Genomic DNA, 192,684 nt, shown 5'->3' on the forward strand with positions numbered 1-192,684 from the left:
CATTTGCTAAATTTATAATCATATCCTTCGGCCCACAAATTAATGCTTCATCAACTTCATCCCAATCTACAATTTGATTAATAATTAAATCTACCTTATGTCCATCTAATTTTCCTTTAAAAAATTTATCTTCAGTTTCTTGTTGAGAATAAAAATAATGTAGAAAAAAATTTTGAGAATATTTTTTTTGTAATTCTTCTAATTCTTCTTTAAACATTACTTCTTTTTCATTGGAATTCCCATAAAACAAAAAGAAATTTACCCCTTTTTCATTATATAATGTATCTTTTACGATACTCATAAGCGGAGTTATTCCGCTACCAGCAGAAAATGCTACTAAAGTCCTTTTTTCATTTGGTCGAGACGGAATACCAAATGTTCCCATAGGAGGAGAAACTGATATTTTATCACCAGCTTTTATGTTATTTTGAACATATTCTGATATAAATGCTGTTTTAGTTTTTTTTATGGCAACAGAAATATATTTTTCATAAGTAGCAGTACAAATAGAATATTCCCTTTCTACTTTTTGCCCATCAATTAAAAACTGAAAACGAATAAATTGACCAGGTTTCCATTTAAATATAGATATCAATTCTGTCGGTATGAATAAATCTACTTTAATACTTTTAGTAGTTAATTGTTCTACATTCTTTACAGTTAAAGAATAAAAATTCATGATTTTTTACTTTTTTTATCGGCATAAAATTAATGGTTTTTAAAGTAAAAAGTATCTGCTTTGTTGTTATTTAAAATGAATTTTTTCCTGCAACAAAAACAAAAAAATATGAAAAAATATCTTTTATAGAAATAATATAACCTTCATTTTATTGAACTACATATATACCATAACAAAATTTCAAAAAATATTTTTATTAATATAACTATTGATTCTTATCAACAATAATTAAGAATATAAAAAATAATAAATTTATCTTTAAAATAACTTTAGAAACCTGTTTAAATACGTATCAGTTTATTATTAATAAAATAATAAGTAATAACTTTACAGACATACTTTCGGATTTTATTATGGAAAAATCTTTACAGCGAACAAATATTACATTTACAATTTTGTCATTATTGGCAATATCCCATATGTTCAATGATACATTACAATCTATAATTCCGGCTATTTATCCTTTATTAAAAAACTCATTGGCCCTGACATTTACTCAAGTCGGATTAATAAATCTTGTTTATCAAATGTCATCTTCTATATTTCAACCCATAATCGGATTAATTACGGATAAAAAACCTCAACCCTATTCTTTACCAGTAGGCATGACTTTAAGCATGATAGGAATTATCTCTTTAGCCTTTGCTTCAGATTTTTTTTATACATTAATAGCTGTATTTTTTATTGGTTTAGGATCTTCTATATTCCATCCGGAAGCTTCTCGGCTTGCTTATTTGGCATCTGGAGGAAAATATGGGTTAGCTCAATCTATTTTTCAGGTAGGAGGAAATTTCGGGAGCTCTATTGGACCGTTAATTGCTTTATGGATCATTACGCCTTATGGTCAAAAAAACATAAGTTGGTTAGCTATTATCGCTTTAATTGCGATTGGAGTTATGCTGATTATAAACAAATGGTATAAAGTCAATATATATCGATTAAAATCAAGAAATACAGTCATAAAAAAAAATTCTGATAATACAGAAACAAATTCCAACAATATTCCTAAATCTAAAGTAATAATTGCTATTGTAATTTTGCTAATACTGGTTTTTTCTAAATACGTATATATGACAAGCCTTACCAGTTATTATACTTTTTACCTTATTAATAAATTCAATATAAGCATTCACGATGCACAGTTATACTTATTCGCTTTTTTATTTGCAATTGCCGCAGGTACAATTATTGGCGGACCTGTAGGAGACCGAATCGGAAGAAAATATGTAATCTGGTTTTCTATTCTCGGGACAGCTCCGTTTGCTCTTATGATGCCCTATGCAAATCTTATGTGGACTTGTATTTTAAGCATAATTATAGGATTAATATTGTCATCTGCTTTTTCGGCTATACTTATTTATGCCCAAGAGCTTGTTCCAGGTAAAGTAGGACTCATAGGAGGGCTGTTTTTTGGTTTAGCTTTTGGAATTGCAGGAATAGCGTCAGCTATTTTAGGAAGAATCGCCGACCATACAGGCATTCAATATGTATATAGTATATGTTCATTTCTACCCTTATTAGGATTGGCCGCTAGTTTTTTACCTAATACTAAAAAAAGAAAATCTTAAAAGAATAAATATTATCATAAAATCACTAATAATCCTTCCATAAAAAACTATAAAAATATCTTCAACATTACCTATAAATAAATTACCAATCAAAATCGGAAACTATCATATATTCATTTTTACTTGAATTGTAATGAAAGTAGATATGCTGCAGTCCATTTGTCAATAAAATATAGGTCGCTTTAACATTTATATTATACCTAGCAGCTTGTTCAAATGTTTTCCGGGAAATTTGGATTTCCGGAGCTTTACATTCTACCAAAACCCAAGGATCTGATTTCTTATATAGTAATATGTCTAAACGTTTAATCTGTCTATTTAATTCTATTTTTTTTTCTATCACAAAAGCAGAGTCAGGTGTGTTTTTTTCACTTTTAATAAAACGAACAATATGTTGACGTACCCATTCTTCTGGAGTGAGAATCAACCATTTTTTTCTAACTTCGTCAAAAATATACCAAAAAGAATTTTTCTCTTTAATTTCAAAATCATATTTTTCGGGAAAATTTAAAATCGGTAGTTCCATTATTCTGGGTTATGAAAGAATACAATAATTTGGTCAAAGATATTAAAAACAAAAAGTTTTTACCTATTTATTTTCTGGAAGGTGAAGAGCCTTTTTATATTGATAAAATAAGTAATTTACTTGAAGAAAATGTATTAAATGAAGATGAAAAGGCTTTTAATCAGAATATTATTTATGGAACGGAATCGGATTTGGATCAAATCATTTCCTTGTCAAAACAATTCCCTATGGGTGCAGAAAGGCAGCTTCTTATCATAAAAGAAGCCAAAGGATTAGCTTTTGATAAATCTGAAGCCTTTGCAAATTATGTAAAAAAACCTCAGCCTTCTACCATTTTAGCCATTAATTTTAAATATAAATCATTAGACAAAAGAAAATCACTTACTAAATTATTGACTAAACAAGGATATATTTTTTCCAGTGAAAAATTATATGATAATCAAGTTCCTGCCTGGATAGGCAGCCTCTGTCAATCTTTAGGATTAGAAATTGATGAAAAATCCAAAGCTTTATTATCCGAATTTTTAGGTACAGACCTTTCCCGTATTGACAATGAGATTCATAAACTAAAACTAATTATAGGAGAAGCAAAAAAAATTACCCCGGAAATTATTGAACGGAATATTGGTATTAGTAAAGAGTATAATAATTTTGAATTACGTAAAGCTATTGTAGAAAAAAATAGTACGCAAGCTTATAAAATTGTAGATTATTTTGAAAAAAACCCAAAAGCAAATCCTATTGTAGTTACATTTGGTACGTTAATTAGCCTATTCAGCAATATATTAATCGTTCATACACTTTCTATAAAAACCCCTCAGAATATTGCTAAAGAACTACGCATCAATCCATTTTTTGCAAACGAATACCTTACAGCTATTAAAAATTATTCTTTAAAAAAAACTACTGCCTGCATTGCCTACTTGCGAGATGCCGATATGAAATCTAAAGGAGTAAATGTGTCTTCCCTAGCTACAAATAAAGATATTCTTATGGAAATGCTTTATAAAATTCTACACTAAAATTCAAAATACTACAGCAAATTTTAATTTTATGATTTATTGTGTTTAAATTATTCAATTTAATATAAAGAATAAGTTACCTTTAGCTTTTATTTTTATAGTTTTTAAAATTATTTAATAACTATAAAATTCAAGATATACCTGTGTTTTTTATAATATTTTTACCATATATACCTTGCTATAATAGTTAAAAATGTAAAAAACAATATCTATTATTACAAAATATATAAATTTCAAAAAATATCCAGATAATTACTTTTCTCTTAAAATAATTATTATATTTTAAAATAAAATTATCAAATTCCTAAAAATAAAATTATTTTTTGAAAAATCATTAATTTCATGTTTTTTTTAATATATTTTTAGGATTCTAATATTTTTTTTATTTAAATTTGTATAAATAATTACAAGTATAAGAATGATTCAATTTCACTTACATCATCATCATTTACAAACTTACACATTCAGGTAAGGTAGATGATTTTGTATGTGATTTACAAAATAAAATTAAAAAACCGCCTGAGTCTTCTGGCGGTTTTTTAATTTATGATTACTTGGGGCACAAAAAAATAAATATGAGTAAACTGAAAATTGCTATTCAAAAAAGCGGACGATTGAGCGAAAAATCGTTAGAATTATTACAAGAGTGTGGAATAAAAATATCCAATGGAAATCAAAAATTAAAAACAGTTTCATCTAATTTCCCTATTGAAATCTTATTTCTTCGAGATGATGATATTCCTCAATACGTTGAACAAAATGTTGCAGATATTGGAATCTTAGGCGAAAATGAAGTTTGGGAAAAGAATCGAAAAGTAGAAACTATAAGAAAAGTAGGGTTTGGAAATTGCCGTCTAGCATTAGCTATACCAAAAGATGAAATATATACCGGAATTTCTTATTTCAACAATAAAAAAATAGCAACCAGTTACCCTAAAATATTAACTAAATTTTGCCAAGAAAATCATTTAAATGTAGAGATTGAAGAAATTAGTGGCAGCGTTGAAATTGCCCCGGGAATAGGGCTGGCAAATTGTATATTTGATATTGTAAGCACTGGAAGCACCCTTTTAATGAACGGATTAAAAGAAGTAGAAACAGTAGCTAACAGCGAAGCGGTACTAATTAAATCACATAACCTTTCTGGAGAAAAACAAAAAATTCTTGATAAGTTGTTGTTCAGAATTCAATCGGTAATCTATTCTCATGAGAATAAATATATATTATTAAATGCCCCTAATGAAAAAGTAAAAGATATTATTTCCCTTTTACCGGGAATGAAAAGCCCTACCGTTCTTCCTTTAGCGGAAAATGGATGGAGCAGTATTCATTCTGTTATTAAAGAAGATGAATTTTGGGACATTATAGATCTTTTGAAGGAAATGGGGGCTCAAGGTATTTTAGTCGTCCCAATAGAAAAAATGATTCTATAATAAATTTAAATTACCCCCATATGTGTTTTTTATCTCAAATGATGAAATAAACTAAATCACAGATTAAAAATTGTAAACAGAAATGAAAATTATAAAAAATCCCTCTCAAAAAAATTGGAAAGAGCTCATTCAACGTCCTCAAAATGAAAAAAATTCCTTACATAATATTGTACAACAGGTTTTCATGGATATTCAGGAATCTGCTGACGCTGCTTTAAAAAAATATACCTTTCATTTTGATGGAATAGAGCTCAAACAAATAAAAGTTACACAACAAGAATTAAAAGAGGCTGAAAACTTACTATCCCAAGAATTAAAACAAGCAATCTTTCAAGCCAAAAGCAATATAGAGAAATTTCATTTTTCACAAAAAGAAAACTCTCAATTCATAGAAACTCAACCCGGAATACAGTGTTGGAGAGAATCTCGAGCTATTGAAAAAATCGGTTTATATATTCCGGGAGGAACTGCACCTTTATTTTCCACAGTACTTATGTTAGGCGTTCCAGCAAAAATTGCCGGATGCAGGCAGATCGTTTTATGCACTCCTCCTGATAAAAAAGGAAATATACATCCGGCAATTTTATTTGCGGCTCAAACTATTGGTATTACAGAAATTTTTAAAGTCGGAGGTATACAAGCCATAGCTGCACTTACTATAGGTACAGAATCCATACCTTCTGTTTATAAAATATTCGGACCGGGCAATCAATATGTAACTGCTGCCAAACAGTATGCGCAGGAGTTTAAAGTTAGCATAGATCTTCCCGCGGGTCCCAGTGAAGTATTGGTAATAGCTGATTCCCAAGCAAATCCAGATTTTATTGCTGCCGACTTACTTTCTCAAGCAGAACACGGACCTGATAGTCAAGTGATTTTTCTTACTACAGACGAATCTATTTTAAATCAAACCATAAATTCTGTAACTGCACAATTAGAAAAAATTCCCCGAAAAGAAATTGCTAAAAAAGCACTAGATAACAGCATAGGAATATTATTTGACAATTTAGATACATGTTTCCAATTTAGCAATTTATATGCTCCAGAACACCTAATTTTAGCTATTGACAAAGCAAAAGAATACAGACATAACGTTGAAAATGCTGGATCTGTATTTCTAGGAAATTACAGTTGTGAAAGTGCTGGAGATTACGCCAGCGGAACTAACCATACATTGCCAACTAATGGCTATGCCCGAAATTACAGCGGAGTTTCATTAGATAGTTTTATTAAAAAAATTACCTTTCAAGAACTAAGTAAAGAAGGTCTTCAAACCATAGGTCCAACCATAGAATTGATGGCAGAAGCTGAAAGATTATTTGCACATAAAAATGCTGTGAGTATCCGAATAAACAAAAATTAAACGAATAAATTTAAAAATTTAAATATATATGTATTAAATTTATTTTTATTTATACTACGTATTTAAAATTATCATACAAATATTATAAAATAAAAAAATGAAAACCAATATATCAAAATTAGCTCGTCCTAATATTCTTGCCATGCAACCCTATTCTAGTGCAAGAGATGAATCAGGAGGAATACAAGGAATATTTTTAGATGCAAATGAAAATCCTTTTGGAGAAAATAATCGATACCCTGATCCTTATCAAAATAAATTAAAAAATAAACTGAGTCAAATTAAAAATATACCTATAGAAAAAATTTTTGTAGGTAATGGAAGTGATGAAATCATAGATCATATTTACCGTATTTTTTGTAATCCGGGAAAAGATAAGGCTATGTTTTTTAGCCCTACTTTCGGCATGTATCAAGTAGCAGCAGAACTTAACGAAGTAGAAATTATTGATATTCCTCTAACATCTGATTTTCAGATTAATATTGAAGAAGCAAAGAAATATTTTAATGATGAAAATCTTAAAGTTATTGTAATTTGCTCCCCAAATAATCCGACCGGAAATAATATACATCCGAAAGATATAAATTTTATTTTAGAAAATTTTAAAGGTATCATAGCGATTGATGAAGCTTATATAGAATTTACAAACCAAAATTCTTACCTGGATAAATTAGATCATTATCCCAACCTTGTAATTTTCCAAACCCTTAGTAAGGCTTGGGGAATCGCCGGTGTTCGTGTAGGAATGGCTTATTCAAACCCGGAAGTTATTCAACTACTTAATAAGGTAAAACATCCATACAATATCAGTGTTTTAAACCAAAAAGCAGCTATAAAAGCATTAAGCCAAAAAGAAGAATTTGAAAAAAGAAGAAAAATTATATTCTCAGAAAAGGAAAAAATCCGAAAGGAACTAGAAAAATTATCTATAGTAACTAAAATATATCCTTCAGACACCAATTTCTTTTTAGTAGAATTTAAAGAAGCAAACCTTATTTTTCATGAACTACTAAATCAAAAAATAATTGTACGAAACCAGACTACTAAAATCCATAATAGTATACGTATAACGGTAGGTTCTCCTGAAGAAAATGAAAAATTAATCACGGTATTAAAAAAACTCAACTAAATCCTATGAAAAAAGTACTATTTATAGACCGAGACGGAACATTAGTAATTGAACCTCCTACAAATTACCAATTAGATAGTTTGGAAAAACTTGAATTTTACCCGAGAGTATTTCAAAATCTTGCAAAAATTGCTCGGGAAATGGATTATGAGCTGGTTATGGTTACCAATCAGGATGGGTTAGGCACCGAGTCTTTTCCTGAAGACACTTTTTGGCCTGCACAAAATAAAATAATTCAGGCTTTTGAAAATGAAGGAATTAAATTTTCTGAAATTCTCATAGATAAAAGTTTTGAATACGAGAATCTTCCTACACGAAAACCAGGAATCGGAATGCTTACCCATTATATAAAAGGAAATTACGACTTACCCAATTCGTATGTGATCGGAGATCGGCTCACTGATGTTTCGCTTGCTAAAAATTTAGGTTCAAAATCTATTTATATGGGAAAAGAAAAAAATAGCAACGCTACTTTGCATACACAAAATTGGGCAGAAATCTATCAATATCTGAAAAAGCAACCCCGTAAAGCAAAAGTGATACGAAATACCAAAGAAACAAAAATTTCGTTAGAAATAAATTTAGATGGCTCAGGTAAAAGTTCTATTCATACAGGTTTAGGTTTTTTTGATCATATGCTGGAACAAATTGCTAAACATGGAAATATGGATTTATGTATTGAAGTTGATGGAGATTTGTATGTAGATGAACATCATACAATTGAAGATACAGGAATTGCCTTAGGAGAGGCTATTTTACAAGCATTAGGAAGCAAAAAAGGAATTGAGCGTTACGGTTTTCTCCTCCCGATGGATGATTGTTTGGCACAAGTGGCTATTGACTTTGGAGGACGCCCTTGGATTGTTTGGGAGGTAGAGTTTAAACGCGAAAAAATTGGGGAACTTCCTACAGAAATGTTCTATCATTTCTTTAAATCTTTTAGCGATAACGCCAAATGTAACTTTAATATAAAAGCTGAGGGGGAAAATGAACATCATAAAATAGAGGCCATATTCAAGGCATTTGCAAAAGCCATTAAAATGGCCGTAAAACAAACGGATACTAATTTTGCTTTACCTTCTACGAAAGGTTTATTATAATTTTAGATTTTTGAGGTACGATTTACGAATAAACTAAATGTTTATAATATAGAACAACACAATAGTAAAAATCGTACTTTATAAATCGTAAATCAAAATTAAAAATGATTGCAATTATAAAATACAACGCCGGAAATATAAAATCCGTACAAAACGCACTTTTCAGATTGGGAGTTGAGTCTATAGTTACTGATGATGAAAAAGCCATTCGTAATGCAGATAAAATTATCTTTCCGGGAGTAGGTGAAGCCGGTAGTGCCATGTTTTACTTACAGGAAAGAGGTATGGATACCTTACTAAAATCATTAACACAACCTTTTTTAGGAATATGCCTAGGACTGCAACTCATGTGTAAACATTCGGAAGAGGGAAATACAAATTGCCTAAATATTTTTGAAGTCGAGGTAAGGAAATTTCCTCCTACGGAGATTGTTCCGCACATGGGTTGGAATACCATTTACGATTTAGAAGGAGAAATCTTTAAAAATAATGCTGGAAATGAGGATGTTTACTTTGTACACAGCTATTATGCGGATTTATGTGAAAGCACCTCTGCAACGTGTAATTACATTCTGCCTTTTAGTGCAGCATTACACAAAGATAATTTCTATGCCACCCAGTTCCATCCTGAAAAATCAGCAGATGTGGGAGAAAAAATATTGAAAAGTTTTATTGAATTATGATTCTATATTTATGGAAATATCAATAAAAAACAATCTATAATTTAAAAACGTTATTGTATGAAAAAAATTCTTTTCCTATTCTTACTAATTTCGACATCTGGATTTACACAAAACAATTTAAACGGCTTATGGAAAATTGATGAAATTATTGGTTTATATTCTACAGATGAATATAATTTATCTCCAGCAAAAGAGGATGAATCTTTACAAGGGTGGAGGTATGGAAACAGTGTAACCTTCAATCCTAACGGTACTTTTAATTCCAGATATTCTGCTTGGTGTGGTAATGATTGTTTTCCTCATTCCAAAGGAACTTTTGAAAAGATTGATGAAACACACCTCCGTTTAAAATTAGATGTATTGGAAATAACAGGGGATTGTCCATATTCAATAGATTCGACTCATCATGATTTAGGAATATTTTTAATAAAAAAAACAGAAAAAGGATATAGACTGATTAAATCCGACTTTACAACATCCGACAAACAACAGGAGAAATATTCTGAAATGTTAACTGATTTATCTTTAATAAATATGGATAATTCTTTCTATAAAGAAGTAAGATTACCCCCTAATACTCGAGAGAAAAAAGATGTGGAAATTCTTGCAACCGGATTAAAGAATATTTCGGGTTTTAAACCTGAAAAAGCAAAATTACTGTATACAAAATATCAATCTCACCAAAAACGATTTGTATTTGAATATAAAAACAGGTTATTACTAGCTCTTTATAATCCCGGACCTTCCCAATTCATCTTATATGATATAAAGAAAAAGTCTGATTTATAAAGTACGAAGTTAGAAATATTTTGACCCTAAAAATTTAATTTGTGAATAACTATACAGAACTATTACAAGAAAACCCAAAACTACTTTCTTTCTTTAAAGGTTGGAATTGGGAAGATGGAAAAAACAACAAATCTCAATTTGATAAATGAAATTGTAATTCATAATTTTAACTTTTAAAAATAAAACATGCGAATCATACCTGCTATAGACCTTATTAATGGAAAATGTGTACGACTAACTAAGGGAGATTACTCCACTGAAAAAATTTATAGGGAAGATCCTTTAGATGCTGCCAAAGAATTTGAAGATGCAGGAATTAAATATTTACATTTGGTAGATTTAGATGGAGCAAAATCCAGCCGGATAATCAATTACAAAACGCTGTATAAAATTGCTTCTCAAACTTCTTTAAAAATAGATTTTGGAGGAGGGTTAAAAAGTGACGAAGATTTAAAAATAGCCTTTGAAAATGGGGCTTCTCAAATTACCGGAGGCAGCATTGCAGTTAAGAATCCAAAATTATTTCAATCTTGGCTCACGACCTATGGAAGTGATAAGATAATTTTAGGTGCAGATTGTAAGAATCGTATGATAGCTACTCAGGGTTGGATGGTATCATCTTCTTTTGACGTTGTTGATTTCATTGAAAGTTATGAAAAAAAAGGAATTTCTTATGTTGTCTGTACAGATATTTCTAAAGACGGAATGCTGGAAGGAACCTCGAATGACCTCTATAAGGAAATTTTACAAAAAACTTCAGTAAAGCTTATTGCCAGCGGCGGTGTTTCTTCTATAAATGATTTATACAGGTTAAAAGAAATGGGTTGTGAAGGAGCTATTGTTGGAAAAGCTATTTATGAAAAGAAAATTACTATTAACGATTTACGAATATTGATTGATAAATTATGACATATAATTCACCTATTTCATTAATAATGACTTTTATTAACTTAATTTTATATACTTGTTAAACTGAAAATAAATAATAATTAATCGTAATTTGGTTAAAAAAAAATTAAAAAAATAAAACTTTGTTAAAAAAACGTATTATCCCCTGCCTGGATATAAAAAATGGAAGAACGGTAAAAGGAGTAAATTTTGTAAGTCTTACAGATGCCGGAGACCCTGTAGAATTAGCTAAAGCTTATGTAAAACAAGGAGCTGATGAACTTGTATTTTTAGACATTACTGCAACCATTGAAAATCGTTCTACTTTAATACAATTGGTAGACAAAATAGCACATGAAATTAATATTCCTTTTACGGTCGGTGGAGGGGTTACCTCTGTAGATGATGTTTCTTCTCTTATAAAAGCAGGTGCGGATAAAATTAGTATTAATTCTTCAGCGGTTAAAAAACCGAAATTGATTTCTGAAATTGCTTCTCAATTTGGAAGTCAATGTGTGGTAGTTGCTATTGATACTAAAAAAGAAGAAGACGGCTGGAAAGTTTACACTCATGGAGGAAGAACACCTACCCCTATTTTTACTCTTGATTGGGTAAAACAGGTAGAAAAACTGGGAGCGGGTGAAATTTTACTTACTTCTATGAATAATGACGGAACCAAAAATGGTTTTGCTTTAGATATTACTAATGAAGTTTCTCAAACGGTTAATATTCCGGTTATTGCTTCCGGAGGAGCCGGAACAAAAAAACATTTTGCAGATGTTTTTTTAAAAACTAAAGCTTCTGCTGCTCTTGCAGCCAGTATTTTTCATTTTAATGAAATTCCTATACCTGAACTAAAAAAATATTTAAAAATTCAAAATATTCCAATAAGATGAACATAGATTTTAATAAAAGTAAGGGACTGGTTCCGGTAATTATTCAAGACTGCCTGACCTTACAGGTACTTATGTTAGGCTATATGAATGAGGAAGCCTTTGAAAAAACAAAAAAAGAAGGAAAAGTAACATTTTTCAGCCGTAGCAAAAATCGTTTATGGACCAAAGGAGAAACTTCAAAAAATTATCTTTGGGTGAAAGATATTTCCTTAGATTGTGATCAAGATACTTTATTGATCAAAGTGTCGCCAGACGGTCCAACATGCCATACCGGAATGTATTCCTGCTTTGGTGAAAAAACTTCACAAGGTTTTGTTTATGAATTACAAAATGTAATCGAACAAAGAATTGATAATAAAACTGAGGATTCATATACATACCAATTATACCAAAAAGGCATTAATAAAGTAGCTCAAAAAGTTGGAGAAGAAGCCGTTGAAGTTGTTATAGAAGCAAAGGATAATAATGAAACCTTATTTAAAAATGAAGCGGCAGATTTATTATACCATTATTTAGTCCTTTTAAAATCGAAGGGCTTCAAATTAGAAGATATTGAGGCTGTTTTAAGAGAAAGACATAAAAATAAATGAGCTGCACCTGAAATTAAAATACGTAATCAATTGGGCTTAAAATTACAAATGCAACTCATATGGTAGTATTATTTTAATACTACTTTTTTAGTTGTTCATTTAAATAAAAATGATGATAATTTTTCATACAATAAAATTGCATTAGTGTGTGTGTTACAAAATTTTAGAAAAATCATTAACATTTTATTTTCTTAAGTTTTTTAGTAATAAATTATTTTTACAAAATTATATTTAATATATGTTCTTTAGATTATATATAATCACCCAAATTTTCTAAATTTCTGCCTTTTAGGTGGAAATATTATTTAATTTGCGAATATTTCCGGGAGTATCTCCAAAATTTATTTTACAAAAATTATTTAAATGTGCAGGAGAATTAAAATCATATTCAAGACTGATTTCTTTAAAAGTTTTCCCACTGCAATTAATTTCATGATAAATATTTTTTGCTTTTTGTTGTTTTAACCATTTAAATGGTGAAATTCCAAATACCCGTTTAAAACGTTTTTCAAATCCTGAAATACTATAATGTGTTAAATCTGCTAAATCTTTAACTGTTTTTATTTTATTATAATTACGCAAAATAAGATCAGAAAATCGGGTATCTTGACTTAACAAAGGATAAAAAAAACACAACAATTTTCTTTTGCTGTAATACGCTCTCAAAAGAAAAAATAATTCTTTTATTTTAATTTCAAAAAAATAAATACATCTAAGTTGGCCTATAATACAAGTATTCAGCATATTTATATAACCAGACATTATCGGATTTATATCTAAAAAATTCTGTTTCTTTACAGTATTAATATTTTCATCTCGCAAAAGTTGTTCTAAGGAATACCTGTCACATAAACGTATCTGTACTCTTAATCTGAATATAGTAATACATGTATCTTCTTTTGCAAGAATTTTTAATTTAGTTGCCGGAGGTATTAATATTATTTTACCCTGTTGGATTTCTTCCTCTATATCACCAAAAGAAATTTTTATAGCTCCTTTTGTAATAAATATAATTTTTGCAACTTGGGCTTCTGTTTTCCATAGTTTTCTTTTTAAAATATTTTTAATTTCAATAGTAGGACTACTCCCTCCTTCATAATTTAAACATGAAAGGTGTTCATTAATGTAAAGTAATTGCATAATAGTTTATAAGACTTTTGATTAAAAAACTATCATTTATTTGTTTATTCAAGTCTTTTTTACAAATTTATTTATTGTAAAAAATTAGAAATATTTTTTCTATTTAACATCTCCAATATTATGATTAAAATCATAAATTATATAATTATTTATATAAACAAAGAGAAAAACTTAATGATTTTTACTATAATTTAAATATTATTCATTCAATAAATTTAAAAACTCTTGTTCATTCAGAATAATTACGCTCCCTAACTGTTGAGCTTTTTTCATTTTTGAACCTGCTTTTTCTCCTACAACCAAATAGTTAAGATTCTTACTAACCGATGATATATTTTTACCTCCATGCTGCTCCACCATTTCTTCTGCTCGTTCGCGGGTAAAAACTGACAGTTTTCCAGTAAATAGAAAGGTTTTACCGTCTAATAAATTAGAGAGTTGAATATGAGTTTCTTCAAATTCAAACTTTAGTCCTGCTTTTTTAAGATTTTTAATAATTTCTAGATGTTCTTTTTTTAAAAAATATTCTTGAATGCTCAGGGCTATTTTTTCTCCAATATCTTCTGTAGCTATTAATTCTTCTAAACTAGCTTTTTGTAGATTATCAATATTTTTGAATTTTTTAGCCAATTTCTTAGCCATGGTTTCACCTACATGCCTTATACCTAAAGCAAATAAAACTCTTTCAAAAGGAATTTGTTTAGAATTTTCTATTCCTTCAATAATATTTTGAGCCGATTTATCAGCCATTCTATCCAGCCCCAACAATTGCTCTTTTTGCAATATATAAAAATCGGATATAGTATTAACTAAATTGGCTTTATACAACATAAAAGCAGTTTCTGCTCCTATACTGTTAATATCCATGGCTTTTCTAGAAACAAAATGTTCTAATCTTCCTATAACTTGTGGCGGACAACTTTTCTCATTAGGGCAAAAATGAGCAGCTTCATCTTTTTTGCGAACTAATGGGGTACCACATGCCGGACAATTTTTTATAAATTCTAATTTTATTGTTCCTGGTTCTCTTTTATCATAATTAACATCTACTATTTTCGGAATTATTTCGCCTCCTTTTTCCACCAAAACCTTATCATTAATACGTAAATCTAAATTTGCAATAAAATCTTCATTATGCAAAGATGCTCTTTTCACCGTTGTACCCGCTAATAGTATGGGCTTAAGATTTGCTACAGGAGTTACTGCCCCGGTTCTTCCTACCTGATAATCTACACTTAGTAACTGAGTTTCTACTTTTTCAGCTTTGAATTTATAAGCAATTGCCCATCTGGGAGATTTTGCTGTATAACCCAGTTCTTCTTGTTCTGAGATTGAATTAACTTTAATAACGACACCATCAATCTCAAAAGGCAAATTATATCTTTCTGTATCCCAATAATTTATAAACCCATTTACTTCTTCTAAATTATTACATAATTTTGCATAGTTTCCTACTTTAAAGCCCATATCCTTAGCATGTTGTAAAGAATCCCATTGTGTAGAAAATTCTCTATCATCAGTAAGTACATAATATAAATAACAATCCAGCCCTCTTTTGGCTACTTCTCCACTATCTTGCAATTTCAAACTTCCGCTGGCCGTATTTCTTGGATTTGCATAAGGTTCCAATCCTTCTTTTACTCTTTCGGAATTTAATTTATCTAAAGACTTTTTAGGCATAATAATTTCCCCACGTATATAAAATTTGGAAGGATATTTTCCTGATAAATTCAAAGGAACTGATCGAATGGTTCTTACATTAGCTGTAACTTCATCTCCTTGAATTCCATCCCCACGTGTTACTGCCTGTTTTAATTGTCCATTTTCATATAATATACTAATAGATAGACCGTCATATTTAAGTTCACAAACATATTCCACATTTTCATCAATTGCTTTCGTTACTCTTCTCGACCATTCTTTTATATCTTCAAAAGAATAACTGTTATCTAATGAATACATTCTTTTTTCATGAACAATTGTCGGAAATTTTTTTGTAATCTGTCCTCCAACCCTATGGGTAGGAGAGTCCGGATCATCATATTGTGGATAATCTTTTTCCAGTTGTTTCAGTTCTTCCATCATTTTATCAAATTCATAATCTGAAACTTCGGATTGATCTAGCACATAATATTTATAATTCAGATTATTTATATCTTGACGTAAAACCTTTATTCTTGATTGTATATCATTCATAATTTTGAACTGTATTTAAATTCAAAATTAATAAAAGAGCTCTTGAAAAAAAATTTTATTATTTACAAAATATACCATAATGTAAATAAATAAGTTATAAACGTATTTACAAACTATGTTATATGAGCTTTTTTATTTCATTTTAACTATAAAAATATTATAAAAAAGTTTCTTTCCATAATAATTCATCATATAAAACACAAAGAAAAAATTCATATTTTTTAAACTTGTACTCAACTAGGTAGTTTTAGATTTTTTATACAACAATTTTTGAGATTAATAATTTTATGGTTTTTTACAAGAAAAAGTAATATTAACTAAAGACTATGTAAGGAGGTAATTTTCCAGACGATTTACTTTTATTTAAATTTCTAAAATAATTAACTTTTTATAAATATATATTAAGCAAGTCAATATAAATACACATCATTCTAATATAAAAAAATAATTTCTAAATTTGTCTTATTAATTTTTTAAAAGAACAATATGTCTTACGGATTATTAAAAGGGAAAAAAGGAATTATTTTTGGAGCTTTAGATTCTAATTCAATAGCTTGGAAAGTTGCTGAGCAAGCACACGCGGAAGGAGCTGAATTTGTGTTAACTAATGCTCCTGTAGCTTTACGAATGGGAGAATTGAATGCTTTGGCTGAAAAAACAAATTCAGATGTGGTTCCTGCAGATGCTACTTCTATAGAGGATTTGGGAAAGCTTTTTGATCATGCCCTAGCTAAATTCGGAAAACTGGATTTTATTTTGCACTCTATAGGAATGTCCATTAATGTCCGAAAAGGAAAGGATTATACAGATATTAACTACGATTGGCTGACTAAAGGCTGGGATATTTCTGCTGTTTCATTTCATAAAGTAATGAAAACCGCTTGGGATAAAGATGCCATGAATGAATGGGGAAGTATATTAGCTCTTACTTATATCGCTGCACAAAGAATTTTCCCGGGATATAATGACATGGCTGATAATAAAGCATATTTGGAAAGTATTGCCCGAAGTTTTGGTTATGAATGGGGAATTAAGAATAAAGTTAGGGTTAACACCATTTCGCAATCTCCCACTCCAACTACAGCAGGAAACGGTGTAAAAGGATTTGGTGGATTTATAGAATTTGCCGAGGAAATCTCCCCTTTAGGAAATGCTACAGCTGATGATTGTGCTAATTATTGTGTTACCTTATTTTCTGACTTAACTAGAAAAGTTACACTTCAAAATCTCTTCCATGATGGTGGATTCTCCAATGTAGGGGTGAGTGAAAGAGTTATGAAACGTTATGAAAAATAATATTCTTATTTACAATAAATAAAAAGAGGCTTATTCCTAAGCCTCTTTTTATTTTTATGAATTAAGGTTTTATTACTTTTACTTTACTTTCATCAATTTTATAATGGTTAATTACAGCCTTATAATCATTATAATCTACAGTATCAGATAAATGTTTTGTTTTTATTGTAGACTGAAAAACTATAATCCTGAAATTTAATCCGTTTAATTCCGGAGGCATAGCTACACTACTTTCTGCTGTAATTTCAAAATTTTGCATAGTAAAATTATAATTGAAAAACATGTTATATGTCTTATTATCAGAAGCTGTATATAATGCATAATTAGGAAGTAACGTCCAAACAGGCTCATTATTAACCCAACCTGACTGTATATAAATTAATAAGTTCTCCCCTTTATATAATTTAAAATTATACAGAAATAAATACATATTGGCATAACTATCGTAATTGAAAGATACATTATTTACTTCATAAAGTAAAGGACTATTATTATTATTATTATTATTATTATTATTATCTATAGGATAATAATAATCATCATCATCATTACAACTAGTAAAAATTAATCCTATACTTAGGAACATAAATAATAAAGAAATAACTTTTTTCATAGGTTTTAAATTTAAACTAAAACAAAGTTAATATTTTTTTTCATCAGACAATTATAATGTATGTAAGTTTAAAATAGTACCTTTGCCTGTCCAAAAATTCAAGTATAAAAATGATTTTAGTTCAAAACTTAGGGTTACATTTTGCCGGAAGTTATTTATTTGAAAATGTTAATTTTAGAATTAATAAAAATGACCGGATTGGACTGGCTGGTAAAAATGGAGCCGGAAAATCTACCTTATTAAAAATCTTGGCCGGAGAACAACCCTCTACCGAAGGAAATGTGGAGAAAGAAGGAGAAGTACGAATTGGATTTTTAAAACAGGATTTGGACTTTGAAAAAGGTCGTACGGTATGGGAAGAGGCTATGCAAGCATTTAAAGAATTGAACAAAATCAATAAAAAAATTGATACTATTAATCATGAACTGGTTACTCGTACTGATTATGAATCTGAAGAATATCATAAACTCATTCATGACTTAACAGACCTTACAGAACGATTTTCTCACTTAGGAGGATACAATATAGATGGTGAAATTGAAAAAATATTAAAAGGGTTAGGATTTAAAGAATCTGATTTTACGAAACTTACAGATGATTTTTCTGGTGGATGGAGAATGAGAATTGAACTGGCAAAATTACTATTGGAGGAAAATGATGTATTGCTTCTTGACGAGCCTACTAACCACTTGGATATTGAATCTATTATTTGGCTGGAAGGGTTTCTTATTAACTATAAAGGTGCTGTCGTATTAGTTTCTCACGACAAACAGTTTTTAACCAATGTTACCAATAGAACTATTGAAATATCTAACCGCACTATTCAGGATTATAAAGCCAATTATACTAAGTATCTTATATTAAGACAAGAAAGAAAAGAAAAACTTATTCAGTCTCAAAAAAATCAAGAACAGGAAATAAAACGTACAGAACAATTGATTAATAAGTTCAGAGCCAAAGCTTCCAAAGCATCTTTTGCTCAATCACTTATAAAAAAATTGAATAAGGTGGAACGAATAGAGGTGGAAGATGAAGATGTCACCCGTTTCCATATAAAATTTGAACCCAGTGTAATTCCTGGTAAAATTATATTTAAAGCAGAAAATCTGGGAAAATCTTTTGATAAACATATTGTTTTTCAAAATGCAAACTTCTATGTCGAAAGAGGAGAGAAGATTGCTTTTGTAGGCCAGAACGGACAAGGAAAAACTACTTTGGCAAAAATTATGGATGGTATTTTATCATATAATGGTAAATTGGAAATAGGTCATAATGTACAAATCGGTTATTTTGCACAAAACCAGGCAGAAGTTCTAAATCCTAATAAAACGATTCTGGAAGAAGCAGAAGATTCGGCAACTGAAGAATCCCGACCTAGAGTAAGAGATTTATTAGGTTCTTTTTTATTTCAAGGCGATGAGGTGCAAAAAAAGGTTTCGGTTCTTTCCGGGGGTGAAAGAAACCGTTTAGCTCTTTGTAAATTATTGTTACGTCCTTTTAATACTTTAATTATGGATGAGCCGACCAATCATTTGGATTTACAATCAAAAGCTATTTTAAAACAAGCGCTTCAAAATTTTAAAGGAACTTTATTGCTAGTTTCTCACGATCGAGAATTTTTAGACGGACTTGCTCAGAAGATTTTTGAATTCAGAAACGGAGAGGTTAAAGAATTTTTAGGCGGAATTAGTGAATATTTAGATTATAGAAAAAAAGAAAACATGCGAGAGGTAGACATAGAGAAATCTACTGTAAAAAAAGTTGCCTCTATAAATGTTTCAGAATCTAAAAATACAACCGATAAAGATAAAACTAAGGAACTAAAAATATTGGAAAATAAATTATCAAAGGTTGAAATTGAAATTGAAAACATTGAAAAAGATATTAAAAAAACCGAAGATCTATTTATCCAAAAAAATCCAACAGAAGAAGAATTAGCCACTTATTCGTTTTTAAAGAAAGATTTAGAAGAACTGAATAAAAAATGGGAAGAAATATACCATGAATTAAATGAATAATTTTTTATACAAGATTATATTTATATTCAATAATTTTATTTAAATGGTTTTTATATATTTGTTTTTTAACAAATTAATCTAATTATACTTTGACAATATTATACTTTACCCTTATATTATTTTTGGGTGCAATTTTTGCCGGAATGTTAGGTTCTCTAACTGGTTTAGGGGGAGGGGTGGTAATTATTCCATTATTAACTTTGGGATTTGGTGTTGATATCAAATATGCAGTTGGAACCGCATTAGTTACCTCTATTGCTACTTCATCCGGAGCAGCAGCTGCTTATATTAAAGAAGGAATGACCAATGTAAGGATAGGAATGTTTTTGGAAATAGCTACAACTTTAGGAGCCGTAATTGGTGCTTTATTAGCCGTATTTTTACCCGCTTCTGCGGTATACATTATTTTTGGTATCGTTTTAATTTTTTCAGGCATTATGACTATCCGAAAAAAAAATGAAACCCCTTATTTAGGAAAGCCTAGCAAGACTGCATCATTACTAAAGTTAAACAGTACTTACCCTACTCCGGAAGGTATAAAAAATTATAATGTTAAAAATGTAGCCGGAGGTTTTTCTTTAATGACATTTGCCGGTATTTTATCAGGAATTTTAGGAATTGGATCCGGATCTATGAAAGTTTTAGCTATGGATACTGCAATGAAAATTCCTTTTAAAGTTTCTACCACTACTTCCAATTTTATGGTAGGTGTTACCGCAGCGGCTAGTGCTGTAATTTATTTTCAAAGAGGACAAATTGAACCTGTTTTAGCCATGCCCATTGTGGTAGGGGTATTAATAGGAGCTTTTTTGGGCTCAAAAATATTAATGAAAATTAATGTTTCTTTATTACGCAAAATATTTTGTTTTGTAATTATTATATTGGCTATACAAATGATGTATCGTGGGTTTGAACCTAGTTTAGTACACTGGTTTCCATCGGTAAAATTTCCTAAATTATAAATTTTATAATATATGAGTATATTTTCTAAAAGATTTTGGATTGAACGAGATGTAGAGCTATATATTGGAAAACTACTTAGATATGGTGTTATTTTATCATCTATAATTACCATATTAGGGGGAATTATTTATGTAAGTCAACATCCTCATGAGATTCCTAACTTCAAAACTTTTACCGGAGCTCCAGAATATTTAAGAGAATTAAGCACTATTTTTCCTAAGGTTTTACAATTTGATGGATTAGCCATCATTCAATTGGGAGTAGCTGTATTAATTGCCACGCCTATTTTAAGAATCGTTTTCTCCATTTTAGCTTTTGCTATTGAACATGACTATATGTATGTTATTATCACTTGTATTGTACTTAGTATTATTCTAGCTAATTTATTTTTTGGAATTGAAAGTTAAACCATCTTTATATTTATCTTTCTTCATATATTTTTAAATTTCTATGTCTAAACGTTTTCAAAACATATTTTCTGAAAGTACATATTTTGTATTCAGTTTTTATTTTAGCCGCGGATTAAGAATCGCTTTTGCAATGGTTACCCCCATTTTGGTTAGTATGTTTTTTAATCAATTGAGTATAGGTATATTAACTTCATCAGGTGCTTTAGTTGCAGGTATTGGTGATAATCCGGGTACTATAAAAATTAAATTTTATACTCAATCTGTTGCTGCCATTTTCTATTTTCTAGTTGTCTTTATTAGCCAGCTGTTATTACCTTATACAATCGCTTTTGGTTTATGGGCTACTTTCTGTGGTTTCTTTTTCTCCATGTTTTTTATATATGGTTCCAGAGCAGTGAGTGTCGGGACATCGGCTTTATTATGTTTAGTTTATGCCTGCGGTTTTGAAAATCCATCTCTAGGAGTAAATACTCTGTTCTTTATGCTCGGAGTAATTTATTATGGAATTGTATCACTGGGATTGTGGAGAATTCAGCCTTTTCGTGTAGCAGAGCAAAAGATTAGTGAAAATATAAAATATTTAAGTGAATATACCGGCTTAATGAAAAGTTATTATCTTGAAAAAGCAGCTCCTAATCCTCCCAAAAAAAATAAATTTGAAGATATACAGAGCAGGCTTTTTGATAAACAAGAAAAAATTCACAGTAGTCAGGAAGATATCAGAGAAAATTTATTTAAATTACGAATAAATGCTAAAAGCTTTTCTGCTAAAGGCAGAAGAATGGCTCTCATTTTTAGTGCTTTAATAGATTTATATGAACACCTGATTTCATTAAATCTTCATGATCCTAAACTTATTTCTTCCCTTGAAAATAGTAATCTGAAAACTGATTTTTGCAGCCAACTGGATAATATGCAAGATATACTTAATGGTATTAGTTGGTCAATAAATTTACATAAAAAAGTAACTGTTCTTATTGATTCTTCAATTTTATCTAATTTTAAAAATCAAATTATATATTTTGAAAATACCAATATTCCCAGTGGAATTGATTTACATGTTTTAAAACATATAAGGTTAATATTTAAAACCTTTTACAGACAAGCAAAGATTATTAAATCTTTAGTAAATGGTGAATTTGAAAAGGATAAAAGTGCCTATGAAGATTTAGATTTAAAAAAGTTTACTCAAAAATATAATTATAGTTTTTCTTCTTTTAAAGCTAATCTTAATTTAAGATCTAATATATTTAAATATGCTTTGAGAATGAGCCTTTCTATACTTTTAGCTTATATAGCTTGTGCTCTACTCCAAATTAATTATTTTTGCTGGGTATTCCTTACAATCATACTTATTTTAAAACCAGTGTATGGGAATACTAAAAATTTTGCTATAGACAGATTAAAAGGAACTTTAACGGGAGGAATTATTACTTTATTAGTTCTGCTTATTACTCAAAATCCGTACATTATAACCTTGGTTATTACCATAAGTATTATTGGTGCTTATAGCTTTATCCCCATTAATTATAAAGTTGGGGTAGCTTTTGTAACAATTTTTGTTATTCTATTACTTTTTTTGGATCATCACAATGGAAATAACTGGACTAATATTTATCATCGAATCGGAGGAACCACTATAGCTATCATAATTGCTTTTATAATCAGCTTTTCCTTTCTTCCTACTTGGGAATTTAAAGTTCTTCCTATGTTAATAGGAAAACTGCTAAAATATAATTTGAAGTATTTCCAAAAAATCTCTAATAATTTACTGAACGAACATAAATTTTCTGATACAGAAATAAAACTTTCAAGAAAAGACGTTTTACTAGGTACTTCTAATTTATCCAGTGCTTTTCAAAGAGTTATTTCTGAACCTAAATTATCTAAAAATTATAAGTCTGATATTTACAATCTTATTACTCTAATAAATTTATTATCTACCCGAATTTCTTCTTTAAGAACTTATTCTTCTCAAGTTATAGATGTTAGTGGAGATGATAAAATAATAATTAAAAATATTGAAGAGATTCTTTATAACTGTATAGCTGTTATAAGTCAAAATTCAAATGTTATTATAACAGATTTATCTTTAAAAGAAAATGATTTTTCAAATTATAATGAATCCTTATTTTCCTATCAACTGAAAGAAATTCATTCGCTAATTTTACAGATTTATAACTACATTATAAAGTTACAAGAATTTGAAGAATGGAAAATTTCTAACAAATATATTTCATAATTCTAATCAAGTAATTTTCTATTAGAACGAAAAAACAATCATAAAAAATTGTATTTAAAATATATTTTGAAGAGGATATTATTTAAAAAAAAAATAAAAATGCAAGATTTAGTTTTCCCTCTCTATGACGTAAGTAAGCATAAGCTCTAAAGAATCTCTATTTTCGTTTTTAGGAAAAGATAGCAAAATATCTAATGCTTTCTGCTTGTATTCATTCATTATACTAATAGCATAATCCAAACCTCCGTTTTTCTTTACAAAATCAATAACTTCTGCTACTCTTTTTTTATTTTTATTATAATTTTTTATAGAATTTATCAGCCATTTTTTATGTTCAGGATCTGTAGTATTTAAAATATAAATCAAAGGAAGGGTCATTTTTCTTTCCTGTATATCAATTCCAACAGGCTTACCTATAATATTTGTACTAGTATAATCAAAAAGATCATCTTTAATTTGAAATGCAATTCCTGCATATTCTCCAAAAAGTCTAAGTTTATTAGCTATTTCATCTGAAGCATAGGCAGAACGAGCTCCAGATTCACAACAGGCAGAAATAAGAACCGCAGTTTTTTGGCGAATAATTTCATAATATACTTTTTCAGTAATATCTAATTTTCGACTTTTTTCCAATTGTAATAATTCGCCTTCCGCCATTTCTCTTATTACTCGTGAAATTATGCTGAGAAGATCAAGATCCTGATTATCTGTGGCAAGTAAAACGCTTTTTGAAAGTAAATAATCTCCCACTAAAACAGCTATTTTATTTTTCCATAATGCATTAATGGAAAAAAAACCTCTTCTCATGTAACTTTCATCTACCACATCGTCATGCACCAAAGTAGCTGTATGAATTAACTCTATTAATGAAGCAGCACGGTAAGTTTTATCCGTTATTTTCCCGGTTAATTTAGCCGTTAAAAAAATAAACATAGGCCGCATTTGTTTTCCTTTACGTCTTACAATAAATTGAGTAATTCTATCTAATAAAGGAACTTTACTCTTCATAGATTCATAGAATCTTTTTTCGAAGAGCTTCATTTCATCAGAAATTGGAGCTTTAATGCGTTCTGTAACTTTAGACATTAGAGTTCAAAAGTAATACTTTTTTCATAAAAAGTAAATTTCAAAAGCAAAATTAAATTTGTTGCCTAATAATATCTATATTTCGATTTACCTAAAAATTCCACTCATAAAAATACGTTAAATATAAAATAAAAGATGCATACACAAAAAGAATTACTATATTTGTCCTCTTAAAATCTGACAAAATACTTATAAGATTGCAACAAAATATTAAATTTTGCGTTAAGTAATTATTGTAAAAATAATGAAACTAAGTATGAAAAAATTTTTATTATTAATTATCATAATAATAAGTTCCTCAGTAACTGTCATTGCACAAAGACATGAATTCGGATTATCTTTAGGTAGAGCTAATATAATTGGAGACATTGGTAAAACCAATTATATAGAAATTTTCCCTATGGATTTACATAGAGTACCTATTTCAGTAGGGCTTCTTTATCGTTTAAATCTTAATAACCGTCAAAGTTTAAGATTTAATTTAATTTATAATAAAGTTTATTTTGATGATTATAAGGCCAGTGAAGATTACAGATATGACAGAGATATAAAAGATGATAATAAAATAATAGAAGGTTCTGCTTTATTTGAATATTATTTCTTTGATATTAATGATATAAAAAGGCTTGGGGGATCGCCTTATATTTTTGGGGGAATTGCTGCATATGGTTATAATGACCGTAAATATACTATTACTCATGATTTATATAAAAACCCTGACGGCTCTCTTAAATATCCCTCCTCTCCTAAAGATTTTGACACAAAATCTAGCTATAGTGAAAGTAATAAAGTAGATTTCAGTATACCTTTTGGAGTTGGTTTTAAACTTAAATTCAATTATAATTGGCTTCTTTCATTTGAAGTAGGAGCAAGATATACTTTCCAAGATAACTTGGATTATAGTGCTATAAAAACAGATAAATTTACAATAAATACAAGTAGTTATTTATTAGACGCACTCTATACCGATGAAATAAACAAAAGAAATGCTGAAATTATTGGAAAACATCAAACAGGAAACACTTATAAAAGTAATGATTGGTACTTAATTTGGGGGTTAAATCTGACCTATACATTTGGAAGACCTCCTTGTTATTGTTATTAAATTTAATTTCGATGTCTGAAGATAATACATTAGAAAAAATGCCGAAACATGTAGCTATTATTATGGATGGCAATGGAAGATGGGCAAAAAAAAGAGGAATGAATCGTACCTTTGGCCACCAAAGTGCAATTAAGGCAGTAAGAGAAGCTATAGAATTTTGTAATGATTATAACATACCTTATCTTACACTTTATACTTTTTCTTCTGAAAATTGGAAGAGGCCGGCTTTAGAAGTTAATGTACTAATGAACCTGTTAATTAACACTATAAAAAAGGAGACTAAAAAACTTAATGAAAATGGTGTTAGAGTGAAAGTAATAGGTAATACAGAAAAATTACCAAAAAATGTATTAACAGAACTTAACAAACTAATTGAAAATACAAAAGATAATAAAAAAGGAACCTTAATATTAGCCTTGAGTTATAGTTCTAAAGAAGAAATATTAGCTGCTACTAAAAAAATTATATCTGAAGTTATTAATAATCAAATACAAATTAATCAAATAGATACTAATTTGTTTAGTAATTATTTATATACCCAAAATATTCCAGATGTTGATCTTTTAATAAGAACAAGTGGTGAAAGAAGAATCAGTAATTTTTTACTTTGGCAAATCGCTTATGCTGAATTATATTTTACGGATATTTTATGGCCTGATTTTAATAAAGAAGAATTTTTAAATGCAATTAAGTTTTATCAATCCAGAGAAAGAAGATTTGGAAAAACAAGTGAACAGTTAAAAATTAAATAGTATTGTAAACATTTATGAAGAAATTATTAACGCTAATTGCAATTTTAACACAAGTATTCTTATATTCACAGTTTACAGATAATAACCAAGCAGTTCAAGATTCTTTGGCTGAAAATTCCTTGTCCAATAAAAACGAAGATTCAAACCAATCATCCAACGATATTAATGATACTTCATTCATACTAAAAGAAATAAAAATTACCGGAACCGATAAATATTCTAAAAATCAGATTATGCGTTATACCGGTCTATATGAAGGAGATCCAATAGAAATCCCTAGTATGCAGATAAATACAGCTGTAAAAAAATTATGGGATTCTAAATTATTTTCAGATGTAGAAATCTATTTAACGAAAATAGAAGGTAAAAACGTTTACCTAAGAATTAATTTAAAAGCATTACCGGATCTTGGAACAGTAAAGTTTGTCGGTGTAAGCAAATCTAAAGGTGAAAAGCTTATCAAAGAAAACGGATTGAAATCTAAAAGTAAAATTACAGATGATTTAAGAACCAAATTGCAGAATAACATAAGAAATCAATATGCAAATAAAGGTTTTCCAGATGCACATGCTATCATAAAAGAACAAATTAATCCGGTAGATTCTACTTTAGTTAATTGGAATATAACAATAGATAAAGGACCTAGAGTTAAAGTAAGATCTATTAAAATTTCAGGAACAAAAGAATTAAACGCGTCAAAAGTAAGAGCCCGTTCTTTTAAAAATACTAAGCAAAAAAGAGTTTACAGATTTTGGAAAAAATCTAAATATATCCCTGAAAAATATCAGGAGGACTTAACTAAAGTAGTAGAAACCTTTCAATCTTATGGATTTAGAGATGCAAAAATTGTTTCAGATACAGTAATAAGAACCGATAAAAATAATTTTAATATATCAGTAAATGTTTCAGAAGGAAAGCGATATTATCTAGGGAATATTACTTTTTCTGGAAACTCTGTTTACTCAAGTGAAATACTTTCTAAAATTATCGGATATAAAAAAGGGGAACCTTATGATGCCGTAGGATTAAATAAAAAAATATCCGGATCAGAAAAAAATGATGATATAGCAACTTTATATTATAATAACGGATACGTCTTCTCTAGTGTTATTCCCATTGAAAAAGCTGTAAGAAACGACACTATAGATGTTGAAGTTAAAATAAAAGAAGGAGAACAAGCTTATTGGGATAAAGTAACTTTTTCAGGAAATACACGTACACACGATCACGTAATACAAAGATCATTAAGAACATATCCGGGTCAATTATTTTCAAAGGAGGATATTCAAAGGACTATGATGGAATTAGCGCAAATGGGATATTTTGAAGCTCAAGCGCTTAGACCAGATATTACTCCTAACGCAGAAACAAAAACCGTAGATGTAAACTATAAACTAGAAGAAAAAGGCTCTAATAGTCAAGTAGAATTACAAGGAGGATATGGTGGAAATAGATTTATAGGAACTATAGGGTTAACATTTGGTAATTTTTCTTTTAATGATTTCTTTAAAAAGAAAGCATGGAAACCTATTCCTATGGGAGATGGACAGAGTGTTTCTTTACGAGCACAAGCAGGAAGCAATTATCAAAACTATAGTATATCATTTACAGAACCATGGATTACCGGAAAAAAACCTACTTCTTTGACTGCCTCTATTTATGGAACTTTCTTGAATTATAATGATTATTATGCAGTAGGAAAAAACAGATTATACATTTACGGAGCACAGGTGGGTTTAACAACACGTTTAAACTGGCCTGATAATTATTTCCGCTTATCTTATGGTATTAATTATCAACTTTATTCTTTTAAAAATTATCCATTTAACATAGCAAATCAAAATTCTGAATCTGGATATACCGAATGGAATAATGGAGAAAGTAATAACTTTAGTTTTTATGTAACCTTAGGAAGATATTCTGCCGGATTAGATCCTATATTTCCAACTATGGGATCAGAATTTGAAGTATCATTAAAATTCACACCTCCATATTCAGCTTTCAACAATGATGATTACAGAAAAAAAACCGATAATGAAAAATATAAATGGTTAGAATACTATAAAATCAAAATGAAAGCTTACTGGTACCAAGAGTTAGTCGGTAAATTTGTACTAAAAGCAGGGGGTGAATTTGGATTTTTAAATGACTATAATTCAAATATAGGAATTCCTCCATTTGAACGTTTTTATTTAGGGGGTACCGGATTATATGGAAATAGATTTGATGGTAGAGAAATTATACCTTTAAGAGGATATAAAGACGCTACTTCATTTGGAGGTCGTAGTGGAGAAGATATTACTCCTTTAGGTGGTGGAACATCTTATGCTAGATTTATGATGGAACTTAGATATCCTGTATTAATGGGAGGAGCTACCAAAATTTATGCATTAACATTTGTAGAAGGAGGAAATACATGGAATAATAATAAATCATTTGATCCGTTTCAATTAAAAAGATCTGCTGGGTTTGGAATAAGAATATTTATGCCTCAGTTCGGAATGTTAGGATTTGATTTTGCAAAAGGGTTTGATAATACAATTAATTCTTCGAATCCTAATGGATGGGAAACTCATTTTATATTTGGACAACAATTCTAAAATGAAACGAATGACAAAATGAAAATTATGTTGTAAATTCATAAAGACTTTAAAATTTGGCAAGATTTTGGAGTAAAACTAAAACAATCGAAATGAAAAAATTATTAATAAGTTATATATTAATATTGATTTTTGGTTTAGGGTGTGCACAAAAAATGGCATATGTAGATACACAATATATCCTAAAACAAATACCTCAATTTCAGAATTCAGAGCAACGTTTAAACAGTGAAGTTAAAAAGTGGCAAGATCATATTGTTAACCAACAATCTCAAATTGAAAAACTTAAAATTTCATTTGAAAACGAAAAAATTCTATTAACTGAAGATCAACAAAAAAACCGTTTAGCTACAATAGATAGTACTGAAAAGCTATTGAATGAATTTATTGATAAAAAATTTGGTTCAAATGGTGAATCTGTAACTTTACGCTACAATTTAGCTAAACCCTTACAAGATCAAATTTGGAATGCAATAAATACAATTGCAGCTAAAGATAAATATAATATTGTATTTGATAAATCATCGGATCTAATTATGATATTTACTGATTCTAAATATGATATTACAGATAAAGTACTCAAACAGTTAGGAATAAATGATAAAAATAAAGATAAAAAAGAAAAAACAGCCTCTAAAAATTCAGAAGTAAATAATTCTAATAATTATAATGATAAAATTGAGGAAGAGTCAATAGACAATAATCCTAAAACCGGTTACGGAAGTAAATATACTCCTAAAAAGAAAACCAAAAAACCGGAAGTAAAAGAAGAAAATAAAAATCCGGAAACTCCTGATTCGGAAGACCAACCAACAGAATCTTCTAAACCGAAAACCGGTTATGGAAGTAAATATACTCCTAAAAAGAAAACCGAAAAACCGGAAGTAAAAGAAGAAAATAAAAATTCTGAAGCAACTGATTCGGAAATCCAACCAACAGAACCTTCTAAACCGAAAACCGGTTATGGAAGTAAATATACTCCTAAAAAGAAAACTGAAAAACCGGAAGTAAAAGAAGAAAATAAAAATCTGGAAACTGACAAAGAAATTAAATCAACAGAAACTCCTAAGCCAAAGACCGGTTATGGAAGTAAATATACCCCTAAAAAATAAAACTGAAAATAATAAGTAATATTAAAAAATTGAAATAAAATGAAGAAAATTACATTAGCAGTACTATTGACTACATTTATTAGTGTATTACAGTTTGTAAAAGCACAAAATATAGCTCATATAAACTCTTTAGAATTATTAAGTTTAATGCCGGAAAAAAAAGCAGCAGATGACCAATTAAAAACTTTAGCAGATCAAAAAAAATCAGAAATAAAAAAACAAGAAGAAGACTTTACTGCTAAATATGAAAAAATCCAAAAAGATTTACAATCTAAATCTCAAGCAGATTTAGAAAAAATGAAAAGCCAACTTCAAAAATACGAAGAAGATTTTCAAAAAGATCAGCAAAGTTTAGCTGCCTTAAGAGAAACTGCAGCTAAAGAATTAGAACAAAAACAAGATAACTTGTATGCTCCAATTACAAAAAAAGCACAAGAAGCCATTAATGCTGTAGCTAAAGAAAAAGGATATATTTATATATTCGATACTGCACAACCTACACTTTTATATGCGGAAGGACCAAATATTTTAAACGATGTTAAAACTAAATTAGGACTTAAATAGAATATTCCTTTTTTTAAATATTAAAAACCATCTATTTTATAGATGGTTTTTTTTATCTATTATTCCTTTTTTTATATAATAAAAAGAATACAAATAACTTCTATTTGTTTATTCCTGACTTTTCATTAAACATTTAAATTAATATTCAAGGATTCAGATTATATATATATAGTCATAATAATTATCTCATAAACTAATTATAAATAATTTTATATTAAAAAAATTTCCCTTTACATAAAAATACTATTTCAAAATCAGACATAAAACATCTAATATTTTATATATATTTACTTATAAAAAATAATAAATGATTTTTAAAGAATATAAACCTTCTATATCCTTATTACCTTATATTGAAACTTATTGGATAGCGGAAGGTTATGCAAAGACAAAAGAAATTGATAAAATATTTCCTGATGGATGTGTAGATATTATTTTTTCATTTAACCAAATTCCCAATAATGGAGCATTAGTTCCATATTTGCCTAATTTAATAGGAACCATGACAACTTTCTCAGAAATTTCTTATTATCAAAATATATCTATGTTAGGCATTCGTTTTAAACCTGCTGGAATTACAGCATTTACAAAAATTCCAATAAATTATTTTACAGATAGCAAGACAGATTTAACTTTAATTGACACTTTATTTGAAGAAAAATTTTATGCTAAATTGCCTGAATTAGAAACTTCTATAGCTAAAATAAAACATATTGATCTATATTTGAATCAAAGATTGATTTCTATATTTGAGCTTAACAATCAAATTGTTTATGCAACTGAACTTATAAAAAAAACAAATGGTAGGCTTCCACTTATTGATATTGCGAATAGAAGTTGTCTTTCTCTACGAAATTTTGAAAGAAAATTTAAAACAGCGGTAGGTATATCTCCTAAAACCTTTAGTAAAATTATAAAATTCAAACATACTCTATCTTATATAAAAAAAAATACTACTGAAAGTTTATTTTCTATAGCAGTTGATTGTGGATATTATGATCATTCACATCTGATTAAAGATTTTAAAACTTTTACAGGAAATACTCCCTTACATTTATAAAAATAAATATTTGTCGTTTTCTTACACAAGTTTAACCTTCACTTTATTTTAAATTAGCTGAAAATCAGATATGTTTATAAAAGTAAAAGATTTATCAGTTACATTGTACCAATACATACAATAGTTTATATATTATTATACTATATTCTATAGTGTTCGATACCTTATAACTTGCTTTCTTAACGGAATGTGCGTATTTTATAAATTCCAAAATACAAATTAAAAAAGCAATAGACTAATGATTTAGATTAAAATAATAAGTGTTGTTTACAATAGTCAATACTAAAAAAATATAAATAGATAATCAGACGACTTAGGTTGGCTAATCTTTTAAAATAGCATAGCCAATTAGAATAAACTTATACGAATAAGCTATCAGAACTAATCTCTGATTACAATAAACATACTAAAATAATATAATAATTAAACAATAAATTTATGGAATATCAATCATTATCTCCTAATATAGGGGTTAAAAGTGTAAATGAAACAGTAATTTTCTATACGCAGGTATTAGGTTTCAAAAAAATTATGAGTGTATCTGATGAAAATAAGGTTATTTGGGCAATGGTTACTTACGGAAATATTAGTCTAATGTTCCAAGATTACAATAATCTGGTAGAAGAATACCCAGAATTGAATGGAAAACCATTACAGTCTGCAATAAGTTTTTACATTAAAATGGATAATAAGAATGCATTATACAATAAAATTTGTAAGACCGAATATTTAGTAAAAGAAATGAACACAACTTCGTATGGTATTGAAGAATTTGCTATTCGAGATAATAATGGGTTTATTTTAACAATAGCAGAAAATACTAAAAAAAAGATCAATTATGATAATTTCTTTTTTCCGGTTGATGATTATGAAAAAAGTAAGAAATTTTACGATGAAACTTTAGGGTTGAAAATAAAATTTGAATTTAAGGAAAAAGGAATGATAGCATTTTCAGTTGGAGATGAAGAACCTGCAATAATATTGAAAGATAAACAAAAATTTCCCAATGCAAAACCTTCATTATGGATAGAGGTAGAGAATGTCAATGCAATGTACAAAGAATTGAAAAATAAAGATGTAACTTTTTTGACAGAACCGTTTAAAATTAAAACAGGATGGGCTGTTGAATTTATAGACCCTTCAAATAATATAATCGGATTAACTGATTATACTTCATAAATACCTTTACATTATTATAATCTACTTTTTAAAATTATATATAACACATATATTTTTTCAGACATCATAAATTTTAATGTCTGAAAAAATATATGTGTATTTAAAAATTAATTTCAATACTATAACTTTTTACTTATACAATTTTCAATATTTTGTATTTATTAACTAGAATATTATTAACGGTTTTACTAGTATTTTTAACCCAATCTTTTATATATAAATGCAAATAATTATATTTATTAAATAATATAATCTATAAGTTTTTCCAGAGTCATACCTCTTGATCCTTTTAATAATATATTTTGAGTGGATATTTTATGTGTTTTTACATAATTTTTTATTTCTTCTGTAGAACGAAATTTTTTTATATTAGAACTATTATTCTTGGTCTTATAAAAATTTTCACCCACTAAATAAATAAATTCAAACCCTAAACTTTCTGCCAAATCTACTATTTTCTGATGTTCTGTAGCTGATTCTCTCCCTAATTCAAACATATCTCCTATAATAATTGTTTTACTTCCTATAAAAGATGAAAAATTCTTTAATGAGACTTCCATACTACTAGGATTTGCATTATAAGTATCCAATAAAAGAGTAATCCCATTCTTCTCTACTATTTGTGATCTTTGATTTTTAGGTTTATAACTCTCTATCCCACATTTTATCTGACTTATAGAAAGATCGTAAAATAAACCTAAAGAAATTGCCGCACAAATATTCGTAAAATTATACTCTCCTGTAAGTTGAGAATTTATAATTGTTTTTTCATATTCAACACTTATACCATGATTGTAACTTACGGCTAAAGAAAACTTATAATATCCTTTAGAGCCAAAAGTAATTCTTTCAATATTCTCGGTAAGTTCCATTTGTTTATAATCATCCGAATTAACTAAAGCTATTTTATTAAATTCTCTAAGAAAAGTATATAATTCGGATTTTCCTTTTATTACACCTTCTTCACCTCCAAATCCTTCTAAATGAGCTTTACCAAAGTTAGTTATATAACCTATAGTAGGTTGAGAAATCCCTACCAATAACTCTATTTCTTTCTGATGATTAGCGCCCATTTCTATAATAGCAATCTCATGTTCCGGTTTAATAGAAAGAACAGTTAAAGGAACTCCTATATGATTATTAAGATTACCTTGTGTATATAAAACTTTAAATTTTTCTTTTAAGACAGATGATATAAGTTCTTTAGAGGTAGTTTTCCCATTGCTCCCTGTAAGTCCTATCACAGGTATATTCAATTGATTTCTATGATATCTGGCTAAATTTTGTAAAGTAAATAAACTGTTTTCAAAATAAAAAATCCCTCTTTCAGGATCAGAATAATCTTCCTCATCCACCACAGCCGCCAAAGCTCCATTTTGAATTGCCTGTAAAGCAAACAAATTTCCATTAAAATTCTCTCCTTTCAAGGCAAAAAACAAATTTCCTTTTATTATTTTTCGTGTATCTGTGATTACTCCGGTAGATTGTAAATAAACAGAGTATAATTCTTCAATTGTCATATTTCTATATAAATATATATGCTTTAAAACAAACAAATATAGGTGTTTTTAATAGTTTTTATTAAAATATAGAATTAAAAATTGCTATTCTATTTTTAGATAATTAACATTTAAATTAAGTTATATTCTGAATTTTATGCTATATTTAAAAGGAAAAACTAATAATATAATTAATTTAAAGTCCATCTGAAATAAAATAAGAACTCTTAAAACTGTTATAAAATTCTGATATATTTTAAATAAAAAAACAGCTTACGAATAAATAAGCTGTTTTTAATTTGATATATTTTGAAGAATTTCCTATAAAACTTTCATATCATGTAATACATTATTCATGTTTCTTACAGCATCTGCAGAAGCTTTAAACTTAGATTTTTCCTCATCGTTAAGTTCTAATTCTACAATTTTTTCAACTCCATTTTTACCTAAAACTACAGGAACACCGATACAGATATCAGATTCTCCATACTCTCCTTCAAGGAATACAGAACAAGGTATTATTTTTTTCTCATCTCTTATAATAGATTCTACCACAGCAGCACCTGCAGCTCCAGGAGCATACCAAGCTGAAGTTCCTAATAATTTAGTTAAAGTTGCTCCACCTACCATAGTATCAGCAGCAACTTTTTGTAATTGATCTGCAGATAATAATTTAGAAAACGGAACCCCCTGGCAAGATGCAAATCGGGTTAAAGGAATCATAGTTGTATCTCCATGTCCTCCTATAACAGTTGCCTGAATATCATTTTGTGAAGCACCGCTGGCTAAAGAAAGATAAGTTTTAAAACGTGAAGAATCTAATGCTCCTCCCATTCCAATAACTCGGTTTTTAGGTAATCCTAAAGATTTAAGAGCTAAATAAGTCATAGTATCCATTGGGTTGGAAATAATAACTAAAATAGCATCTGGAGAATATTTTAAAATATTAGAAGCGACTTCTTTAACAATTCCTGCATTAGTTCCAATTAAGTCTTCACGAGACATTCCGGGTTTTCTTGGAATTCCTGAAGTAATAACAGCTACATTTGTTCCTGCTGTTTTAGAATAATCATTAGTACTTCCGGTTACAGTAGTATCAAAACCTAAAAGAGATGTGGTCTGAGTTATATCTAAAGCCTTCCCTTCTGCAAAACCCTCTTTAATATCAACGATAACTAATTCGTCAACAATTTCTTTTCTTGCAATGTTATCAGCACAAGTAGCCCCAACAGCTCCTGCACCTACTACAGTTACTTTCATATTTTCTTATTTTTATAAATTTTATTCAAAAGTAGATTTTTCTTAACTAATAAAAAATGTCGTTTGTCATCTTTTAGATAGTAATTTTAAAACTTTCAATTTACTAATTTTTTATAAATTTGAAAAAATAATTTTGAAACTATACATGGAATATGACTTAACGGTAATTATACCGGTTTTTAATGAAGAAGAAAATCTCGAAAGAGTAAAAAATGAAATGGAATCTTTTTTAAAGTTAGCAAAAAAGAAATCTAAAGTCCTTTTTGTAAATGATGGTTCCCAAGACAATAGTTTATTAATTATTAAAAAAATTTGCAAAGAAACTCAGGGGTTCACTTTTATTTCATTTGATAAAAATTATGGATTAAGTCCTGCTATAAAAGCCGGATTTGATTTTGCTGATACTAAACTGGTAGGCTATATTGATGCCGATTTACAAACCAGTCCAATGGATTTCAATATTTTATTAAAATATGCGGATGAATTCCAATTAGTTACAGGAGTAAGATCAAATCGTAAAGACAGTTTTACTAAAAATATGTCTTCTAAAATTGCCAATGGAATACGCAGAGCTTTTACTCATGACGGAATGGATGATACTGGTTGTCCTTTAAAAATAATTCATACGGAATATGCAAAAAGAATTCCTATGTTTAAAGGATTGCATAGATTTCTTCCAGCTATGATTTTATTACAGAACGGAAAAGTAAAACAAATCCCTGTTCAACATTTCGAAAGAATAGCTGGAAAATCTAAATTTCATTTATGGAATCGTTTATTGGGTCCTCTAAGTGATTGTTTTGCTTATTTATGGATGAAAAAGAAATATATTAACTATAAAGTTGCTGAGAAAAAATTATGATGAATTTCTTAGCAGACGAAGTTTTTTTGAGTGATAAATTTATAAGATATATTGCAATTTCTTTGGGATTTTTTGCTCAAATTTTGTTTTCCAGTCGAATGATTATCCAATGGATATCAGCAGAGAAAAATAAAAAGGTCACCTCTGATCTTATTTTTTGGCAAGTTAGTTTATTGGCCTCTATATTTATGTTTATACATGGTTTTTTATTGCATGACTTTTCTATTATGTTAGGTCAATTGATTACCTATTATATATATATACGAAATATTCAACTTCATAATGCTTGGGAAAAATATCCTATTACATTACGATATTTTATTTATTCTCTTCCTGTAATTGTAATAGGATTAGGGGTATTTAATAATGCTTTTGATATTAACAAATTATTTAAACAAGATCCTGTATGGTTAATTATTTGGGGAAGTTTTGGACAAATTTTATTTACAATGCGCTTTGTTTATCAATGGATTTATTCGGAAAGAATTAAAAAATCTGAGTTACCTATGGGATTCTGGTTATTGAGCTTAACAGGATCACTGATGATATTTACCTATGCTATTATTACATTAAATCCTGTATTAATTGCAGGTCAGGGAGTGGGAATTATTGCTTATTCCAGAAATATTATCATTTTAAAGAAAAATCATGTCGTATAATAATAGTAAACCTCTTTTTTTCTTATTTATTGTCACTGTAATTATGCTTGTGCCTAACTTAGGCATTCTTCCTGTTAATATTATGGAAGCTCGTAATTTTATTACTGCACGTGAAATGGTACAGGACAACCATTGGTTTTTAACGACCCTTAATGGAGAACCTCGATATGAAAAGCCACCATTACCTACTTGGATAACAGCTTTAGTAGGCTTTTTTTTCGGATTTGATTCTGTTTTTGTATTGCGTTTGGCTGTTGTATGCATTACATTATTATTAGTTATATACATTTACATCTTTTCTATAAAAATTGGGTTTTCAAATAAAAGTAGCTTTCATAACGGACTAATAGTTATAACATCTTTTTATATTTATTTTGCTGGAAGAGATAATCAATGGGATATGTATTGCCACAGTTTTATGATTATTTCTATCTTTTATTTATGGGGTATTTTAAAAAAGAATAAATACCCTCTAAAAAATGCTATATGGGGAGGTTTATGCTTGGCTTTTTCATTACTAAGTAAAGGTCCTGTTTCTTTATATGCACTTTTGCTCCCTTTTCTTATTGCTTATGGAGTTATATATAAATATAAATTTAAAGGAGAAAAAAAATATAATCTGGCTTTAATATTATATTGCTTTTTAGGATTGGGAATAGGTATGTCTTGGTCTGCATATATACATTGGGCAGATCCTGATCCTTTAGCTAAAATGGCTAAAATAGAAACTTCTCGTTGGACAAATGAATATAATTCACGTCCTATCTATTATTATTGGAGTTTTTTCGTACAGTCAGGGGTTTGGGCTGTCTCTGCCCTATTGGCTCTTCTTTATCCTTACATGAAAAATAAAGTATTTAACCTTAAATTATATAAATTTACTCTTTTATGGACTTTACTTTCCCTAATTTTATTAAGCATTATTCCTGAAAAAAAAGTTAGATACATTTTACCTACTCTCATTCCTTTAGCTCTCAATACAGGGTTTTATATTGATTATTTATGGAACCATTTCAGAAAATTACATTCAAAAAAAGACCAATATTTGGCCATATTCAATTTTGGTTTACTGGGTACAATAGGCATTTTATATCCTCTAATTCTCTATTTTGTTTTCAGAAAATACATTATTAACCAAACAAGTTGGATGATTATTTCATCTTTTATTTTATTTTTTATAGGAATTGGTATTTTATTTTTTCTATTATACAAAAAATTCAACCAAGTTTTTTATTGGATCATTGCGCTTCAATGTTCAGTTATGTCTTTTGCCTTTCCTTTAGCTAAAAGTTTTTTATACAATCCAAATTACAAATCAGCTAAAAATTTAAGACATTATATGGATCCTAAAATGGATCTATATGACTTTAAAAACATGACCCCAGAAATTGTCTGGGATTATGGAAAAAAAATACCTACCATTGATTTATCAGAAATTGATAACATTCTGAAAAAAAATAATAAAATGGGGTTGCTTTGTCAATCAGAAAATACAAGCGAATTAATAAAATTAATAAACCGTTCCTATAAAGTAAATAAAGTATCTTATATAGATCTTAATATAGTTCCTCCAAATAATAAAGGATATAAATCTAGGTTAGAAAGAGATTTTTTAATTATTTCTAAAAAATAAAACTCTTTTTTTCCTTATTTTTACGAATATAATATAAGGAGAATAATATGGCAATTAAAGAACTCAAACAATCTAACTATGAATGGATAGATTTATATAATCCTGATGCAAAAGAACTGGAGAAAATTGCTAACAAATATTCTCTGAATTACTATACGTTGACAGATAGCCTAGAACCCAATCATTTGCCTAAATTTGAAAATCAGGATACCATAAATTTCTTTATTGTCAGATTAGTACATGAAAATCTTAAAAGAAAAACTAATATTGAAAGCCTTACAAATAAAATAGCTGTATTTTATAACGATCATCTTTTAATCACCATACATAGAATAGAAATTCCTTTTTTAGAAGTAATTATAGAAAAATATATAAAAACAGAAAAAATATATACAGTTAACAGTATTGTTATTAAAATAATTTGGAATACCTTATATACATACAATACTTCAATATTGAAAATTTTAAGTAAAGTGGAAAATCTTGAAAATAAAGTATTTTTAAAATCCCCTGATTCTTCAAGTAATATCCTTCAAAATATGTACTTATTAAAAAGGAAAGTCAATATATGCATGAAATTACTCATACTTACAGATGAAGTTATAAATTCTATAAAACCTACAAAACAGGAAAAACCAGCCCATCAGGACGTTAAAGATCTACAAGTAAAATTATCCACGTTATATGAACAAGTAATTGAAGATATCAATAATCTGCTAAATCTTTACATATCTCTAGCTTCGCTTAAAAGTAATGACATAATGAAAACTCTAACTATTTTTTCCATATTTTTTATGCCATTAACATTCATAGCCGGTATATATGGAATGAATTTTAAATATATGCCTGAACTTGAAAAAGCATGGGGATATCCTGTAATATTAATTATCATGCTAATAATAACATTGATTATTTATTATTGGCTTAAAAGAAAAAAATGGTTGTAATTATTCAACAATTAAATAAAGATACTATATTTTTGCATAAGATTAAGAAAAATAAAATAATATAAAACTGTATGTACAGAACAAATACTTGCGGAGAGCTTACAGAAGCTAATATTAATCAAAAAGTAATCCTTAGTGGTTGGGTACAAACTATTCGAGATAAAGGATTTGTAATCTGGGTAGATTTAAGAGATAGATATGGAATTACTCAATTGGTATTTGATGACCAAAGAACCCCTAAAGAAATTTTAGAACAAGTAAAAAAATTAGGGCGAGAATTTGTGATCCAAATAACAGGAACTGTAATAGAAAGAACAAGTAAAAATCCACATATACCCACTGGTAATATAGAAATATTAGTTGAGAAATTAACTGTTCTAAGTACCTCGCTAGTACCCCCTTTTGTAATAGAAAATGAAACTGATGGCGGCGAAGAATTACGAATGAAATACCGATATTTAGATATTAGAAGAAATCCGGTAAAAGACAAACTTATTTTTAGAAGTAAAGTTGCTCAATTAGTAAGAAACTATTTATCTTCTCATGATTTTCTTGAGATAGAAACCCCGGTATTAATAAAATCTACACCAGAAGGGGCTCGTGATTTTGTAGTTCCTTCAAGAATGAACCCTGGTCAATTCTATGCCCTTCCCCAATCCCCTCAAAGTTTCAAACAATTATTGATGATTGGTGGACTAGACAAATATTTTCAGATTGTAAAATGTTTTAGAGATGAAGATTTACGTGCTGACAGACAACCGGAATTTACTCAAATAGATTGCGAAATGTCTTTTATTGAACAAGAAGATATTTTAGACACATTTGAAGGTCTAGCCAAACATTTACTCAAAGAATTAAGAAATTACAAAATAGATAAATTCCCACGAATAACCTATTCTGAGGCTATGCGCAAATATGGAAATGATAAGCCCGATATAAGGTTTGGAATGGAATTTATTGAATTTAATGAAGAACTTAAAAAAAGTGGTTTTAAAGTATTTGATGAAGCTGAACTTATAGTAGGAATAAAAGTAGAAGGTTGTGCTGATTATACCCGAAAGCAATTAGATGAACTAACCGAATGGGTAAAAAGACCACAAGTGGGAGCTCGAGGTTTAGTTTATATAAAATACAATAAAGATCAAAGTATAAAATCCTCAATAGATAAATTTTATACAGAAGAAAAATTAAAAAAAGTTATTCAAAAATCTAACGCACAAATCGGAGATTTACTCCTAATTTTATCAGGAGAAGCACAGAAAGTGAGACCTCAACTGAGTGCTTTAAGAATGGAGCTTGCCGAACGTTTAGGACTACGAAATCCTGACGTATTTGCTCCTCTTTGGGTAGTTGATTTTCCACTTTTAGAATGGGATGAGGAAGAAAATAGATATGTAGCAATGCATCACCCATTTACCTCTCCAAAACCTGAAGATATTCCACTTTTAGAAACCGACCCGGGGAAAGTTAGGGCTAATGCTTATGATATGGTATTGAATGGCAATGAAATAGGAGGAGGTTCCATACGGATACATGACAAAGATTTACAAGCAAAAATGTTTTCCCTATTAGGCTTTACACAAGAAGAAGCAGAAGCTCAATTTGGATTTCTAATGAATGCATTTAAATACGGAGCTCCACCACATGGAGGAATTGCTTTTGGCTTTGATCGATTTACAGCAATTTTAGGAGGTCAAGAAGTAATTCGTGATTATATTGCTTTTCCAAAAAATAATGCCGGAAGAGATGTTATGATAGATGCCCCCTATCCTATTAGTAAAAAACAATTAGATGAACTTGGAATAAACATCATTAAAGAATGAATAAATAAATAGTTCTGTAATAATTTGAAAAATAAAATCCTTGAAATAAATTTCAAGGATTTTTTACAAACTAATAAAAATAAAACCAATTTATGTGAATACACAGAAATGAAAAAATGATTTTTAGTATTATTTTCATAACACCTATCATTTATCTTTGACAAAGATATACCATTATTTAGAATAATTATAAATAATAATACATGATATTAATCATGTTTTTGCTGCGTTTATTAATTTCTTTAATTTAGATTTATTTTTTTCTTATAATTCCCGGTCCATTTTCTAAATCTTTATCATCAGGTATTGCCTTTTCATAATCTAAATCTGAAGAATCATCTTCCATATCTTGAGTTGAAAAGTCTTGAGTTGAGATATTTTCGTTATTTCTCTCTTTATTTAGGGTATTAGAATTTTCATTCTTTTTTTCTTTTTCATTAAAAAATTTAAGTAAATCAGCCGCTTTTTTCCCTTCCGGTTTATCTTCAAAAAGAATAGAAACACGTTCCAAACCATCCATAAAATCCTTTTTGTTATTTAACCTTGCATCACAAAATACCGATAAAAGAGTGAATTTTGGAATTATCTCATCCGTTGGATATTTTTCTAATGCCTGAGAAGCCATACTCTTTACTTCTTTATAGTTTCTCTCTTCATATTTTTTATATGCAAGTTCATAAAATATTACTGCATCGGAAGATCTCGATTTAAAAACATCAACACTAGGATTTAAAATACTCTCAGCATATTTAGAATCAGGATATTTTAACAACACCAAATCTGCATATTTTTTTGCTGTTTCTGGATTTTTATCCTTATTAAATTTATATAAATTATACATTGCTGCCATAGTAACCGACTGATCATAAGGAGGTGTTGATAATAAATGTTCTAAAGTTGAAGTTGCAGATTTAAGATCATAAAATTTGTCTTGATAAATAATTCCTAATGATAACTCTGCTGTATCTCTTTGTATTTTTATGGTATCTATTACAGCTTGATTATTGGGAATTTGTTCAATATAATAGTTCACATCAAATCTTCTTGGATTTTTATTTTCTCCAATCGCTAATAAATCATTTTTCACATCATTGGTTCCGGATATTCCACTACCCCTTCTCCAATTATCTACTAAGGTTCTATTTCCCCATAATCTTATAAAATCTGATTGCCCTTTATTTTTTATATTATTATTATAAAAATACCATTTCCCTCCATTATTTTTTTCTGGTGATTGTGTAAAATCCGAATTATCAATAAGAGTTTCGGTAACAAATAAAGTGTTATTTTCACTTTTTGAAATCTTTTCTAACTCAGCCTTTTTTTTGTTTTCTTCTGTTTTTATTTTATCTATATATTTTTGAAAATATTCATTTCTCTGTTCTGTATTCATTTTTACTATAGACAAAATACTATCATTTTTTTTAACTAAATAATATTTTTTTATTAATTCATGTAAAGATTTATTTTTGGTCAATAATTTATTTTTCATTCCTACATCTGTAAATTTTGCCACAGCACTATCATAATACGCCCCCGCATTGATATAATCAGGCTTAGAAAAATAAATATCTCCTATAGCTTGATAAGCTAATGCTCTTGTTTGAGGGTCACTTTCATTTTCTTTTATAGATTGCTTGAGATAAGTAAAAGCTTCTTTTTCTTTTTTTGTATTTAATGAAACCAAAGCCATTGCGTAGTATAATTCATTTTTCCTGGATTGATACAAACCCTTATTAAATAGTTTTTTTAAAAATCGTATTTTATTGAAATAAGCTATGGAATCTCCTGTAAAAAGTCGGGCTAAAGCTATCTGCGATTTAATTTCCAATTCAGCAGATGGTTTTTTATCATATGCTTTTTGATAATATTCAATTGCTTTATCTTTTGAATTTAATTTTTCAAATAATTGCCCTTGGATAAAGCAATATCTCCCTCTATTATTTTTTCCCTTATTATATTTTTTTGCATCATTTAATGCTTCTATAGCTTCCTCATATTTTTTTTCATCAATTAGAAATTGTGAAAAGGATCTACTATATAGTTTTCTATCTTTTTTAGATAATTTGATTTTTGCTAACTCTTCATATATTTCACCGGCCTGAAAGGAATTGCCTGCCTGTGCCTGAGCTAGGGCTATATAAATTTTAGCTTCATTAACCCTTCTATTTTTCACTAAGGTAGCATTCATATAATTAAGATAATTCAATGCCTCAAAAGGATCATTTTTATAATAATATGCTTTTCCCAATAATAAATAGACATCACTTAGCATAGAATTATATTCTTTCCCTTTTATTAACATAGAATGACTTTCTACGGCTTTTTTTCCTTTTTGAATCACTCTGTTTAATCCTTCTGCTTTTGACTGATTATCTTTACCTCCTCCTAAAGCTCCACTTAATGCACCTTTTATTGAATTTACCGCACCTTGCTCATCTAAATTACTTAAATTACTTAATACATTTTTCGTTGTACTTCTAAATTTATTACCCGGTATATCTAAAATTTCCTCCATATAAAATTCATCAGTTTTATCAAAAGGATCTATAGGTTCTACCTTTAAAAGAGTAGCATAATTATCTATATAACTTTGTTCTTTATCTTTTAAATTTTTTTTCAATGTTTCTTGTCCATTAAAAGCAGTATTGTACCAGGAAGTTAACCGATGATATGTACGATGGGTAATTCCGTTTTTTTTAGTAGAACAGGCTAAAAACAGAGTTACTATAAGTAGAGTATAACTAATTTTTTTCATTTAGAATTTAAAATTATAACAAAACTAATTAAAAAACGAAAATATATTATATTTGTTGTTTCAAAATAGTGGATAATTCTCTTTTAACGTTCTACTATCATTCCATTCTGGAATACTTTTAATTATTTAAATAAATTGGATTTGTAAATGAGTTATTAATGCAAAAATTTGTAGTATCGAATAAATATATAAAAGATAAAAACCTTATTTCAGAAATCATAAAAAATTTTGATGATTATACACATATATTAGGAAATCCTGAAAGGAATATTATTAAAAAAATACCTTTTCATGAAAATTTTATAGCTGTTAAATCTTTTAAAAAGCCTCATTTAATAAATAAAATTGTTTATAAATATTTTAGAAAATCTAAAGCAAAACGTTCTTTTGAACATGGTGAAAAATTATTACAATTAGGAATTTTAAATCCTGAACCAATAGCCTATATAGAAAATTCTGACTGTATTGGAATTACTTCCAGCTATTATATTTCTCAGTATACTCCTTATGATTTTACTATAAGAGAAGTTTATGAACAAGCTGATGCTGAATCTTGCATAAAGGCTTATGCTCAGTTTTCATATCAAGTACATGAAAAAGGAATATATATAAAGGATAATACACCCGGAAATACATTGGTAATAAGAAAAGGAAATTGTTATGAAATGTATTTAGTCGATTTAAACCGAATGAAATTTCATAAAAACTTATCCTTTGATATAAAAATGAAAAGTTTATCAAACAACATTAAGGAACAACCTTATTTAGATATATTTATAAATGAATACTCAAAAGTATCCGGATATAAATTAAAAGAAGTACAAGAAAAAATATACCATTATCAAAAAGAATTTAATAGGAAAATCAGGTCAAAAGCAAAATTTAAAAAATTTTTGAAAACTATATTTTCCCGCAATTAACTACTTAAAGGAAGGAAAATCTTTTTTCAATTTTTTCTCATGTTTTTGAAGGAAATCAAAAGCAATTTTATCTCCTTTATCAAATATTTCTTTTACATGTTTAAGATCAAACATACCATATTTAGATGGAATATCAGACTCTATAAGATAATCACAAAGCTTTTTGTCCTGTAGCATATTAGCATTTGACATATAATGGAAAGATCGCTCTGCAATATATGAAAGTGTATTCTTATATTTTATAGATGTGGTTGGACAAACATTAACACCTATTATTATTTCACAAAATTCCCGTATCACTGAAACAGGAAATTTTTTTAGAAGTCCACCGTCAACATAATAGTTTTTATCAATCTCTACAGGCTGAAATATAATCGGTACAGAACATGATGCAATAATACATGGAATTAAAGGTCCCGAATTAAAAACTTTTATCTTTCCATTTTCAATATTGGTTGTAACAATATTAAGGGGTATTTTTAAATCTTCAAAAGTTCTAGCTTTTAAATTTTTTTCAAGAAATGTTTTAAAAGGTGCACTTTTAAATACACCTCCTTTAGGAATAGAAAACTGAGCAAATTCTGTAAATGATTTTTCTTTAAATAAAGTAAGCATCTGATTAGGTTCATTTCCATCAGCAAAAAGAGCTCCTGCAAAAGCACCTGCACTTGTTCCTGCAATTACATCCGGAATAATTCCTCTATCAATCAGAGCCTGCAACACACCTAAATGAGCAAATCCTTTAGATCCTCCCCCACTTAGAACTATTCCTAATTTATATTTTTTCATATCAGAATTCATAAAAATTATCTTATTAAAAATTAAGATTTTATTTATACTAAATATCTAAATACAATTTATAAAAATGCTTTTATTATTATATTCAAAAAATTATTTTTTATTATAACAAAATTTTGATCAAATTTCTTCTAAATTGTATTTTATAATATGTTGTTGATATACTTCCAACGTACGCGCTGAAAAATATATATAATCATTTACTTCATAATCTTTTTTGTAAAAATACCAAAGAAGGCAATCTTTTTTCCAATAAATCTGTAATCCATTATAATGGATTACTTCTTCCCATTCTGTATGAGAAAAAATTTCTAGATCTTCGTTAGTAATATTTGCCATTCCACAATATTCATATCCACTCTGTGCGCATTGGTAATAAAGAATAAGTTTTATAAAATCGTCTAACTTAAGTTTTTCTTCATACACTTCATCATCTCCAGTTAACTGAAATACAGAGGGATTTTCTTCACCAACAGCAAATCCCCAATAACATAATTCCTGATTTTCTTCTAAAAATATAATTTTTCCATCAACACATTCCAACTGGCTAGGTAAAGCAAAACGATGAAAAGATTCCATCAGCATATAATTTTTACCCGCAAGTAAATAGAGTTCTTTTAGGATTTCAGGTAAGGTATATCCTAATCTAAGTTCCGTCATTTCCAACTCGGATAGCTTAATTCCTGCTGCTTTTCCTGTAGGGCTACCGGTCAGTTTTTTTATAATAGATCTTAATTCTGTCATTGTTAAGTAAAATTAGACATCTAATAAAAGACTATAAGTTAATTAAATCATAACTTTGTTAATTATTAAATTAAAAAACAAATATAAGAATGAAACTTCTATTACTAAGTAATTCTACAAATGTAGGGGAAGATTATTTAGGTTATTCAAAAAAATCAGTTAAAGAATTTTTAGATGGTGATACCTCAAATATCATATTTATACCTTATGCTGCCGTAACATTTTCTTATGATGAATATGAAGAAAAAGTAAATACGGCTTGGAAAAAAATAGGATTACAGGTAAAGGGAATACATCACTACAACAATCCGGTTGATTCTATTAATAAAGCAAGTGTAATCGTCATAGGCGGAGGAAATACTTGGAAATTAACTAAATTATTAAATGAATATCAATTGATGGATTGTATTAAAGAAAAAGTGAAATCTGGGACTCCTTACATTGGTTGGAGTGCCGGTTCAAATGTTGCTTGTCCTACTTTAAAAACAACTAATGATATGCCTATATTGTATCCTAATGGTTTTAATACGTTGAATTTGATTCCTTTTCAAATTAACCCTCATTATTTAGATGATAACCCTACAGGACATGGTGGAGAAACACGTGAACAAAGAATTGAAGAATTTATAAAAGAAAATCACCAAATATTTGTTGTTGGTTTGAGAGAGGGTTCAATATTAAAATATGAAAATAATAAGTTACAACTTTTAGGAAATAAATTTGCAAGGATTTTTAAGTATGGTGAAAAACCAAAAGAATTATGTTCCTCAGACAGTTTTGATTTTTTATTTGTTAAATGAAATATATAAATATTAAAAACTGTTTTTTGAAATTTATAAAAATACTATTTCCCTCTACACGTAATGAGGGAATTATCTTTTTAATGCTTTTAATTTTATATATTCCTTTAGGTATATATTTTTCATTCTTTAGTACCATTATTTATAATGAAAAAATACCTTGGGATATTTATTTCAGTTTTGATAACAGATCAATTATCCTCTCAGGTGGAATGATTGAAAAACATCCTTTTTCTTATTATTTCATTATGCCCATTTTCAATTTAGCAAATTGGTTTTACCATATAAATAATAATTTGGGCTTTTTTAATGTAATTTTTACTGTTTTTTGCGCTGTAAACGTATCATTAGGTATTGTATTTGTATATAAGTACCTTACAAATATTATAAACCTAAAAACAAAAACAACATATTTAATTATAATTTTTTACACCTTTTTTTCTACAAATATTTTATTATCTTTCACTCCGGAGACCTACACTTTTTCAATATTTTTACTATCATTTTACACTTATATCTCAGCACTATTTATAAATAGGCAAAAAAAAATCCCGCTTATTTTTAATACAATCATGGGCATTTTTATAGGAGGAGAAACTATTACAAACCTTCCGAAAACCTATATCCCTCTATTCTTTGAAAATAAAAAATTTAATCTTAAAGAATTTTTAACAGCTGCATTAAAAACTCTTTTTTCTATTGTGATTTTTGTATTATTATATCTATGGAGAAGAGATTGGGATTATATGAAAATTTTATCAAAATCCGCAACGCAATATGAAAAGTTTTCCAATCCTAAAGGTGAAACCTGGTGGAATATGATTACTTCTTATTTCTTTGGTGGAAATATGCTTTTTCCCTCTTTTATTGAAAAAAATCTTAGGTTTTTTAAAATTCAATACAAAGCTTTATATTATCATATATATGATCAACCTTTACAATATATATTCTGCCTATCTATTTTTTTATTTATGATAGGCTCTTTGATTGCAAATAGGAAAAACAAACTTCTTTATATTCTTGGATTTTCTTTTTTAATTGATATCATCATTCATGGTTTTATGAAGTTTGGTTTATGGGTCTCTTTTATTTATGGTGGACATTGGGTATTTGTAGTTCCTCTATTACTTGGTTGGTTATTTTATGCTCTGAGAAATAACAAAAAAATTTACAAAATGTTATTTATATTTTTAGGATTGTTAACTTTATATTTAATTATAAACAATTTATTTAGATTATCAGAATTTATAAATTTTGTAAATAAATATTATAAAATCTAAAATCTATCTCTAAAATAGTATTTTTGTATTCTCTTAATATTCATAAAAAAAATGTCATTATATCCATTATTGTTTGAACCAACTTTCCATTATAGAATATGGGGAGGAAATAAATTAAAATATTTCGGAAAAAATATTACAGAAAGTAAAATAGGTGAAAGTTGGGAAATTTCAACAGTCCCAGGATATATTAGCCTAGTAGCTAACGGAAAATACAAAGGAACAAATTTACAGGATTTAGTTTTTAAATATAAAGAAGAATTATTGGGCACTCAAGTTTATCAAAAATATGGAGATCAATTTCCACTTTTGATTAAATTTTTAGATGCAGATCAACCGCTTTCTGTTCAAGTACATCCTAATGATGATTATGCCCAAAAACATCATAATTCTTTTGGGAAAACTGAAATGTGGTATATTTTAGATGCCGAAAAAGATGCTGAAATTATTATAGGGTTTGAAAAAGGGATAAACAAAGAATTATATGCAAAAAGTATAAAAAACGGAAACGTAGAAAATATTCTTAGAAAAATACATCCTGAAAAAGATGATGTTTTTTATATACCTTCAGGAAGGGTTCATGCAATGGGAAAAGGAATTACATTGGCTGAGATTCAACAAACCTCAGATATTACTTATCGAATATATGATTACAACCGAATAGATATAAATGGAGAGCCTCGCAAATTACATACCCAACAAGCCATGGATGTAGCCGATTTTTCTTATATTGAAAATCCGAATGTGATTTATAACAAAAAAGAAGAAAATACTTTATTGGTAAATTCCCCTTATTTTACAACAACCCGTTATAATATTTCTGCAAAAAATCAAAAATTAGAAGATTTACCTCAATCTTTTAGAATTTTAATATGTTTGGAAGGAGAGTGTAATATTTTAAGTAATACATCAATAGTACAAATATATAAGGGTCAGAGTTTATTAATTCCTGCTATTTTAAAAAATATTGAAATTATCTCACATACTCATACAAAATTATTAGAAGTTCATATCGAATAAATTATGAAATACCTTCGTGTTCCTTTAGTATTAGTATGGAAACTATGGTTTATAATAGTTGCCATATTTTGTACTTTATCTGTAGGTACTATAATCTATATTTTATCTTACCAGAAAAATAATCGTTTAACTTATTTTTTTATGCGGTTATGGGCCTATATACTTTTTTACGGGAGCGGATTTACTTATTCCTTACAATATTCAGAAAAATTAGATCCTAAAGAAAACTATATATTGATTTCAAATCATACTTCTGCTATGGATGTTGCCCTGATGTATATCTTACACCCTAATCATCCGATAGTTTTTGTTGGAAAAAAAGAATTAGAAAAATATCCTATTTTTGGAAGAATTTACAAAAAAGTTTCCATAATAGTTGACAGGTCCGATAAAAAAAGTCGGGAAGCAGTATTTCCTTTAGTAAAAAAAACACTAAAAGAAGATAAAAATGTAGTTCTTTTTCCTGAAGGAGGAGTTCCTAATCGTAATATTATTCTTGGTAAATTTAAAGATGGACCCTTTGTTACTGCAACCTATTGCAACAAACCTATTGTTGTATACGTTTTTCATAATTTAAAAAATATGTTTCCCTTTGTTAATATCTTAGGATATCCCGGAAAAGTGAGAACAGAACGACTAGCCATATTACATCCTAAAGATTTTGACAATAAAGACTTATTGAAGCAAAAAGCCTATGAAATAATCTATAACAAGATTAAAAGTGATCCTATAAATCACCCTCAAATTAAATAATATTTCATTAAAAGATTTAGATGCTTGATAGTTTAGTTGAATATGGGTATTGGGGATTATTTTTAGCCTCTTTTTTAGCTGCTACTTTTTTGCCTGTTAGTTCTGAAGCTGTTTTGGTTGGTATGTTAGCTTTAGGCGGAAATCTTTGGCTCTGTATTGGATTAGCTACTTTGGGTAATTTTTTAGGAGGAATGACCAATTATTTTTTAGGTAAATTAGGAAAACTGGAATGGATTGAAAAATATCTTAAAATCAAACCGGAAAAAATAAATAAAATATATCATTGGCTGGATGGTAAAGGGGCTGCTATGGCTTTTTTTTCTTTTTTGCCAATCATTGGAGATGTTATTCCTATAGCTTTAGGTTACATGAGAGCTAATATCTATATCGTAAGTATTTCTATGTTTTTAGGAAAAATGATAAGGTATATATTAATTACCTGTGGCATTGTATGGATAATAAAATAAAACACTATAAACTGTAACTTATGCCTATACCTGCATATCCAGGAAGCTTATGATATATTTCTTTTTGTAATATATTATCATCTGTGGAAGTTTCTACAATTTCAGAACCTGAAATATTAAGAATATCATATCCTTCAATCCAAAATTTCCAAGGAGTATGTTCTTTTCTATATATTACTTTAAGTCCTAAATTATATTTATCCCTAGAAATTGAACCACTTTTATAAAACTCATAGCTATTTTTTAAACTAAATTTTAAACTTTCTCCAAAATTAAAATATAAATTAACAAAGGGTATAATTTGTGAATTTTTTAAAGATATATCTTGATTTTTGTAATCTGTATTTAGGTAAGAAAATTTTGACCCAAAATCATAATTGACTATAGATTTTTTATTATAAGTCTGAAAACTCACATCTCCATTAACCCTATTTGTATTCATAGGTATTTCTTGAAAATTTGTAAAAGTACTTGACTTTATAAAATTGTAGTTAACATTTATCTTCAATTTATATTTTATGAATTTCAATTTTTTTTCAAAATTGATAAATGTATTCCATATATCTTGGTTGGATGAACTAATGTAATTTAAAATTGTATACTGAGAGTTTACAGAACTATTTGTTATCGGAAAATTTGCTTTTCGGGAGTAATTTACATTTGCAGATAAAAAATTACCATCGAATAAGTTTAAAAATAAATATTCTAATCCTATTGTATTATTAATTATTTCCTTTCTTTCCTTAATAAAACTTTCTTTATATATGCTGGAGTAATTTAATAAAATTTCATAAGAATTAAGTTTATCGGCACTTATATAATCCACTTCTCTTTTATAAAACAATGCTAGTGTATGAGTTTGTTTAAACTCTAATTTTATTTTAGCCTGCGGTAAAAAAAATAATGAATTTGAACTATGTGTATTTAATTTTAAATTATAATTTCTTAACTCAAAATCTAGCAAAAACTGTAAAAAATTTTTATTTTTTAAAATCGCCGGCTTAATGAAACTATAATCGGTATGAAAGCTGATATGATTTCTAATATTATTTTCAATTATCGAATTTTTAAAGAAATTTTGCTTCCATAAGTAGCCCATACTATTTCTTACAACTATTTCCCCGATATTTTGGCTGTATTTACCTATCACTCCCCATTCTCTATCTTTTTTTGTACTATTTTGTACTAAATTATTGATATTAAAATCATATAAAGAATGTGAAGATAAAAGAAAAAAATCTCCTTTTGAAGATTTACTTTCCTGATATATATTAAATGTTATCAGTTTATTTTTAGCTATTTTAGATAAATAGCTAATCTGTTGGCCAAATTTCATATTTCTATTTTTCATATTTTCATTAAATAGAATTTTTTCATATGATTCTTGGCTTATTTCCCTATCTGTATGATCTTTTGTCGGTTCTATAGAAACAGAATAATTTAAAGAATTATTTTTATTGATTTCAAAATCTATTTTTACATGAGTTTGATTAAAAAGAAAGTTCCCTTTTGAATGATTGTTATCTATGCTATGGAAATTACTATTTAAAAAAGTTCTTTCTGATAAAATTTTTTCTCTCTGCCAAGTATTATTTAATAATGTAAATCCCGTAATTTTAATTTTCTCAGAAGGTAAATATGATAAATTTATACTTCCCATCTGGTTCTCTTTTTTTATTACATTATTATCTGACAATAAAAAATTAGGCAAAAAATTATCCATTTCTTTAAAAGAGGAAAGTTCACTGTTCATTAAATCATTTCTTACGTCTGAATTTAATTTTAAATAATCATCAATAGTAAAAGATACCTGTCCTGTATTATTGGCATTCCCAATAAAACTTACACTTAGATTATTAGTAAATTTAAATAGATTTAATTGAGCATTATACTTATTTTCATACGCAGATAATAAAGAAGCCTCTCCGGTTATTTTATTTTTATATTCTTTTTTTATACCTACATTTAGAGCTGTTTGATTTCCTCCTTCTATATTTTTTGCTATTTGAGAACTTTTATAATTATTTAGAATTTCTACTGATTTAATCATCTGAGCATTTAAATTCTCTGTAGCTATTTTATGATTATTTCCAAAAAAGTCTTTTCCATCTACCAATAGCTTATCAACTTGTTTACCGTTAACTTTTATATTCCCGTTTTCAACTTCAATACCGGGTAGTTTATTTAGAATATCTTTCAATTTCTCTTCATGCCCGTTAGTAAATGAATTTAGATTATAAGAAATTGTATCTTCTTTTGCAGTGATTGCTTTTGAAATAATAACTACTTCTTCTATCTCTTTTTCTTTAGATTCTAAAATTATATCTTTAGTAGTATAAGATTCATTAACTTGTAAAGTTTCAGATATCTTTGAATATTTTACATGACTTATTTCTAAAATATAATTCCCTTGGTTATTTACTTTAATTGAATAATTCCCTTGACTATCTGAGATAGAAAAACTTATGACTTTTTTTGTATCTGTATTTATAAGTTGTATTGTGGCAAATGAAATCGGTTTAGCATCATTATTAGTTATTTTTCCTCTAATTATAAAATTTTCTTGCGCAAAAAGAAAACAACTTAAAAAGAAAAATAAATTTGATACTATATATTTATAAAGCATTCTTTCATAGTAGCATTAGTAATTATCATTGAATATTCCATTTTCTAATTCTTGTAATTTTTCTTTTTCCATATTTTGAAAATCCAATTTTTTTATTACTTTACCTTTTGTAGGTTTAGAAATGGAATAATTAGTTTTATAATTAATGGAAGTTAATTTATAGGTTAAATTTTTATATTGTAATTCTACAATAAGTCCCGGAAGCCCCCAATAATCCATTGGTCCATCGGGAATTGCTATGTCAGGAGAATACCAAGCTTCAACTGTAGTATCATCAGAAGAAGTTATTGCTTTTTTACATAAATAAGGACCTATTTTTTTTTCTTCGTCTATAAGAACCCAATCAATTGGAAGTAATTTATCTGTAATTAAAAAATCCTTGCCGAAAAAATCAGCTTGTTTCACATATAAATTTTCTTTTTGGTCTTTGTAAGTTTGATCTGTAGCACCTACTTCTATAATTTTATTCTCACTATTATCATGTTGGTTGGTTTTTTCTTTTAAAAATAAAGATATTCCGTCTTTATAATACAAATCATATATAAATTCTTGTGCAAGAAAAGCATCCATACTTTTTATTATTTCAGAATCTGTGGTTTGTTCTTTATAATCATTAACATTAGCAAAAGCTTGGTATGTAATTTTAACAGTTTGAGACAGCAAACCTGCATATGTAAAAAACAAAAATATATAAACAATTTTTTTCATATATAAATAATTTTAAACCAAATATTAAAAACCCAATGTTAAAAATTAAAAACATTGGGTCACTACTATAAATTAATTTTAAAAACAAAGAAATTTATGATATAAAACTCCTTTATACCAATAAGTGCACCAATAAAAACATCTATATGTTTTTTCAGCTTCAACAGACATTTTTTTAGTTGTTGTAATTACATTGCTAGAAGGTTCAGAAACTAATGGTGTAGTTTCTGCTTTTGCAGAAGTTGAGGAAGCTAAACCTGCAACAACGAATGCTGCGAAAAATAATAACTTTTTCATATGATTTAATTTATAAAAAACCTACTTTCAGAAATTTTATAGCCGCTGTTTCGGTTTTCCGGCTTAAATAACATAAACTATACTAATATTCGCGACTACCAATATAATATTTACATTATTTTTATTACAAATATAAAAATAATATATTGACAACATGATGTTTAACTAATATTACACCATCAATATTAATATATAATAAAATTATTTTTATGTTGAAATAAATAAACTTAATTCAAAATATTTACAGTTATTATTTAATTATATTTACATGGAAAAAGTATAAATCTTTTCATTAATTCATTTACAATTAAAAAAGGTCTTTATTGAAAATTCTATAAAGACCTTTTTTTTAAAGTTATAATTAATTAATATCCTATTGCTACACCATCTCCTCTGGGATCTGAAGCTCCTTGACGAACTTTAGTATTAGGATCTATCAATATTGCTCCTGCATGTCCCATAACATCCGTATAGTTATCGACCACATTAATCAAATGTCCTTTTCTTTTTAATTCCTGAACTATCCCCTCTGTTATTCTTCCTTCAATTTTTAAATCATTAGATGAAGCCCCCCACGTTCTTCCATACAACCATCTAGGAGCATTTATAGCTTCTTGAGGAGACATACCAAAATCTACTATTCGAGTTACGATAGCCGCTTGTGTCTGAGGCTGACCTTCTCCACCCATCGTACCATACACCAAATAAGGTTTCCCCTCTTTCATAAGCATCGCGGGATTCAGGGTATGAAATGTTCGTTTTTTAGGTTCTAAATGATTTACATGACTCGGATCAAGTGAAAAAAAACAGCCTCTATTTTGTAATAAAATACCGGTATCTCCTGCGACAATTCCAGATCCGAAATCATGATAAATACTTTGTATTAAAGATACAGCATTCCCGTCTTCATCCACTACTCCTAGCCATACAGTATCTCCTTTCGGATCTAAAGGTCTTACAATTTCAGCAGCTTTATCCATTTTAATCTTAGAGGCCTGATTTATTCCATGTGACGGAGATAATAACCGATCTAAAGGAATTGAAACAAATTCAGGATCTGACAAATACGCATCTCGATCTGCAAATGCTTGTTTAGTAGCTTCAACTAAAAGGTGATAGTAATCTGCACTCCCTTCACCTAGACTTTTTACATCAAAGTTATTTAATATATTTAATATTTCTAAGGAAGCAAATCCCTGAGTATTAGGAGGAAAGTTATACGCTTTGTATTGTCTATAATTTACAGAAATAGGATTCACCCAATCAGCTTTATGATTTTCAAAATCAGATATAGTTAAAATACCTCCGTTGGTCTGCAAGTCTTTCACAATACTTTTTGCTATACTGCCTTTATAAAAAACATCGGCACCATTATTCGCAATTAGTGATATAGATTTTGCCAGCTGAGGTTGTTTTAAAATCTCCCCTGCCATATATGGATCTCCATTTGGCTTAAGATACGTATTTTTAAATTTTGTAAATCTTTGTAAATTACGAAATTCATTATCTAAAGGATTCACATTTACTTTACTCCAATATGCCAGTGAATGACTTACTACAAAGCCATTTTCAGCATAATTTATTGATCTTTTAAATAAATCTTTCCAAGGCAGGCTATGAGCCATACTTTTATTAGCATAACGATAGGCTTCATCCCATCCTGATACTACTCCCGGAACAGTATTTGCAGCAAGGTATCCTCGTGATGGGATTTTTTTCAATCCTTTTTTAGCATAAAAACCGATTGTAGCTTTTTCTCCAGAGCGACCACTGGCATTTAATGCTTTTAATTCTCCTGTTTTAGAATTATAAATTAACCAGAAGTTATCTCCCCCCAAAGTTGTCATCTGAGGATAAACTACTGCAAGCACCGAACTTATTGCAATAGCTGCATCTACTGCATTCCCACCATTTTGTAGAACTTCCAAACCCGCTTGAGAGGCTAAATAGTTAGGTGAAGTTACTATTCCATGTGTAACCATCGGATTATCGCAACGGGAAGGGGTATCACAATATTTCCCTTTCTCAGTAACTTGTTGTCCAAATAATATAATAGTACTTAAATAGAAAGTACTCGTAATCAATTTCTTTGATAAAACTGTAAATGATCTCATAACTGATGTGTTTTTTGTAATAATATGAAGTTAAATTATAATAATTATATAATTCACACTTTTTTATAATATTCATTAATTTTAACTAAATAATAAAAGTAAAATATTTTTTATATTAAAAAAAATATTTTACTTATTTTACAATAAATTACCCCATTTAATTAAAAGGAACTGCATTAAAATACACAAATAAACGACTAGACACCTTTTAATAAATAACGTTTATTTAACAAATATTAAAAAAATATATACTTAATTTAAATTAAATAATTCACAATAATTAATCAAAAATATTATATATTTTTTACAAGATTAATTCTCATTATTAATTATATAAAAAGTATACATTTTCTTAAAAAACATAATTAAAAAGGATTGTAAAATAAAGTTTACAATCCTTTTTATTCTTATATGTTTAATTTTTAATATACATCTTCTAGTAAAATGCATATTACTTTTATTTTAGTATTTATTCTGTAGTAAAATAAGTATTAATAATAAAACTAATTATCAAATGCCATATTTATATACAAATTATATATATAAAAACATATTTTATTAAAAAATAATTTATTCTTTTTACTTATTTATCTCTTCTAATAAAAAATAAAAAGAATACTCTAAAGCTATCTCTTTTAAGGACTCAAAACGTCCACTTGCTCCACCATGTCCAGCATGCATTTGAGTTTCTAATAAAAGAAGATGATTATCTGTTTTCATGTCTCTAAGTTTAGCTACCCACTTAGCCGGTTCCCAATATTGTACCTGCGAATCATGAAGTCCTGTAGTAACCAATATATTTGGATATTCTTTTTTCTCAACATTATCATATGGAGAATAAGATTTTATATATTCATAATATTCTTTATCTTTAGGATTTCCCCATTCATCATATTCTCCTGTAGTTAGAGGTATAGTATCATCTAACATTGTAGTAACCACATCTACAAAGGGAACATCTGCTACTACACCTTTAAAAATTTCCGGAGCATAATTTATTCCTGCTCCTATTAATAAACCTCCAGCACTTCCTCCATTAGCATAAAGATGATCAGAAGAAGTATAATTTTCATCTATTAAATATTTTGCACAATCAATAAAATCAAAAAATGTATTTTTTTTATTAAGCATTTTCCCATTTTCATACCAAAGCCTGCCTAAATCTTCTCCTCCTCTAACGTGTGCTATTACGTAAATAAATCCTCGATCCAATAAAGATAGTCTTACAGAACTAAATGTAGGATCCATAGAATATCCATATGAACCATATGCGTAAAGTAATAATGGAGTATCCTTAGAAGGTTGGGTATCTTTTTTCATTACTAATGACATAGGTATTTTTACCCCATCTCTTCCTGTAGCCCATAATCTTTTTGTAATGTAGTTTTCTTTGTTAAAACTTCCTAAAACTGTCTGTTGTTTTAATAAAGTTTTTTCTTTTGTTCGCATATTAAAATCTATATCGCTCCATGGTGTAGTCATTGAAGAGTAACGATATCTTAATATTTCTGTATCAAAATCTCTATTTACAGAAGTTCCTACAGTATATACTTCTTCAGCAAACGGTAGCTCATATTCAATGGTATGATCCCAACTTTTAATTTTAATATGGGTTAGTCCATTCTCTCTCTCTTCTGTTACAAGATAATTTTTAAAAAGTTCAAAATCTTCTAACAATATGTTCTCATTATGGGGTATTACTTCTATCCAATTATCTTTCCCTGTCTTATCAATGGGAGTTTTCATAAGTTTAAAGTTAGTAGCTCCATCTTTGTTTGTTAATATGTAAAAAGAATCTTGAAAATGATCCCATGAATACTCTAACCCTCTTGCTCTTTTTTGAAAAATCTTCCATTGAGCATCCGGTTCATTTGCTGGAATATATCTATATTCATCTGATACGGTACTACCAGAAGCAATTACAATATATTCCTGTGATTTAGTTTTAGTAACATAAGCATTAAAAGTTTCATCTTTTTCTTCAAATATTAAGATATCTTGTTTTTGTTGGGTTCCCAGTACATGTTTGAAAATTTTTGAAGATCGTAAAGTTTGTGAATCTTGCACGGTATAAAAAAGAGTCTTATTATCCTTTGCCCAAACTATATTCCCTGTTGTATTTTCTAATTTATCTGAAAGTATATTTCCTGTTATTAAATTTTTTACTTGAATGGTATAAATTCTACGACTAACCGTATCTACGGAAAAACAAGCCATTGTATTATCCGGGCTCACAGCAATCCCCCCCATCTGATAAAATTTGTACCCACTAGCCATAACATTAACATCAAACATCACCTCTTCATCTGCCTCTAATGATTCTTTTTTACGAAGATATACAGGATACTCCCCTCCTTCCACATATTTAGTAATATACCAATAATGATTATATTTATATGGTACTGTTTCGTCATCTTCTTTTATCCTACTCTTCATTTCATCAAATAAGTCTTTTTGTAATTTTTCAGTAGACTTCATTTGTTCTTTCGTATAGGCATTTTCTTCTTCTAAATATTTTATAACTTCGGGATCTTCTCTATCATTTAACCAATAATAATAATCAATTCTTGTATCATTATGAATAGTTAATTCTTTAGGAATTTTTTTTGCTTTTGGAATCTGCATTTTTTATTTCTTGTTTGTTATGAGCTTCAAAATTAAGTGTAATTAAAAATAAAGACAATATAAATGATTTTTTTCTTATAGCCATTTTAATCTTAACTAATGTGAAATATATATTTTTTCTCATTATTATCATAAAAAACTATATATTCATTTATTTCATTATTTTCTATGAATTTAATATTTTTACTTTATTAAATTACAATATTATGATTTTAACTACCACAAACTCTATTGAAGGTTATACCATAAAAGAATATAAAGGAATTGTGACCGGAGAAACTATTATAGGAGCTAATTTTATTAAAGATTTGAAAGCTAGTATTACTGATTTTTTTGGTGGACGATCTACTTCTTATGAAAAAGTTTTAATTAAAGCTAAAAATACGGCTTTGAAGGAATTGGAAGAAAGAGCTATTCAAATTGGAGCTAATGCTATAATCGGTATCGATATCGATTATGAAGCATTGGGTGCCGGAGGAAGTATGCTAATGGTCTCTTTAAGTGGAACAGCTGTAATTATCTAGTTTTCCCAAAAACTATAAAATGAGTTTTATATAAAGGATCATATCTAATAAAAAAATAATTTTTTGCTAGATTTAGAAAATGAAATATTTTTTCTATGAATTTGGATATCATCCATTTATTCCTTATTTCATATAATTAAGACCATGAAAAAAGATTTTTTATTATCTAAGGTTTCATTTATAATAATAACCTAATCTTATCACAAGATATTTATATGAAATATTTTTGAAATTCCTGTCAAAGCAATTTGCATACCAATACAAAAAGTAAAAAATGCTAACAATTTATTAATTATTTGGTTACCTGTAGTTCCTATTTTACTCACAATTTTTGTAGCATTTGAAAGAAAAAAATATACAAGGGCACATAGAATTAAAATTACAAGGGCTATTATAATATAATTAATTAAACCCAAAGTAACATTATCATTAGCTAATGAATTAGCGGCCAAGGTAAATATGATTGATATACTTCCAGACCCCATAATTATAGGAAAAGTAATCGGGTAAAAAACATCTTTCTGGATATTATTGTAGTTTAAATTATCAATAGTTTTTTGCTTGTTTTCTCTTATTTGTGATCTTCCGGCATCTGATAACCAGCCTAAAGCCGTTTTACAAATCATAAGCCCTCCTCCTAACTGAATTACGGGTATTGATAGACCAAAAAGCAATAGTACAGCTCTTCCTATAATTAAACTCCCTATTCCGATGCAAATGCAATATATGGTAATTTGTTTAACTATATGTTTACGTTGTATATCATTTAATCCTTCCAAAAAATTGTTAACAATAAAAGCATTCCCAATTGGATTTACTACTGGAAATAATGCTATGAAAGCCGCTGAAAATACTTGAATAATATCTTGCAACATTTAATTAAATACTTATTTTTCAATTTGCGAATTTCGTATTTTTTTGCTTTTAAACAACTTTTTTTTTATTAATAATTTAATAAAAATCAAATTTATTTAAACAAATTAAAAACCCCATATTAAAAATGGGGATTAAACTATATCAGTTCATTAAATATTTTTAGTTTTTATGCATCCAATTCTCCAGCAATCACATTTAAACTTCCTAATGTAATAATCGCATCTGATAACATATGTCCTTTTATCAACTCTTCAAATGCTTGGTAATATATAAAACAAGGCCTTCTGAAGTGCAACCTATAGGGACTTCTTCCTCCATCGCTCACTAAATAAAAACCTAGTTCTCCATTTGCTCCCTCAACGGAATTATATACTTCTCCGGTTGGAATTTTAGTTTCTCCCATTATAATTTTAAAATGATAAATTAATGCTTCCATCTTTGTATATACATCCGGTTTATCGGGTAAGTAAAAATCAGGAACTTCGGCATGATAATTTCCTTCAGGTAAATTTTCATAAGCATTTTTTATGATTTTTATACTTTCCCTCATTTCTTGTAGTCTTACCATAAAACGATCATAAGCATCTCCAGAAGTACCAATGGGTATAATAAAATCAAAATCTTCATAAGAGCTGTATGGAGTCATTACTCGCACATCATAATCTACACCGGCAGCTCGTAAGTTTGGACCTGTAAATCCATAATTGAGTGCCTTTTCAGCAGATATCCCTCCTACATCTACTGTACGATCTAAAAATATTCTATTTCTTTCTAATAGTCTGGCAAATTCCTCTAATCTAGCTGGAAATCCTGAAATAAATTCTTTAATTAATTCATGGAATTTAGGGCTAAAATCCCTTTCAAACCCACCAATTCTTCCGATATTAGTCGTCATCCTTGCTCCACAAACCTGCTCATATAAATCGTATATTCTCTCTCTATCTTGAAATACATATGTAAAACCTGTTAATGCTCCTGTATCTACTCCCATAACAGAATCGCATACTAAGTGATCTGCTATTCTAGCCAACTCCATAATGATTATTCGCATATAATCAACTTTCTTGGGAACTTTTATTCCTAAAAGTTTTTCTACAGTTAAATGCCATCCTATGTTATTTATAGGTGAAGAACAATAGTTTAAGCGATCCGTTAATGTTGTTATCTGTGTATAGGTTCTCCTTTCTGATATTTTTTCAAATGCCCTGTGAATATATCCTACTGTAGAATTTGAGGATACAATGATATCCCCATCCATTAAAAGCTGGTTTTCGAATATCCCATGTGTAGATGGATGAGTAGGTCCTAAGTTAATATGTTGTAACTCACCGTCTATCTGCTCCTTTACTATATAAGGGTTTAAAGCATTTGAAAGATTTATTAAATCATTATTATCTGAATTTCCTTGAGACATTTTTAATTTTATTAATATATTCAAATTTAACGTCCAAACATTGCATCATCTTTGTCTGTACGAGTTGTATCCTCTAGGTGATACTGCTTCAATAGGGGATGATATTTCATAGTTTCGTCATTTAATATCCTAACCAAGTTAGGATGTCCTTTGAATCGGATTCCGTAGAAATCGAAGGTCTCCCTTTCTTGCCAATTGGCTGACTTATATATAGAGGTTAATGAGTCGATTTCCGGGTTATTATCTGAAAAAAAAGTTTTTAGCCTTATTCTAAAATTGTTGGAAAAGCTGTGTAAATGATATATAACTCCTAATTCAGCTTGTGTATGGTATGGATAATGTATACCGCAAATATCTGTTAAAAAATCAATTTTAATCTCATGCTGTTTAATAAATTTCACCAAAGATAACAGAATTTCCTTTTTAAATTCTATAGTTAATATACCATCTGGTTCATATATTCTTAAAATTTCTCCTTCAAATTTATTTTTTAACAGTTGAGATACATATTCATTATCAATTGTTGTTTGTTCCATTTATGATATATTATATGATTCTAACATCTCTTTATATTCCTGAGAATCTCTTCTTCTTAAACTTTCTTTTCTAACCATATCCTGAATCTGCATAAACCCTTCTATAATCTGCTCCGGTCTAGGAGGGCATCCAGGAACATATACATCCACAGGAATAATCTTATCTATGCCCTGTAATACTGAATAAGTATCAAAAATACCTCCACTAGAAGCACAAGCACCTACGGCCATCACCCATTTAGGTTCTGCCATTTGGGAATATATTTGTTTTAAAACCGGTGCTAATTTCTTAGAAATAGTTCCACAAACCATTAACAAATCTGCCTGTCTGGGCGAAAACCTCATGTTTTCGGCGCCAAAACGTGCTAAATCGTAATTAGCGGCCTGCATTGCCATAAATTCTATACCACAACATGAAGTAGCAAATGGTAATGGCCATAAAGAATAAGATCTGGCCATACCTATTATTTTATCTAAAGGTCCGGCATAAAAACCCGGACCGTTAAATCCTTCCGGAGGATCAACTATTGTAACTTTTTTAGACATTTTCTTTTTTAATTAAAACCACTAAATTTTATTTGCTTTTTCCCAATCTAAGGCTCCTTTTTTAACTACATATATAAAGCCAATCAAAAATATAGATATAAAGGTTACTACTTCAAAAAAACCTTCTATGCCAAATTCCTTTATATTTAATGCATAAGGGTAAAAAAAGACTATCTCAATATCAAATAAAACAAATAAAATTGCTGTAAGGAAGTACTTTATGGAAAAAGGAGAACGTGCATCTCCTTCATAGGCTACCCCACATTCAAATGTATCATCTTTCACTTTTCCATGTACTCTAGATCCTAACATTGCCGAGCCAATTAATGCTATTATACTAAAACCCAAAGCAACTGCAACTTGTATTAAAACAGGCACATAATCTACAGGTAAACTCATTTTTTCTATTTTTATAGTATATAATTCAAGCTAGTGCAAATTTACTATTTTTTTAATCGAAATTTAAATTTATTTTCCTTTGTATTTTTAGTTCAAAAACCTTTTTTAAAAAGATCATATTATCATTAAGCTATATTCAATAAAGGAATTTCCAAATAAAACATGATATATATCATGTGATCTGTTTGTAATTAGTCTAAATAAGAATTATATTTGTCCAAAATAAAAAATTACATAAATTTAATTTCTTATGAAAAAAACACACCTATTTTTAATTTTTCTATTCTTGTGCCAGCTTATGTTAGCACAAAATAACTCTATAATACGAGGGGTATTGGTTACACCAGATAATCAGCCCATTAGTAATGCCGTTATTTATATTGACGGAAATAAGTTAGATCAAACTACCCTAAGTAATGGTGAATTTGAAATATCCGGGTTAGCTGAAGGTGAACATAAAGTTACTTTTATAAGTCCTGATTCTAAAAAATATTCTGAAAAAATTTCGGTTACAAACAATGAAACTCGTTCATTAGTTATTACAATGCGTACAGAAAATTCAACTAATGAAAAGGAAATTGAAGATGTTTACGTATATGGTACCGGAAATCAACCTAAGGGTATGGATGTAATTACTCGTATCCCAATAAGCCCTAGAGAAATGCCTCAAAATATCTCAGTTATTACAAACAAAATCATTGAAGAACAAGGAGCGCAAAATATTACGGATGCTGTAAGGAATGTTCCCGGTGTTATTTTATTCGGAACTTATGGTGGAGGTATGGAAAGTATGTCTATAAGAGGATATAGAGGAACTCCTGTACTAAAAAACGGTATACAAGTGGATTCTGATTTCAGATCTGCATCTTTAATGACCGATATGCAAGGTGTCCAAAGTATTCAAGTTTTAAAAGGATCTGCTTCTATCACTCAAGGTATAGGTAATAACTTAGGAAGTCCGGGCGGTGTTATTAATGTAGTAACTAAAACTCCACAATTTTTAAACGGTGGGAGTGTTTCGTTAATGAGTGGAAGCTGGGGGCTTTTCCGTCCAACCTTTGACTATCAGACTGTATTAGATAAAAAACAAACAGCAGCATTTCGTATTAACGGGGCTTACCAAAGAGCAGACAGCTATAAATCTCGAGTAAATAGTAATCGTATATATGTTAATCCCTCTTTTGAATGGAGACCGGATGATAAGACACAGATCACTTTGGAATTGGATTATATGAATAATAATCATACTCCTGACAGAGGTACTGTAAATTTTGGTCCTGACACTGAAAATCACTTATACGAGATGCCTCATAATAAATTTACCGGATGGGGTACTGATAATGAAAATATTAAAACAACTACGTACTCTGCAAAAATTGTCAGAAATTTAGGTCATAATTTAAGTTTAAGAGCTTTATATGCTGCATCTGATTATAAAGATGAATCTTATGGAATGGGATCTATTATACGTGCAGCCAGTAAAGATTATTTATTGAGAAGCAGAGGTTTAGGCTGGTCTGAAAGTGAAGATAAAAATAAGGTAATTCAAATTGATTTAATCGGAAAAGAAATATATACCGGTAAAATCAAACATACATTCCAGGTTGGTTTTGATTATAAAAGAAATGATAAAAGCAATACAACCCATAAAACTACTCAATATAATCCTATAACGAAGAAAACAGAGATTGTTTCTTCGTTTGTTGTAGATACAATTAATATTTTAGATCCTATTCCTAATAATTTACCTAATAGTATAGGAAAAAAAATATTCAAAGCTCCATCTGATGTAGTTAATACAAAATCTGATGTATATGGCATTATGGTTCAGGAGGCAATAGAAATAAATAAATATATTAGAGCCAACTTAGCTTTAAGATATAGCCAAAATTCAATTCGAGAAAATTCAAATGCTGCCAATGAAGCTTGGGATCCTTTCTTTGGATTAATGATTACCCCTATTGAAAATATCAGCGTTTTTGGAAACTATGCTACTACAACCGATTTACGCTCTGCTAATAATCCTACCCCAGATGGTGGTACTTTAGGGGCTTCTACTACTAATCAATGGGAATTTGGTGTTAAATCTGATTGGTTTAATAAAAAATTAGCTTTTAATGTAAGTTATTTCCATATAAGAAATAATGATTTATCTTATCAAATTTATAATGCTAATGGATCACGAACCGGACTATATGAGCTTGCCGGAGATGTAACAAGAAAAGGAATGGACTTGGAGGTTACCGGAAAAATATTTGATAATTTAAAAGTTATTGCCGGATATTCTTATTTGGATGCTAAATATAAAAATAGCCCTGCCTACCATAATGGATCAAGACCAATGAATACTCCATATAATACTGCTAACGGATGGGTGCAATATTTATTTAATAAAGGAACTCTTAAAAATTTAAGTATAGGAGTTGGTGTTTATTATGTTGGAGACCGTCCGGTTAATGATTATTCTATTGCAGGAGCTGACCCTCATGGAAATAATTATCCTAAACCTCCATTTAATATGCCTGAATACACAACTTTCAACGCTCAATTAGGTTATACTTATCAAAATATAGGATTACAAGTGTTTTTCAACAATATATTTGATGAAGTTGGATATACTTCTTATTATAGAGGAGGATTTATTGACCAAATTGATCCAAGAAATTTTAAAGTTCAACTTTCATATAAATTCTAATTTTCATACAATAATTTATTTCCTAGAAAGCTATCTGTTTAATGACAGATAGCTTTCTAAGTTTATAGAACAAATATTTCTTTGAAGTAATCCATAAACTGATCTCTGTTAAACTGTTCTTTTTATTATCATATAGATATGATTTTTTAGTTTTATATATTTTTTATCTAAAAAAAATATTTCTAACTACCTACAAAAAATTATTTTATTCTTAATTTACTCAGTCAAATAATAACATAAAATTATTTTATATTTTTTGCTTTTCTATAAGATATTTCCAATACTTTTTTGGCATATGTTGTTTTTGTAATTTTAAATTGATTCTTTCTTTTATAGCAAGTGCCTTATAATAATTTTTCCACAATTTTTGAAATATTTGTTCGTCTTCATGAAATAAGTCTTTATTTATCTGTTCTATTTCCTTATCTAATGATATTTCTACAACTCTTTTCTTATCAAAATAAAATCCGTACTTACGTTTTACATCATATATAATCCATAATTGTGAAGAAAAACGGTTTTTAAAGTGATTTATTACCAAAGGAAGTGAATTATATTGTAAAGAAACAGGAGCAAAGTAAATATTGTCTTTTGTTTTTTGAAACCGAACAAATTGTTTTATTGAATGTCCTTCTTTATATACTTTTTTAGCTAATTTGTGAATTTCTAATATAGTAGAATCTCCTAAATTATTAATATATAAAAATTGACTATCAATAGCTTTAATTATGTAATCAAAAATTAGTTTATCACTCTTTTCTTCTTCAGACAACCATACAGCAGTTAACATGTTTATACAATTTGCAGGCAATTGTTTATGTAATAAATTCCAAACTCGATGGTATTTTTTTTCATGAGTTTCTACTTGTATCTCACAATTGATAAATAAAGGAGGAATGTCTCCTATACCTAAAATAATATCTGGAAAAATATTTAGTTTATATGCATCAAAAATGCTGGATAAAAGGCCATTAATTGTTTTATCATAATAAAATACTGTCATTTTTAATTAATGATTTTATAGAGGAAAAGCCAATGAAATTTGGTTTGGATTTTTAGTTTTTTTCTTTTTTAATAGAATCTCTCGAACTTTCCTTGGAGTAATTTCATTGATAGTTTGATTAATAGCGTCTTTACATATAATGAAATATTGTGCACGTTTCATAATGACACCTATTTTTTTTAACTGATACATATCTAAAGATCCAAATCGGCGTGCATTTATGATAATTTTCGCTGATTTTATACCTATGCCAGGGACTCTTAATATAGTCCTATATTCAGCTTTATTTATATCTATAGGGAATATTTCAGGATGACGAAGTGCCCAAGAGAGTTTAGGATCAACTTCTAAATCTAAATTAGGATTATTATCATCTATTATTTCTTCTGCTGAAAACTGATAAAACCTCATTAACCAATCTGCCTGATATAATCTGTTTTCTCGTACTAAAGGAGATTGATGCAAAACCGGGAGTCTATTATCATAAGCATTAACCGGAATAAATCCAGAGTAGTAAACCCTTTTCATACTAGATTGTAAATATAATAATGAGGAGGTCTGTAATATATCTTTATCTGTTTCATTGGTAGCTCCAATAATCATTTGTGTACTTTGACCTGCAGGGGTAAACCTAGGAGTAAATTTACTTTTATTTTTTTCTTCTTTGTATTCTATAACTCCTTGTTCTATAAATTTCATAGGTCTAAATACACTTTTATGATCTTTTTCAGGAGCAAGAAACTTTAAATTTTTTTCTGTAGGAATTTCTATATTTACACTTAATCTATCTGCATACAAACCTGCTTGAACTACTAATTCTCTACTGGCACCAGGTATGCTTTTCATATGAATATATCCGTTATAGCTATGCACTGTTCGTAAATCTTTGATTACCCTAATCATTTTTTCCATAGTATGATCTGGATTTTTTATTATTCCTGAACTTAAAAATAAACCTTCTATATAATTTCTTTTATAAAACTCAAGGGTCAATTCTACCAATTCTTTAACACTAAAAGCAGCTCTTTTTATGTCATTACTTTTTCTATTGATGCAATAAGCACAATCATACATACAATAATTAGTGAGCATTATTTTTAGTAATGAAACGCATCTCCCATCTTCAGTAAATGTATGACAAATACCCCAACTTGAGGTAGATCCTATAGTTCCTGATTTACTATTACGAGCTACTCCGCTTGAAGAGCAGGAAACGTCATATTTAGCTGAATCTGCAAGAGTTACAAGCTTATGGATTATATTATCATTCATATAATACAAAGTTAGTCAACATAAGTTATTTATTGAAATAAACTCTTAAAATTATCAACCAAATAAATGATTATCAAACATTTAAACATCAAACCTAATGAAATAAAAATTAAAAAATTTAATGATTATGCCCTGTTTCCATTTCACCGGATTTCAAGTAATAAACCCCTGAGGTAACAACTTCCTGATTATTGCTTAAGTTGATAACTTCTATCCATTTATCATTAGATACTCCTGTCTGTATTTCTTTTTTTTCTACTTTATTATTTGCTTTTTTTATGAATATATACTTTTTCCCTTCTTCTTCAAAAACAGCTTCTATTGGTAATGTTGAAACTTCTTTAGTTTTTCTAATTATTTCTGCATTTACAAATCTTCCTTCATAAAAATTATTTGAAGGTAGTTTATTGTTTATATTCACATGGATTTGTACAGTATTGTTTTCTGTATTGGTTACTTTTCCTATAAGATGAATGTTACCTTTAATTTTACTCTGTATTTCTGGTAGTCTAAATTCTACATCTTGACCTATATAAAGTTCAGAAGCATATTGCACCGGAACATTTAGCTCAATTTGTAATTCGTTTTGATTAATTATTTCAAATAATTCATCTGCTGTAGTAACTTGTTTCCCCGAAGATATTTCTTTAGCTTGAACAAATCCACTACGGGGGCTAATAATCGGTAAAACCGGATTTATTTTGCATACTTTTTGAATGTATTGAGGATTGAATCCTAATAATTGTAATTCTGATTTTAAACTTTGATATTCTGCAGTAGAAACTTCATAGGCTGCTTGTGCCTGTTCATAAGCTTTCTTACTAATTGCATCAGCTTTAAGTAATGATTTTTTTCTTTGAAAATCTTTAAGATTTAAATTCATATTGAAATAACTTTCCAAAAATTGTTTTTGTAAAGTAATGAATGAAGGATTTTTTAGGGTAGCCATAACCTGTCCTTTTTTTACATAATCTCCAGTAAAAAAGTTTATTTTATCTATAAATCCATCTATTTGAGGATGTACTGTCGATTTATTCTGAGGTAGAGCGTGTATCATCCCGGTAACTAGAATTTTTGATTCGATATAATTGAGTTCTGACTTACCATATTTAATTCCATTCATCTTTATTTGTTCTGATGTGAGAACTATTTCATCTTTATGTTCTTTTTCCTCCGTATGAATTGTTTTTTCTTTTTTAGAACAGGCTAATAATAAGAATATTGAAAGAATATTTATATAGATTATTTTTTTCATTCTATAATTTTATTTGGATTGTGTTATATACTTTAATTCTATTAAAATCCGATTATATATATTGTTTAAATCAAGATATGTAAGATTGGCCTCAACAGAAGATTTTAACATACTACAGTATTGAAGGTAATCTATTTCTCCATATTTATATTTGATAGTAGCTACCTCCCTCATTTTTTTTAATTCTTGTAAATGTCTGTTTCCAAAAAATACCAATTCTTTATTATAAATTCTTTCTTCTTCTTTGAGCTGTCTAATTTTCAAATCTAATGTTCTGTTTATTTGTTCTTTTTTATTATCAATCATATAATTATCCACTAAGATTTGTTCCTTAGATTTTTTATAGGCATTATTAAATAAGGGAATACTAATCCCTATAACTCCTGCATAATAATTATAATCCTGATCTAAACTTTGCATAATTCCTCCAATAGATATTTCCGGCAAACGTTGAGATTTATGTAAAGATATAATGCTATGGTTTACTTCTTGTTGTTTTTCATATTCTTGTAAAAAAACTCTGTTTAAACTATCTGAATAAATATAATTACTTATTTTATAAAAACTATCTACAGGAATTAATGTTTCATCTGAATTTATATGACAAATAGTATACAACTGATTTTTTATGTCAAGATATTCTTTTTCATTATTTATTTTTTGTTGTAGAATTTGCTCTACTTCTACTTTAAAAAATTGTTTTTCCATAAAGTCTGTTTCTCCTTTTTCATATCTTATTTGTGCTCTGTTCAATCCAACTATATATAAAGAATCTATTTGCTTAAAAAGTGCTTTTTTTTCTATTGTGTAAAGCCATTGGTTATAAAGCTGCTCTACCTGAAATTGTATTAGATGTTTTTTTAATAAAGATTGAGCCAACAACCATTCTATTTTAGATTCAGATAGTTGTTGATTTTTTTTATAAGAAAATATATTTCCTAAATCTTGTGATACCTCTAGTTGAAAATCTGCTACTCTACTATTATATTGTCCATAACCTAAAGAGAAAGAAGTACTACCTGTCGTATATGCATATTTCTTTTCTAATGTCTCTTTCTGTATTTGTAATTCTTCATGTTTTATATCTAAATTTTCTGTAGCTGCTCTTCTAAGTAACTCTGGCAATGAAACTTTTGTTTGTGATTTCATTGTAAGAATACTTCCACAAAAAAATAATACAAATGTTGCTATTTTCTTATTTATCTGTTTTTTATATCCTTTTTCTATGATATAATATAATGACGGTACTACAAGAAGTGTGAGCATGGTAGAAGTTATTAATCCGCCTATTACTACTGTAGCTAAAGGTCTTTGTACTTCAGCTCCATTGGAGGTTGATAAAGCCATAGGTAAAAATCCTAAAGTGGCTACCATTGCTGTCATGAAAACCGGACGTAAACGTGTTAAAGCGCCTTCTATTATAATTTCTTTTAAAGATTTTATTTTACCTAAATTTTTAACCTTATTTATCTCACTTACTAAAACAATTCCATTAAGTACAGCTACACCAAATAAAGCTATAAAGCCTACTCCTGCAGATATACTGAAAGGTAAACTTCTTAGCCACAAAGCTATGATTCCTCCAATAGAAGCTAAAGGTACTGCTGTAAATATTAATATAGCATCTTTAATATTTTTAAAAGCTAAGTATAGCAAGAAAAAAATGGTTCCTAAGGTTATAGGAATTACTATACTTAAACGGGATTTGGCTGCTTGCAAATTTTCAAAAGCTCCTCCATATTCTATTTGATAACCAGGTGGTAATTGTATCTTTTCTTTTATTTTACTATCTACATTTTTAACTAAGGTAGCTATATCTGTTCCTCTTACGTTAACTCCTATATTTATTTTTCTCTGAGCTTTTTCTCGGGATATCATCATAGGGGCAGATTCAAAATTTATAGTAGCTACTTCTGATATTGGAATTAAAGAATTTAATGATGTGCGAACATATATTTGTTCTAAATTTAAATTATTTCTAAATCTTTCATCCAATCTTACAACCAAATCAAATCGTTTTTCTCCTTCTAATATAGCTCCTGCTTTTTGCCCTGCAACGGTAGATTTGATTATTTGATTTAAAGTTTCTATATCTAAACCATATTGAGCCATTTTTAAACGATTATATGAAATTTTCATTTGTTTTAAACCTTCTGTCTGTTCTACTTTAACATCTCCAGCTCCTTTTAAATTTTTTATTATTCCTGCTATTGTATTTGCTAGCTCTTTAAGTTTTTCACGATCTTCACCGAATATTTTTACTACAACATCTGCTTTTGCTCCTGTCATTAACTCATTAAATCTGAGTTGAATCGGTTGAGAAAATTCAAAAGAAGCCCCAAGTATAGAAGATAACTTTTGTTTCATCTTTTGTACTAATTCTTCTTGATTGTTCGCAGATACCCATTCTTTTTTATTTTTTAAAACTATCATAATATCTGCATCTTCTATCCCCATAGGATCAGTAGGTACTTCTGCGGTACCTATTTTAGAAACTACATGTAAAACTTCCGGAAAATTAGTTTTAAGAATTTTTTCTACTTTAGTGGTCATTGAAATACTTTCATTTAAAGAACTTCCAGGTTGTATACTCATTTGCATGGCTATATCTCCTTCCTGAAGAGTGGGGACAAATTCTGATCCTAACCGAGAAAAAATCCATAAAGAAAAAATCCATAAAACAAATATTCCGACTATTATTTTATAAGGCATCTGTAGAACTTTTTTTAATATAGGTAGGTAAAGTGATTTTAATGTATTAATTATTTTATCTGCAATGGATTTTTGTGAAGCTATTTTTTTGTTTAGAAATAAAGCAATCATTACAGGAACATAAGTAAGTGATAAAATAAAGGCTCCTAAAATTGCAAAGCTCACAGCTATGGCCATAGGTCTAAACATTTTTCCTTCTATACCTGTAAGCGACATAATTGGTACAAAGACTAAGATAATAATCAAAATTCCAAAAGCTGCTGATTTATAAATATTCCCTGCTGTTTTTCCTATGATCTTATCCATTTCTTTTTGAGTTAATTTTTTATTTAAATATGTTGTATATAAAACATGTATAACACTTTCTATTATAATTATGGCTCCATCTACAACAATACCAAAATCCATTGCTCCTAATGATAGTAAGTTTGCAGAAATACCAAAAATATTCATCATAATAAGGGCAAACAACATGGATAAAGGAATTACAGAAGCTACAATAAGTCCTGCTCGTAAATTTCCAAGTAATATGATTAATACCAAAACAACTATTAAGCCCCCTTCTACTAAATTTTGGGTTACAGTGGATATAGCCTTATCTATTAGATTGGCTCTATTTAAATAAGGATATATTTCTAATCCATCCGGTAATGAGTTTTGTATCTTCGCTATTCTTTCTTTAACATTTTGAACTGTTTTATATGAGTCCGCACCTTTTAACATCAAAGTAATTCCTCCTACTACTTCTCCTTTACCATCCATTGTCATAGCACCAAACCTCTGTGCTGAACCAATCTTAACTTTCGCTATATCTGATATTTTTACAGGAACATTTTCTTTAACAGTTACTACAACATTTTCAATATCCTGATTTTTTTTCAATACTCCTTCTGTTCTGATATAGAAAAGATTGTGTTCTTGTTGTATATAACCAGAACCTGAATTTTGATTATTCTTTTTCAATGCTACATTCACTTCATCTAATGTGAGATTATAACTATGTAGAGCTAATGGATCTATAGACACTTCATATTCTTTTACTTTCCCTCCAAAACTTGAAATTTCTATTACTCCTTCTATACCATTTAATTGTCTTTTTATCATCCAGTCTTGAATGGTTCTTAATTTTTCAGTATTATATTTTTTTTCAAATCCGGGCTTTACTTTGAGAACGTATTGATAAATCTCACCTAACCCTGTAGTAATGGGCATCAATTTTGGTTCTCCTAACCCCTCAGAAATTTCATCTTTTATTAGCTTAATTTGTTCTTCTACTAATTGTCTTGCATTCAAAGTTGGTACTTTATCCTTAAAAACAACTGTAATAATAGAAAGTCCAAATCTTGAAATGGACCGCACCTCTAAAGCACCTGGAATATTTCTTAATTCAGACTCAAGAGGAATGGTTATTAATTCTTCTATTTCTTGAGGTGCTAAAGTTGGAGATGTGGTTACTATCTGTACCTGATTATTAGTAATATCCGGAGTTGCATCTATAGCTAAATGTTTAATAGAGCAAATTCCTGCAATTAACCATATTAAAACTCCTATAATTATTAACCATTTATTATTAATTGAGATTTGGATAATTTTTTCAAACATAAATAATTATATAAGTTAATTTATATTTTATTAAATGATATAAAAATAGATAATGATTTTTGCAACCAAATTGCAAACTCTATTTACAATAAAAATTATATCGGTAAATAAATTATCAATAATTAATAAAATTTATTTAAAATGCATTGAAACAATTAATTATCTAAATCAAAGGGAATTTATTAATCTATTTTTTAAAGATTTATTTATAAAAAACCATATTAAATTTAATAAAATGTGTAGATAAGAATACATAAAAAATATGTTGAAAACACATAAAATAGTAAAGCAAAATATTCTTAATTAGAAAACTAAAAATACTCATATTTTTCATACTTTATATTACATCTTAGTTTTTTTATTATATTCTATGAGTCTAATTTTTTTGAGTCATATAAAGTAAACAATGATGAATAATATTTCCAAATTGCGTTTTATGTTGGCTGAAATTATATTATGCATCAATAGTATATAAAATTCTAATAGCGATTTTCTATGTAATTTTCACAATATTAAAAATTTTAATTTGAAAGTAAATTTAAAATGCTTTTTTATCTCCACCTACTGTTTTAAAAAATGTACGTATAATTATAAATATATCTAATATAAAAGACCAATTTTTTATATAATAAATATCTGAAATAATTCTTTTTTGTATATCTTCTTTTGAGCTAATTTGTCCCCTAAAACCTTTAATCTGTGCTAATCCTGTAATTCCTGGTTTAACATAATGTCTTAAAGTATATCTTCTCATTTCTTCACTATAATATTCATCTTGTAAAACCATATGTGGCCTTGGACCTACTACAGACATATTTCCAAATAAAACATTAAAAAATTGAGGTAATTCATCTAAACTTGTTTTTCTTAGAATTTTACCAATTCTTGTAATTCTTGAATCTCCTTTTACAGTAGCTTTTATATCATTTTCTTTACTCTTTTTCATTGTTCTAAACTTATAGCAATAAAAAATTTTCCCATATAATCCTACTCTTTTTTGTAAATAAAATATAGGTTTTCCACTATCTATTAAAATTATAATAATAATAATAGGAAATAACCAACTAAATACAAAAACGATTATAAATAATGAAAAAACAATATCAAAAATTCTTTTTAATATACGATTCCAAATCTTATCTAATGGGAAATTATCAAATGTTAAAATAGGAAAGGTGTCATAATATTTTAATTTAAGATTATTAAAGGGATCGTATAAAGTATTAGGGATAAATCTTATATCAATATGACATTTTTGAGATAATAAAACTACTTCATCCTGAATTGATTCCAATAGCTTACCATTTAATGAAAAAAATATTATTTGAATACTTTCTTCTAAAAGAAAACACTTTAAATCATTTAAATCAAAATTATATCTTTTTTGTCGTAAATCAGATTTAATATCAAACAAAAATATTCCAAAATTTACAAATCCATAATCTTTTCTTTTAGATAGTAAATTTATAAAAGATTGCGTATTTGAATTTTCATCTATAAAAATTACTTTTCTAATATTGCCCCCAAAACTTCTATAGATTTTCAATAATATAAATAAAAATATTCTTGTCAAAGAAGTGAAAAAGAACAATATCGCTAAGTAAATTATTGAAAGTTTAGGTGAAAATAAATCACTTGTTTTAAAACCTGATACAGCGAATACTACTATACTAAATAATAGAGTTTGATATAAATTATTTTTTAATATTGAATATAAACTATCTAACCTGCTTATTTTATAAATATTTGTATTTATAGAAATAAAGCACCAGCTAAATATAAACAGAATTAGGGCTTTATAATGTAATTTTATTAATTGTTCAATAGTTCTAACTTCTCCATTTTGTAAGTATTGATATTTTAAAAACAATAAAAAGAAAGAAATAAAGAAAACTAAATCTAATAATTGTAGGATAAGAAAAATATTTTTTGAATAGCGTATATGCTGTATCATTAAACCTATTTTTATAGTATTCAAAAATAATAAATATAGACTTATTATTATATAACTATGATAATTTTCATTTTTTAATACTAAAAAAAATCGTGTACCCCAAACTAAAAAAAATTACTCCCTTTTGTCTAAAAAAAACTACTTCTGTTATAAATAATAAACATATTAAAGAAATAAATATAAATATAAATAAATTTTTATCTTTGATGGATATATAAAAACAGTATAATATTAGAATTATTAATAGTAAAAGACCTAATAACCCACTTTCTACTAGTGTCTGCATGTATTGATTATGAAAGTTATAGGAATAATATTGCTCACAATGATATTTTTTATAACATATATCTAATATACCCTGAGATGCTCCCAGCCCCAATCCCTCAATCCATTTATGATATTGTTCTAGGATTTCATAGCCCAATCGTAATTGAAAAACCCTTAAATTCGTTCCTGTCCAATGATAATCCTGAAAATCTTTTGAAAATAGAACCTGAGAAAAATCTAAATAGTTTAATTCTTCTAAAAATCTTTCTCTTATTGGATTATCATATAAAAACAAAAACCAACCACTAATAAAAAATATTAATAAAGCAATGAACTTAATTCCCCAAAATTTTTTATTACTAAAAAATATTATAATTTGAATAATAAAAACAGATATAATAATATTTTTTGATGCTAATAATAGTAAAAATAAAAATAATAAACAGATAAGTAATAAGTCAAAAACATTTGGCTTTTTAATATTAATAAGCCCTAAAATACAAAATGAACAATATAATGATATATATATCGCATGATTATTAAACAGAGAAACAAGTTGGTGATAAAAAAATACTTCTATATTATAAGTTTTTTGATAGATAAAAAAGGCATTACTTAAACAAGCAAGGAAATATATAATCAGTCCTATAGAAAACCAGCGAATAATTTTATATATATCATTTCTATCTAATTTTGGGAATTGAGATACAAAAACAGGAAGTAATAAAATAGGTAATTCTAACTTTAAATGGTGTATAGTGGCTTTATTATTTATAGTCCATAATAATGTTACTACTTCGTACAAGAAAAATAATAAAATAGGTATTTGCCATGCGTGAAAAACATATTTTTTATTTTTGAAAATATAATAAATCCCAATTATTACCAGCAATATAACAAAAATATTACTTATGGCATACCCAAGCACTAATGAAATCAGAGCTAAAGCTAAAAACAGAGATATGTTTATTTTCTTAAGCATTCTAATATAAAATCTAAATATTGTTTATTTATAATCTCCCAAGAATATTTTCCCACAACTTTCTCTAAATTAGAATTAATTTTCCCCCCATTTTCTGATTTGGTTTGTATAGTTAAAATTTTACATATATCGTTAGAAGTGGAAAAATACAACGCATCATTCCCTAATATAGATATATTAAATATATTATTATGAGCTACTATAAAGCAATTGGAAGCCATTGCTTCTAATAAAGATGGATTAGTTCCCCCTACCGAATGTCCATGAAAGTACATATCTGAAAAATATCTCAAGTTATTTAGAATTTCTATATCATAGACTGCTCCTATAAATTTTATATTAGAATTATTACTATAATTTTCATATAAATACTTCCCGAATGGAGTATTCTTATAATTTCCTACAAGTATCAAAGGTTTTTTACTTTTATTTTCAACTATTCCTTTAATAATAGTCTCTATATTATTTTCGGGCTCCATTCTGGCTATCAATAAATGATATTGATATGGAACTAATTCAAACTGTTTTATTATTTCCGGATCAGGATTGGAAAATATTTCTGCCCCGTAGGCTATATATTTTGTGTGTTTTTTATACTCTTCTTTTATATATTCTTGTATTCCTATAGAATCAGCTATCAGGTATCCTCCATAATTTGCTGCTAATTTTTCTGCAAATTTCAAAAATTTCTGTGTTTTTTTTGAATATTTTGACCTTTTCCATTCCAATCCATCCATATTAGTAACAATAACAGATTTCTTAGGTAGTAAAAAATGCCAAATACTACTACTTGTATATCCTAATTGAAGAATTACATCAAAATTTCTCTTCCGGCTATCTAAAATACAATTCAGGTCATAAATAAACTGTCCGGCCGTTCCTATTTTATTTTCCGGATCTTTGCAACAAATTATATTGACTCCTTTATATATTTTTTCTTTATAGGGATGTAAGGACGAATTATAAACATATACTTCATATCCCTCTTCTGCTAAATAAACAGAAAAATACTCTGCAAATTGTTCAAATCCCCCATGATGGTTAGGTATTCCTCTTGTCCCTAAAATAGCTACCTTCATTTTTTAGTAATACTTAGCCTTGCAAATGTAATCAATTTATTACATTTTTATTTCTCTAAGAGAATAATTAAATAATATTTGCTAAAATTAAAAAGTCATGAAAAAATTATTTTTTAACCCTATTCGCTATACTTATAATTCCATGTAGGGATAAATCAGATCAACAACATCAAACCCTATTAAATTATCAGGAAAATAAAAATAATTACTTTAAATTATTTATTGGAAGTCGCTTTTACAAAAATGATATTTTACAATTATTTTATACTACCAACAATCAACCTGAATTTTCACAAGAGTTATCGGGAAAAAAGCTCATAATAGGTAATCCCAATATACAAAAAATTATATTTATTCTCCCTGATAATACAAAACCTACAAATGTATGAATTGATTTTGGAGAAAACAGAAATCAGGAATATATAGATATAAAAAATATTTCAGCTTATTATAAAAATAACTCTATTGATTGTAATAATAAACTTTTCAGAAATACTTTAACTTCATTCAACCCTTTCATCTATTTTAATTATAAAAACTTTATCCGTAAATTAAAGGTAATTAATATTAAATATGATCCTTTTGTCACAAGTAATAATGAATTTAATGAAAAATTAATGAAATTATATATTCCTATACATGAAAAAGAAGAAAATTAATTTATTTTAGTTATTTTAAAGATTTCCTGGGGGGAAGTATACCACATAATCATCATTATATTTATATATACTATATATTCCTTGATTAACATTTGGGCTACTTTCTTTTAATTTTTCAACAGTATATATATTTCCTTCTAAATCAGGCATAATCTTATTATCTAAATTAGGCATATCCACTTTTAAATTATGCAGAATAAAAAATTCATTAGAAAAGTATTTACTACTATTAAAATTATTAGCTAGAAAAAAATAATCTGTAAACTTATGTTTATTTATGAAAAAAGAAACTGAAGGAGGGTAATCTGGGGAGCCTAAAATATATAACTTATCTCCATTTTTAATTCCTAACTTATATAAATCATGATTTATTTGAGTTATAAGGTACTCTTTATGATTTTTAAATATTATTAATGATGAGCCATAAGAATAAACTAAAGAAAAAAAGTATATATAAGGTAACAATAATAACAATTTCCAATTTCCCTTTATTATTAAACTAATAGAATAAAAAATATAAACCAAAAAAATAGATGATCCTACTAATACTCTAGGAAGAATATTAAAATTTTGTGTGAAAATTAAAACCCCTGGTATACATATAAAAATTATTATAGGGGAAATCATATATATAAATGCCCTTACTCTATCTAAAATATTATTACCTATTTTCAAGGATCTAAGAGTCACGATATAAGATACTACAAATCCAACTTCGACAATTAAAAGAATTTTTTTCTTAAAATTATTATTTAGATATAATAAGAAATCAATAAAATTATTCAATATTTTATACATTCCTTCCTTATCTAATGATACTGTTTGACTCATTAATTTCATATATGGGCTAGGCGTCTCCATATATGTTAAATATATTTTAATTATTATTATATAATATAAAATATACCCTAAAAAAATAATTAAAAATGATTGGAATAATATCTTTAATGCCTGAGTTTGATTATTTTTATAATCGTGTATAAAAAATAAAAACGAAAGTGAGATAGATACATTTAAGGATGTTTGATAAATTCCAAGAGCTATGAAAAACAACAACAATTTTACAACAAATAAAAACATATTCCTGCAAACTATTGCAGTAGATATAATTGTTAAACTCAATGCTAAAGACATTGTTACATTATCATTTCTAAATGATAAATTTTCAAGAAATAAGGGACTACATAAAATAGGTAGCACAACTAGATATGATAATAAATTATATTCAAGAGATAACCTTTTAATAAAAAATAAAGAAGATACCGATATAAATATACAAGTAAGAATAAGAGTTAATGGAAATATATCAATAAAAGTTCCTCCTGTAATGACATAATAAAAAATATCTGCAAAAGGCCGACCTTCCCATCTCCAACCGAATGGTTGATTTACTCTTATCAAGATAATTAAAATTAGCTAAAATTAAAGGTAAAACATAAAAAAAAGAAATGTTAAAAATAACCAAAAAATTTTTTTTATATTTGTCTGAAATTAGATTCAACATTATTTCTTTCATATAAATAAATTTAGGTTACTCAAAGATAATAATTATTAGATATTTCATTTTTAATCTTTTTACTTATCTGATGAAAAAATGTATCTACCGCGTCATCTTGCATATACTGATTATAATCGTTTTCTTTAATAGTATATATACTTTCTACACAAAGTTTTTGTATAATTTTAATAAACTCTTCTGAGGAATTAAAGATAAAACCAAAACTTTTAAAATTAAATATAATATTTTGAAAATACTCCAAATTGGAACAAATAGATAATTTTTTAAAATATATGGCTGTCTCTAAGACACCACTTTGGGAAATTTCATTATATGGTAATAAAACATAATTTGTCTTCGAATATAAAAAATTAGATTCTTCATCTGTAATATGCCTAGTTAATAATTTTACATTACCCATTTTTGGAAACCTTGATAAAAGATCATCTGGATCTTTTCCAGCTATTATAAAATTAGATTCTTGTATATATTTCTTATCTAATTTAGATAGAACCTCAAATAATAAATCTATTCCTTTAGAATCTCTAATATTTCCAAAAAATAAAAAATTTACTTTTCTATTATCTATTAAATTAATGATTTCATTTTTTATATTCTTAATATCATATTCTTTTGAATATAAATATTTTAAATGTGGACAATAAATAACATCTCCTTTATATTCTACTTCATCTAATTTTTCTCTTATTCTTTTAGAATGATAAATTGCTGTTCCTGCAACATAATTAATTAAAAAATAAATAATTCTCCTGAGAATTCTGTTATTTATATCTAAACCTACTACTTCATGAACATCAATGATAACCTTATTTTTTTTAAATAATAAAAATGGAAAAATAAATAATACATCCTGAATTTCTCCATAAAACGAAATAATAAAATAGTTCTTTCTATTTTTTATAAGATTATAAATATATAATAAATAACTATATACAAAGCAAAATAACCTCCTAAATAAACTTCCTTTATAATAATTTTTCAAAATAGAGTTTCCTTCAGGATAATTAGATATTACGCTTGTTTTATATTTCCTTTTCTCAAATTGATAAATAAATGCCTCAATATAATTATGCATGCCTGAATGTTCTCCAATTCTATCTACAAAAACTATCATAAATTATGGGGTCTTTCGTAAAGAATTTATAACTATTTTAAATTCTGAAAAGTTTAAATGTCTAAGTCTATTTAAACTTATTAAGATTGTAGAAAGATAAAACTTAAATGATATTTTATAATATTTACTACAAAATATTCTTCTACTTCTAAACATATGATATTGAGAGAATAAACTTCTTTTTTTATGATCAGAAGAAGTACCTATACTCTTGCCTTCTTTATGATAAACAATTGCATCAAAGCACAAGTCTGTTTTCCATCCTAAAAGACTAGCTCTATAAGACCAATCTAATTCTTCATAATATAAAAAATAATCTTCTGAAAGTATACCAACATTATGAAGAAATTCACTAGAGACGAATAATGATGCTCCTATAGCATAATCTATATCAACATTGGAGATTACTTGATTTATCCCTATACCTTCTCCTATAAGAAAAGGCATGTAAAACAACTTACTAAATTTTCCACCTATTGCCTGTACTCTATTAGGCTTATTATAACAAACCAACTTAGCTCCTAATATTCCCAATTTTTTCTTTGATTTAGTATAATATGCTATTAATTCTCTTAATGTATTTTTTAAAACAACTGTGTCATTATTAAGCAACCAAGAAAATGAGTTTTTTTCACCATACTTTAAAATATATCTTAAAGCTATATTATTGCCTGCGGAAAAACCTTTATTTTTTTTTGCTTTAACTATCAGTAATTTATTATCATACTTTTTTGAAGTAAAAGTATCCTCTGATAAAAATACAAAATCAAGAGGTTTTTTTACTAATGGATATACTAAAGCTGAAAAATAAGTTTCTAATTCACTCTCTCCCTTTTGAATCCAGTCTATAATATGAGTAACTGAGTCTAATGTATTACTATTGTCTATAATTATAATTTGATAATTAGAATAATTAATCTTAAAAAGACTTTCTAAACATTCAATAGTATCCGAATGTCCATTAAAATTCAATAATATTATATATACTTTGTTCATTCAAATATAGCTTGCAACTATTTTTCTACATATTTTCCTTTCACCCCCCTTTTAAAGTCAAAATATCCTTTCAGCATCATATTTATTTTATTTTTTTTATCTTTTTCTAAAAAGATTGTCTTTAGTATAATCTTAAAAAGCATATATGATTCTTCTTTAAATAACTGAGGGAAATTTTTTTTATATTCTTGTTTTAAGTATAAAAAGTTTCTTATAAAATAATATTTTCTTAATGCATTATGATTACTAGTAGTTATACGCTTTTTTAGAAATGGTATTTTAATTTGCTGAGGATATCCTAATTCATGATTTAAAATTATTAAATTTGATTTAATAATTTTAAATCCCGCCCTTCTCCCTCTTAAGCTATATTCAAAATCTACCTGATCTATAAAATAATCTTCATTAAATAACCCTAACTTCTTAAAAAATTTCAAATTCAACAATTGTCCACTTGTTATAGCCCATTTGGCATATTCAAATTCTGGAATCTCTTTTAATTGATATGGCAGATATTCTGGAGAAATGATAAATACATCTTCAGATACATTTTTTGATAAATCAATCATTTTATTCAAATCCCCTTGTTTAAATGAACTATCTTGATCCATCGTTAAAATCCATTTAAATTTTCTTTCAACAGCTAACTTACAAGCAATATTTAATGCTTTTGAAATACCTAAATTCTCGTAATTAAAAATATATTTTATTTTTTTGTTATATACAAAAAATATTGAATTATCCTTTATTGAATTGTCTATAACATATAATAACTCTATTTCATCTAAATATGATGATATATTTTGTATAACTTTATCTATATTAGGATTGTATAAGATAACTACTCCACAAATACTTATGCTCATAAAATTATATATCTATTACTCTATTTCTTCATTAAATAATATCCGTATCCACTTTTACTAAACTTATTCCTTTTGTTAAAATAGCGATTAATCCTAATGCCATTGGAGTAGTATGTATTTCTCCTGTTATATATATAAAAGTTAAATATATGAAAAATAATGCTAAACATAAAGATGAAATTTGTATTACACTCACATTATTTTTTAATGATATTATTTCCTTTGTATTATAATAAATTACTTTCCCATAAAATAAAAACCACATTAATAATCCTAAAATTCCACTTTCTACAAGAACAATATATAGAAAACTTTCAAAATTATAATACCCATCAGTCATTTTGTAATTTTTGTCGTTAGGATTAAAACCAAATTCTTCTTTTAACCATCTTAAGCCATTTCCTACAAAAATTTTATCTTTCACTAACCCTATAGATAGTATTAATTGTCTTTTCCTCATATCAAAAGTACTTCCATCTACTTTTTCTTCCAAATATATTTCATCTTTCTGTTCTTCTTTAGTCAATTTATTTTCAATCTTAGTCGGTGTTTCCTTAGATACATTTTCTTCAAAAATTGTGGAAATAGCGTATACGTTAATAATTCTGTTCGATGGAATATGTACAAATAAACATATTGAAGGTATATAAACAAGCAATATTAATAAATATAATCTAAGTTTAGATCTATTTCTAATTCCCAAAATACTATAAGTAATTAACCCAATAATAAAACCTATATAAGCTGCTCTTGAATTTGAAAGTATCTGAACCACTATCATTAGTATTAAAACAAAGACATTCCATTTCGAAAATTTCCAATTAGAAAAATTATTCAAAAACATTCTTACTAAAATAGCAAAACTTAAATATAATCCATTAGTATGAGGATGAGGGATAAATGAAGAAACACCTAGCCGTTTCCTTTCTAAAAAATCAGTTGAAACATTATAAACATTATATAAATTACTAAAAAAATTATAATAGTAATTATTTCTCCATAATAAAACTATTAGTCCATAAAATGCACAAACAATCATGCAATAATAAAAAAATTTTAAGACTTCAATTAAATCTTTTCTACTTTTAATAAATAATCCCAATAATAAGAATATGCCAAAATAATCAACTATATATAAAAAAGCTCTCAGTAAATTTCTCGTAAAAGACATTCTATGATCAAAAAATGATAGAAATATAAATACTACACTAAATATAATTATTGTACATATATATGGATTTCGTATAAATTCATACTTTAACTGCTTATATTTTAATAATGCTGATAGAAATAATGCTAAAAACCATAATCTATCAAGCGGATTAAAAACAGGTAAAATAGTGATACCTAAATCAAAAAAAATTAATCCAAAAATAGTTAATTTAACTTTAGTAATGTCTTTTACTAAAAAAATTGTAAAGGCATAAAATACAAAAAAAATAAATATTATAATTTTAAAAACTTCACCATTCATAATTTTACTTTTTTATTAACATAAATTATTTTAGGATTGAAAAATATTGAACTAAAATAAGCAGAATAAACAATAAATATTCTTCTAAATTTTGATTTATTTGAATGCACCAATATATAAAACGGCATTGTAATTATATTTTTCATCCAATATTTTAAATATTTTTTTATATTTCTTTTTTTATAAAAAAACATTTCATTTCTCAAACCGTATTTATACTTCCATAATCCTTTTTCATCCGCATTTATTATATTTTCAATATTATTTGTATGTGTCTTATGAAAAGCAATACTTTTCATTGAATAAAGTCCTATAAAATTATTTTCATATATCCTATGTGAATATTCAATATCATCCCACCAAATAAAAAATTCTTTATAAGGTAATCCTACCTTCTCTATGGCTTCTCTGTTAATCAGCATAGACAAAAAAGTTCCTGCTTTTATCACTAAACTATTTTTATCATCATAATAATTAAACGGAATATCATTTTTCTCTAATCTACTATCAACAAATGGTAAACTTGGTAAATTTGGTGTATTATCTACCCATAAAATTTTACTGGATATAAATCCAATTTTTTTATCTGTTTTTATTTTATTTGTTTGTAAAAGATTTTCTAAAGCATATTTATCAACAATAGTATCATCATCCATTACCCATACCCAATCAAATCCTTTTTCATATCCTAATTTAAGCCCTTTATAAAACCCTCCTGATCCTCCACAATTTTTCTGATTTATAACTTCCAAATCCTTTTGTTCTCCAAGCCAATCTAAAGTTCCATCTGTGCTACCATTATTTATAATCAATATGGAATCTGGTGCGATTGATTGACTTCGAAGAGCTTTAATACACTCTTTTAACAAAATCAATCGATTAAATGTAACTACTACTGCCACTATTTTCATATCTTAATCAAATAATTTTAAAGCTTCTTCAATTACCTGATCCATATTTAAATATCTATAGGTAGCTAATCTACCTAAAAAAGTAAAATTAGTTAATTTATAAACATTTTTTTGATATTTTTCTAGTTTACACATATCATCTTTTAATCTTTTTGGATAATAAGGATCTTCTCCTTCATTTGTTTCTTTACTATATTCTTTAAAAAAAACAGTCTTTTCATGCTTTTCCCAAGGAGTAAAATGTTTATGCTCATGGATACGAGTATAGGGAGTTTTCGCATCTGCATAGTTAATTACAGCATTCCCTTGGTAATCACCTAGATCTTCACCACGTTCAAAATATACAGTTCTATAACTTAACCTTCCATATTTAAAATTAAAAAAAGCATCTATTGGACCAGTATAATAAATATGACTATATTTATCAATATCAAAACCAGAGTCAAATCTAGTATTAAGTCTAATTTCTATATTAGGATGTGATAACATTTTTTCAAAAATAGCAGTATATCCATCTTTAGGAATTCCCTGATAAATATTAGAGTAATAATTATCATCGTAATTAAACCGTACAGGTAAACGTTTTAAAATAGAAGCTGGTAATTCTGAAGGCTCACATCCCCATTGTTTTTTTGTATATCCATAAAAAAAAGCTTTATATAAATCTTTACCAATAAATTTCATTGCCTGCTCCTCAAAATTTTGAGGATTCTCAATATCCTTATTTGAAATTTCTCTAATAAATTCTTCCGCTTCCTTAGGGGATAATCTTTTTTGAAAAAACTGATTTATGGTATGCAAATTTATTGGCATTGAATATACCTGATCTTTATATATAGTTTTAACCCTGTTTATAAAAGGAATCATTTCACAGAATTGATTAATATAATCCCATACTTCCTTATTACTAGTGTTAAAAATATGTGGACCATAAGCATGAACCATAACATCAGTATTTTTATCTCTTTCGGAATAACAATTCCCCCCTATATGCTTCCTTTCATCAATAACCATTATTTTACAATCTTCTTTAGCTGCTAGCCTTTCTGCCACTACTGCTCCGGAAAAACCAGCTCCAACTATTAAATATTTCTTCATTTTCTTTTCTTAATTTTATTAATGATAGAAGTACTATACTGTTTCAATTCTGAAAATCTAAACTGTTTCCAATCAATCGGATTCAAACCTTTTTTCCTTAGTACTAAATACATAGTTATAGTAATATAACATTCAACTAATACCCAATTCCATGCTGTACCAATATACCCTAACCAATGTGTCATTATTACGTTTAATAGAATTCCTAAAATAGATCCTCCACTTGTAATATAAAAAAATATTTTATCCATCTTGAGATTCATCATAATTTGTATCCCAAAAATATTGCTTAATCCTACTAGTAAAGGTATAATAATTAAAATGTTAAAAACTGAAATCGATGGTAGAAACTGCTTTCCATAAAGCATCTTTATACCTAAAGAACCAAAAATTAACATTCCTAAACCTACTAAAATTGTAAAAATAACAATTATTGGCAATAATTTATGAACTGTCTGAATTCCCTTTTCTTTACTCTCTCCAAAAGCATTCCCTATAAATGGGTAAAAAGCCTGCGCTAATGGCATATTAATTACTCCCATCACTATTATTATCAATTTCTGTGCTGCTGTATAAAACCCAACATCTTCCTGTGACTGTAACATCCCTAGTATTACTACATTTGTGGTAGTATACAAACTTATTACAACAGTTGAAAAAAATATTAAGTTTTCTTCTTTTAATATTATTATTATTCTTTTAAAGCTAACTGAAATTAATTTAATTCGATATTTTTTTATTCCCCAATAATAAGAAATAAAACTAACTAAAACTGTTACTAAACTTGTTAGTAAAGGTATCCAAATATAATCATACCTATGTCTTACCAATAGTAATACAAATACAGTAAACAAAAGTTTAGATAAAAAATTTAATAACGCTACATTTGATAAATCTTGCATTGCCTGAAAAAACCAATTTTGAGTAAAAACAGTAGCTATGCAAGTTAAAAATGTAAATATTGCAACTTTTTTTTCTAAATACAATGGCTCCACATAGTATAAAGCTATTAAAAATAAAAAAACGGAAATAATAAATAAAAATATTTTTGCATAAATTACTTCACTAAAAACTAAATTTCGTAATTCTTTATTTTCAGGATTTTGGGAAATTTTTCGTGTAGCTGTAAAATTAAATCCATAATCTATAAGTAGGGTAAAATACCCTACAAATGTAGCGGCATAATTTACAACCCCAAACTTCTCAGGGCCTATAATTCTAGAAATAACAGGAATAGAAATTAATGGTAAAATAAGATTTGCTACCTGAACAATTCCCAAAGATGCTACATTTTTTAATATTTTTCCTTTACTCATTAATTCCTTTTTAGAGGTCTTGCGATTTTTAATAAATAATATGGCACTAATATTATTATCAAAAATATAATTAATGTAAATGTTAGCCCTTGTTTACTAAATATTCGTCCATAAGCAAAAAGAAAAATATTACTTAATATTAAATAATAAAAAGTATTTTGACCTAATTCTATCATAAAATTAGATAACCTTTTTAAACAATTTATTTTTGAGATCCATTTATCAAAATAAAAACATATAAAAAAATATATATATACAAATAACAGTCCTCCTATCAACCATATAAAACTAGGAGGAAATCGTGAGGGAGAAATACCATAAATGTAAATATAATTCAGATATATAATTGTACCTAAAGCCAATAAGCTTACTAGCCATCTATTATTTAATATATTTTTTTTATTCTGCGAAAAATATCCCCCTAATAAATAATAAGGAAAATATAATAGAACAGGGAATGAACTGAATTTTGTAGAACCTATATATAAACCTAATCTTGAATCTATTTTATCATAAGGTACTATATATGATAAAACAAATAAAAATAAAGAAAGTAATAAAAGGAATATACCCCTTATTCCGAATATATTTTTAAAAATCGGAAAAAAAAGATAAATTAATATCATTAAAGCAAAATAAGATATTAAAAATTCTGAAAAACCTGGGATATCTTTTAATATTAATATATTAATTATATTTTCTTGACTTATTTCCCAATTAATTCCAGGATAAACTAATATTTTAAAAGAAAAAGCAGAAATATAGAACCCTACTAACATCCTCCAAGAACTATTTAATATTTTGTTTCTAGTTTTTTTTAAATCTTCTGAATTAAAATAAACCAAATTACATAAATACCCAAAACAAAAAAAATACCCTGAAAATGTTATTAAATGAAAATATTCTGCCAATATAGCTATAATAAAATATTTAGTACCCCTATGTGTGACTAAATCTAAGTCTTTTTCATAAACAAAAACAAGCACATGTCCAAACAACATGCCCAAAAGTAAAATACACTTCATGTAGCTTATGTAATCTACATTTTGTCTCATATATATTGTTGAAATATTCCTCTTAAGCTCTCTTTCCATTCAGGAATAGAAATTCCAAAAGTAGATTTGATTTTAGTTTTATCCAATAAACTATATTTAGGTCGTTTTGCCGGAGTAGGATATTCTGAAGTGGGTACTGGATTAATTTTTATATTGGATTTACTTAGTTTTTTTATTTCTTCTGCAAACTGAAACCAACTACATTCCCCTTCATTTGAATAATGATAAATTCCATAAGAACCTATATCATTCTGAATAATAGTTAATATCGCTTCAGCTAAATCCAATGCATTTGTAGGAGATCCTAATTGGTCTTCTATTACATTAATTTGATCTTTTTCTTTAAATAATTTCAGCATAGTTTTTACAAAATTATTACCATAAGGAGAATAAAGCCATGCAGTTCTTATTATATAAGATCTGGAATTATATTGTAAAGCATTTACTTCTCCTTCTAATTTTGTTTTCCCATATATCCCTAACGGATGTGTAGGATCATCTTCTTTTCTGGGAAAAGGCTCTTCACCCGAAAATACATAATCTGTTGAAATATGAATTAATGTAGCCTTTTGGGATGAACAAGATTTAGCTAAATATTTAACCGCATCTGCATTTAATTTTTTTGCATTATCAGTATCTGTTTCTGCTTTATCCACCGCAGTATAGGCAGCACAGTTGATTACATAATCAAATTTATTAGAAAAGAAATAAGTTTTTACAAATATTTCATCCATAATATCTAATTCTTGAACATCTGTAAAAACAAACGAGCAATTAACTGGTGGTTTTTCTTTTATCTTTTGTTTTAAAGAAAGACCTAATTGACCATCTCCTCCTGTAACTAATATCTTTTTCATAAAGAAACTGGGTTTAATTCATTAAAAGAAATGGCTTGCTTATCTTTTTCTGATATTACTTCTTTTCCTTTTTTAATCTTCCAATCTATATTAAGAGTCTTATCCAAAGGATTAATTCCAAATTCACTCTCTTTATGATAAAAACCTTCACACTTATACGCAAAAATTACTCTTTCAGACAATACAGAAAAACCATGTAAAAATCCTTTAGGAATAAATAATTGTTTATTATTTTCTGATGATAGTTCTATAGATATAAATTGTCCAAAAGTATGAGATCCTCTACGAACGTCTACTGCTACATCTAAAACTTTTCCTTCTAATACATAAACTAATTTAGACTGAGCAAATGGTGGTAATTGTTGATGTAATCCTCTAATTACTCCGTATGTAGAAACCGATAAATTATCTTGAACAAAATTAGGTTTATAACCAATTTTTTCTGTAAATTTTTCTAGATTAAAAGTTTCCATGAAATAACCTCTGGAATCACTATAAATTTGCGGTTCAAGAATAAAACAACCTTTTAATTTAGTTTCAGTAACATTCATATACTAATGCTTGGATAGATTCTGTTTATTCCACGATCTTAGACTCATGACTCTATCTTCAAAAAGTTCTTCTGGTATATCTACACATACATTTTGAAATAGATTTAAAAATTCTTCCGGTTGATCTTCTGATTTTCGGGTAGTTAAATTAAAATATATTAACGTAGTCCATAAAACAGCATGTACTATTGTTTTATTTTCATTATACATTAAAATTTCCACAGTATTTGTTTTGTCTGTAAATTTAATAATTTTACTGGATATTTTTACAAATTGATTAAATTTCACTTCTTTGATATAAGCAATTTGGTTCTGTAAAGCTACCCATAAACGTCCTGTTTTTTTTGATTGAGCAAAATTATCAATCTGATAATTTTCCAGACAATGATCCTCCCTAGCATCTAACATATAATCGAAATATCGTATATTAGATAAATGCCCAATAGGATCACAATCCATAAATCTTACTCTGTGTCCAGATTCCGGTTCTTTTATCATGTTTATTTAAAATTTAAAATATAACAAAGTTAATTGTTTTTTATTAAATTACTTTATGCATTTTCCCCTATAAATCTTATCCCCCACAATAGTAGACACTAAGGAATTTACAATCAATCTTATACTTTTTCTTTACATTTGCATAAATTTTTGAATATGGCGAATATCATAGCACTTGTAGGTAGACCTAATGTGGGAAAATCCACTTTATTTAACCGATTGTTACAAAAAAAAGAAGCTATAGTTGACAGTATATCCGGTGTTACTCGTGATCGCCATTATGGTAAAAGTGACTGGAATGGTATAGATTTTACTGTTATAGATACCGGAGGATATATTACAGGATCTGAAGACATTTTTGAAGGAGAAATACGAAAACAGGTTCAACTTGCTATCGAAGAAGCCTCTGCTATTGTTTTTTTAGTAGATGTGACAGAAGGAGTTACAGATATGGATTATGAAGTAGCCAATTTATTAAGAAGAACAACAAAACCTGTTTTTCTAGTAGTGAATAAAGTAGATAATGCTATGCTGGAAAACGATGCTTTGGAATTTTATAGCCTTGGGTTTGATAAATATTATACAATTGCAGGTATGACCGGAAGTGGCACAGGCGATTTATTAGATGATATTGTTAACATTTTTAAAGATGAAAATTACGTTGATCCTTTTGAGGGATTGCCTAGAGTTACTATTGTTGGAAGGCCAAATGTTGGAAAATCTACTTTAACTAATGCTTTATTAGAAAACGAAAGAAATATAGTGACTGATATTTCAGGAACGACGAGAGATAGTATAGAAACTCTATATGATAAATTCGGATACAAATTTGTTTTAATTGACACCGCAGGGATACGTAAAAAAACAAAAGTTAATGAAAACATTGAATTTTATTCTGTTATGCGTTCAATACGTTCCATTGAAGATTCAGATGTAGTAGTATTATTGGTAGATGCTACACAAGGATGGGAAAAACAAGATATGAATATTTTATATTTAGCTCAAAAATCTAGAAAAGGAATTGTAATTGTAGTCAATAAATGGGATTTAGTATCAAAAGAAACTAACACATTAAAACATTTCGAGCATAATATTAGAACAAAAATAGCCCCATTCACAGATGTACCTATTATTTTCGTGTCAGCTTTAACTAAACAAAGAGTTTATAAAACTGTTGAATATATTATGAGAGTTTATGAGAATAGAAATAGAAAGATAAAAACAAGCAAATTAAATGAAATCATGCTTCCTATTATAGAAGCAACTCCCCCTCCAAGTATAAAAGGAAAATATATAAAAATTAAATATTGTACACAACTTCCAACTCATACACCTCAATTTGCTTTTTTTGCAAATTTACCTCAATATATAAAAGAACCTTATAAAAGATTTATTGAAAATCAACTACGTAAAAATTTTGATTTTACAGGTGTTCCTATTGAAGTGTATTTTAGGCAAAAATAAGCTCATACGTTCTTGAAAAAATTTCAAAAAAAAAATAGTCAGAAAAAAATATTCTGACTATTCATGAAATACAAAGTAATTCTTTTTATTAATAATTTAAAACTTAATTATAATTGATTGGGATTTTGTACAGCATTTTTGACTCTTGAAGATGGAATATAAACCTGCAATCCTATTGCAAAAGTAATATCATGTTGATATCCAGTGTTTCCTCCACCGGTAAGCCCTTCATACTTAACCAATGCTTCTAATCCCACATTAGAAGTTATAAAATAGGAGTAACCCGGACCAAATCCAAATCCAAATCCATTGGTTGTAGGCTCATGTTTTTGACTAGAGCCTTCAAAACCTGCATTAGCTTCCAAGAAGAAACGACCATGCTTTAATAAATTATTTATATCTTTATTACTAGCATAGTAACGACCAAACGCACCTACACCATATTCTGTTTTGGTTGTACTTCCGGTTCCTTGTTTACTAATATTAACTTTGCCATAACCACCTACTGCTAAATTATTTTTAATAAAATAGCCTGCTTTTGGTGTAATCCCAATGTTCCAAGACTGTCCCTTTTTCAAACCAAAATCCATATTAGTAAAGGAACCACCCCACATAATGTTACCTTCTTGAATTTGTGAATGTGCAAAATTTAAGCAACTTATAAAAAACAAAGAAGCAAACAGTAAAGATAATTTACTTTTAATCATAATATTATATATTTTTAATTGTATTAATTGTATATTTATATCATAATAGGATACAAATATACAATTAATAAATATATATAAGATAAATATTTGATTGAATTTTAATTTTTATAAAAATAAAAGAGGCTATAGAAAATCTATAGCCTCTTTTGTAAAATAAAATTTAAATATTATTTCACCTTTTAAAAAGGATATTCAAAAATTTCACTTTCATGATAATAAGGATTTCCTTTAGCTTCAAGATTTAATTTACTAATAGAGTACATAACTGTATAAATAAATAACCCTAATATAAATAAAAACGAACCTATTTCTAATAATCCAAAATTCCAATATGCACCTACTGTACCTGGCATTATAATATTAAAGAAATCCATATAATGTCCAAGAATTACTATCACTGCCATTATCGGAACAATAACGAAACTTCTTTTTACTTTACTGCTTACCAGGATTAAGAAAGGGAGAACCAAATTAGGAATTAACATAGTAAAATAGGTTTCACTATATAATTTGTATCTGCCAAAAAAATAAACGGTTTCTTCGGGTACATCTGCATACCAATAAAGCATATATTGACAAAACCATAAATATGACCATAATAAACTAAATCCAAATAAAAATTTAGCTAAATCATGTAAATGATTATTATTAAAAGCCGGCAAATTTCCTTTTTTATTTAAATAAACAGAAATAATAATCATTACTGCTATCGATGAAACCAAACAACTTATCATAGCATACCACATATATAATGTAGAATACCAATGAGGGTCTATAGACATTAACCAATCCCAAGCCCAACATGCAGAGGCTAAGGCAAAGAAAACAATAAATCCTACACTCCAATTATAAACTTTTTGATTATCTGAAAATAATTTGGTTTCATCTAGTTTTTTTGTCAAAGATTTGATCTTATATAAAAAGAATATACATCCTGAGATATAAATCAATGTACGAATAACAAAAGAAGGTCTGTTTAAGAAAGGTTCTTTAGATTTTATCAGTAAATCATAATGTGGAGAAGATTGATCGGTTAAAGAAGGATCCATCCAATGATACAGATGATTTAAGCCTCCATGTTCACCTCCATATGAAGAAAGTATTATAAAAAATAACATTAATATTCCTCCAACCGGTAAATAAGAAGCTATACCTTCCATTACACGTATTATTACTATTGACCATCCTGCATGTCCTGCATGCTGAATAGCATTGAAAAATAATGCAGTAGCAGATATTCCAAAAAACAACATTAAAGGTATAAATATTGCTGCCCAAGGCCTATTATGAACTTGATCTAAAGCATGATTAATATGCTCTTGAGAAAGAGGTTTATCATGCATATAGGCAGAGTTCATAGGTTGTGAGTTTGCTATTTTCTCATTATTATGTAAAATTGTTTCTATTTCCTTTATATCTATGTGATCATTTTGATAATATCCTACACCAAAAGTTATCAATCCTATAATAACTAATATTAAAGAAATTAATTTAAGCCTAGATGAAAATTGATATCTCATAACTTTATTTTACATTGTTTTGTGTTGTTGATTCTGAAGAGGCTACTTGAGAAGAAGCATTTTCAGATGGTGTTTGTTTTACACCAAACTCATTTATAACATATTCAGCAACTCTCCATCTATCTCCAGGTAACAATTGACCTGCATAAGACCCCATTGCGTTTCTTCCATGTTCTATTACATAATATACAGATCCTACAGTAATATAAGCTCTGTCTTTATAGGCCGGAACTCCTGAATAAGCTCCTGACTGTACAATATTTCCTTGACCATCTCCCGATGTACCATGACATGCAGCGCAAGTTTTATTAAATAAATCTTTCCCCCTAGCTAAATCTTTTACTCTATTTGCAGGATTTAAAGGAGAGGTTTTAATTAATTTTGAAGCCTCATAACCTTCTGCAGTATTGGGTAAATCCATTGGAAGCACACCATCAGAATTTTGAGATATTGTTCCTGGAACCGGAGATAAAGCCGTCCTCCCATCTTGATTGGCAAACAACGGAACTGTAGAACTTTGTTCTCCATAGGCTACCACAGCCTCTTGATAAGGATCATAAGCTACAGGATAATACATGTCAGGAAAATATACCAAACTTGGTTTTTTCTTACTACATGAAGTAATAACAAAGGATACACCAATAGTTATTAAAATATATTTAATTAACTTTTTCATCTTCAACATTTTTAACAGTAATTTCCTCTACTCCCGTAGCTATTAAAATTTCTTTTACCTGTTCGTAATCTTGATTTTCTAATTCTATCAAAAATTTATCATCTGTTGTTCTTGGATCAGGGTTCTGAGCTTTCTGTCCCGGATAATGTTTATTTAAAAACAAATAGGTAATAGACATAAGATGAGCTGCAAAAAACACCGTTAATTCAAACATAATCGGAATAAAGGCTGGTACATTATCTGCCCAAGTAAAACTTGGTTTACCTCCTATATTCTGAGGCCAATCATGATTCATAGTAAACCATGTAAGTAAGGAGGCTACCGTAAGTCCTAATGCTCCATAAAAAAATGCACATTCTGATAATCTGGATTCTTTCAATCCCATAGCTTTATCTAACCCATGTACAGGAAAAGGAGTATAAACCTCAGAGATTTTAATTCCCTTATCCTTAAGCTGTTTCACCCCGTCTAACAAGAGATCATCATCTCCGTATAAACCGTATATTATTTTTTTAGTGGTGCTCATGTTCTAAATTATGTTTTTTATGACTTTCTCCAGATGATTTTAAAATTGTTTTAAGCTCAGCTTGAGCTATTACAGGGAAAGTTCTAGCATATAATAAATACAATACAAAGAAAAATCCTATAGTTCCTAAAAAAATACCTACATCAACAAATGAAGGCTCAAATTTAGTCCAGCTACTAGGTAAATAATCTCTAGATAAATTAATAACTATAATATCAAATCTTTCAAACCACATACCTATATTTATAACTATAGATACAATAAAAGTCCAAAGAAAATTTATTCTCAATTTTTTAATCCACAAAGTTGCAGGGACTAAAACATTACAAAGAATAAGCAACCAAAAAGCCCACCAATAAGGACCTGTGGCAGCACCTATGGAAAAGTAAGTAAAATCTTCATATCTACTACCGGAATACCATCCTATAAAAAATTCTGTAATATAAGCAACTGTTACCATACCTCCTGTTACTACGATTACTATATTCATATATTCTATATGTCTACGGGTAATATAATCTTCTAAATGACATACTTTCCTAATAATACTCATTAAGGTTTGAACCATAGCAAATCCTGAAAAAACTGCTCCGGCTACGAAATATGGAGGATAAACTGTGGAATGCCACCCTTTGATTACTGCAGTAGAAAAGTCAAATGACACGATAGTATGCACTGAAAATACTAATGGAGTAGCTAATCCGGCTAATACTAAAGAAATTTCCTCAAATCTTTGCCAATGTTTAGCTTTACCACCCCATCCAAAACTTAAAATATTATATATTTTCTTAGTAACCGGTTTTATTGCTCTATCTCTGACCATTGCAAAATCAGGAATTAAACCAATATACCAAAATACTACAGAAACAGAAAAATAGGTGCTAATTGCAAATACATCCCATAATAAGGGGGAATTAAAGTTGGTCCACAAAGATCCGAATTGATTGGGTATTGGAAATACAAAATAAGCTAACCAAATACGTCCCATATGAATACAAGGAAAAAGTGCCGCCTGAACAACTGCGAAAATAGTCATAGCTTCTGCAGAACGATTAATAGACATTCTCCACTTTTGTCGGAAAAGTAGAAGAACGGCAGAAATTAAAGTTCCTGCATGTCCTATACCTACCCACCACACGAAATTAGTAATATCCCAACCCCAGTTGATAGTTCTATTTAACCCCCATACACCAATTCCTGTCCCAATTGTATAGGCGATACAACCTACTCCGTATATAAATGCAACTAAGGCAATATAGAAAGCAAACCACCAAAGTTTACCTGCTTTGCTCTCTATAGGCCTAGCAATGTCTTCTGTAATGTCATGATAGGATTTTTCTCCTAAAATTAACGGTTCTCGAATAGGCGCTTCGTAATGTCCTGACATAGTAACTTTCTTAAATTTTATGATTCTTTTCTATTTCTAACTTTATATTGATAGAATACGTTAGGTTTGGTTCCTACATCTTCTAATAATACATATTTTCTCTTATCTTTAGATAATTTAACGATTTCTGAATGTGGATCATTAACATCTCCAAATTTAATTGCACCACTGGAACAAGCTTTGGAGCAAGCAACCTGAAATTCTCCATCTTCTACTCTTCTTCCTTCTTTTTTAGCATCTAAAATCGTAGCCTGAGTCATCTGGATACATAAAGAACATTTTTCCATTACTCCTCTTGAACGTACTACTACATCAGGATTAAGTACCATTCTTCCTAAATCATTATTCATATTATAATCAAATTTAGGATTTAAGGCATAATTAAGCCAATTAAATCGTCTTACTTTGTATGGACAGTTATTAGCACAATAACGGGTACCTACACATCTATTATAAGCCATTTGATTTTGTCCTTGTTTACCATGAGAAGTAGCTGCTACAGGGCATACTGTTTCACAAGGTGCATGATTACAATGTTGGCACATAACCGGTTGGAAAATTACATCCGGATTGCTTGTATCGGGTTCAATCAGATCTTTGTACATTGATACCTGATCTAAATTTTCTATAATTTCTTCTTCTTGTTCTATTTTTTTCTTAGCTGAATAATATCTGTCAATACGTAACCAATACATATCTCTAGACATTCGCATCTCTTCTTTTCCTACAACAGGAACATTGTTTTCTGCCTGGCATGCAATAACACAGGCACCACAACCTGTACATATATTAAGATCTACAGATAAATTAAAATGATGTCCATCACTGCTATCATAATCTCTCCATAAATCGACTTTACCTATCGGCATTTCTCCTACATATGTATTGATCTTAATAGGTTTATTCCATTCTTTGGAGTCTTTTTCTAAATATGTCTGCAAAGGAATTTCTCTTGCTATCTCATATCTTCCCATTAAAGTTCCTTGCATTTGCATAGAAGCAAATTCGTACATTTCTCCGGTTATCTTTAATGTTATATTATTATACTGAATAAAACTTGAAGATAAATAAGCAGGGTAAGCATTAATTCCAGTTTGTCCAACTTTTCCAGATTTGGCTTGTCCGTAGCCTAAAGCTAGACCAATAGACCCCTTAGCTTGTCCCGGTTGTATAAAAACAGGTATATTTTTAATGATCTTACCATTTACAGTTAAATCTGCTAATGACCCGTCTAATTGCATTCTTCCATTCATTTTATTAACTATTCCAATTTTAACAGAATCTTCTTTAGAAATAGTTATATAATTATCCCATGCTAATCTTGTAATTGGGTCGGGCAGCTCTTGTAACCAGGGATTATTTGCTTGTGTACCGTCACCTATGCCTGTATTTGTATATAAATTTAATTCTAATGCTCCTTCTTTTATAGCTTCTATATCATTCAAAGCTTGTTGGGCATCTCCTCCGGATTGATTTAATGAAATAGTTTCCATTGTTTCATTGTATCCATTATACAATGCTTGATTAAAACTATACCCTAATGCCCCCCCTAATTGATTTTGCCAATACTGTTTTAAATAATTGTAATATGCATTTGTTTGTACTGGTGTAGCAGTAGTACTGACATATTCTGAATTATTGGGAGTATAGTCGGATGCCTCCCCAACTTTTATGGAATCTGTTGAAGCTACAGTTGTTGAATCTTTTACTGCTACATTTTGTGAATTAGATACAAAAACATTTCCATTTGGAATGCTTTCTTTTTTCCATATCAATAAAGAATCTTGAAATTGTCTTGTATCAAAAATTCTTTGTATAGTTGGCTGTGATAATAAATACACTCCTGTTGCCGGTTGTAAATCGCCCCATGATTCCAACCAATGAGGAACTGGAGCTAAAGATTTTGTATTTATTGCTGTTTCATTCTCATATTCTGTTAAAGAAACAGAATATGGAACTTTAGATATCAGGGTAGCTAATTTTTCACTTTCTGAATATGAATATACAGGATTAGTATTAAAGTTTAATAATATTCCCACTTGGCCTGAGGATAACCAAGAAATAAATTCTTTAAATTTTTGGTCATCAGATTCTTTAACTAAAATAACTTTATCTTTTCTTACGGCTTCTGATCCTAATTTTTGGTTTATTAAATAAGCTAAAACATAAGATGATTTACTTCCTTCTGCAAAAACTACTGCTTTGGAACCTTTAGATTTTAACTCTTTAATTATATTTTGAGCTTGTTTGCTAACTATAGATCCATCTAAACCTTTATAAACTTCTGCTAATAATTTTTGAACAGCTGAAGGTTTTAATGGAATTCTTTGATCAGAATTAGCCCCGGATAAACTAAGATTAGATTCTACTTGTATGTGTCTTAGCATAGTTGAACCCGGAGTTTTAGCTTTTGTATAATCTGATTCTAAATGTCCAGCATTCCAATCATTTAAAAAGTCAGCTCCAAAAGATACCAGTAATTCTGCTTTGGTCAAATCATATAAAGGCAATGCTCTTACTCCGTAAACTTCTTGAGCTGCATCTAAAGCAGGTGAATAAGATAATGCATCATAAATTATATGTTCGGATGTTGGATATACTGATTTGAATTCGTCTATTATTTTTTTTGTTGACGGTGAAGGTAAAGAGGGTGTAAGTATAATAATTTTTTTACCTGTATTCTTTGATTCTTGTAACCCTTTTTTTACATAGTTATCAAGAGTATTCCAATTTGTATCTTCTCCATTCAATTTTGGCCCTTTAGCTCTGTTATTATCATATAAAGATAAAACGGAAGCTTGTGCTCTAGCGCTTGTTCCTCCAAATAATTTTGATTGAGTGTTGCTTTCTATTTTAATAGGCCTACCCTCTCTGGTTTTTACTAATACACTTGCAAAATCAAAACCATCAAATAAAGTAGAGGCATAGTAATTAGGCACACCCGGAATAATTCCTTCGGGTTTCACTACATAAGGCACAGATTTTATAACCGGAGCTTCACAAGCTGCTAATGTCACTGCTGCTGTACCAAAACCCAAGAATTTTAAAAAATCTCTTCTTGATGTTTTAGTTGAAAACATTGCTTTGTCATCTCCTAAAAATTCATCAATAGGAAGTTCTTCTGCAAATTCATTTCTTGCTATTTTTTCTGTTATTGAAGGATCTTTTAATTCTTCTAAACTTCTAAATTTTATTTTATCTTTTGAAGCCATATCGATCTTCTAATGATTTTAATTGATATTAATAATGACATTTACCACACTCCAATCCTCCGATTGCATCTACTGTAATTTTAGATTTATCTTCACCATACTCTTTTTTCAGTTTTTCATGAAGCTTATTAAAGTAAGCAGCATTATATCCATTGTTCATGTCTACTTCTGTCGTTCTGTGACAATCTAAACACCATCCCATGGTAAAATCATTTGCCATTTTTACTACGTTCATTGTATCTATAGCACCATGACAAGCCTTACACACAACATCTATAGGCTGATTCGGATGTTTTTTGTTATAATCTGCGATAATTGTTTTCTCTCCAGCTACTACGTGTTGAGAGTGATTAAAGTAAACAAAATCCGGCATATTATGTATTCTTTCCCATTTTACAGGAATTTGCTTTCCTGTATAGGCTTGTTTGTCTTCATCCCATCCAATATGTTGATATATTTTTTTTATTTCTGAAGTATAGAATTCTTTAGATTTACCCGGTTCTATATATTTTCCTGTATATTCACTAATATTTCTGTGACAATTCATACATACACTTAATGAAGGGATTTCTGATACTTTACCGTATTTTGCTCCTGAATGGCATAATTGACAATCAATTTTATTTTCTCCCGCATGTATTCTATGGGAAAAATAAATGGGTTGTTCAGGTTCATAACCTTTATCTACTCCAATCCCCATTAACCATGCCCAAACTCCATACAACGATAACGCTAATAAGAGAGTTATTAAGAAATATGAAAATCCTTTGTATTTATTGTAGAATTGAGAAAGTGATTTAATTCTCGTAGCTTGTAACTCATTTAAGACAATACCTTTTGTTTTTAGTTGTACTAATTGGTTTACTTTATATAAGGTAAAAAGCAAAATAATTCCTATGGAAGCAAAGGATACAAAAATATAAATTGAGTTTGAAGAATCATCTTGAGTGGCAGTTACTGCTTGCTGTTCTTTAGGCTCTTCCGGAGCAGGAGGATTTTCTGTATAGGCTAAAATATCATCAATATCTTTGTCTGATAACCTTCCTTCAAAAACGTCCATTGCAGTTCGGTTATATTCTTCAAAGATTTTATTTGCGCGCTTATCTCCACTCTTTCTTAAGGCTTCATTGTTCATAATCCACTTATGAACCCATTCTTTATCTGCTCCTTCTGCACTTAAAGTAGTAACAATACCTTTAAGTGCCGGTCCGGTAAGTTTTTTATCTAAAGCGTGGCAAGCTGCACAATTTGCTTTAAATAACTTCTCCCCATTTTGAGCATTCCCTTCTTGTCCAAAAACTAAAAGACCGGTGAAAAGAGCCAGCATACATACTGCTATAATTTTATTCATAATAATTGATTTCAATTGAATGAAACTTCTTTATATCTTTAATACCATCTCATAAATATGAGACTATTGCAAAAATATAAATATGATGTTTATCACCAAACCTTTTTCGATATATATAATTAACAGGGTTTTAATTTATAACAATTCTAAATAAAAAAACGACGTATGTTGCTGTATACTAGACTATTAATTAAAAAAAACACGATTTACACAAGAATTCACAAACACTAAAACATGACAATAATCATACTTGAAAAGTTTGCAATCAATCTTTTTTTCTGGCTAAATATCTCGTTAATTTTACTCCCATATCCAGAAAAATTATTTTAGGATTACCATTTCTTTCAATATGAAAATAGGCTTTATTTATTTCATTAATTATATCTTCAATATTATTGCCATGTACAAATTGACTAAAACTTTGCCATTTAAAATTTTTATATGTTAAAGGAGTATTAACTAAAATATTTGAAGCATAATTTTCTAAAAGAGCTTGTCTAAAAATTTCAGTACAAAATTGAAGGAATGTTTTTTGCTTTTCTCTACCCCAACCAGATATTTCAATAGACCATTCTACAATTTGCTTTAGATAAACGGGTTGTTTGGGCGCCATAACTGCTGCCCTATTCCATTGAATAAAATATCTTTCAAATTCTTCTTGTAATTCATTATTTTTTTGTAAAGCGACAGCCAAATTCCAATCCCCTTCAACTTTTGTTGAAATTTTATTTATTTCATCTTCAGATAAGGAATATTTATCCTTTAAACCCTTTGTTATTTCTTTTTCTTCTATTCTATTAATTTTGACTGCCTGACATCTGGATAAAATGGTTGGAAGTATTTTGCTTTCATCTTCTGTAATCAATAAAAAAATAGTTTGAGTTGGAGGTTCTTCTAATATTTTTAATAGTTTATTGGCAGCTTCCGTCCGCATTGTTTCCATCATCCAAATAATCTGAATTTTATATCCACCTTCAAAACTTTTAAGATTTAATTTCTCAAAAATATTTTCAATTTCTTTTACGGAAATAAAACCTTGTTTTTTGTCTTCACCCAAAAATTCATACCATTGATTTATAGATTGATATGGGTTTTCTGTTATAAATTCCCTAAATTTTGTTATATAATCTTTACTTACTGCTTCTTTTTTTTCAGTCGCATTATTTATAGTAGGAAATGAAAAAAAAAGATCCGGATGTTGCAATGATGAAACCTGCTTATAACAAGATTGGGAATCTTTACATAAAATTTCAGAGGCATAGGCCAACACTAAAGGTAATACTCCATAACCTGATTTACCTATAAAGAGCTGAGCATGGCTTATTCTATTCTTTTGAATTGAATCTTTTAATTGCTGTTTTATCAGATCCTGTCCTATAACTTCCTCCCATTTCATAAGAACAAAAGTAAAGAATAATTTCTTTAGTTAATATATCATGGATACTACTTATGTTTAAATAATACCCACTTTAAAATTGCACTGAAATAGTTTATTTTATTTTTAACACACATTACGTTTTACTTTTATATAGTTAAGTCCATAACAGAATCTAACCCTCTTTTCAATCCTTTAAATGAATTTACTTTCTTTATTGCTAGAATTCCACCTTTAACATAGGGCTCTGCTCCGGCTCCCGAATCATGTCTAATAGTTAAACGCTCATCATTTAAACCAAAAACGGATTCTAATGAAATTATATAACTGGGTAATCTTAAAGAATGTACCCTTACTCCATTTATTTTTGTTCCTCGGGCATCTTTTGGACCTACCATTCGGTCTTCCGAGACTGTTTCAACAGGAGGTTGAATTTTTGATAATCTGTTTGCTAACTCAAATGCAGAACCACTGGGAGAATCTACTTTATTCTGATCTGCATAATCTATGATTTCAAAATTAGGAATAAATTTAGCTGCTATTTCGGAAAATTTTTGGAGTAAAACTACCGTAATGGCAAAATTCCCAACAGCTAAAACTGAACATTTATTTTTATTAGCAATTTTTTCAATTTCTGAATAATCTTCTTCTGTTAATCCAGAAGTCCCAATTACGACGTTTACTCCTTTCTCTAAAGCGGTTATAACATTATGCTTAGCAATTTCAGGATGAGTAAACTCTACTAATACATCACATTTTACCTGAGATAAAGCTTCTTCTACAGTACTCAATACTGGAATATAATGAAACTTTACTCGTAATATTTCTGATAGATTTTCTCCACTTGATTTTCTAGATATCCCAGAAACTAATTCCAATCCATTATCTGCGATAACTCCTCTGCTTAAGGCTGCTCCTGCCCAACCGGTAGCACCTGCAATACACACTCTAATTTTCATTTTTTGATTTTTAACAAATATAAATATACTTAGTTATGTTATAAATTTTAAGATTTATTTATTTCTAATGTTTAGAAATACATACTCTTAATCTAAGAATTTTAAAACTATATTTATTATTTTTAAAATAATTAACAATATTTTGTTAATAACCCTTCTTTATTTAGTATCTTAAAGGAAAGAAAAATGTTTAAAAAAGGATGTGTTTCCCATCTAATTTTTGTATAATTTTGAAATCTAATGGAACAACTAGAATCAAAATCAAACAATTTCACTAAGTCTAACAGAATCATTAATTTAGAAAAAGGGAAACTTCCACCTCAAGCTATAGACTTAGAGGAAGCAGTATTGGGAGCCATGATGATTGATAAAAAAGGATTGGATGAAATTATAGATATTTTATCTCCTGAAGTTTTTTATAAGAAAGAACATCAGTTAATATATGAGGCAATAGAAGACTTATTCAAAGAAACTGAACCTATAGATATTCTTACTATTTCCAATAAACTTCGATCTAAAGGAACTCTTGATGCCGCCGGTGGTGATTTTAATTTGATTCAGCTTTCCAATAAAGTATCCTCTTCTGCCCATATTGAATATCATGCTCGTATTATTCTAGAAAAATATATTTTACGAAAGCTAATTGAGATATCTTCTAATATGATTGAGAAATCTTACGATGAAACTTCTGATGTCTTTGATCTTTTAGATTATTCTGAAAGTCAATTGTATGAAATTACAAATGGAACTTTAAAAAGAACCTTTAATGAAGCTAAAAACCTTGTATCTAATGCATTAAAAAAAATAAAATCTCTTGAATCGAAACAAGGTATGAGTGGAATTCCTTCAGGGTTTAAGAATGTTGATAAGATAACTGCCGGCTGGCAATCCTCGGATTTAATCATCATTGCCGCCAGACCCGGAATGGGTAAAACTGCATTCATTTTATCTATGGCAAGAAACATAGCAATCAATTCAGAAAACCCAATTGGGATTTTTTCACTGGAAATGTCTGCAGAACAACTTATGATGAGAATGATTTCAAGTGAAACAGGAATAGAATCTGAAAAGTTACGAAAGGCTAATCTTTCTGAATTGGAATGGCAGCAATTATACTCCCGGGTAAATAAGTTGGAAAAAGCCCCTATTTTTATTGATGATTCCCCAGGAATTTCCGTATTTGATTTAAGAGCAAAAGCGAGAAGACTGGTTTCTCAACATGGTGTAAAAATTATTATGATTGATTATTTACAACTTATGACTGCCGGAGGAAAGGGAATAGGCAACCGAGAACAGGAAATTGCTACAATTTCTCGGTCTTTGAAAGCTATAGCTAAAGAATTAGAAATACCGGTAATCGCTTTATCTCAACTATCCCGTTCGGTTGAAACCCGAGGAGGCAGTAAAAAACCTTTGTTATCAGACCTTAGGGAATCAGGTGCTATTGAGCAAGATGCAGATATTGTTACTTTTATATACCGTCCTGAATATTATAAATTAGAAACTTGGGAAGATGGTGCTCCTTGCGCAGGACAAGCAGAATTTATTATTGCTAAACATAGAAATGGGGCTTTAGAAGATGTGCGTTTAAAATTTACGAGTTCTCAAGCTAAATTTTCCGATCTTGATGATAAATATTACGTAACGGAAGAAAATAATTCTGCTACATTTGAGAGTAGAATTAATGATGAAAGCTCTTTTGAAAGTTCTATAAATCTTCCTTCTGTAAATCCATCAGACTCTTTTGGAATTGAAGATACTCTATATGATGAGGATTCGGATATGCCTTTTTAAAATTATATAAATATACTTCTCGTTTGCTTATTCATTGTATTTTATAAAAAGAAAAAAATCTCTTAAATAGATTTTTTATTAAAATAAATGTATGTGTATTATTGAATTTTATAAAAACTCGGTTAGTTATTAATATAAAAATTTAGTCCGATCTATAGCTGTGATTTTTGTTTAAGATACTTTCAATGGTAAATTAAAAAATACAAATAAAAAAACTCACTTAAAAAAGTGAGTTTTTATTTAATAACGAAAATTATTTAAATTATTTTTTAACAGCATCCACAACAGCTTTAAACGCTTCAGGATGATTCATAGCTAAATCTGCTAATACTTTTCTGTTTAGTTCTATATTATGTGCTTTTAACAAGCCCATAAATTTGGAATAAGAAAGTCCTTGTTGTCTTGTTCCGGCATTGATTCTCTGAATCCATAATGCTCTAAAATTTCTTTTCTTTTGTTTTCTACCTACATAGGCATATCCTAATGCTTTTTCAACTGCGTTTTTAGCAACTGTCCAAACATTTTTTCTTCGTCCGTAATAACCTTTTGCTAGTTTTAAGACTCTTTTTCTTCGCGCTCTAGACGCTACTGCATTGACTGATCTTGGCATAAATTTTTGTTTTTTTAAATTGGGCGGAAATATAAATTTCTCTTCTAATGCTCCAATTCAGGGTTAAACTTTTTGTTAATAAACCAGAATATTTAGATATTCTTATTTAAGTAATAATTGTCTTTTAACACTCTTTTCGTCTACACTTTCTACTATAGTTACATAAGTTAGATTTCTTTTTGCTTTAGTAGTTCTTTTACTTAAATTGTGTCTTTTGAAAGCGTGTTTTCTTTTAATTTTACCTGTTCCGGTAAGTGAAAAACGCTTTTTTGCACCTGATTTTGTTTTTAATTTAGGCATTTTCTTATTTTTTACTTCGTTATTAAATATATTTAAATCTCTTAAAAATAAATTTTATTTTTTAGGAGACATCATCATAATCATCCTTTTTCCTTCTAATTTAGGCATTTGTTCAACCTTCCCCCATTCTTCTAATTCCTGTGCCAATTTTAATAATAAAATCTGACCTTGATCTTTAAAAATTATAGATCTTCCTTTAAAGAAAACATAGGCTTTTAATTTAGATCCTTCTTCTAAAAATTTTTGAGCATGTTTTTTCTTAAATTCATAGTCATGTTCATCTGTTTGAGGACCAAATCTTATTTCTTTTACAACTACCTTAGATTGTTTAGATTTTAGTTCTTTTTGCTTCTTTTTTTGCTCATATAAGAACTTTTTGTAATCTATAACACGACAAACAGGTGGGTTAGCCGTAGCAGTAATCAAAACTAAATCTAATTCTAAATCTTCAGCAATTTTAAGAGCCTCTTTTATAGGATATACTCCTTGAGTTACATTTTCACCTACTATTCGTACTTCGGGAACATCAATAAAATTATTGATTTTATGTTCTGCTTCCTGTTTCCTTGGGATGTATCTCCCTCTTGGATTATTTCTGTTAAGTGCTATGGTATATAAATTTTAAGGTTTATCTGTTACTTTTTTCATCATTCTTACTGCTTCTTCTAAAGAAAGAGTTCCTAAATCTCCCTCTCCTCTTTTTCGAATAGATACAGTTCCTGATTCTTCTTCTTTCTCTCCCACTATAAACATATAAGGGATTTTATTAATTTCCGCATCACGTATCTTTTTACCAGTCTTTTCGTTACGCTCATCAATCCGTCCGCAAATATCTGAATTTTCCATTAAATTCAAAACTTTTTTTGTATAAACTGTATATTTTTCACTAATAGGAAGTATAATAAATGGTTCCGGGCTTAACCATAGGGGCAAATCTCCTCCGGTATGTTCTAGGAGAATAGCAACAAACCTTTCTAAAGATCCAAATGGAGCTCTATGTATCATTACCGGTCTATGTTTTTCATTATCTGGACCTATATAATGTAAATCAAATCTTTCAGGAAGATTATAATCTACCTGTATTGTTCCTAATTGCCAACTTCTTCCTAAAGCATCTTTTACCATAAAATCAAGCTTAGGACCGTAAAAAGCAGCTTCTCCATATTCTATAACGGTTGGAAGATTTTTACTTTCAGCGGCTTGTTTAATTGCATTTTCTGCTTTCTCCCAATTTTCATCTGTCCCGATATATTTTTCTTTATTTTCTTTATCTCTTAATGATACCTGAGCGGTAAAATTTTCAAATCCTAAAGATTTAAATGTATATAATACTAAATCTATTACCTTTTCAAATTCTCCAATTAATTGATCGGGAGTACAGAATATATGCGCATCATCCTGAGTGAACCCTCTAACTCTGGTCAGCCCATGTAATTCACCGCTTTGTTCATAACGATATACAGTTCCAAATTCAGCAAATCTTTTCGGTAAATCTTTATATGACCAAGGTGCTGAGCGATAAATTTCGCAATGATGTGGACAATTCATGGGTTTTAATAAAAATTCTTCTCCTTCATTTGGAGTTTTAATAGGTTGAAAACTATCTGCTCCATATTTATCATAATGTCCACTGGTAACATATAAATCTTTATGTCCTATATGGGGAGTCGCTACAATTTCATATCCTGCTTTTTGTTGGGCTGCTCCTAAAAAGTCTATTAGTTTTTGGCGCAATTTAGCCCCTTTAGGCAACCATAAAGGAAGTCCCGCTCCTACTTTTTCTGAAAAGGTAAATAAACCTAATTCTTTACCTAATTTACGGTGATCTCTTTTTTTAGCTTCTTCTATCCTTTCTAGATACTCGGTAAGATCTTTTTGTTTAGGAAAGGTTATTCCATACACTCTTACCAATTGTTTATTTTTTTCGTCTCCTCTCCAATATGCTCCGGCTGCATTTAAAACTTTTACTGCTTTTACAATTCCTGTTGATGGTATATGACCTCCTCTACATAAGTCAGTAAAATTATCATGTGTACAGAATGTAATAGTTCCATCTTCGAGATTTTCTATTAATTCTGTCTTATATTCGTTATTTTTATATTCTTGTAATGCATCTTTCTTGCTAACAGGATATAGCCTAAATGAAGAATCCTTTTTAGCGTTTTCAAGCATTTTTTTCTCAATTTTTTCGAAATCTTTTTCTGAAAAAGCTTCCCCTCCAAAATCTACATCATAATAAAATCCGTTTTCTATAGCCGGACCTATTGTTAATTTTGCACTGGGATAATATTCCATTATAGCCTGTGCTAATAAATGGGCAGAAGAATGCCAAAATGCTTTTTTACCTAAATCATCATTCCAGGTAAGTAATTGAACCGTTGCATCTGCCGTTATCGGGGTGGTAACTTCTACTTGTTTACCATCTACTAATGCAGAAATTGTATTTCTAGCCAATCCTTCTGAAATGCTTTTGGCTACATCCAACGGTGTAACGGAATTCTCAAATTCCTTTACACTTCCATCTGGAAGGGTAATTTTTATCATTCTTCTATTTTTTAAGGGTACAAATTTACAAAAGTTTTAATAATTTATTTTGTTTTTCAGCTATCTAACTTTATATGTATTTACATATTAATGATAATTTTGTTGAATTTTAAAGAAAAATTAGTTCATAGGATAAGAGAAATTAATTATCTGAAATAATAGCTTCTTTCATTAATTTCTTGTTCAATTAAGACATTTTTTTCCTATTACTTTCATCATTCATAGGAAAACAACATCTTTCATCTGCCCTATAATACCAATCTTTTTCTTTATGATAAAATAATTTACAATTACTCACTCCATTTTATTATCATGACAACATTCTTTATCATAATTAGTGTAAGCCAATTACGCCATTTCTGAATATAATTCATTTTATTTTATTAATTAATTGTCTATTTATATAATTATCTAACTGTTACCTAAAATTCAAGAATTTATTAAATCTCCTCATAATTTTCCATAAATGTTTTCTATTAAAATTTAAGTCTTTTTTAAATAACTTAGGAGATGTTTAAATTTTATATATTATATCTATAATTAATATTATAATAAAAAATTATTATTTTTTAATTATATAATCAATAAGCTCGTTTTGGCATGAGTTACATGGATGAGATCGCTAGGGTTTATTTGTATTTGCAAGCCTCTCTGTCCGGCACTTATAAATATATATTCAAAATTTAAACAACTTTTATCTATAAAAGTATGGAAATGCTTTTTCATTCCTATCGGAGAGCAACCTCCACGTATATATCCAGTTAATCCCATTAAATCTTTTATAGGGATTAAATCGCAGTTTTTATTTCCTGAAATTAGAGCCGTATGTTTTAAATTTAATTCTTTACTTCCGGGAATTAAGCATACAAAATAACCGGTTTTATCTCCTTTCAACACCAAGGTTTTAAATATTTGATCTATATTTTGATCTAACAAATGAGCAACATGTTGTGCACTTAAATCTGATTCATCAATATCGTAAGAAATCAATTCATATGCAATCTTTTCCTTATCTAATATTCTGGCTGCATTTGTCTTATGATTCTTTTGTTTATTCATTTAAATTACAGAATACTCATTTATATTATTTTCTGACAACTTATTTATCTGTCAAATTTTAATGCTTTGCCCCTTACTTCATTAACTATTCCGTTATCAAAAGCTAATTTCCCGTTCAAGATAGTTTTCTCAATCGTAGTTGAAAATGTATTGCCTTCAAACGGTGACCATTTACATTTATATAAAATATTTTCTTGCGTTACTGTATAAGGTTTTTCTGGATTTATCAAAACCATATCAGCAAAATATCCTTTTTTTATATAGCCTCTTTTATATACTTGAAATAAATCTGCAGGAGCATGACTCATTTTTTTCACTACTGTTTCTTTTGTTATTTTTCCTTTTTTTACTAATTCCAACATAACTTGTAAGGAATGCTGAATTAAAGGTCCTCCTGATGCTGCTTGTAAACATCCTCCTTGTTTTTCACTTAACAAATGAGGAGCATGATCAGTTGCTATAACATCTAATTTATCTTGATTTACCGCCTGTAATATGGCATCTCTATCTTTACGGGTTTTTACTGCCGGATTCCATTTAATTTGTGACCCCATAATTAGATATTCTTCATCTGTAAACCATAAATGATGTACACAAGCTTCTCCTGTAACTTTTTTTTCTGATAAAGGTTTACTTTCAAAAAGACTTAATTCTTTTTCTGTAGATAAATGCAATACATGAAGTCGTGTTCCATATTTATGTGCTAATTCTACTGCTTCTGAAGATGATTGATAACAGGCTTCTTCACTGCGAATTAAAGGATGATAGGGTATTGGGATATTATATCCAAATTCTGTTTTATATTTTTCAACATTCGCTTTTATAATTTCTTCTTTTTCACAATGGGTAGCTATTAGCATATTTACTTCTGCAAAAATAGTCTCTAATGCTTTTTTGTTATCTACCAACATATTTCCTGTTGATGATCCCATGAAAATTTTAATTCCACAAACCTTTTTTGGGTTTATCTTTTTGAGTTCTTCCATATTTGAATTGGTTGCTCCCATAAAAAATGAATAATTTGCATAGGATTTTTGAGAAGCTAACTCAAACTTATTGTTTAACGCTTCTATAGTTACGGTTTGCGGAAGGGTATTAGGCATTTCCATAAAAGAAGTTACTCCTCCGGCAATTGCTGCACGACTTTCTGTTTCTATATCCCCTTTATGGGTAAGCCCCGGTTCTCTGAAATGTACCTGATCATCTATTACACCGGGAAGTAACCATAGACCTTCTGCTTCAATAACTTGAGCTTCTTTTATGATTCCTTCCGGAACTTTTTCATTTAAATAAACTTCTGAAATCAGATCATTTTCTATTAAAACAGAACCTTTAACCGAATTGTCTTCATTTATGATAGTAGCATTGTGTATAAGTATCATTTTTTTCTTATTTAGTTTAATGTCCTGCTGTTTTGGAATATAAATTTATAATTAAAACGCCTATAATTATAAAAACTATTCCTATAATAGCCGGTATATCTAGCTTTTGTTTATATATAAAATATCCTGTTAAACTTATTAACACTATCCCTATTCCCGACCAAATTGCATAGGCTATTCCTAATGGTATAGTCTTAATCGCTTTATTAAGGCTAAATAATGCACAAAAAAATAAAAGAAAGAATATTACAGTCGGTTTCCATACAGTAAATTCTTTAGTTTTAGGAAGTGTTGAGGTTGCTATTACTTCTAAACAAATAGCAAGCATTAAAAATAAATAAGATTTCATTTAAAATAATTCTGACTGATTTCCCATTGTTTTTATTTTCCCTAAATGTTTATAAGCTTTCTCTGTAGCTTCTCGTCCTCTTGGGGTACGCATTAAGTACCCTTCCTGAATTAAAAATGGTTCATATACCTCTTCTAATGTACCAGGATTTTCTCCTACTGCAGTAGCTATTGTTGTTAATCCTACCGGACCTCCTTTAAATTTATCTATAATGGAACTAAGAATTTTATTATCCATTTCATCTAATCCGTGCTTATCAACTTTTAAAGCTTCTAGACCCATTTCCGCAATTTTCATATCTATTTTTCCAGTACCTTTAATTTGTGCAAAATCTCTAATTCTTCTTAATAATGCATTTGCTATACGAGGAGTACCCCTGCTTCTAGAGGCAATTTCGATAGCTGCCTGAGATTCTATAGGCATATTCATAATTCGAGAACTTCTTTCTACAATCATTCCTAATAATTCAGTATGATAGTATTCAAACCTGAAATTTATTCCAAATCTGGCCCTTAATGGTGCTGTAAGTAGTCCTGATCTTGTAGTAGCCCCTATAAGAGTAAATGGATTAAGATTTATCTGAACAGATCTAGCATTAGGACCACTTTCTATCATGATATCTATGCGATAATCTTCCATAGCTGAGTATAAATATTCTTCAACGATAGGCGATAATCTATGAATTTCATCTATAAATAATACATCATTTTCCTCTAATCCGGTTAATAAACCTGCTAAATCCCCAGGTTTATCTAATACCGGGCCTGAGGTAATTTTTATACCTACTCCTAATTCATTAGCTATGATATTTGCTAGGGTAGTCTTTCCTAACCCTGGCGGACCATGTAATAAAACATGATCTAATGATTCCCGACGAAGTTTAGCTGCTTTTACAAAAACCTCCAGATTATCCATAATATGAGGTTGTCCTGCAAATTCATGAAAGTTCTTTGGACGCACCTGCTCTTCTTGTGCTATTTCCTCTTGGGAATATTTTTCTTTATCGGGATCTAATAAGTCGGACATTCTGTAAAATTAGTACTTCTTTAGAAATCAAAAAAATAAATATAATTTAAAATAAATTCTATTTTTTAATCATTAAATCATGATTTAATATACATTAACAAATAATGTTTTTCTATTTTTTATAATTTTGATGTTAAAAGAGTATTTTCATTTAAAAATTAAAAATTTTATTATATTATTTCTATGCTTTCTATTATTTCCCAGTTGTTTTACAAGCTGGTCTTCTAAAAAAAGATCAAAGTTTTTAAGAAATTGTATAAATTCCAAAATATGTGAACACAAAAGCAGTATCCTTTTTATTATTCCAATTTTGATTTTATTTGGGTAAAAGAATATTCTAATGACACATTATTAGATTCATTTAAAATCTATGTATACCCTAATTTAAATCCATCAAAACTAAATAATAGCAGATATTCGAATTTAGATCGGCCCATTATACCTAATCATAAATAATTTTTCCTGATTCCTAAACAAAAACCTTATGAACTTACTAATATGGAAATGAAAATGGTTCTTGTTTTACTATGTTTTCTGAAAATTGGGCATATATTCTTACACAGTTTTGTATTGATGTCTACCTTGAAAACAGAGAAAATTTATAATCGTGAAGAAAATACAATAAAATAAATTTCCTAGTTTTGTTAATTACACATATTGAAAACATTCATTCTCAGTGAAATAATTTAAATTTGATAACAGTATTAAAATAACCTCAAATACTTTAAATATTTAAATTATGAATAAAAATTAATTTTAAATAAAAAATATTAATTTTATTAAATTTTAATTCCTAAATGCACTACGGGTTTTATTTTATTTATTATTTACATTCTATTATCTAAATAATAATCCTAAAACCTGTGTTGCTGTTTCTGATGAAAGATTTAATAAAGGTTGCGGAAAAATACCAAATATTAATACTAAGAAAGCCAATACTCCTAATCCAATTTGTGTTTGTAATGAAATATCTTTTTGTGTTTTTAAAAATTCTTTATTTCCTGGTCCAAACATAGACATTCCGTAAGTCTTAGTTACATATACTGCACAGAGAATAAGAGTTAACCCTGCAAAAATTACTCCCCAGGTGCTTAAGGTATATATGCTTTTTAATAATAAAAACTCACCTATAAAAGCATTGGTTAGAGGAACGGCCATTGTACCTACGGATATAATCATGAATAAAACAGCAAGTACAGGTGCTTTTGCAGCCAAACCTCCCATTTTTGATAAATCTCTGGTACCAAATCTTTTTATTAATATATCTGCCACATAAAACAACCCTACTATATTTACTCCATGTGCCAACATTTGTATTGAAGCTCCTTCTATTCCGGTTTTGTCTATACTATAATTTACAGATAGTATTGCTGAAGAAAAAATTCCGGCAGCTATTAATCCTACATGAGCCATAGATGAAAAAGCTATTAATCTTTTAATGTCTTTTTGTACTATTGCTATTAAAGACGCATAGACAATTCCTATAATAGATAAAACTAAGGCTATACACCCAGAGATACCTCCAATAGCTTCCGGGGCTAAAGGTAAAAGATATTTTATAATCCCAAATACTCCCATTTTTAACATGATCCCTGATAGTAACATAGAACCTTGTGTCGGAGCCATAGTATAGGTATCTGCCTGCCAGGAATGAAAAGGGAAAATGGGTAATTTAATAGCAAAAGCTAGGAAAAACATCCAAAATATAAATACTTGTTCTTCCGAGGATAGTTTTATTGAATATAAACTATGATAATCAAAAGATCCTGTTTGTAAATATACGTATATAAAAGCTACTAGCATAAATAAAGAGCCAAAAAATGTATAAATGAAAAATTTAAGATTTATCTTCCTTTTGTTTTCTCCGGTACCATATAAACCACATATAAACCAAATAGGAATTAATGTTACTTCCCAAAAAATATAAAATAATAATCCGTCCATAGAAGTAAATAATCCAACCAATCCAAACTGCATCAATAAAATTAAAGCATAAAATGCTGAAGGTCTATTATCTTTAAATGAAGAATATATAATAATAGGGGTTAAAGTATTAGTTAAAAGAAGCATTAATAGTGTAAGCCCATCTATTCCAAAATGAAGAGAGCTAGTAATTTGAGTTATCCAAGGGTATTGAACCTCAAACTGAACTCCTTTTTCGTAAAATTGTGCCCACACAAAGGCTGTAAGTACAAATTCTGCTATAGCTAATGTAAAAGCTACGTATTTGGAACTATTTGCTTTTAGGGTAATTAATAATATTGCGCCTAATATTGGCAAAAGTATTATTGCTAATGTTAACATTATATCCTTTTTACTTAATTTGTTTTTTAATGAGTTAAAAATTTCGCTACTAATAATAATATAAATATTCCAACAGACATAGCAAATACATAAAATTCAACATTTCCGTTTTGTACTAATCTTAAAATATTTCCACATCCTTGTATTAATTTTCCAACTCCTTCTACTATACCATTTATAAAATACTTATCCACAATATTTTTTAAAAAACGACCTAAATTTAGAATCGGATTAACTATAATTTCGTTATATAATTCATTGACATAAGCAGCTTTTGCAGAGACTTTTTGCCATCCGATAAGATTTTCTGTAATCTGAGCTGTAGTTTTTAATTTAACATATTTATGGTAAGAAAAACCTGCGACTATAGCTATAATGGTTAAGGTAATAATTAATAGAATCATTTCTGTCATAAAAGATGGTTCAGGTATTGGATGTAAACCTATATAAATAACTGATAACCAATTTGCCATTTTTTGTGATATACTTTCACCTAAATAATGAGGTAAATTTATAGCTCCTCCTATTGTAGTTAATATAGCTAAAATAATTAAAGGAATTGTCATGACTGCAGGACTTTCATGTATATGTTCTTTTTGCTCTTTAGTTCCTTTAAAATCTCCAAAAAAAGTAAGGAATAATAACCTAAACATATAAATACAAGTTAATGCTGCAGAAAAAAGAGTTAAAAACCAAACTATTTTATTTTTTCCCCATAATACAGTAAGAATTTCATCTTTTGAAAACATTCCTGCTAATGGAGGTACACCACAGATAGCAAGAGTTCCTATTAAGAAAGTTCCATAGGTAAGTGGTATTTTCTTTTTAAGTCCTCCCATATATCTCATATCCTGCTCTCCACTCATTGCATGAATTACACTTCCTGCGCCTAAGAATAAAAGTGCTTTAAAAAAGGCATGAGTAGTTACATGAAACAGAGCAGTTGTATAGGCTCCTGCCCCTATTGCAATAAACATTAATCCTAATTGGGAAACTGTTGAGTAAGCCAATACTTTTTTAATATCATTTTGCCGTAAACCAATAAAAGCAGCTAATAGTGAAGTAGCTAAACCTACGTACATAATAAAATCTAAGGTAAATGGGGATAAACTGTAAATTGCATTTGAACGTATTACCATATAAATACCTGCCGTTACCATAGTTGCTGCATGTATTAATGCCGAAACGGGTGTTGGACCAGCCATTGCATCGGGTAGCCAGGTATATAAAGGAATTTGTGCGGATTTCCCCATAGCTCCTATAAATAAAAAAATAGTAGCTGATATTAATATAGGATCGTTAATTGAAAAGTTATTAATTTTACCAACTATGTCTGTATATTCTATACTTCCAAAGTAATATGCAATTATAAATATTCCTATTAATAAGCCTAAATCCCCTATTCTATTCATCACAAATGCCTTGCGCGCAGCATAACCATATTCTTTATTTTTAAACCAAAAACCAATTAGAAGATAAGAACAAAATCCTACTCCTTCCCATCCTATAAAAAGAATTAAAAAATTACTTCCCATGACTAATAACAACATGGAAAAAATGAAAAGATTAAGATATGAAAAGAATTTATAAAATCCTTTATCGCCATGCATATATCCTATGGAATATAAATGGATTAAAAAACCTACCCCAGTAACAATCATCATCATAATGATGGATAATTGATCTATCTGAAAAGCAAAATTTACCTTAAATTCACCGATAGTAAACCAGTTAAATAAATTTTGTTTTATTGGATCATAATTATCTAAAGAAGAACTTATACATAAATTACCAAAAATTATTATTGAAAGTAAAAAGGAAATGAAAACCATTAAAGTGGCTATACCTCCAACCATCTTTTCTGACATTTTTTTTCCAAAAATCCCACAAATTATAAATCCTATTAGAGGCAAAGCCGGTATTAGATATATTATATTCTCCATGTATTATCCCTTTAATCTATTAAATAAACTTACATCTGTAGAACCTGTATTTCTATAAAGCATGGTAATAATTGCCAATCCTACTGCTACTTCTGCAGCTGCTACTACCATTATAAAAAAAACTAATATTTGTCCATTTGCATCTCCTTTATAGGCAGAAAATGCAGTTAATAACAGGTTAACTGAATTAAGCATAAGTTCTATGCATCCTAAAATTATTATGGCATTTCTCCTCACTAAAACTCCTGTTATTCCTATACAGAAAAGTAAGGCAGACAGGTATATAAAATAATCTATTGGAATGCTTTGTAATAAACTATTTACCATTTCTCTTCTTTTTTATTTCAGATATATATTATAAATCTCTTTTTCCTATCATAACAGCGCCTACTAATGCAGATAAAAATAAAATACCTGCTAATTCAAAAGGCAATACATACTGACTAAATAACAAATGTCCTAAATTCTTGGTTAAACCTATTTGACTATCAGGATTTAAAGGAAAATCAATTTGATTATATCCACGTAATGCTCCTAAAAATCCTATAAATACTAACCCTCCACATATAGTCGCCAGAATTCTGAATGCATTACCTTTAAGAGGTTCATCTTTTTCTTTTAAATTTAACATCATTAAAACATACAGAAACAAAACCATAATTGCTCCTGAATATACTATAATTTGAACTGCACTTAAAAATTGTGCATTTAACATGATATATAAACCTGAAATTGAAAAAAAGGTAATAATAAGAGCTATAATACTATACATTGGATTTTTACTAAATATTACAAATAAAGCACTTATTACTGAACAGGCAGATACTAAATAAAACAAAATTTCCTCCATGTCTTATTTTTCTATTGAATATTTTTTTATTTGTCTTAGAGAGACATCAATTCTATTTTCCAATGTTTCTACTAATTTATCTTTGCCATAAATAAAATTTTTTCTTAGATCTTCTGGAAAGACAATTCTATCAGTCAAAAATATTGCTTCTTTTGGGCAGGCGTCTTCACAAAGCCCACAAAATATACACCTTAGCATATTAATTTCGTATTTTTTAGCATATTTTTCTTCTCTGTAAAGATTTTCTTCTCCTTTTTTTCTTTCTGCTGCTATCATTGTAATAGCTTCTGCCGGACAAGCAACTGCACATAGACCACATGCTGTACATCTTTCTCTCCCTTCATCATCTCTTTTTAAAATATGCTGTCCTCTATATACAGGGCTAAATTCTCTTTTCTGTTCAGGATAACTAATGGTAGCTCTTTTTTTGAATAAATGACTAAAAGTTATGGACATTCCGGAAAGTATAGTGGGAATATATATTTTCTCTTTGAAAGTCATAGTTTTATTGGAAACTACTTTAGATCTATTTGTCAATCGTTGCATAAGCTTTATATAATTTTAGCTTTATTTGTTATTATTTAAAAACTATAATGGCTGCTGTGATTAAAAGGTTAAATATGGCTAATGGAATCATAATTCTCCAACCTAATCGCATTAATTGGTCGTAACGGAATCTTGGCAAGGTCCATCTTACCCACATAAAGCAAAATATACAAAAAGTTATTTTTAAAAGAAATGTAATTATGCTAAGTATTCCAATCATATTTTCACTTAATGTTCCGTTTGCTGCTAATTCATTCATATACGGAAAACTATAACCTCCTAAAAAAAGAGTACTTATTAATGCTGAACTGATAAACATGTTTATGTATTCTGCAAATAAAAATACTCCAAATTTCATAGAACTGTATTCTGTATGATAACCTCCTACTAATTCTGATTCACATTCTGCCATATCAAAAGGAGCACGGTTTAGCTCTGCAAAAGAACAGGTCACAAATAATATAAAGGCTAAGGGCTGATAAAACACATTCCAAGCCAATCCATTTAAAAAAGATATTCCATATAAGTTTGTAGCTTGTTCTTCAACCATTACTCTAAGATCTAATGTCCCAGACATCATAATAATAGAGAGAAGAGAAAGTCCCATAGCTAATTCATAGGAAATCATTTGCGAAGAAGCTCTTACAGCTCCTAGCAGAGAATATTTGTTATTAGATGCCCATCCTCCCAACATAATACCATAAACTCCTATAGACACTATTCCCATGATATATAAAACTCCAACATCTATATTAGCTACTTGTACGGGATATGAAATTCCACTAAATACTAAGGTTTTTCCCCATGGAATAACAGCTCCTGTGCTTAATGCTATAAGCATCAATATTCCAGGGGCTATTATAAAGAGCCATTTATTCGCGTTTCTTGGAACGAAATCTTCTTTAAAAAATAGTTTTCCCCCATCACATAGGGGTTGCATTAAACCAAAAATACCTGCTCTGTTAGGTCCGTATCTATCTTGCATTAATGCGGCTACTTTTCTTTCCATCCACGTTTCATAAGCTGCTGCTCCTAAACATATTACAAATAAAATCACTACTAATGATATTGTAAACCACATATTTTATTATCCTATTTTTGTTTTTATTTGTTCTTTTTTGTCGATTAAATAATGAGGATCATCTTTAGGTAAAGGTAATTCATAATGATTTAAAGAAATTACTGAGTGATCACTAATATGTGTAGGTCCTTCAATTGTCCAGAAATTAATATCTTTTCTATCAAATCGACATTCATTACAAATAAATTCCTCTACTTCATTATATTGGTCTTTTCTCGCTGTAACTCTGATTATTTCATTTCCTTTCATCCATAATACCGCTTTACCACTACATTTTTCGCATTTACAAGTTGCATTCACCGGTTTAGTAAACCAAACTCTACTTTTAAACCTTGCGGTTCTGTCAGTTAAAGCTCCAACTGGACAAACATCTATTACATTTCCGGAAAAATCGTTGGTAATTGCTTTATTTAGATAAGTACTAATTTCAGCATGATCTCCTCTAAACAGAATACCGTGATCTCTATGATCAGTAAGCTGATTTGCTACTAAAACACAACGTGCACAGAGTATACAACGGTTCATATTCAGCTTAATGTTAGGGCCTATATCATCTGCAATAAAAGTTCTCCTAGGAAATTCAGAACGTGTTCTTTCTAATCCATGTTCATAGGCAAGATCTTGCAATTTACATTCTCCTGCTTGATCGCATATAGGACAGTCTAAAGGATGATTTATAAGTAAAAATTCTGTTACTCCTTCTACTGCTTTTTTTACTCGTTCTGAGGTAATTACTTTTACCTCCATTCCATCCATTACATTGGTACGACAACTAGGCACCAATTTTGGCATAGGTCTTGGATCTTTTTCTGATCCCTTGGATACCTCTACTAAACAGGTACGACAACGTCCTCCACTCCCTTTTAATTTGCTATAGTAACACATTGTAGGGGGTACAGATTCACCGCCTATTTGCCTTGCGGCTTCAATTATAGGAATTCCTGGTTCTACTTCAACCATAATTCCATCTATGGTTACTTTAACTTTATTGTTTTCCTCAATCATTATTCCCTTACTTAAATAATATTATAAATGGCTTAAAAATGCCAGCTACATCCAAAAGTATAGTTCCATTGTAGATAAACTATATTTTGTGAGGCTTTATCCGCTTTATTGGAAGATGTTCTAATATCAGGCATACTTATTATTCCTTCTTTTAATTCTGTTCTTAAAAAGAATATTTTCCAGAATAATAATTCTGCTCCAATTTTTGCATCTAAGCCCCAACCGGCAAAATGGAATTTATCATGTCTTTCTTTATCCATAATAGTTGCATTAGTTTTAGGGATTAAGAGGCCTAATCCTCCTCCTGCAATTCCATTAAATTTAAAAAAGCCTGCTTGTAGGAAATTATGAAAATATTCTAATTCTGCATTTAAATAATTGAGCCCGTCTGTATGTTCCAAATGTAAAAAATCATCTGTTAAATACCCGTATTCTCCATCTTTTATCGCATCTTCATATCCAGGGTGATCAATTTCTCCTGTTGCTTTTACCCATTGTCCTGGTCTTACTACGTATTTCATGTGATCCATTCCTAAAGAAATCGCCCAATTATCTTTAAAAAAATATCCTATTCTATAGTTAACCTGAGGTATAGTAACTCTTCCGGGATTTAAAAAATCATGGAAATTCCATCCTATCGGTTTATCATCTCCTTTTACTCCATGAAGAGTAAAGTTATAATCATCACCTGTAAAATGTACAGATGATCTTCCATAAAAGGCTCTGTTCCACCCCCAATAGGCATAGACTTCTCCTTTTCTGTGAGCAATTTTTTTATTATTCTGTGCTACTATTGTGCTAAATGGTAGCAAAAATAAAGCAGTTAAAATTAACTTTTTATACATATTCATAGTTTGATATTCCATAATTTTTAATTAGACATTCTGGATTATTAATATGCCATTCAAATTCATCTCTGAAATGGCGAATTGCCGCTGCTACAGGCCAAGAGGCCGCATCTCCTAACGGACATATAGTATTTCCTTCTATCTTAGTTTGAATATCCCATAATAAATCAATATCTTCTGTAGTTCCTCTTCCCTCTTCTATTTTTTTTAGAATCCTATACATCCATCCTGTTCCTTCTCTACATGGTGTACATTGTCCACAACTTTCGTGGTTAAAAAATCTTGCTAACGTCATTGTATGCCTTACTACGCATTGGTCTTCATCTAAAACAATAAAACCTCCGGATCCCATCGCCGTTCCAGAAATGAATCCTCCATCCGCCAAACTTTCGTAATTCATATAACGAGTATCTCCGTTTGCTGTTTTTAATAATAATTTTGCGGGCAAAATAGGGACAGAAGCCCCTCCAGGAATACATGCTTTTAATTTTTTACCATTTGGAATTCCTCCACAATATTCTTCACTATATATAAATTCTTCTACACTTAGGTTAAAATCGATTTCGTAAACTCCTGGTTTATTAATATTTCCACAAGCTGAAATAAGCTTGGTCCCTAATGATTTCCCGGTTCCTAATTTTGCATATTCAGCACCTGTTAGATTTATTATTGCTCCTATATTGGAAATCGTTTCTACATTATTTACTACAGTAGGGCACTGATATAGACCTTTTACTGCCGGAAATGGTGGTTTTAACCTCGGATTTCCTCTTCGCCCTTCTAAAGATTCGAGTAAAGCCGTTTCTTCCCCACAAACATAAGCTCCGGCTCCTCTTTGTATATATATTTCTAAATCATAACCAGAATTTTTTATATTCTTACCTAAATATCCATTTGCTTTTGCTTCCTGAATAGCATGTTCTAGAATGTCGGGAATCCAAGAATATTCTCCTCTTATATATATATAGGATGTATTGGCTCCTAAACAATAGGATGATATAATAATTCCCTCTATTAAAATATGGGGAATATATTCCATTAAATATCGGTCTTTAAATGTACCAGGTTCTGATTCATCTGCATTTACTACTAAATAACGTGGCACTCCTTCGGGTTTAGCCAAAAAACTCCACTTCATTCCTGTAGGAAATCCTGCGCCCCCTCTTCCTTTCAAACCACTCGCTTTAACTTCTTCTAATATTTCATCTGATGACATTTTCAAAGCTTTATCTACCGCACTATATCCTCCGTATTTTTTAAAAACTTCAAAGGTCTTGATTCCTTCAACTCCAATATTTTTTAATAATAACTTTTGACTCATTATCAATTGAGTTTCCTATATTTATTTTATTGAACTGTTATTTTAGCTTCTTTACATAGTTCTATTATTTCATCTACTTTTTCTTTAGTAAGATGTTCATGATAAAACTTACCTATTTGCATCATAGGTGCATAACCACAGGCACCTAAACACTCTGCCGGTTTTAATGTGAATAAACCATCTTGAGTAGTTTCTCCTTCGTTAATTTGTAATTTTTCTTTAATATAATCAATAATCTGATCACTTCCTTTTAACATACACGGACCCGTTCTACATACTTCCAAAACGTATTTACCTACAGGCTGCATATTAAACATAGTATAAAAGGTAGCCACTTCATATACTTCTATGGATGAGATGTGTAACAATGTAGCAATGTAATCCATTACAGGAACATCTAACCAACCTCCAAATTCTTTTTGAGCAAGATGTAATATGGGAATCAAAGCTGATTTTTGTTTTCCCTCCGGGTATTGAGCAATGATTTTATTGACTTTCTCTAAAGCTTCTGTGCTAAATAAAACGTTACTATTTGAATTTACGCCATTTGCGTCCATTTCGATTTCTATGTTTGATTGCAAATATACAATATTGGACTTTAGTTAACAAAGTTAAAATCAGAGATTTTGTCACGTTTCATCTATCTGGAATAATTATAAATAATGGTTTTATTGCTATTTGGCTACTCAAAAGGTTTTGCCTATTTTAATTTTATTTGACTTTAAAAGTCAGCTAAATTCTTTGATTTCGATAATTAAATTTATTTTTTATCTTTAACATTATTTAATAAGTATATTAAAAGTTACTTAATTATTATATTATAAAAAGCTCATTATGAAAAGAAACCTCTTTATTGATGTTGTAAAAGGAATTGCTACTTTAAGTGTAATTTTTATTCATACAGTTTTTTGGTCCGGGGAGAGATATGTTCCTTCAGAAATAAGAAGTTTAAGTTTATTAATAGATGTTCCCATCTTTTTCTTTTTAAGTGGATTTACTTCTTCAGGCAATATTGAACGAAATATACACCGCCTTTTGAAATTACAGATTACTTATATGGTGTTTATCACTTTAATATATTTTTATTGTAATTTTTACAACAAAGACTTGAACTGGATTATATTACTTAATTGGTATTTGCATGATTACTCTTTCTCTGGCCCCTTAGAAGTAGTTATGGGATCTATGTGGTATTTAAAAATTTATTTTATCACATCGTTTTTTGGTACAATTGTGCTAAAATATTGTTCTCAAAAACAAATATCTATACTTATTGGAATATTTATTATTTGCCTTTTTTATTTTAGTTTTCATTTTTATCCCCAAGGAAATACAGGTTATATTTTAACATATCTATCATTTTTTTTAATCGCTCATCAATTAAAAAACATCAATCTAAAGCCGTTATATGCAATTTTATGTTTTTTATTATTACTTTTTATTTATTATTTGCTTTATCTTCACTTTGGCAATAAAGCGACTTTACTAATAAGATATCAAAAATTTCCCCCTAATATAATTTACTTTGTCTATTCTTCATTTTCTTTATTAATCATAGTTTTTTTAAAAGGAAGAATTAAATTCTCAAAAAATAATTTCCTTTCTTATATAGGACAAAATGCCATATTTTATTATTTTGCACAAGGAATTATTTGCTCTAAAATATATGCTTTGGTAAAATTATGGGAAAATTTTATAGACTGGCCTATTTTATTATTACTTATTTTCTCTATAAATGTAATATTGGCAACTATTATGGCTTATATTTTAAAGAAGATTGATTATTTGGGTTGGAAATTTCTTTATTTTATTAAAAATAAAACTATGTAAAATCATCTTTTCTATTAATCTAATTTTATATTAAAATCAGCAAATCTTATTTCTTTAACTCAAAGATATTTGTCTACATTCTTAAGCTACAGTATAATCCCTATACCTTGGGAAACAAAAATCTTTATCTGCCCACTACTGTTTATATTTTTTTACTGATATGAACAAACTACGTTACTTATAGACTTTTTAAGAAAAGACTATATTCCCCTTTATTTGAATAAATAATTCAGTAATTTTAATTCAATTTCCTTAAAAAAAGTCAAAAGATGTCAACTTATTTTGATATAATAAGAACAACTACATTTGTTTTCTTATAATATTTTACAACATTATAAAAAATAATTATTAAATAAGTATATTTTAATTTTCTAAATTTATATGTGAATGAATTAATTTTTTATAAAATCTAATACTTGAATATAAGTAGTTTATCATATCAATTGTTTTTTTATGACTTAAAATTTACTATTATAAATATTTTTTATTCATTTATTCCAAATTTTGTAAAATAAGTGTATATTTGCAGTCCAAAACCAGAACATGCGGATGTGGTGGAACTGGTAGACACGCTAGACTTAGGATCTAGTGCCGTGAGGCGTGGGGGTTCGATTCCCTTCATCCGTACCAGAATAAAAAGCAATTAACTTTAAATCAGTTAGTTGCTTTTTTGTTTAATTTTTTATAAATGTTAACTTAAAAATATTTTATTCGTTAATTAATATATTTTTTCTTATTCAATATTCTAATACTACTATAATACTATATTTAATATTAATCTTTTTAATGGATATTTTTTCAGTTTTTTCTTATAATTGGACATATTATCAACAATCATTCACTTATTTTTTATTTAAACCTTGTATTATTTGAGAAATTGCTTCTTGTATATTTGTATATTTGAATTGAAATTGAGCATCTAATAATTTTTTAGGATAAATTTTCTGATTGGTTAATATAATTTCTTCCGTCATTTCTTTTCCAAATATTAATTTTAAAAAGAATTTAGGTATATGCAATGAAATAATACTATTTTTATACTTCCCAATTTCGTTTATAATTTGCTGCATAGAAGAACTTTCAGGAGATGTTAAATTAAATATTCCTGAACATTCTTCATGACTTAATAAAAACTTAATAGCTCTTACTTCATCCTCTATATGTATCCATGGAAGATATTCTCCACCATTTCCGGGAATTGATTTTACTCCAAATTTAAAAGACATTATGAGTTGTTTTACTAAGGAACTATCTGAGGAAAGTACTACCCCTGTTCTTATAATTAATTTTCTTATATGAGAATCAAGTGCATTTATTGGTTTTTCCCATTCATAACAAACATCTGACAAAAAGGAGCCCTCGCCCTTTGGAGAGTCCTCATCAAAAACAGTATGATTTTGGACACCATAATATCCGGTTGCAGAAGCTTGTATCCAAACTTTTGGTTTATTATTACATATCTCTATACTTTTCTTTATAGTTTGAGCAGTAGTAATACGACTATTTAATATTTTTTTCTTTTGGTCTTGAGTCCATTTTTTAGAACCAATATTTTCACCCGCTAAATTTATAATAGCATATGCTTCTTCCAACTTTTCTTCGATTGTATTGAGATTATCCCATTCTTCATACAAAACATTACCCATATTTTTATATTTATGGGGGTTACGTGTTAATATTACTATTTTATATGCTTTATGTAATTCATTAACCAGATGTTTTCCTAAATAACCGGTTCCTCCTGTTATTACTACTTTTTTCATATTCTTTTTTATTAAAGTTTTTTTTAGTATACACCCAGGCCCATGTTATTAATAAAATCTGTATAGGCAATCTGTTATAGCTAGCCATAAATATGGGTTATCATCATAATACCAATTAACTGCCATTTGAATATTAGCAGGAAAAATAACTATTAATAAAAAAATAATTCCCCAAGCCCCATATCTTCTTAATGAAGGAATTAAAACTATTATTCCTAATATTATTTCTAAAATACCACTTATTATTACTAACAGATAATGCCAAGGTAAAAATCCAGGCATAATTTCCATATATAAATTAGGGTTCAAAAAATGATTTACACCTGCCAAAACATAAAACAAACTCAATAGATAGTTAAAAAATTTTTCATGTATTTATATATTAACAACAAAAATACTATTTTATATTAAATTTAATATAAATATTTACATGATAATAATTTAATCATTAATCTATAAATATTTTACATCTGTCTCTCTTATATTTTTGTATCGTTTTAATATATTTAATACATATCATGTATAGAATTTTATTTTACTCTATATAGGTTAACATACATCACTAAAAAAATAGATCAAATAATTTGTTAAGCTTTATTTATGGTATAACTCCTTACACAACATCCAATAATTTCTGATAGTTTTTCAGTTTTAGTGTAAATTCCAGCAAATTGATTTAGTAACTATTTATAAAAATACTAAGGAATCAATAGTTAAAAACCATACGGTTTATATATTTGAAAAACGATTAAATCCTTTATCAAAACGTATTTTTATCTTTTCTACATTTGACTTTTCTTTTTTATTTTTATAAATTTAAAAGATCTACATATTAATTTGATTTTTATAGAGTATTTGCTTTTAAATAATAAAATATATAAACATAAAATATATTTTATTTTTTCTTTCTTATAAAATTTAGTAAAATTGTAGTTATATTCTTATTCTAATTATGAAAATATTAAAATTTGGAGGTACTTCTGTAGGTTCTGCAAAAAGTATACAATGTATTTTAAACATTTTACAAAAAAGATATTATTCCGGTGAAAAATTTATAGTAGTTTCTTCTGCTATGAGTGGAGTAACCAATCTTTTAACAGAAATGGCCTTTGCTGCTTCTGAAAGGAAAGATTTTAAATCAGGCCTTACCGAAATTGAAAACAAACATTTTTCTGTAGCTAAAGAACTGTTAGAAATTAAAAATCAAAACCCGGTTCTTACCCAAATTAAACTCTATATGAATGAGTTGGAAGAATTACTTCAAGGAGTTAATAGTTTAAAAGAATTAAGTCTTCAAAGTAAAGATCTTATTTTAAGCTACGGAGAAAAATGTTCTACTTACCTATTAAGTCAAATTTCTAAACAATATTTTCCTGAAAGTACATATGTGGATTCAAGCTCGCTTATAAAAACAAATAATCAATTTGGAAATGCAAAAGTTAACGTTGAGAAAACAGAATATCTTATAAAAAATTATTATAAATTACATTCAGATAAAATTTTCTTTATAACCGGGTTTATAGCATCTAATGAAGAAAACAGAATTACTACTTTAGGTAGAGGAGGAAGTGACTATACAGCGGCTATTTTTGGGGCTGCATTAGAAGCTGAACAAATTGAACTTTGGTCTGATGTGGATGGTATGTTAACAACAGATCCTAAAATTGTAAAAAAAGCTTTTTCTCTCTCTGAGCTTTCTTATACGGAAGCTATGGAATTATCTTATTTCGGTGCTAAAGTTATCTACCCACCGGCTATGATTCCTGCTTTTAGAAAAAATATTCCTATTTTACTTTTAAATACATTTAATCCTGATTTTAAAGGAACTCTAATACACAAAGAAAATATAGAAAAAAATCCTTTCCCTATAAAAGGAATATCTTCCATAAATGAAATAAGTCTGGTAAACGTTACCGGAAGTGGAATGATTGGTGAGGTAGGATTTAGCGGACGATTATTTTCTTTATTGGCAAGAGAACAAATTAATGTAATACTTATTACTCAATCTTCCTCTGAGCATAGTATAACTTTCGCTATTGAACCTAATGATATTGAAAGAGCAAAAAATTTAATAACCCGTGAGTTTGAAATGGAACTTCAAACTCATAAAATTAATATCCCCAGCATTGAAGAAAACCTATGCATAATTGCAATTGTGGGTGAAAATATGAAACAAACACCGGGAATTTCCGGTAAATTATTTCATGTTTTAGGAAGAAACGGTATTAATGTCCATGCAATTGCTCAAGGATCTTCTGAATATAATATATCTGTTATAATCAAGAAAAAAAATCTTGCTAAAGCCCTCAATACAGTACACGACACATTTTTTATAGAACTGACCAAAACCTTACATGTATTTGTTTTGGGTACAGGAAATATAGGAGCAACCTTATTTCAACAAATACAAAACCAAAGCAATTTCTTAAAAGAAAATAATGATATTGAAGTTAAAATAGTAGGTATATCAAATTCTAGAAAAATGCTCATCCAAGAAAATGGCATAGATTTAATTGAATGGAAAGCTGCTTTAAACGAAGGAAATCAGGCAAATCTGGAAAATTTTATCCAACAAATGAAAATTATGAATCTTTCTAATTGTGTATTTATTGATAATACAGCAAGTCCTGATCCTAAAAAATTCTATAAAAGTATATTTGAATCTAATATTTCAATTGTAACTTGTAACAAAATAGCAAATTCATCTTCTTATAAAGAATATAAAATACTTAAAGATACCGCCCGAAAACGAGGAGTAGATTTTTTTTATGAAACCAATGTAGGTGCTGGGCTTCCAATCATAAAAACTCTTAAAGATCTTATGAACAGCGGAGATCGTATACTAAAAATTGAAGCTATTTTAAGTGGAACTATTTCCTATATTTTCAATAATTTTAAAGGTGATGTATCATTTTATGAAGTTGTAAAAAAAGCTCAAGAACTAGGTTTTACAGAACCTGATCCCAGAGATGATTTAAGTGGAAAAGATTTTATGCGTAAAATGATGATACTGGCAAGAGATGCAGGATATACTACAGAAGAGCATGAAGTTTTGTTGGAAAATATATTATCTGAAAATTGTATAAATGCTAATTCTGTAGATGATTTTTATAATGAATTACAAAAATCCGAATCATATTTTACTGAAATAAAGCTTAAAGCAGAAAAAGAAAAAAAAGCAATACGATATATTGGTAAATTGGAAAAAGGTAAAGTATCTATAAACCTGGAGTTAGTAGATGCTTCACATCCATTTTATAATCTTTCAGGTAGTGATAATATTATTTCATTTACTACAGAAAGATATAAATACAATCCTTTAGTTATCAAGGGACCTGGGGCCGGAGCTGAAGTAACGGCTGCAGGAGTATTTGCCGATCTAATTAATGTAGGTACAGAATAAAACATAAATTATTAACAAAGACCTACCAAAGATTCAATTTATATTTTAACATTAACTTAATCTTCATATTAAAAGCTCAATCATAAACTGAGTCAAATATAATAGTTAATATAATTGAACATATTATGATATTCTATAATTTTAGTTAGATTTAAATATTGTAAATGTTACAAAATATTCCTTTAAACATTCATTGAAAAACACAAAAAGATTGATAATCTGTTATAATTAAATTAAATTTGCTTCATAACTCATGAGGCAAATTAATTTTTAATGAAAGAAAAAGATTGTGTACGCGTTTTTGCTCCGGCTACCTCTGCCAACTTTATTTGTGGATATGATATTTTGGGTTTAGCCCTAGAAGACCCCGGAGATGAAATAACACTTAGAAAAGTGGATTCTCCCGGAATAAAAATCACCAAAATAACAGGAGATCTTGGACTTTTGCCTCTAGATCCTGAAAAAAATACTGTAAGTGCTTCAATTAAAATGGTACTTGATCACCTTAGAATTAAGAATATAGGCTTAGAAATAGAACTTTTCAAAAAAATGCCTATCGGAAGTGGGCTAGGATCAAGCGCTGCCAGTACTATAGCAGGATTATTTGCTATTAATCAATTATTAGGAGCTCCATTGACTAAACAAGAACTCCTTCCTTTTGCCCTTAAAGGAGAAGAATTAGCTTGCGGACATGGACATGCAGATAATGTGGCTCCTTCTTTATTAGGAGGAATTACTTTAATACACAGCTATAGTCCACTCCATGTAATAAATCTTCCCGTACCTAAGAAATTATGTTGTTCAATTATTTTTCCACATGTTGAGGTTCCTACACGTGCTGCCAGAAAAATACTTAAAACACAAACAGAACTCAAAAATGCGGTTTCTCAATGGGGTAATATAGCCGGATTGGTTACCGGTTTATTCACTGAAGATTATAATCTAATATCCAGTAGTCTTAAAGATTATATTATTGAACCTACCCGGTCTTTTTTAATTCCTGAATTTGAAGAAATGAGAAACATTGCAATTAAATCCGGGGCTTTAGGATTTGGAATATCAGGTTCCGGACCTTCTGTTGTTGCTTTTACACAAGGAATAGAAAAAGCAAAAGAGATAACAAAAATGCTGAAACAGCATCTTGGGAAAAAATCTATTGAAAGCAATGGTTATTCTTCTGCAATAAATACTCAGGGAGCTGTAGAACTTTAAATTATTTAAATAAAAAAATTATGAAATTATATAGTACTAATAATAAAAGTTTAAAAATATCTTTTAAAGAAGCGGTTTTTAACAGTTTTCCCACAGACAAAGGATTATACATGCCTGTGAAGATACCGCAAATTTCTGAAGAGTTTTTACAAAATATAACAAAGTGTTCTTTACAAGAAATTGCCTTAGAAGCAGCAAGCTCCCTTATTGGAGAAGACATTCCTAAACAGGACTTGAAAAATATTGTTGAAGATGCTATTAATTTTGAAGTTCCTCTAGTTTCTTTATATGATCAGTTAGGGGTTTTAGAGTTATTCCATGGTCCATCCTTAGCCTTTAAAGATTTTGGTGCTCGTTTTATGAGTAGAATCATGTCCTACCTGTCAAATTCGAAAGATAAAACACTCGATATTTTAGTTGCAACCTCAGGCGATACCGGAGGAGCTGTAGCTTTAGGTTTTTTAGGTGTTAAAGGAACGCGTGTAACTATCCTTTATCCTAAAGGAAAAGTAAGCGAAATACAGAAACAACAATTAACTACAAACGGCCAAAATATACGTGCACTTGAGGTTGAAGGAACTTTTGACGACTGTCAGGCAATGGTGAAAGAAGCTTTTAATGATGCAGAACTCAATTCTCGTTTTCGGCTTACCTCTGCTAACTCTATTAATATTGCTAGACTGATCCCGCAAACTTTCTATTATATATATGCCTATGCTCAAGCAAAGAGAAATAATAAAAACAATATTGTTTTTGTTGTACCTAGTGGCAATTTTGGAAATATTGGAGCCGGATTACTTGCTTATAAAATGGGACTTCCTGTAAAGCATTTTATTGCAGCTACAAATGTTAATGATACAGTACCTCAATATCTAAAAAAAGGTCTTTATACTCCTAAACCTTCCATACAAACCCTCTCTAATGCTATGGATGTTGGAAATCCGAGTAATTGGGTACGTATAATGGATCTATTTGATAACAATATAGAAAATATACGGAAAACTATTTCTGCCTATTCTTATACAGATGAAGATACCTTAATAGGGATTAATGAATTATATGAAAAATATAAATATATAGCCTGTCCTCATACTGCTGTAGCTTATTTAGCGGCTAAGAATCATTTTAATCCTTTAAATTATACTATCTTTTTATCTACGGCTCATCCATGCAAATTTATAGATGTATATCCTAAAAATTTGAAAGACAAAATTGAAATTCCTGAACAAGTAAAACAGCTAGAAAAAAAGAAAAGCCTAGCTCATTCTTTAAAGAATAATTTTTCAGATTTTAAAGATTTTTTACTTTCTAATTAAAATAAGAAGATAATTTTTATTTTATGCTCTCATAGAGAATTTCCCCTAAAATAGTAAGTCCTTCCACAATACGTTCTTCCGGCATATTGGAAAAATTAATACGTAAAGTATTTTCTTTTCCCCCATTAGGGAAAAAGGCGCCCCCCGGAACAAATGCTACCTTTCTTTGAATAGATTGGACTAGCACTTCTCTAGCATCTATATTAGTAGGAAGCTCTACCCAAATAAACAAACCTCCTTTTGGATGTGTAAAAGAAACTGCTTTAGGGAATTTTTCTTCCATTATATGAATCGTCAAATCTCTCCTTCTTTTATATACATCTATAATTTTATTAATATGTTCATTAATATTATATAATTCCAAATATTTAGAAATTTCCATTTGAGCTAATGTATTACATTGTAAATCTGCTCCTTGTTTTACTAATACATATTTATGGATGATTTCTTTATCACCTGCAATCCAAGCAATTCTAAATCCAGGACAAAATATTTTGGAAAAAGTTCCTGTACATAATACATACCCCTCTTTATCAAATGATTTTATTGATGGTAAAGTTTCTCCTTCAAAACGTAATTCCCCGTAAGGATTATCTTCAATGACTATAATTTTATATTTTGCTGCCAGTTTTGCTAAGGCTTTTCTTTTTTCTAAACTCCAGGTACGCCCGGTAGGGTTTTGAAAATCAGGAATTACATAAATAAATTTTATTCGAGGAATAGTTTGAAGCATTTTTTCCAGATTTTCCATTACCATTCCTTCATTATCTGTTTCTACTTCTGCAAATGTACACTCATAAGCTTTAAAAGAATTTATAGCTGCAAGATATGTAGGACTCTCACATAATACTACATCATTTTTATCTAAAAAAACTTTCCCGCTTAAATCTAAGGCTTGTTGAGAACCATGTGTTATTAAGATATTATCGGCATCAAATGAGGTAAGAAGTCTATTATTCATCCTCTTTGCTATTAACTCTCTTAATGGCTTATATCCTTCGGTTGTTGAGTATTGTAAAGCTTTTGAGCCAGATTCTTCTAAAACTAAACGATTTATTTCTTTGATTTCTTTTACAGGAAATAATTCCGGTGCGGGAAGGCCTCCGGCAAAAGAAATAATATTAGGGTTTTCGGTTACTTTTAATATTTCTCTTATTTCAGAAGCTCTTAAATTTGCCATCCTTGCAGCATATTTAATCTCCATATCTCTTACTTTTTTGTATTATAAAAAACAAAATTACTGTTTATTGTATATATCCCCTAATTATTCATTTATTTAAAATTTATTATTTTTATTCTTTTATAAGAGAGACTAATTGATTTTCTGTTTCTATCATTAATTCCCAAAACTCTTTTAATACACTGTAATAATTTGCAGAAATAAAAAACTCATTCATTAATAAAGTCGTTTTAATCTCAATTTGATTGTTGGAATTTTTTATAATATATTCATAACTACCTAAATTCCCAATCATTTTATATTTTTTTGATGTGGGTAATTTATCAACCTTATATCCTTCCGGAAGGGTTACTATAACTATCTTTGAAAATTTGGAAGGAGAACCTAATTCTATTGGGTAAGTTCTGTTTTCGGCCTTAAAAACCTGTTCTTTTTCAGCAGTGAATAGTAAGGGGTTAAATACTAATTTATCTCCTATTTTTTCAATGTCAGTGACAGAATTAAAACTAAAAGACGTTTTGAAAATAGAAGAATTATTAGAAAATTCTAAATTCTCCAATGGAAATCTTTTACAATAATTCTATTTTTAAATGATATTTTTTCAGAATAAATATACCATTTAATTAAATTATTTAAAATAGAAAACAAATACTATTTTTTAATAAAACCTAGTATATTTGCACATAAGAAATATTTAGAGATAGTACTAGTATATTCTAACATTAAAAAAATAAATTCACATTTGTCTATTATAAATACACATTTGACACAAAATTACAGCCTATTTTTATACTAAATAAATATGAAATATAAAAGAATACTTTTAAAACTTAGTGGAGAAGCCCTAATGGGAAATCAACAATATGGTATAGATTCTAAAATCCTTCAAATGTATGCTGAGGAAATAAAAGATGTAGTTGATAAAGGATCTGAAGTTGCTATTGTTATTGGTGGCGGAAATATTTTCCGAGGTCTTTCCGGAGTAGCTACCGGTATTGATCGTGTACAAGGAGACTATATGGGCATGCTGGCAACAGTAATTAATGGCATGGCTTTGCAAAGTGCCTTAGAATCTATTGGGGTTAAAACAAGATTACAAACTGCTATAAGAATGGAGCAAGTAGCTGAACCTTTTATTAAAAGAAAAGCTGAAAGACATCTTGAAAAAGGAAGAGTAGTCATCTTTGGAGCAGGTACCGGAAATCCTTATTTTACTACAGATACCGCAGCCACTTTAAAAGCTATTGAAATAAATGCGGAGGTAATTCTTAAAGGAACACGTGTAGATGGAATTTATAATGCAGATCCCGAAAAAGATAAAAATGCTGTGAAATTTAATAGTATCTCTTTTGAGGAAGTATACCAAAAAGGATTAAAAATTATGGATATGACTGCTTTTACTCTTAGCCAAGAAAACAATTTACCTATTATTGTTTTTGATATGAATAAAAAAGGCAACTTGGTAAAGATTATCGAAGGAAAAGAAGTTGGTACTTTAGTCACTATTTAATAAAATTAAAGCTTTATATTTGCACAGAAAATTTATCTTGAAAAATGGAAGAATTAGAATTGATTATTGAGGCTACTAAAGAGGGTATGGAGGCCTCCCTCAAACATTTAGAAAGTTCTTTTAATAAAATACGTGCTGGTAGAGCTAATCCTGCAATGTTACAATCTATTTTAGTAGAATATTATGGATCTTTAACCCCTCTATCTCAAATAGCTAATATCTCTGTTCCTGATGGTATGACTCTAAGTATTCAACCTTGGGAAAAAGCTAATTTAGGACCTATTGAAAAGGCAATTTTTCAAGCAAATTTAGGATTTACTCCTAGCAATAATGGGGAAACTATTATTATTAATATCCCTCCTTTGACCGAAGAAAGAAGAAAAGACTTGGTTAAACAAGCTAAGGCAGAATGTGAAAATGCTAAAATAGGAATAAGAAAAGCCAGACAAGAGGCAAATAATGATATAAAAAAAACAGATGGTATATCTGATGATTTAAAGAAAAATGGTGAAGAAAAAATACAGGTTCTTACTGATAAATATACTAAATTAGCTGAAGAATATTTAGCTGTTAAGGAAAAAGAAATAATGACTGTGTAAATAGATAAAAACATATAACCTATAAAAGTCGGTTTCTTTATCTTAAATAAAAACCGACTTTTTTAATTTTAATTTGTAATGTCGTATAAAGTATCTATTATTGGGCTAGGATTAATAGGTGGATCGATTGCCTTAGATTTAAAAAGAACAGGGTTTGCTACTGAGATTATAGGTGTAGATAAATCTCCCCAACATGAGCAAGAAGCTCTTAAGTTAGGAATTATTGATAAAATTTCCTCTTTTTCTACAGCTATTCAACAATCTGATATAATTATTCTTGCTACCCCTGTAGACGCATCATTAGAGCTTTTGCCTTCAATTCTGAAAATCATAAATCCTAACTCTGTGGTTACAGACGTAGGTTCTACTAAATCTTCTTTAATAAAAAAGGTGAAAAATTGTCCAAACAGACAGTTATATGTAGCATCACACCCTATGTCGGGCACTGAAAATAGTGGCCCTTCTGCGGCTATACAAAATCTATTTAAAGATAAAGTATCCATTATTTGTAATGCGGAAGAATCTTCTTATAAATCTATTGAAATAATATCGGATATGTACAAAGCTTTAGGCTCTAAAATAGTTTTTATGGATTCTGAATCTCATGATGAACATGTAGGATATGTTTCTCATCTATCTCATGCAATTTCTTATGCTTTAGCTGTAGCTGTACTAGAAAAGGAAAAAAATGATTCAGCAATATTCAATCTTGCTTCCGGAGGATTTGCTTCTACTGTACGTTTAGCTAAGAGTTCTGTATATATGTGGCTACCAATTTTTATACAGAATTCAAAATATCTACTTCCTATAATTAACACATATTTGGATAAACTTATGGAGTTTAAATCTTATCTTGAAAACGGAGATACTAAAAAATTATCTGAGTTTATAACTGAAGCCAACCGTATTAAAGGTAAATTAGAAAAAAAGTAATTCTCTAACTATCAAAATCATTAGGGTATCTTTTTTTCACTTTTTCTACTGCCTGTAAAACTTTAATCTCATTCAATTTTTGAAATTGATTCAGACTTTTGGTTATTTCTTCTGAAAAAGGAGAAAGCATACGTGCAGCTAATAATCCTGCATTTTTCGCTGCATTTAGTGCTACCGTAGCTACAGGTATACCATTAGGCATTTGCAATATGGAAAGTATAGAATCCCATCCATCTATAGAATTTGAAGATTTTACAGGAACTCCTATTACAGGCAATGTTGTATGGGAAGCTACCATACCTGGCAAATGTGCTGCTCCTCCTGCACCTGCTATAATTACTTTAATTCCTCGTTGATAGGCAGTTTTAGCATATTCTGCCATTCGTTCAGGGGTTCTATGGGCAGATATTATAGTAAGTTCATACGGAATGTTTAATTCTTTTAATATATCTGCTGCGTGTTCCATTATATGAAGATCACTTTCACTTCCCATAATTATTCCTACTAGGGCTATATTCATTATGATATAACTTTTAAATTATTTTTTATGAATTGTATTTTTTGTTTTATTTCTGTTCGGGTATGTCCTAAAACAGTTACATGCCCCATTTTTCTTCCCGGGTTAGTTATTTTTTTTCCATATAAATGTAAATAAACTTTAGATAAATCTAATAGTTTTTCCAAACCTTCATATTTTGCCTCACCTATGTATCCTGCTTCTCCTACTAAATTAATCATAGCAGCATATTCTTTTTCGGAAACATCTCCTAAAGGGGAATTTGTTAAAACCCGAAACATTTGATCGTATTGGGAAGAATAGTTCGCTTCTATAGTTTGATGTCCACTATTATGAACTCTTGGTGCTATTTCATTTACCATTAATTTTCCATTTTTACTCAAAAAAAGTTCTATACAAAAAATCCCTGGTGTTTGAAAAGCATCAACCGCCTTTCGTCCGATTTCTTTTACTTGACCAGCAACTTCATTAGATATATCTGCAGGAGAAAATAAATAGTCAACTAAATTTAGTTTTTCATTAAACACCATTTCAACTACATTAAAAACATTAACTTCTCCATTTTCATTTTTTGATACTATAACAGATAATTCTTTTTCAATATCTATGACTTCTTCTATTACAGATGGTTTATTCCAAAATTTATCTAAATCAAATTGATTCTTAATTAATTGAACTCCTTTACCATCATATCCTCCTATTCTTAATTTCTGAATAAACGGAAATTTTAACCCTTTGTCGTCTTTCAACTCTCCTTTATTCTCTACAAGATAAAAATTGGCTGTCGGTATATAATGTTCTCTATAAAATTCTTTTTGTAGTCCTTTATCTTTGATAATTTGCAAGCAATCAGGATTGGGAATTATTTTTTTACCTTTTTTTTGTAATTCTTTCAGAGCTTCTATATTTACATTTTCTATTTCTATACTTAGTATATCTTTATCCTCTCCAAAATCTAAAACAGTTTGATAATCTTTAAAATCACCTTCTATAAAACAATCACAAAATACAGAGCATGGTGCTTGAGAATCCGGCTCTAAAAAATATATTTCATTAGGATAATTTAAAGCATTTTGCATAAACATTTTTCCTAATTGCCCTCCTCCTAAAATTCCTATTTTCATTTAATTTTAAGATTTTTTAATTTTACAAATATAAGAGAGATTGGTAAATTTATTTATTTCTTAATTTTTCTTTTTGTAAATAGGTACTGTACTGCATGCTTCACCAAACATAAGTGAAGATACTACAGGTAGTAATTTTTGAACCATTTGTATGTATGCATTTTGCGGAACTGGTTTGTGAGAACAACCTTTGACTATGACTTTTTTATCTTTATATTTTTCAATCGGAATATTATCTATAATATGCGTATATACCTCCTTGTCAATATCTTCAAATGATCCAAAGACAACAAGTTTAGCTATTCCCGTAAGATGATTTGCTACTAATAAATAAGCCCATGAAGGAATAATTGCGTCTGCAGAGCAAGTTATAGCGACTAAAGTATTATTATAAGATTTCCAATCTATTTCTGATAATGATTTCCTAAAGTCTTTTTCTTTTAAAATTAATCCTTCATATAAATAATCTTTAATATCAAACAAAATATGTGATTCTTTAGGATAATAGTCCCCTAAATCTAAAGTAATTAAACCACTTTTTGCTATTTTATTTTCAATTTCTTCCATTACTTATTCATCTTTTAATAAATCAGGTCTTTTATCTAATGTATGTTTATACGACATTTCTTGTCTCCATTCATCTATTTTTGCAAAATTACCACTTAGTAAAACACCAGGAACTTTTAAATTTTTATATTCTTCTGGTCGGGTATATACGGGAGGAGCTAATAAATCATCCTGAAAAGAATCATATAATGCGGAGGTTTCATCATTTAAAACCCCTGGTAACAATCTTACTATTGCATCAACCAGCACACAGGCCCCTAACTCTCCTCCACTTAATACATAATCTCCTATAGATATTTCACGAGTAATAAATAAATCGCGAACTCTCTGATCTACTCCTTTGTAATGTCCACAAAGTATAATAAGATTCTTTTTTAAAGATAAAGTATTACACATCTTTTGGTTTAGTGTTTCTCCATCGGGAGTCATGTAAATTATTTCATCATAGTCTCTTTCGGATTGTAATTTAGATATACATTTATCAATAGGCTCTATCATTAGTACCATTCCTGCACCTCCTCCGTATTGGGCATCATCTACCTGACGATAATTTCCTTTGGAATAATCTCTTAAATCATGAAAATGTATATCAACTAACTCTTTTTCCTGAGCTCGTTTCATTATAGATTCATGTAAAGGACTTTTCATTAATTGGGGTACTACCGTAATAATATCTATTCTCATACTATTTTATTTAGAAATCATTTCTATTATATCACAAATTTTATCTCACTTACTCTATTTATAAAGTGACTTCAAAATCTCCTACTTTACCAATGATTCTAAATTAGAATATTGGAAAATATTAAAATAATACATTCTATTAACTTCTACATTTTAATACGAAAATCTTTAAAAAATTACCAATTTTTAGATTTTTTTAATGTAGAAATATGTGCTAAATGATGATTGGAATGCCAGGCATAAAATCCGACCATTTCTTTTATTGTAAATTCTTTATTACTCTCGGGGTGTATAAAGGTTTTATTTAGATCTTCTTCTGTAAGCTGTTTCAGCAAATAGCTCCATCTTTCATGTAAGGCTTTAATAATGTTTAATGAAGTCTGTAATGGATAATTTTTACTATCCGGTAATTCCGCCCATTTTTCTTCTAAATACGGCTTTATAACAGGATTATTTTCTGTTAAGGCTAATTTTATTCTGATAAATGAATTCATATGACTATCGGCTACATGATGTACCACCTGTCTGATTGTCCACCCTTCTGGTCTGTAAGGAGTATCTAATTGCCCTTCTGAAAGATCCTGAACTTCATGAAATAATCTATCTGGAAAATTTTCTACATCCTTAATCCATATATTTACATGTGATTGTGTAATTTCCTGAGGTTTTTCAAATTTTCCAATGGGAAATTTTAAAGACTCTATTTTCATTGTTCAGTAGTCTTTTAGTTAAAATATTTCCAACGGGGAACAATCGGCACTAAAGCTAAACCTATAAAGAGATATAATCCATGTATAGCATCTAATTCTTGAAATCCTAAGGATAGATGAAATAATATATCTACTATAAGGGTAGAAACAAAAAGATATAACCCTCTTTTTTTAAAATTATAAGCTCCAATTGCTCCAATCATCATCATCAATCCTAATAATAAATTTATAATAAAAAACCAAGTTGGAGCTCCCGGAAAATAAATTCTTTTAAAACCCAATATAGCCAAAAACAAAGGAATAAATGCCATAAACCCCATGTATAAACATGAAATTTTAAATGCTAAAGATTTTTTTTCTGTTACTTTAAAGTATTCTTTGGGACGTTTACCAAAAATTTCTTCATCTTCACTCATATTATTGATTTTATAAATTAATTTAAGGTAAATGTACAAAATTATACAATAATCATCTTATAATGTTTATGGGATTATTTATAATATTATTTTTATATTATTTTGAAAAAAAAATTCCTATTTTTTTAAATAGGAATTTTTTTTTCTATTTTTAGAATAGAAAATCATATCCTTTTAAGCTTAATTTTTCATACTTTTCTTCATCAAATTTATACAATCTGGCGAATTTTTTTGAAGATGAATTATCTGTAAGCTCTGTTTCTATAATCAATTGCGAATTGAATATTTTTTTTCTAAAATTCCTTTTATCCATTTCTCTATTGAGTGCATTTTCATATAATTTTTGCAATTGAGAGATGGTGAAATATTCAGGGAGAAGATAAAATCCAATAGGTCTTCGTTTTACCCTACGTTTTAATCTTTCCTTAGCATAATCAATTATGTCATTGTGATCAAAAGCCAGATCTGGAATTTGTGAATACTCTAACCAGACTTCTCCTCTATTTTCAGAATATTTCACTAATTTATCATCTAATTTTACAGTACCATAATAGGATATATTAACGACTCTTCCTAAAGGATTTCTGAAAACTTTTGAAAAGGCCTTTAATTGTTCTATATAAATATTGATTTCTTTAGTATGCCTAAGCAATAAATCTTTTGCTACTTTATCTGTAGCTTCATCATATTTAACATACTGGGATGGTAGAAGCATAGCTCCTCTATAAGGATCTTTATCATGCTTTTTTAACAAAATACGTAACTTATCACCATCAAAACCAAACAATACTAAAGACGTAGAAATAGCTACATTAAAATAAATTTCCTTTTCTTGAGGAGACATTTATTTTTTATTTAAATAGAGCATCCATTAATCTATTTTCATCATTAATGCTCTCTTCTAAAGAAATCATACTTTCTGTTCTCAACACATCTTCAATATCATCTATTTTATAAATTACATTTTTTGCATCCTCAGCATCTTTTGCATTTATTTTACAATAGATATTATATTTCCCTGAAATTACATTAGCTGTTGTAACATTTGGAATTAAAGATAATTTTTCAAGAACATTTTGTGTTTTACTTGATTTAGTTAACAAAATTCCTACATAAGCAATAAATGAATAGCCTAAAATGGAATAATCAATATTTAAAGATGTTCCTTTAATAACACCTGCATCTTCCATTTTTTTAACCCTTACATGAATAGTTCCGGCTGATACATCCATTTTTTTAGCGATTTCTGTAAACGGCATTCTAGTGTTTATTGATAAGAATTGTAAAATGCGTTTATCCGTGTCGTCTATATAAAATTTTTCTTTCATGGTAATAATATATTTTTTTCTAAATTAATTTCTTAATATTTTGCAAATATATGAAATAAATCTGCAAGTTGATTAATTTTTTATACAAATTTTACAAATTATAAACACAATCACTATTAATCAAATAATTCAGCTAATTAATTTTATAAATAATTTGTTTTATTTCTATCTTTGTTTTTGAATTATTTTAAAGGTCATAAAATATTTAAATAAAATATTTTATTATGAAAAATATTTTTAGAAAAATAAAATATTTTTTTGTAGGGTATACATATGAGCAAAAAGAAGGCACTAAGAAATGGCAATTTGAACTCCACGAAATTATATTTGAATCTGATACTTTTAAAGGGAAAATTTTTGATATTACTCTCTTATTTTTTATTTCATTAAGCACTTTAATTATAATGCTAGAAAGTGTACAAGGAATAAATCATCGTATAGGATTCTGGCTATATATATTAGATTGGTGGGTCACTATTTCTTTTACTATTGAATATGTCTTAAGACTTTGCAGTGTTAAAAAAACTACAAAATATGTTACAAGTTTTTATGGTATTATCGATTTAATATCTATTATTCCAACTTATTTGAGTGTAATTTTTTTACAATCTCATTATCTTGCAATTATTAGAATTTTAAGATTATTACGTATTTTCAAAATATTAAAATTAGGAAGTTATATTAATGAAAGTAATGCTTTATTAATTTCATTAAAAAAAAGTAAAAGGAAAATTTTTGTTTTTTTATATTTTATTATAATAACAACTCTTATTTTAGGAGCTCTTATGTATGTAATTGAAAATAAATATAATTCAGAAAATTTTTCTAGTATCCCTCAATCAATGTATTGGGCAATTGTTACTCTAACAACGGTAGGATATGGAGATGTGGCTCCTATTACAATTGTTGGAAAAATTATAGCATCGGGAATTATGATTTTAGGATATTCTATTATTTCTGTTCCTGCCGGGTTGGTTTCAGCAGAATATACAAGAAATAAAAAAATTCATTTGAATACCCAGAAATGTAGATTTTGTATGGCTGAAAATCATGAACCTAACGCTAAATATTGTTTTAAATGTGGCCATTTGTTAAATGAGGAGTTTGAAGAAAGTAAAAAAAGCTAAAAAGTATAATGTTTACTGATACTTATTTTATGAATATTGCCCTTAAAGAAGCTGAAGAAGCCTATAGTAATAATGAAGTTCCTGTAGGAGCAATTATTGTTTCTAATAATAAAATCTTAGCTAAGGCTCATAATTTAACCGAAGCTTTAACCGATGTTACTGCCCATGCTGAAATGCAGGCAATTACTGCAGCAAGTAATTATCTGGGCGCTAAATATCTAAGAGGATGCTCTTTATATGTAACTTTAGAACCCTGTGTTATGTGTGCAGGGGCTTTATATTGGTCTCAGGTTAGTAAAATAATAATAGGTGCTAAAGATATACACAGAGGTTTTTCTTCTAGCGGAATTTCTTTACACCCTAAAACAGAATGTATCTTTGGGGTTTTAGAAGAGAAATGCTCTCAATTACTAAAAGAATTTTTTAAGACTAAAAGAATTTAGTTGATCATTGCATAAATAGTTTAACAATTGAATAAACTATCATTGCTAATACAGCACTTACAGGAATAGTTAAAACCCAAGCCCATAGCAATTTAATTGTGATTCCCCATCTTACGGCTGATACTCTTTTAACTAATCCTACCCCAATAATAGAACCTGTTATTGTATGAGTTGTACTTACAGGAATTCCTAAATGTTCACTTAAAAAAAGGGTAATAGCTCCTGAAATTTCAGCTGAAACTCCTTCTAAAGGAGTTACTTTTGTAATTCGAGTTCCCATTGTTTTTACAATTTTCCATCCTCCTGACATAGTCCCTAAAGCAATTGCTATAAAACTACTTATAGGAACCCACCAGTAATCAGAAGTAAAATGCTGAAATCTTTCCGTTGAAGTGAGATTTACATATTCGGCTGCATGCACCATGTTTACTTCATAAAAAATAAATGCTGCTCCAATAATTCCCATTACCTTTTGTGCATCATTTCCTCCATGCCCTATGCTAAATGCAGCAGAAGAAACTAATTGCAATTTTCTAAACCATTGATCGGCTTTATATGGATTTGCCTTCCGACAAATATTTATAATTATTAAAGTGATTATAGAAGATACTATCATACCTATAAAAGGTGCAATAAAAATAAATAATATGATAGGTATTACGATTGGGTAATTTATTACTGCTTGACCTGCTTCACTAAAACCTCCTACATGAGCTATAGCTGCACCAATAAATCCTCCAATAAGTGTATGCGAAGAAGAGGAAGGAATTCCTGCCCACCAAGTAAACAAATTCCAAAGGATTGCTGCTACTAAACCTGAGAAAATTACTTCTAATGTTATGAAATTTTCATGTACAGACTTAGCAATGGTATTTCCAATTTTAAATTCACCTATAATATGCAAGGAAACAAAATAGGCAACAAAATTAAAGAATGCTGCCCATAAAACCGCTTGAAACGGTGTTAATACTTTAGTTGAAACAATGGTCGCTATTGAATTCGCTGAATCATGAAAACCATTTATATAATCGAATATTAAAGCTAATACTACGATAGTTATAAGTAACGTCATATAAGGGGTTTAAGAATATTTAACTAAAATAGATTCAATAATGTTTGCTGCATCTTCACATTTATCAGTAACATCTTCCAAATATTCTATGATATTTTTTATTTTAATAATTTCTATAACTTCTATTTTACTCTCAAATAATGCCCCCATTTCTTTACTAAACAAATCATCTGCAACATTTTCGATTCTATTAATTTCCACACAAGATTCTAGAACTTCTTTGGGCTTTTTAAAATCTCTTAAATTATATATTGCTTTCTGTAATTCTACAACACTATCATCTATATATTTAGAAAATGTAGCAAAAGATTTTAAATAAGGAGATTTATATAAAAGTGCATATTTAACAGAAGCATACATAAAATCTGCTATATCATCTAAAGAAGCTGCCAATTGATGTATATCTTCTCTGTCAAAAGGAGTAATGAAATTTTTCCCTAATTCTATAAAAATATTGTGTGTTAATTTATCATTGGCATGTTCATAATCTTCTATTTTTTTAAAAAATGCTTCTGTTATATTTTCTTTAGAAGACATGCCCTCAACCATGTATTTTGACATGGATAAAAGATTGTCTGAAACCTTTTCAAACAAAGTATAAAAAACTTTATCTTTGGGCTGAAATAATCTAAAAAATGCACTAATGCTCATAGATATGTTTTTTTTCAGGTGTTCTTTACTGGCAAATATATGATTTTTATATTAACAAAAATATAATTATAAAGTGTTAATTATTTAAATTAGAATGTTTCTAAATAACCTTATTTTCTAGATCTTTTATTTGTTTTAACAATATTTTGAGTTTTATAATTTGCTGAAAAATATTATTCCTTTTTTCTTCTTCTATATCGGGCGTTTCTAAGTTTTTCGCAAGCTTATCTATCATCTGTATAATTTTTACAGATTTATATTTTAATATTACATCTTTTGTATTTTTTGAAAGATTTTGCTCTAAACTGGGAACAAAAATTTCTTTCACCTGCCAATTTTCACTAATAAAATATTTTTTCAACATTTTTTGGGCAGCAAATCTGGTATAATTTTCGTCTTCTGACTTTACAAAAAATTCTCCCGTACGTAATTCTCCTTTATCAATACCCTCTTCTATTTCAACCAAAATTTTATTATAAAAATCGATAGAAAATTGTATATCATCTTCTTTAAATCTGTGTACTATCTCTTCTATTACTGTTGTTTTATATGCTTCTTCCCCTTCTATATAATTCATTTTTATCTCGTAATCTCCATAAGAAAGCATCAAATCTAATATATCTTCTTCTATCTTATAGGTAAAATCTACTTTTTCATTTTTATTTTCAACCGGTTGTAATTTGATTTCTTTTTTAAATTCTTTCCTATCAGATTCTAATTTATTTTGTGTAATTTGGGCTAGTTCACTAAATAAAACTTGTTCTGAAATATCCAATAATCTAGCACATTCTTTCACGTAAATTTCTTTCTGTATTAGATTTTTTATTAAAGCTATGCTACTAACTATATCTCTTATTAAGGATGCTTTTTTTATAGGATCATCTTGAGCTTCTTTTAATAATACATCCGTTTTAAATTGGATAAAATCTTTAATATTATATTTAAAAAAATTTTCAATTTCATCAGAGGAATTTTTTTGGACAAAGCTATCTGGATCTTCTCCATTGGGAAATAGCAAGACCCTAACATTCATATCTTGCTCTAAAATCATATCAATTCCTCTAAAAGAGGCTTTGATTCCGGCTGAATCTCCATCATAAAGTATTGTAATATTATTAGTCAACCTCTTTATTAAACGGATTTGATCATTTGTAAGTGAAGTGCCTGAAGAGGCTACCACATTTTTAATTCCGCTCTGGTATAAAGAAATTAAATCCATATATCCTTCTACCAAATAACAATTATCTTCTTTAGTAATATGTGATTTTGCCTGAAATAAGCCATATAAAACTTTACTTTTATGATATATTTCACTTTCAGGGGAATTTAAATATTTTGCTGTTTTTACATGATTTTGCAGGATTCTTCCTCCGAATCCCAGGATTCTTCCTGAAAAACTATGAATAGGAAATATAATCCTTTCCCTAAAACGATCTATTCCTTGCTCTGAATTTTCTTTGAATATACTTAATCCGGTTTGTTCTAAAATTTCTTTTTTATAACCTTTACTCAATACAAATTGAGTAAAAGAGTTTTTATTTTTAGGCGAATATCCTAAATGAAAGTATTGTATAACTTCTTCTCTCAAACCTCTTTCCTGAAAATAAGACAGTGCTATATTTTTACCTTCTTCTGTCTTCCACAACTGATCTTGGAAATACTCACCTGCAACTTCTGATAATTGATAAAGGCTCTCTTTATTTTGATAAGTCTCCTTTTGTTGCTCTGATAGTTCTACCTGATCTTCATCTATTTCTATGTTATATTTTTTAGCCAGATAACGTAAAGCCTCCGGATATGTGTAGTGTTCCTGCTCCATAATGAAGGTAACTACATTCCCCCCTTTTCCTGAAGAAAAATCTTTCCATATCTGTTTTGCGGGAGAAACCATAAAAGAAGGAGTTTTTTCATCCACAAAAGGACTTAATCCTTTGTAATTACTCCCTGATTTTTTGAGGGTTACAAAATCAGAAATTACTTCTTCAACCCTGGCTGTTGAAAAAATTTTATCTATGGTTTCTTTGGAAATCATAAATACAAAAATACGGTATTTTTAGAAGAGATATTTTTATATTAATTATATTTTACAAATTTCTTTTCTTAAGTATTTTACAAAATAATTCAAGTTATATAATAGTATAATACTTCTATTAAATTATAATTACTGTTTCCAAAATAAATAGATTTTTTTATATTTATTTATTTCGTATTGTTTAAAATTGTTTATAGATATGGAATAGGTCCCTAAATGTAGATTTATTAATTTAAATTAAAAAAAATTGTTTAAACTGAGAACTAAAATTAATTAATAATAAATTTTATTTCACTTTAATTTAAATTAGATAATCATTTACAATTTTAATCTTACTTTACTTTTTATTTAATGTTTTTTGTAATTTTTCTTTCAGAATGATATGTTTAGTGAAAAGGTATCTGTAATCTAAAACTTTATTTAATTATATAATTATTCATTTTTAAAATTTATTTTTTAGCCTCTTTATCAGCATCTGTAGGGTTCCACAATTTTATTTTATCATTTTTATTAAGGCCTTTTAATACTTGAACGTATAGACCATCTGAAAGTCCTAACTGTATATTTACTTTTTTAAACTTTCCTTTTGCTTCTTCAATTTCTACAAAAGGTTTATCATTTTCATCATATTGCACCAAAGCTTCACGAATTGCTAAAGTTTTTGGGGTTTGTTTAAGTATCACTTCAGCATTTGCACTATATCCTGCTCTTATATCTACTCCCGAAGGAATTATAATATCTGCTTTTATTTCATATTTCACAGCTCCATTTTCTTCTTTTCCCTGAGGAGAAATAAAGGTTAAAATCCCATTTATATTTTTATCTTGTAATGCTCCTATAACTATTTTCATGGACATTCCTTCATGCATTTTACCAGCATCAGCTTCATCTACTTTCCCTTCAAATATCATTTTATTTACATCTGCAACACTGGCTATAGTTGTTCCAGCATTAAAAGTATTAGCTTCAATAACCTGATCTCCCACTTCTACAGGAATATCTAATACCAACCCGTTTGCCGTAGAACGTATTTGAATACTTGCCAAATCTTCTAGCCCTGATGTAACTCCTGTTTTAGCAATATCATATTCTTTTTGTGCTTGTTTTAAAGTTTGTTGTGCCATCTTATAATCAGTCTCAGCAGTTTCATAGTCTTGTTTAGAAATTACACCTTGGTTATATAATAATTTTTGTCTATTAAACTGACGTATTTGATTATTTAAAGTGATTTTTGCTGAGTTTATAGATTGCATGGCTGCATTTACATTAGAAACTACCGGAACCACTTTAATTGTTGCTATTAACTGACCAATTTTAACCTCTTCTCCTTCTTTAACATGAATTTGTTTTATAATTCCAGATATATTGGGTTTTATATCAATTTTTTCTTTAGGATTTATCTTTCCTGTTGCAATAGATTTTTGTTGCACCACCATCATTACAGGTGATTCTGTAGTAAAAGTATCACTGTTATTAGCATTTGATCGGACAACATATCCGATACAATATAAAAAGAGCAAAATAAAGATAATTATTAAAATAATTTTAATAGTCTTCTTTTTCATGATAATATTTTTCTACATTTCTAATTTGATTTGTCTAAATTAAGCTTTTTTTGTTACACGTAATCTATAAAAAATTAACTTAAAAACCTATATTTGTAAACCATCAACATTTAAAGTGAATTGCTAATTTTTAATGAATTATACTTTACCTAACCTCATACTAGAATCTTATTGGGGATATAAAGAGTTTCGGGATCCTCAAAAAGAAATTATTTTAAGTATTTTGGAAGGTTGTGATACAGTGGCACTTTTGCCAACAGGTGCAGGTAAATCTATCTGTTACCAAGTTCCTGCAATAATGGGAGAAGGCACATGTATTGTTATATCCCCTTTACTTGCATTAATTAAAGATCAAGTATCACAATTAAAACAAAGACAGATATCTGCAGAATATATTTCTTCGGAGCAAACCATTGATCAGCAATCTATTATTTTTGACAAACTCAAAAATAATGAACTTAAATTATTATATGTCTCTCCTGAAAGACTTTTAAATAAAAATTTTCTAGAGATAATTCATGATGTTGAAATATCATTCCTGGCTGTGGATGAAGCTCACTGTATTTCAGAATGGGGAAATGATTTCAGACCTTCTTATCAATTAATTAAGGATTTCAGAATTTATATTGGCCTGCAAATTCCCTGTATTGCTTTAACAGCTACAGCAACAGAAAAAGTACTTTTTGAAATTATAAAAAAATTAAATTTAAGAGATGTCCAAGTTTTTAAAAAATCATATGAAAGAGAGAATTTATCATTACATGTAATCCAAACAGAAGACAAAATTGGACAAATTGAACGGACTCTAAACAAATACAATGGTTCAGGAATTATTTATTGTAGAACAAGAAACGAAACTAAAAATATTTATCAAATTCTTTCAAATAAGGGTTTTGATGTAGATTATTTTCATGCTGGGCTCCCTCTTCGAGAAAAATTACAAAAACAAAAAGAGTGGACAAATAGTAATTCAAAAGTTTTGATTTCAACCAACGCTTTTGGAATGGGAATAGATAAAGATAATGTTAGGTTGATAATTCATCTTTCCCCACCATATTCTTTGGAAAATTATTATCAGGAAGTTGGTAGAGCAGGTAGAGACGGATTAACTTCTTATGCTTTTTTATTTTGGTCTGAAAATGAATTATCTCAAATTTTTTCATCACTAACGCAAACTATTTCTTCAAAAACCGAATATAAAAAAATTGTTCTTTATTTATATTCAATTTACGGTATTGCTCCAAATGAATTACCTGAAAATACTTTTGAATTTGATTTGATGAGTTTTCAAAACAAAGTAAATATAGGTCGTAATAAAATTATAAATGTCCTGGAATTTTTGAGTAACTGTAATATTATACAATGGAAATATGAACCAACTGATAGTTTGATTCAATTTAATTTTCCTATTGAAAAACTTGATATTAAAAATGCTTTTGGGAAAGATTCTGAAATTATTGAAAAAATAGCTAGAAAAATCAGCGGAATTTTTTCTTATCAAATTAAGGTAAATGAAAAAAAATTAGCAGATTCTTTAATGATTTCCCCCATACTGCTTCATGAAATTTTAGTTAAATACTCTAAACTAGGAGAAATAAATTATATTGATGGTGCGTTGCAAAAAATAATTTTCATCACTTCAAGAAATGAATTTTTGATCTTTAATGATCTTTGGGCAAAATTTAAACAAATTCAAGAAAATAAATTATTAAAATATAAAGAATTAGAATTTTTCATTCAAAATAAAAAATATTGTAGAATGAAATTAATTTTGGGTTATTTTGGAGAAAAATCTTACCATAATTGCAATAAATGTGATGTTTGTTTAAATAAAATAAAAAAGAATTTAAATCCTTCGTCAGATATTCTATCATTTATAGCTAAAGGTCCATGTTCTAGAGAGGATATTTATGCTGAATTTCACTCTTTTTCTTTTGATGAAATCCATCATTTTCTACAAGAATTAATAGCTGAAAAAAAAATTAAACTATTAAATTTTAATATGTATTCTATTATTTAAAATTATTCTCATTTTTATAGTAGTACACTTTTTTTAATTTACTAAATAGGAAATTTATGATAATCAATTGAATTTTAAAAAAATGCTACTATTTCTTTTTAAATAAAAATTGTATTTTAGTATTTTAATTATTTTATGTAATTCACACATGGACATAAATATTGAACCTTCTTGGAAAAATGCGTTAAAAAATGAATTTGAAAAACCTTATTTTTTATCTTTAATAGATTTTGTGAAAAATGAGTATAAAGCCCACACTTGCTTTCCTAAAGGAAAACAAATTTTTAAGGCATTTGAATTGACTCCATTAGATAGAGTAAAAGTTGTATTACTCGGGCAAGATCCATACCATGGAATAGGTCAAGCTATGGGATTATGTTTTTCAGTTCCCGAAGGAATAACAAATCCTCCTTCTTTACAAAATATAATTACTGAGCTAAAAGATGATTTAGGTGTATGTCTTAGTTCCGGAGATCTGTCTGCTTGGGCTCAGCAAGGCGTATTTTTATTAAATGCTACTTTAACGGTAAGAGCTCATGAAGCCGGATCACACCAAAAAAAAGGATGGGAAATTTTCACAGATTCTATAATCCAAAAAATATCAGAAGAAAAGGAAAACATTGTTTTTATCTTATGGGGAAGTTATGCTCAACAAAAAATTAAACTAATAAATCCTGAAAAACATTTTATAATTAAATCTCCACACCCTTCTCCATTATCCTCCTACCGAGGATTTTTTGGTTCCAGACCTTTTAGTAAAACAAATAATTATTTAATTTCTAAAAACATAAAACCCATCAATTGGTAACATTTGATGGGTTATTTTATAAAAAATCAATTATATTTTAATTACTTTCTTCTTCTTTTAATTTTAATTCAGCTTTTAACTGTTTCATAATTTTCTTTTCATTCTTTCTATATAACTTTTTTTCTTTATTGGTCATATTATCATAATTCTTTTCAAAAAGATCTGATACATTTCCTACATCTCCAGAATCGATTTTAATCTCTTCATTTATATCTTCATTATTATTTATATCAGTTTTAACTTCTTTACCTGTAGGAGAATCCAATTCTTTTATATTTACATGTTTAGTTTCAGAAGGTTCTATTGTCAATGTAGGTTTTTCTGTAATAGTATTTGTAGGTGCTAGATTTGGATTCGTTTTGACTGGAGTTTCTTCTTTTACTTTTACACTTTGAATTTCTTTCTTTTCATTAGAAAATACAGGTCCTTGAGGAGGTATAGGTTCTTTAGGCGTTTCGCTCTTTAAAGATGAAGCTGTAACAGTCTCAGAAGTTTTTACTTCTTTCAAGGATTTTGAATCTAAAACTTCTACATTTGCATTTTTAACTTCTGTAGATTGTTCTGATAATTTAAGACTTTTTGTATTTGTATTAACCTGAGCTACATTTTTATGACCTTTAACAGGTATTTCTTCTTTTACTGATGATTTTTTTGAAGCTATTTTAACGATTCCAGATGTACCTAATTTTTTTTCAGAAGTTGTTGAAATCATATTATTTTGGATTTCATCTGAATTTTTTTTAGGATCTTTTGTTATTATCTTACTTGTAGTTTGAGGGGTTGCTTTTTCAGAATTAGCTTTGGTAGCTAATTCTGTTTTTACTACCGTACCATCTATAATAATCCAATATTTATTTCCTTCTGCATCTTGAGTTATTTTTACTTCATTAGGGGAAGAAAAAGCACTTGCAGGCAATCTATTGCTCTTATTATTTGATACTACTTCCATTCTCTCTGACTTTTTTTCTTCAATAAAGCTATAACCTGAGTTATTACTCGCTTTATCGGAAGATGGATAACCTCTCCAAACCTCTATTTTATCTCCTACTTGCTTAAAATAAAATCCTTTTTCTGAAGTTTCTTCAATTTTTTTTCTTTGTGCAAAAGATAAAATGGTTATTGATAAAAACAAAATGGTATATGTTCTTTTCATGATTAATGAATATTTACATTTTAATTACAATGCATTTCAAGTTACTAAATTACACCTTTCTATTTTAATAAAAAAAGATTTTATTTTATATTATTTAACATACATTAAGAATTCTAACTTCATTCATTTTAAATCTTAATATCAATATTAAGTATATCAAATTTTATATATATATTATAATAAAGAACTTCTTCTAGGTTATAAAAATAATCTAAAAAAACTAAATATAATTTTAAATTGAAACCTTGCATTTATCAAATAATAATTATTGAAAGAATAATTTATGAAAACAAATTTAGTAAAAATAATATAAATATATATATCTTAAAAAAAACTTTCGAATTTTTTTATCTATAAAAAATAATATAAATAAAGATATATAAATCTGTGAATTTTTTAGTTAAAGTAATTTAAAAAAATATGAAAATAAGAATATTTGAGGCTGCGGTTACTAACTATTATTATTTTTTTAATTCGTTATTGTATGGAAGAGTTCCTTTATTTTTTTTGAGTTTATAGTTTTTAAAATCTTCCGTTGACTCTATCCCATGTTCTGAAATATTTGTAGTTATTCCATCAGCTCGGTATATTTTTACCGTATCATTAGAGAATATCCTTCTATTTTTTTTATCCCAAAAAATACGATTGGTCTTTAATGTATCGTTAGAAGAGTTTATCAGCACTACATTATTTCTAGCTTCATACCATCCTGTCACTTCTATTACTTTCGCATAGTCTGCTTTTAAATGTCCAGGTTTTTTACCTTTTTCATAAAAATCCATATCTATTCCTTTGGGAAACTCTGTATAGGGAGTTTGAGCAAATTCATATTCTTCTATCAAAGGAGATCTCAGATTTATGACTTTATAAATAGAATCTGTAATAACCACATGGGCATTAAATATTTTTCGTGATACAAAATTCTTATTTTTTTTTCCTAAATTCTCGGTTGAATCATCTGAACAAGAAATTGTACTACAGAAAACTAAGTAGATAAATGCAATAATTTTTATAAGCCTTACTTTACTTTTCATAATTAAAAGTTATTAGTTTAAAGTAAGTAAAAAGAGGATATATTAATCATATCTTCTTTTTCTAAACCATAGGTCATCAAAGTTAAATCCTATTTTAAAGTTTACAAAATTTTCTTTGATCAGCCCATCAGATTTAGTTCCTCTTTGGCCTAATTCAATACCTAAGTTTAGCAATGAGGGATCTTGACGACCTGATTTCCCCAAAGGAAGACTCATCCCTGCTGTAAGTCCATATTGATTAATTGTATGATTATAAAGTTCAATGCCTGTATTTTCATAATATATCCCATATCTATATATAACTCTTTGAAAATATGATCTGAAACTGTTCACATTGGGTAATACCCAACCGCCTATTGCTACTCTATATCTGTTTTTATATTCTAAATTATCTTCCGGTATTTCTAATTTAGATTGATTGGTAAATTTAAAATCTGCTCCTAATGACCATTTAAATTCTTTTCCATAAGCCACTCCTAAAGAAAAAGAAGAAGGTATTTTAGTTTTCTTTTCTCCATTTATGTATGTAAGTGTATCTACAGATTTTTTATTTCCATAAACATCATAGTAATAGGTAGAATAAACATAATCGATGTCTGTATTTACTTTGTGTCCTATATTATAGGTAGCCCCTAATTTTAATAAATGATCTTTTTTTAATTTTTTTTGGTAAGCTAATGCCAAGGTATAATCAAAAAAATTATATTCCTTTTTGTTAAATATCCCGGAAATTAATGCTGCATCCTGAATAGAATTTTCTTGTTCTTTCTTAAGTTCTCCCCAAATATAACCTATTTTTGCTCCTAAAGATAATTCTTTAGTTACGTTATAAGAATAAAAACCATTAAATGAATTTAACCCTCCTCTCCCTTTTAAAATAGATTTCATATTTACAGGCGAAGTTGCATCTAATGTCATATCATATCCTATATTTGTATAGGGTTGTAGATTTACACCTGCTCGAGATTTTTGACCAATAGGAAAAGCAAAAGCTAAATTTGCTAAATATGTAGTAGATCTATCACTGCTTTCTAAAGAAGTTTTTTCGTCTGTATAATCTGTATTCACACTAATATTAAAACTGGTATATCTTAAATTTCTGTTTGCTGCAGGATTAACAAAATTTACTTCATTATTGAAATCTGAAATATACGCAGTACCAATGCCTCCCATGGATGAAATTACTATATCACTATTTGTCTTATTATCTCCTAACCCAATGGATGAATATGGAGAAGTAGAGGTTTGCTGTGCATTAATTAAATGGGTAGCCAAAATAAAAATAAATAATAAGAAAATTTTAAATTTCATCCTGAAAAATTTAATAACTGCAAATATGTCAATAATGCACGGATTATAAAAATAAATATTGTAAAAGTTCTATTAAATATGTTAACGTAATTTTTTTTTAAATATTTTTTAATAATTATTTTGTACTTTAAAATTAAGTCCTATATTTGCAAACCAAATCTGAGGTACCTTAGCTCAGTTGGTAGAGCAAAGGACTGAAAATCCTTGTGTCCTTGGTTCGATTCCAAGAGGTACCACTTAAAAAACCGTAATCATTTTAGATTATGGTTTTTTGTTTTTTTAGAGTTTACGAAGTAAAAAAAGTATTGTTTATTTTTTGACAGGTGGTAATTAAAATTTAGGAGCTTTTCTATTTATCTTTTTCTAATAATCTGAAATAAGCCACTCTGAGACTTTTACCAGTTCAAAGGAATCAGCCATAACAGGGATACGAGAATTTCATATACAAACCTTATGAATTTAAGTTAGTATTTTATATGATATTAGAAGAATTATTGAAAAAATATATAGTTTAGAGCTTTATTTCTTTCAAGGTTTTCCATATTTTCTAAATGCTGTTATCGTCTGATAGATTCCATAACCAATAAAAATTTTTGCTATAATAAAGATAAAATATAAAACTCCATTGCTTTGAAATTCCTCATTTTTAAAATCTAATGAAAATGTAAATTTTAAAAATTCTAATAAAATAATAGAAAATCCAGCAAAAGAACTATCTTTATTAGAAAATGTTAAAGGATAATTTGAAGAAATAAAAGAATTAATGATGATTAAAAGTAAGAAAAAGAACAAACTTGCTTCTAAAGTAAATTTTACTCCTTTAATCCAATTTCTTCCAAAATCATTAGATTTTTTATTGAGCCATAAAACATAATAATCATAATCTTTAATACTTAACTTTTGAAAGTATTTACTTTGGTCTAGTGCATTGTATTTAAGATACTCAATTTTATTTTCTGACTTTAATAATTGTCCTTTGATTGTTCTGATTGTATTTGTATCTATGGATTTCAAATTTCCTAATTTTATTCCTTCAAAAAAACCGATTTTTTCAAAATATGATGTTTCAAATTTTATTAATTGAATGCAATTCAAAAATTGAAATGAAGTTATTCCATGAAAAAAAACGGATTTAAACTCTATATTTAAGACATTAGAATTATCAAAATAAGTAGTTTTTTTAAAAGTACAATTCTTGAACTTCAAAGTACTTTTTTCTGATTTTAATTCTGTAAATTCCACCCTTTCTGAAAACTCTATATTATTAAATTCAGTTACTATACCAAAGTTTGATTGTTTAGCTTTAACTTCTCCAAAAATGCATTTTTCAATTAAAGAGTAACTACTAAGTTTATTTTTCCAAAACTCAAAAACTTGTTTAAAAATACTGAAATTAATCTGTAATATTTTAATATTATTTCCATTAAGCGTACATTCTTCAAAAAAACTACAATTATCAATAAATAAGAAATTAATTTGATTCAAACGACAATCCAAATAGTTTATATTTTTATTACCAATAAGGAGGATGTTATTTATTTGATTTAGTTTTTCAGGACTTCCTACAAAAGAAAGCCAATAAATTTCATTAGATGAAATATGAAAGTGAGAAGAAGTTATATCTGTTTCATTAAAGATTAGAGCTTGAAGCTTAGAATCGTTTATAAACAAGTCAATATTAATCTCACACTTCTCAAATACTATTCTGTTTAATCTTTCCGGTAATTCTTTAATAGTGATATCAAATCTTTGTCCTGATAAAGCACAATTAAAAAAAGACAGGTTTAAACCAGGTACATTTAAATCATTAGAATCTGTTAAATTAATAGAATCTGTAATTTGAAAATCAATATCTTTAAAAGACACATTTAACTTAGAAAGATCATTTGTTTGAGAATATTCGTTAACAGCTTTTTTAATAATTCTTATAAAAAAATTCTCATCTTGAATAATTCTATTCATAAAGTAGCTTTCTTCATTGTAAATTAGTATACTTATATTTTTTAAACACCTTTAAATTATACAAATGTAATTTTTTATCCTGATATAAAATATCTTTTAGCTACTCTAATTCAAAAAATAAAATTAGTTGGTTTATAAAACCTAAATTGTTTAAAAATCCCAATCAGTATATATTTTTACTACTACTTTCTTTCAATAAAAGACGATTTTTAAGATAATGCAGAAAGAAAAGAACCTTAATCCATATAACCTTTTATTTTTTTTAAATTTTTAAACTTTACTAATATCTATATATTAAAAAATAAAACTCAAATCCAAAATCTTCTTTATTCACACTATATATTTTAAACCCATTTTTTTCATAAAATGGAATATTTTTTAATGTTGATGTTTCTAAAACAATAGCTTCTTTTTGTTCCTTATAATATTCTATAACCTCTTGTAAAAAAACAGATCCTATTCCTTTATCTTGCTGTAAAACATCTACACCTAAAAACCAAAGCTGAATAAAATCAATATTTTTAGGTAGTGTTTCATGAGTAATCCTTTCTTTTTTCACTACTTTTTGGGCATTTTTTAATCCACTAATACAACAAGCAAATTTTATATCTTGTATAAGGGTGCCTAAAGTAGTTTTCTTTTTTTTGTGGTCTATGAGTATAGCACAAGCGGTTTCTTCTTCATTTATCAATATCTTTCCAAATTTTTCTCCCATATATAGAGAATAATCCATCAATCTTGAAATATATTTTTCCTTTTTTTGTTTTAAGACATAATTCACCGATTTATTATTTACAAAAGCTTTTGTGAGTATATGGTTTATTTTTGTATAATTTTTACTTACTACTTTTTTCATAGATTAAATTTTATACCTGACAAAAATTGAAATGAAAAGCTAATGTAAGATAAAATTTATTTTGTTTTATTATTTCAAATATACTTATACAGCACATTCTCATAACAGTTGGCCAATATAAAATTAAACCCCAAAAATTACAGATAGGCATATTTCAAAAAAATATAAATACCTTTACCCCTCATTTTTATTTTTGAATATATGAACTACCTTTCCGTAAATAATTTAAGCAAATCTTTTGGTATACGCTCGCTTTTTAAAAATGTCTCTTTTCATATTAATGAAGGCGATCAAATTGCCTTAGTAGCTAAAAATGGCAGTGGAAAATCGACGTTACTAAAAATATTAGCCGGAAAAGAAACTTCAGATTCAGGAGAAGTAATACTCAATAAAGATGTTAAAACAATAATGTTTGAACAAAACGATTCATTTGATAACAATCTTTTGACCAAAGATTACATATTTACACATTCCAATCCCATTTTAGATATTGTGTATCAATACGAAAAAATGGTGGAAGAAAATCCAGAAAATCCCGATTTAATAAAACTGATTGAAAAAATGGACCAACTGGAAGGGTGGAAAGTTGAGCCTATTATAAAAGAAATTATATCTAAATTAAAAATAGATTTTCTTTCTCAAAGAATTGAATCTTTATCCGGCGGACAACGAAAAAGAATTGCTCTAGCCAAATTTTTAATTGATATAAGCTTTGAAAAAGGCCACATTTTGCTTATTCTTGATGAACCTACCAATCATCTGGATATTGACATGGTAGAATGGTTGGAATATTTCCTGAACAAAGAAAATAAAACTTTAATTTTGGTTACTCATGATCGGTATTTTCTAGATTCTATCTGTACTAAAATTTTAGAATTAGAAGATGAAACCATTTATACACATAATGGAGATTATGAAACCTATGTATCTAATAAAGCACTACGAATCGAAAATCAAATAGCCCAAACCGATAAAGCTAAAAACCTATATAGAAAAGAACTTGAATGGATGAGACGTCAGCCCAAGGCACGTACCTCTAAATCAAAAAGCAGAATTGATAATTTCTATATTACCGAAGAAAAATCTAAACAGAAAACCAATGATTCTAATATACAACTTGATATGCAAATGACTCGTTTGGGGAAAAAAATCATTGAAATGAAGAATGTTTCTAAACAATATGGAGATAAAATTATATTAGACAATTTTTCTCATTCTTTTGCCAGAGGTTCAAAAATCGGAATTATTGGAAAAAACGGTGTAGGGAAAACTACTTTTTTAAAAATTCTTGAAAATAAAGAAAATATAGATTCCGGGATCATAGAACGTGGCGAAACAGTAAATATAGGACATTTTAAACAAGGAGGCATTAATTTCAAAGAAGAACTAAGACTTATAGATTTTGTTAAAGAAATTGCAGATTATTTTCCCCTCTCCAACGGTAAACAATTAATAGCCTCCCAATTTTTAGAAATGTTTCTTTTTACGCCGGAAACTCAATATACACCTATTGCTAAACTAAGCGGAGGAGAACGAAAACGTCTTCAACTTTTATCTGTATTATTTAAAAATCCTAATTTTCTTATCTTAGATGAACCTACTAATGATTTAGACCTGCCTACACTGACGGTTCTAGAAAACTTCCTTAACGAATACCAAGGTTGTTTACTTATTGTAAGCCATGACAGATACTTTATGGATAAAGTAACAGATGAACTAATGATATTTGAAGGTGAAGGAAAAATATCTTGGTTCATAGGTAATTACACACAATATTATATCCAGAAAAAAGAACTGGAAAATACTAAAGATGAAAAAGAAAAATCCAAAAAAATAAATATAAGCCCATCAATAAATGAGGAAATAAATAAAACAAAAAAACTATCTTTTAAAGAAAAAAGGGAACTGGAACTTTTAGAAAAAGAAATTCCGAAATTGGAAAAAGAAAAAGAGAATTTAACAGAATTAATTTCAAATCCTAACTTAAATTTTGAAGAAATTCAAAAAATAAGTACCCAACTGGAAGCTGTTATTCAAAAAATAGAAGAAAAAGAATTTAGATGGCTGGAAATTAATGAATAAAAAAAATTATCTTTGAAAATTCAAAGATAATTTTTTTAGATATAAACTTATATAATTAAGCTATTACATGTCCCAAACGGGTTAATTTTTGATGATTTAATATTTTTATCTTTCTACCTTCTACCTCAATTAAATCATCAGTTTTAAATTCTGAAATTAACCTTATTGCACTTTCAGTTGCTGTACCGATTAAATTCGCCATTTCCTCTCTAGTTAAAGTTATTTTAATAAAACCTTCACTATCCATACCTAATTTATTTTCTAAAAAAAGTAAGATCTCTGCCAACCTTTCCCGAACAGTTTTTTGAGCTAAAAGAGTAATAGTTTTCCCTGCTTCTCCTAAATCTTGTGATATTTTTTTTAATATATCAAAAGATACTTTTGAACTTATTTCCAATAATTTGTGAAAAATAAGTTCAGGTACATATACAGCATTCACTTCCTCCAATACAGTACAAGATGCACTAAAACTTTCTCCACCTAATAAAGAACGATAGCCTACAAGATCTCCTTTTTTAGTAAATCTTAATATTTGTTCTTTACCATTAAATCCACTCTTATAAAGCTTAGCTGTACCACGAAGTATTCCGTAAATTCCTGTAGGTTTATAACCCTCATGAATAATTTCTTGCCCTTTTTCGTAGTGAATTTCTCTCATTTCCTTATCCAGAATATCCATCTCTTCTTTGGTAAATTGATCCAAAATCTCCTTATTCTTTAATTCTGAAAGGATTAAATCTACCGAATCTTTTGTCATGATATTTGTCATTTTGTGTGTTCAATTCATTGCAAAAATAATATTTTATTTTTAAATAAAGCAATATCTTTGTATACACGTTAATTGATTTTATCTAAATATGAGCGAATTTTGTTTTCATTGTGGACAAAATATTGAAGATGTAAGAATAGAATTTGATGGGAAAATTTTTTGTTGCAACGGATGTAAAACTGTCTATGAAATTTTAAATCAAAACAATCTTGAAAATTATTACGAATTAAATGAAAAAGCAGGGATTAAACCAGAAAAAAATCAAAATCACTTCGATTTTTTAGATACTCCTTTAATTTTTAATAAAATTATAGATTATTCGGAAGATGGAACTACTCTGGTAACTTTCAAAATACCGGTTATACATTGCAGCTCATGTGTTTGGTTATTAGAAAGCTTAAAAGAAATTAATAAAAACATAATTTACTCTACTGTTAATTTTACTACAAAAACAGTACAAATTGCATATAAAAGTGAATTATATAAACTAAGTGAATTAGCCTATTTTTTAACTGATCTTGGCTACAAACCCATTATAAATTTAGAAACTGCAGATAAAAAACCTGAGAAAGTAGACCGATCATTAATTATCAAAATAGGGATTGCAGGATTTTCTTTTGGTAATATAATGCTACTTGCCTTTCCGGAATTTATGGATAAAGAAGGAGACATATGGTTACATAAATACAATCATTTATTTAGAATACTAATGTTTCTCTTGTCACTTCCCGTAGCATCGTATTGTGCCTCTGATTATTATAAATCCGCATGGGCGGCCTTAAAAAACAAATATCTGAATATCGATTTACCCATAGTTGTCGGTATCTTAGCTTTATTTTTCAGAAGTTGTTATGAAGCATATGAAGGAATAAGTAACGGGTATTTTGACTCTCTTTGTGGATTACTTTTCTTTATGCTTCTGGGTAAATATTTTCAACAAAGAACTTATAAATACTTAGCCTTCGATAGAGATTATAAGTCATTTTATCCTATTGCAATAACAAAAATAGATTTTAATAATAAACAAGAAAACATACTAATTTCTGATTTAAAAGTTGGGGATAGAATTTTAATTAGAAATAATGAAATTATACCTACAGATTCGATCTTAATTAAAGGTGATGCTTTTATAGATAATAGTTTTATAACAGGTGAATCCAAATTAATTCAAAAGAAAAATGGAGAAAAAATATTTGCCGGAGGAAAACAAATAGGTGCCATATTAGAACTTGAAGTAATTAAAGAAGTAAATCAAAGTTATTTAACTCAACTATGGAACAATGATGCCTTTAAAAAAGATCACTCTAAAATAGATACTCTCACCAATAAAATAAGCAAATATTTTGTAATTTTCATATTCATAATTACCATATTAAGTGGTTTGTATTGGTATTTTGTGAAAAATAATACTTCACAAATGTATCAAGTAATTACCGCCATATTAATTGTAGCATGTCCTTGTGCTCTTGCTTTATCTTCACCATTTACCATCGGGAATATGATGCGTATTTTTGGACGAAAAAAATTCTATGTTAAAGATGCTCTTACTATTGAAAAACTTTCAAAAGTAAATCATATCGTTTTTGATAAAACCGGGACTTTAACCATTAATAAAGCTGCTAAGATTAATTATGAAGGCGAACCACTAACTCCTAAAGAATTGCAAAATATAAAAGCAGTATTACAAAATTCAAACCATCCGCTATGCAGGTCTTTATATGAATTTATACCAACAAATAATAATTACATACCAGTTAAAAATTTTGAGGAAATTATTGGAAAAGGAATTCAAGGCGAAATAGATAAGACTCACATTAAAATTGGTTCTCCTATATTTGTAGGCGACAAAAATCTAGCTAAAAATGATACTTCCGTCTACATTCAATATAATGGCAAATACAAAGGACGATTTGCATTCTCCAACCAGTATAGAAAAAATACACAAAATATTATAAACAGCCTTAAAAATTATAAAATATCCCTATTAAGTGGAGATAATGATTCTGAAAAAGAATTTTTAAAAAAGATATTTCCTGCACAAACCATTATGAAGTTTAACCAATCTCCCCAAGATAAATTAGAATACATTAGAAAAATTCAGAAAAATTCAGGCACAATTGTCATGATGCTTGGCGATGGTCTAAATGATGCAGGAGCTCTTAAGCAAGCTGACGTAGGAGTTGCTATTGCTGATGATGTAAACAGTTTTACCCCTTCTTCAGACGCTATATTAGATGGAAGCAGTTTTGAATATCTTACTAAATTTTTAAAGCTTTCAAAGTCAACAATACATATAATTTATATATGTTTTTTCATCAGTTTTTGTTATAATATCATTGGATTAAGCTTTGCCGTTTCCGGTGAATTATCACCCTTAATAGCTGCTATTTTAATGCCTATAAGCTCTATTTCCATAGTAACATTCACAACATTAGCTACACTGTTTGTTGGATACAAGAACTTTAAAATCAAATAATTAAATACGCATGTTATTTAGAATGATTATAAATTTATATCTCATAATTAAATATGATAAAAATCATCATACCTAGAAATAAATAAACTGTATTTTTGCTATTATAGCTATATTAAATTATGGAAATATTATATTTAATGATATTATGCAGTGTTTCACTTGCTATTATCTTTTTAGCTCTATTTATTTATGGTATAAAAAGTGGTCAATTTGATGATGATGAGTCACCAGCTGTAAGAATATTACTAGACTCCGACCAAAATCAAACAAACTCTAATGATGATAAAACAGAACAAAAAAAAGACAATCATAATAAAGTAACTACGTAATCAAAAAATGGAAACACAGAAATTTTCGTATGACAACAAAATAGTAAAAGCTTTTGCTTATGCCACAATATTTTGGGCTATTATTGGCTTTATAGTAGGGCTTACTGTTGCATTATTGTTGTTTTTCCCGTCATTACCAGAAGTTTTTTTTGGAAATGATGGGATGGACCTCGCAAAATCTCAAGGATTCCTTGGTTACGGAAGACTTAGAATGCTGCATACCAGTGCAGTAATTTATGCTTTCGTAGGTAATGGATTCTTTACAGGCTTTTATTATTCCGCCCAAAGACTTTTAAAAACAAGAACTAATGATCTAATATCCTGGATACATTTCTGGGGTTGGCAAATAATTATTGTATTAGTGGCGGTTACTTTCCTTATGGGAATAAACACATCTAAAGAATATGCTGAACATGAATGGCCTATTGATATTTTAGTAGCGGTAATTTGGATTCTATTTGGCTTAAATATGTTTATTGCTATTGCTAAAAGAAGAGTAGGACATATGTATGTTGCCTTATGGTTTTATATAGCAACATGGATAGGAATTACTTTATTGTGGGTATTTAACAACTTAGAAATACCTTTAGATGGAAATATTTTACACCCAAAAAGTTACTCACTCTATTCAGGAGTACAAGATGCATTAGTACAATGGTGGTTTGGGCACAATGCGGTAGCATTTTTCTTAACAACCCCTATCCTGGGGCTCATGTATTACTATTTACCTAAGGCTGCAAATAGACCTGTATTTTCATATAAACTATCAATTATACATTTCTGGTCATTAATTTTTGTATACATGTGGGCAGGGCCACACCACCTATTATATACTTCACTTCCCGGCTGGACGCAAATGCTGGGTACTGCTTTTTCAATCATGTTATTAGCTCCTTCTTGGGGAGGAATGTTAAATGGCTTACTAACCTTAAGAGGTGCATGGGATAAAGTAAGAGAAGATCCTGTACTTAAAATGTTCGTTGTAGCTGTTACCTGCTATGGAATGGCAACTTTTGAAGGTCCAATTTTAGCAACTAAAACATTAAATAAAATAGGTCACTTTACTGATTGGATTATAGCACATGTACATGTGGGAGCTTTAGGTTGGAATGGAATGATGATCTTTGGAATGTTATACTTTATAATTCCTAGAATATTTAGAACTAAATTATACTCTGTAAAACTAGCAAACTGGCATTTTTGGTTAGCAACTTTAGGAATAGTTTTGTATGCCGTACCTTTATATATGAGTGGATTTACCCAAGGATTAATGTGGAAACAATTTAATCCAGACGGTACCCTTGTAACAAAAAACTTTTTGGAAACTGTAACTGCATTAAGAAATTTTTACATTTTCAGATTTGTCGGAGGTTCTTTGTATCTATGTGGTGGAATTCTTTTAGCTTTTAACATTATTGCCACCGTTAGAAAAGGTAAATTCTTAGCTAACGAAGATGCAGAAGCTCCTGCTTTAAAACTTTCTCCAAAAAAAGGAACAAATGAAAAAACACATTCTTGGTTAGAAAGAATGCCTCTTTATTTCATTATTTTAGCATTTATAGCATTAGCTACAGGGGGAGCTATTGAAATTTTACCTACAATATTTGTAAAATCCAATATACCTCAAATTTCAAGTGTAAAACCCTACACCCCACTTGAGCTAGAAGGTAGAGATTTATATATAAGAGAAGGCTGTAATGCTTGCCACTCACAAATGATACGTCCTTTTAGAGATGAAGTTGTACGATATGGAGAGTATTCGAAAGCCGGAGAATATGTTTATGATAGACCATTTTTATGGGGATCTAAAAGAACAGGTCCCGATTTACACAGAGAAGGAGGAAAAAATCCAAGTTCATGGCATTTTACCCATATGCTCGATCCGAGATCTACATCTCCCGGTTCAATTATGCCTCGTTACCCTTGGCTTATATATAATAAATTAGATGTATCCAAAACAAAAGAAAAACTCGAGTTAATGAAAAATTGGTTTGGCGTAGAATATTCAGATGGAGATATAAAAAATTATCAAGCAAATATGTCTGCCCAAGCAAAAAAAATTGTTTCAGATATTTTTACCAGCAGTCCTGATTATAAAAAAAGTTATGATGCTTCTTTAGCAGAGGCTAAAAAAGAAGGTAAGGAATTTGTACCTTTAGAAAAAAGAGAAATTATTGCATTAATTGCTTATTTACAAAGGTTGGGTACAGACATAAAAAAAACTCAAATACAAACAGCTAGTAATTAATTTACAATGCTAAAGTTTTATAATAAAATAGTAGCCGGAGTTGACAATGCGACGATATACCAAAGCATTGCGCTTTTGCTATTCTTTTTATTTTTTTTATTTTTAATCATTGTGGTTGTAAAAAAACCTAAAAAATATTACCATGATATGAGTAATTTACCTTTAGATGAACCTGATGAGGATACTAATTTAAACAATACTAATTAAAAATATGAAACCAAGAACACCATTTATAATAATCCTAATAATAGCAGTATGCTTAATTACAGGAGCATTTTATATGTTCTTAGAGAACTTTAAATTCATAACAAGCCCCATATATTTATCAACAATATCAATTTCAATTGTTTTGTTATTAATTAATAATTCATTAAACACATTGATTGATGCTGAAAAATTTAAACAATTATCAGAAGAAGAAAAAAAGGAATATTTAGAATTACTTAAAATTCCTTTTTGGACAAGAGCTTGGAATAGTGCCTTTAAAAATTCACAAGAAGAAAAAGACGGTACGGTTGAAATTTTAGATCATGGATATGACGGAATAAAAGAACTAGACAATCAATTACCTAGATGGTATATTGGATTATTTGCTGTAACTATAACTTTTGCTTGCATATATTTTGTTGCTTATTCATTTACTGATTTTGCACATCCTGATAAAGAATACGATGAAGAATATAAAACACAACTTGCTGAAATAACAGAATATGAAAAAACAGCTCCTCAGGCTACTTTAGAAACCGCAGAATATAAACCTGAAAATGTAGAAGAAGGTAAGCAAATTTATGACCAAACTTGTAAAACTTGTCATGGTGAAGGAGGTACAGGTCTTGCTGGTCCTAACCAAACCGATGATTATTGGATCAATATTTATCAAACCGATGAATTTAAAAATATTTTCTACATGGTATGGAATGGTAGTAAAAATGATCTAACAATGCGAGCATTTGGCGCTACCGGAGAGCTAAAAGGAAATGATATCATGAAAGTATCCAGCTACATATATTCATTAAACCAACAATCTAAAAAGAAACCTGATGGATCATCTGAAGGTAAGGCTCCGCAAGGTGATATTGCTCCATGGGTAAAAGGCGGAGAAGCAATAGTTGCTGCTGCTGCTGCTGAAGGAAAAACTGTAAAAATAGGAACTGTAAAAGAGGCTGCTGCTTCTAATTAGAAATAAAATAATATATACAAAAAGTCTGTTTATTCTTCCTTATAATAAATAGGCTTTTTCGTATTTTCACTTTATAACTATAAATATCTATAAAATGTATCAGAAGATGCCTGAAACTCAAGATGTAAAAAATGAAAATGATAGTTTTAGAACAACTTTGGCAACTGCTGACCAAACCGGAAAAAGAAAATGGGTATATCCAAAGAAACCTAAAGGAAAATATACTAAATACAGAGATATAGTAAGTACTTGTTTGCTACTTTTTTTATTTATTTCTCCATTCATTAAAATAAAAGGAAATCCACTTTTTTTATTCGATATATTAAATCGTCAATTTTACATTTTCGGGGCATATTTTTCACCCTCTGATTTTTATTTATTTGCTATTGGATTAGTTACATCTGTTGTTTTTATTATAGTCTTTACCGTAATATATGGTAGAATTTTTTGTGGTTGGATCTGTCCACAAACCATTTTTATGGAACATATATTCAGAAAAATAGAATATTTAATTGAAGGAGATAGAAATAAACAGATCAGACTAGACAAGCAAAATTGGGATAGTGAAAAAATACGGAAAAAATTATTAAAGTGGACCATTTTTGCTATTATATCTTTCATTATTTCTAATTTATTTCTCTCTTATATAATTGGAATTGATGCATTAAAAAAAATAGTAATTGAAGGTCCATCAGAAAATATTTCTACATTTTTAGGACTATTAATTTTTACCAGTTTATTTTATTTTGTATTTGCCTGGTTTAGAGAACAAGCGTGTACCTTTATTTGTCCTTATGGTAGATTACAAGGAGTTTTAATCGATAAAGATACTATAAATGTTGCTTATGATTTCATAAGAGGGGAAAGTACTGCAGGTAGATGTAAGTGGAAAAAAAATGAAGATAGGAAAACTCTTGGTAAAGGAGATTGCATTGATTGCGGACAATGTGTTGCAGTATGTCCTACCGGAATTGATATTAGAAATGGAAGTCAATTAGAATGTGTAAACTGTACAGCTTGTATAGATGCTTGCGATGAAGTTATGACAAAAATTGGATTTCCTACCGGTTTAATCAAATATGCTTCTGAAAATATGATTGAAAAAAGATCTAAGTTTAAATTTACTCCCCGAGTCAATGCATATACTTTGGTCTTAATTATTTTAGTTTCAGTATGTACATCTTTGCTATTTATAAGATCTAGTGTGGAAACAAAATTCTTGAAAGAAACAGGAACACAGTTTTCTGTAGAAGACAATCTTATTGTTGATGAATACCAATTTATTTTTGCTAATAAAACAACCGAAAATAAAAATTTAAATGTCAAAGTAATACAACCTACAAATGCAGAAATTTTTTTATTAGGTTATGGAACTCATTTTTCCATAAAAGCAAAAAGTACACTCAAAGGAATTGCTACAGTTAAAATCCCAAAATCTACTTTAAAAAACACAAAAGAAGAAATAATCATAGGAGTTTTTGATGATAAGGGAAAGAAAATTGATCAATATAAAACAAATTTTATAGGACCTTCTAACTTAAGATTTTAATTATGAAATTCAAATTTACTTGGGCTCACGGAATAATAATTGCCTTGGTATGCTTCATTTTATTTATATGCTTTATGGTATTTAGTATTGAATTTTCAAAAAATTCATTTGATCTTGTTACTGATGAATATTACGAGGAAGAAATAAATTATCAACAGGAAATTGATGCCACTAAAAATGCTGCAAAATTAAAGGAAAGGCCGGAAATTAATATGGATAGTACAGGTATATTAATAACTTTCCCAAAAGAATTTAATCTGACAAATACAAAAGGGAGATTTCTTTTATTTAGAGCAAATTCTAAAGAACTGGATATTAAGAAAAATTTTTTAGATTTATCCCCACAAAATACAATTCTTATTCCTAATAAAAATAAAATACTTGTTAAAGGAAGATATACTCTAAAACTTTATTGGTCAAAAGATAAAATAAATTATCAAATGGAAGTTCCCATAATATGGAAATAAATGGAATATATTTATATACCGCGCTTAGCCTAGGATTACTCAGTGGTTTTCATTGTGTAGGAATGTGTGGACCTATTGCATTTTCATTAGGACTAGACTCCAATAACAAATTTAAATTTTATACACAAAATCTACTTTATCAATTAGGAAGAATTACTACTTATACCATATTAGGTGGAATTGTTGGAATTGTTGGAAAAAGTTTAGACATAGCAGGATATCAAAAACAAATATCTATTTTATCCGGAATTCTTTTATTATTAATGGTTTTACTCCCTGGAAAAACAACAGAAATCGGTGGAAATTTCAAACCTATAAATAAATTTATGGTTAAAATAAAAATATTCTTAAGTAAATTTTTAAGTAAAAAAGGAAATATTTCAAGATATATAACAGGGATTTTAAATGGATTTTTACCTTGCGGTGCTGTTTATGTAGCCCTCACTTCTTCTATAGCTGCCGGAGGAATTTTACAAGGAATGATTTTTATGGCTATTTTTGGGTTGGGCACATTTCCTTTTATGTTTATTACTACTCTAATAGGGAAAGTAGTAAATTTGAAAATAAGGACTAAAGTTTTAAAATTCTTTCCATATTTCATTGCTATATTAGGGATTTTATTTATTTTAAGAGGGTTAGGGTTAGGCATTCATATGATTTCCCCTTCCAATAAAGCATTAGAAATAGAACAAAAAAAACATATTAGAAATTGTTGTGAATAATTAGAAAATTAATTTCATATTTAAGATTTATACTCTCCATTATTTCTCATACATCTTAAAAAAATATTAACTTAGCACAATTATGAAAATGATTTCAATTATTGGTGAATATTCTCTTTTAATGCTAAGAGTGTTTCAAAAACCACAAAAGAGAAAGATTTTAAGGAAAAATGTAATCCAGGAAATTAATGACCTGGGAATCAATTCCGTAGGTTTGGTTATTTTTCTTTCTTTTTTTGTGGGTGCTATCGTAGCTATACAAATGTATAATAATTTTAAAGCCTCTTCTTTTCCTATTCCCGATTTTTATGTTGGATATGCAACTAAAGTAGTATTAATCCTAGAATTTTGCCCCACTATTATTAGCATTATTTTAGCAGGGAAAGTAGGTTCATTTATTGCTTCAAGTATTGGGACCATGAGAGTGACCGAACAAATAGATGCATTAGAAGTTATGGGGGTAAACACTCCTTCTTATCTTATTTTACCTAAAGTTATAGCTTCTTTATTTTTTAATTTAGTTTTAATAATGATAAGTGTGGTAATAGGTATTTTTGGAGGATACATTGCCGGAGTAGCTACAGGTAAATGGGCAAATATTGATTATGTTAAAGGTTTGCAAAACCCATCTCCCGATTTTTTTATTTATTACTGTTTTATTAAAACTTTTGTATTTGCATTTCTAATAGCAACTATACCTTCTTATTATGGATATACTGTAAAAGGCGGATCTTTAGAAGTAGGTAAAAACAGTACATTAGCTGTTGTATGGACTACTGTTTCCATCATTATTATGGATTTAATTCTTACTCAAATTTTATTAGACTAATAAAAAAATGATTATAGCAGATAATATAACCAAAAAATTTGATGGTATTGAAGTATTAAAAGGAATTTCTGCCACATTTGAAAAAGGAAAAACAAATCTTATAATTGGGCAAAGTGGATCTGGAAAAACTGTTTTTTTAAAATGTTTATTAGGATTATTTGATCCTACATCCGGAGATATTTATTATGAAAAAATAAATGCTTCTAAATTATCAAATATTGAAAGACAAAATTTGAGAAGTGAAATAGGAACAGTTTTCCAGGGTAGCGCTCTTTTTGATTCAATGACTGTTGAACAAAATGTTAAATTTCCATTAGAAATGTTTACCAATCTAACCACATCTGAAAAAAGAAATAGAGTAGCTGAAGTATTGGAAAGAGTCAATCTAAGAGATGCAGGTAAAAAATATCCCTCTGAAATATCAGGAGGAATGCAAAAAAGAGTGGCTATAGCCAGAGCAATAGTAAACAATCCTAAATACCTTTTTTGTGATGAGCCTAATTCAGGATTAGATCCGCAAACTTCTCAATTAATTGATAAATTGATCCATGAAATAACTCTTGAGTATAATACAACCACAATTATAAATACACATGACATGAATTCTGTTCTCGAAATAGGAGAAAATATTGTATATCTTAAAAATGGAATAAAAGAATGGGAAGGAGATAAAAATTCAATTCTAACTACCACTAATCAAAATTTAATTAAATTTGTTTTCTCCTCAAAAATATTTACTATGGCTAGAGAAGCCATGATTTACAATTTAAAAAAAGAACAAAATATTAAATAAAATTTTCACCATTTTCCATCTTTTTAATATTGTCTAAATATTCTTTAATCTTTTGATCTTTATTCTTTGGACAAACTAATAAAGCGTTATCTGTATCTACAATAATATAATCTTTTAGCCCGTCAACAATAAAGATTTTATTATCACGATTAGTTTTTATTATAGTATTTGCTGTATTATATGTATAAACATGATTTCCATGTAATACATTGCCATCCTCATTTTTATCAAAGTTTTCGTATAGAGCTCCCCAAGTACCTAAATCACTCCAACCAAAAGATGAAGAAATTACCCACACATTATCAGACTTTTCTAAAATACCATAATCTATTGATATTTTTTGCAAATTGGGATATATTTTATCTACTTCATTTTTTTCCCTATTAGTATTATATCCCTCAACACTTTCAAATGTATAATACATATCTGGCAAGTATTTTTGAAAAGAATTTAATATACTTTGAGCTGACCAAATAAAAATTCCTGAATTCCATAAAAATCTTTTAGACTCAACAAATTTATAGGCTGTCTCTAAATCTGGTTTTTCTTTAAATGATTTTACTTTATGAAATTTATCTACATTTTTTTTTTCAAATTCTATATATCCATATCCGGTATCAGGGCGAGTAGGATGAATCCCTAATGTTACTAAAATATCTTTTTTACTTGCACGATCCATTCCGAATAATATATCTTTCATAAAAGATTTTTCTTCAAGAATAAGATGATCTGAGGGTGCTACAATAATTGTAGCATTAGGATTCAAGTGAAAAATTTTTTCTGCCATATACGCATTACACGCAGCAGTATTCATCATTACTGTTTCCCCTATTACTTGCTCTCTCGATATATGGGGCAACTGACTTAAAGTTAGATCTACATACTCCTCATTAGTAATAATAAATATATTTTCTTTTAATATAATTTTATTTAATCTATCAAAAGTTTGCTGTACTAAAGTTTTACCTGTGCCTAAAATATCATGAAATTGTTTAGGTAGTTTAGATGTACTTATAGGCCAAAAACGACTACCAATTCCTCCGGCTAATATTACACAATAATAATCTTTATTTTTTATCATATTCAATTATTTCATCAATAAGAGCATTTCCTATTATAAAATATCTCTTTTTGGTCATTCTTTCCATGCAAATATAACGAGAATTTACTTTTTCAAGTTTAAGAAAAACTTTATTGTTAAGTTTAAACCACGTATTATCATCTATATCTTTTAATAATAAAGCTTTAGGATTTTGTAATCTGGTAAAATATTCAGACAATTCTTTATCTGCATAAAAACTAGCCTTAGGTTTTTTCGCATATTTTAACAAATAGTTTCTACTAGCCTCATCATATGCTGAAATACTTTCAATTATTAAATCAGAAAATACTTTTTTCCATTCTTTCCCATGTGGCCTAATTTTAGTCCCAAAAAGGTCAAAAGAAATTAAATGAGCTATCTCGTGAGTTAATGTTAAAAAACACAATGATTGTGGCATTCCTGCATTTATTGTTATTCTATGCGGATTACCTTTCTTTGGAAATTTGTAATCTCCTAATTTAGTTTCTCTAGGATTTTTTATTATTAAATGAAAATAATAAGGACTCAACCATCTTTCAATAAATGTTATTGCTTTTAAAGATATATGAGGAAGTAATTTTGAATAATCTATTTTATTTTCTAATCTCATGTAATAAAAATCTAATATTCTATTGAAAAAAGTAACTATACAAAAGAAATTAAATGACAATTTAAAAAAATATTTTAGAACTTAAGCATTAAAAAATATCTATCTTTGTAAATTAGATTAAAATGTAGAATATGGAAACATGTGGATCATGTAGTTCAAACAATCTTCCCCAAGGTTGTAAAAATAATGGAGCTTGCGGAACAGGGAACTGTAATAGTAAGCTTTCTGTATTTGACTGGCTATCCAACATTCATTCACCCGAATTCAATAATCACCAACCTCAATATTTAGAAGTACGATTTAAAAATGATAGAAAAGATTTTTATATTAAAGATTCTTCATTAGCCATAAACATAGGAGACATTGTAGCCGTAGAAGCTTCTTCAGGACACGATGTAGGAGTAGTATCTTTAACAGGAGAATTAGTTAAAATTCAAATGAAAAAGAAAAAAGTAAAGTATGAAGAAATTCTAAAAATATATAGAAAAGCTACCCCTAAAGATGTCGATATTTGGCAAAATTTCAAAGCCAAAGAAAATAGAGTAATGCTAGAAGCAAGAAAAATTTCAAAAGACTTAGGGCTACAAATGAAAATTTGTGATGTTGAATATCAAGGAGACGGATCCAAAGTTACCTTATATTACACTTCTGAAGGTAGAGTTGATTTCAGGCAATTAATTAAAGAATATGCTGTAGCATTCAGATCTAAAATTGATATGCGACAAATAGGATATAGACAAGAAAGTGCAAAAGTAGGCGGTATAGGTTCTTGTGGAAGAGAACTTTGTTGTTCTACTTGGTTAACGGATTTCAGATCAGTAAATACTGCTGCAGCAAGATATCAACAATTATCCATCAATCCTCAAAAACTGGCTGGACAATGTGGAAAACTCAAGTGTTGTTTAAATTTTGAATTAGATATTTATGTCGATGCTCTTGCTGACTTCCCTTCAAGCCAAACTATATTAGATACCGAAAAAGGAAAAGCCTTTTGTATAAAAGTTGATGTTTTTAGAAAGCAAATGTGGTTTACTTACACTGATAATTCAATATCCTGGTATCCTATAAATATTTATGATTTAAAAAAACTAATAGAGCTAAACAAAAAAGGAATTATTATTAAACCTCTGGATGAGTTATTAGAAAAAGAAATTGTGAAAGTAGATTTAATTGAAGAAAATAACTTAAATAGATTTGAAAAAAGAACGAAATCTAACAACAAAAAAAGATCTAATAACAAAACTAAATCTAAAAAAAACGAAAAATTATTAAATAATCCTGTTAATGAAAAGAAAAATTCAGGACAAAGAAAAAAAAATTCCAGAAAGAATAACCCATAAATACTTTTTACGATAACAATAAGTATGAAAAGATCACTTATTTTTTATTTAACACTTATAGGATTACTTTGTATACAATGCAATAATCATATAGAATATTCCGATATCATCAATGTAAAAAATTCATGGAATAAAAAAGATACTTTGAATTTTACATTTAAAGTACAAAATTCCGAAAACAAAAAAAATATAAATTTTATTGTAAGAAATAATAATGATTACCCGTTTAGTAACATATATTTATTTGTAAAACTAAAACAAGGAAAAAATATTGTTACAGTGGATACCCTAAATTATTTTTTGGCAGACAACAGTGGGAAATGGTTAGGCACAGGAGTAGGTTCTGTAAAAGAAATTAATCTACGATATAAAAAAGAATTTAATTTCCCTAAAAATGGGCTGTATACACTTTATATAGTTCAAGGAATGCGAAAAGATACTTTAAAAGGAATTGAAGATTTTGGAGTAAATATTGAATAACAAACCATATAAAAAATTATGGAATCAACAAATAAAAAGAAAATCAACACTAGCAATACAATAAAAAAAACTTCTAAAAAAAGTTTTATAAAAAAATGCCTCTTATGGTTCTGGGGAATATTTTTTGCCGGACTCCTTGCTTTTATATTGTTATTTGTACTAACAATTTATGGTTTTTTTGGTGAAATGCCTGACGTTAGAGATTTAGAAAATCCTGAAATTTTTGTAGCTTCAGAAATTATCTCTTCTGATGGAGTAGTCTTACAAAAATTTGAAAAAGAAAAAAGAATACCTGTAGAATATAAAGATCTGCCTCAAGCATTAGTATATGCATTAATGGCTAAAGAAGATGAACGTTTTCGTGAACATTCAGGCGTAGACAAAAAAGCTCTTTTCAGAGCTGTTGTATTTGGTGGTAAGAGAGGAGGCGGAAGTACATTAACCCAACAGTTAGCAAAATTATTATTTACTCAAAAAGATGATGATGATGGCAATTTTGCCTACAAGGGTGTTTCCAAAAATAAAATTGGACGTGTTTTCCAAAAAATTAAAGAAATTATAATTGCCGTACAACTTGAAAAACTTTATACCAAAGACGAAATTATCACTCTATATCTTAATAAATTTGACTTCCTATTTAGTGCTAATGGAATCGCTACAGCATCTAAAGTATACTTTAATAAAGATACCAAAAATTTAAATCTATCAGAGTGTGCAACCTTAGTAGCTATGCTTGAAAACCCTAGACTTAATAATCCAAAAATTAATCCAGAAAATGCACAAAAAAGAAGAGATATTGTTCTAAAATTGATGACAGAACAAGGTTATATAACACAAGAAGAATATGCTTCAATAAAAGAAACCCCTGTAAAATTGGACTATAGACCGGTAAAAGAAATAGGCGAGGGATATTCTGCCTATTTTAAATATGCTCTTAAAAAAGAAGTTAATGATATATTAAGTGACTATGAAAAACAAACCGGTAAAAAATACAATTTATATAGAGATGGTTTAAAAATTTATGTCACACTAGATTCTAAAATGCAAAAATATGCAGAAGAAGCCATTGAAAAACATGTAAAATATCTTCAAAACATATTTTTTAAAGAACAAAAAGGAAGAAAATATGCACCTTTTTATACATATGCAGATCAAAAAGATCGGCCTATAGAAGAAGTATATAATAACCTTATGAAAAGCGCAATGCGTAGAACAGGAAGATACAAAAATTTAAAAGCTAAAGGTCTATCAGAAGAAGATATTATAAAGGAATTTAAAAAACCTATAGAATTACAAATATTTACATGGAAAGGAGATAGAGATACTATAATGTCTCCTTGGGATTCTATAAGATATCATAAACATATAGTACAGGCAGGTCTTATGGCTATAGAGCCTAATACCGGAAATATAAAAGCATGGATAGGAGGAATAAACTGGAAACATTTCCAATATGACCATGTAAAACAAGCACAAAGGCAAGTAGGTTCTACATTTAAACCTTTTGTATATGCTACTGCCATAAAGACTTTAAACTATACACCATGTACACAAATATCCAATGCCACTTATTCCAATAAAAGTTGGACCGTTTACGGTAAAGGGGGAAATCCTGATTTACGACATGCTTTAGCATATTCGCAAAATGCAGTTACAGCACGGCTTATTAATGCAACCGGAGCCGATGCCGTTATTCAAATGGCTAAAGATCTAGGTGTTGAAAGCCGAATACCTAGAAATAACACAATTGCTTTAGGTTCTGCAGATTTAACAATATATGAAATGGTAGGAGCTTATAGTACATTTGCTAATTATGGTAACTATATAAAACCTGAAATGATTTGGAGAATAGAAGATAACAATGGAAAAGTAATTAAAGAATATCAGCCTCAAATCCGAGAGGTTATGAATGAAATTTATGCCTATACCATGATAGATCTTATGAAAGGAGTAGTAGATTTTGGTACAGGGAAAAGATTACGAGGTATGGGTATTAAAGCTGAAATAGCCGGAAAAACCGGAACTACCAATAAAAATGCAGATGGTTGGTTTATCGGTATAGCCCCTAAACTTGCAACAGGAGTTTGGGTAGGTTGGGAAGACAGATATGCACACTTCGCTTCAACTTCTATAGGACAAGGTTCTAGTATGGCTCTTCCTATTTGGGCATACTTTATGCAAAAAGTATATGCTGATAAAAAACTTGGTATTTCTCAAGAAGATAAATTTATTAAACCGGAAACTATGGGTGCAAATTTTGGTTGTGATGATTTGGCTTCCTATGGCGCTTATGACGGAGGATATTCCTCGTCGCAAAATTATGATATTGAAGAAAGCGTTGACAACACACCTAAGGAAACTATTAATTCGCAATTAAAGAAAAAAGATACAATCAATTTTGACAATTAAATTAAAAAGGAAAGTTTAAACTTTCCTTTTTTTATAAAAAAATGAAAAAGTTTTTTATTTTTTTTCTTTCAACTTTTTTACTATCTAATTGTTCCAGTATTTTATATAGTGGGAATCAAAATCAATTTTATTTTAAGAAAAAAAACTACACATGGAAAGCATTCCAGACTAAAGATTATATTGCCTATTATCAAACTAACTCTATTGTTGAAAAAAACTTATTATCAACTGAAAAAAAAATTACAAAAGGAATTTATAAAGCTAAAGAATTTACCGGCATACAAAATATAAAAACTCCAATTTATTATTTTATTGTAAATGATAAAAATGATTTTAAAAAACTGACCGGGCTCAATCATACCGCTATTTCCTATTCAAAAAGCAATACAATTATAGAAAGCTATTTTCTTATAGGAGAATCACATGAAGTAGTCCATTTATTGTCTAATCAAAATTGGGGCAATACACATTCATGGATTTCCGAAGGTTTTTCAGTTTATTCTGATAAGATTTGGAACAATCAGGATATAGATATACTATGTCATCAACTATTAAAAAAAAACCAACTCATTCCTTTAAAAAAATTATTTAAAAACAATAAATTCAATACATTTAATTCACAAATTTGTTATCCACAATCTGGATCTCTGATAAAATACTTAATAACAGTTTACGGTTGGGATAAATTTTTAGAATTTTGGCGAAAAACTGATATTTATAAAGTATATCATATTAATGCAAATGCGCTTGAAAATCAATGGATTGAATATTTAAAGACACTACATAAAAGTTAAAATAACAAACATCGAAACAATTTAATCTAAAAATATGTAACTTGCAGCATTTCTTAATGCTATATAAATGGTACCTCTTATCACATCTGCAATTTTATTAGGTATATTTCTTAGTCTTATCTTAATAGGACCCGTATTTTTTTTATTACTAGAAACCAGTTTAACTAAAGGGGTTAAACCTGCCATAGCATTAGAAGTAGGGGTAATTTCTGCAGATCTGTTATGTATCATTATTTCACATAGAGGTAGTAAAGGCCTTTTAGATTTTATTGATGCTCATCCATCTCTATATATGATTGCCGGGTTTATTATTTTTATTTACGGATTATATAGTATTTTATCAAGAGGTAATTTACACCTAAAAGGGGGAACTAATATTGTTACTACAAATTACTTCAAAACCTTTATGAATGGTTTTATACTTAATTTGGTAAATATAGGTGTTATTGTTTTTTGGCTTACAACTGTAGTTTTAATATCTGCACAATATCCTAAACAATCTGATTTCTATTTATACATGTCATGCTTAATTATAACAATGATTGGTGTAGATCTCCTTAAAATATTTCTGGCAAATAAATTCCAAAACAAATTAACAGATCAGATTGTGTATAGAATAAAAAAAATAGTTGGAATTGCTTTACTTATTTTTGGAATTATACTTTTTGGTAAAAGCTTTATTAAAACTAATTCTGAAAATCCTTTTGAATTAATAGAAAACAATAATCCTAATCATAAAAAATAAATACTTAAATAAACCAAAATATATTTATGATTAAACCTTCTTTCCTTTAGTCTGTCTGATTTATAAATCTAATTTGATTCATAATGAGAAATTCACAGCTTAAGTTTAGATATATTATATTATTTTTTTTATTCGCACCCACTCTTTTGTTTTCTCAAAAAATAAAAGTAACTGGTATAGTAACCCAGTCAGGCAACGGTACCCCTATTCCCTATTCCAGTGTAAGCCTAACAAATACAAATAATGAAACTTTAGTATTTGGGCAACTCACAGATAATAAAGGCAAATTTACTCTTGAAGTACCTCCGGGAGAGTATAATATAACTGTAGATCAAGCAGGTTATGAATCATATTTTGATCAAAAAAATCTCCTTGTAAATACTTTTTTAGGCAAATTAAGTATGGAACCTTCGGGAAATGTAAAAGACATAGATGCTATAGTAATTCAAGGTACAAAGCCCATATATAAAGTAGAATTAGATAAAAAAGTATATGATGTCTCTCAGGATTTAACAGCAAAAACAGGTACTCTTTCAGATGTTATGCAAAATGTACCTTCAGTAAGTGTAGATGTTGAAGGAACCGTAAGCCTAAGAGGAAATGAAAATGTAAAAATTCTTATAGATGGCAAGCCCTCTGCAATGTTAGGAATTAATGATACTGCAGAAGCTTTAAAATCAATATCTGCAGCTATGGTAGATAAAATTGAAGTGGTAACCAATGCTTCTGCTCGTTATGAAGCTTCTGGAACCGCAGGAATTATCAATATAATTACAAAAAAAAATGTAAAAAAAGGACTTACAGGTAATTTTCAAGTCTTAGGAGGTACCCCTCAACTATATGGAACAAATGTAAATTTAGGTTATGGAAAAGAAAAATGGAACTGGTTTGCAAATGCAGGTTTCAGATATGGAAAAAATAACGGAAATGTAAAAAATCAATATACCGGATATGACACAAATGGTTTGCAAGATGAATACTCTGAACAAAATTCTAAAAGAAATAGAGAAAGAACTTCATTTAATGCTAATACTGGGTTTAATTTTGATTTTGACAAAAATAACTCTTTATCAACTTCTATAGGATATAAGTACAACATTAGCAATTACCTAAGTACAACATATTATAACAATACATATTTTCCTTCACTATTACAAACCTTTTCTGAAAGAAAAGAAAGACAAAATAGAAATAACTATGGTATAGATGGAAATCTTAACTTTACTCATAAATTTTCTAAAAAAAATAACACATTAACTGTTGATGGTACGTTTAATTACAGTGTAGATGATTCTGATTCTAATATTTTTGATAAAAAACTAGGTAAAAATAAAAACAATAACACTCAAACCGGATTTATGTTAAAATCTGATTATGTTTTACCATTCAAAGAAGGCTCTCAGTTAGAAGCAGGAGTAAGAACGGACTTTTCCAAAATTAAAACCGATTTTTCCTTAGATGAACTAACATCGGGAAATACTCATTGGATTAACAATCCAGAATATACTGATAAAACCAACTATGAAGAAAATATACTTTCTGCCTATCTGCAATATGGAAATAAATGGGGAAACTTTTCATTTTTAGCAGGTTTAAGAGAAGAAACTTCATTTATAATTGTACAATCAGAAAAATCTCAGTCCGACACTCACAAAAATTATACTGACTTATTTCCTACTCTTCATTTAAATTATGATGTTACTGAAAAAAGTCAGATACAATTAAGCTATAGTAGGAGGATAAATCGTCCTAAAAGCAGAATGTTAGTTTCTTATAAAAATCTTTCTGATGATAAAAATACCTTTTCAGGTAACCCTGATTTAGACCCTTCATATACTAATTCATTTGAATTGGGATATAACATTCAATATCGGGTATGGGGAATTACACCTTCCATATATTATCAAAGAACAGAAGACCCTTTTCAAAAAGTTACAATTTCTGATCCATTAGGAAATTTAAACACGAGTCCAATAAATCTAGGGCATGAAAACCGATATGGTGGAGAACTATCTTATACAATTAATCCTTATAAATGGTGGAGAATTTTTGGAGATGTCAACCTTTTTCAATATAAAAACTATGGTAGCCATACGTTCCAAAAATTAGACCCGATTACACAAACCTCTACCTCAATTACCGAAAACCTTAACAAAAGTGGATTTACCTGGCAAACACGTCTAAATATGACTGTGAAATTCCCTGAAAATTTCAATTTCCAATTACAAGGTAATTATATGGCTCCAAATAAATCCGGACAAAATAAAAATAAAGAAACGTTTGGTATGGATTTAGGCTTAAGTAAAGATATTTTAAAAGGACAAGGTACTATTCTTTTTAATGTACAAGATGTTTTTAAATCTAGAAAAAGAAAAACAGATACTTGGGGCGCAGATTTTTATCGCTACTCTGAAATGCAATGGAGACCTAGACAGTTTACTATTTCTTTTACTTATAGGATAAATAAGGAAAATGCTAAAAAAGGAAAAAAGAACCGACAAGAAAATAGTATAGGAAATTCTTTAGATGATGATATGGGAATGTAACTATTATATAAAATTAAGATGAAAAAAAAGGACATTAAAGTTATAATATCCTTTTTTCTTTTTATTAAAATACTCTATTAATTATAAAACCTAGAAAATTAAACGTTGAGATTCATTTCTAGCATTTTTAATCAATTAAATTTATATTATTAAGAAATAATAATTTTTATAAAGTTTAAAGTATCCATATTTCCAAACAACAAAATAATATATCTATTTTGTAATTTCCTAAAAAACCTTATTCGGAATATTAAAAATATATTTAATTTGCATAAAAAAATAATTCATTGATGAAAAATATTTTCTTAGTTTTTATTTTATTAACAAACACATTCATATTTTCACAGCAAAATGCCTATTATCAACAAAAGGTCGAATATAAAATGAATATTGATGTAGATGTCAAAAACTATCAATATAAAGGAAATCAAACAATTGTATATACGAATAATTCTCCCGATACATTAAAAGTTTTTTATTTTCATTTGTATTGGAATGCTTTTCAGCCAAATTCTATGATGGATCAAAAATTACAGACTTTAGGAAAAAAAGCAGACTCCCGTATGATAACAAATAATGGAGAATCTCGGATTCATTTATTAAAAGATAATGAAATAGGATATCAGAAAATACTATCATTAAAACAAGAAGATGTTCCATTAAAATATACTGAAGAAGAAACAATTTTAAAGGTAGAATTAGCTAAACCTATCTTACCAAATACGCAAACTACTTTTGAAATGACCTGGGAAGCACAGGTTCCAATACAAATAAGAAGAAGTGGTAGAAATAATTCAGAAGGAATTGATCTGACTATGACCCAGTGGTATCCTAAAGTTGCAGAATATGACTATGAAGGGTGGCATACCTTTGATTACATAGCTCGAGAATTTCAGGGAGTTTTTGGTAATTTTGATGTAAAAATTAATATTGACAAAAATTATATTTTAGGTGCTGGAGGTGTTTTGCAAAATCCTGACGATGTCAAAGGATACACCCCTATAGCTAAGCCTAAAATAAAAAATAAAAAGATATTATGGCATTTTAAAGCAGAAAATATACATGATTTTGCTTGGGCTGCTGATCCTGATTATACTGTAGATAGTATAAAAGTACCTGAAGGTCCCTTAGTATACCTAGTTTATCAAAAATCTGAAAATACAAAATATTGGGAAGATGCAAAACCTAAAATTGTTGAGTATTACCAAATCATGAAAGAAAATTTCGGTGCATATCCTTATCCTGTATATTCTTTTATACAAGGAGGAGATGGGGGAATGGAATATGGAATGTGTTCTATGATATTAGGAAATTCTAATTCTTTACAAAATCTTTGTGGATTGATGTTTCATGAAGGTTCTCATTCGTGGTTTCAACAAATTATTGCCTCCAACGAGAGCATGCGTGCTTGGATGGATGAAGGATTTACTTCTTATGCCGAAAATTTAGTTATGTCAAAAATATTTCCTGAAAGTGTAAAAAATCTTCCGAACCCTCACTATAAAACCGTAAATACGTATATTAATTTTACCAAATCCGGACAAGAAGAAGCCATGGGACTATTAGCCGATCATTTCAAAACCAATAGAGCATATTCTGTTGCTGCTTATATAAAAGGGGAGTTATTTTTAATACAGTTAGGATATATCGTAGGAGAACAAAACTTATCCAAAATAATGAAAGAATATTTTGAAACCTGGAAATTTAAACATCCTACAGATCGAGACTTTATTCATATAGCTCAAAAAGTATCTCAAATGGATCTTAAATGGTACTGGAATTATATGACTACTACTACTCGTCAAATTGACTATGCAATTAAAGCTGTTACCCCTTACGAAGAAAATTCTACACAAATCACACTAGAAAATCTGGGAGATTTCCCAATGCCGGTAGATCTATATGTTTCTTATACAGATGGAACTCAAGAGATTTATACAATACCCTTGAACATGATGCATAATACGAAAAAACAAGAATTTTCGATTCCAATGAAACTTCTTCCCTATTGGAAATGGACTCAAAAAGAATATACTTTTAATATTCCTTTTTCAATGGATAAAATTAAATCTATGATGATTGATGCCACTCAAAGATTAGGTGATGTAAATTATCAAAATAATATATATCCTAAAAAATAAAATATGCTTTTAGTTGTAAATATTGGAAATAGTAACATTCGATTCGGAGTTTTTGAAGGTGACGAGTGTGTAAATTCATGGGTAATGAATACCAAACCTTATAAAACTGAAGATGAACTCTACTCTCAATTTAAAATAGCATTTAAAAACTATGATATTGACATAAATAGAATAAAAGATATTGCCGTAGGGTCTGTGGTTCCCCATCTAACTTATCCTGTAAGGAAATCCCTTCAAAGGCTACATAACATAAAAACCACGTTGGTAAGTAAAAATACACCTACTGAACTTACTTTTATGTCTCCACAAATGGGAACTGATTTATATGCCAATGCTTATTACGCTTTTAAAAAATATGAAGGAACCAAAATTGTTGTGGATTTTGGAACGGCTTTAACTCTTACTTGTGTAGATAAAAACGGAGAAATAAAAGGTGTAGTTATTGCTCCGGGTGTAATTACTTCTTTAAAATCATTAATTGGTTCAACTGCCCAATTATCGGATATTGAAATGCGTACACCCAAGCAAACTTTAGGAAAGGATACAGAGGAATGTATGCAAAGCGGTGTGATATTCGGATTTTTAAGTATGGTTGAAGGACTCATAGATCGAATTAACAAAGAATTAAAAGAAGAAACATATGTAATTGCAACAGGCGGAACCGGACATATTTTTGCCCCATTAACTTCTAAAATCAAAATATATGATCGTTTACATACCATTAAAGGTTTAAGGGAATTATATATAACTCAGAAAAAAGAAGGATTGCAATAATCTTCCTTTTTATAAGAAAATATGCAGTAATTATACACACTTAATAAAAAATCATCTTACTGTTCAGTAGTTTTTTTATCTGCTTCTTTCCAGATGTATCCACCGGCTGTAAGTCTTTTCCCCAAAAGACATTTACGAATACAGTTACGATTCACTCCGGTAATTCTTTCTGCCTGACGGATACTTTCAAAATTGGATATATGTTTTCCGGACTTATCATATTTAGAAATAACTGTACCTAAAGAAGGCATGATAAACGGGGGAATATCTGATGGTTCTTCTTTAGCTTCTCCCCACAAATACCCTTTTGCATAGCCTGTTTTCCCCTGAAGAGCAACTGATATAGAGGAAGGAGATATTCCCAAATGAACGGCTGCTTCTTTTATATTTTTATAGGTTCTCAGATATTTTCCTTCAAGGGTATATTGTGATACAGGTTTGTACCGGGAAGTCCGAAAGTTTTTTTTTGCCTCTTCGCTATGCGTATGAAAATTAGGCGTTATTATTCCTGATTTAAAATAATGTTTCATAACCTGTGAGCGATTGGCTAAAAACAAGTTGTCCACATTATTATTTAAATTGTCATTATCCTTGTGGAGTATAAATAATTGTTTCTTTTTAAAGTCGGGCAAAGACTTAATAAAAGTGGAATAAACTATTCTTGCAGTTATATGATTGTGGCGTATTCCATCTACACTAATAACAAAAGTCAATCCGTCTTTTCCTATTTTTTGTCTTAAGATTCTTTCTTCCTTAAAACTAAACCCTCTACCGTTTGTATAAGAGCGGGCTAATGATTTTACTCTACCTTTATTGGAGACTGATAAATAGCCTTCGTATCCAAAAACTTCCTTCCAGATCTCTTCTTCCATGTCTGATAAGGATAGGTTTTGATAAGGGTATAGATCTATATTATTCATTGATGTATTAATAATCTCCTTCTTTTTCATCCAGAAAAAATCTGCCTTCTTTTTTAGGTTTTTCATCTTCTAGCAATATATTGTTTTTTCGCGCATAGTGTTCAAATTGTTCTTGCTCGAACTTCTCCCATTCTTGTTCTGTATATTTTTTCCCTTTATAGATTTTATATGAATTTTCTTTTACTTTAATATCCTTTGAAAAACTATCACTTTTTCTTAACTTAAAATTTAAGTTATTAAATGAATTTATTATTAATTCTATACACCTTTTATTTATTTCCCAATTATAATTTTCTAAATTAGGTTTTGATCCTACTGATTCAAAATAATACCAACCCTTTTCAGTTTTTATTATATAAATTATTATACAGGCTTTTAAATTATCTCTAGGATATTCAAGTTCTCCTTGAGCATGCCAAAAGTTTGAAATAAACGGGTTTTTATTTTTTTTATCAATTATGAGTTTTTCTAAATCAATATTAATTACTTCAGAATTATTAAGTCTATCTAAAGATTTATTTAAAACTAGATCTAATGTCATATCTATATTAGCATAAAAATATGCATTTATTACCCCTATATTTTTTTCATTCTCATCATGACTAAATATAAATCTTTTTACATAATCAACATCTGAATCTAAAATGAAAATTTTCCACGAAACAGGAACATAAAAATTAATAGTTTCTGTCATTTCATATCTAAAAGGAACTAAATTTTCTGCAATTGACCAATTTGTTTTGTGCAATAAGTTCCAATTATTTGCAATTGTATAAATATCAAAAGCTAAATTTTGATAATTTTTTTCTTGACAAGAAACTTTAATGCAAAAGTAATTAGCTCCAGCAATAACTTTATCATAATCTTTTAGTACCTTAAACCTTGAAATAATTTCTTCTTCACCATTCCATTTTTTATATGTTAAAACATCTAAATATTTACCACTGTAATCTTCAAATTCTTTATAATTTATAATTTTTTCTCCCGTAATATATAATTTTTTTAATAACCAATCCATAACATTCATTTCATAAGAACAATGTTCGTATGCAACCCACACTTCTATATATGAATTATTTTCAACTTGGATATATTGACCTATATTTATTAATCCTACACTATTAATATTTATTGGCTCTAATTTAACTGGCTTAACATAATTGGGAAGAATAATCCAATAATGGTATCTTTCTTCATAAGAAGTATAAATACACTTCCAATAATTTTTTTGAAGATAATCAATAGAAAAGTTTTGTTCTATTGGAAACGGATAATCTTTAACAGTATTTTCAATCATGTACTAATAACTTATTCACACCCCCAATTGGAAGAAATAAATTGAATTGTTTCAGATAGTTTTTCATACTCATTTACATCACAAGAAACTGAAACCATTATATAAAAACCTTTTTCATTTATTAATTCTGTAGTCCTAGTAATTACGGATGATTTTTTAGAAACTACATCCAAATATTCTTTCCCATTATCTAAATATTTTTTCTTTTCATATATGATTTCCTGCCCTACAATCTTTAATTTTTCTCTTACCCAATTTATAAGAGATTTATTACTTTTATTTTTTTCAGAATAAACCCATACTTCTAAATAAGGAAAAGTACTATCAACTCTTGCATAAGTCCCTATATTAAATAATCCAGAACCTTTAATTTCACGAACTTCTATAGAAATTGGTTTTACATCCTTAGGTAAAAATATATAATATTTTAGATCTTCACCTGCTGAATCGTAATGACATTTCCAAAAATTTTGTTTTATATACTCTTTATTAAAAGAGTTTTTATCTATGACTGAAATATTACTCATTTTTTCATTACTTATTTTGTTCTTTTTTGTTTCCGAATTACATGAACATAATAAAAATATAATTACAACTATTAATTTTTTCATTTATTTATATATTCTTTAATCCAAATTCCATATAACATAAAAAGCAATAAACACAAAAAGAAAATTATAATAAAATTCTCTATTGATTTATGATTTTCAACAAAATATTTTACAAGATTTACTGTAAGATTATTACTATTTTTAGTTTTATGAAACTTAACTATTCTATCCACAATAATATGCCCTATACAAGCACCCACTAATGTCAATCCAACTACCATAGTTGATAACATAATTGGTTTTAGTATGGGTACCGTAGTAATTTTAAAATATTTAATCAACAGCTTACCAACTATATAGGTTAAAGGAACAGCAAAAACACTCATACACAAACCTATAATTAATAAAATTATTTTTTTATTCATTTATCTATCCTATAATTACATTAGAACACCCACTAATTATAACACCTTCTAAACTTACACTTTCTTTTTCATTTTCACCAAATAAATTTTGAAAAAAAGATTTAATTTTCCCTGTTAAATCCCCGACAGTAATTTCAATATCTACCCCTATCCCTAAAAGCACAGCTAACTCTCCATTAACATTTACACTCGCAATGTAATCATCTGTATCAACATATCCTCCTCCTCCCGCAGAAACACCTACACTCCCTACTGACCCAGAAACTTTTACCTTAATATTTACAATTCCCAAAATTTGATTTTCTCCTATTACTTCTCCTTTGGCTACATGAGCTTCTGCTCCTACATCGGCTTGATATCCATATTTACCTTCGTACCCTTTACGTAAAACACTTTTAGCGTTAACCCCAGCTGTTAAAAGATCTCCATTTGCTCCAATTGCTACTTTATTACCATATGAACCTTCATTCGATATTTCCATATCACCTCCAACCATTGTAGCTTTGGCATTAGCCTCTAATCCAACAATTTTATCTTCATTATAATAGCCAAGGTCACCTTCAAGATCATACAATCTAAGCCCTCCATTTACCCCTATCTTATTTCCATTAAATTTCCATTCATTACTACCTTTCAGATTAGCTAATGTAGCACCAAAATTTATTTTATCATAATTACCACCACCTGTTAAATCTTCTTGATTTGCATATGCTGTTACAAACTTTGCATCAAGCCAATCAGGAGTAGTATTTACCGTTCCATCATTATTCAATTTATTATCCTTAACTGGTGTTATAAAATTATATTTTTCAGGAGCTGGTCCTACTTCAGAAGGTAAAGAGAGTGCTCCACAACTAGTTTTATCATTTATCCTTGCTGCAGATTTTCCATTTATTAAAACTGTTGATGAACCTTCTGTAATAGCCCCAATACCATGAGTAGAACAAATAAAACTATCTCCTTTTCTAGCAGCAGGCATACCTCCAATAAAAACATTAAAACTTCCTGTCACTATAGGACCTGTATGACCTGCTGTATCAAATTGCATTCTCGCCGCTTCTTTACCCATAATTTATGAATTTATTTTTACTAAGGCTGCTTTTATATCGGTTAAAGAATCTCCTTTCAATGTTGATTTTTCACCTTCTAAATTTAAATCAGCATCAGTACTAATTTTCGCATCACTTACTGCATGTGCTGATATTTTTTGTGAAGAATCAATAGTTATGTCTTTTAAAGCTGATATTTTTGTTTCTCCATCATCTTCTATTGTAATATCTTTTCCTTTCAAAGTTATTTTTCCTCCGGAATCCATTGATAAAGAGCTAGCTCCTATAGTGATTTTTAACGAACTTTTACCATCTAAAGTAATATTTCCTCCGGAATCCATTTTTAATAAACAGGAATTATCTCCGACATTTATTACCTGGGTAACCGATGTATTAATAGTTGAATTACCTGAACCATCAAAAAAAAGATTAGAATTACCTTTATCAGCTAAATCCATAGATCCTTTTTTATCATTAAAAAGCACATGACATCCACTAGCTGTTTGAAGTCCTTTTTTGTAGTTTCCCTTACCTCCATGACCAGATTTTCCTTTTCCGTTGAACATCGCTCCCAAAGAAACAGGCTTCTCTGCATTCCCATTCTCAAAACTCACAATCACTTCTTCTCCTATTTCCGGTACTACATGCATCCCTTTGCCGGATCCTGCGTAGGGCGTGATGGAGCGTATCCATGGGGTCATTCCGTTAAAGGGCTTCTGCCATAGAAACTGTACTCGTATTCTCGACATCCCTTCCGGATCGTTGTTATCCATAACCGTAGCCGACTGCTCTTCACATTGGGGGATGGCGTCTTCTTCCATATAAGGGGGAGTCTCTATTTCTTTCGGTACCCCTACTATAAAGTTATGATAACCTTCCATTCCTTCGTAGTTATGGGTAATCTCTATAATGCGGTAGCTCTCTAAAGGAACCTCTCCGTTCTTGAAGATCTCATGTCCCGGCATCCAAGCTTTGAGCTTCACAATATCGCCTAAACGTATGTTCGGATTATGGGTCTTGGCTTCTAAATAAAACACGTTTTGACGGCTTTGTTTCTGTCTCTTTACTGCAGAGGTAAGCTCCATCCTGCCACTTTCCATCAAACTTTGGTTGTATAAGGAAAGGGGAACTTTGTTGTAGGTCTTGGCTGAGGCTTCTTCTGCATATTGCTGAAAGGGATTCTTGGTGCCTTGTACGCTTACACTTTCGGATTCTACGGTGTAGTTCTCAGCCTGTTTGGCATCATAGGATGTATAGGTGAACTTTTGGGGGACTAATTGCATCTTCAGTTCGTATTCGAACAGGTCTTGTTCTTCTACCAGCTCTACAGTCTTGCCCCCATACCCGCCAAAGACCAGCTGGGTGCCATTGTAGTAAAACCATTCTCCATACCTTGTGGCTAACCTTCTGATAAATTGATAATCGGATTCCCGATATTGTACGGTATATAGCAGTTTTTCTTGTAGGTGCGGACGTATATCCCACTGAATCAGGTCGGAAGGATATTCTCGGGTAGATTCTTCAATAATTTCTTTAAGTCCTTTTTTTTCGAAACTCTGGCAATCCAAGCCATTTTCTAACAGGATGGTTGGGGATTTTCCTTCTAAGATTATATGGCTATAACCGTCTATGCGTTTGTTGCGGATCTGGGTTATGATTCCGGTAAAGATATAGGTGGTCTGTCCGTATTGTTTGAGTTGCAGGGTACAGCGTTTCCCTAAATACTTACGGGTATTCGTTAAGGGATAGCTGTCTTTTTCTCCGAAGGCTTCACTGGGACACAAAATTTCAAAGCTGTCATGAGTCCCTACCTGCTGGTGTATGCTCAGAGTAAAATGGCTATCGGTCAGTACGTATTCCCCGCCTATTTGTACGGTGCTCCATACCAGATGGCTGTCGCCATAGAGGCTCTTTAAATCGCCTCCGTAGGTTACTAAACTGCTTAAGGCTTTTTGTTTTTCCAATACTTCCGGGGGGATGATTTCAAAGGTGTTGCCTTTTATCGGGCTAAGTTCTTCGTTTACCCGGGTTAGTTTGTTTTGTACCCGGGAGGCTGTTTCCTGTACTTTTTTTACCTCTTCTCGGATGCCTTGGGTGGCTTGATCCAGTTTTGTCTCAGCTGAGTCAAGGGCTGATTGTTGTAGCTTTTCTGTGAGTTTACTCAGGTCTACCTGAGGTGTCTTTTTATTAGGATCTTCTATTATGCTCATATAATAATCAAATATATAATAAATACTATTAATACAAATATATATATTTTTTTATATTTTATATACATAATAAATATCATGATTTATACTATAATATTTTTATGTACTTATTTTTATAAAAACTCATTCCTAGCAAAATGAAATCCTATTAATTTGCTTTTAAATAGCATTATAATTTATGAATGATATTTTACAATACATTAAACTATTATTTAAGCCTAGTATATTTAACTAATAAATTGGAAGATCAAAGCCTACAAATTTGAAAACTGCTGCATTTCATTTTAAGGAATTAATCTTCACGGCTGTAGAAAAAATCAATATCTCCGGATATTATTTTTACTATTTTTTCTCTTATTCTTCCACTGTTGTGGAAAAATAAAAGCAAATAATAAAAAGGTGATACACAGATAATGATATAACTATTTTTATATATTTCTTTATATTATCAAATATAAAATTTCACTAATTAACTATATAATATTCTGTATAAATTCTTCTAGACTATCTTCTTTTTTTAAACCTAATTTTTGTTTTAATCTATATTTATTCATCCTTACAGTCTTTAGCTCTACATGTAATAAATCTGCCATTTCTTTAGTGGGCATTTTCATAAATATATAAACACAATACTTTAGGTCTAAGGAAGTTAGTTTCTGTTTCGTTTTTTCCTGTAATCTGTTATAAAATTCCGGATGAATTTCATTTAATACATTAACAAAATCATCAAAATTTTTGTCTAATCGTTCTTCTTCCTTTATCATTCTCTCTAATAAAAAAGTATTGAAGTTTGGGTCATTTTTGATAGTATCTGTTAAATTTTTCAACATTTCATTTTTATAAACAATCTGGTTAGTTCTGGATAGTACTTCCTTCTGTAACCTATGTGCTTCTTCTTCTTTTATTCGTATTTGTAATTCTGCATTTTCTTTTTCTACTTCTAAAAACTTAGCTTCTTCTTCTTTTAGTTTTGCT

At 28.5% G+C, this 192,684-nt stretch carries 166 protein-coding genes and 2 tRNA genes (1 of these 168 running past the window's edge); 70 read left to right on the forward strand and 98 right to left on the reverse strand.

All coding sequences use genetic code 11. The annotated features are described in order from the left end of the window. A protein-coding gene (locus C4S77_RS01135; protein ID WP_105245428.1) for a 2Fe-2S iron-sulfur cluster-binding protein crosses the window boundary here: on the reverse strand, positions 1-679 show its 5' portion. Its footprint begins 383 nt before the window's first position; 679 of the gene's 1,062 nt are visible here — the first part of the coding sequence; it begins with the start codon at positions 677-679; its stop codon lies off the left edge, out of view. Between the two features lie 353 nt (positions 680-1,032). Between C4S77_RS01135 and C4S77_RS01140 the strand changes: the two genes are divergently transcribed. Beyond that, positions 1,033-2,247 carry an MFS transporter gene (locus C4S77_RS01140; protein WP_105245430.1) on the forward strand — a complete coding sequence of 405 codons (1,215 nt, stop codon included), beginning with the start codon at positions 1,033-1,035 and terminating at the stop codon, positions 2,245-2,247. An 82-nt stretch (positions 2,248-2,329) separates the two neighbouring features. Here C4S77_RS01140 and C4S77_RS01145 read toward each other — a convergent pair whose 3' ends face one another. Further along, positions 2,330-2,773, reverse strand: coding sequence for a type I restriction enzyme HsdR N-terminal domain-containing protein (locus tag C4S77_RS01145; RefSeq protein ID WP_105194340.1), 444 nt, complete (start codon positions 2,771-2,773; stop codon positions 2,330-2,332). Between the two features lie 11 nt (positions 2,774-2,784). On the opposite strand from C4S77_RS01145, the gene holA reads away from it, so the two are divergent. The 10 genes from holA to hisIE all read left to right on the forward strand — a co-directional run bounded on the left by holA (position 2,785) and on the right by hisIE (position 12,666). Then, the gene (gene holA, locus C4S77_RS01150; protein ID WP_105245432.1) at positions 2,785-3,795 is read left to right on the forward strand and encodes a DNA polymerase III subunit delta; all 1,011 of its coding nucleotides are present in this window, start codon (positions 2,785-2,787) and stop codon (positions 3,793-3,795) included. Positions 3,796-4,370: 575 nt separating this feature from the next. After that, complete coding sequence (gene hisG / locus C4S77_RS01155; RefSeq protein ID WP_105245434.1) at positions 4,371-5,228, forward strand: ATP phosphoribosyltransferase; 858 nt, start codon at positions 4,371-4,373, stop codon at positions 5,226-5,228. Between the two features lie 82 nt (positions 5,229-5,310). Then, entirely contained in the window at positions 5,311-6,591 is a 1,281-nt protein-coding gene (gene hisD, locus C4S77_RS01160) for a histidinol dehydrogenase (RefSeq protein WP_105245435.1), read from the forward strand. A 97-nt stretch (positions 6,592-6,688) separates the two neighbouring features. After that, positions 6,689-7,720, forward strand: coding sequence for a histidinol-phosphate transaminase (gene hisC, locus C4S77_RS01165; protein WP_105245437.1), 1,032 nt, complete (start codon positions 6,689-6,691; stop codon positions 7,718-7,720). Positions 7,721-7,725: 5 nt separating this feature from the next. Beyond that, positions 7,726-8,820, forward strand: coding sequence for a bifunctional histidinol-phosphatase/imidazoleglycerol-phosphate dehydratase HisB (gene hisB, locus C4S77_RS01170; RefSeq protein ID WP_105245439.1), 1,095 nt, complete (start codon positions 7,726-7,728; stop codon positions 8,818-8,820). 104 nt (positions 8,821-8,924) lie between these two features. Beyond that, complete coding sequence (hisH, locus tag C4S77_RS01175; protein WP_105245441.1) at positions 8,925-9,503, forward strand: imidazole glycerol phosphate synthase subunit HisH; 579 nt, start codon at positions 8,925-8,927, stop codon at positions 9,501-9,503. Between the two features lie 57 nt (positions 9,504-9,560). Continuing rightward, positions 9,561-10,292: a hypothetical protein gene (locus C4S77_RS01180; protein WP_105245442.1), complete on the forward strand. Its 732-nt coding sequence runs from the start codon at positions 9,561-9,563 to the stop codon at positions 10,290-10,292. 186 nt (positions 10,293-10,478) lie between these two features. Next, positions 10,479-11,201, forward strand: coding sequence for a 1-(5-phosphoribosyl)-5-[(5-phosphoribosylamino)methylideneamino]imidazole-4-carboxamide isomerase (hisA, locus tag C4S77_RS01185; RefSeq protein ID WP_105245444.1), 723 nt, complete (start codon positions 10,479-10,481; stop codon positions 11,199-11,201). Between the two features lie 122 nt (positions 11,202-11,323). After that, positions 11,324-12,076 (forward strand): imidazole glycerol phosphate synthase subunit HisF, encoded by a 753-nt coding sequence (gene hisF / locus C4S77_RS01190; RefSeq protein WP_105245446.1) that lies wholly within the window; start codon positions 11,324-11,326, stop codon positions 12,074-12,076. Further along, the gene (gene hisIE, locus C4S77_RS01195; protein WP_105245448.1) at positions 12,073-12,666 is read left to right on the forward strand and encodes a bifunctional phosphoribosyl-AMP cyclohydrolase/phosphoribosyl-ATP diphosphatase HisIE; all 594 of its coding nucleotides are present in this window, start codon (positions 12,073-12,075) and stop codon (positions 12,664-12,666) included. The genes hisF and hisIE overlap by 4 nt, the downstream gene beginning before the upstream one ends. Positions 12,667-12,954: 288 nt before the next feature. Here the strand turns inward: hisIE and C4S77_RS01200 are convergent, their stop codons facing one another. Together C4S77_RS01200 and ligA are read right to left on the reverse strand one after the other, a co-directional pair. Beyond that, positions 12,955-13,806: a helix-turn-helix domain-containing protein gene (locus C4S77_RS01200; RefSeq protein ID WP_105245449.1), complete on the reverse strand. Its 852-nt coding sequence runs from the start codon at positions 13,804-13,806 to the stop codon at positions 12,955-12,957. A gap of 198 nt (positions 13,807-14,004) precedes the next feature. Then, complete coding sequence (gene ligA, locus C4S77_RS01205) at positions 14,005-16,002, reverse strand: NAD-dependent DNA ligase LigA (protein WP_105245451.1); 1,998 nt, start codon at positions 16,000-16,002, stop codon at positions 14,005-14,007. A gap of 486 nt (positions 16,003-16,488) precedes the next feature. Here ligA and C4S77_RS01210 point away from each other — a divergent pair, with 486 nt between their 5' ends. Then, complete coding sequence (locus C4S77_RS01210) at positions 16,489-17,298, forward strand: enoyl-ACP reductase FabI (RefSeq protein WP_105194354.1); 810 nt, start codon at positions 16,489-16,491, stop codon at positions 17,296-17,298. A 61-nt stretch (positions 17,299-17,359) separates the two neighbouring features. Here the strand turns inward: C4S77_RS01210 and C4S77_RS01215 are convergent, their stop codons facing one another. Further along, positions 17,360-17,911 (reverse strand): hypothetical protein, encoded by a 552-nt coding sequence (locus tag C4S77_RS01215; protein WP_105245453.1) that lies wholly within the window; start codon positions 17,909-17,911, stop codon positions 17,360-17,362. 110 nt (positions 17,912-18,021) lie between these two features. Between C4S77_RS01215 and C4S77_RS01220 the strand changes: the two genes are divergently transcribed. From C4S77_RS01220 to C4S77_RS01235, 4 genes are all read left to right on the forward strand, one after another. Beyond that, positions 18,022-19,929 (forward strand): ABC-F family ATP-binding cassette domain-containing protein, encoded by a 1,908-nt coding sequence (locus tag C4S77_RS01220; RefSeq protein WP_105245455.1) that lies wholly within the window; start codon positions 18,022-18,024, stop codon positions 19,927-19,929. A gap of 89 nt (positions 19,930-20,018) precedes the next feature. Next, positions 20,019-20,891, forward strand: coding sequence for a sulfite exporter TauE/SafE family protein (locus C4S77_RS01225; RefSeq protein ID WP_105245457.1), 873 nt, complete (start codon positions 20,019-20,021; stop codon positions 20,889-20,891). Positions 20,892-20,903: 12 nt separating this feature from the next. Continuing rightward, the gene (locus C4S77_RS01230; protein WP_105245459.1) at positions 20,904-21,299 is read left to right on the forward strand and encodes a DUF1634 domain-containing protein; all 396 of its coding nucleotides are present in this window, start codon (positions 20,904-20,906) and stop codon (positions 21,297-21,299) included. A 43-nt stretch (positions 21,300-21,342) separates the two neighbouring features. Next, positions 21,343-23,544 (forward strand): FUSC family protein, encoded by a 2,202-nt coding sequence (locus tag C4S77_RS01235; protein WP_105245461.1) that lies wholly within the window; start codon positions 21,343-21,345, stop codon positions 23,542-23,544. Positions 23,545-23,652: 108 nt separating this feature from the next. Here C4S77_RS01235 and C4S77_RS01240 read toward each other — a convergent pair whose 3' ends face one another. Next, complete coding sequence (locus C4S77_RS01240) at positions 23,653-24,630, reverse strand: polyprenyl synthetase family protein (RefSeq protein WP_105194360.1); 978 nt, start codon at positions 24,628-24,630, stop codon at positions 23,653-23,655. Positions 24,631-24,886: 256 nt separating this feature from the next. Here C4S77_RS01240 and porG point away from each other — a divergent pair, with 256 nt between their 5' ends. From porG to C4S77_RS13290, 7 genes are all read left to right on the forward strand, one after another. Further along, positions 24,887-25,735, forward strand: coding sequence for a type IX secretion system protein PorG (gene porG, locus C4S77_RS01245; protein WP_105245463.1), 849 nt, complete (start codon positions 24,887-24,889; stop codon positions 25,733-25,735). Positions 25,736-25,746: 11 nt separating this feature from the next. After that, positions 25,747-26,487, forward strand: coding sequence for an isoprenyl transferase (locus C4S77_RS01250; protein WP_105194509.1), 741 nt, complete (start codon positions 25,747-25,749; stop codon positions 26,485-26,487). Between the two features lie 14 nt (positions 26,488-26,501). Beyond that, positions 26,502-29,087: an outer membrane protein assembly factor BamA gene (gene bamA / locus C4S77_RS01255; protein WP_105245465.1), complete on the forward strand. Its 2,586-nt coding sequence runs from the start codon at positions 26,502-26,504 to the stop codon at positions 29,085-29,087. Positions 29,088-29,179: 92 nt separating this feature from the next. Further along, a complete protein-coding gene (locus tag C4S77_RS01260; protein ID WP_105245467.1) occupies positions 29,180-30,199 on the forward strand; it encodes an OmpH family outer membrane protein in 1,020 nt (339 codons plus the stop codon). Positions 30,200-30,238: 39 nt separating this feature from the next. Continuing rightward, entirely contained in the window at positions 30,239-30,763 is a 525-nt protein-coding gene (locus C4S77_RS01265; RefSeq protein ID WP_105245468.1) for an OmpH family outer membrane protein, read from the forward strand. Positions 30,764-31,070: 307 nt separating this feature from the next. Next, on the forward strand, positions 31,071-31,823 hold the full coding sequence (locus tag C4S77_RS01270; protein ID WP_105245470.1) for a helix-turn-helix domain-containing protein: 753 nt from the start codon (positions 31,071-31,073) through the stop codon (positions 31,821-31,823). Between the two features lie 438 nt (positions 31,824-32,261). Further along, complete coding sequence (locus tag C4S77_RS13290; protein WP_260209282.1) at positions 32,262-33,002, forward strand: VOC family protein; 741 nt, start codon at positions 32,262-32,264, stop codon at positions 33,000-33,002. Positions 33,003-33,241: 239 nt separating this feature from the next. On the opposite strand, the gene C4S77_RS01280 is transcribed toward C4S77_RS13290, so the two are convergent. Together C4S77_RS01280 and mdh are read right to left on the reverse strand one after the other, a co-directional pair. Then, positions 33,242-34,522 (reverse strand): UDP-N-acetylmuramoyl-tripeptide--D-alanyl-D-alanine ligase, encoded by a 1,281-nt coding sequence (locus tag C4S77_RS01280; RefSeq protein WP_105245472.1) that lies wholly within the window; start codon positions 34,520-34,522, stop codon positions 33,242-33,244. Between the two features lie 300 nt (positions 34,523-34,822). Further along, positions 34,823-35,761, reverse strand: a complete 939-nt coding sequence (gene mdh, locus C4S77_RS01285; RefSeq protein ID WP_105245474.1) for a malate dehydrogenase — start codon at positions 35,759-35,761, stop codon at positions 34,823-34,825. Positions 35,762-35,906: 145 nt separating this feature from the next. On the opposite strand from mdh, the gene C4S77_RS01290 reads away from it, so the two are divergent. The 5 genes from C4S77_RS01290 (at position 35,907) to aspS (ending at position 41,685) form a co-directional block, all read left to right on the forward strand. Beyond that, positions 35,907-36,623, forward strand: a complete 717-nt coding sequence (locus C4S77_RS01290) for a glycosyltransferase (RefSeq protein ID WP_105245476.1) — start codon at positions 35,907-35,909, stop codon at positions 36,621-36,623. Next, complete coding sequence (locus C4S77_RS01295; protein WP_317045863.1) at positions 36,620-37,282, forward strand: lipid-A-disaccharide synthase N-terminal domain-containing protein; 663 nt, start codon at positions 36,620-36,622, stop codon at positions 37,280-37,282. The genes C4S77_RS01290 and C4S77_RS01295 overlap by 4 nt, the downstream gene beginning before the upstream one ends. Further along, the gene (locus C4S77_RS01300; protein WP_105245478.1) at positions 37,272-38,915 is read left to right on the forward strand and encodes a glycosyltransferase family 39 protein; all 1,644 of its coding nucleotides are present in this window, start codon (positions 37,272-37,274) and stop codon (positions 38,913-38,915) included. Before C4S77_RS01295 ends, C4S77_RS01300 begins: the two co-directional genes overlap by 11 nt. Positions 38,916-38,962: 47 nt before the next feature. Further along, positions 38,963-39,862 carry a CorA family divalent cation transporter gene (locus C4S77_RS01305; RefSeq protein WP_105245480.1) on the forward strand — a complete coding sequence of 300 codons (900 nt, stop codon included), beginning with the start codon at positions 38,963-38,965 and terminating at the stop codon, positions 39,860-39,862. A 71-nt stretch (positions 39,863-39,933) separates the two neighbouring features. Then, positions 39,934-41,685 (forward strand): aspartate--tRNA ligase, encoded by a 1,752-nt coding sequence (aspS, locus tag C4S77_RS01310; RefSeq protein ID WP_105245482.1) that lies wholly within the window; start codon positions 39,934-39,936, stop codon positions 41,683-41,685. Positions 41,686-41,938: 253 nt separating this feature from the next. On the opposite strand, the gene porW is transcribed toward aspS, so the two are convergent. Next, entirely contained in the window at positions 41,939-44,443 is a 2,505-nt protein-coding gene (gene porW / locus C4S77_RS01315) for a type IX secretion system periplasmic lipoprotein PorW/SprE (protein ID WP_105245484.1), read from the reverse strand. Positions 44,444-44,601: 158 nt separating this feature from the next. Between porW and C4S77_RS01320 the strand changes: the two genes are divergently transcribed. After that, entirely contained in the window at positions 44,602-45,363 is a 762-nt protein-coding gene (locus C4S77_RS01320) for a Kdo domain containing protein (protein WP_105245486.1), read from the forward strand. Here the strand turns inward: C4S77_RS01320 and C4S77_RS01325 are convergent, their stop codons facing one another. Further along, complete coding sequence (locus C4S77_RS01325) at positions 45,364-46,164, reverse strand: patatin-like phospholipase family protein (RefSeq protein WP_105245487.1); 801 nt, start codon at positions 46,162-46,164, stop codon at positions 45,364-45,366. 117 nt (positions 46,165-46,281) lie between these two features. Beyond that, positions 46,282-46,905 (reverse strand): hypothetical protein, encoded by a 624-nt coding sequence (locus C4S77_RS01330; RefSeq protein WP_105245489.1) that lies wholly within the window; start codon positions 46,903-46,905, stop codon positions 46,282-46,284. 89 nt (positions 46,906-46,994) lie between these two features. Between C4S77_RS01330 and pepE the strand changes: the two genes are divergently transcribed. From pepE to C4S77_RS01355, 5 genes are all read left to right on the forward strand, one after another. Further along, positions 46,995-47,705 carry a dipeptidase PepE gene (gene pepE, locus C4S77_RS01335; protein WP_105245491.1) on the forward strand — a complete coding sequence of 237 codons (711 nt, stop codon included), beginning with the start codon at positions 46,995-46,997 and terminating at the stop codon, positions 47,703-47,705. An 83-nt stretch (positions 47,706-47,788) separates the two neighbouring features. Continuing rightward, complete coding sequence (locus C4S77_RS13110; RefSeq protein ID WP_260209321.1) at positions 47,789-48,985, forward strand: DUF6080 domain-containing protein; 1,197 nt, start codon at positions 47,789-47,791, stop codon at positions 48,983-48,985. A gap of 51 nt (positions 48,986-49,036) precedes the next feature. After that, positions 49,037-50,005, forward strand: a complete 969-nt coding sequence (locus C4S77_RS01345) for a type I phosphomannose isomerase catalytic subunit (protein ID WP_105245495.1) — start codon at positions 49,037-49,039, stop codon at positions 50,003-50,005. Between the two features lie 3 nt (positions 50,006-50,008). Beyond that, positions 50,009-50,758: a lysophospholipid acyltransferase family protein gene (locus C4S77_RS01350; RefSeq protein WP_260209286.1), complete on the forward strand. Its 750-nt coding sequence runs from the start codon at positions 50,009-50,011 to the stop codon at positions 50,756-50,758. Positions 50,759-50,778: 20 nt separating this feature from the next. After that, a complete protein-coding gene (locus C4S77_RS01355; protein WP_105245497.1) occupies positions 50,779-51,225 on the forward strand; it encodes a YqaA family protein in 447 nt (148 codons plus the stop codon). Positions 51,226-51,229: 4 nt separating this feature from the next. On the opposite strand, the gene C4S77_RS01360 is transcribed toward C4S77_RS01355, so the two are convergent. From C4S77_RS01360 to C4S77_RS01380, 5 genes are all read right to left on the reverse strand, one after another. Beyond that, positions 51,230-53,851 (reverse strand): carboxypeptidase-like regulatory domain-containing protein, encoded by a 2,622-nt coding sequence (locus C4S77_RS01360; RefSeq protein WP_105245499.1) that lies wholly within the window; start codon positions 53,849-53,851, stop codon positions 51,230-51,232. Positions 53,852-53,866: 15 nt separating this feature from the next. Continuing rightward, the gene (locus C4S77_RS01365; RefSeq protein ID WP_105245501.1) at positions 53,867-54,559 is read right to left on the reverse strand and encodes a GLPGLI family protein; all 693 of its coding nucleotides are present in this window, start codon (positions 54,557-54,559) and stop codon (positions 53,867-53,869) included. A 78-nt stretch (positions 54,560-54,637) separates the two neighbouring features. Next, a complete protein-coding gene (locus C4S77_RS01370) occupies positions 54,638-54,856 on the reverse strand; it encodes a hypothetical protein (RefSeq protein ID WP_105245503.1) in 219 nt (72 codons plus the stop codon). Positions 54,857-55,221: 365 nt separating this feature from the next. Beyond that, positions 55,222-56,970: a gamma-glutamyltransferase gene (gene ggt / locus C4S77_RS01375; protein WP_105245505.1), complete on the reverse strand. Its 1,749-nt coding sequence runs from the start codon at positions 56,968-56,970 to the stop codon at positions 55,222-55,224. Between the two features lie 579 nt (positions 56,971-57,549). Then, on the reverse strand, positions 57,550-59,595 hold the full coding sequence (locus C4S77_RS01380; RefSeq protein ID WP_105245507.1) for a S9 family peptidase: 2,046 nt from the start codon (positions 59,593-59,595) through the stop codon (positions 57,550-57,552). A 206-nt stretch (positions 59,596-59,801) separates the two neighbouring features. On the opposite strand from C4S77_RS01380, the gene C4S77_RS01385 reads away from it, so the two are divergent. Then, on the forward strand, positions 59,802-60,119 hold the full coding sequence (locus C4S77_RS01385; RefSeq protein WP_105245509.1) for a heavy metal-binding domain-containing protein: 318 nt from the start codon (positions 59,802-59,804) through the stop codon (positions 60,117-60,119). A 200-nt stretch (positions 60,120-60,319) separates the two neighbouring features. Here the strand turns inward: C4S77_RS01385 and C4S77_RS01390 are convergent, their stop codons facing one another. The 5 genes from C4S77_RS01390 to C4S77_RS01410 all read right to left on the reverse strand — a co-directional run bounded on the left by C4S77_RS01390 (position 60,320) and on the right by C4S77_RS01410 (position 63,890). Continuing rightward, the gene (locus C4S77_RS01390) at positions 60,320-60,994 is read right to left on the reverse strand and encodes a MarC family protein (RefSeq protein WP_105194387.1); all 675 of its coding nucleotides are present in this window, start codon (positions 60,992-60,994) and stop codon (positions 60,320-60,322) included. A 167-nt stretch (positions 60,995-61,161) separates the two neighbouring features. After that, positions 61,162-62,409 (reverse strand): NADH-quinone oxidoreductase subunit D, encoded by a 1,248-nt coding sequence (locus tag C4S77_RS01395; RefSeq protein ID WP_105245511.1) that lies wholly within the window; start codon positions 62,407-62,409, stop codon positions 61,162-61,164. Positions 62,410-62,435: 26 nt separating this feature from the next. After that, entirely contained in the window at positions 62,436-62,945 is a 510-nt protein-coding gene (locus C4S77_RS01400; RefSeq protein ID WP_260209291.1) for an NADH-quinone oxidoreductase subunit C, read from the reverse strand. Further along, a complete protein-coding gene (locus C4S77_RS01405; RefSeq protein ID WP_105245512.1) occupies positions 62,946-63,491 on the reverse strand; it encodes an NADH-quinone oxidoreductase subunit B in 546 nt (181 codons plus the stop codon). It abuts the gene before it with no gap. Between the two features lie 21 nt (positions 63,492-63,512). Next, positions 63,513-63,890 (reverse strand): NADH-quinone oxidoreductase subunit A, encoded by a 378-nt coding sequence (locus C4S77_RS01410; protein WP_105194390.1) that lies wholly within the window; start codon positions 63,888-63,890, stop codon positions 63,513-63,515. A 250-nt stretch (positions 63,891-64,140) separates the two neighbouring features. On the opposite strand from C4S77_RS01410, the gene C4S77_RS01415 reads away from it, so the two are divergent. Beyond that, positions 64,141-66,585 (forward strand): TonB-dependent receptor, encoded by a 2,445-nt coding sequence (locus C4S77_RS01415; protein ID WP_105245514.1) that lies wholly within the window; start codon positions 64,141-64,143, stop codon positions 66,583-66,585. Positions 66,586-66,832: 247 nt separating this feature from the next. Here C4S77_RS01415 and C4S77_RS01420 read toward each other — a convergent pair whose 3' ends face one another. From C4S77_RS01420 to C4S77_RS01515, 19 genes are all read right to left on the reverse strand, one after another. Beyond that, a complete protein-coding gene (locus C4S77_RS01420) occupies positions 66,833-67,588 on the reverse strand; it encodes a TIGR03915 family putative DNA repair protein (RefSeq protein WP_105245516.1) in 756 nt (251 codons plus the stop codon). Between the two features lie 15 nt (positions 67,589-67,603). Continuing rightward, entirely contained in the window at positions 67,604-68,860 is a 1,257-nt protein-coding gene (locus C4S77_RS01425) for a putative DNA modification/repair radical SAM protein (RefSeq protein ID WP_105245518.1), read from the reverse strand. Between the two features lie 118 nt (positions 68,861-68,978). Beyond that, complete coding sequence (locus C4S77_RS01430) at positions 68,979-70,115, reverse strand: efflux RND transporter periplasmic adaptor subunit (protein ID WP_105245520.1); 1,137 nt, start codon at positions 70,113-70,115, stop codon at positions 68,979-68,981. Positions 70,116-70,124: 9 nt separating this feature from the next. Further along, a complete protein-coding gene (locus tag C4S77_RS01435) occupies positions 70,125-74,429 on the reverse strand; it encodes a CusA/CzcA family heavy metal efflux RND transporter (protein WP_105245523.1) in 4,305 nt (1,434 codons plus the stop codon). Positions 74,430-74,967: 538 nt separating this feature from the next. After that, positions 74,968-76,383 carry an exopolysaccharide biosynthesis polyprenyl glycosylphosphotransferase gene (locus C4S77_RS01445; RefSeq protein ID WP_105245527.1) on the reverse strand — a complete coding sequence of 472 codons (1,416 nt, stop codon included), beginning with the start codon at positions 76,381-76,383 and terminating at the stop codon, positions 74,968-74,970. A gap of 67 nt (positions 76,384-76,450) precedes the next feature. Then, positions 76,451-77,632, reverse strand: a complete 1,182-nt coding sequence (locus C4S77_RS01450; RefSeq protein ID WP_105245529.1) for an O-antigen ligase family protein — start codon at positions 77,630-77,632, stop codon at positions 76,451-76,453. Then, a complete protein-coding gene (locus C4S77_RS01455) occupies positions 77,617-78,711 on the reverse strand; it encodes a DUF1972 domain-containing protein (RefSeq protein WP_105245531.1) in 1,095 nt (364 codons plus the stop codon). Before C4S77_RS01455 ends, C4S77_RS01450 begins: the two co-directional genes overlap by 16 nt. A gap of 674 nt (positions 78,712-79,385) precedes the next feature. Next, positions 79,386-80,771, reverse strand: coding sequence for a glucosyltransferase domain-containing protein (locus C4S77_RS01460; RefSeq protein WP_181042769.1), 1,386 nt, complete (start codon positions 80,769-80,771; stop codon positions 79,386-79,388). A 134-nt stretch (positions 80,772-80,905) separates the two neighbouring features. Beyond that, positions 80,906-82,003: a glycosyltransferase family protein gene (locus tag C4S77_RS01465; RefSeq protein WP_105245535.1), complete on the reverse strand. Its 1,098-nt coding sequence runs from the start codon at positions 82,001-82,003 to the stop codon at positions 80,906-80,908. A gap of 3 nt (positions 82,004-82,006) precedes the next feature. Further along, positions 82,007-82,999, reverse strand: a complete 993-nt coding sequence (locus C4S77_RS01470) for a glycosyltransferase family 2 protein (RefSeq protein WP_105245537.1) — start codon at positions 82,997-82,999, stop codon at positions 82,007-82,009. A gap of 17 nt (positions 83,000-83,016) precedes the next feature. Beyond that, positions 83,017-83,865, reverse strand: coding sequence for a glycosyltransferase (locus tag C4S77_RS01475; protein WP_105245539.1), 849 nt, complete (start codon positions 83,863-83,865; stop codon positions 83,017-83,019). Between the two features lie 31 nt (positions 83,866-83,896). Then, a complete protein-coding gene (locus tag C4S77_RS01480; protein ID WP_105245541.1) occupies positions 83,897-85,339 on the reverse strand; it encodes an O-antigen ligase family protein in 1,443 nt (480 codons plus the stop codon). Continuing rightward, a complete protein-coding gene (locus tag C4S77_RS01485; protein ID WP_181042770.1) occupies positions 85,336-86,241 on the reverse strand; it encodes a glycosyltransferase family 2 protein in 906 nt (301 codons plus the stop codon). The genes C4S77_RS01480 and C4S77_RS01485 overlap by 4 nt, the downstream gene beginning before the upstream one ends. 12 nt (positions 86,242-86,253) lie before the next feature. Further along, positions 86,254-87,348, reverse strand: a complete 1,095-nt coding sequence (gene glf / locus C4S77_RS01490; protein ID WP_105245545.1) for a UDP-galactopyranose mutase — start codon at positions 87,346-87,348, stop codon at positions 86,254-86,256. Next, positions 87,345-88,664 (reverse strand): flippase, encoded by a 1,320-nt coding sequence (locus C4S77_RS01495; protein WP_105245547.1) that lies wholly within the window; start codon positions 88,662-88,664, stop codon positions 87,345-87,347. The genes glf and C4S77_RS01495 overlap by 4 nt, the downstream gene beginning before the upstream one ends. Next, positions 88,664-89,758 (reverse strand): acyltransferase family protein, encoded by a 1,095-nt coding sequence (locus C4S77_RS01500; RefSeq protein WP_105245549.1) that lies wholly within the window; start codon positions 89,756-89,758, stop codon positions 88,664-88,666. Before C4S77_RS01500 ends, C4S77_RS01495 begins: the two co-directional genes overlap by 1 nt. Continuing rightward, entirely contained in the window at positions 89,716-90,576 is an 861-nt protein-coding gene (gene rfbD, locus C4S77_RS01505) for a dTDP-4-dehydrorhamnose reductase (RefSeq protein ID WP_105245551.1), read from the reverse strand. The genes C4S77_RS01500 and rfbD overlap by 43 nt, the downstream gene beginning before the upstream one ends. Beyond that, complete coding sequence (rfbC, locus tag C4S77_RS01510; protein ID WP_105245553.1) at positions 90,573-91,127, reverse strand: dTDP-4-dehydrorhamnose 3,5-epimerase; 555 nt, start codon at positions 91,125-91,127, stop codon at positions 90,573-90,575. Before rfbC ends, rfbD begins: the two co-directional genes overlap by 4 nt. 3 nt (positions 91,128-91,130) lie before the next feature. Then, positions 91,131-91,625 carry an acyl-CoA thioesterase gene (locus C4S77_RS01515; RefSeq protein ID WP_105245555.1) on the reverse strand — a complete coding sequence of 165 codons (495 nt, stop codon included), beginning with the start codon at positions 91,623-91,625 and terminating at the stop codon, positions 91,131-91,133. 156 nt (positions 91,626-91,781) lie between these two features. On the opposite strand from C4S77_RS01515, the gene der reads away from it, so the two are divergent. Then, positions 91,782-93,089 carry a ribosome biogenesis GTPase Der gene (der, locus tag C4S77_RS01520; protein ID WP_105245557.1) on the forward strand — a complete coding sequence of 436 codons (1,308 nt, stop codon included), beginning with the start codon at positions 91,782-91,784 and terminating at the stop codon, positions 93,087-93,089. 107 nt (positions 93,090-93,196) lie between these two features. On the opposite strand, the gene C4S77_RS01525 is transcribed toward der, so the two are convergent. The 9 genes from C4S77_RS01525 to dapB all read right to left on the reverse strand — a co-directional run bounded on the left by C4S77_RS01525 (position 93,197) and on the right by dapB (position 104,805). Then, positions 93,197-93,796 (reverse strand): hypothetical protein, encoded by a 600-nt coding sequence (locus C4S77_RS01525; RefSeq protein WP_260209295.1) that lies wholly within the window; start codon positions 93,794-93,796, stop codon positions 93,197-93,199. A 182-nt stretch (positions 93,797-93,978) separates the two neighbouring features. Continuing rightward, a complete protein-coding gene (locus C4S77_RS01530; protein WP_105245559.1) occupies positions 93,979-95,319 on the reverse strand; it encodes a quinol:cytochrome C oxidoreductase in 1,341 nt (446 codons plus the stop codon). A 4-nt stretch (positions 95,320-95,323) separates the two neighbouring features. Beyond that, on the reverse strand, positions 95,324-96,004 hold the full coding sequence (locus tag C4S77_RS01535) for a c-type cytochrome (protein WP_105245561.1): 681 nt from the start codon (positions 96,002-96,004) through the stop codon (positions 95,324-95,326). Then, complete coding sequence (locus C4S77_RS01540; RefSeq protein WP_105194413.1) at positions 95,979-96,521, reverse strand: DUF3341 domain-containing protein; 543 nt, start codon at positions 96,519-96,521, stop codon at positions 95,979-95,981. The genes C4S77_RS01535 and C4S77_RS01540 overlap by 26 nt, the downstream gene beginning before the upstream one ends. Further along, on the reverse strand, positions 96,508-97,908 hold the full coding sequence (gene nrfD / locus C4S77_RS01545) for an NrfD/PsrC family molybdoenzyme membrane anchor subunit (RefSeq protein WP_105194414.1): 1,401 nt from the start codon (positions 97,906-97,908) through the stop codon (positions 96,508-96,510). The genes C4S77_RS01540 and nrfD overlap by 14 nt, the downstream gene beginning before the upstream one ends. A gap of 17 nt (positions 97,909-97,925) precedes the next feature. Next, positions 97,926-101,120: a TAT-variant-translocated molybdopterin oxidoreductase gene (locus C4S77_RS01550; protein WP_105245563.1), complete on the reverse strand. Its 3,195-nt coding sequence runs from the start codon at positions 101,118-101,120 to the stop codon at positions 97,926-97,928. 28 nt (positions 101,121-101,148) lie between these two features. After that, positions 101,149-102,471 carry a c-type cytochrome gene (locus C4S77_RS01555; RefSeq protein WP_105245565.1) on the reverse strand — a complete coding sequence of 441 codons (1,323 nt, stop codon included), beginning with the start codon at positions 102,469-102,471 and terminating at the stop codon, positions 101,149-101,151. A gap of 265 nt (positions 102,472-102,736) precedes the next feature. Continuing rightward, positions 102,737-103,867, reverse strand: coding sequence for a DNA polymerase III subunit (locus tag C4S77_RS01560; RefSeq protein ID WP_105194417.1), 1,131 nt, complete (start codon positions 103,865-103,867; stop codon positions 102,737-102,739). 128 nt (positions 103,868-103,995) lie between these two features. Next, positions 103,996-104,805 (reverse strand): 4-hydroxy-tetrahydrodipicolinate reductase, encoded by an 810-nt coding sequence (gene dapB, locus C4S77_RS01565; RefSeq protein ID WP_105194418.1) that lies wholly within the window; start codon positions 104,803-104,805, stop codon positions 103,996-103,998. 240 nt (positions 104,806-105,045) lie between these two features. On the opposite strand from dapB, the gene dnaB reads away from it, so the two are divergent. Beyond that, positions 105,046-106,599 carry a replicative DNA helicase gene (gene dnaB, locus C4S77_RS01570; RefSeq protein WP_105245567.1) on the forward strand — a complete coding sequence of 518 codons (1,554 nt, stop codon included), beginning with the start codon at positions 105,046-105,048 and terminating at the stop codon, positions 106,597-106,599. A gap of 262 nt (positions 106,600-106,861) precedes the next feature. Here dnaB and rplT read toward each other — a convergent pair whose 3' ends face one another. The 18 genes from rplT to C4S77_RS01660 all read right to left on the reverse strand — a co-directional run bounded on the left by rplT (position 106,862) and on the right by C4S77_RS01660 (position 124,324). Beyond that, a complete protein-coding gene (gene rplT, locus C4S77_RS01575; RefSeq protein ID WP_105194420.1) occupies positions 106,862-107,209 on the reverse strand; it encodes a 50S ribosomal protein L20 in 348 nt (115 codons plus the stop codon). Positions 107,210-107,311: 102 nt separating this feature from the next. Further along, positions 107,312-107,509, reverse strand: coding sequence for a 50S ribosomal protein L35 (rpmI, locus tag C4S77_RS01580; protein ID WP_105194421.1), 198 nt, complete (start codon positions 107,507-107,509; stop codon positions 107,312-107,314). A gap of 54 nt (positions 107,510-107,563) precedes the next feature. Beyond that, entirely contained in the window at positions 107,564-108,082 is a 519-nt protein-coding gene (infC, locus tag C4S77_RS01585; RefSeq protein WP_105194422.1) for a translation initiation factor IF-3, read from the reverse strand. Positions 108,083-108,130: 48 nt separating this feature from the next. Further along, a complete protein-coding gene (gene thrS / locus C4S77_RS01590; protein WP_105245569.1) occupies positions 108,131-110,053 on the reverse strand; it encodes a threonine--tRNA ligase in 1,923 nt (640 codons plus the stop codon). Between the two features lie 573 nt (positions 110,054-110,626). After that, complete coding sequence (ybaK, locus tag C4S77_RS01595) at positions 110,627-111,112, reverse strand: Cys-tRNA(Pro) deacylase (RefSeq protein WP_105194424.1); 486 nt, start codon at positions 111,110-111,112, stop codon at positions 110,627-110,629. 44 nt (positions 111,113-111,156) lie between these two features. Next, positions 111,157-112,494, reverse strand: a complete 1,338-nt coding sequence (locus C4S77_RS01600; RefSeq protein WP_105245571.1) for a dihydroorotase — start codon at positions 112,492-112,494, stop codon at positions 111,157-111,159. Positions 112,495-112,510: 16 nt separating this feature from the next. Beyond that, the gene (locus C4S77_RS01605; RefSeq protein WP_105245573.1) at positions 112,511-112,843 is read right to left on the reverse strand and encodes a DMT family transporter; all 333 of its coding nucleotides are present in this window, start codon (positions 112,841-112,843) and stop codon (positions 112,511-112,513) included. After that, positions 112,844-113,869 (reverse strand): Holliday junction branch migration DNA helicase RuvB, encoded by a 1,026-nt coding sequence (ruvB, locus tag C4S77_RS01610; RefSeq protein ID WP_105245575.1) that lies wholly within the window; start codon positions 113,867-113,869, stop codon positions 112,844-112,846. An 837-nt stretch (positions 113,870-114,706) separates the two neighbouring features. Then, positions 114,707-116,173, reverse strand: a complete 1,467-nt coding sequence (locus C4S77_RS01615) for a complex I subunit 4 family protein (RefSeq protein WP_105245577.1) — start codon at positions 116,171-116,173, stop codon at positions 114,707-114,709. 26 nt (positions 116,174-116,199) lie between these two features. After that, positions 116,200-118,116, reverse strand: a complete 1,917-nt coding sequence (gene nuoL / locus C4S77_RS01620) for an NADH-quinone oxidoreductase subunit L (RefSeq protein WP_105245579.1) — start codon at positions 118,114-118,116, stop codon at positions 116,200-116,202. Positions 118,117-118,119: 3 nt separating this feature from the next. After that, the gene (gene nuoK, locus C4S77_RS01625; RefSeq protein ID WP_105194430.1) at positions 118,120-118,443 is read right to left on the reverse strand and encodes an NADH-quinone oxidoreductase subunit NuoK; all 324 of its coding nucleotides are present in this window, start codon (positions 118,441-118,443) and stop codon (positions 118,120-118,122) included. A gap of 28 nt (positions 118,444-118,471) precedes the next feature. Beyond that, positions 118,472-118,966: an NADH-quinone oxidoreductase subunit J family protein gene (locus C4S77_RS01630; RefSeq protein ID WP_105194431.1), complete on the reverse strand. Its 495-nt coding sequence runs from the start codon at positions 118,964-118,966 to the stop codon at positions 118,472-118,474. 3 nt (positions 118,967-118,969) lie between these two features. Then, entirely contained in the window at positions 118,970-119,467 is a 498-nt protein-coding gene (locus C4S77_RS01635) for a NuoI/complex I 23 kDa subunit family protein (RefSeq protein ID WP_105194515.1), read from the reverse strand. A gap of 76 nt (positions 119,468-119,543) precedes the next feature. Further along, positions 119,544-120,593 carry an NADH-quinone oxidoreductase subunit NuoH gene (nuoH, locus tag C4S77_RS01640; protein ID WP_105194432.1) on the reverse strand — a complete coding sequence of 350 codons (1,050 nt, stop codon included), beginning with the start codon at positions 120,591-120,593 and terminating at the stop codon, positions 119,544-119,546. A 6-nt stretch (positions 120,594-120,599) separates the two neighbouring features. Next, on the reverse strand, positions 120,600-121,598 hold the full coding sequence (locus C4S77_RS01645) for a 2Fe-2S iron-sulfur cluster-binding protein (protein WP_105245581.1): 999 nt from the start codon (positions 121,596-121,598) through the stop codon (positions 120,600-120,602). Between the two features lie 32 nt (positions 121,599-121,630). Next, entirely contained in the window at positions 121,631-122,464 is an 834-nt protein-coding gene (locus C4S77_RS01650; RefSeq protein WP_105245583.1) for a hypothetical protein, read from the reverse strand. Next, entirely contained in the window at positions 122,436-123,767 is a 1,332-nt protein-coding gene (gene nuoF / locus C4S77_RS01655; RefSeq protein WP_105245585.1) for an NADH-quinone oxidoreductase subunit NuoF, read from the reverse strand. The genes C4S77_RS01650 and nuoF overlap by 29 nt, the downstream gene beginning before the upstream one ends. Before the next feature lie 26 nt (positions 123,768-123,793). Continuing rightward, positions 123,794-124,324 carry an NADH-quinone oxidoreductase subunit NuoE family protein gene (locus C4S77_RS01660; RefSeq protein WP_105194436.1) on the reverse strand — a complete coding sequence of 177 codons (531 nt, stop codon included), beginning with the start codon at positions 124,322-124,324 and terminating at the stop codon, positions 123,794-123,796. A gap of 277 nt (positions 124,325-124,601) precedes the next feature. Here C4S77_RS01660 and C4S77_RS01665 point away from each other — a divergent pair, with 277 nt between their 5' ends. Next, positions 124,602-125,597 carry an acyltransferase family protein gene (locus tag C4S77_RS01665; RefSeq protein ID WP_105245587.1) on the forward strand — a complete coding sequence of 332 codons (996 nt, stop codon included), beginning with the start codon at positions 124,602-124,604 and terminating at the stop codon, positions 125,595-125,597. A gap of 545 nt (positions 125,598-126,142) precedes the next feature. Further along, positions 126,143-126,227 (forward strand) — tRNA-Leu (locus C4S77_RS01670). Between the two features lie 212 nt (positions 126,228-126,439). On the opposite strand, the gene C4S77_RS01675 is transcribed toward C4S77_RS01670, so the two are convergent. Next, positions 126,440-127,360: a TIGR01777 family oxidoreductase gene (locus C4S77_RS01675; RefSeq protein ID WP_105245588.1), complete on the reverse strand. Its 921-nt coding sequence runs from the start codon at positions 127,358-127,360 to the stop codon at positions 126,440-126,442. A 48-nt stretch (positions 127,361-127,408) separates the two neighbouring features. After that, entirely contained in the window at positions 127,409-127,708 is a 300-nt protein-coding gene (locus C4S77_RS13115) for a hypothetical protein (RefSeq protein ID WP_395855893.1), read from the reverse strand. Positions 127,709-128,312: 604 nt separating this feature from the next. Here C4S77_RS13115 and thrA point away from each other — a divergent pair. The 3 genes from thrA (at position 128,313) to thrC (ending at position 133,291) form a co-directional block, all read left to right on the forward strand. Continuing rightward, complete coding sequence (gene thrA / locus C4S77_RS01685) at positions 128,313-130,763, forward strand: bifunctional aspartate kinase/homoserine dehydrogenase I (protein WP_105245590.1); 2,451 nt, start codon at positions 128,313-128,315, stop codon at positions 130,761-130,763. A gap of 273 nt (positions 130,764-131,036) precedes the next feature. Continuing rightward, positions 131,037-131,975 (forward strand): homoserine kinase, encoded by a 939-nt coding sequence (locus tag C4S77_RS01690; protein WP_105245592.1) that lies wholly within the window; start codon positions 131,037-131,039, stop codon positions 131,973-131,975. A gap of 20 nt (positions 131,976-131,995) precedes the next feature. Further along, positions 131,996-133,291, forward strand: a complete 1,296-nt coding sequence (gene thrC / locus C4S77_RS01695; RefSeq protein WP_105245594.1) for a threonine synthase — start codon at positions 131,996-131,998, stop codon at positions 133,289-133,291. Between the two features lie 16 nt (positions 133,292-133,307). Here thrC and C4S77_RS01700 read toward each other — a convergent pair whose 3' ends face one another. Next, positions 133,308-134,495, reverse strand: a complete 1,188-nt coding sequence (locus C4S77_RS01700) for an aminotransferase-like domain-containing protein (RefSeq protein WP_105245596.1) — start codon at positions 134,493-134,495, stop codon at positions 133,308-133,310. Positions 134,496-134,583: 88 nt separating this feature from the next. After that, complete coding sequence (locus C4S77_RS01705; RefSeq protein WP_105245598.1) at positions 134,584-135,030, reverse strand: hypothetical protein; 447 nt, start codon at positions 135,028-135,030, stop codon at positions 134,584-134,586. Positions 135,031-135,273: 243 nt separating this feature from the next. Between C4S77_RS01705 and pyrH the strand changes: the two genes are divergently transcribed. From pyrH to C4S77_RS01720, 3 genes are all read left to right on the forward strand, one after another. After that, a complete protein-coding gene (gene pyrH / locus C4S77_RS01710; RefSeq protein WP_105194448.1) occupies positions 135,274-135,981 on the forward strand; it encodes a UMP kinase in 708 nt (235 codons plus the stop codon). 44 nt (positions 135,982-136,025) lie between these two features. Beyond that, the gene (frr, locus tag C4S77_RS01715; protein WP_105245600.1) at positions 136,026-136,580 is read left to right on the forward strand and encodes a ribosome recycling factor; all 555 of its coding nucleotides are present in this window, start codon (positions 136,026-136,028) and stop codon (positions 136,578-136,580) included. Between the two features lie 78 nt (positions 136,581-136,658). Then, the gene (locus C4S77_RS01720) at positions 136,659-137,513 is read left to right on the forward strand and encodes a prephenate dehydrogenase (RefSeq protein ID WP_105245602.1); all 855 of its coding nucleotides are present in this window, start codon (positions 136,659-136,661) and stop codon (positions 137,511-137,513) included. Positions 137,514-137,517: 4 nt separating this feature from the next. On the opposite strand, the gene purE is transcribed toward C4S77_RS01720, so the two are convergent. The 8 genes from purE to C4S77_RS01760 all read right to left on the reverse strand — a co-directional run bounded on the left by purE (position 137,518) and on the right by C4S77_RS01760 (position 142,859). Further along, positions 137,518-138,033 carry a 5-(carboxyamino)imidazole ribonucleotide mutase gene (purE, locus tag C4S77_RS01725; RefSeq protein WP_105245604.1) on the reverse strand — a complete coding sequence of 172 codons (516 nt, stop codon included), beginning with the start codon at positions 138,031-138,033 and terminating at the stop codon, positions 137,518-137,520. After that, a complete protein-coding gene (locus tag C4S77_RS01730; RefSeq protein WP_105245606.1) occupies positions 138,033-139,154 on the reverse strand; it encodes a 5-(carboxyamino)imidazole ribonucleotide synthase in 1,122 nt (373 codons plus the stop codon). Before C4S77_RS01730 ends, purE begins: the two co-directional genes overlap by 1 nt. A 60-nt stretch (positions 139,155-139,214) precedes the next feature. After that, the gene (locus C4S77_RS01735; RefSeq protein ID WP_105194453.1) at positions 139,215-139,721 is read right to left on the reverse strand and encodes a DUF2480 family protein; all 507 of its coding nucleotides are present in this window, start codon (positions 139,719-139,721) and stop codon (positions 139,215-139,217) included. Between the two features lie 3 nt (positions 139,722-139,724). Next, positions 139,725-140,405 carry a tRNA (guanosine(37)-N1)-methyltransferase TrmD gene (gene trmD / locus C4S77_RS01740; protein WP_105245607.1) on the reverse strand — a complete coding sequence of 227 codons (681 nt, stop codon included), beginning with the start codon at positions 140,403-140,405 and terminating at the stop codon, positions 139,725-139,727. Positions 140,406-140,581: 176 nt separating this feature from the next. Beyond that, positions 140,582-141,115 carry a YfiT family bacillithiol transferase gene (locus tag C4S77_RS01745; protein ID WP_105194455.1) on the reverse strand — a complete coding sequence of 178 codons (534 nt, stop codon included), beginning with the start codon at positions 141,113-141,115 and terminating at the stop codon, positions 140,582-140,584. A 14-nt stretch (positions 141,116-141,129) separates the two neighbouring features. Further along, positions 141,130-141,531, reverse strand: a complete 402-nt coding sequence (locus tag C4S77_RS01750; protein ID WP_105194456.1) for a hypothetical protein — start codon at positions 141,529-141,531, stop codon at positions 141,130-141,132. A 151-nt stretch (positions 141,532-141,682) separates the two neighbouring features. Continuing rightward, the gene (locus C4S77_RS01755) at positions 141,683-142,375 is read right to left on the reverse strand and encodes an NUDIX hydrolase (protein WP_105194457.1); all 693 of its coding nucleotides are present in this window, start codon (positions 142,373-142,375) and stop codon (positions 141,683-141,685) included. A 7-nt stretch (positions 142,376-142,382) separates the two neighbouring features. Further along, complete coding sequence (locus C4S77_RS01760) at positions 142,383-142,859, reverse strand: Lrp/AsnC family transcriptional regulator (protein WP_105194458.1); 477 nt, start codon at positions 142,857-142,859, stop codon at positions 142,383-142,385. A gap of 224 nt (positions 142,860-143,083) precedes the next feature. On the opposite strand from C4S77_RS01760, the gene C4S77_RS01765 reads away from it, so the two are divergent. Together C4S77_RS01765 and C4S77_RS01770 are read left to right on the forward strand one after the other, a co-directional pair. Next, on the forward strand, positions 143,084-143,986 hold the full coding sequence (locus tag C4S77_RS01765; protein ID WP_105194459.1) for an ion transporter: 903 nt from the start codon (positions 143,084-143,086) through the stop codon (positions 143,984-143,986). An 8-nt stretch (positions 143,987-143,994) separates the two neighbouring features. Beyond that, positions 143,995-144,429, forward strand: coding sequence for a nucleoside deaminase (locus C4S77_RS01770; RefSeq protein WP_105194460.1), 435 nt, complete (start codon positions 143,995-143,997; stop codon positions 144,427-144,429). A 4-nt stretch (positions 144,430-144,433) separates the two neighbouring features. On the opposite strand, the gene C4S77_RS01775 is transcribed toward C4S77_RS01770, so the two are convergent. The 4 genes from C4S77_RS01775 to C4S77_RS01790 all read right to left on the reverse strand — a co-directional run bounded on the left by C4S77_RS01775 (position 144,434) and on the right by C4S77_RS01790 (position 149,749). After that, positions 144,434-145,501 carry an inorganic phosphate transporter gene (locus C4S77_RS01775; protein ID WP_105194461.1) on the reverse strand — a complete coding sequence of 356 codons (1,068 nt, stop codon included), beginning with the start codon at positions 145,499-145,501 and terminating at the stop codon, positions 144,434-144,436. 9 nt (positions 145,502-145,510) lie between these two features. After that, positions 145,511-146,152 carry a DUF47 domain-containing protein gene (locus C4S77_RS01780; protein WP_105245609.1) on the reverse strand — a complete coding sequence of 214 codons (642 nt, stop codon included), beginning with the start codon at positions 146,150-146,152 and terminating at the stop codon, positions 145,511-145,513. Positions 146,153-146,252: 100 nt separating this feature from the next. Next, positions 146,253-148,184 (reverse strand): DNA primase, encoded by a 1,932-nt coding sequence (gene dnaG, locus C4S77_RS01785; protein ID WP_105245612.1) that lies wholly within the window; start codon positions 148,182-148,184, stop codon positions 146,253-146,255. A gap of 449 nt (positions 148,185-148,633) precedes the next feature. Next, complete coding sequence (locus C4S77_RS01790) at positions 148,634-149,749, reverse strand: efflux RND transporter periplasmic adaptor subunit (RefSeq protein WP_105245614.1); 1,116 nt, start codon at positions 149,747-149,749, stop codon at positions 148,634-148,636. A gap of 133 nt (positions 149,750-149,882) precedes the next feature. Here C4S77_RS01790 and C4S77_RS01795 point away from each other — a divergent pair, with 133 nt between their 5' ends. After that, a complete protein-coding gene (locus C4S77_RS01795) occupies positions 149,883-151,769 on the forward strand; it encodes a RecQ family ATP-dependent DNA helicase (protein ID WP_105245616.1) in 1,887 nt (628 codons plus the stop codon). 148 nt (positions 151,770-151,917) lie between these two features. Continuing rightward, entirely contained in the window at positions 151,918-152,577 is a 660-nt protein-coding gene (locus tag C4S77_RS01800; protein WP_105245618.1) for a uracil-DNA glycosylase, read from the forward strand. Positions 152,578-152,614: 37 nt separating this feature from the next. On the opposite strand, the gene C4S77_RS01805 is transcribed toward C4S77_RS01800, so the two are convergent. The 3 genes from C4S77_RS01805 to C4S77_RS01815 form a co-directional block, all read right to left on the reverse strand. Continuing rightward, positions 152,615-153,730, reverse strand: coding sequence for a hypothetical protein (locus C4S77_RS01805; RefSeq protein WP_105245620.1), 1,116 nt, complete (start codon positions 153,728-153,730; stop codon positions 152,615-152,617). 461 nt (positions 153,731-154,191) lie between these two features. Continuing rightward, complete coding sequence (gene lptC / locus C4S77_RS01810) at positions 154,192-154,764, reverse strand: LPS export ABC transporter periplasmic protein LptC (RefSeq protein WP_105245621.1); 573 nt, start codon at positions 154,762-154,764, stop codon at positions 154,192-154,194. A gap of 42 nt (positions 154,765-154,806) precedes the next feature. Then, on the reverse strand, positions 154,807-156,075 hold the full coding sequence (locus tag C4S77_RS01815; RefSeq protein WP_105245623.1) for a hypothetical protein: 1,269 nt from the start codon (positions 156,073-156,075) through the stop codon (positions 154,807-154,809). Between the two features lie 163 nt (positions 156,076-156,238). On the opposite strand from C4S77_RS01815, the gene C4S77_RS01820 reads away from it, so the two are divergent. Then, positions 156,239-156,311, forward strand: a tRNA-Phe gene (locus C4S77_RS01820). A gap of 292 nt (positions 156,312-156,603) precedes the next feature. Here C4S77_RS01820 and C4S77_RS01825 read toward each other — a convergent pair. Both C4S77_RS01825 and C4S77_RS01830 read right to left on the reverse strand, forming a co-directional pair. Continuing rightward, entirely contained in the window at positions 156,604-158,037 is a 1,434-nt protein-coding gene (locus tag C4S77_RS01825) for a hypothetical protein (protein WP_105245625.1), read from the reverse strand. A 280-nt stretch (positions 158,038-158,317) separates the two neighbouring features. After that, on the reverse strand, positions 158,318-158,893 hold the full coding sequence (locus C4S77_RS01830) for a GNAT family N-acetyltransferase (RefSeq protein ID WP_105245627.1): 576 nt from the start codon (positions 158,891-158,893) through the stop codon (positions 158,318-158,320). 201 nt (positions 158,894-159,094) lie between these two features. Here C4S77_RS01830 and C4S77_RS01835 point away from each other — a divergent pair, with 201 nt between their 5' ends. Beyond that, entirely contained in the window at positions 159,095-160,975 is a 1,881-nt protein-coding gene (locus tag C4S77_RS01835; RefSeq protein ID WP_105245629.1) for an ABC-F family ATP-binding cassette domain-containing protein, read from the forward strand. A gap of 55 nt (positions 160,976-161,030) precedes the next feature. Here C4S77_RS01835 and C4S77_RS01840 read toward each other — a convergent pair whose 3' ends face one another. Beyond that, the gene (locus C4S77_RS01840) at positions 161,031-161,732 is read right to left on the reverse strand and encodes a Crp/Fnr family transcriptional regulator (RefSeq protein WP_105194475.1); all 702 of its coding nucleotides are present in this window, start codon (positions 161,730-161,732) and stop codon (positions 161,031-161,033) included. A 100-nt stretch (positions 161,733-161,832) separates the two neighbouring features. On the opposite strand from C4S77_RS01840, the gene C4S77_RS01845 reads away from it, so the two are divergent. The 10 genes from C4S77_RS01845 (at position 161,833) to C4S77_RS01890 (ending at position 172,337) form a co-directional block, all read left to right on the forward strand. Continuing rightward, entirely contained in the window at positions 161,833-164,220 is a 2,388-nt protein-coding gene (locus tag C4S77_RS01845; protein ID WP_105245631.1) for a heavy metal translocating P-type ATPase, read from the forward strand. Positions 164,221-164,357: 137 nt separating this feature from the next. Continuing rightward, entirely contained in the window at positions 164,358-164,549 is a 192-nt protein-coding gene (gene ccoS / locus C4S77_RS01850) for a cbb3-type cytochrome oxidase assembly protein CcoS (RefSeq protein ID WP_395855903.1), read from the forward strand. A gap of 7 nt (positions 164,550-164,556) precedes the next feature. Further along, positions 164,557-166,797 carry a cytochrome-c oxidase, cbb3-type subunit I gene (ccoN, locus tag C4S77_RS01855; RefSeq protein ID WP_105245635.1) on the forward strand — a complete coding sequence of 747 codons (2,241 nt, stop codon included), beginning with the start codon at positions 164,557-164,559 and terminating at the stop codon, positions 166,795-166,797. A 6-nt stretch (positions 166,798-166,803) separates the two neighbouring features. Then, entirely contained in the window at positions 166,804-167,004 is a 201-nt protein-coding gene (locus C4S77_RS01860) for a CcoQ/FixQ family Cbb3-type cytochrome c oxidase assembly chaperone (protein ID WP_105194479.1), read from the forward strand. 4 nt (positions 167,005-167,008) lie between these two features. After that, entirely contained in the window at positions 167,009-167,977 is a 969-nt protein-coding gene (locus tag C4S77_RS01865; protein WP_105245636.1) for a cbb3-type cytochrome c oxidase N-terminal domain-containing protein, read from the forward strand. Between the two features lie 106 nt (positions 167,978-168,083). Beyond that, the gene (gene ccoG / locus C4S77_RS01870; protein ID WP_260209311.1) at positions 168,084-169,526 is read left to right on the forward strand and encodes a cytochrome c oxidase accessory protein CcoG; all 1,443 of its coding nucleotides are present in this window, start codon (positions 168,084-168,086) and stop codon (positions 169,524-169,526) included. A 2-nt stretch (positions 169,527-169,528) separates the two neighbouring features. After that, entirely contained in the window at positions 169,529-169,993 is a 465-nt protein-coding gene (locus C4S77_RS01875) for a FixH family protein (RefSeq protein ID WP_105245640.1), read from the forward strand. After that, positions 169,984-170,715 carry a sulfite exporter TauE/SafE family protein gene (locus C4S77_RS01880; protein ID WP_105245642.1) on the forward strand — a complete coding sequence of 244 codons (732 nt, stop codon included), beginning with the start codon at positions 169,984-169,986 and terminating at the stop codon, positions 170,713-170,715. Before C4S77_RS01875 ends, C4S77_RS01880 begins: the two co-directional genes overlap by 10 nt. A gap of 82 nt (positions 170,716-170,797) precedes the next feature. After that, positions 170,798-171,544: an MlaE family ABC transporter permease gene (locus C4S77_RS01885; protein ID WP_245915832.1), complete on the forward strand. Its 747-nt coding sequence runs from the start codon at positions 170,798-170,800 to the stop codon at positions 171,542-171,544. Between the two features lie 7 nt (positions 171,545-171,551). After that, complete coding sequence (locus tag C4S77_RS01890) at positions 171,552-172,337, forward strand: ABC transporter ATP-binding protein (RefSeq protein WP_105194484.1); 786 nt, start codon at positions 171,552-171,554, stop codon at positions 172,335-172,337. Here C4S77_RS01890 and C4S77_RS01895 read toward each other — a convergent pair. After that, positions 172,330-173,418, reverse strand: coding sequence for a mannose-1-phosphate guanylyltransferase (locus tag C4S77_RS01895; protein ID WP_105245644.1), 1,089 nt, complete (start codon positions 173,416-173,418; stop codon positions 172,330-172,332). The two genes, C4S77_RS01890 and C4S77_RS01895, sit on opposite strands and share 8 nt — an antisense overlap. Continuing rightward, positions 173,405-174,028 carry a SprT-like domain-containing protein gene (locus C4S77_RS01900; protein ID WP_105245646.1) on the reverse strand — a complete coding sequence of 208 codons (624 nt, stop codon included), beginning with the start codon at positions 174,026-174,028 and terminating at the stop codon, positions 173,405-173,407. The genes C4S77_RS01895 and C4S77_RS01900 overlap by 14 nt, the downstream gene beginning before the upstream one ends. A 131-nt stretch (positions 174,029-174,159) precedes the next feature. Between C4S77_RS01900 and C4S77_RS01905 the strand changes: the two genes are divergently transcribed. The 8 genes from C4S77_RS01905 (at position 174,160) to C4S77_RS01940 (ending at position 185,257) form a co-directional block, all read left to right on the forward strand. Further along, on the forward strand, positions 174,160-175,368 hold the full coding sequence (locus tag C4S77_RS01905) for a PSP1 domain-containing protein (RefSeq protein WP_105245648.1): 1,209 nt from the start codon (positions 174,160-174,162) through the stop codon (positions 175,366-175,368). Between the two features lie 24 nt (positions 175,369-175,392). Continuing rightward, positions 175,393-175,848, forward strand: coding sequence for a gliding motility lipoprotein GldH (locus tag C4S77_RS01910; protein WP_105245650.1), 456 nt, complete (start codon positions 175,393-175,395; stop codon positions 175,846-175,848). Between the two features lie 18 nt (positions 175,849-175,866). Then, entirely contained in the window at positions 175,867-178,257 is a 2,391-nt protein-coding gene (locus C4S77_RS01915) for a penicillin-binding protein 1A (RefSeq protein WP_105245652.1), read from the forward strand. Positions 178,258-178,298: 41 nt separating this feature from the next. Continuing rightward, on the forward strand, positions 178,299-179,051 hold the full coding sequence (locus C4S77_RS01920; RefSeq protein ID WP_105245654.1) for a peptidase MA family metallohydrolase: 753 nt from the start codon (positions 178,299-178,301) through the stop codon (positions 179,049-179,051). A 67-nt stretch (positions 179,052-179,118) separates the two neighbouring features. Further along, a complete protein-coding gene (locus C4S77_RS01925; RefSeq protein WP_105194490.1) occupies positions 179,119-179,796 on the forward strand; it encodes a LysE family translocator in 678 nt (225 codons plus the stop codon). An 83-nt stretch (positions 179,797-179,879) separates the two neighbouring features. Then, positions 179,880-182,342 carry a TonB-dependent receptor domain-containing protein gene (locus C4S77_RS01930; protein ID WP_105245656.1) on the forward strand — a complete coding sequence of 821 codons (2,463 nt, stop codon included), beginning with the start codon at positions 179,880-179,882 and terminating at the stop codon, positions 182,340-182,342. Between the two features lie 290 nt (positions 182,343-182,632). Further along, positions 182,633-184,483 carry a M1 family metallopeptidase gene (locus C4S77_RS01935; RefSeq protein WP_105245658.1) on the forward strand — a complete coding sequence of 617 codons (1,851 nt, stop codon included), beginning with the start codon at positions 182,633-182,635 and terminating at the stop codon, positions 184,481-184,483. Positions 184,484-184,486: 3 nt separating this feature from the next. Continuing rightward, positions 184,487-185,257, forward strand: a complete 771-nt coding sequence (locus C4S77_RS01940; RefSeq protein WP_105245660.1) for a type III pantothenate kinase — start codon at positions 184,487-184,489, stop codon at positions 185,255-185,257. A gap of 56 nt (positions 185,258-185,313) precedes the next feature. On the opposite strand, the gene C4S77_RS01945 is transcribed toward C4S77_RS01940, so the two are convergent. The 7 genes from C4S77_RS01945 to C4S77_RS12850 all read right to left on the reverse strand — a co-directional run. Further along, positions 185,314-186,207 (reverse strand): NUMOD1 domain-containing DNA-binding protein, encoded by an 894-nt coding sequence (locus C4S77_RS01945; RefSeq protein ID WP_181042771.1) that lies wholly within the window; start codon positions 186,205-186,207, stop codon positions 185,314-185,316. Then, complete coding sequence (locus tag C4S77_RS01950) at positions 186,185-187,474, reverse strand: hypothetical protein (RefSeq protein ID WP_105245663.1); 1,290 nt, start codon at positions 187,472-187,474, stop codon at positions 186,185-186,187. Before C4S77_RS01950 ends, C4S77_RS01945 begins: the two co-directional genes overlap by 23 nt. Positions 187,475-187,485: 11 nt before the next feature. After that, entirely contained in the window at positions 187,486-188,085 is a 600-nt protein-coding gene (locus C4S77_RS01955) for a hypothetical protein (RefSeq protein ID WP_105245665.1), read from the reverse strand. After that, positions 188,082-188,450, reverse strand: a complete 369-nt coding sequence (locus tag C4S77_RS01960; protein ID WP_146106007.1) for a hypothetical protein — start codon at positions 188,448-188,450, stop codon at positions 188,082-188,084. Before C4S77_RS01960 ends, C4S77_RS01955 begins: the two co-directional genes overlap by 4 nt. A gap of 4 nt (positions 188,451-188,454) precedes the next feature. Beyond that, positions 188,455-189,519, reverse strand: coding sequence for a PAAR domain-containing protein (locus tag C4S77_RS01965; RefSeq protein ID WP_105245669.1), 1,065 nt, complete (start codon positions 189,517-189,519; stop codon positions 188,455-188,457). A gap of 3 nt (positions 189,520-189,522) precedes the next feature. Continuing rightward, positions 189,523-191,709, reverse strand: coding sequence for a type VI secretion system Vgr family protein (locus tag C4S77_RS01970; RefSeq protein WP_105245671.1), 2,187 nt, complete (start codon positions 191,707-191,709; stop codon positions 189,523-189,525). Between the two features lie 473 nt (positions 191,710-192,182). Then, the coding region (locus C4S77_RS12850) for a helix-turn-helix transcriptional regulator (RefSeq protein WP_395855909.1) at positions 192,183-192,684 on the reverse strand (502 nt) is incomplete at its 5' end.

It is taken from the genome of Apibacter adventoris (assembly GCF_002964975.1).
Taxonomy (GTDB): domain Bacteria; phylum Bacteroidota; class Bacteroidia; order Flavobacteriales; family Weeksellaceae; genus Apibacter; species Apibacter adventoris.

What these genes read in the sequence shown, in the direction of transcription:
- C4S77_RS01140 (WP_105245430.1), top strand. Translation starts at nt 1,033, where the DNA reads ATGGAAAAATCTTTACAGCGAACAAATATTACATTTACAATTTTGTCA.
- C4S77_RS01145 (WP_105194340.1), bottom strand. Translation starts at nt 2,773, where the DNA reads ATGGAACTACCGATTTTAAATTTTCCCGAAAAATATGATTTTGAAATT.
- holA (WP_105245432.1), top strand. Translation starts at nt 2,785, where the DNA reads ATGAAAGAATACAATAATTTGGTCAAAGATATTAAAAACAAAAAGTTT.
- hisG (WP_105245434.1), top strand. Translation starts at nt 4,371, where the DNA reads ATGAGTAAACTGAAAATTGCTATTCAAAAAAGCGGACGATTGAGCGAA.
- hisD (WP_105245435.1), top strand. Translation starts at nt 5,311, where the DNA reads ATGAAAATTATAAAAAATCCCTCTCAAAAAAATTGGAAAGAGCTCATT.
- hisC (WP_105245437.1), top strand. Translation starts at nt 6,689, where the DNA reads ATGAAAACCAATATATCAAAATTAGCTCGTCCTAATATTCTTGCCATG.
- hisB (WP_105245439.1), top strand. Translation starts at nt 7,726, where the DNA reads ATGAAAAAAGTACTATTTATAGACCGAGACGGAACATTAGTAATTGAA.
- hisH (WP_105245441.1), top strand. Translation starts at nt 8,925, where the DNA reads ATGATTGCAATTATAAAATACAACGCCGGAAATATAAAATCCGTACAA.
- C4S77_RS01180 (WP_105245442.1), top strand. Translation starts at nt 9,561, where the DNA reads ATGAAAAAAATTCTTTTCCTATTCTTACTAATTTCGACATCTGGATTT.
- hisA (WP_105245444.1), top strand. Translation starts at nt 10,479, where the DNA reads ATGCGAATCATACCTGCTATAGACCTTATTAATGGAAAATGTGTACGA.
- hisIE (WP_105245448.1), top strand. Translation starts at nt 12,073, where the DNA reads ATGAACATAGATTTTAATAAAAGTAAGGGACTGGTTCCGGTAATTATT.
- C4S77_RS01200 (WP_105245449.1), bottom strand. Translation starts at nt 13,806, where the DNA reads ATGCAATTACTTTACATTAATGAACACCTTTCATGTTTAAATTATGAA.
- ligA (WP_105245451.1), bottom strand. Translation starts at nt 16,002, where the DNA reads ATGAATGATATACAATCAAGAATAAAGGTTTTACGTCAAGATATAAAT.
- C4S77_RS01210 (WP_105194354.1), top strand. Translation starts at nt 16,489, where the DNA reads ATGTCTTACGGATTATTAAAAGGGAAAAAAGGAATTATTTTTGGAGCT.
- C4S77_RS01215 (WP_105245453.1), bottom strand. Translation starts at nt 17,911, where the DNA reads ATGAAAAAAGTTATTTCTTTATTATTTATGTTCCTAAGTATAGGATTA.
- C4S77_RS01220 (WP_105245455.1), top strand. Translation starts at nt 18,022, where the DNA reads ATGATTTTAGTTCAAAACTTAGGGTTACATTTTGCCGGAAGTTATTTA.
- C4S77_RS01230 (WP_105245459.1), top strand. Translation starts at nt 20,904, where the DNA reads ATGAGTATATTTTCTAAAAGATTTTGGATTGAACGAGATGTAGAGCTA.
- C4S77_RS01235 (WP_105245461.1), top strand. Translation starts at nt 21,343, where the DNA reads ATGTCTAAACGTTTTCAAAACATATTTTCTGAAAGTACATATTTTGTA.
- C4S77_RS01240 (WP_105194360.1), bottom strand. Translation starts at nt 24,630, where the DNA reads ATGTCTAAAGTTACAGAACGCATTAAAGCTCCAATTTCTGATGAAATG.
- porG (WP_105245463.1), top strand. Translation starts at nt 24,887, where the DNA reads ATGAAAAAATTTTTATTATTAATTATCATAATAATAAGTTCCTCAGTA.
- C4S77_RS01250 (WP_105194509.1), top strand. Translation starts at nt 25,747, where the DNA reads ATGTCTGAAGATAATACATTAGAAAAAATGCCGAAACATGTAGCTATT.
- bamA (WP_105245465.1), top strand. Translation starts at nt 26,502, where the DNA reads ATGAAGAAATTATTAACGCTAATTGCAATTTTAACACAAGTATTCTTA.
- C4S77_RS01260 (WP_105245467.1), top strand. Translation starts at nt 29,180, where the DNA reads ATGAAAAAATTATTAATAAGTTATATATTAATATTGATTTTTGGTTTA.
- C4S77_RS01265 (WP_105245468.1), top strand. Translation starts at nt 30,239, where the DNA reads ATGAAGAAAATTACATTAGCAGTACTATTGACTACATTTATTAGTGTA.
- C4S77_RS01270 (WP_105245470.1), top strand. Translation starts at nt 31,071, where the DNA reads ATGATTTTTAAAGAATATAAACCTTCTATATCCTTATTACCTTATATT.
- C4S77_RS13290 (WP_260209282.1), top strand. Translation starts at nt 32,262, where the DNA reads ATGGAATATCAATCATTATCTCCTAATATAGGGGTTAAAAGTGTAAAT.
- C4S77_RS01280 (WP_105245472.1), bottom strand. Translation starts at nt 34,522, where the DNA reads ATGACAATTGAAGAATTATACTCTGTTTATTTACAATCTACCGGAGTA.
- mdh (WP_105245474.1), bottom strand. Translation starts at nt 35,761, where the DNA reads ATGAAAGTAACTGTAGTAGGTGCAGGAGCTGTTGGGGCTACTTGTGCT.
- C4S77_RS01290 (WP_105245476.1), top strand. Translation starts at nt 35,907, where the DNA reads ATGGAATATGACTTAACGGTAATTATACCGGTTTTTAATGAAGAAGAA.
- C4S77_RS01295 (WP_317045863.1), top strand. Translation starts at nt 36,620, where the DNA reads ATGATGAATTTCTTAGCAGACGAAGTTTTTTTGAGTGATAAATTTATA.
- C4S77_RS01300 (WP_105245478.1), top strand. Translation starts at nt 37,272, where the DNA reads ATGTCGTATAATAATAGTAAACCTCTTTTTTTCTTATTTATTGTCACT.
- C4S77_RS01305 (WP_105245480.1), top strand. Translation starts at nt 38,963, where the DNA reads ATGGCAATTAAAGAACTCAAACAATCTAACTATGAATGGATAGATTTA.
- aspS (WP_105245482.1), top strand. Translation starts at nt 39,934, where the DNA reads ATGTACAGAACAAATACTTGCGGAGAGCTTACAGAAGCTAATATTAAT.
- porW (WP_105245484.1), bottom strand. Translation starts at nt 44,443, where the DNA reads ATGAAAAAAATTAGTTATACTCTACTTATAGTAACTCTGTTTTTAGCC.
- C4S77_RS01320 (WP_105245486.1), top strand. Translation starts at nt 44,602, where the DNA reads ATGCAAAAATTTGTAGTATCGAATAAATATATAAAAGATAAAAACCTT.
- C4S77_RS01325 (WP_105245487.1), bottom strand. Translation starts at nt 46,164, where the DNA reads ATGAATTCTGATATGAAAAAATATAAATTAGGAATAGTTCTAAGTGGG.
- C4S77_RS01330 (WP_105245489.1), bottom strand. Translation starts at nt 46,905, where the DNA reads ATGACAGAATTAAGATCTATTATAAAAAAACTGACCGGTAGCCCTACA.
- pepE (WP_105245491.1), top strand. Translation starts at nt 46,995, where the DNA reads ATGAAACTTCTATTACTAAGTAATTCTACAAATGTAGGGGAAGATTAT.
- C4S77_RS13110 (WP_260209321.1), top strand. Translation starts at nt 47,789, where the DNA reads ATGCTTTTAATTTTATATATTCCTTTAGGTATATATTTTTCATTCTTT.
- C4S77_RS01345 (WP_105245495.1), top strand. Translation starts at nt 49,037, where the DNA reads ATGTCATTATATCCATTATTGTTTGAACCAACTTTCCATTATAGAATA.
- C4S77_RS01350 (WP_260209286.1), top strand. Translation starts at nt 50,009, where the DNA reads ATGAAATACCTTCGTGTTCCTTTAGTATTAGTATGGAAACTATGGTTT.
- C4S77_RS01355 (WP_105245497.1), top strand. Translation starts at nt 50,779, where the DNA reads ATGCTTGATAGTTTAGTTGAATATGGGTATTGGGGATTATTTTTAGCC.
- C4S77_RS01360 (WP_105245499.1), bottom strand. Translation starts at nt 53,851, where the DNA reads ATGCTTTATAAATATATAGTATCAAATTTATTTTTCTTTTTAAGTTGT.
- C4S77_RS01365 (WP_105245501.1), bottom strand. Translation starts at nt 54,559, where the DNA reads ATGAAAAAAATTGTTTATATATTTTTGTTTTTTACATATGCAGGTTTG.
- C4S77_RS01370 (WP_105245503.1), bottom strand. Translation starts at nt 54,856, where the DNA reads ATGAAAAAGTTATTATTTTTCGCAGCATTCGTTGTTGCAGGTTTAGCT.
- ggt (WP_105245505.1), bottom strand. Translation starts at nt 56,970, where the DNA reads ATGAGATCATTTACAGTTTTATCAAAGAAATTGATTACGAGTACTTTC.
- C4S77_RS01380 (WP_105245507.1), bottom strand. Translation starts at nt 59,595, where the DNA reads ATGCAGATTCCAAAAGCAAAAAAAATTCCTAAAGAATTAACTATTCAT.
- C4S77_RS01385 (WP_105245509.1), top strand. Translation starts at nt 59,802, where the DNA reads ATGATTTTAACTACCACAAACTCTATTGAAGGTTATACCATAAAAGAA.
- C4S77_RS01390 (WP_105194387.1), bottom strand. Translation starts at nt 60,994, where the DNA reads ATGTTGCAAGATATTATTCAAGTATTTTCAGCGGCTTTCATAGCATTA.
- C4S77_RS01395 (WP_105245511.1), bottom strand. Translation starts at nt 62,409, where the DNA reads ATGTCTCAAGGAAATTCAGATAATAATGATTTAATAAATCTTTCAAAT.
- C4S77_RS01400 (WP_260209291.1), bottom strand. Translation starts at nt 62,945, where the DNA reads ATGGAACAAACAACAATTGATAATGAATATGTATCTCAACTGTTAAAA.
- C4S77_RS01405 (WP_105245512.1), bottom strand. Translation starts at nt 63,491, where the DNA reads ATGTCTAAAAAAGTTACAATAGTTGATCCTCCGGAAGGATTTAACGGT.
- C4S77_RS01410 (WP_105194390.1), bottom strand. Translation starts at nt 63,890, where the DNA reads ATGAGTTTACCTGTAGATTATGTGCCTGTTTTAATACAAGTTGCAGTT.
- C4S77_RS01415 (WP_105245514.1), top strand. Translation starts at nt 64,141, where the DNA reads ATGAAAAAAACACACCTATTTTTAATTTTTCTATTCTTGTGCCAGCTT.
- C4S77_RS01420 (WP_105245516.1), bottom strand. Translation starts at nt 67,588, where the DNA reads ATGACAGTATTTTATTATGATAAAACAATTAATGGCCTTTTATCCAGC.
- C4S77_RS01425 (WP_105245518.1), bottom strand. Translation starts at nt 68,860, where the DNA reads ATGAATGATAATATAATCCATAAGCTTGTAACTCTTGCAGATTCAGCT.
- C4S77_RS01430 (WP_105245520.1), bottom strand. Translation starts at nt 70,115, where the DNA reads ATGAAAAAAATAATCTATATAAATATTCTTTCAATATTCTTATTATTA.
- C4S77_RS01435 (WP_105245523.1), bottom strand. Translation starts at nt 74,429, where the DNA reads ATGTTTGAAAAAATTATCCAAATCTCAATTAATAATAAATGGTTAATA.
- C4S77_RS01445 (WP_105245527.1), bottom strand. Translation starts at nt 76,383, where the DNA reads ATGATACAGCATATACGCTATTCAAAAAATATTTTTCTTATCCTACAA.
- C4S77_RS01450 (WP_105245529.1), bottom strand. Translation starts at nt 77,632, where the DNA reads ATGCTTAAGAAAATAAACATATCTCTGTTTTTAGCTTTAGCTCTGATT.
- C4S77_RS01455 (WP_105245531.1), bottom strand. Translation starts at nt 78,711, where the DNA reads ATGAAGGTAGCTATTTTAGGGACAAGAGGAATACCTAACCATCATGGG.
- C4S77_RS01465 (WP_105245535.1), bottom strand. Translation starts at nt 82,003, where the DNA reads ATGATAGTTTTTGTAGATAGAATTGGAGAACATTCAGGCATGCATAAT.
- C4S77_RS01470 (WP_105245537.1), bottom strand. Translation starts at nt 82,999, where the DNA reads ATGAACAAAGTATATATAATATTATTGAATTTTAATGGACATTCGGAT.
- C4S77_RS01475 (WP_105245539.1), bottom strand. Translation starts at nt 83,865, where the DNA reads ATGAGCATAAGTATTTGTGGAGTAGTTATCTTATACAATCCTAATATA.
- C4S77_RS01480 (WP_105245541.1), bottom strand. Translation starts at nt 85,339, where the DNA reads ATGAATGGTGAAGTTTTTAAAATTATAATATTTATTTTTTTTGTATTT.
- glf (WP_105245545.1), bottom strand. Translation starts at nt 87,348, where the DNA reads ATGAAGAAATATTTAATAGTTGGAGCTGGTTTTTCCGGAGCAGTAGTG.
- C4S77_RS01495 (WP_105245547.1), bottom strand. Translation starts at nt 88,664, where the DNA reads ATGAGTAAAGGAAAAATATTAAAAAATGTAGCATCTTTGGGAATTGTT.
- C4S77_RS01500 (WP_105245549.1), bottom strand. Translation starts at nt 89,758, where the DNA reads ATGGAAAGAGAGCTTAAGAGGAATATTTCAACAATATATATGAGACAA.
- rfbD (WP_105245551.1), bottom strand. Translation starts at nt 90,576, where the DNA reads ATGAAAAAGATATTAGTTACAGGAGGAGATGGTCAATTAGGTCTTTCT.
- rfbC (WP_105245553.1), bottom strand. Translation starts at nt 91,127, where the DNA reads ATGAATGTTACTGAAACTAAATTAAAAGGTTGTTTTATTCTTGAACCG.
- C4S77_RS01515 (WP_105245555.1), bottom strand. Translation starts at nt 91,625, where the DNA reads ATGATAAAAGAACCGGAATCTGGACACAGAGTAAGATTTATGGATTGT.
- der (WP_105245557.1), top strand. Translation starts at nt 91,782, where the DNA reads ATGGCGAATATCATAGCACTTGTAGGTAGACCTAATGTGGGAAAATCC.
- C4S77_RS01525 (WP_260209295.1), bottom strand. Translation starts at nt 93,796, where the DNA reads ATGATTAAAAGTAAATTATCTTTACTGTTTGCTTCTTTGTTTTTTATA.
- C4S77_RS01530 (WP_105245559.1), bottom strand. Translation starts at nt 95,319, where the DNA reads ATGAGATATCAATTTTCATCTAGGCTTAAATTAATTTCTTTAATATTA.
- C4S77_RS01535 (WP_105245561.1), bottom strand. Translation starts at nt 96,004, where the DNA reads ATGTTGAAGATGAAAAAGTTAATTAAATATATTTTAATAACTATTGGT.
- C4S77_RS01540 (WP_105194413.1), bottom strand. Translation starts at nt 96,521, where the DNA reads ATGAGCACCACTAAAAAAATAATATACGGTTTATACGGAGATGATGAT.
- nrfD (WP_105194414.1), bottom strand. Translation starts at nt 97,908, where the DNA reads ATGTCAGGACATTACGAAGCGCCTATTCGAGAACCGTTAATTTTAGGA.
- C4S77_RS01550 (WP_105245563.1), bottom strand. Translation starts at nt 101,120, where the DNA reads ATGGCTTCAAAAGATAAAATAAAATTTAGAAGTTTAGAAGAATTAAAA.
- C4S77_RS01555 (WP_105245565.1), bottom strand. Translation starts at nt 102,471, where the DNA reads ATGAATAAAATTATAGCAGTATGTATGCTGGCTCTTTTCACCGGTCTT.
- C4S77_RS01560 (WP_105194417.1), bottom strand. Translation starts at nt 103,867, where the DNA reads ATGAAATGGGAGGAAGTTATAGGACAGGATCTGATAAAACAGCAATTA.
- dapB (WP_105194418.1), bottom strand. Translation starts at nt 104,805, where the DNA reads ATGAAAATTAGAGTGTGTATTGCAGGTGCTACCGGTTGGGCAGGAGCA.
- dnaB (WP_105245567.1), top strand. Translation starts at nt 105,046, where the DNA reads ATGGAACAACTAGAATCAAAATCAAACAATTTCACTAAGTCTAACAGA.
- rplT (WP_105194420.1), bottom strand. Translation starts at nt 107,209, where the DNA reads ATGCCAAGATCAGTCAATGCAGTAGCGTCTAGAGCGCGAAGAAAAAGA.
- rpmI (WP_105194421.1), bottom strand. Translation starts at nt 107,509, where the DNA reads ATGCCTAAATTAAAAACAAAATCAGGTGCAAAAAAGCGTTTTTCACTT.
- thrS (WP_105245569.1), bottom strand. Translation starts at nt 110,053, where the DNA reads ATGATAAAAATTACCCTTCCAGATGGAAGTGTAAAGGAATTTGAGAAT.
- ybaK (WP_105194424.1), bottom strand. Translation starts at nt 111,112, where the DNA reads ATGAATAAACAAAAGAATCATAAGACAAATGCAGCCAGAATATTAGAT.
- C4S77_RS01600 (WP_105245571.1), bottom strand. Translation starts at nt 112,494, where the DNA reads ATGATACTTATACACAATGCTACTATCATAAATGAAGACAATTCGGTT.
- C4S77_RS01605 (WP_105245573.1), bottom strand. Translation starts at nt 112,843, where the DNA reads ATGAAATCTTATTTATTTTTAATGCTTGCTATTTGTTTAGAAGTAATA.
- ruvB (WP_105245575.1), bottom strand. Translation starts at nt 113,869, where the DNA reads ATGTCCGACTTATTAGATCCCGATAAAGAAAAATATTCCCAAGAGGAA.
- C4S77_RS01615 (WP_105245577.1), bottom strand. Translation starts at nt 116,173, where the DNA reads ATGTTAACATTAGCAATAATACTTTTGCCAATATTAGGCGCAATATTA.
- nuoL (WP_105245579.1), bottom strand. Translation starts at nt 118,116, where the DNA reads ATGGAGAATATAATATATCTAATACCGGCTTTGCCTCTAATAGGATTT.
- nuoK (WP_105194430.1), bottom strand. Translation starts at nt 118,443, where the DNA reads ATGGTAAATAGTTTATTACAAAGCATTCCAATAGATTATTTTATATAC.
- C4S77_RS01630 (WP_105194431.1), bottom strand. Translation starts at nt 118,966, where the DNA reads ATGGAGGAAATTTTGTTTTATTTAGTATCTGCCTGTTCAGTAATAAGT.
- C4S77_RS01635 (WP_105194515.1), bottom strand. Translation starts at nt 119,467, where the DNA reads ATGACTTTCAAAGAGAAAATATATATTCCCACTATACTTTCCGGAATG.
- nuoH (WP_105194432.1), bottom strand. Translation starts at nt 120,593, where the DNA reads ATGTGGTTTACAATATCATTAGTAGTGATTTTATTTGTAATATGTTTA.
- C4S77_RS01645 (WP_105245581.1), bottom strand. Translation starts at nt 121,598, where the DNA reads ATGATTGAGGAAAACAATAAAGTTAAAGTAACCATAGATGGAATTATG.
- C4S77_RS01650 (WP_105245583.1), bottom strand. Translation starts at nt 122,464, where the DNA reads ATGGAATATCAAACTATGAATATGTATAAAAAGTTAATTTTAACTGCT.
- nuoF (WP_105245585.1), bottom strand. Translation starts at nt 123,767, where the DNA reads ATGAGTCAAAAGTTATTATTAAAAAATATTGGAGTTGAAGGAATCAAG.
- C4S77_RS01660 (WP_105194436.1), bottom strand. Translation starts at nt 124,324, where the DNA reads ATGGACGCAAATGGCGTAAATTCAAATAGTAACGTTTTATTTAGCACA.
- C4S77_RS01665 (WP_105245587.1), top strand. Translation starts at nt 124,602, where the DNA reads ATGAAAAGAAACCTCTTTATTGATGTTGTAAAAGGAATTGCTACTTTA.
- C4S77_RS01675 (WP_105245588.1), bottom strand. Translation starts at nt 127,360, where the DNA reads ATGAAAAAAGTAGTAATAACAGGAGGAACCGGTTATTTAGGAAAACAT.
- thrA (WP_105245590.1), top strand. Translation starts at nt 128,313, where the DNA reads ATGAAAATATTAAAATTTGGAGGTACTTCTGTAGGTTCTGCAAAAAGT.
- C4S77_RS01690 (WP_105245592.1), top strand. Translation starts at nt 131,037, where the DNA reads ATGAAAGAAAAAGATTGTGTACGCGTTTTTGCTCCGGCTACCTCTGCC.
- thrC (WP_105245594.1), top strand. Translation starts at nt 131,996, where the DNA reads ATGAAATTATATAGTACTAATAATAAAAGTTTAAAAATATCTTTTAAA.
- C4S77_RS01700 (WP_105245596.1), bottom strand. Translation starts at nt 134,495, where the DNA reads ATGGAGATTAAATATGCTGCAAGGATGGCAAATTTAAGAGCTTCTGAA.
- pyrH (WP_105194448.1), top strand. Translation starts at nt 135,274, where the DNA reads ATGAAATATAAAAGAATACTTTTAAAACTTAGTGGAGAAGCCCTAATG.
- frr (WP_105245600.1), top strand. Translation starts at nt 136,026, where the DNA reads ATGGAAGAATTAGAATTGATTATTGAGGCTACTAAAGAGGGTATGGAG.
- C4S77_RS01720 (WP_105245602.1), top strand. Translation starts at nt 136,659, where the DNA reads ATGTCGTATAAAGTATCTATTATTGGGCTAGGATTAATAGGTGGATCG.
- purE (WP_105245604.1), bottom strand. Translation starts at nt 138,033, where the DNA reads ATGAATATAGCCCTAGTAGGAATAATTATGGGAAGTGAAAGTGATCTT.
- C4S77_RS01730 (WP_105245606.1), bottom strand. Translation starts at nt 139,154, where the DNA reads ATGAAAATAGGAATTTTAGGAGGAGGGCAATTAGGAAAAATGTTTATG.
- C4S77_RS01735 (WP_105194453.1), bottom strand. Translation starts at nt 139,721, where the DNA reads ATGGAAGAAATTGAAAATAAAATAGCAAAAAGTGGTTTAATTACTTTA.
- trmD (WP_105245607.1), bottom strand. Translation starts at nt 140,405, where the DNA reads ATGAGAATAGATATTATTACGGTAGTACCCCAATTAATGAAAAGTCCT.
- C4S77_RS01745 (WP_105194455.1), bottom strand. Translation starts at nt 141,115, where the DNA reads ATGAAAATAGAGTCTTTAAAATTTCCCATTGGAAAATTTGAAAAACCT.
- C4S77_RS01750 (WP_105194456.1), bottom strand. Translation starts at nt 141,531, where the DNA reads ATGAGTGAAGATGAAGAAATTTTTGGTAAACGTCCCAAAGAATACTTT.
- C4S77_RS01755 (WP_105194457.1), bottom strand. Translation starts at nt 142,375, where the DNA reads ATGTCTCCTCAAGAAAAGGAAATTTATTTTAATGTAGCTATTTCTACG.
- C4S77_RS01760 (WP_105194458.1), bottom strand. Translation starts at nt 142,859, where the DNA reads ATGAAAGAAAAATTTTATATAGACGACACGGATAAACGCATTTTACAA.
- C4S77_RS01765 (WP_105194459.1), top strand. Translation starts at nt 143,084, where the DNA reads ATGAAAAATATTTTTAGAAAAATAAAATATTTTTTTGTAGGGTATACA.
- C4S77_RS01770 (WP_105194460.1), top strand. Translation starts at nt 143,995, where the DNA reads ATGTTTACTGATACTTATTTTATGAATATTGCCCTTAAAGAAGCTGAA.
- C4S77_RS01775 (WP_105194461.1), bottom strand. Translation starts at nt 145,501, where the DNA reads ATGACGTTACTTATAACTATCGTAGTATTAGCTTTAATATTCGATTAT.
- C4S77_RS01780 (WP_105245609.1), bottom strand. Translation starts at nt 146,152, where the DNA reads ATGAGCATTAGTGCATTTTTTAGATTATTTCAGCCCAAAGATAAAGTT.
- dnaG (WP_105245612.1), bottom strand. Translation starts at nt 148,184, where the DNA reads ATGATTTCCAAAGAAACCATAGATAAAATTTTTTCAACAGCCAGGGTT.
- C4S77_RS01790 (WP_105245614.1), bottom strand. Translation starts at nt 149,749, where the DNA reads ATGAAAAAGAAGACTATTAAAATTATTTTAATAATTATCTTTATTTTG.
- C4S77_RS01795 (WP_105245616.1), top strand. Translation starts at nt 149,883, where the DNA reads ATGAATTATACTTTACCTAACCTCATACTAGAATCTTATTGGGGATAT.
- C4S77_RS01800 (WP_105245618.1), top strand. Translation starts at nt 151,918, where the DNA reads ATGGACATAAATATTGAACCTTCTTGGAAAAATGCGTTAAAAAATGAA.
- C4S77_RS01805 (WP_105245620.1), bottom strand. Translation starts at nt 153,730, where the DNA reads ATGAAAAGAACATATACCATTTTGTTTTTATCAATAACCATTTTATCT.
- lptC (WP_105245621.1), bottom strand. Translation starts at nt 154,764, where the DNA reads ATGAAAAGTAAAGTAAGGCTTATAAAAATTATTGCATTTATCTACTTA.
- C4S77_RS01815 (WP_105245623.1), bottom strand. Translation starts at nt 156,075, where the DNA reads ATGAAATTTAAAATTTTCTTATTATTTATTTTTATTTTGGCTACCCAT.
- C4S77_RS01825 (WP_105245625.1), bottom strand. Translation starts at nt 158,037, where the DNA reads ATGAATAGAATTATTCAAGATGAGAATTTTTTTATAAGAATTATTAAA.
- C4S77_RS01830 (WP_105245627.1), bottom strand. Translation starts at nt 158,893, where the DNA reads ATGAAAAAAGTAGTAAGTAAAAATTATACAAAAATAAACCATATACTC.
- C4S77_RS01835 (WP_105245629.1), top strand. Translation starts at nt 159,095, where the DNA reads ATGAACTACCTTTCCGTAAATAATTTAAGCAAATCTTTTGGTATACGC.
- C4S77_RS01840 (WP_105194475.1), bottom strand. Translation starts at nt 161,732, where the DNA reads ATGACAAAAGATTCGGTAGATTTAATCCTTTCAGAATTAAAGAATAAG.
- C4S77_RS01845 (WP_105245631.1), top strand. Translation starts at nt 161,833, where the DNA reads ATGAGCGAATTTTGTTTTCATTGTGGACAAAATATTGAAGATGTAAGA.
- ccoS (WP_395855903.1), top strand. Translation starts at nt 164,358, where the DNA reads ATGATATTATGCAGTGTTTCACTTGCTATTATCTTTTTAGCTCTATTT.
- ccoN (WP_105245635.1), top strand. Translation starts at nt 164,557, where the DNA reads ATGGAAACACAGAAATTTTCGTATGACAACAAAATAGTAAAAGCTTTT.
- C4S77_RS01860 (WP_105194479.1), top strand. Translation starts at nt 166,804, where the DNA reads ATGCTAAAGTTTTATAATAAAATAGTAGCCGGAGTTGACAATGCGACG.
- C4S77_RS01865 (WP_105245636.1), top strand. Translation starts at nt 167,009, where the DNA reads ATGAAACCAAGAACACCATTTATAATAATCCTAATAATAGCAGTATGC.
- ccoG (WP_260209311.1), top strand. Translation starts at nt 168,084, where the DNA reads ATGCCTGAAACTCAAGATGTAAAAAATGAAAATGATAGTTTTAGAACA.
- C4S77_RS01875 (WP_105245640.1), top strand. Translation starts at nt 169,529, where the DNA reads ATGAAATTCAAATTTACTTGGGCTCACGGAATAATAATTGCCTTGGTA.
- C4S77_RS01880 (WP_105245642.1), top strand. Translation starts at nt 169,984, where the DNA reads ATGGAAATAAATGGAATATATTTATATACCGCGCTTAGCCTAGGATTA.
- C4S77_RS01885 (WP_245915832.1), top strand. Translation starts at nt 170,798, where the DNA reads ATGAAAATGATTTCAATTATTGGTGAATATTCTCTTTTAATGCTAAGA.
- C4S77_RS01890 (WP_105194484.1), top strand. Translation starts at nt 171,552, where the DNA reads ATGATTATAGCAGATAATATAACCAAAAAATTTGATGGTATTGAAGTA.
- C4S77_RS01895 (WP_105245644.1), bottom strand. Translation starts at nt 173,418, where the DNA reads ATGATAAAAAATAAAGATTATTATTGTGTAATATTAGCCGGAGGAATT.
- C4S77_RS01900 (WP_105245646.1), bottom strand. Translation starts at nt 174,028, where the DNA reads ATGAGATTAGAAAATAAAATAGATTATTCAAAATTACTTCCTCATATA.
- C4S77_RS01905 (WP_105245648.1), top strand. Translation starts at nt 174,160, where the DNA reads ATGGAAACATGTGGATCATGTAGTTCAAACAATCTTCCCCAAGGTTGT.
- C4S77_RS01910 (WP_105245650.1), top strand. Translation starts at nt 175,393, where the DNA reads ATGAAAAGATCACTTATTTTTTATTTAACACTTATAGGATTACTTTGT.
- C4S77_RS01915 (WP_105245652.1), top strand. Translation starts at nt 175,867, where the DNA reads ATGGAATCAACAAATAAAAAGAAAATCAACACTAGCAATACAATAAAA.
- C4S77_RS01920 (WP_105245654.1), top strand. Translation starts at nt 178,299, where the DNA reads ATGAAAAAGTTTTTTATTTTTTTTCTTTCAACTTTTTTACTATCTAAT.
- C4S77_RS01925 (WP_105194490.1), top strand. Translation starts at nt 179,119, where the DNA reads ATGGTACCTCTTATCACATCTGCAATTTTATTAGGTATATTTCTTAGT.
- C4S77_RS01930 (WP_105245656.1), top strand. Translation starts at nt 179,880, where the DNA reads ATGAGAAATTCACAGCTTAAGTTTAGATATATTATATTATTTTTTTTA.
- C4S77_RS01935 (WP_105245658.1), top strand. Translation starts at nt 182,633, where the DNA reads ATGAAAAATATTTTCTTAGTTTTTATTTTATTAACAAACACATTCATA.
- C4S77_RS01940 (WP_105245660.1), top strand. Translation starts at nt 184,487, where the DNA reads ATGCTTTTAGTTGTAAATATTGGAAATAGTAACATTCGATTCGGAGTT.
- C4S77_RS01945 (WP_181042771.1), bottom strand. Translation starts at nt 186,207, where the DNA reads ATGAAAAAGAAGGAGATTATTAATACATCAATGAATAATATAGATCTA.
- C4S77_RS01950 (WP_105245663.1), bottom strand. Translation starts at nt 187,474, where the DNA reads ATGATTGAAAATACTGTTAAAGATTATCCGTTTCCAATAGAACAAAAC.
- C4S77_RS01955 (WP_105245665.1), bottom strand. Translation starts at nt 188,085, where the DNA reads ATGAAAAAATTAATAGTTGTAATTATATTTTTATTATGTTCATGTAAT.
- C4S77_RS01960 (WP_146106007.1), bottom strand. Translation starts at nt 188,450, where the DNA reads ATGAATAAAAAAATAATTTTATTAATTATAGGTTTGTGTATGAGTGTT.
- C4S77_RS01965 (WP_105245669.1), bottom strand. Translation starts at nt 189,519, where the DNA reads ATGGGTAAAGAAGCGGCGAGAATGCAATTTGATACAGCAGGTCATACA.
- C4S77_RS01970 (WP_105245671.1), bottom strand. Translation starts at nt 191,709, where the DNA reads ATGAGCATAATAGAAGATCCTAATAAAAAGACACCTCAGGTAGACCTG.